At 61.5% G+C, this 214,522-nt stretch carries 210 protein-coding genes, 3 tRNA genes and 2 pseudogenes; 126 read left to right on the forward strand and 89 right to left on the reverse strand.

Annotation, left to right across the window (positions count from 1 at the left end; all coding sequences use genetic code 11):
* Positions 1-107: 107 nt before the first annotated feature.
* Positions 108-707 (reverse strand): tetratricopeptide repeat protein, encoded by a 600-nt coding sequence (locus tag AC0L2Y_RS06925; RefSeq protein ID WP_473554839.1) that lies wholly within the window; start codon positions 705-707, stop codon positions 108-110.
* Positions 708-802: 95 nt separating this feature from the next.
* Positions 803-928 carry a type B 50S ribosomal protein L36 gene (ykgO, locus tag AC0L2Y_RS06930; RefSeq protein WP_006327841.1) on the reverse strand — a complete coding sequence of 42 codons (126 nt, stop codon included), beginning with the start codon at positions 926-928 and terminating at the stop codon, positions 803-805.
* A 232-nt stretch (positions 929-1,160) separates the two neighbouring features.
* On the opposite strand from ykgO, the gene AC0L2Y_RS06935 reads away from it, so the two are divergent.
* The gene (locus AC0L2Y_RS06935) at positions 1,161-1,538 is read left to right on the forward strand and encodes a lysozyme inhibitor LprI family protein (protein WP_473554841.1); all 378 of its coding nucleotides are present in this window, start codon (positions 1,161-1,163) and stop codon (positions 1,536-1,538) included.
* 136 nt (positions 1,539-1,674) lie between these two features.
* Here the strand turns inward: AC0L2Y_RS06935 and AC0L2Y_RS06940 are convergent, their stop codons facing one another.
* The 12 genes from AC0L2Y_RS06940 to AC0L2Y_RS06995 all read right to left on the reverse strand — a co-directional run bounded on the left by AC0L2Y_RS06940 (position 1,675) and on the right by AC0L2Y_RS06995 (position 11,043).
* On the reverse strand, positions 1,675-2,751 hold the full coding sequence (locus AC0L2Y_RS06940; protein WP_473554843.1) for a 5-(carboxyamino)imidazole ribonucleotide synthase: 1,077 nt from the start codon (positions 2,749-2,751) through the stop codon (positions 1,675-1,677).
* Positions 2,748-3,245, reverse strand: coding sequence for a 5-(carboxyamino)imidazole ribonucleotide mutase (gene purE / locus AC0L2Y_RS06945; protein ID WP_352465749.1), 498 nt, complete (start codon positions 3,243-3,245; stop codon positions 2,748-2,750). The genes AC0L2Y_RS06940 and purE overlap by 4 nt, the downstream gene beginning before the upstream one ends.
* 115 nt (positions 3,246-3,360) lie before the next feature.
* The gene (locus AC0L2Y_RS06950; RefSeq protein WP_352489297.1) at positions 3,361-4,194 is read right to left on the reverse strand and encodes an anti-sigma factor family protein; all 834 of its coding nucleotides are present in this window, start codon (positions 4,192-4,194) and stop codon (positions 3,361-3,363) included.
* Positions 4,191-4,751, reverse strand: coding sequence for a sigma-70 family RNA polymerase sigma factor (locus AC0L2Y_RS06955; RefSeq protein ID WP_473554845.1), 561 nt, complete (start codon positions 4,749-4,751; stop codon positions 4,191-4,193). The genes AC0L2Y_RS06950 and AC0L2Y_RS06955 overlap by 4 nt, the downstream gene beginning before the upstream one ends.
* A gap of 25 nt (positions 4,752-4,776) precedes the next feature.
* Positions 4,777-5,055 (reverse strand): cupredoxin domain-containing protein, encoded by a 279-nt coding sequence (locus AC0L2Y_RS06960; RefSeq protein WP_473554848.1) that lies wholly within the window; start codon positions 5,053-5,055, stop codon positions 4,777-4,779.
* An 80-nt stretch (positions 5,056-5,135) separates the two neighbouring features.
* Positions 5,136-6,083 (reverse strand): metallophosphoesterase family protein, encoded by a 948-nt coding sequence (locus tag AC0L2Y_RS06965; RefSeq protein ID WP_352476153.1) that lies wholly within the window; start codon positions 6,081-6,083, stop codon positions 5,136-5,138.
* A 166-nt stretch (positions 6,084-6,249) separates the two neighbouring features.
* Positions 6,250-7,455 (reverse strand): aminotransferase class V-fold PLP-dependent enzyme, encoded by a 1,206-nt coding sequence (locus AC0L2Y_RS06970; protein WP_473554850.1) that lies wholly within the window; start codon positions 7,453-7,455, stop codon positions 6,250-6,252.
* Positions 7,456-7,481: 26 nt separating this feature from the next.
* Positions 7,482-7,943, reverse strand: coding sequence for a RidA family protein (locus AC0L2Y_RS06975; protein ID WP_352489301.1), 462 nt, complete (start codon positions 7,941-7,943; stop codon positions 7,482-7,484).
* 34 nt (positions 7,944-7,977) lie between these two features.
* A complete protein-coding gene (locus tag AC0L2Y_RS06980; RefSeq protein WP_473554853.1) occupies positions 7,978-8,772 on the reverse strand; it encodes an amino acid ABC transporter ATP-binding protein in 795 nt (264 codons plus the stop codon).
* Between the two features lie 4 nt (positions 8,773-8,776).
* Entirely contained in the window at positions 8,777-9,427 is a 651-nt protein-coding gene (locus AC0L2Y_RS06985; RefSeq protein WP_292655692.1) for an amino acid ABC transporter permease, read from the reverse strand.
* 1 nt (position 9,428) lies between these two features.
* Complete coding sequence (locus AC0L2Y_RS06990; RefSeq protein ID WP_473554855.1) at positions 9,429-10,094, reverse strand: amino acid ABC transporter permease; 666 nt, start codon at positions 10,092-10,094, stop codon at positions 9,429-9,431.
* A 67-nt stretch (positions 10,095-10,161) separates the two neighbouring features.
* Positions 10,162-11,043, reverse strand: coding sequence for a transporter substrate-binding domain-containing protein (locus tag AC0L2Y_RS06995; RefSeq protein ID WP_473554857.1), 882 nt, complete (start codon positions 11,041-11,043; stop codon positions 10,162-10,164).
* A gap of 128 nt (positions 11,044-11,171) precedes the next feature.
* Between AC0L2Y_RS06995 and AC0L2Y_RS07000 the strand changes: the two genes are divergently transcribed.
* Positions 11,172-11,975 carry an IclR family transcriptional regulator gene (locus AC0L2Y_RS07000; RefSeq protein WP_352666257.1) on the forward strand — a complete coding sequence of 268 codons (804 nt, stop codon included), beginning with the start codon at positions 11,172-11,174 and terminating at the stop codon, positions 11,973-11,975.
* 51 nt (positions 11,976-12,026) lie between these two features.
* Here the strand turns inward: AC0L2Y_RS07000 and AC0L2Y_RS07005 are convergent, their stop codons facing one another.
* Entirely contained in the window at positions 12,027-12,230 is a 204-nt protein-coding gene (locus tag AC0L2Y_RS07005) for a YdcH family protein (RefSeq protein WP_023678480.1), read from the reverse strand.
* 239 nt (positions 12,231-12,469) lie between these two features.
* On the opposite strand from AC0L2Y_RS07005, the gene AC0L2Y_RS07010 reads away from it, so the two are divergent.
* From AC0L2Y_RS07010 to AC0L2Y_RS07040, 7 genes are all read left to right on the forward strand, one after another.
* Positions 12,470-12,649 carry a YdcH family protein gene (locus AC0L2Y_RS07010; RefSeq protein ID WP_023678481.1) on the forward strand — a complete coding sequence of 60 codons (180 nt, stop codon included), beginning with the start codon at positions 12,470-12,472 and terminating at the stop codon, positions 12,647-12,649.
* Between the two features lie 200 nt (positions 12,650-12,849).
* On the forward strand, positions 12,850-14,103 hold the full coding sequence (gene ispG, locus AC0L2Y_RS07015; protein ID WP_473554860.1) for a flavodoxin-dependent (E)-4-hydroxy-3-methylbut-2-enyl-diphosphate synthase: 1,254 nt from the start codon (positions 12,850-12,852) through the stop codon (positions 14,101-14,103).
* Positions 14,104-14,107: 4 nt separating this feature from the next.
* Complete coding sequence (locus AC0L2Y_RS07020) at positions 14,108-14,962, forward strand: transglycosylase SLT domain-containing protein (protein WP_473554862.1); 855 nt, start codon at positions 14,108-14,110, stop codon at positions 14,960-14,962.
* 162 nt (positions 14,963-15,124) lie between these two features.
* Complete coding sequence (locus AC0L2Y_RS07025) at positions 15,125-16,321, forward strand: phosphoglycerate kinase (protein ID WP_473554865.1); 1,197 nt, start codon at positions 15,125-15,127, stop codon at positions 16,319-16,321.
* Positions 16,322-16,461: 140 nt separating this feature from the next.
* Positions 16,462-17,487: a class I fructose-bisphosphate aldolase gene (locus AC0L2Y_RS07030; RefSeq protein ID WP_473554866.1), complete on the forward strand. Its 1,026-nt coding sequence runs from the start codon at positions 16,462-16,464 to the stop codon at positions 17,485-17,487.
* Between the two features lie 150 nt (positions 17,488-17,637).
* Complete coding sequence (locus AC0L2Y_RS07035) at positions 17,638-18,375, forward strand: DUF899 domain-containing protein (protein ID WP_473554868.1); 738 nt, start codon at positions 17,638-17,640, stop codon at positions 18,373-18,375.
* Positions 18,376-18,462: 87 nt separating this feature from the next.
* Complete coding sequence (locus tag AC0L2Y_RS07040; protein ID WP_473554871.1) at positions 18,463-19,194, forward strand: SGNH/GDSL hydrolase family protein; 732 nt, start codon at positions 18,463-18,465, stop codon at positions 19,192-19,194.
* Positions 19,195-19,207: 13 nt separating this feature from the next.
* On the opposite strand, the gene AC0L2Y_RS07045 is transcribed toward AC0L2Y_RS07040, so the two are convergent.
* Positions 19,208-19,387 (reverse strand): hypothetical protein, encoded by a 180-nt coding sequence (locus tag AC0L2Y_RS07045; protein ID WP_473555355.1) that lies wholly within the window; start codon positions 19,385-19,387, stop codon positions 19,208-19,210.
* Positions 19,388-19,572: 185 nt separating this feature from the next.
* Between AC0L2Y_RS07045 and AC0L2Y_RS07050 the strand changes: the two genes are divergently transcribed.
* The 3 genes from AC0L2Y_RS07050 (at position 19,573) to AC0L2Y_RS07060 (ending at position 21,027) form a co-directional block, all read left to right on the forward strand.
* Positions 19,573-19,740 (forward strand): hypothetical protein, encoded by a 168-nt coding sequence (locus AC0L2Y_RS07050; protein WP_352489312.1) that lies wholly within the window; start codon positions 19,573-19,575, stop codon positions 19,738-19,740.
* A 141-nt stretch (positions 19,741-19,881) separates the two neighbouring features.
* Complete coding sequence (locus AC0L2Y_RS07055) at positions 19,882-20,289, forward strand: hypothetical protein (protein ID WP_473554873.1); 408 nt, start codon at positions 19,882-19,884, stop codon at positions 20,287-20,289.
* Between the two features lie 18 nt (positions 20,290-20,307).
* Positions 20,308-21,027, forward strand: coding sequence for a helix-turn-helix transcriptional regulator (locus AC0L2Y_RS07060; RefSeq protein WP_023678491.1), 720 nt, complete (start codon positions 20,308-20,310; stop codon positions 21,025-21,027).
* Between the two features lie 59 nt (positions 21,028-21,086).
* Here AC0L2Y_RS07060 and AC0L2Y_RS07065 read toward each other — a convergent pair whose 3' ends face one another.
* From AC0L2Y_RS07065 to AC0L2Y_RS07075, 3 genes are all read right to left on the reverse strand, one after another.
* On the reverse strand, positions 21,087-21,782 hold the full coding sequence (locus AC0L2Y_RS07065) for a DUF1013 domain-containing protein (RefSeq protein WP_292655650.1): 696 nt from the start codon (positions 21,780-21,782) through the stop codon (positions 21,087-21,089).
* A 351-nt stretch (positions 21,783-22,133) separates the two neighbouring features.
* On the reverse strand, positions 22,134-22,274 hold the full coding sequence (locus tag AC0L2Y_RS07070) for a DUF1127 domain-containing protein (protein ID WP_023720976.1): 141 nt from the start codon (positions 22,272-22,274) through the stop codon (positions 22,134-22,136).
* A 146-nt stretch (positions 22,275-22,420) separates the two neighbouring features.
* The gene (locus AC0L2Y_RS07075; protein ID WP_352489314.1) at positions 22,421-23,431 is read right to left on the reverse strand and encodes an NAD(P)H-quinone oxidoreductase; all 1,011 of its coding nucleotides are present in this window, start codon (positions 23,429-23,431) and stop codon (positions 22,421-22,423) included.
* Positions 23,432-23,555: 124 nt separating this feature from the next.
* Between AC0L2Y_RS07075 and AC0L2Y_RS07080 the strand changes: the two genes are divergently transcribed.
* The 3 genes from AC0L2Y_RS07080 (at position 23,556) to AC0L2Y_RS07090 (ending at position 25,412) form a co-directional block, all read left to right on the forward strand.
* Positions 23,556-23,750 (forward strand): DUF1192 domain-containing protein, encoded by a 195-nt coding sequence (locus tag AC0L2Y_RS07080; RefSeq protein ID WP_023678495.1) that lies wholly within the window; start codon positions 23,556-23,558, stop codon positions 23,748-23,750.
* Between the two features lie 95 nt (positions 23,751-23,845).
* Positions 23,846-25,093 carry an MFS transporter gene (locus AC0L2Y_RS07085; RefSeq protein WP_352465767.1) on the forward strand — a complete coding sequence of 416 codons (1,248 nt, stop codon included), beginning with the start codon at positions 23,846-23,848 and terminating at the stop codon, positions 25,091-25,093.
* Positions 25,094-25,124: 31 nt separating this feature from the next.
* On the forward strand, positions 25,125-25,412 hold the full coding sequence (locus AC0L2Y_RS07090; protein WP_023678497.1) for an ArsR/SmtB family transcription factor: 288 nt from the start codon (positions 25,125-25,127) through the stop codon (positions 25,410-25,412).
* Between the two features lie 143 nt (positions 25,413-25,555).
* Here AC0L2Y_RS07090 and AC0L2Y_RS07095 read toward each other — a convergent pair whose 3' ends face one another.
* Both AC0L2Y_RS07095 and AC0L2Y_RS07100 read right to left on the reverse strand, forming a co-directional pair.
* Complete coding sequence (locus AC0L2Y_RS07095; RefSeq protein WP_352489316.1) at positions 25,556-26,212, reverse strand: glutathione S-transferase family protein; 657 nt, start codon at positions 26,210-26,212, stop codon at positions 25,556-25,558.
* Positions 26,213-26,268: 56 nt separating this feature from the next.
* Positions 26,269-27,120: an alpha/beta fold hydrolase gene (locus tag AC0L2Y_RS07100; protein WP_473554876.1), complete on the reverse strand. Its 852-nt coding sequence runs from the start codon at positions 27,118-27,120 to the stop codon at positions 26,269-26,271.
* A 96-nt stretch (positions 27,121-27,216) separates the two neighbouring features.
* Here AC0L2Y_RS07100 and AC0L2Y_RS07105 point away from each other — a divergent pair, with 96 nt between their 5' ends.
* The 3 genes from AC0L2Y_RS07105 to AC0L2Y_RS07115 all read left to right on the forward strand — a co-directional run bounded on the left by AC0L2Y_RS07105 (position 27,217) and on the right by AC0L2Y_RS07115 (position 28,573).
* Complete coding sequence (locus tag AC0L2Y_RS07105) at positions 27,217-27,741, forward strand: winged helix-turn-helix transcriptional regulator (protein ID WP_473554879.1); 525 nt, start codon at positions 27,217-27,219, stop codon at positions 27,739-27,741.
* Positions 27,742-27,816: 75 nt separating this feature from the next.
* Positions 27,817-28,047, forward strand: coding sequence for a hypothetical protein (locus AC0L2Y_RS07110; protein WP_023678501.1), 231 nt, complete (start codon positions 27,817-27,819; stop codon positions 28,045-28,047).
* A gap of 94 nt (positions 28,048-28,141) precedes the next feature.
* Positions 28,142-28,573 (forward strand): GlcG/HbpS family heme-binding protein, encoded by a 432-nt coding sequence (locus tag AC0L2Y_RS07115; protein ID WP_473554880.1) that lies wholly within the window; start codon positions 28,142-28,144, stop codon positions 28,571-28,573.
* Positions 28,574-28,583: 10 nt separating this feature from the next.
* On the opposite strand, the gene AC0L2Y_RS07120 is transcribed toward AC0L2Y_RS07115, so the two are convergent.
* From AC0L2Y_RS07120 to AC0L2Y_RS07130, 3 genes are all read right to left on the reverse strand, one after another.
* The gene (locus AC0L2Y_RS07120) at positions 28,584-28,985 is read right to left on the reverse strand and encodes a hypothetical protein (RefSeq protein ID WP_023720966.1); all 402 of its coding nucleotides are present in this window, start codon (positions 28,983-28,985) and stop codon (positions 28,584-28,586) included.
* Positions 28,986-29,184: 199 nt separating this feature from the next.
* Positions 29,185-29,367: a 50S ribosomal protein L32 gene (rpmF, locus tag AC0L2Y_RS07125; RefSeq protein WP_006203806.1), complete on the reverse strand. Its 183-nt coding sequence runs from the start codon at positions 29,365-29,367 to the stop codon at positions 29,185-29,187.
* A gap of 139 nt (positions 29,368-29,506) precedes the next feature.
* Entirely contained in the window at positions 29,507-30,265 is a 759-nt protein-coding gene (locus AC0L2Y_RS07130) for a biosynthetic peptidoglycan transglycosylase (RefSeq protein WP_352540340.1), read from the reverse strand.
* Between the two features lie 79 nt (positions 30,266-30,344).
* On the opposite strand from AC0L2Y_RS07130, the gene AC0L2Y_RS07135 reads away from it, so the two are divergent.
* On the forward strand, positions 30,345-31,262 hold the full coding sequence (locus AC0L2Y_RS07135; protein WP_473554883.1) for a polyprenyl synthetase family protein: 918 nt from the start codon (positions 30,345-30,347) through the stop codon (positions 31,260-31,262).
* Positions 31,263-31,421: 159 nt separating this feature from the next.
* Here the strand turns inward: AC0L2Y_RS07135 and AC0L2Y_RS07140 are convergent, their stop codons facing one another.
* From AC0L2Y_RS07140 to tkt, 3 genes are all read right to left on the reverse strand, one after another.
* Positions 31,422-33,311 carry a potassium/proton antiporter gene (locus AC0L2Y_RS07140; protein ID WP_352489321.1) on the reverse strand — a complete coding sequence of 630 codons (1,890 nt, stop codon included), beginning with the start codon at positions 33,309-33,311 and terminating at the stop codon, positions 31,422-31,424.
* A gap of 217 nt (positions 33,312-33,528) precedes the next feature.
* A complete protein-coding gene (gap, locus tag AC0L2Y_RS07145; RefSeq protein ID WP_473554886.1) occupies positions 33,529-34,539 on the reverse strand; it encodes a type I glyceraldehyde-3-phosphate dehydrogenase in 1,011 nt (336 codons plus the stop codon).
* 158 nt (positions 34,540-34,697) lie between these two features.
* On the reverse strand, positions 34,698-36,689 hold the full coding sequence (gene tkt, locus AC0L2Y_RS07150) for a transketolase (RefSeq protein ID WP_473554888.1): 1,992 nt from the start codon (positions 36,687-36,689) through the stop codon (positions 34,698-34,700).
* Positions 36,690-36,949: 260 nt separating this feature from the next.
* On the opposite strand from tkt, the gene AC0L2Y_RS07155 reads away from it, so the two are divergent.
* From AC0L2Y_RS07155 to AC0L2Y_RS07170, 4 genes are all read left to right on the forward strand, one after another.
* Positions 36,950-37,222 (forward strand): DUF4164 domain-containing protein, encoded by a 273-nt coding sequence (locus AC0L2Y_RS07155; RefSeq protein ID WP_006200774.1) that lies wholly within the window; start codon positions 36,950-36,952, stop codon positions 37,220-37,222.
* A 4-nt stretch (positions 37,223-37,226) separates the two neighbouring features.
* Entirely contained in the window at positions 37,227-37,592 is a 366-nt protein-coding gene (locus AC0L2Y_RS07160) for a cell division protein ZapA (protein WP_254816554.1), read from the forward strand.
* A 174-nt stretch (positions 37,593-37,766) separates the two neighbouring features.
* Positions 37,767-38,426 (forward strand): peroxiredoxin, encoded by a 660-nt coding sequence (locus tag AC0L2Y_RS07165; protein WP_352714312.1) that lies wholly within the window; start codon positions 37,767-37,769, stop codon positions 38,424-38,426.
* Between the two features lie 153 nt (positions 38,427-38,579).
* On the forward strand, positions 38,580-39,452 hold the full coding sequence (locus AC0L2Y_RS07170; protein ID WP_473554892.1) for an MBL fold metallo-hydrolase: 873 nt from the start codon (positions 38,580-38,582) through the stop codon (positions 39,450-39,452).
* Positions 39,453-39,556: 104 nt separating this feature from the next.
* On the opposite strand, the gene AC0L2Y_RS07175 is transcribed toward AC0L2Y_RS07170, so the two are convergent.
* From AC0L2Y_RS07175 to AC0L2Y_RS07185, 3 genes are all read right to left on the reverse strand, one after another.
* The gene (locus tag AC0L2Y_RS07175) at positions 39,557-40,066 is read right to left on the reverse strand and encodes a hypothetical protein (RefSeq protein ID WP_352564601.1); all 510 of its coding nucleotides are present in this window, start codon (positions 40,064-40,066) and stop codon (positions 39,557-39,559) included.
* 352 nt (positions 40,067-40,418) lie between these two features.
* Entirely contained in the window at positions 40,419-41,330 is a 912-nt protein-coding gene (rpoH, locus tag AC0L2Y_RS07180; protein WP_023720954.1) for an RNA polymerase sigma factor RpoH, read from the reverse strand.
* Between the two features lie 187 nt (positions 41,331-41,517).
* Positions 41,518-42,558, reverse strand: coding sequence for an RluA family pseudouridine synthase (locus AC0L2Y_RS07185; RefSeq protein ID WP_473554895.1), 1,041 nt, complete (start codon positions 42,556-42,558; stop codon positions 41,518-41,520).
* A gap of 26 nt (positions 42,559-42,584) precedes the next feature.
* Here AC0L2Y_RS07185 and AC0L2Y_RS07190 point away from each other — a divergent pair, with 26 nt between their 5' ends.
* The 3 genes from AC0L2Y_RS07190 (at position 42,585) to AC0L2Y_RS07200 (ending at position 43,537) form a co-directional block, all read left to right on the forward strand.
* Positions 42,585-42,968 (forward strand): fimbrial protein, encoded by a 384-nt coding sequence (locus AC0L2Y_RS07190; protein ID WP_473554898.1) that lies wholly within the window; start codon positions 42,585-42,587, stop codon positions 42,966-42,968.
* A complete protein-coding gene (locus tag AC0L2Y_RS07195) occupies positions 42,965-43,372 on the forward strand; it encodes a VOC family protein (protein WP_473554899.1) in 408 nt (135 codons plus the stop codon). The genes AC0L2Y_RS07190 and AC0L2Y_RS07195 overlap by 4 nt, the downstream gene beginning before the upstream one ends.
* 90 nt (positions 43,373-43,462) lie before the next feature.
* Positions 43,463-43,537, forward strand: a tRNA-Glu gene (locus AC0L2Y_RS07200).
* Positions 43,538-44,051: 514 nt separating this feature from the next.
* On the opposite strand, the gene AC0L2Y_RS07205 is transcribed toward AC0L2Y_RS07200, so the two are convergent.
* Positions 44,052-45,119 (reverse strand): adenylate/guanylate cyclase domain-containing protein, encoded by a 1,068-nt coding sequence (locus AC0L2Y_RS07205; protein ID WP_473554900.1) that lies wholly within the window; start codon positions 45,117-45,119, stop codon positions 44,052-44,054.
* A 116-nt stretch (positions 45,120-45,235) separates the two neighbouring features.
* Here AC0L2Y_RS07205 and AC0L2Y_RS07210 point away from each other — a divergent pair, with 116 nt between their 5' ends.
* The 4 genes from AC0L2Y_RS07210 to AC0L2Y_RS07225 all read left to right on the forward strand — a co-directional run bounded on the left by AC0L2Y_RS07210 (position 45,236) and on the right by AC0L2Y_RS07225 (position 48,359).
* Positions 45,236-45,676, forward strand: a complete 441-nt coding sequence (locus AC0L2Y_RS07210; RefSeq protein WP_008873905.1) for an SRPBCC family protein — start codon at positions 45,236-45,238, stop codon at positions 45,674-45,676.
* Between the two features lie 410 nt (positions 45,677-46,086).
* On the forward strand, positions 46,087-46,668 hold the full coding sequence (locus AC0L2Y_RS07215) for a VOC family protein (protein WP_473554902.1): 582 nt from the start codon (positions 46,087-46,089) through the stop codon (positions 46,666-46,668).
* 27 nt (positions 46,669-46,695) lie between these two features.
* Positions 46,696-47,574, forward strand: coding sequence for a glutathione S-transferase family protein (locus AC0L2Y_RS07220; RefSeq protein WP_473554903.1), 879 nt, complete (start codon positions 46,696-46,698; stop codon positions 47,572-47,574).
* A 380-nt stretch (positions 47,575-47,954) separates the two neighbouring features.
* Complete coding sequence (locus tag AC0L2Y_RS07225; protein ID WP_473554905.1) at positions 47,955-48,359, forward strand: hypothetical protein; 405 nt, start codon at positions 47,955-47,957, stop codon at positions 48,357-48,359.
* A gap of 136 nt (positions 48,360-48,495) precedes the next feature.
* Here AC0L2Y_RS07225 and AC0L2Y_RS07230 read toward each other — a convergent pair whose 3' ends face one another.
* A complete protein-coding gene (locus AC0L2Y_RS07230; RefSeq protein ID WP_292655575.1) occupies positions 48,496-48,711 on the reverse strand; it encodes a hypothetical protein in 216 nt (71 codons plus the stop codon).
* Between the two features lie 333 nt (positions 48,712-49,044).
* Here AC0L2Y_RS07230 and AC0L2Y_RS07235 point away from each other — a divergent pair, with 333 nt between their 5' ends.
* Complete coding sequence (locus tag AC0L2Y_RS07235) at positions 49,045-50,016, forward strand: DUF2865 domain-containing protein (RefSeq protein WP_473554908.1); 972 nt, start codon at positions 49,045-49,047, stop codon at positions 50,014-50,016.
* Between the two features lie 90 nt (positions 50,017-50,106).
* On the opposite strand, the gene AC0L2Y_RS07240 is transcribed toward AC0L2Y_RS07235, so the two are convergent.
* Entirely contained in the window at positions 50,107-50,460 is a 354-nt protein-coding gene (locus tag AC0L2Y_RS07240; protein WP_352564581.1) for a hypothetical protein, read from the reverse strand.
* A gap of 640 nt (positions 50,461-51,100) precedes the next feature.
* Between AC0L2Y_RS07240 and pstS the strand changes: the two genes are divergently transcribed.
* From pstS to phoB, 6 genes are read left to right on the forward strand one after another with little or no spacing between them, the layout of a single operon-like run.
* Positions 51,101-52,162, forward strand: coding sequence for a phosphate ABC transporter substrate-binding protein PstS (gene pstS, locus AC0L2Y_RS07245; protein ID WP_473554910.1), 1,062 nt, complete (start codon positions 51,101-51,103; stop codon positions 52,160-52,162).
* A gap of 59 nt (positions 52,163-52,221) precedes the next feature.
* Entirely contained in the window at positions 52,222-53,211 is a 990-nt protein-coding gene (pstC, locus tag AC0L2Y_RS07250; RefSeq protein ID WP_352634128.1) for a phosphate ABC transporter permease subunit PstC, read from the forward strand.
* 3 nt (positions 53,212-53,214) lie between these two features.
* Positions 53,215-54,066 (forward strand): phosphate ABC transporter permease PstA, encoded by an 852-nt coding sequence (gene pstA, locus AC0L2Y_RS07255; RefSeq protein ID WP_023720929.1) that lies wholly within the window; start codon positions 53,215-53,217, stop codon positions 54,064-54,066.
* Positions 54,063-54,866, forward strand: coding sequence for a phosphate ABC transporter ATP-binding protein PstB (pstB, locus tag AC0L2Y_RS07260; RefSeq protein ID WP_292655560.1), 804 nt, complete (start codon positions 54,063-54,065; stop codon positions 54,864-54,866). The genes pstA and pstB overlap by 4 nt, the downstream gene beginning before the upstream one ends.
* Positions 54,867-54,898: 32 nt before the next feature.
* Complete coding sequence (gene phoU / locus AC0L2Y_RS07265) at positions 54,899-55,606, forward strand: phosphate signaling complex protein PhoU (RefSeq protein ID WP_254816572.1); 708 nt, start codon at positions 54,899-54,901, stop codon at positions 55,604-55,606.
* 16 nt (positions 55,607-55,622) lie between these two features.
* On the forward strand, positions 55,623-56,312 hold the full coding sequence (gene phoB / locus AC0L2Y_RS07270) for a phosphate regulon transcriptional regulator PhoB (protein WP_031212149.1): 690 nt from the start codon (positions 55,623-55,625) through the stop codon (positions 56,310-56,312).
* A gap of 9 nt (positions 56,313-56,321) precedes the next feature.
* Here phoB and AC0L2Y_RS07275 read toward each other — a convergent pair whose 3' ends face one another.
* Positions 56,322-57,566: an ROK family protein gene (locus AC0L2Y_RS07275; RefSeq protein ID WP_473554914.1), complete on the reverse strand. Its 1,245-nt coding sequence runs from the start codon at positions 57,564-57,566 to the stop codon at positions 56,322-56,324.
* Positions 57,567-57,851: 285 nt separating this feature from the next.
* Here AC0L2Y_RS07275 and xylF point away from each other — a divergent pair, with 285 nt between their 5' ends.
* From xylF to AC0L2Y_RS07295, 4 genes are all read left to right on the forward strand, one after another.
* Entirely contained in the window at positions 57,852-58,892 is a 1,041-nt protein-coding gene (gene xylF / locus AC0L2Y_RS07280) for a D-xylose ABC transporter substrate-binding protein (protein WP_292655550.1), read from the forward strand.
* A gap of 142 nt (positions 58,893-59,034) precedes the next feature.
* Positions 59,035-60,363, forward strand: a complete 1,329-nt coding sequence (locus AC0L2Y_RS07285; RefSeq protein WP_352489344.1) for a sugar ABC transporter permease — start codon at positions 59,035-59,037, stop codon at positions 60,361-60,363.
* A gap of 14 nt (positions 60,364-60,377) precedes the next feature.
* Positions 60,378-61,178: an ATP-binding cassette domain-containing protein gene (locus AC0L2Y_RS07290; RefSeq protein ID WP_352564573.1), complete on the forward strand. Its 801-nt coding sequence runs from the start codon at positions 60,378-60,380 to the stop codon at positions 61,176-61,178.
* Positions 61,179-61,308: 130 nt separating this feature from the next.
* Complete coding sequence (locus AC0L2Y_RS07295; RefSeq protein WP_473554918.1) at positions 61,309-62,931, forward strand: CHASE domain-containing protein; 1,623 nt, start codon at positions 61,309-61,311, stop codon at positions 62,929-62,931.
* 98 nt (positions 62,932-63,029) lie between these two features.
* On the opposite strand, the gene AC0L2Y_RS07300 is transcribed toward AC0L2Y_RS07295, so the two are convergent.
* From AC0L2Y_RS07300 to AC0L2Y_RS07320, 5 genes are all read right to left on the reverse strand, one after another.
* Positions 63,030-63,275 carry a YMGG-like glycine zipper-containing protein gene (locus tag AC0L2Y_RS07300; protein WP_006328050.1) on the reverse strand — a complete coding sequence of 82 codons (246 nt, stop codon included), beginning with the start codon at positions 63,273-63,275 and terminating at the stop codon, positions 63,030-63,032.
* 195 nt (positions 63,276-63,470) lie between these two features.
* On the reverse strand, positions 63,471-63,641 hold the full coding sequence (locus AC0L2Y_RS07305; RefSeq protein WP_473554921.1) for a hypothetical protein: 171 nt from the start codon (positions 63,639-63,641) through the stop codon (positions 63,471-63,473).
* Between the two features lie 138 nt (positions 63,642-63,779).
* Positions 63,780-64,814, reverse strand: coding sequence for a sensor histidine kinase (locus AC0L2Y_RS07310; protein WP_352451150.1), 1,035 nt, complete (start codon positions 64,812-64,814; stop codon positions 63,780-63,782).
* A gap of 191 nt (positions 64,815-65,005) precedes the next feature.
* Positions 65,006-65,170, reverse strand: a complete 165-nt coding sequence (locus AC0L2Y_RS07315; protein ID WP_023678541.1) for a DUF1328 domain-containing protein — start codon at positions 65,168-65,170, stop codon at positions 65,006-65,008.
* Between the two features lie 227 nt (positions 65,171-65,397).
* The gene (locus AC0L2Y_RS07320) at positions 65,398-66,192 is read right to left on the reverse strand and encodes a response regulator (protein ID WP_352489349.1); all 795 of its coding nucleotides are present in this window, start codon (positions 66,190-66,192) and stop codon (positions 65,398-65,400) included.
* Positions 66,193-66,409: 217 nt separating this feature from the next.
* Between AC0L2Y_RS07320 and AC0L2Y_RS07325 the strand changes: the two genes are divergently transcribed.
* Together AC0L2Y_RS07325 and AC0L2Y_RS07330 are read left to right on the forward strand one after the other, a co-directional pair.
* Positions 66,410-66,613 carry a NepR family anti-sigma factor gene (locus AC0L2Y_RS07325; protein WP_473555316.1) on the forward strand — a complete coding sequence of 68 codons (204 nt, stop codon included), beginning with the start codon at positions 66,410-66,412 and terminating at the stop codon, positions 66,611-66,613.
* Positions 66,614-66,616: 3 nt separating this feature from the next.
* Positions 66,617-67,168 carry a sigma-70 family RNA polymerase sigma factor gene (locus tag AC0L2Y_RS07330; protein ID WP_023678544.1) on the forward strand — a complete coding sequence of 184 codons (552 nt, stop codon included), beginning with the start codon at positions 66,617-66,619 and terminating at the stop codon, positions 67,166-67,168.
* Between the two features lie 30 nt (positions 67,169-67,198).
* Here the strand turns inward: AC0L2Y_RS07330 and AC0L2Y_RS07335 are convergent, their stop codons facing one another.
* On the reverse strand, positions 67,199-67,519 hold the full coding sequence (locus AC0L2Y_RS07335; protein WP_473555318.1) for a response regulator: 321 nt from the start codon (positions 67,517-67,519) through the stop codon (positions 67,199-67,201).
* A gap of 287 nt (positions 67,520-67,806) precedes the next feature.
* Here AC0L2Y_RS07335 and AC0L2Y_RS07340 point away from each other — a divergent pair, with 287 nt between their 5' ends.
* Both AC0L2Y_RS07340 and AC0L2Y_RS07345 read left to right on the forward strand, forming a co-directional pair.
* On the forward strand, positions 67,807-68,133 hold the full coding sequence (locus tag AC0L2Y_RS07340) for an ElaB/YgaM/YqjD family protein (RefSeq protein WP_352489447.1): 327 nt from the start codon (positions 67,807-67,809) through the stop codon (positions 68,131-68,133).
* A gap of 10 nt (positions 68,134-68,143) precedes the next feature.
* Positions 68,144-68,635 (forward strand): hypothetical protein, encoded by a 492-nt coding sequence (locus tag AC0L2Y_RS07345; protein ID WP_473554923.1) that lies wholly within the window; start codon positions 68,144-68,146, stop codon positions 68,633-68,635.
* Between the two features lie 43 nt (positions 68,636-68,678).
* Here AC0L2Y_RS07345 and AC0L2Y_RS07350 read toward each other — a convergent pair whose 3' ends face one another.
* The gene (locus tag AC0L2Y_RS07350; protein WP_473554925.1) at positions 68,679-70,205 is read right to left on the reverse strand and encodes a sensor histidine kinase; all 1,527 of its coding nucleotides are present in this window, start codon (positions 70,203-70,205) and stop codon (positions 68,679-68,681) included.
* Between the two features lie 146 nt (positions 70,206-70,351).
* On the opposite strand from AC0L2Y_RS07350, the gene AC0L2Y_RS07355 reads away from it, so the two are divergent.
* Positions 70,352-70,525: a hypothetical protein gene (locus tag AC0L2Y_RS07355; RefSeq protein ID WP_352666371.1), complete on the forward strand. Its 174-nt coding sequence runs from the start codon at positions 70,352-70,354 to the stop codon at positions 70,523-70,525.
* A 50-nt stretch (positions 70,526-70,575) separates the two neighbouring features.
* On the opposite strand, the gene AC0L2Y_RS07360 is transcribed toward AC0L2Y_RS07355, so the two are convergent.
* Positions 70,576-71,496 (reverse strand): diacylglycerol/lipid kinase family protein, encoded by a 921-nt coding sequence (locus AC0L2Y_RS07360; protein WP_473554928.1) that lies wholly within the window; start codon positions 71,494-71,496, stop codon positions 70,576-70,578.
* Positions 71,497-71,748: 252 nt separating this feature from the next.
* On the opposite strand from AC0L2Y_RS07360, the gene AC0L2Y_RS07365 reads away from it, so the two are divergent.
* Complete coding sequence (locus AC0L2Y_RS07365; protein WP_473554931.1) at positions 71,749-73,083, forward strand: PRC-barrel domain-containing protein; 1,335 nt, start codon at positions 71,749-71,751, stop codon at positions 73,081-73,083.
* Between the two features lie 58 nt (positions 73,084-73,141).
* Here the strand turns inward: AC0L2Y_RS07365 and AC0L2Y_RS07370 are convergent, their stop codons facing one another.
* Complete coding sequence (locus AC0L2Y_RS07370) at positions 73,142-74,731, reverse strand: alkaline phosphatase family protein (protein WP_473554933.1); 1,590 nt, start codon at positions 74,729-74,731, stop codon at positions 73,142-73,144.
* A gap of 189 nt (positions 74,732-74,920) precedes the next feature.
* Between AC0L2Y_RS07370 and AC0L2Y_RS07375 the strand changes: the two genes are divergently transcribed.
* The 4 genes from AC0L2Y_RS07375 to AC0L2Y_RS07390 all read left to right on the forward strand — a co-directional run bounded on the left by AC0L2Y_RS07375 (position 74,921) and on the right by AC0L2Y_RS07390 (position 78,038).
* Positions 74,921-75,853, forward strand: coding sequence for a VOC family protein (locus AC0L2Y_RS07375; RefSeq protein ID WP_473554935.1), 933 nt, complete (start codon positions 74,921-74,923; stop codon positions 75,851-75,853).
* Positions 75,854-75,863: 10 nt separating this feature from the next.
* On the forward strand, positions 75,864-76,499 hold the full coding sequence (locus AC0L2Y_RS07380) for an alpha/beta hydrolase (protein WP_473554937.1): 636 nt from the start codon (positions 75,864-75,866) through the stop codon (positions 76,497-76,499).
* Positions 76,492-76,791, forward strand: a complete 300-nt coding sequence (locus AC0L2Y_RS07385) for a GNAT family N-acetyltransferase (RefSeq protein ID WP_352489359.1) — start codon at positions 76,492-76,494, stop codon at positions 76,789-76,791. Before AC0L2Y_RS07380 ends, AC0L2Y_RS07385 begins: the two co-directional genes overlap by 8 nt.
* 188 nt (positions 76,792-76,979) lie before the next feature.
* A complete protein-coding gene (locus AC0L2Y_RS07390; protein WP_473554939.1) occupies positions 76,980-78,038 on the forward strand; it encodes a dipeptidase in 1,059 nt (352 codons plus the stop codon).
* A gap of 42 nt (positions 78,039-78,080) precedes the next feature.
* Here the strand turns inward: AC0L2Y_RS07390 and AC0L2Y_RS07395 are convergent, their stop codons facing one another.
* Both AC0L2Y_RS07395 and AC0L2Y_RS07400 read right to left on the reverse strand, forming a co-directional pair.
* Positions 78,081-78,341: a hypothetical protein gene (locus AC0L2Y_RS07395; RefSeq protein ID WP_473554941.1), complete on the reverse strand. Its 261-nt coding sequence runs from the start codon at positions 78,339-78,341 to the stop codon at positions 78,081-78,083.
* Positions 78,342-78,343: 2 nt separating this feature from the next.
* Positions 78,344-78,472, reverse strand: a pseudogene (locus AC0L2Y_RS07400) (aminomethyl transferase family protein); the annotation flags it as partial.
* A gap of 242 nt (positions 78,473-78,714) precedes the next feature.
* Between AC0L2Y_RS07400 and betI the strand changes: the two are divergent.
* From betI to AC0L2Y_RS07420, 4 genes and pseudogenes are all read left to right on the forward strand, one after another.
* The gene (betI, locus tag AC0L2Y_RS07405) at positions 78,715-79,410 is read left to right on the forward strand and encodes a transcriptional regulator BetI (RefSeq protein WP_473554943.1); all 696 of its coding nucleotides are present in this window, start codon (positions 78,715-78,717) and stop codon (positions 79,408-79,410) included.
* 25 nt (positions 79,411-79,435) lie between these two features.
* Entirely contained in the window at positions 79,436-79,621 is a 186-nt protein-coding gene (locus tag AC0L2Y_RS07410; RefSeq protein WP_352489363.1) for a hypothetical protein, read from the forward strand.
* Entirely contained in the window at positions 79,618-80,919 is a 1,302-nt protein-coding gene (locus AC0L2Y_RS07415; RefSeq protein WP_473554946.1) for a flavin monoamine oxidase family protein, read from the forward strand. Before AC0L2Y_RS07410 ends, AC0L2Y_RS07415 begins: the two co-directional genes overlap by 4 nt.
* Before the next feature lie 23 nt (positions 80,920-80,942).
* Positions 80,943-81,122, forward strand: a pseudogene (locus AC0L2Y_RS07420) (aspartate aminotransferase family protein); the annotation flags it as partial.
* Positions 81,123-81,219: 97 nt separating this feature from the next.
* Here the strand turns inward: AC0L2Y_RS07420 and AC0L2Y_RS07425 are convergent.
* The 3 genes from AC0L2Y_RS07425 to AC0L2Y_RS07435 form a co-directional block, all read right to left on the reverse strand.
* Positions 81,220-81,720, reverse strand: a complete 501-nt coding sequence (locus AC0L2Y_RS07425; protein WP_023678569.1) for a DUF6496 domain-containing protein — start codon at positions 81,718-81,720, stop codon at positions 81,220-81,222.
* A gap of 122 nt (positions 81,721-81,842) precedes the next feature.
* Complete coding sequence (locus AC0L2Y_RS07430; protein WP_473554949.1) at positions 81,843-82,520, reverse strand: dienelactone hydrolase family protein; 678 nt, start codon at positions 82,518-82,520, stop codon at positions 81,843-81,845.
* A gap of 12 nt (positions 82,521-82,532) precedes the next feature.
* Positions 82,533-83,267, reverse strand: coding sequence for a phosphoribosyltransferase (locus AC0L2Y_RS07435; RefSeq protein ID WP_473554951.1), 735 nt, complete (start codon positions 83,265-83,267; stop codon positions 82,533-82,535).
* A gap of 297 nt (positions 83,268-83,564) precedes the next feature.
* Here AC0L2Y_RS07435 and AC0L2Y_RS07440 point away from each other — a divergent pair, with 297 nt between their 5' ends.
* Positions 83,565-83,993, forward strand: coding sequence for a CBS domain-containing protein (locus tag AC0L2Y_RS07440; protein ID WP_473554953.1), 429 nt, complete (start codon positions 83,565-83,567; stop codon positions 83,991-83,993).
* An 84-nt stretch (positions 83,994-84,077) separates the two neighbouring features.
* Here the strand turns inward: AC0L2Y_RS07440 and AC0L2Y_RS07445 are convergent, their stop codons facing one another.
* On the reverse strand, positions 84,078-84,557 hold the full coding sequence (locus AC0L2Y_RS07445) for an Hsp20/alpha crystallin family protein (RefSeq protein ID WP_473554954.1): 480 nt from the start codon (positions 84,555-84,557) through the stop codon (positions 84,078-84,080).
* Positions 84,558-84,823: 266 nt separating this feature from the next.
* Here AC0L2Y_RS07445 and AC0L2Y_RS07450 point away from each other — a divergent pair, with 266 nt between their 5' ends.
* Together AC0L2Y_RS07450 and AC0L2Y_RS07455 are read left to right on the forward strand one after the other, a co-directional pair.
* The gene (locus AC0L2Y_RS07450) at positions 84,824-85,261 is read left to right on the forward strand and encodes a DUF2267 domain-containing protein (protein ID WP_352489370.1); all 438 of its coding nucleotides are present in this window, start codon (positions 84,824-84,826) and stop codon (positions 85,259-85,261) included.
* A gap of 48 nt (positions 85,262-85,309) precedes the next feature.
* Entirely contained in the window at positions 85,310-85,780 is a 471-nt protein-coding gene (locus AC0L2Y_RS07455) for a YbhB/YbcL family Raf kinase inhibitor-like protein (RefSeq protein ID WP_352471470.1), read from the forward strand.
* Between the two features lie 24 nt (positions 85,781-85,804).
* On the opposite strand, the gene AC0L2Y_RS07460 is transcribed toward AC0L2Y_RS07455, so the two are convergent.
* The 4 genes from AC0L2Y_RS07460 to AC0L2Y_RS07475 form a co-directional block, all read right to left on the reverse strand.
* Positions 85,805-87,280, reverse strand: coding sequence for an FAD-dependent oxidoreductase (locus AC0L2Y_RS07460; protein ID WP_473554957.1), 1,476 nt, complete (start codon positions 87,278-87,280; stop codon positions 85,805-85,807).
* 1 nt (position 87,281) lies between these two features.
* A complete protein-coding gene (locus AC0L2Y_RS07465; protein WP_473554958.1) occupies positions 87,282-88,331 on the reverse strand; it encodes a hypothetical protein in 1,050 nt (349 codons plus the stop codon).
* A gap of 306 nt (positions 88,332-88,637) precedes the next feature.
* The gene (locus AC0L2Y_RS07470; protein ID WP_473554959.1) at positions 88,638-90,008 is read right to left on the reverse strand and encodes a TRAP transporter large permease; all 1,371 of its coding nucleotides are present in this window, start codon (positions 90,006-90,008) and stop codon (positions 88,638-88,640) included.
* A gap of 3 nt (positions 90,009-90,011) precedes the next feature.
* Positions 90,012-90,539 (reverse strand): TRAP transporter small permease subunit, encoded by a 528-nt coding sequence (locus AC0L2Y_RS07475; protein ID WP_473554962.1) that lies wholly within the window; start codon positions 90,537-90,539, stop codon positions 90,012-90,014.
* Between the two features lie 27 nt (positions 90,540-90,566).
* Here AC0L2Y_RS07475 and AC0L2Y_RS07480 point away from each other — a divergent pair, with 27 nt between their 5' ends.
* Positions 90,567-91,070, forward strand: a complete 504-nt coding sequence (locus AC0L2Y_RS07480; RefSeq protein WP_473554964.1) for a hypothetical protein — start codon at positions 90,567-90,569, stop codon at positions 91,068-91,070.
* Between the two features lie 100 nt (positions 91,071-91,170).
* Here the strand turns inward: AC0L2Y_RS07480 and dctP are convergent, their stop codons facing one another.
* Entirely contained in the window at positions 91,171-92,289 is a 1,119-nt protein-coding gene (dctP, locus tag AC0L2Y_RS07485; RefSeq protein WP_376702990.1) for a TRAP transporter substrate-binding protein DctP, read from the reverse strand.
* Between the two features lie 818 nt (positions 92,290-93,107).
* Between dctP and AC0L2Y_RS07490 the strand changes: the two genes are divergently transcribed.
* The gene (locus tag AC0L2Y_RS07490) at positions 93,108-94,424 is read left to right on the forward strand and encodes a tyrosine-type recombinase/integrase (protein ID WP_473554967.1); all 1,317 of its coding nucleotides are present in this window, start codon (positions 93,108-93,110) and stop codon (positions 94,422-94,424) included.
* A 311-nt stretch (positions 94,425-94,735) separates the two neighbouring features.
* Positions 94,736-95,281 (forward strand): hypothetical protein, encoded by a 546-nt coding sequence (locus AC0L2Y_RS07495; protein WP_473554968.1) that lies wholly within the window; start codon positions 94,736-94,738, stop codon positions 95,279-95,281.
* A gap of 457 nt (positions 95,282-95,738) precedes the next feature.
* On the opposite strand, the gene AC0L2Y_RS07500 is transcribed toward AC0L2Y_RS07495, so the two are convergent.
* Positions 95,739-96,518 (reverse strand): FRG domain-containing protein, encoded by a 780-nt coding sequence (locus AC0L2Y_RS07500; protein ID WP_473554970.1) that lies wholly within the window; start codon positions 96,516-96,518, stop codon positions 95,739-95,741.
* A gap of 29 nt (positions 96,519-96,547) precedes the next feature.
* On the opposite strand from AC0L2Y_RS07500, the gene AC0L2Y_RS07505 reads away from it, so the two are divergent.
* A tRNA-Thr gene (locus AC0L2Y_RS07505) sits at positions 96,548-96,622 on the forward strand.
* Positions 96,623-96,958: 336 nt separating this feature from the next.
* Here the strand turns inward: AC0L2Y_RS07505 and AC0L2Y_RS07510 are convergent.
* Positions 96,959-98,074: an SIR2 family protein gene (locus AC0L2Y_RS07510; protein WP_473554973.1), complete on the reverse strand. Its 1,116-nt coding sequence runs from the start codon at positions 98,072-98,074 to the stop codon at positions 96,959-96,961.
* Between the two features lie 389 nt (positions 98,075-98,463).
* On the opposite strand from AC0L2Y_RS07510, the gene AC0L2Y_RS07515 reads away from it, so the two are divergent.
* The 3 genes from AC0L2Y_RS07515 (at position 98,464) to AC0L2Y_RS07525 (ending at position 114,415) form a co-directional block, all read left to right on the forward strand.
* A complete protein-coding gene (locus AC0L2Y_RS07515) occupies positions 98,464-105,951 on the forward strand; it encodes a hypothetical protein (RefSeq protein WP_473554974.1) in 7,488 nt (2,495 codons plus the stop codon).
* Between the two features lie 24 nt (positions 105,952-105,975).
* Positions 105,976-113,673, forward strand: a complete 7,698-nt coding sequence (locus AC0L2Y_RS07520) for a hypothetical protein (protein WP_473554977.1) — start codon at positions 105,976-105,978, stop codon at positions 113,671-113,673.
* Positions 113,674-113,839: 166 nt separating this feature from the next.
* Positions 113,840-114,415 (forward strand): hypothetical protein, encoded by a 576-nt coding sequence (locus AC0L2Y_RS07525; protein ID WP_473554979.1) that lies wholly within the window; start codon positions 113,840-113,842, stop codon positions 114,413-114,415.
* 139 nt (positions 114,416-114,554) lie between these two features.
* Here AC0L2Y_RS07525 and AC0L2Y_RS07530 read toward each other — a convergent pair whose 3' ends face one another.
* Both AC0L2Y_RS07530 and AC0L2Y_RS07535 read right to left on the reverse strand, forming a co-directional pair.
* Entirely contained in the window at positions 114,555-116,096 is a 1,542-nt protein-coding gene (locus AC0L2Y_RS07530) for a peptidoglycan-binding domain-containing protein (RefSeq protein ID WP_473554982.1), read from the reverse strand.
* A gap of 57 nt (positions 116,097-116,153) precedes the next feature.
* Positions 116,154-116,957, reverse strand: a complete 804-nt coding sequence (locus AC0L2Y_RS07535) for a peptidoglycan-binding domain-containing protein (protein WP_473554983.1) — start codon at positions 116,955-116,957, stop codon at positions 116,154-116,156.
* A gap of 414 nt (positions 116,958-117,371) precedes the next feature.
* On the opposite strand from AC0L2Y_RS07535, the gene AC0L2Y_RS07540 reads away from it, so the two are divergent.
* Positions 117,372-118,292: an SGNH/GDSL hydrolase family protein gene (locus tag AC0L2Y_RS07540; RefSeq protein WP_473554986.1), complete on the forward strand. Its 921-nt coding sequence runs from the start codon at positions 117,372-117,374 to the stop codon at positions 118,290-118,292.
* Between the two features lie 271 nt (positions 118,293-118,563).
* Here the strand turns inward: AC0L2Y_RS07540 and AC0L2Y_RS07545 are convergent, their stop codons facing one another.
* Positions 118,564-119,625 carry an HNH endonuclease gene (locus AC0L2Y_RS07545; protein ID WP_473554987.1) on the reverse strand — a complete coding sequence of 354 codons (1,062 nt, stop codon included), beginning with the start codon at positions 119,623-119,625 and terminating at the stop codon, positions 118,564-118,566.
* 309 nt (positions 119,626-119,934) lie between these two features.
* Between AC0L2Y_RS07545 and AC0L2Y_RS07550 the strand changes: the two genes are divergently transcribed.
* Positions 119,935-123,327, forward strand: coding sequence for a TM0106 family RecB-like putative nuclease (locus AC0L2Y_RS07550; protein ID WP_473554989.1), 3,393 nt, complete (start codon positions 119,935-119,937; stop codon positions 123,325-123,327).
* A 168-nt stretch (positions 123,328-123,495) separates the two neighbouring features.
* Here AC0L2Y_RS07550 and AC0L2Y_RS07555 read toward each other — a convergent pair whose 3' ends face one another.
* Entirely contained in the window at positions 123,496-123,936 is a 441-nt protein-coding gene (locus tag AC0L2Y_RS07555; protein ID WP_473554992.1) for a hypothetical protein, read from the reverse strand.
* On the reverse strand, positions 123,933-124,421 hold the full coding sequence (locus tag AC0L2Y_RS07560; protein WP_473554993.1) for a hypothetical protein: 489 nt from the start codon (positions 124,419-124,421) through the stop codon (positions 123,933-123,935). Before AC0L2Y_RS07560 ends, AC0L2Y_RS07555 begins: the two co-directional genes overlap by 4 nt.
* Positions 124,422-124,612: 191 nt before the next feature.
* Here AC0L2Y_RS07560 and AC0L2Y_RS07565 point away from each other — a divergent pair, with 191 nt between their 5' ends.
* A complete protein-coding gene (locus AC0L2Y_RS07565; protein ID WP_473554995.1) occupies positions 124,613-124,912 on the forward strand; it encodes a hypothetical protein in 300 nt (99 codons plus the stop codon).
* 472 nt (positions 124,913-125,384) lie between these two features.
* On the opposite strand, the gene AC0L2Y_RS07570 is transcribed toward AC0L2Y_RS07565, so the two are convergent.
* On the reverse strand, positions 125,385-126,557 hold the full coding sequence (locus AC0L2Y_RS07570; protein WP_473554997.1) for a GTP pyrophosphokinase: 1,173 nt from the start codon (positions 126,555-126,557) through the stop codon (positions 125,385-125,387).
* A 190-nt stretch (positions 126,558-126,747) separates the two neighbouring features.
* On the opposite strand from AC0L2Y_RS07570, the gene AC0L2Y_RS07575 reads away from it, so the two are divergent.
* Positions 126,748-131,028 (forward strand): protein NO VEIN domain-containing protein, encoded by a 4,281-nt coding sequence (locus tag AC0L2Y_RS07575; protein ID WP_473554998.1) that lies wholly within the window; start codon positions 126,748-126,750, stop codon positions 131,026-131,028.
* Between the two features lie 198 nt (positions 131,029-131,226).
* Here the strand turns inward: AC0L2Y_RS07575 and AC0L2Y_RS07580 are convergent, their stop codons facing one another.
* Entirely contained in the window at positions 131,227-132,876 is a 1,650-nt protein-coding gene (locus tag AC0L2Y_RS07580; protein ID WP_473555001.1) for an MBL fold metallo-hydrolase, read from the reverse strand.
* An 825-nt stretch (positions 132,877-133,701) separates the two neighbouring features.
* On the opposite strand from AC0L2Y_RS07580, the gene AC0L2Y_RS07585 reads away from it, so the two are divergent.
* Both AC0L2Y_RS07585 and AC0L2Y_RS07590 read left to right on the forward strand, forming a co-directional pair.
* On the forward strand, positions 133,702-135,840 hold the full coding sequence (locus AC0L2Y_RS07585; protein ID WP_473555002.1) for an ATP-binding protein: 2,139 nt from the start codon (positions 133,702-133,704) through the stop codon (positions 135,838-135,840).
* Entirely contained in the window at positions 135,840-137,144 is a 1,305-nt protein-coding gene (locus tag AC0L2Y_RS07590) for a hypothetical protein (RefSeq protein ID WP_473555004.1), read from the forward strand. Before AC0L2Y_RS07585 ends, AC0L2Y_RS07590 begins: the two co-directional genes overlap by 1 nt.
* Here the strand turns inward: AC0L2Y_RS07590 and AC0L2Y_RS07595 are convergent.
* From AC0L2Y_RS07595 to AC0L2Y_RS07605, 3 genes are all read right to left on the reverse strand, one after another.
* Entirely contained in the window at positions 137,141-138,010 is an 870-nt protein-coding gene (locus AC0L2Y_RS07595; RefSeq protein ID WP_473555007.1) for a nucleotidyl transferase AbiEii/AbiGii toxin family protein, read from the reverse strand. The genes AC0L2Y_RS07590 and AC0L2Y_RS07595 overlap by 4 nt on opposite strands.
* Positions 138,003-138,617: a type IV toxin-antitoxin system AbiEi family antitoxin domain-containing protein gene (locus AC0L2Y_RS07600; RefSeq protein WP_473555010.1), complete on the reverse strand. Its 615-nt coding sequence runs from the start codon at positions 138,615-138,617 to the stop codon at positions 138,003-138,005. Before AC0L2Y_RS07600 ends, AC0L2Y_RS07595 begins: the two co-directional genes overlap by 8 nt.
* A 130-nt stretch (positions 138,618-138,747) precedes the next feature.
* Positions 138,748-139,221, reverse strand: a complete 474-nt coding sequence (locus AC0L2Y_RS07605) for a very short patch repair endonuclease (protein ID WP_473555012.1) — start codon at positions 139,219-139,221, stop codon at positions 138,748-138,750.
* A gap of 76 nt (positions 139,222-139,297) precedes the next feature.
* Here AC0L2Y_RS07605 and AC0L2Y_RS07610 point away from each other — a divergent pair, with 76 nt between their 5' ends.
* The 7 genes from AC0L2Y_RS07610 to AC0L2Y_RS07640 all read left to right on the forward strand — a co-directional run bounded on the left by AC0L2Y_RS07610 (position 139,298) and on the right by AC0L2Y_RS07640 (position 152,025).
* Positions 139,298-140,908, forward strand: a complete 1,611-nt coding sequence (locus tag AC0L2Y_RS07610; protein WP_473555015.1) for a DNA cytosine methyltransferase — start codon at positions 139,298-139,300, stop codon at positions 140,906-140,908.
* Entirely contained in the window at positions 140,898-142,406 is a 1,509-nt protein-coding gene (locus tag AC0L2Y_RS07615) for an ATP-binding protein (RefSeq protein ID WP_473555017.1), read from the forward strand. Before AC0L2Y_RS07610 ends, AC0L2Y_RS07615 begins: the two co-directional genes overlap by 11 nt.
* A 16-nt stretch (positions 142,407-142,422) precedes the next feature.
* A complete protein-coding gene (locus AC0L2Y_RS07620; protein ID WP_473555020.1) occupies positions 142,423-145,158 on the forward strand; it encodes a Z1 domain-containing protein in 2,736 nt (911 codons plus the stop codon).
* The gene (locus AC0L2Y_RS07625) at positions 145,155-146,165 is read left to right on the forward strand and encodes a PD-(D/E)XK motif protein (protein ID WP_473555022.1); all 1,011 of its coding nucleotides are present in this window, start codon (positions 145,155-145,157) and stop codon (positions 146,163-146,165) included. The genes AC0L2Y_RS07620 and AC0L2Y_RS07625 overlap by 4 nt, the downstream gene beginning before the upstream one ends.
* Positions 146,158-148,200, forward strand: coding sequence for an AIPR family protein (locus tag AC0L2Y_RS07630; protein WP_473555024.1), 2,043 nt, complete (start codon positions 146,158-146,160; stop codon positions 148,198-148,200). Before AC0L2Y_RS07625 ends, AC0L2Y_RS07630 begins: the two co-directional genes overlap by 8 nt.
* A gap of 545 nt (positions 148,201-148,745) precedes the next feature.
* A complete protein-coding gene (locus AC0L2Y_RS07635) occupies positions 148,746-150,866 on the forward strand; it encodes a ParB/RepB/Spo0J family partition protein (RefSeq protein ID WP_473555027.1) in 2,121 nt (706 codons plus the stop codon).
* A gap of 847 nt (positions 150,867-151,713) precedes the next feature.
* The gene (locus tag AC0L2Y_RS07640; RefSeq protein WP_473555029.1) at positions 151,714-152,025 is read left to right on the forward strand and encodes a DUF736 domain-containing protein; all 312 of its coding nucleotides are present in this window, start codon (positions 151,714-151,716) and stop codon (positions 152,023-152,025) included.
* A gap of 73 nt (positions 152,026-152,098) precedes the next feature.
* Here AC0L2Y_RS07640 and AC0L2Y_RS07645 read toward each other — a convergent pair whose 3' ends face one another.
* Positions 152,099-152,959 carry a DUF5677 domain-containing protein gene (locus AC0L2Y_RS07645; RefSeq protein WP_473555030.1) on the reverse strand — a complete coding sequence of 287 codons (861 nt, stop codon included), beginning with the start codon at positions 152,957-152,959 and terminating at the stop codon, positions 152,099-152,101.
* Between the two features lie 206 nt (positions 152,960-153,165).
* Positions 153,166-153,699, reverse strand: coding sequence for a Ros/MucR family transcriptional regulator (locus AC0L2Y_RS07650; RefSeq protein WP_473555321.1), 534 nt, complete (start codon positions 153,697-153,699; stop codon positions 153,166-153,168).
* Between the two features lie 418 nt (positions 153,700-154,117).
* On the opposite strand from AC0L2Y_RS07650, the gene AC0L2Y_RS07655 reads away from it, so the two are divergent.
* Complete coding sequence (locus AC0L2Y_RS07655; protein WP_473555323.1) at positions 154,118-155,323, forward strand: DUF932 domain-containing protein; 1,206 nt, start codon at positions 154,118-154,120, stop codon at positions 155,321-155,323.
* A gap of 217 nt (positions 155,324-155,540) precedes the next feature.
* Here the strand turns inward: AC0L2Y_RS07655 and AC0L2Y_RS07660 are convergent, their stop codons facing one another.
* On the reverse strand, positions 155,541-155,768 hold the full coding sequence (locus tag AC0L2Y_RS07660) for a helix-turn-helix domain-containing protein (RefSeq protein WP_352600215.1): 228 nt from the start codon (positions 155,766-155,768) through the stop codon (positions 155,541-155,543).
* A 79-nt stretch (positions 155,769-155,847) separates the two neighbouring features.
* On the opposite strand from AC0L2Y_RS07660, the gene AC0L2Y_RS07665 reads away from it, so the two are divergent.
* From AC0L2Y_RS07665 to AC0L2Y_RS07710, 10 genes are all read left to right on the forward strand, one after another.
* A complete protein-coding gene (locus AC0L2Y_RS07665) occupies positions 155,848-156,126 on the forward strand; it encodes a DNA -binding domain-containing protein (protein ID WP_063170738.1) in 279 nt (92 codons plus the stop codon).
* Between the two features lie 139 nt (positions 156,127-156,265).
* Positions 156,266-156,472, forward strand: coding sequence for a transcriptional regulator domain-containing protein (locus tag AC0L2Y_RS07670; RefSeq protein ID WP_473555032.1), 207 nt, complete (start codon positions 156,266-156,268; stop codon positions 156,470-156,472).
* A gap of 100 nt (positions 156,473-156,572) precedes the next feature.
* Positions 156,573-157,064 (forward strand): DUF2285 domain-containing protein, encoded by a 492-nt coding sequence (locus tag AC0L2Y_RS07675; RefSeq protein WP_473555034.1) that lies wholly within the window; start codon positions 156,573-156,575, stop codon positions 157,062-157,064.
* 133 nt (positions 157,065-157,197) lie between these two features.
* The gene (locus AC0L2Y_RS07680; protein WP_473555037.1) at positions 157,198-157,488 is read left to right on the forward strand and encodes a helix-turn-helix transcriptional regulator; all 291 of its coding nucleotides are present in this window, start codon (positions 157,198-157,200) and stop codon (positions 157,486-157,488) included.
* Positions 157,489-157,502: 14 nt separating this feature from the next.
* Positions 157,503-158,369, forward strand: coding sequence for a replication initiator protein A (locus AC0L2Y_RS07685; protein ID WP_473555040.1), 867 nt, complete (start codon positions 157,503-157,505; stop codon positions 158,367-158,369).
* Positions 158,370-158,670: 301 nt separating this feature from the next.
* Positions 158,671-159,135: a DUF2840 domain-containing protein gene (locus AC0L2Y_RS07690; protein WP_473555043.1), complete on the forward strand. Its 465-nt coding sequence runs from the start codon at positions 158,671-158,673 to the stop codon at positions 159,133-159,135.
* Entirely contained in the window at positions 159,132-159,692 is a 561-nt protein-coding gene (locus AC0L2Y_RS07695; RefSeq protein ID WP_473555045.1) for a S26 family signal peptidase, read from the forward strand. The genes AC0L2Y_RS07690 and AC0L2Y_RS07695 overlap by 4 nt, the downstream gene beginning before the upstream one ends.
* A gap of 46 nt (positions 159,693-159,738) precedes the next feature.
* Entirely contained in the window at positions 159,739-160,044 is a 306-nt protein-coding gene (locus AC0L2Y_RS07700; RefSeq protein WP_473555047.1) for a DUF736 domain-containing protein, read from the forward strand.
* A 24-nt stretch (positions 160,045-160,068) separates the two neighbouring features.
* Positions 160,069-161,157: a lytic transglycosylase domain-containing protein gene (locus tag AC0L2Y_RS07705; RefSeq protein WP_473555050.1), complete on the forward strand. Its 1,089-nt coding sequence runs from the start codon at positions 160,069-160,071 to the stop codon at positions 161,155-161,157.
* A 247-nt stretch (positions 161,158-161,404) separates the two neighbouring features.
* A complete protein-coding gene (locus tag AC0L2Y_RS07710) occupies positions 161,405-163,147 on the forward strand; it encodes a relaxase/mobilization nuclease domain-containing protein (RefSeq protein WP_473555324.1) in 1,743 nt (580 codons plus the stop codon).
* Positions 163,148-163,275: 128 nt separating this feature from the next.
* Here the strand turns inward: AC0L2Y_RS07710 and AC0L2Y_RS07715 are convergent, their stop codons facing one another.
* The 3 genes from AC0L2Y_RS07715 to AC0L2Y_RS07725 form a co-directional block, all read right to left on the reverse strand.
* Positions 163,276-163,806 carry a hypothetical protein gene (locus tag AC0L2Y_RS07715; protein WP_473555052.1) on the reverse strand — a complete coding sequence of 177 codons (531 nt, stop codon included), beginning with the start codon at positions 163,804-163,806 and terminating at the stop codon, positions 163,276-163,278.
* A gap of 308 nt (positions 163,807-164,114) precedes the next feature.
* Positions 164,115-164,504: a hypothetical protein gene (locus tag AC0L2Y_RS07720; RefSeq protein ID WP_352675323.1), complete on the reverse strand. Its 390-nt coding sequence runs from the start codon at positions 164,502-164,504 to the stop codon at positions 164,115-164,117.
* A 183-nt stretch (positions 164,505-164,687) separates the two neighbouring features.
* Positions 164,688-165,965 carry an ATP-binding protein gene (locus AC0L2Y_RS07725; protein WP_473555053.1) on the reverse strand — a complete coding sequence of 426 codons (1,278 nt, stop codon included), beginning with the start codon at positions 165,963-165,965 and terminating at the stop codon, positions 164,688-164,690.
* Between the two features lie 454 nt (positions 165,966-166,419).
* Between AC0L2Y_RS07725 and AC0L2Y_RS07730 the strand changes: the two genes are divergently transcribed.
* The 13 genes from AC0L2Y_RS07730 (at position 166,420) to AC0L2Y_RS07790 (ending at position 178,913) form a co-directional block, all read left to right on the forward strand.
* Positions 166,420-168,417, forward strand: a complete 1,998-nt coding sequence (locus AC0L2Y_RS07730; protein ID WP_473555054.1) for a conjugal transfer protein TraG — start codon at positions 166,420-166,422, stop codon at positions 168,415-168,417.
* A 47-nt stretch (positions 168,418-168,464) separates the two neighbouring features.
* The gene (locus tag AC0L2Y_RS07735; protein WP_206437580.1) at positions 168,465-168,866 is read left to right on the forward strand and encodes a CopG family transcriptional regulator; all 402 of its coding nucleotides are present in this window, start codon (positions 168,465-168,467) and stop codon (positions 168,864-168,866) included.
* Positions 168,867-169,079: 213 nt separating this feature from the next.
* On the forward strand, positions 169,080-170,078 hold the full coding sequence (gene trbB, locus AC0L2Y_RS07740) for a P-type conjugative transfer ATPase TrbB (protein WP_473555327.1): 999 nt from the start codon (positions 169,080-169,082) through the stop codon (positions 170,076-170,078).
* A gap of 49 nt (positions 170,079-170,127) precedes the next feature.
* A complete protein-coding gene (locus AC0L2Y_RS07745; RefSeq protein ID WP_246093916.1) occupies positions 170,128-170,391 on the forward strand; it encodes a TrbC/VirB2 family type IV secretion system protein in 264 nt (87 codons plus the stop codon).
* Positions 170,391-170,672 carry a VirB3 family type IV secretion system protein gene (locus tag AC0L2Y_RS07750; RefSeq protein WP_473555056.1) on the forward strand — a complete coding sequence of 94 codons (282 nt, stop codon included), beginning with the start codon at positions 170,391-170,393 and terminating at the stop codon, positions 170,670-170,672. The genes AC0L2Y_RS07745 and AC0L2Y_RS07750 overlap by 1 nt, the downstream gene beginning before the upstream one ends.
* Before the next feature lie 15 nt (positions 170,673-170,687).
* Positions 170,688-173,240, forward strand: coding sequence for a conjugal transfer protein TrbE (gene trbE, locus AC0L2Y_RS07755; protein WP_473555057.1), 2,553 nt, complete (start codon positions 170,688-170,690; stop codon positions 173,238-173,240).
* Between the two features lie 32 nt (positions 173,241-173,272).
* Entirely contained in the window at positions 173,273-173,986 is a 714-nt protein-coding gene (trbJ, locus tag AC0L2Y_RS07760; RefSeq protein WP_473555329.1) for a P-type conjugative transfer protein TrbJ, read from the forward strand.
* 12 nt (positions 173,987-173,998) lie between these two features.
* A complete protein-coding gene (gene trbK-alt, locus AC0L2Y_RS07765) occupies positions 173,999-174,367 on the forward strand; it encodes a putative entry exclusion protein TrbK-alt (RefSeq protein WP_473555058.1) in 369 nt (122 codons plus the stop codon).
* Entirely contained in the window at positions 174,364-175,734 is a 1,371-nt protein-coding gene (gene trbL / locus AC0L2Y_RS07770) for a P-type conjugative transfer protein TrbL (RefSeq protein ID WP_473555060.1), read from the forward strand. Before trbK-alt ends, trbL begins: the two co-directional genes overlap by 4 nt.
* Positions 175,731-176,417: a conjugal transfer protein TrbF gene (gene trbF / locus AC0L2Y_RS07775; RefSeq protein ID WP_287271433.1), complete on the forward strand. Its 687-nt coding sequence runs from the start codon at positions 175,731-175,733 to the stop codon at positions 176,415-176,417. Before trbL ends, trbF begins: the two co-directional genes overlap by 4 nt.
* Positions 176,418-176,464: 47 nt before the next feature.
* Entirely contained in the window at positions 176,465-177,478 is a 1,014-nt protein-coding gene (gene trbG / locus AC0L2Y_RS07780; protein ID WP_473555331.1) for a P-type conjugative transfer protein TrbG, read from the forward strand.
* Complete coding sequence (locus tag AC0L2Y_RS07785; protein ID WP_473555063.1) at positions 177,475-178,689, forward strand: TraB/TrbI/VirB10 family type IV secretion system protein; 1,215 nt, start codon at positions 177,475-177,477, stop codon at positions 178,687-178,689. The genes trbG and AC0L2Y_RS07785 overlap by 4 nt, the downstream gene beginning before the upstream one ends.
* Positions 178,686-178,913 carry a DUF2274 domain-containing protein gene (locus AC0L2Y_RS07790; protein WP_473555064.1) on the forward strand — a complete coding sequence of 76 codons (228 nt, stop codon included), beginning with the start codon at positions 178,686-178,688 and terminating at the stop codon, positions 178,911-178,913. Before AC0L2Y_RS07785 ends, AC0L2Y_RS07790 begins: the two co-directional genes overlap by 4 nt.
* Here the strand turns inward: AC0L2Y_RS07790 and AC0L2Y_RS07795 are convergent.
* The 3 genes from AC0L2Y_RS07795 to AC0L2Y_RS07805 all read right to left on the reverse strand — a co-directional run bounded on the left by AC0L2Y_RS07795 (position 178,905) and on the right by AC0L2Y_RS07805 (position 180,783).
* A complete protein-coding gene (locus AC0L2Y_RS07795) occupies positions 178,905-179,324 on the reverse strand; it encodes a LysR family transcriptional regulator (RefSeq protein ID WP_473555067.1) in 420 nt (139 codons plus the stop codon). The two genes, AC0L2Y_RS07790 and AC0L2Y_RS07795, sit on opposite strands and share 9 nt — an antisense overlap.
* Before the next feature lie 10 nt (positions 179,325-179,334).
* The gene (locus AC0L2Y_RS07800) at positions 179,335-179,925 is read right to left on the reverse strand and encodes an acyl-homoserine-lactone synthase (protein WP_473555069.1); all 591 of its coding nucleotides are present in this window, start codon (positions 179,923-179,925) and stop codon (positions 179,335-179,337) included.
* Positions 179,926-180,003: 78 nt separating this feature from the next.
* Complete coding sequence (locus tag AC0L2Y_RS07805) at positions 180,004-180,783, reverse strand: helix-turn-helix transcriptional regulator (RefSeq protein WP_473555072.1); 780 nt, start codon at positions 180,781-180,783, stop codon at positions 180,004-180,006.
* A gap of 156 nt (positions 180,784-180,939) precedes the next feature.
* On the opposite strand from AC0L2Y_RS07805, the gene AC0L2Y_RS07810 reads away from it, so the two are divergent.
* From AC0L2Y_RS07810 to AC0L2Y_RS07840, 7 genes are all read left to right on the forward strand, one after another.
* Positions 180,940-181,725: a ThuA domain-containing protein gene (locus AC0L2Y_RS07810; RefSeq protein ID WP_473555332.1), complete on the forward strand. Its 786-nt coding sequence runs from the start codon at positions 180,940-180,942 to the stop codon at positions 181,723-181,725.
* 53 nt (positions 181,726-181,778) lie between these two features.
* Complete coding sequence (locus AC0L2Y_RS07815) at positions 181,779-182,939, forward strand: Gfo/Idh/MocA family protein (protein WP_473555074.1); 1,161 nt, start codon at positions 181,779-181,781, stop codon at positions 182,937-182,939.
* A 174-nt stretch (positions 182,940-183,113) separates the two neighbouring features.
* Complete coding sequence (locus tag AC0L2Y_RS07820; RefSeq protein WP_473555077.1) at positions 183,114-184,427, forward strand: ABC transporter substrate-binding protein; 1,314 nt, start codon at positions 183,114-183,116, stop codon at positions 184,425-184,427.
* Between the two features lie 34 nt (positions 184,428-184,461).
* Positions 184,462-185,400: a carbohydrate ABC transporter permease gene (locus AC0L2Y_RS07825; protein ID WP_473555079.1), complete on the forward strand. Its 939-nt coding sequence runs from the start codon at positions 184,462-184,464 to the stop codon at positions 185,398-185,400.
* 1 nt (position 185,401) lies between these two features.
* A complete protein-coding gene (locus AC0L2Y_RS07830; RefSeq protein WP_473555082.1) occupies positions 185,402-186,211 on the forward strand; it encodes a carbohydrate ABC transporter permease in 810 nt (269 codons plus the stop codon).
* Positions 186,212-186,225: 14 nt separating this feature from the next.
* Entirely contained in the window at positions 186,226-187,143 is a 918-nt protein-coding gene (locus AC0L2Y_RS07835) for an NAD(P)-dependent oxidoreductase (protein WP_473555085.1), read from the forward strand.
* Between the two features lie 162 nt (positions 187,144-187,305).
* Positions 187,306-188,310, forward strand: a complete 1,005-nt coding sequence (locus AC0L2Y_RS07840; protein WP_473555087.1) for an ABC transporter ATP-binding protein — start codon at positions 187,306-187,308, stop codon at positions 188,308-188,310.
* On the opposite strand, the gene AC0L2Y_RS07845 is transcribed toward AC0L2Y_RS07840, so the two are convergent.
* The 4 genes from AC0L2Y_RS07845 to AC0L2Y_RS07860 all read right to left on the reverse strand — a co-directional run bounded on the left by AC0L2Y_RS07845 (position 188,305) and on the right by AC0L2Y_RS07860 (position 191,671).
* Positions 188,305-189,324, reverse strand: coding sequence for a LacI family DNA-binding transcriptional regulator (locus AC0L2Y_RS07845; protein ID WP_473555090.1), 1,020 nt, complete (start codon positions 189,322-189,324; stop codon positions 188,305-188,307). The genes AC0L2Y_RS07840 and AC0L2Y_RS07845 overlap by 6 nt on opposite strands.
* 211 nt (positions 189,325-189,535) lie before the next feature.
* Entirely contained in the window at positions 189,536-190,306 is a 771-nt protein-coding gene (locus AC0L2Y_RS07850) for an HAD-IIA family hydrolase (protein WP_473555092.1), read from the reverse strand.
* A gap of 548 nt (positions 190,307-190,854) precedes the next feature.
* Positions 190,855-190,931 (reverse strand) — tRNA-Arg (locus AC0L2Y_RS07855).
* 47 nt (positions 190,932-190,978) lie between these two features.
* The gene (locus tag AC0L2Y_RS07860) at positions 190,979-191,671 is read right to left on the reverse strand and encodes a winged helix-turn-helix transcriptional regulator (protein ID WP_352457625.1); all 693 of its coding nucleotides are present in this window, start codon (positions 191,669-191,671) and stop codon (positions 190,979-190,981) included.
* 337 nt (positions 191,672-192,008) lie between these two features.
* Here AC0L2Y_RS07860 and AC0L2Y_RS07865 point away from each other — a divergent pair, with 337 nt between their 5' ends.
* The 3 genes from AC0L2Y_RS07865 to AC0L2Y_RS07875 all read left to right on the forward strand — a co-directional run bounded on the left by AC0L2Y_RS07865 (position 192,009) and on the right by AC0L2Y_RS07875 (position 193,414).
* The gene (locus AC0L2Y_RS07865; protein ID WP_023677873.1) at positions 192,009-192,335 is read left to right on the forward strand and encodes a DUF1330 domain-containing protein; all 327 of its coding nucleotides are present in this window, start codon (positions 192,009-192,011) and stop codon (positions 192,333-192,335) included.
* A 127-nt stretch (positions 192,336-192,462) separates the two neighbouring features.
* A complete protein-coding gene (locus AC0L2Y_RS07870) occupies positions 192,463-192,987 on the forward strand; it encodes a hypothetical protein (protein WP_352489378.1) in 525 nt (174 codons plus the stop codon).
* Between the two features lie 136 nt (positions 192,988-193,123).
* Positions 193,124-193,414 carry a hypothetical protein gene (locus AC0L2Y_RS07875; RefSeq protein WP_473555096.1) on the forward strand — a complete coding sequence of 97 codons (291 nt, stop codon included), beginning with the start codon at positions 193,124-193,126 and terminating at the stop codon, positions 193,412-193,414.
* Positions 193,415-193,879: 465 nt separating this feature from the next.
* Here the strand turns inward: AC0L2Y_RS07875 and AC0L2Y_RS07880 are convergent, their stop codons facing one another.
* On the reverse strand, positions 193,880-195,043 hold the full coding sequence (locus AC0L2Y_RS07880) for a M20 aminoacylase family protein (RefSeq protein ID WP_473555099.1): 1,164 nt from the start codon (positions 195,041-195,043) through the stop codon (positions 193,880-193,882).
* Between the two features lie 269 nt (positions 195,044-195,312).
* Between AC0L2Y_RS07880 and AC0L2Y_RS07885 the strand changes: the two genes are divergently transcribed.
* Positions 195,313-196,491 carry a D-alanyl-D-alanine carboxypeptidase family protein gene (locus tag AC0L2Y_RS07885; protein WP_473555334.1) on the forward strand — a complete coding sequence of 393 codons (1,179 nt, stop codon included), beginning with the start codon at positions 195,313-195,315 and terminating at the stop codon, positions 196,489-196,491.
* 4 nt (positions 196,492-196,495) lie between these two features.
* A complete protein-coding gene (locus tag AC0L2Y_RS07890) occupies positions 196,496-197,608 on the forward strand; it encodes a CobW family GTP-binding protein (RefSeq protein WP_473555101.1) in 1,113 nt (370 codons plus the stop codon).
* Positions 197,609-197,772: 164 nt separating this feature from the next.
* Here AC0L2Y_RS07890 and AC0L2Y_RS07895 read toward each other — a convergent pair whose 3' ends face one another.
* The 5 genes from AC0L2Y_RS07895 to AC0L2Y_RS07915 form a co-directional block, all read right to left on the reverse strand.
* Positions 197,773-198,039, reverse strand: coding sequence for a sulfurtransferase TusA family protein (locus tag AC0L2Y_RS07895; RefSeq protein ID WP_473555103.1), 267 nt, complete (start codon positions 198,037-198,039; stop codon positions 197,773-197,775).
* 5 nt (positions 198,040-198,044) lie between these two features.
* The gene (locus AC0L2Y_RS07900) at positions 198,045-199,367 is read right to left on the reverse strand and encodes a L,D-transpeptidase family protein (RefSeq protein WP_473555337.1); all 1,323 of its coding nucleotides are present in this window, start codon (positions 199,365-199,367) and stop codon (positions 198,045-198,047) included.
* Positions 199,368-199,579: 212 nt separating this feature from the next.
* Positions 199,580-200,530, reverse strand: coding sequence for an acetyl-CoA carboxylase carboxyltransferase subunit alpha (locus tag AC0L2Y_RS07905; protein ID WP_353038544.1), 951 nt, complete (start codon positions 200,528-200,530; stop codon positions 199,580-199,582).
* A gap of 99 nt (positions 200,531-200,629) precedes the next feature.
* A complete protein-coding gene (locus AC0L2Y_RS07910; protein WP_473555106.1) occupies positions 200,630-201,547 on the reverse strand; it encodes a site-specific tyrosine recombinase XerD in 918 nt (305 codons plus the stop codon).
* Positions 201,544-201,693, reverse strand: coding sequence for a hypothetical protein (locus AC0L2Y_RS07915; protein WP_023677884.1), 150 nt, complete (start codon positions 201,691-201,693; stop codon positions 201,544-201,546). Before AC0L2Y_RS07915 ends, AC0L2Y_RS07910 begins: the two co-directional genes overlap by 4 nt.
* 163 nt (positions 201,694-201,856) lie before the next feature.
* Here AC0L2Y_RS07915 and AC0L2Y_RS07920 point away from each other — a divergent pair, with 163 nt between their 5' ends.
* From AC0L2Y_RS07920 to AC0L2Y_RS07945, 6 genes are all read left to right on the forward strand, one after another.
* Complete coding sequence (locus AC0L2Y_RS07920; protein WP_473555108.1) at positions 201,857-202,459, forward strand: shikimate kinase; 603 nt, start codon at positions 201,857-201,859, stop codon at positions 202,457-202,459.
* Positions 202,456-203,577 carry a 3-dehydroquinate synthase gene (aroB, locus tag AC0L2Y_RS07925; RefSeq protein ID WP_473555110.1) on the forward strand — a complete coding sequence of 374 codons (1,122 nt, stop codon included), beginning with the start codon at positions 202,456-202,458 and terminating at the stop codon, positions 203,575-203,577. The genes AC0L2Y_RS07920 and aroB overlap by 4 nt, the downstream gene beginning before the upstream one ends.
* Positions 203,574-204,470 (forward strand): HlyC/CorC family transporter, encoded by an 897-nt coding sequence (locus AC0L2Y_RS07930; RefSeq protein ID WP_352489387.1) that lies wholly within the window; start codon positions 203,574-203,576, stop codon positions 204,468-204,470. Before aroB ends, AC0L2Y_RS07930 begins: the two co-directional genes overlap by 4 nt.
* Positions 204,471-204,510: 40 nt before the next feature.
* Complete coding sequence (locus AC0L2Y_RS07935; protein ID WP_473555111.1) at positions 204,511-205,320, forward strand: alpha/beta hydrolase; 810 nt, start codon at positions 204,511-204,513, stop codon at positions 205,318-205,320.
* A gap of 161 nt (positions 205,321-205,481) precedes the next feature.
* Positions 205,482-205,715, forward strand: a complete 234-nt coding sequence (locus tag AC0L2Y_RS07940) for a type II toxin-antitoxin system Phd/YefM family antitoxin (RefSeq protein ID WP_473555114.1) — start codon at positions 205,482-205,484, stop codon at positions 205,713-205,715.
* Between the two features lie 2 nt (positions 205,716-205,717).
* Positions 205,718-206,110 carry a type II toxin-antitoxin system VapC family toxin gene (locus AC0L2Y_RS07945; RefSeq protein WP_352489448.1) on the forward strand — a complete coding sequence of 131 codons (393 nt, stop codon included), beginning with the start codon at positions 205,718-205,720 and terminating at the stop codon, positions 206,108-206,110.
* Between the two features lie 5 nt (positions 206,111-206,115).
* Here AC0L2Y_RS07945 and AC0L2Y_RS07950 read toward each other — a convergent pair whose 3' ends face one another.
* Positions 206,116-206,418: a BolA family protein gene (locus tag AC0L2Y_RS07950; RefSeq protein WP_473555115.1), complete on the reverse strand. Its 303-nt coding sequence runs from the start codon at positions 206,416-206,418 to the stop codon at positions 206,116-206,118.
* A gap of 133 nt (positions 206,419-206,551) precedes the next feature.
* Here AC0L2Y_RS07950 and AC0L2Y_RS07955 point away from each other — a divergent pair, with 133 nt between their 5' ends.
* The 6 genes from AC0L2Y_RS07955 to AC0L2Y_RS07980 all read left to right on the forward strand — a co-directional run bounded on the left by AC0L2Y_RS07955 (position 206,552) and on the right by AC0L2Y_RS07980 (position 212,265).
* Positions 206,552-207,181, forward strand: a complete 630-nt coding sequence (locus AC0L2Y_RS07955) for a J domain-containing protein (RefSeq protein ID WP_254816626.1) — start codon at positions 206,552-206,554, stop codon at positions 207,179-207,181.
* 123 nt (positions 207,182-207,304) lie between these two features.
* Entirely contained in the window at positions 207,305-208,291 is a 987-nt protein-coding gene (cobS, locus tag AC0L2Y_RS07960; protein WP_473555117.1) for a cobaltochelatase subunit CobS, read from the forward strand.
* Positions 208,292-208,302: 11 nt separating this feature from the next.
* The gene (gene cobT / locus AC0L2Y_RS07965) at positions 208,303-210,201 is read left to right on the forward strand and encodes a cobaltochelatase subunit CobT (protein ID WP_473555119.1); all 1,899 of its coding nucleotides are present in this window, start codon (positions 208,303-208,305) and stop codon (positions 210,199-210,201) included.
* Positions 210,198-211,223 (forward strand): esterase-like activity of phytase family protein, encoded by a 1,026-nt coding sequence (locus AC0L2Y_RS07970; protein ID WP_473555122.1) that lies wholly within the window; start codon positions 210,198-210,200, stop codon positions 211,221-211,223. Before cobT ends, AC0L2Y_RS07970 begins: the two co-directional genes overlap by 4 nt.
* Positions 211,224-211,414: 191 nt before the next feature.
* A complete protein-coding gene (locus AC0L2Y_RS07975) occupies positions 211,415-211,783 on the forward strand; it encodes an ArsR/SmtB family transcription factor (protein ID WP_473555339.1) in 369 nt (122 codons plus the stop codon).
* Entirely contained in the window at positions 211,780-212,265 is a 486-nt protein-coding gene (locus tag AC0L2Y_RS07980) for an SRPBCC family protein (protein WP_473555123.1), read from the forward strand. Before AC0L2Y_RS07975 ends, AC0L2Y_RS07980 begins: the two co-directional genes overlap by 4 nt.
* Before the next feature lie 55 nt (positions 212,266-212,320).
* Here AC0L2Y_RS07980 and AC0L2Y_RS07985 read toward each other — a convergent pair whose 3' ends face one another.
* From AC0L2Y_RS07985 to rpmB, 3 genes are all read right to left on the reverse strand, one after another.
* Positions 212,321-212,992, reverse strand: a complete 672-nt coding sequence (locus AC0L2Y_RS07985; RefSeq protein ID WP_473555125.1) for a spermidine synthase — start codon at positions 212,990-212,992, stop codon at positions 212,321-212,323.
* Positions 212,993-213,075: 83 nt separating this feature from the next.
* On the reverse strand, positions 213,076-213,756 hold the full coding sequence (locus tag AC0L2Y_RS07990) for a queuosine precursor transporter (protein WP_473555127.1): 681 nt from the start codon (positions 213,754-213,756) through the stop codon (positions 213,076-213,078).
* A gap of 82 nt (positions 213,757-213,838) precedes the next feature.
* Positions 213,839-214,135, reverse strand: coding sequence for a 50S ribosomal protein L28 (rpmB, locus tag AC0L2Y_RS07995; RefSeq protein ID WP_006328411.1), 297 nt, complete (start codon positions 214,133-214,135; stop codon positions 213,839-213,841).
* Between the last annotated feature and the right edge of the window lie 387 nt (positions 214,136-214,522).

Consider the following 214,522-nt stretch of genomic DNA (forward strand, 5'->3'; position numbering starts at 1 on the left):
GAGTAGGGGAGTAGGGGAGTAGGGGAGTAGGGGCATGCGTTCCACAGTGCAATCTACACCACTGCCATACTGCCTTACTCCCCTATTCCCTTACTCCCTTACCGGTCTCAAATGCCTTCGCCGGCAAGCTCCTCGGAAAGTGCGGCGACCTGGTCCTGGGCGCTGCGCATCATTGGGTAGATGCCGAGAACACGCTGCCAGGCCTCGAGCGCCGACTGCTTGTGGCCGGTTTCGGCCATGATCTGGGCCAGGCCGGACAGCGCGCCGAAATGGCGTGGTTCGAGCTGCAGGGTGCGGTCGATATCCGCCATCGACTTTCCATAGTTCTTCATCATGAAATGAACAGTGGCGCGGCGGTTCCAGCCTTCCGCATAGGTCGGCTGCAACGTGGTCACCTGATCGAGGAAATCGAGGGCAACGTCGAATTTGTGGTTTTCGATCGCCTTCTGCGACCATTGCATCATCAGGTCGATCGAGGCGCTGCCCGACTGGGACCACTCGTTCCCAATGCGCCCGGCGATGCGCTCGGCCGCCTTTTCATTGCGTTCGCGCTTGAGATCGGCAAACAGCTGATCGAGCCGCGCCTGTTTCGTCTTGACGACCGGAGGTGCTGTCGGCGGAGTTGTAGTCGGATCTTCAGCCCAGGCCGGCAGCGAGACAGCGCCGGAAACGAGGAAAGCCGTGAAAAATGCAAAAAGAATCCGCATCGCGGGAATCTAGCCCCCGACGCCGGATCGTCAAACTGAATTTAGCGTGAGAGGCGTATCATGCGAACGGAGGCGCGCAGCCTCCGGTCGAAAACTCAACCTTGGCGCGCCTTGTAGCGCGGAGCGGTCTTGTTGATGATGTAGACGCGGCCCTTGCGACGAACCAGCTGGTTGTCGCGGTGACGCGCCTTCAACGCCTTGAGCGAATTCTTGATCTTCATGGTCTTGCCCGTCGGTCTGGGCCCGGTCCCGGGCCGAATTATTAAGGCGCGCCCACAGACGCGCCTTTGAACTGTGCGTGGCTCATAGACGAGGAGCGTTGCCCATGTCAACCGCAAGCGCGTTGCCTAAACGATACGGCCCGTTTCGTATCATCAAATATCCGCCACTGGCTTGCGGCATTGCACAGGCATGAGACGGCTGGAATGATGCGGTTGCGAATTGGAGATCATCATGCGCCGAATTCTTGTGTCCGCCTGTCTTGTCATCCTCGCGGCAGGCTCTGTTGCTTATGCGCAGGAATGCGACCGCAACGACGACAGCCAGCAGATGATGAACATCTGCGCCGACGCGGACACCAAATCCGCCGACGCCAAGCTCAACAAGGCCTACCAGGATCTCATCGGCGGAAGTGACGCAAAAGCCAGGAAGCTGTTGCAGACGGCGCAGCGCGCGTGGATCGCTTTTCGCGACGCGGAATGCAGCTATTCCGCCGCGGACAGCGAAGGCGGCTCGATCTATCCGATGCTGATATCGGAATGCCTGACACGGCTGACCGACGATCGCACCAAGCAGCTCACCGCCGATTCGACCTGCGCAGAAGCGATGTGAGCTGCGCCAGCCCCGACGAGGACGAGAGCGACGACATCCAGTAAGCGTAGGTTCTAACTTTTTGTTTGAGCATGATCTTTTCCGAAAACCGGATTCCACTTTTCGCTAACGCGGACCTTCGGTTCGGGATCATGCTCTAGCTGCGGCGGCTCACGCGCGTAAAATGGCCCATCTTGCGGCCGGGCCGCGCCTCGGCCTTGCCATAGAGGTGCAGCATCAGATCGGGCTCGGCGAGCAGCTCAGGAACGCGCCGGACATCGTCGCCGATCAGGTTTTCCATGACGCAGTCGAACTGCCGGGCGGGATTTCCCAGCGGCAGGCCGGCGACGGCGCGGATGTGCTGCTCGAATTGCGAGATAGTGCAGGCGGCCTCCGTCCAGTGGCCGGAATTGTGGACGCGCGGCGCTATCTCGTTGGCCAGCAGCGAACCGTTGGCAAGGACAAAGAATTCGATGCCGATGACGCCGACATAGTCGAGCGCCGCAAGGATCTCTGCCGCCGCCGTTTGAGCCGCAGCCGCCGTCTCGGACTTTACTCCGGCCGGCAGCGTCGAAGTGTGAAGAATACCGTTGCGATGGACATTCCAGGCCGGATCGTAGGCGGCGAGCGAACCGTCGCTGCCGCGCGCGGCGATCACCGAAATCTCGCGCTCGAAGCTGACGAAGGATTCCAGGATCAGCGGCACATTGCCCATGGCCTCGCAAGTGCCGGCAAAGCCGCCCGTTTCCATGTTGCGGAAGACACGCTGGCCCTTGCCGTCATAGCCCATGCGGCGCGTCTTCAATATGCCGCTGCCGTTGAACTTTTTCAGCGCAGCCGTCAGTTCGTCGTCATTGTCGACGGGGCTGAAATCCGCGGTCGGTATGCCGATGCCGTTGAGGAATTTCTTTTCCGCCAGCCGGTCCTGCGCTACTTCCAGTGCGCGTGCCGGCGGGTAGACCGGCACCGTAGAGGCAAGTGCCGCGGCGGCCGCGACGGGTACGTTCTCGAATTCATAAGTAACGACGGCACTGGCCGCGGCCAGCTCGCTAAGCGCGGCCGCGTCGTCATAGGCGGCGACGATCTGCCGGTTGGCGACCTGTGCCGCCGGGCAATCCGGCTGCGGCTCCAGCACGACGATGCGGTAGCCGAGGCGGGCCGCGGCCATCGCCAGCATGCGGCCAAGCTGGCCGCCGCCGATGATGCCGATGGTCGATCCTGCCGGCAGGCTCACGGCGCGTCCGTGGGCTCTGCGGCCACCTTGGCGGTCTGCGCGGCGCGCCAGCTATCCAGCCGGGCGGCAAGCTTCTCGTCGCTCAGCGCCAGCACCGCGGCAGCCAGAAGGGCGGCGTTGACAGCGCCGGCCTTGCCGATGGCCAAAGTGCCGACCGGAATGCCGGCCGGCATTTGCACGATTGATAGCAGCGAGTCTTGGCCCGACAGCGTCTTTGATTCCACCGGCACGCCGAACACCGGCAGCGGCGTCATCGCCGCCGTCATGCCGGGCAGATGCGCCGCACCGCCGGCACCGGCAATGATCACCTTGTAGCCGGCCGCCTTGGCGCCCTTGGCGAAGTCGTAGAGTCGATCGGGCGTGCGGTGGGCCGAGACGATCAGGCGCTTGTGCGGAATGCCAAGCGCCTCAAGCGTTTCGGCGGCGTGACGCATCGTCGCCCAGTCGGACTGGCTGCCCATGATGATGGCGACGTCGGCGCGTTGATCGTTCAAGCTTCTGCTCCCCGGCGACAAAGGCGCGCATTAGCGGAAATCGAGGAGAGCCGCAAGGATGGCCGGAAACGGCAAAGCCGCTTGTGGTGGCTACGCAAATGGATAGCGGCGGTGGTCATCGGGCGGCCGCTGCTCGGAAGCGATTGACGAAGTCGTCAAGTTCAGGCCGTTCGGTATCGGAAATCGCCCAGTAAGAAAAGGCACTGTCGCTCCAGTGGACCAGCGAGAAGCCACCAGCAGAAAGATCGACCGGTCCGGCTGTCGAGCCGGTTTCCTCAGGCGCGGCGACGAGGGTGATCAGGTGCTCGCGGTGCCGGTAGACCAGTGCCGGTACTGGCTGGTCGGCGATCACCTCGACCCGGCCGCCGAGCAACGCGAAGCCGTCATTGGCAAGATCGGGCGCCGGTGGCGACAGGCCAACCCTTCCATCCAGCCAGGGTTTGACCGTGTGCCGGTCCGACGAGACGACGTCCACCGGGCTGGCTGCCAGCAGGCTGCGGCGGTGGCCGCTGGCGACCGCGGCGGCAAAGCTGTCGGGCGCCCTGCTCAACATCATCCATTGGGTCGCGCCGCTGGCTAGCACGGCGGTAACGATGATCGACGCCGCCAGCGCGCGCCAGTCGAACGCGCCAAATCGGTGCATCGCTCGGTGCGCCGGCAGCACTCGAGCGGCGGGCGCCGGCGCCGACAGCACTTTCGCCGTACCGGCTGTCCCGATTGCAGCGATGCGAGCCTTGAAATCCTCACGGACATCGGGCCTCGGCAGCCCGCCGACAACGGTCTGCAGCGCAATGATGCGGGCATGCTCGGCGGCGAGCGCCGGATCGGCGGCAATGCGTCGCTCGACGGCCAATGCTGCTGCTGCGTCGAGCTCGCCATCGACCAAGGCATGGATCATCAGCTTCATGCCCGCCGGGTCATCTGGCAGTCCATCGTTGTGCGCGCTCATGGCGCCCTCCCAAGTTGGGATGTCAGCAGGCCGCGCGCCCTCGCCAGCCGCGACATCACCGTGCCTAGCGGGACGCCAAGCAGCGTCGCGATCTCGCGATAGCTGAGGCCGTTGATGTCGCGCAGCACCACGGTCTCGCGAAATTGCTGCGGCAGCGCGGCGATCGCCGCCTCGAGTGCCGCCGTGTCGGCCTTGGCGATCAGGCTTGCCTCAGGACTGTCGGTATCCGGCAGGCCGGCGCCGTACGCAGCCGTCATGTCATCGAGATCGCTCAGGTCGCCGACGGCGACGATACTGCGTGGCCGATTGCGCGCCAGCCAGGAGTAACAGGCGTTCCGCACGATCGCCAGCAACCAGGCGCGCGCATTGCCGCCGGCATAGCCGGCGATGCCCGCATGCGCCTTCAAACACGCCTCCTGCACCACATCCTCGGCGTCGGCGGCGTTGCCGGTCAGCCAGCGGGCAAGCGCAAGCGCATCCGCGAGATGGGGCAGAACCACCTCGCGGAAGCGCTCGGCCGCGGCCTCTTGGTTCAACACCGTCGCATCGCCCGGCATCCCGGGCAGAACCTTCCGAACATCCTCACGGAGCGACGGTGATCCTGCCCTGCATGTGCGGGTGAAGCCCGCAGAAATAGGCATAGTCGCCCACTTTGGTGAAGGTGAAGGCATATGTGTCACCGGTGTCAAGCGCCTTGGAGCGAAACGAGCCATCGTTGGCGACCACCAGATGCGGGATGTCGTCGTCATTCTCGAAGGTCACGGTGGTGCCCTGCTTTACCGTCAGCACCGCCGGTGTGAAGGCAAAGTTCTCGATCTTGACTATTGGCTGGTCTGCCGCGTTCAGTGGCATGGAAATCATTGTCAGGATTGCCGCCAAACCGAACGTGACAGGCGATATGACCAAGAGGCGGGATGGAAAGCGGATCATCGCATTTCCCCTCAGGCCAGCGTGCTGTCGATGATGGCGAGGTCCTGCCCGCCTTGCTTGACTGTCACGCTGCTTGTGCCGAGCAGGCTGCGCAACTGGCCGGCAGGTACCGTCATCGGCCCGGGTGAGGCTGCGGTGCCCGGCGCCGGTTGCGGGAAAGCGGTCGAGCGCGCGGTATGGAAGGTAACGTTGCCTTCGACCTTCTGCATGATCTGGTGGATATGGCCGTTGAGTACGGTGACAGAGCCGAAGCGCTTGAGCAGGGCCAAGGCCTGCGCCGCGTCGTCGGTGCCCCAGCCCCATTCGGGATAAACAGCCCATAGCGGGATGTGGGCAAAGACGACGATTGGCGTCGAGGCGGTGACCGCCTTCAGGTCATCGGCCAACCATGCCAACTGGTCGGCGCCGAGATTGCCCAGCCCGCCAGCCTTCAGATTGACGACGTTGACCAGCCCGATGAAATGGACGCCGTTCTGGTCGAACGAATACCAGCCGGCGCCCTTGGTGCCCTTGCCGTAGCGGTCGAGATAGGCCTGGCCGTTGCCGTCATCGATCAGGTCGTGCTCACCGGGCACATAATGCACGTCGAAGCCTGCGCCGCCGATGATCTGGGCAGCGTTGTCGAACTGCGCGGCTTTCGACAAATGGGTGATGTCGCCGGTGTGGATCATGAAAGCGGGCTTTTGCGGCAACGCCTGGATCTTGCCGATGGCCTCCTTCAGCGTGTCGATGGCGTGCGGGTTGGCAGCCTTATCGAAGCCGATGTGGCTGTCGGAGATCTGGAGGAAAGTGAAACCGGTGGCCAGCGCCTCGGCGGCTTGCGCCGCGCCGAGCAGGCTGAGCGAAACCGGCACGCCGGCCGAAATTGTCCACAGCACTCCCGTGCCGGCCCAGATCATGCATTCCAGTGCATGACGGCGGCTGATGCCGTCAGCTTCATTGTCGTGGTGGTGGGTCATACCGGTCTCCTGCAACGCCGGAAATGGCGTCTGCTTGGGAGACCAATGAGCGGGGTGGTTTATTCCACCCGACGACCAAAAGGTCATTCACAGTGCCGTGATGGCGCACTGGCCCGATGCGAAGCCGGCGCTGGAAGGCGCTGGCTCGACCACGCTCTGCCGATGTCTAGTCAGGCCAGCGCAACGCTCCGGCGGACTGCTTGCGAGCGGGTTTCATCGCATCCGCGGGCCGATCGGCAGCACTCAACATCGCCCGCAGGCGTTCGGCAACGATCTCCGCCTCGCCGGGATGGAGATTGCAGGGATCAAGGAAGAAGTGACCGCGCTCGACCTCGTGGTTGCGCACGATCACGGGCGGCGAACCCGCGGCGAGCGCCGAGGCCAGCCCGGCGGCGGTGAACCGGCTTTCCGGCGCAACAAACACCTGCAGGCGGTCGAGAGGATTTCCGGTCGGATCTGGAATGATGCGTGCCTCGATGCCGGGCAGGCCCTGCAATGCGGTTTGCCACAGATGCAGTGCGGCTTCTTCCCGCTGGCGAATGCCGGCATGGTCGCGCCGCTCCCAGGCTTCCAGGGCCGCCATGGTGCCGGCAATGCTCTCCTTGCCGACCTTCATGGCGCGCGCGACGCCCCGGTTCTGGAGATAGGCGGCCCGCACCAGATCCTTGCGGCCGGCCACAATTCCGCTTGTCGGCCCTGACAGAAATTTGTGCCCGCTGTAGACGACAATGTCGGCACCGCGCGCCAGAAAGCCGCGCAAATCGTATTCCGAGGCGGCGTCGACGATCACCGGCACGCCCTTGGCGTGGCAAATCTCGCAGAACTCCTCGAGCGAGAGCATGCCGTATTGCACGGTGTGGTGCGCAACGACGTAGAGGGCTGCCGCCGTCCGGTCCCGGATCGCCTCGGCAACATGGTAGTCCTGCGTGACGCTGACCGTGCCGGCAGGCACCGCTCTGGCTCCGGCAAGCCGGATCGACTGGTCGATAGGCGCGCCATAGTTGACGATGTGGCCAAGCTGAACGATGACCTCCGATTTGAGGCCCTCGGTGTCGTCCGGCAGCCGCTCGATCGCAAGAAGGCTGGTTCCGGTCATCGCGCCGGCAATCGCCATTGTAATGCCGCTGGCGCAGCACGCGGTGATGAAGCCGGCCTCGCCGCCGGTGAGGCGTGCAATCACAGTACTTGCGGCGCGCTGCAGATCGTCCATCTCGACCCATTGCGAGGCGATTTCCGACATTGCGGCAATCGCTTCCGGTACGATGATCGAAGCGCCGAGCGCCGTCATCGTACCGGAGACATTGATGATCGGGCGAAGGCCAAGCCGTTCGCGGATTGTCGTGTTGGAACGGTCAGCGGCATAGGTCGTCATCTCTGTAGATCCTGTTTCGAAAGATTTCAGGCGGCGATCTCGACGACCGCTTCGATTTCAACTGTGATGTTGCCCGGCAGCGAGCCGACACCGATCGCGGAACGGGCGTGTCCGCCAAGCGTATCAAAGACGGCGGCGAAAAGATCGGAACAGCCATTGACCACCTTGGGGTGCTCGCTGAATGTCGGCGTCGCATTGACAAAGCCCAGCAGCTTGACGACGCGCACGATGCGGCCGAGGTCGCCGGCCGCCGCATGCATGACGGCGAGCAGGTTCAGGCCGGTCAGGCGGGCATGCCCATAGGCCTCTTCAACGCTGACATCCTCGCCGACCTTGCCGGTGTAGAGCGCGCCATCGGCGCGCAACGGCCCCTGGCCGGAGAGGAAGATCAGCCGCCCGCTCTCGGCATAGGTGACGAAGTTGGCGATGGGCTTCGGCGGCTCGGGCAGTGTCAGGCCCAATTCCGCGAGCCGGATGTAAGGCGTCATAAAAGCTCCTTGCGACAGCTTTCGCCGTCCGATGTCAAAAATGCGAGGCGCGAAACCGCGCCAGGAAGCTGCGAAGGCGTTCATTGTCGAACCCTGCCGCCAGAATCTCGGCGGGTGGTCCGACGGCGCTGACACCGCCATCCGCCATGAAAACGATGCGGCTCGATGCATCGCGCGCAAAAGCCATTTCATGCGTGACCATCAGCATGGTCATGCCGTCTTCGGCGAGGCTGCGCACGACCTCGAGCACCTCGCCAACCAGTTCGGGGTCGAGCGCCGAGGTGATCTCGTCGAGAAGCAATATCTTCGGCTCCATCGCTACGGCGCGGGCGATGCCGACGCGCTGCTGCTGGCCGCCGGAAAGCTCGGCCGGCAGACTGTCGGCCTTGTGGGCGAGGCCGACGCGGCCGAGCCAGTGCTCGGCAATGGTTCGGGCCTCGGCATTGGTCTTGCCGCGCACCTTGCGCAGGCCAAGCATGATGTTGCCGGCCGCAGTCAGATGCGGAAACAGATTGAAGCTCTGGAACACCATTCCGGTCTCGGCTCGCATCGCCGCCAGGTCGCGCTCGCTGCGTCGCTGGCGTGTTCCCGTCTCGCGATAGCCGACCTCCTTGCCATCGATGCGGATCGAGCCGCTGTCGTAGCTCTCCAGGAAGTTGACGCAGCGCAGCAGCGTGGTCTTGCCGCTGCCGGAGGGGCCGATGACAGTCACCACCTCGCCGCGTGTCACCTTGAGGCTGACGGAGCGCAGGACCTCGACGGATCCAAAGGCTTTGGAAACCTCGGAGACATCGAGAAGCGCCGGATTCTGGTGCGAGGCGTTGGACATCTTGCTATTCCCGGATGAAGGAGAAACGCCGCTCCAGGCGCCGGCTGGCCAAGGAGAGGGCGTAGTTGACGGCGAAGTAGACGAGCGCGCCGAGGATGTAGAGCGGCATTGCCTCATAGGTGCGGCCGATGACCTGGTTGATCGCCTGCATGAGGTCGGTGATGCCGAGCAGCGAGACCAGCGCGCTGCCCTTCACCGCGTCGGTGACGCCATTGATCCAGGGTGGCAGGAAGCGCCTGAACGCCTGCGGAAAAATGACGTAGGCCAGCCGTTGGCGAAAGGTCAGTCCGATCGCCATCGCCGCCTCGGACTGACCCTTGGGAATCGAGCCGACGGCGCCCCTGAGATATTCGACGACCTGTGCGGTCTTGAACAGGGTGAGGGCGAGTACGGCCGCCCAAAAGGATTCCAGATGCAGCCCCACCGCCGGCAGGCCGTAGTAGACGAAGAAGATCAGCACCAGGATCGGAATGCCGCGTATGGTGTCGCTGAAGATGCGCACTGCCCAGCGCAGCGGAGCAGGACCATAGACAAGGCCGACGCCCATCAGCACGCCGGCGATGAGCGATAACACCACGACCAGCAGCGACACCCACAAGGTTACGGCAAAGCCTTCGGCGAGGAACGGCAAGGCATAGATGATCTGGCTCAGCATGTCAGCGCGCCGCCTTGAACCGGCGCTCGACGAGCCGCAGCGCGAAAAGCAGTGCATAGCCGGTCAACAGGTACATCGCCGTCACCACCAGATAGACCTCGACAATGCGGAACGTGTTGAAGTTGATCCACTGGGCGCCATAGGTGAGCTCGGGTACCGAGATGACCGACGCCACGGACGTGTCCTTGAAGAGCGATATGAATGTGTTGGAAAGCGCCGGCAGGGTTATGCGCAGCATCGTCGGCAGACGCACATGGAGCAGCCTTTGCCATGGCGTCAGGCCGATTGCCTTGCCGGCGTCGAGCTGCCCCCGCGGCACCGCCTCGAGCCCCGAGCGAAACACCTCGACCAGGTAGGCGCCGCTGTAGAGCGACAGCGTGGCAATAAATGAGGTTTGCGCGCTGTAGGCAATGTCGACCACCGTCGGCAGCCCGTAGAAGACCAGATAGACGAGCAGGATCAGCGGCACGTTGCGGATGAACTCGACATAGCCCGCGATGATGGTCCGCACCGCACGTCCGGCCGATACGTACCAGACCGCCAGAACGAGCCCGATGATGATACCGATCGCGATCGAGATGACGGCCAGTTCGAGGCTTAGCAGCAGTCCGCCCCAGAGCTTGTCGAAATGCCGCCAGATCAGGTTGAAGTTGAGGGTATAACCCATGCGTCCTCGTCATGGAGGGCTGTGATGCGAGGGAGGCGGAAGGACGTTGTCCCTCCGCCTGCTTGCATCAGATGACCGGGAAACCGGGATGGCGCGCCGGCGGCTCCTGTCCGAAATAATCCTTGAACGCAGAGTCGTAGAGTGCCGTTTCATGGCCGAACATGGCGATGGTGAAGGTCTGGTTGACGAAGGTCAGCCAGTCGAGGTCGCCCTGCCGCAGCGCGGCACCATAAAGCATCGAGAACCAGCTCTTGCCGGCATCGAAGTACTTATCCGGATTGCGCGAGGCGAGCCAGCGCACCGTCGACAGATCGACCGCGGCGGCGTCGACGCGCTTCGATTCCAGTGCCTGCAGCACATTGGCCTGCGTGTCTATCTGCATCACCTGCGACTCCGGCAGTACGATATGCACGTTTGCCTCGGCATCGACGTTTTGCAGGATGGAAATCCGGGTCGCCGAACCCCCGGCAAGCAGCTTGTCGAAGGTCTTGTTTTCGGCGTTCGGAAGGGTCAGCAAGGCGATGCCTTCGACGTAGTAGGGCCTGGAGAAGTGGATCAGCTGCGAGCGCTGGGCGGTCATGGTCATGAACTGGATGGTGATGTCGACCTTGTTGGTGGTCACGTTCGGAATGCGCTGAGCCGGATCCTGCATGACGAATTCGACTTTGGTCGGGTCGTCGAAAAGCCCCTTGGCGAGAATGCGACCCATGGTGATGTCCATGCCCACTAGTTCGCCGGCGTCGTTCTCGAAATGCCAGGGCGCATTGGTACTGCCGGTGCCGACGATCACCTTGCCGCGCTCGAGGACGGTGCGCAGCAGGCTGTCCGGCGCTGCCTGGGCCGCCGCTTTCCGAACGTCGACCGCGGTGGCGGCGCTCATCACTCCGGCCGTTGCAAGCCCGGCCATTCCCAGTTTCAGAAATTCACGCCTTTTGGATGTGTCGTTCACGGCGACCTCCTTTCGTGTTGTGTTCCCCTTTGGACCAGCAGTACAGGCATCGGTTGCAACTGACCTCGTTGTCCCTTACAAGAGACGCCTGTACTCTGTACAAGACAGATTAACATCAGGGATCGATAATGCAAGATGGCAATGCCTTGGCCGCTCGACCGGACGCCGGTCTGGACGAAGACAAGAACTCGGGCTCTCGGGAGAAGGGTCTCAACCGGGTCCTCCAGATCCTGGAGTTTCTCCACACGACCCAGCGTGCGATCGGCATTGGCGACCTTGCCAAGGGGGTAAACGCGCCGCGTTCGACGACTTATACGCTGGTGCGCTCGTTGGTCGACGCAGGCCTGCTGGAGATGGCCGGAGACGGCAATCGGGTCTATTTCGGAAAGAAGCTTTATCTCTATGGAATGGACTATGTGCGGGGCAACGACCTGCTCAGGCGAGGGCGCCAGGAAGTCGACCATCTGTCGCGCGAGACCGGCGAGACCTCGGAGCTGTGCATGCTGCAAAGCGGCCGTTACACCATCGTCCATTCAAGCCCGGGAACGAGGCCATTCCGGATCAGCTCGGCGACGGGTCTGCAAATACCGCTTCCCTGGACAGCTTCCGGGCGGCTGCTCCTCGCCGGGTTCGACAGGGCGGCGATCGAGGATATGGTCTCGGAAGACGATCTCGTACTGCCGGACGGCCGCAGGTTGAGGCTCGACGATTTCATAGCCGACATTGCCGTCGCCAAGTCGGCCGGCTACTGCGTCACCTCCGGCCTTGTCGATGCCTATACGAAATGCCTGGCCGCGCCGGTTTTTTCAGCGCCGGGCAGGGTCGAGGCGACGATGTGCTTGGTGGTTCCGATCGATACTTCGAGCGAAAAGACCGACGATCTGATAGCGTTGTTGCGCGAGCGCGCCGCACGGCTTTCGATCGCGGCATAGCCGCTTTTCCAGCAGGCCGGCGCCGGCGTTCGTTCAAGCAATGGCGTTCGTTCAAGCAATAATGTCTGGAATGATCTTGTCTTCCAGCGCCATCAGCCTGTCCTTCAGGAAAAGCTTCTTTTTCTTCATGCGCTGGATCTGCAGCGGGTCGCAATTCATGGCGATCATCGCATTGATGGCCGCGTCGAAATCGGCGTGCTCCTGCTTCAGTCGGGAATATTCGAGGCGGATATCTGCCTGTTCCTGATCGGACATTTTTACCGTCTGCACGTCTGCGGCGCCCAAACTATGGGCCTGATTGGGCGGGACCGGGGTCTTCTTGCACCGGCGCGCAGCCCATACCACATTTCATATTGTCGTGGAATGCTACCACGCAGCATTCGACATCGGTGTTCGATGGTGGCAGACTGTCATTATGCCGTCACAGAAGCGAGCCTGCGGTGGACGCGCCTTGACGGCTGCAATCGAGGAAACCATGAAAGGGAGAACCAATCATGTCTCTTGCATCCCATCTTGATGAGCTGCAGCGGAAACACGGCGACATCGAACGGGAAATCGACGATGCGATGACCCATCCATCGGTAGACGACCTCGAAATCGTGAATCTCAAGCGGCGCAAGCTGGCGCTCAAGGACGAGATTGAAAAACTGAAGGCGAAACCGACGACGCACTGAAGCCCTTCCAGGACTAGCAGCGCCGCCCGGCGCGCGATCTTTCCGGTGGCATTGCTATGCTGCCGGAAACACTCGTGGATTTGCGGCAAGCTGCCGTCTTGTCATTTCCGATTTGCTGGGCCTTCGCGCCAGTCGCCATTGACAAGCCATCTTTGCTCCTCCACCTCATGCCCGGACCTTCAAGATTAAAGGCAGCCGGCATGACCGGATATTTTTCCTCACCCTTCCCACGCCGCAGGTCGGTCGGTGTCGATGTCGGCGGCGTGATTGTCGGCGGCGGCGCGCCGGTCGTCGTCCAGTCGATGACCAACACCGACACGGCCGATGTCGATCAGACGGTCGCGCAGGTGGCGGCGCTGCATCGCGCCGGCTCCGAGATCGTGCGCATAACCGTCGATCGCGACGAAAGCGCTGCCGCCGTGCCGGCCATCCGCGAGCGGCTGGAACGGCTCGGCATCGACGTGCCGCTGGTCGGCGATTTCCATTATATCGGCCACAAGCTGCTGGCCGATCATCCGGCCTGCGCCGAAGCACTGGCCAAATACCGTATCAACCCCGGCAATGTCGGATTCAAGGACAAGAAAGACCGGCAGTTCGCGGCGATCGTCGAGATGGCGACCCGATACGACAAACCGGTGCGCATCGGCGTCAACTGGGGCTCGCTCGACCAGGAGCTGCTGACCCGGCTGATGGACGACAACCAGGCCCAGGGCTTTCCGCTGACCGCCCAGGAAGTGACGCGCGAGGCAATCGTGCAGTCGGCGATCCTGTCGGCCGAAATGGCTGAAGAGATCGGCCTTGCCCGCGAGAAAATCATCCTGTCGGCCAAAGTTAGCGGCGTGCAGGATCTGATCGCCGTCTACACCGAGCTTGCCACCCGTTCCGACCATGCGCTGCACCTCGGCCTGACGGAGGCGGGCATGGGCTCGAAAGGCATCGTCGCCTCGTCCGCGGCCATGGGCATCCTGCTCCAGCAAGGCATCGGCGACACCATCCGCATCTCGCTGACGCCGGAGCCGAACGGCGACCGCACGCGCGAGGTGCAGGTATCGCAAGAACTGCTGCAAACCATGGGCTTCCGGCAGTTCGTGCCGATCGTCGCCGCCTGTCCCGGCTGCGGCCGCACGACCTCGACCGTGTTCCAGGAGCTTGCCCAGAACATCCAGGCCGACCTGCGCAAGAACATGCCGGTGTGGCGCGAACAATATCCCGGCGTCGAGAACCTCAAGGTCGCGGTGATGGGTTGCATCGTCAATGGTCCGGGCGAATCCAAACATGCCGATATCGGCATTTCGCTGCCCGGCACCGGTGAGACGCCGACCGCCCCGGTGTTCGTCGACGGCAAGAAGGCGGCGACGCTGCGCGGCCCGTCGATCGCCGCGGATTTCGAGAAAATGGTTTCCGACTACATCGAACGGCGGTTTGGGCAACGCGGCAAAGCCGCGGCGGAGTAGTTCGATGCGGCGTTTGCTTGGGGCGACGCTGGTTGTCATTTCCGGGCTGGGCTGGGCGACAGCCGTCCAGGCCGATCCGCCGCGGCCCGCCAAGCAGAAGCTGATCGATCGAGTTTGCGATCTTATCGAGACGCATGCCGACCAGAACGGCCTGCCCCGGGATTTCTTTGCCCGGCTGATCTGGAAGGAAAGCCGTTTCGATCCCAATGCGGTCAGCCCCGTCGGCGCGGAGGGTATCGCCCAATTCATGCCGGGCACCGCCAAGATGCGCGGGCTCGCCAATTCTTTCGACATCGAACAGGCGATCCCGGCCTCGGCAAAATACCTTGCCGAAATGAAATCCGGTTTCGGCAATCTCGGCCTCGCCGCCGCAGCCTACAATGCCGGCGAGAGCCGGGTGACGCGCTGGCTGAATTCCGGCGGATTCCTCCCGTTGGAGACCGAAAGCTACGTCCTGGACGTCATGGGCGAGCCGGCCGACAAGTTCACCGATGCCGCCTATGCCGGCGTCATCCGGCCGCTCGACAAGAAGGCGAATTTCGCTGCCGCTTGCCGCGAGCTGCCGGTGATCATGTCCAGAACCGTGCCGATGTCGTCGATCAACATCAAGCCGTGGGGTGTGCAGGTGGCCGGCAATTTCCGCCGCGCCGCGGCGCTCAATCAGTGGCTGAGAGTGAAAAGCCGGTTCCCGGCACTGCTTGCCGGCCACGATCCGGTGGTCAGCCGGGTACGCACCCCGATCGGCAGGCGCGGCATCTATGCCGTGCGGATCGGCGCCGATAGCAGAGCCAAGGCCGACACGATCTGCGACAAGCTGCAAAGCGTCGGCGGCGCCTGCATCGTGGTACGCAACCGGTAAAGCCATATGTCGGCGCGTTTTGCGCCATTGCTGCCCATCTCGCTCCCCGTGGGCACTTCGTCCTCGACACGTGAATCATATTTTCGGTGAACCGTTAGGCAGGTCTTGCATCGTCGTCGATGCGGGGTAAGGTCCCCGCGATTTTTCGCGAAAGGGATCAGCATGGCCGGCTTCAAGACACTGGACGACATCGGCAATATCAGCGGCAAGCGTGTGCTGGTGCGTGTCGACCTCAACGTTCCCGTCACCGAGGGCAAGGTCACCGACGCCACCCGCATCGAGCGCATTGCCCCGACCATTGCCGAGCTCTCCGGCAAGGGCGCCAAGGTCATCCTGCTTGCCCATTTCGGCCGGCCCAAGGATGGACCGACGCCGGAATTCTCGCTCGAACCGATCGCCAAGGCGACGGCGGACGTGCTCGGCCGCCCGGTTGGCTTTGCCGCCGATTGCATCGGCGACAAGGCGGCGAGCGCCGTCGCCGCCATGAAAGGCGGCGACGTGCTACTGCTCGAGAACACCCGCTTCTACAAAGCGGAGGAGAAGAACGACCCGGCCTTCACCGAAAAGCTCGCCGCCAACGGCGACATTTTCGTCAACGACGCCTTCTCCGCTGCGCACCGCGCCCATTCGTCGACGGAAGGGCTGGCGCATGTGCTGCCGGCCTTCGCCGGCCGTACCATGCAGGCCGAGCTCGACGCGTTGGAAAAGGGTCTTGGCAATCCCGTCCGTCCGGTTGTCGCCATCGTCGGCGGGGCCAAGGTCTCGACCAAGATCGACCTGTTGATGAACCTGGTGAAGAAGGTCGACGCGCTGGTCATCGGCGGCGGCATGGCCAACACGTTTCTGGCGGCACGCGGCACCGACGTCGGGAAATCCTTGTGCGAGCATGATCTCGCGACCACCGCCAAGCAGATCATGATCGAGGCGGCCGAGGCCGGCTGTGCCATCATTCTGCCCGCCGACGGCGTTGTCGCCAGGGAGTTCAAGGCCGGCGCCGCCAGCGAGACCATCGCCATAGCAGACGTGCCGGCTGACGGCATGATCCTGGATGTCGGTGCGAAAACCGTGAAAACCATTGCCGAATGGATCGACCGCGCCGCGACGCTGGTCTGGAACGGGCCGCTCGGCGCCTTCGAGATCGAGCCATTCGACCACGCAACGGTGGCGACGGCCAGGCACGCGGCAGCGCGCACCAAGGCCGGCAGACTGGTCTCGGTCGCTGGCGGCGGCGACACGGTGGCGGCGCTCAACCATGCCGGCGTCAGCGATGATTTCACTTATGTATCGACGGCCGGCGGCGCTTTCCTCGAATGGATGGAAGGCAAGCCCTTGCCCGGCGTCGATGTCTTGAAGCGCTAACTGCGGCAGTAATGGCAGTGCGAAGGAGTGCGCCCGCGACTTTCAATCGATTCGCGCTTGTTTGACGAAATGGTTCGACTTGAACCTGCGTTGCTCTGGTGGTCTGCTGGGCGCGGATCAATTCTTTCAGGAGAAGCACGATGAGCGAACGTCTCGAGGACATTGCCGCCGCGATGGTGGCCAATGGCAAGGGCCTGCTGGCTGCCGACGAGAGCTCCGGCACCATCAAGAAGCGCTTCGACGTCATCGGCGTCGAGTCGACCGCCGACAGCCGTCGCGACTATCGCGAGATGATGTTCCGCGCCAGCGATGCAATGACCAAGTACATTTCCGGCGTCATCCTCTATGACGAGACCATTCACCAGAAGGCCGCCGACGGCACACCGCTGGTCGACATCATCAAGGCATCAGGCGCTATCCCCGGCATCAAGGTCGACGCCGGCGCCAAGCCGCTGGCCGGCTTTCCCGGCGACACCATCACCGAAGGCCTGGACGGCTTGCGCGAACGCCTCGCCGATTACTACAAGCTTGGCGCCCGCTTCGCCAAATGGCGCGCGGTGATCGACATCGATGTTGCCAAGGGCGTGCCTTCCGCCACCTCGATCGGCTCGAACGCCCATGCGCTCGCCCGTTACGCCGCGCTTTGCCAGGAAGCCGGCATCGTGCCGATCGTCGAGCCGGAGGTGCTGATGGACGGCGCTCATGACATCGACACTTGCTACGAGATCAGCAAGGCGACACTGACAAAGTTGTACACCGAGCTCTATGCGGTCCGCGTCGTGCTCGAAGGCACCATCCTGAAACCGAACATGGTCCTCGCCGGCAAGAAATCGGGCAAGGTCAGCAGCCCCGAGGAAGTCGCCGAAAAGACCATAAAACTGTTCCGCGAGACGGTGCCAGCCGCGATCGGAGGCATCGCCTTCCTTTCGGGCGGACAATCGGACGAGGAGGCGACCGCCAACCTCAATGCCATCAACGCCATCGGCCCGCATCCGTGGAAGCTGACCTTCTCCTACGGCCGCGCCTTGCAGGCTGCCCCGCAGAAGGCCTGGGGCGGCAAGGCGGCAAATGTCGCCGCCGCGCAGGCGGCCTTCGCCCATCGCGCCCACATGAACCATCTGGCAGCGCTTGGACAATGGCAACCGACGCTTGAGCAAGCCGCCTGACCGACAACATCTTGCGTTCTCCCGGCCCGGGCCACGTGCCCGGGTTTTTGTTTGAAAGCAGCAAGGGCTGCAATTTCTTGCAACTGAAATGCAGCTCGGTGTCGGCATTCGTCGCTGCCGAACGTCCTCCGTGAAAAGAGGAGCAGACCGATGCCGAACAACAAGACCGTTTCGCAGGAAGAGTGGTTTCAGGCGCACAAGGCGCATCTGGCGCGCGAAAAGGAATTGACGCGCTTTCGCGACCGCGTCGCCGCAGAACGCCGCGAACTGCCGTGGCTGAAGATACGCAAGGACTACGTCTTCGAGACCGAGCAAGGGCCAAGGAAACTGCCCGACCTGTTTGGCGGCAACAGCCAGCTGATCGTCTACCATTTCATGTTCGGGCCGGGCGCCGATTATCGCTGCGAAGGCTGCTCATTCCTTGCCGACCATATCGACGGCGCCAACCAGCATCTCAGGCACCACGATGTCTCACTTGTCGTGGTAGCGCGGGCGCCATTGGCCGAATTGCTGCCCTACAAGCAGCGCATGGGCTGGAAATTCGACTGGGTGTCGTCCTACGCCTCGGACTTCAACTTCGACATGCAGGTGTCATTCACCGACAAGCAGGTCGCGGCCGGCGACACGACATACAATTTCGAGCGGCGTGCGCGGAGATCGAAGGACCTTCCCGGCACCAGCGTGTTCTATCGTGACGAGAAAGGCGACATCTTCCTGACTTTTATCGCGCGCTCCAGAGGCGGCGATCCGCTGATCGGCGCCTATCACTATCTCGACCTGACGCCGAAGGGCCGCAACGAAACTGGCCCGCATCATAGCCTCGTCGACTGGGTGCGGCTGCATGACGAGTACGAAGACCGATCCGGGACGCATGACGGCTGCCATTGAGGCGACAAGGATGTCGCTGCAAGGTCGTTCACCTTCAGTACAACATGCGCTAAGTGCTGTTCGCTATGCCCTAAAAGGGGACTTGCCATGCGGCGCTTTCCGACCCTTCTCACCTGGCTCGCCTTTCCGGTCTATGTCTGGCAAGGACTTGGCGTGCGTCGTCGCACAACCCGCATGCTGCCGGCACAAGGTCCGGTCATGCACGAGATATCTGGCCTGGCACCAGCAATCTCGGTTCTGGTGCTTGGCGATTCCTCCGCCGCCTCGGTAGGCATCGGCAATTCCGAAAACGGATTGGCCGCGCAACTGGCGGTTCTGATTGCGCAACGCACCGGCCGCACCGTGCGCTGGCGGGCGGCCGGCTTCAACTCGGCAACCTCTGGCCAGATCCGCGATCATGTGCTGCCCAATCTATCGGCCGATCCGTGGACGCATATCGTGCTGGCCATCGGCACCAACGACACCAAGAATTTTCATTCGGTACCGCGCTTCAAGCGCGAGTTTGGCGGCCTGCTCTATGCGCTGCGCGCCAAATGGCCGGAGGCGCGCGTCGTGTGGTCGCCGGTGCTGGAGTTCACCCGGGCGCCGGCAATGCCGCCGCTGCTCGGCAAGATCCTCGAAATACGCGCCGTCGAAATGAACCGGATGGGCGAGCGCCTTTGCCTCGAGCGCGGCGCCATACCGGCGCCCCGCCTGCCGATCACCGATGCCGATGCCGGCTTCGCATCGGATGGATTTCACGCTTCGGAAGCCGGCTACCGAGCCTGGGCGGAACATCTGGTCAGCCTGGTGGTCGCCAACGAACCGGGCGTCGCGTAGCGGGCCGCCGGCACTACGTCCAGTGCCCGAGCACCGCCGTGATCGAAATCGCCGCCATCGCCAGCAGCGCCAGCTTCCAGAAATCGCGGCGCCGCTTCAGCCCGGGCCAGCCGAGCGGCTTGATCAGCTGGATGACCATCATGGCGACGATGACGAGCGCGAGGAGTTTCGACATGCCGCCTTTGATCAGCATCGCGGCTGGCTGTCAAAGCGGCTCCGCGATCGCCGTCTTTCCACTGCGGCAGGCCTCTTTTCAGCACTGGCTGATCACTTCGGTCGACAAATCGGAATGCCGGTCACGAGAGACGCACCCTCCTGACAGACTGCTGTCAGCAGGGGTGTGCGATAGTGCCTGCATCGAAAAAGAGGAGACCAGCCATGAACGGTATTACCATTCTGCGTAGCGTGCAGCACTATGTCGGCAAGATCCGGACGATGCGCAATGAGATCCGCACCCAGCGGTTCATGAACACCCTTCCGGCGGACATCCGCAAGGATATTGGTTGGCCGGACATGTATGGCGACCGCCGCAATGGCGGCAATTGAGGCAAGCTTTCTGCGTGGCGTTTGGATGCGACCTAGCGACGAGCTGAAATGGACATGCTGAAGCCTCCTGACAGTATGGTGTCAGGAGGCTCGTGCGATAGTGCGATGGCCGCCGGAGCCGGATGGCCGAGAGGACGATCGATGAAAAGCTGGAACGACAGGCTGAACACGCCTGGCATCAACGGCATAAAACCGTCGCCACGCACCATCGGCGACGTCGTCGAAGGCCAGCCGATGCTCGTTCCTACAGTTCGCCACGTCGATGCATTCATCCGCTCCATCCCCGAAGGCATGGACATGGATATACGCGCTGTGCGCACCTCTCTTGCCATCGAGCACGGTGCCGAGGTGACATGTCCGGTCACCATCGGCTATCATCTGCGCACCGTCGCCGAGGCCGCCAACGAGGATATGGAGCGTGGCGTGGCGCTGAGCGACATCGCGCCATTCTGGCGGGTGCTCGACGCAAGCACGCCGACAACGAGGAAACTGTCCTTCGGCGCGGCCTTCGTCGCCGCGCAGCGCAAGCGCGAAGGGCTGGAACGATAGACGCCGAGGGACCATACGATGCGCCGCGCCGACAGGCTCTTCCAGATCGTGCAGCATCTGCGCGGTGGCCGTCTGGTCACCGCCCAGAAGCTGGGCACGTGGCTCGAGGTTTCCGAGCGAACGATCTATCGCGACATCGCCGACCTGCAGTCGACCGGCGTGCCGATCGACGGCGAGGCCGGTGTCGGCTACATGATGAGGGAGGGTTTCGACCTTCCGCCGCTGATGTTCACGCGTGACGAGATCGTCGCGCTGGTCGCGGGCGCCCGCATGGTGCGCGCCTTTGGCGGCGCGGCCATGGCGCGAGCCGCCGACGAGGCGCTGGTCAAGATCGGCGCCGTGCTGCCCGACGCCGAAAAGGACCGCATCGCCCGTACCGAGATCCACACGCCGATGTGGGTAGTAAGCGATGCCGCTCGCGAAGCCATCGACCTGATCGAGCGCTCCATCGAGAAACGCCAGGTGCTGACCATCGACTATTCGGATGAGGCCGGCCGCAGCACCGCGCGCGACATCCGCCCGCTCGGCCTGTGGTTCTGGGGCAAGGTGTGGACCTTGGTCGCCTGGTGCGAGATGCGCGGCGATTTCCGCGCCTTCCGCATCGACCGCATCGCTTCGGTGGTCATCGCCGGCCGCACCTTCAAGCCCGAGCGCGGCAAACAGCTCGCCGATTTCTATCGCGCGGTGGAGCGCAGCGAGGATTATGGCATGGCGCCGGACCGCGCGGCGCGAAGCTGACACGGAAGATCACAAAAAGGCCCGCTTGAAAGCGGGCTTTTTTGTTTTGGATGCGAGACCTACTCCTCTTCGTCGGCGTCCTTGTCCTTCGACTTCAGCGCCGAAAGCTTGGCGAAGACGGCGTTGGCGTCGAGTTCCCGGTCCTCGTCCTTCGGCTTTTCGGGCGCCGGCACCAGCCGTTCGGTCAAGGCGGCCGGCAGCAGCGTATCGCCGACCGGCTGCGCCTGCTCACGGCCGCGCGAGGCGCGGTTGATTTCCATATCGAGGTCGATTTGCGACGTCAGGCCGAGTGTCACCGGGTCCATCGGCTGGAGATTGGCGGAGTTCCAGTGCTTTCTGTCGCGGATCTGGTCGATCGTCGACTTCGTCGTGCCGACAAGGCGGGCAATCTGCGCATCCTTGAGCTCGGGATGGTTGCGCACCAGCCAGAGGATGGCGTTGGGCCGGTCCTGGCGCTTCGACAACGGCGTGTAGCGCGGACCCTTGCGCTTGGATTCCGGCACCCGCACCTTGGGATCGGAGAGCTTCAGCCGGTGGTTCGGGTCCTTCTCGGCACGCGCGATCTCGTCGCGAGTGAGCTGGCCGGTCATGATCGGGTCCATGCCCTTGATGCCTTGCGCCGACTCGCCGTCGGCGATCGCCTTGACCTCAAGCGGATGCAGTCCGCAGAACTGCGCGATCTGCTCGAAGGAAAGCGCTGTGTTGTCAACCAGCCAGACGGCGGTCGCCTTTGGCATCAGCAGCGTATTGGCCATCATAAAAATCCTTCTCGTTCGCCCGCGTTCCCGCGCGGGCGGTGGTTTAGAGCCACCAAAATGGGAAAATCGCGGTCTATATAACCGCTCGCTCGCCGTTTCGCAATGTTTTTGGAAGGCGCGTCAAGGACGGCATGGCAGCGCGACCAGCAGACCGCGAAGGGTCGGCACATGAAGCCATGCAGTCGAAGCTTCAAAAAGACAAAGCCCGCCAGACCAAGGTCGGGCGGGCTCGGAACCGGCGACGGAAATCCGTCTGCTGCGGCTCTGGCTTCTAAGACGTGATCCCGAACCGCGGCTCGGCGTTGCGGAAAAGCAGCGCCCGGTCTTCGGGCGGGATCGTGCTCGAGATCAAAGCCCTTGGCGGGCGATTCTCTCGATGTCGCCGCGGTTGATGCCGAGGTCGTTGAGCTGACGAGCATTCAGCCGGTTCAGTTCGCGCACGGTTTCGTTGTACATGCGCCAGTTACGGAAAGCGCGGATCGGGTTCATGGTAGTCCTCCATTTCGTTGGATCATTCGTTTCGATGACGCGTAAATAGGCATCGCTGCTCAGGAATTGAACAGACGCTTTTGCATGGCCGCAATGCGTTTGTTGCATTGCACCATTAAGCTTTCGTTCAGTCTATTTGCGGGCCGTCAGGCGACATCGAGCACAATCTTGCCGATGTGCTCACCCTCCTCCATCCGCTCATGCGCCCGCCAGGCTTCCTTGAGCGGAAAGATCGTGTCCATCACCGGCGCAACCTTGCGCGTGCCGAGCAGCGGCCAGACCTGCGCCTCCAGCGCCGCAGCAACTGCCGCCTTGAACTCCACTGTGCGTGGCCTGAGCAGCGATCCCGTGTGCACGAGCCGCTTGGTCATCATCTTGAAGAAATTGGCGCTCGCCACCGCTCCGCCCTGCGTCGCGATCTGGACGATGCGGCCTTCCACGGCCGCAGCCTCGTAGTTTCGCGCGACATAATCGCCGCCGACCATGTCGAGGATGACATTGGCGCCCTTGCCGCCGGTTGCCTCCTTGACCGCGGCGACGAAGTCCTCCTCGCGGTAGTTGATCGCCCGGTCGGCGCCAAGCTTGAGGCAGGCTTCGCATTTCTCCTTGTTGCCGGCGGTGGTGACGACATAGGCGCCGAAAGCGGCAGCAAGCTGGATCGCCGTCGTGCCGATACCCGACGAGCCGCCATGCACGAGCAGCGTCTCGCCGCTCTTCAGGCCGCCGCGCTCGAAGACATTGTGCCAAACAGTGAAGTAGTTTTCCGGCAGCGCCGCCGCTTCGGTGTAGGTAAAGCCGGCGGGCAGCGGCAGCACGCTGCCGGCGTGCACTCTGACATATTCGGCATAGCCGCCGCCCGCCGTCAGCGCACACACCCGGTCGCCGACGCGCCAGCGCGATATCTGGTCACCAAGGGCAGCGACTTCGCCTGCTGCTTCCAGGCCCGGCAGATCCGATGCACCCGGTGGCGGCGGGTAGGCGCCCTTGCGCTGCTGCACGTCCGGTCGGTTGACGCCGGCGGCACGCACCCGGATCAGGATCTCGCCGGGACCGGGAACCGGCACGTCGCGGGTTTCCGGTTTCAGCACCCGCGGCCCGCCCGGTTCCGATATGGCGATCGCCATCATCTTCGCCGGAATTTTCTGTGCGTTCGCCATGAATTTTCCCGTCGTGCTTCGCCGGTTTCTCGTGCCAGCTCTTGCCCGCCATTTGCATCCATACCCTTGCCCTATGTATGCTCATTGGCAAATCAGGCAAATGGGCAATCACGGAGGAGCGACGATGGCGATCTTCGACGACGAACCCAAGAAGAAAGCGCGCCCGCACGAGATCGGGCAGGATCTGTCGCTGCTTTCCGTCGATGAATTGTCCGAACGGATCGGCATCCTGCGCGACGAGATCGCCCGGCTGGAAGCCGAGCTCAAGACCAAGGGCTCCACCAAGTCGGCGGCAGAGGCGCTGTTTCGCCGCGGGTAGCACTGCGGGTAATTCCAAAAGCTCGGGCACGCCGCCGAAAAGCCCGAATGCCCCCTGTCTCCAGACTCGTGCCCAAACCCCAGCCGGATTGAAAAATGTTCGCAAGCTACAGACCGATCCTCTCGCTGCTGCGCGGCACCGCGTTCCTGCTGGCGGCATCTGGGCTGCACGGGCTGCTGTTGCCGCTGCGCGGCCAGGTGGAAGGCTTCTCGACGGCATCGCTCGGCCTGATGGGCACGGCTTGGGCCGGCGGCTTCGTCACCGGCTGCTTCTTTGCGCCACGCATCGTGCGCCGCGCCGGCCATGTCAGGGCTTTCGGCGCCTTTGCCGCATCGGGAGCGATCGTCGCACTGCTCACCGGCCTGATCATCGACGAATATACCTGGATCCTGCTGCGCGCCTTCACCGGCTTCACCATGGCCGGCGCCTTCATGGTCATCGAAAGCTGGCTGAACGAGAAGGCCACCAACGAAAACCGCGGCACCGTCTTCGGCCTCTACATGATGGTCACCTATGCTTCGATCATGGGCGGTCAGATGATCGTTGCCGGCGGCGACGTGAAATCGGCGTCGCTGTTCATGATCACCGGCATTCTGTTCTGCCTGTCGCTGATCCCGACGGCGGTCTCGACGGCGTCGCACCCCAAGCCGCTGCAGGACGTGTCGCTCGACGTCAAAGGGCTCTACATCAATTCGCCGGTATCGGCGATCGCCTGCGTGCTGATCGGCATTGCCAACGGCGCCTGGGGTACACTTGGTGCCGTCTATGGAGCGCGCATCGGCATCTCGACAGCCGAGATCGCGCTGATGATGAGCCTCGTGGTCATCGCCGGCGCCGCCATGCAGCTTCCGGCCGGACGGCTCTCCGACACGACGGACCGTCGTTTTGTGCTGGCGGGCGCGGCATTCGGCGCTGCACTGTTCGCCATCGCCATCTTCCTGTTCGAACCGCGCTCCGGCGTCTTCGTCATCGTCTGCACCGCCGCCTACGGCGCCTTCGCCTACACGCTCTATTCGATCGCGGTGGCGCATGCCAACGACCATGCCCGATCGGAGGACTTCGTCAAAGTGTCGGGCGGCCTGCTGCTGCTTTATGGCTTCGGCACGATGATCGGTCCGCTGGTGGCCGCCGGCCTGATGGGCTGGATGCGCCCCGAGGGGCTGTTCCTGGCTACCGCACTCGCGCATCTCAGCCTGGCCGGCTATACGCTGCTGCGCATCAGCCGTCGCGCGCCGGTGCCGATAGAAGGCCGCGATGCCTTCAAGACCCAGCCGGCCGACCGCTCGGTAACGCCGGAAGCGTTGCGGCTCGACCCGCGCAGAAAAGCTGAAACCGACGGTTGAGATTCGAGGCGCTTTGCCCCACAAATAAGGCATGATGCTTTCCGACGCCTTCATGGCGATTGCCGATCCCAACCGGCGCCATCTCTTGGAAGAGCTCCGGCGCGGACCGAAGACCGTCAACGAATTGGCATCCGGCTTGCCGGTGTCCCGCCCGGCCGTTTCGCAGCACCTGAAGGTGCTGCTTGATGCCGGGCTGGTCAACGCCAAGCCGGAAGGCACCAGGCGCGTCTATACGGTCAGCAATGCCGGCTTCCTGAAGCTCAACATCTGGCTTGACCAGTTCTGGGATGCGGAGCAGCTCGGTTCACCCGGAAGCTGAGAGGCGTCGTCAGCGCGTCGAGCAACTATGCAGCATCGGGACCAGAGCAATTCCCGGAAAAGTGTGAAACGGTTTTCCGTCCGGAATTGCGCAAAAACAAATAGATAGAGCGGTTCGTCGTTTCCGTGAAACGATGAACCACTCTAGCCATTGTTGTAGGGGAAGAGCTTGAAATAAGGCTGCGCTTCCTCGATCACACGGGCAATCGACGGGCGTTGCATCAACCGGTCGTGATAGCGCCTGACCGCAGGATATTCGTCTCCGAACGGCTCGACCTTGTTGGCGTAGAACAGCGCGGGGGCGGCAGCGCAGTCGGCCATGGTGAAGCTCGTACCCACCGCCCATGTCCTCGACTCCATGTCCTGTTCGATGACGGCGTAGGAACTGCGCAGCTGGGCGCGGGCCTGCTCGACGCCGAACGGATCGGTCTTGCCCTCCGGCCGCAGCCGGTCGCCGACGATCTTCTGCATCGGTTCCTGGACGTAGAAGTCATAGAAGCGGTCGGCGAGCCGGGTCTGGCGAGCGAGATCGAGATCGGCGGGGATCAGTTCGACCGGCCCAGGATAATACGCGTTGAGATATTCGATGACGATCGTCGATTCCGGCACGGTCCGGTCCAGTGCTTCATCGCGCAGCACCGGCATCTTGCCGAGCGGCCACAATTTCAGAAACGCCGCGCGCGACTGTTCATCGCCGAGATCGACGACGACGGATGTGAATGGCGTGTTGTTCTCATAGAGCGCGATCAGCGGCTTCCAGCAGAAGGAGGCCAGTGGATGAAGATGCATAGTCAGAGACATTGTTTGCCATTCCTTGGGTGGTTCGTCTCGTGGAAATTCGGTGTCGGGGTCGGGTACTATTTGGCCTGGCTGTGGGTGACGATGGCATCGATGATCGCGGCCCAGTCGTCGCGATGCAGCTCGTGGCCGCCGCCCTCGATCCGGAGCAGCCTTGCACCGGCGACCGCGTCGGCAAGAGCGGCGCCATGCTCGACTGGAAAGATGGGATCGTCGGTGCCGTGGATAACGAGGAGCGGGATTTTCATGTCGCGCAGCCGACCCGTCCAGTCTTCGCCGCTCCCATCTTCGCCACTCTTGAGCATGAAATGATTGGTCGCACTTAGAAAACCGCCGGACCGGTCATAATCCTGTTCGACGAAAGCTCGCGTTCGCTGCTCGTCGAAAGAGTGCGCGGCACCGGTGAGCGCATGCGCGTCCTTGACGATGAAATCGACCACTTGGCCACGGTCCGACCAGTCGACCTTGGCGCCTTCAGCCGAGTGTTTCCTATAGGCCTCGGTGGTTCCGGGCAGATGCGAAGTATCGATGCCCAGGGGCGAGCTGCTGATCACCGTCAGCGAAGTGACGCGCGACGGGTATTTCAACGCAACGAGCTGCGCGATCATGCCGCCCATCGACATGCCGACCACATGCGCCTTTCGGATTCCATGGTCGTCAAGGACGCGGATAGCATCGTCCGCCATGTCGTCGAATGTATAAGGCGGCTCGCCCGGCGCGTATTTGGCCGAACGGCCGGTATCGCGATTGTCATAGCGGATCACGAAGCGACCCTCGCCGGCCAGCTTCCGGCAAAACGCTTCGGGCCACCAGAGCATTGAAGCCATGGCGCCCATGATCAACAATACCGCCGGATGTGCCGGATCGCCGAAGGTCTGGGATACGATTTCGGGGTGTTCGGCGTTTTTCATGGCTTTCCTCCTTGGGCTTCCAATCCGATTGCAATTTGCAATCAGTTGCACAATATTAAAACCGATACGATAATGCAACCGGTTTTGGAGATTCGCATGAACATCGATCGTCGGTCCGGATGCCCCATCAACCTGTCGCTCGAAGTGTTCGGCGACCGGTGGAGCCTGATCATCCTTCGCGACATCATCTTCGGCGGCAGACGCCACTTTCGCGAACTGCTCAACGGCTCGATGGAGGGCATCGCCTCCAACATCCTCGCCGACCGGCTGAAGCGGCTGATGGAGCTCGGCATGCTGACCAAGGCGGACGATCCCTCCCACAAGCAAAAGGCGATCTACAGCCTGACCGAAATGGCCATCACGCTGGTGCCGATCCTGGCGCATCTCGGCGCCTGGGGCCGCGTCTGGCTGCCGGTCAGCGAAGAGCTCTCTATCCGTGCCGAGCTTCTGGAAAAAGGCGGCCCGCCGATGTGGGAGAAGTTCATGAACGAGTTGCGCCACGAGCATCTGGGTGCGTCTCCTGCTCCATCCGAGCCCACCGTCCGCGCGACTTTGCAGGCCGGATACGATGCGGTGATCGCCCGCAACGCGCGGAGCATCGGCTGCGATCCGGCGCCATGACCAACTTATTTTCCCAATTGCGGGCTGGCTCTGCTATCAAGGGGTTAAGATAATTCACGGGATTGGATAACGCTCTTGGTCGAGAACTCTAAGGACACTGCCCGTGCGCGGGCCGATTTGCGCTTCAAGAAACAGGAAGAGGCAGCCACGGTTCGCCAGAAGGCGATGGCGGAATATGTCGCCGAGAGCGACGCTCGCCAAGCCAAGACCAACAAGCTGCGGGCGCTGCGCCTCGCCAAGGAAGCGGAAGACCTGGCCAATGCGCCTCCCGCCCCGGTGAAGAAGCCTCGCGCCAAGAAAAAATAAACCGGCGCTCCCAGACGCATACTTCATTTCGTACACGAAACAGTTCACCGGGATGTTTCTGCCGGTTGATAACTGGCGCGTTTAGGAGACCGGCATGACCGCACTGACGCTCGACAAAGCCGTTGAAATCATCGCCGCCGCCTTTGCCAAGGGTGCCGAGCTCAAGCTCAGGCCGCTTGGCGTCTCGGTGCTCGACGCCGGCGCCCATCTGGTCGCGTTCCAGCGTCAGGACGGCGCGTCGTTCCTGCGTCCGCAAATGTCGGCCGGTAAGGCCTATGGCGCGCTCGCTATCGGCATGGGCTCGCGCCGGGTGGAAGCTTTCGCCAGGGAGCGCCCGCATCTGATCGCCGGCATCTCCGACGTGTCGGGCGGGCGCGTCCTGGCGGTCGTCGGCGGCGTGCTGATCCGCGACGAGGCCGGCACGATCATCGGCGCCGTCGGCATTTCCGGCGATACTTCAGACAGTGATGAAACGGCAGCCATCGCCGGCATCGAGGCGGCTGGCTTTAGCGCCGACCCCGGCTGAGCCGGGATCCTTAATTCATGTTGATGTCGCGGCTGGCGGACCGCATCGACACCGAAAAGCCGGCCAGCACATCGATCAGCGCTATGACCATCAGTGTGAAGAAAACGGAATGGGCGGCGCCCTTCACCAGCAGGAACTCGACCAGATAGGCCACAAAGACGAAGGTCGACAAAAGGTGGTCCATGATCGAGGCATTTGTCGTGCGCGTCGATTTCACCACTTCGACAAACAAGAAGATCAGTGCGATCAGCACGATGAGATCGCCGAGGGTCATCGAGAACACGCCACCCGACATCATCCGGACCGAAAACATTTCGGTCGCCCACGGATCGTCGCCGCTGCCGAATATTCCCAGAAGCCCGAGATTGTAGAGGATGAAAGGCACGATCAGCAGCGGGATGGCACCGAACATGTGGCGGCTCCGGTTGGACTGATCTTTGTAGAGTGCGCCCGGCGTTCGCCGTCAAGAATTTTCGTGCGGTCGATAAACACGGACAAAGACGGCGTGAAACAACAATGTCAGGCCCGGCTGATATGATCGGTTGTCGCAAACGCAAAAAGACCGGCCAATGGCCGGTCGTTTCGCAACCCATAAACCGTCGAAAGCTCTCTCAGCTTTCCTTCGGCTCCAGAACCTGGCGACCGCGATACATGCCGGTCTTCAGGTCGATATGGTGCGGACGGCGCATCTCGCCGGAGTTCTTGTCCTCGACATAGGTCGGGGCCTTCAGTGCGTCGGCAGAACGGCGCATGCCGCGCTTCGACGGAGAGGTTTTTCGTTTCGGAACGGCCATGGATATGCTCCACTACATGGTCAAAACGCCCCGGCGGCCCTCGTGAAAGGGCCACATCAGGGGCCGGAATCTGAGAAAGTCGGGTGCCTATACACGCCCGACGGCGTTTTGACCAGCATCACCGTGATTTTTTTTAACACTATCGCAGGCAACCGACATAGGCGCCGGCGCGGCCTGCGCGCCGTTCGATCAATGCGGCAAGCCGCCTCAGTCCCGGCCCGGGCTTTGCCGGATTGCGCACGATCGGGTTCGGCAAGGTGACGGCAAGCAGCGCTGCCTGCCGGCGCGACAGCTGTTTTGCCGAGACGCCGAAATGGTGCTGGGCGGCGGCCTCGATGCCGTAGATGCCCGGTCCCCATTCGGCGATATTGAGGTAGATCTCCATGATACGCCGTTTCGACAGCACCGCATCGAAATAGACGGCCAGCGGCAGTTCGACGACCTTACGGACCGAGCCCAACGGCCGCGACCATAGATAAAGGTTCTTTACCGTCTGCATGGTGATGGTCGAGGCGCCACGTGTCATCTCGCCGGCGAGCGCATCGTCGACGACGCCGCGCAACTCGCCCAGATCGACGCCGCGATGGAAACAGAACTGCCCGTCCTCCGACATGATGACCGAATATGCCAGCACCGGCGCGACATCGTCGATGGAAACCCAGCGCCGATCGTAGCCGGAAAACGTCGCCAGGTCCTTCAGCATCAATGTCGACACCGGATGCACGAATGACGGCAGGTACAGGAAGGTCAGCACCACCGGCACCAGCGCCAGCACGACCGCGACGGCGATGCCGCGCCGGACCCAGCGTTGAAGACCGATGCGGCTGCCGCGTCTCGGTCTCGCCATGTCCAACCCTTCGGTTTCGTGATCGACGATCGGTTCCGCCAAGCCACCCAATCCGCGCTGCTCCCTGCCCCCGGCATAATGGCGCTTGGCTTCTTGCGCAACGTCTGAGTGTCGGCTACCGCTCCCGACCATGACGAAAGACGACCAAATGGCATTCGAAGCTGCACTTATTGCCCGGGCAGTTCCGCTCGAGGCGCTGCTGAGGCGATTGCTCGACGGACGGACGCTTGCAGGCGAGGTCGCGCGGCCCGAACGCCTGATGGCGGCCATGCGACATGGCGTGCTGAACGGCGGCAAACGACTGCGTCCCTTCCTGGTCATGGAAAGTGCTGCACTGTTTTCAGCCGATGGCGAGGCGGCGCTGCGCGTCGCGGCGGCGCTCGAATGCGTGCACTGCTATTCTCTCATCCATGACGATCTGCCGGCCATGGACGACGACGATTTGCGCCGCGGCCAGCCGACTGTACACAGGGCTTTCGATGAGGCGACCGCCATTCTTGCGGGCGACGCCCTACTGACGCTTGCCTTCGACATCCTTGCCGACGAGGCGACAATGCTGCCGGCCGAGCGCAGGGCAGCGCTGGTGCTGGCACTGGCCCGCGCCGCCGGGGCGGGAAGCATGGTCGGCGGCCAGATGCTCGATCTCGAGGCCGAACGAAGCCGGCCGGATGAGGCCGGCATCATCCGGCTTCAGGCGATGAAAACCGGTGCGCTGATCCGCTTCGCCTGCGAAGCGGGAGCCATCCTTGCCGGCGCGCCGTCGGGCGACCGCGAAAGGCTGGCCGAATTTGGTTCGGCGATCGGGCTTGCCTTTCAACTTGCCGACGATCTGCTCGACCTGACCGCCGACGCGCATCAGATGGGCAAGGCGACCGGCAAGGATGCCGCGGCCGGCAAGGCGACGCTGGTCGCGCTGCACGGACCGGGCTGGGCGCGGGACCAGCTCCATGGCCTTGTCGACCAGGCTCATGCGTTGCTCGAGCCCTATGGCGAACAAGCCGCGCTTCTGAAACAAGCGGCGCAGTTCGTCGCGGCCCGCAACAATTAAGGCGCCCCTATGGCGCACCGGAGAATTGGCGACTGATCGGCCGGATGCCCTCGCAGCCGACCGATCGGGATTCCGGCGATGTCGGACCACATGGCCTCGCCACGCCAGTTGCCGAGCCATTCTTCGGCCTCGCAGCAGGATTCCGCGGGTCGACAGCGGTCAGCTTTCGCCAGTTGTCTTTTCCACCGCGGGCGGCCGAACCGGTTCCAGCTCGGCCGCCGCCTCGACCGCCTGCGCTTCGGCCGGCTTGCGCCGGTTGCGGATGAACGCGGCGATGCGGTCGCGGATTTCACCGGCGCTGAGGAATACCGGAACGCGCGCCACCGGGGCGGTCGGCTCAAAGGACAGGCCAAGGCCGGTGATCCTGCCCTTGTCGTCGACGTCGCGCACGATCAGCTCGATCGGACCGAGCAGCACGCGGTCGGCGTATTCGGCGTGGCCGCCGAGCCGCGTAGTAACCAGGTCGCCAATGCTGAGCTTGCGTTCCGCTTCGGTCAGGCCCGGCGCATAGGCGGTCTCCAGTTCCTCGGCGGAGCGTGACGGATCGACGGCGAAGGCGCCGAAGAAATCCGCGTCCTCGGGATCGACCACGGCACGGCTGGCGAACAGCTTGTCGAGCAGGCGCGGATAGCGGTCCGGCACGAAGATGTAGACATGGTCGCCGGCCGCCAGCCGGCCCATGTCCTGGAAGCGCATCGAGCGTCCGTCGCGCAACACCAGCGACGGCCGCGCCCAGCGCGGTATGCGTTCGCCGCGCGCCACCGGGCTGCCAGGTGCCACGCGGTAGGCGAGAAGCTCATGATGGGCGGAGCCCGGCAGTTCCAATTCGACCTTGTCGAGCGGTCCCAGTCGGGCCGGCACGATAAGGCCGAGGCGGCGTGCCAGCGGCCCGACGGTCCATCCCTGGATGATCAGCGAGACCAGCACGATGATAAAGGCAGTGTTGAAGATGAGGCGGCCGTTCTCAAGGCCGCCGAGCAGCGGCGTGATGGCAAGCAGGATCGACACGGCGCCACGCAGGCCAACCCATGAGACGAAGGCGACTTCCGGGCGTGGCAGACGAAATGGCATCAGGCACAGCCAGACGGCGATTGGCCGTGCCACAAATATCAGGAACAGGCCGAGCAGCACTGCCGGCACCAGGATCGCCGGAAATTGCGAAGGCGTCGCGAACAGGCCGAGGATCAGGAACATGATGATCTGCGCCAGCCACGACATGCCGTCCTGGAAGCGCTTGAGGATGGTGACGGCCCGGATATCGGAATTGCCGGCAATCAGGCCTGCGAGATAGACCGCCAGAAAGCCGGAGCCGCCGACGGCGCCGGCGGCAGCGAACACCATCAGCGACAGCGTCAGCACGAAGATCGGCAGCAGGCCGTGATCGAGATTGAGGCGATCGACAAGGCGCACGATGGCCATGCCGCCGAGAATACCGATGACCGCGCCGAGCCCCATGTTGACAAGGAAACCGACGGCAAGATCGGTAACCAGCACCTTGGCCTCGGGGTGGGTGTTGGCGGCGATGACCTCGACCAGGGTGATGGTCAGGAAGATGGCGATTGGGTCATTGGTGCCGGATTCCACCTCGAGCGTGGACCGCACGCGCTCGCGCAAATTGATCTCGCCGGCGCGCAGCAGGAAGAACACCGCCGCGGCGTCGGTCGAGGCGACGGCGGCACCGAGCAGGAAGGATTCCAGCCAGGTCAGGTCGAGCAGATAATAGGCGGCGGCGCCGAACAGACCGGTGGTCAAAAGGACGCCGAAGGTCGCCAGCGACAGCGCCGGCCCGGCCGCCTGCCGCAAGGCGTTGAGCGGCGTGCCGAAGCCGGAATCGAAAAGGATGACCGCCAGCGCCAATGAGCCGGCAAAATAAGCAACTCGGGCATTGTCGAAATGGATGCCGAGACCGTCGGTTCCGGTGGCGAGGCCGATGCAGAGAAACAGCAGCAGGAGAGGGGCGCCGAAACGGAAGGCGATCAGGCTCGAAAACGCGGCGGCAACGACAAGTGCTGCGCCAACGAGCGTCACCAGATAGATACCATGCTCCATTCGTTGGTCGCCCCTAGTCGATATGCTCCGGCATTACGGGAGAGTGGGGCGAAGACATGGCCGCTGCAAGGCAGCAGCGTGGCTTTTTGCCCCGCGCTGCCAATCGTCGAAAGTTTTGGCATCCCCGAGCAGCCGAGCCTGCCTAGGCGGTTCGTGCTGCAACGAAAAACGCCCGGACTGAGCCGGGCGTCTCCAGGTCGAGAAGATGGTTCTGCGATCAGGCGATGGTCTTGCCGAAGGCGACGGCGGTATCGCCCATGCGGTTGGAAAAGCCCCACTCATTGTCGTACCACGACAGCACCGAAACGAAGTTGCCGTCCATGACCTTGGTCTGGTCGAGCGCCACGATCGAGGAATGCGGATCGTGGTTGAAGTCGATCGAAACATTGGGGTGACGGGTAACGGCGAGGATGCCCTTCAGCTTGCCGTTCGAGGCAGTGATCACCGCGTCGTTGATTTCCTGGACGGTGGTCGGCCGCTTGGCGATGAACTTGAAATCGACGAGCGAGACGTTCGGGGTCGGCACGCGGATGGAGATGCCGTCGAGCTTGCCCTTGAGCTCGGGCAGTACCAAGCCGATGGCCTTGGCGGCACCGGTCGAGGTCGGAATCTGCGAAAGCGCGGCGGCGCGGGCGCGGTAGAGGTCCTTATGCATCGTGTCCAGCGTCGGCTGGTCGCCGGTGTAGGAATGGATCGTCGTCATCATGCCCTTCTCGATGCCGACCGCCTCATTCAGCACGGCCGCCAGCGGCGCCAGGCAGTTGGTGGTGCAGGAGGCGTTCGAGATGACGATGTGGTCCTTGGTCAGCTTGTCGTGGTTGATTCCATAGACGAGGGTCAGGTCGGCCCCCTCCGCCGGAGCGGAGACAAGAACGCGCTTGGCACCGGCGGTCAGATGGGCGACGGCCTTGTCGCGGGCGGTGAAGATGCCGGTGCATTCGAGCGCGATGTCGATGCCGAGTTCCTTCCACGGCAGTTGCGTCGGGTCCTTGATCGCGGTGACCTTGAATTTTTCCTTGCCGACGATGATCTGGTCGCCGTCAACCGTCACCTCATGCGGAAAGCGGCCATGCACGCTGTCGAAGCGCAGCAGATGCGCGTTGGTCTCGACCGGGCCGAGATCGTTGACCGCGACGACGTCGATATCCTTGCGGCCTGATTCATGGATGGCGCGCAGGATGTTGCGGCCGATGCGGCCGAATCCGTTGATGGCAACTCTGACGGTCATTGTTCTCTCCCTGGGAGTTGGAGGCCGAAGATCAAGTCCGCAGCTTCATAACGGCGGACGGGCAAAGAATCCAGCCGCCGGGGCACGGATTTAAATCGATTAGTGCTCGACCGCTCGGCAAAACCGCTATGCCAGCCTTTGCCGGGCGGGGCTCACTTTCATTTGCCGTGCAGACGGGCTTCCGCCGCCTTCACCGTTGCCTCGGCGGTGATGCCGAAATGCGGGTAGAGCTGTTCGATAGTGCCGGAGGCGCCGAAGCCGGTCATGCCGACAAAGATGCCGTCGGTTCCGATGAAGTGGTCCCAGCCCTGACGGATGCCGGCTTCGATGGCAATCTTGAGCGGCGCATTGCCGATCGTCCTGCTGCGATAGTCGGCGCTCTGTCTGTCGAACAATTCGAAGCAAGGCACCGAGACGACGCGGGTCGCGTGGCCGTGTTTTTCCAAGGCCTCGCGGGCAGCTAGCGCGATCTCGACCTCGGAGCCCGAAGCGAAGATCGTCACTTCCGCCTTGCCACTGGCGGCGGCAAGTTCATAGGCGCCGCGGCTGGAGAGGTTTTCCGCAACGAAGTCGTTGCGTACCGTCGGCAGGTTCTGCCGGGTCAGCGCCAATGTCGAGGGTGTCTTTACCGATTCAATGGCCAACTGCCAGCATTCCGCGGTTTCCACCGCATCGGCCGGGCGGAAGACATTGTGGTTCGGAATGGCGCGAAGTGCTGCCAGATGCTCGACCGGCTGGTGGGTCGGGCCGTCTTCGCCAAGGCCGATGGAATCATGGGTCATGACGAAGATCGAGCGGATGCCCATCAGCGAAGCAAGCCGCATCGCCGGACGGGCATAATCGGAAAAGCACATGAAAGTGCCGCCATAGGCGATAATGCCGCCATGCAATGTCAGCCCGTTGAGTGCGGCCGCCATGCCGTGCTCGCGAACGCCGTAGTGGACGTAGCGCTGGCCGTAATCGTCGGCGGTTATGTTCTTGGTTTGGCTGGTCTTGGTGTTGTTGGAGCCGGTCAAATCGGCCGAGCCGCCGATGGTTTCGGGTACGGCGCCGTTGATGACCTCCAGCGCCATTTCCGATGACTTACGGGTGGCGACCTTCGGCTTGTCGGCAGCGAGCTTCTTCTTGTAATCGCCAATGACGGCATCGAAGTTGGCCGGCAGCGTGCCACTGATGCGGCGTTCGAACTCTGCGCGCAATTTGGCGTCGGCCCTGGCAAGGCGGCCTTCCCAGTCGGTGCGTGCCTTGACGCCGGTCCGGCCGGCGGTACGCCACGCGTCGAGGATGTCGGCTGGAACCTCGAAGGGCGGATAATCCCAGCCGAAGAATTTTCTGGCGCCGGCGATTTCCTCGGCGCCGAGCGGCGAGCCATGCGCCTTGTTGGTGCCGGCCTTGGTCGGTGCGCCGAAGCCGATCGTGGTCTTGCAGGCAATCATCGTCGGCTTGTCGGAGTGGCGGGCCGCTTCGATGGCATAGGCGATCGCTTCCGGGTCCTGGCCGTCGATATGGCTGGCGTTCCAGCCGGACGCCTGGAAGCGGGCGACCTGGTCGGTGTTGTCGGCGAGCGACACCGGGCCATCGATCGAGATGTTGTTGTTGTCCCAGAAGACGATCAGCTTGTTCAGCTTCAGATGTCCGGCAAGCGCGATGGCTTCCTGGGATACGCCTTCCATCAGGCAGCCGTCACCGGCCAGTACATAGGTGTAGTGGTCGACGAGATCGTTGCCGAAAGCGGCATTCATGATGCGCTCGCCGAGCGCGAAGCCGACCGAATTGGCAAGGCCCTGGCCGAGTGGGCCTGTCGTCGTCTCGATGCCGGCGGCATGGCCGTATTCCGGGTGACCCGCCGTCCTCGACCCCAATTGGCGGAACTGCTTGATCTGGTCGATGGTGATGTCTTCGTAGCCGGTCAGATAGAGCAGCGAGTAAAGCAGCATCGAGCCGTGACCTGCCGAAAGGATAAAGCGGTCGCGGTCCGGCCAATGCGGGTTCTTCGGATCGTATTTGAGAAAGCGAGTGAACAGCACCGTGGCGATGTCGGCGCAGCCCATGGGCAGTCCGGGGTGGCCGGAATTTGCCTTCTCGACGGCGTCCATGGCGAGAAAACGGATCGCATTGGCCATCCGGTCATGTTGTTCGCGCGAGGTCATGCTTCCTCCAAAATGGGGGTTTGGGCCTTGGGAGAGCCCTTGAAAAGGGTGCGCGACACATAGCAGGCGCGGCCTTTTAGTCAACAAATCGGTGTGCTTTTGCCGGTCTTGTGATGGCCATGCGCGACTTACATTAGCGTTAGCAGGGGACAGTCGCGACAGCTTTATTGACGTGCGGTTCACACGGCGCGTAATGTTTCAGGGATAACGCGTTCTGAACGTGGATGATTCGGTGATGGGCAGGGCGCAGGACGAAAGCCATGACCGGGGAAACGACCCTCAAGGAAGTCATTGCCAGGCTGGGTAAGGCCATCGAAGGGCTGGAAAACGCCGTCGCGGCCAAGCTCGAGCACGAGCGGGACTATTCGGAAGCCGAGGCCGAAGTGCAGCGGATGAACGCCGACCGTTCGCGGCTGGCGCAGGAACTCGACAACTCCGAGGCCCGCGCCGAACGGCTGGAAGATGCCAACAAGGAAGTATCGCGAAGGCTGGTGACAGCCATGGAAACCATCCGCGCGGTACTGGACAGGTAGGCCAATGGCACAAGTCACGGTTTCCATCGACGGCAAGCAGTATCGGATGGCCTGCGACGAGGGCCAGGAAGAGCATCTGATCGATCTTGCAGAGCGCTTCGACCGCTATGTCTCGCATCTGAAGGATTCTTTTGGCGAGATCGGCGACCAGCGGCTGACCGTGATGGCCGGCATCATGGTCATGGACGAGCTTTCAGAACTGCAAAAGCGGGTCAAGGGCATGGAAAGCGAAGTGCTGACGCTGCGCAAGACGCGCGACGATGCACTGACCAAGGCCGACAAGAACGATTCCGTGCTGACCGGGGCGCTTGGCGCGCTGGCCCAGCGTATGGAAGACTTGGCGACGACGCTGGCAGTGAACAAGGCCTGAGCCAGCGCAGCGAAGATTCCTGCTGCATTTGCCGAGAAGCAATGAAAATATTTCGCCGCCGGCCTTGATGCCGGCGCAACAGCCGTTTGAAGGATGACGCCGGAGTGGTAGAAAGGCAAAAGCAGCGCCGGTCAACGCCGGCTGCGATCTGCACTCACAAGGTAGGGACACGCCATGAGCCTTCGTATCAACGACATCGCACCGGACTTCACCGCTGAGACCACGCAAGGGCCGATCAGCTTCCATGAATGGATCGGCGACGGCTGGGCGGTATTGTTCAGCCATCCGAAGAACTTTACGCCGGTTTGCACGACCGAACTCGGCACGATGGCCGGGCTCGAAGGCGAGTTCAGGAAGCGCAACGTCAAGATCATCGGCATCTCGGTCGATCCCGTCGAAAGCCATGGGAAGTGGCAGAACGACATCAAGACCGCGACCGGCCACTCGGTGAACTACCCGCTGATCGGCGACAAGGATCTCAAGGTCGCCAAGCTTTACGAGATGCTGCCGGCGGGTGCCGGCGAGAGCTCGGAAGGCCGCACGCCCGCCGACAATGCCACGGTGCGTTCGGTCTACGTCATCGGGCCCGACAAGAAGATCAAGCTGGTTCTCACCTATCCGATGACGACGGGACGCAACTTCGACGAAATCCTGCGCGCCATCGATTCCATGCAGCTGACCGCCAAGCACCAGGTGGCGACGCCGGCGAACTGGAAGCAGGGCGAGGACGTCATCATCACCGCTGCGGTCTCGAATGAGGATGCCATCAAGCGCTTCGGCGCCTTTGAGACGATCCTGCCATATCTCAGGAAAACCAAGCAGCCTTCTGCCTGAGCCGGCAGAGGCGGCACAGAGAATTTTTTGGTTTTCCTGGCCGTGTGAGCATGGGGTGCTTGACGATGCCTGGTTGACGGACAACCATGCCTTTTAATTTGCCGTGGCAGAGAAAATCCTTCCTGCCGTGGTGAGGGGCGAAGGAGGCTGGGATTGGACGCATTATCGGCGAGGTCGCAGGTCACCGGCTTCTATGACAAGCCGAGCGGGTCCGTCCAGTATGTGGTCGCCGACATGGCGACCCGCAAATGCGCCATCATCGATCCGGTGCTCGACTTCGACGAAAGGTCCGGTGCAACGGCGACGAAAAACGCCGACGCCCTGCTCGATTTCGTCAGGGAAAGCGGGCTGGAGGTCGAGTGGATCCTCGACACGCATCCGCATGCCGATCATTTCTCCGCCGCCCATTATCTGAGGGGGAGAACCGGAGCGCCGACGGCAATCGGCGAGAGGATCGTCGACGTCCAGAAATTGTGGAAGGTGATCTACAACTGGCCGGAATTCCCCGCCGACGGTTCGCAATGGGACAGGCTGTTCGCCGACGGCGCGACTTTTTCGGTCGGCGGCCTTCCGGCAAGAGTGCTGTTTTCGCCGGGCCACACACTGGCCTCGATCACTTACGTCATCGGCGACGCCGCCTTCATCCACGACACGCTGTTCATGCCGGACAGCGGCACCGCCAGGGCAGACTTTCCCGGCGGCAGCGCCGAGCGGCTCTGGCACTCGATCCAGGACATCCTGGCACTGCCGGACGAGACACGTCTGTTCGTCGGTCACGACTACCAGCCGGGTGACCGCGAAGCGCGCTGGGAAAGCACGGTCGCGGAGCAGAAAGCCGGCAACACCCATGTTGCCAGCTGCAAGACGGAAGCCGACTTTGTCGCGCTCCGCCAAGCCCGCGACAGGACGTTGCCGATGCCGCGGCTGATCCTGCATGCGCTGCAGGTCAATATGAATGGCGGACGCCTGCCGGAACCGGAATCCAACGGCCGTCGCTATCTGAAATTTCCGCTCGATTGCCTGTGAGGAGATGGGTCGCTGCCACTACAATGCCGTTCAGACTCGGCGCTGACCGCGTCGGCAGCCGGATGAGGAGCGGCGCAGACGCCAGCTAATTGCTTAGTCCAGCGTCAGGGTTTTGTTCGGCGGGCTAAATGTTCATACGTGATTTGCCAAGGGTCGCTCTCGGAAGATCTTTCCTCGCCGATCCAATGGAAGCTGCTGGCAGTGATCTCAGTGAAACGCCATCGAGTTTTCATCCCCCGTGAGTCATTGCCGAGCTGGACAATGTCCTTACCCTCGGCCCGGCCGATCTGGCACGAGTGATCCCGGTTGAGCGGGTCATTCCATATGATATGCCAGCCATCGATCCCAGGGTCGAAGATGCGCAAGGTCGTGCCATACATCGTCGACGGCGCAGGGCGCTTGGGCCTGATCCAAACGTCCTGAATCGCGCGGCCTTCGAGCACCCAGCCAAAATGGCACTCGCCATCCCATTTCTGGATTGTGCCGTCGTCGAGATAGTGGACCGAGTCCATTTCCCAGCTTCCAATTAGCCATCCATACAGGGCCATGTCTTTCGCCCGATCGGCTGGCGGACCCTCGGATCCGAGAGCGGCCAGAAACGGAGAAATGGTCATCGTCACACTGCCTTTGTTTCCGAACAGATGAGTTCAACTGCCCGGCGCGGCCCGGCGGGCCCGTTGTCGACCGTCTGAGCAAGCGCCGCCTTGTGGAATTTTGCGACGGAAGCCCGTGTCGGCGCCGGAACATTGTCGCCACAGCTTGCAGCGTTGCGGTTTCCAGGGCTTGGGGAAAATTGCGATAATGCCGCTATCAATGAGATCGCCTGCGGACACGATGGCGAGGCTACTGAGCAGTTTATGGCAGCGGATCGGACATCCGCGAAGGCGCCGCGGAACTGGCAACCCTCTAAAAAAACGGCGGCGCCAGGTATGTGGCGCCGCCGTTATTCGTTTCTATCTGAAGGCTTTACGCTGCGGGCTGCGCCTCGATGGTGCGCAGCGCCTGCATCTGGCGCTTGGCTGCGGCCTTGACCGCGTCCTGCACCTTCTCGAAGGCGCGCACCTCGATCTGGCGCACGCGCTCGCGGCTGATATCGAACTCGGCCGACAGCTCTTCCAGCGTCAACGGCTCATCGGCGAGGCGGCGCGCCTCGAAGATGCGGCGTTCGCGGTCGTTGAGCACGGCAAGAGCGCCGGACAGCATGCCGCGCCGGTTTTCCAGCTCGTCCTGCTCGATCAGCATCTCTTCCTGGCTTTCGTGGTCGTCGACCAGCCAATCCTGCCATTCGCCGGACTCGCCTTCACTGGCCCGGATGGGCGCATTGAGCGAGGCGTCGCCCGACAGACGGCGGTTCATCGACACGACTTCCGCTTCCGAGACGTTCAGCCGGGTAGCGATCTCGGTGATCTGGTCGGGCTTCAAATCGCCTTCGTCGAGCGCCTGGATCTTGCCCTTCACCTTGCGCAGGTTGAAGAACAGGCGCTTCTGGTTGGCGGTGGTGCCCATCTTGACCAGGCTCCACGAGCGCAGGATGTATTCCTGGATCGAGGCCTTGATCCACCACATCGCATAGGTGGCGAGACGGAAGCCGCGCTCCGGTTCGAATTTCTTGACGGCCTGCATCAGGCCGACATTGCCTTCCGAGATCACCTCGCCGATCGGCAGGCCGTAGCCGCGATAGCCCATGGCGATCTTGGCGACGAGCCGAAGGTGGCTGGTGACGAGCTTGTGCGCAGCCGTGGTGTCCTCATGCTCGGCATAGCGCTTGGCGAGCATGTACTCTTCCTGCGGCTGAAGCATCGGAAAGCGGCGGATTTCTTCCAGGTAGCGGCTGAGACCGCCTTCGCCGGAAACGATGCTGGGTAATGACTGGGCCATGATAGCGCCCCCTCTCTATTGGAGTGATGCCCCCGAAACGCGGCGGGCATGTGGCGCGAATGCCAAAGGCACATTCGCGCCAACCGACATATATAGGAACAAAACCAGAAAGACAGGCATTTGTTCAACACGAAACAGTGTGTCACGTTGAAGTGAACAACGCCGGTCAGGTTTTCAGGTGGTTGGTTCAGAGCTTGCGGAAGCCGTCGACGAGTTCCTCCATGTCCCACGGTATCGGTGCTTCGAACCTCATCGTTAGATGGGTATCCGGATGCCGAAATGCAAGGAGGCGGGCGTGCAAAGCTTGTCGCGGAAACGCTTTTACCTTGCTCCTTAGCGGCTCGGGCAACCGATTGGCCTTGGTGCGGAAAGCCTGGCCGTATTCGGGGTCGCCAATCACCGGATGGCCGATATGGGCCATGTGGACGCGTATCTGGTGGGTGCGACCGGTTTCCAGCCGGCATTCGACCAGGCTCGCCGTGGCGAATTCCTGCTGCTGCTCGCCAAAGCGCTCGACGACGGTGAAATGCGTTATGGCATGGCGGGCATCGTCGCGGCCTTGCGGTACCACGGCACGGCGTACCCGGTCGGCGGCGCGGCCGAGCGGCGCGTCGACCGTCCCGGTCGGCCTTGCCGGTATGCCCCAGACCAACGCCAGATACGCGCGCTCGAGATCGCCGGTCAGGCCGTGGTCGGCAAAGGCCTCCGACAACGCCTTGTGGGCGCGATCGGCCTTGGCGACGGCCATGACGCCGCTGGTCTCCTTATCGAGGCGATGGACGATGCCCGGCCGCCTCACCCCGCCGATGCCCGACAGGCTGTCGCCGCAATGATGGATCAGCGCGTTGACCAGCGTGCCGGTCCAGTTGCCGGCGCCGGGATGCACGACCAGCCCGGCCGGCTTGTTGATGACGATCAGCGCGCTGTCCTCGTAGAGGACGTCCAGCGCAATATCTTCGCCTTGTGGCTCAGCCGGTTCCGGCTCCGGCATGTCGACCGACACGCTGTCACCTTGTGCCATCTTGCGCTTCGTTTCGTCGACCTGCCTGCCGCCGATCCTGACCGCGCCCTGCTTTATCAGCATCTGCACGCGGCTGCGCGACATGTCGGGGCCGAGCCTGGCCGCCAGCCATTGGTCGAGCCGCTGGCCGGCCGCATCGGCGCCCGCCTCCAGCACGATCGGTCCGGCCCCTATTAATTGTCTGGCCTCTTCGCTATGAGCGCTCATCGAAAATAGTTCCGGAATCTGCTGCCATGGCCCGGCCGCTTGCCGACGAAGACGAGGAAAAGCCGCTCGACCCCGAGGTCGAAAAGGTGCGGCGGAAGCTCGTCCGCTTCGTCGCCATCAATCTCGGCCTGCTGTTCCTCGCCCTTATGGTGGTGATCGCGGCGCTTGTCTACAAAGCGCGCAACGCACCGCCTGCCGCCCCGCCGTTGACCAGTGACATCCAGGTGCCGATCGGCGAGACGGTCAACGGCGACATCGTGCTGCCGGTCGGCGCCAGGGTGATCAGCCAATCGCTCTCCGGCAATCGCCTGTCGATCGACGCCGAACTGCCCGACGGCAGCCGCGCTATTTTCGTCTATGACATCACTGAGCGCCGCATCGTCGGCCGTTTTTCGATCAGGAACAAATGACCGGTTTTGCCGAACACCGCAGCATTGCCACGGTCGCGCTTATCGTCGCAAACTATGACGAAGCGATCTCGTGGTATGTCGACCGGCTGGGTTTTGTCCTCACCGGAGATGTCGATCTCGGCAGCGGCAAGCGCTGGGTCACCATCACGCCGGGCAACGGGCAGGGCGCGCGCCTGCTTCTCGCCGAGGCATCCGGCGATGCGCAAAGGGACGCGATCGGCAACCAGACCGGCGGACGGGTCTTTTTGTTCCTCGAAACCGACGATTTTGCCCGTGACCATGCGCTGATGCTCGAAAAGGGCATCGAATTCCGTGAGGCGCCACGCCATGAAGCCTATGGCACTGTGGCGGTTTTCGCCGATCTCTATGGCAATCTCTGGGACCTGATCGAGCCAAAACGCTAGGCTTGCAGCGGATATTTCACCGGCGCGACAGGCAGCCTTAAGCCTAGTTGCTTTTTGCCAGCCGTCAGCCTATATCGCCGGTTCTTGAACGCGCCCATCGTCTAGCGGTCAGGACACCGCCCTCTCACGGCGGGAACAGGGGTTCGATTCCCCTTGGGCGTACCAAGTCTCTCCAAGCTCTCGGCAAACCATCAATCCGATCCATCGCCTTGGGTCGCGGCGGGTTTGGCTCATTGCCGCTTCTGGCGCAGCGGAGCCGATTGCACTAGCATTGAATCATAGGTTTTGAGGCACAGCTTTAGCGCGCGCAGAACGTCGCGCTGAACAGGGCAGTCGATGCCGCGCGGGAGGAGCCAGATACAGAAACTACAATCGCAAGGCGTCCATCACGCTGGTCGGCACTGCCTGGAGCCGACCTGAGCTACAGCTGCCGGCGGCGGATCGTTTTGGCGAGCTTGGCGAAGGCGCCTCTCCCTCGAAGGGTGGATGCCGGGAATACTCGGCCCTTAGCACCGGCCAGCGAAGCTGCGCGCGACGCGCATGGCTGGGCTCTAAACGCGCCATACTCCAGTTGCAGTATCATAGCTTCTTTGCCGTTCGAATTTCTCTCATTCATGGCTTCGCACGATACCAAGATATGCTGCGAACGACACAGCCACGGCGCGCTCAACCATTCGATCTATTCCGGCAAGCCGAAAAGTGTTTGCGCGCCTGCTATTCCTCCGAGCGGATGACTGCCCATGGCGATCATCGGCTCGGTAGTTTCTGCCTCGAACGCTGTCGACGCGAGCACCGTCCGTCCTAACGGCTTGCACAGCCCTTCGATGCGGCTGACAAGATTTACAGCCTTGCCGATCGCGGTGAAGTCCAACCTGCCGGCAGTGCCGATATTCCCCCAGAGTATCTCGCCGACATGCAGGCCAATGCCATATCCGAGCTCAGGGCCGCCATTGCGGCGCCGAGTTTGGTTGAGGTGATCTATCCCGGCGCGCGTGGCCTTCACGGCGCGTACCGCAGCGTCACATGCGGCATTTGCATCGCGCTCGCCAATCGGGAAGATCGCGAGGACGCCATCACCTATAAACTTGAGAATCTCACCACCAAATGCGTGCACCGCGCCGGCGACGCAATCGAACCAGGCATCAAGTACCAATACGATCTCGTCTGCATCTAGAACCTCGGATAGATCGGTGAAACCTCGAAGGTCCGCGCACAGAAGCGCAGCCCGTATCGTCTCTCCCTTTACTCGACGAGAATGACCGTTGAGCACATGTGCTGCACTGCGCTTTCCCAAATATGCTTCGAGCAATGCGCGTTTCGCGGACCGTTCCGCGAGTGCGGTCATCGGAGCCGCAGCAAACCGGGAGACTTGCCGCAGCAGCTCTGACTGCGCCTCATCCGGAGTATGATCGAACGCCCACACCAAAGTCGGTGCGACACCGCCCGCTCGCTCGTCGAACACGATCGCCCGCGTCGTGCCAAGCCACTCCCGCAGCACGAGCCGGGGATCGGCATTCTGGCCGTCGGCGCCTATCCCCAAAGCCTCGACCACTTCACCCCCAGGCGCTCGCCAGAGCCAGATGCGGCGTGAAATGATCGGGTCGGGAGCATCCTGCGCCAGCGCGCCGGCGATGATCGGCAAGCCGTCTTCCATCAAATGCGTTGAGAGCTGCAATAGAAGTCGCCCACCGTCGCCAATATGCGCGGCGTCGTCCAGAAGGAATGAAAGCGAGCTTGCGAGAAGCATCGGTAGAAGGTCACTCGGCACCGGCTTATGCTTACGCCTCGAACATCTTCTTGCAACTCCCCATATTCGCTTCAATCATGCACGGCATTCGATGCGGATGTGACCTGGAGTGAGCGATGGCGGAATCGGTTTACACAGAGATTGAGGTCGCCGCGCCACAAGCGACCGTGTTCGCGCTTTTGACGGATCCGGACCAGATCGTGCGATGGATCGGGACCGAAGCGAATTTGGATGCAACGCCGGGCGGTCTGTTCCTCGTCAATGTCGGTGGTCGCCATATGGCGCGCGGTGAGTTCACCGAGGTGATCCCGGTCCACCGTCTTGCCTACAGTTTTGGCTGGGAAGACAACGAGACCGTGCCGCCCGGCTCCAGCCATGTCGAGATCGACCTGATCGCAAGGGATGCGGGGACACTGATCCGCTTCACGCACAGCGGACTGCCGAACGCAAAGGAGCGTGACAGCCACCGAAGGGGATGGGAGCACTACCTCTCAAGGCTGAAGATCACTGCCGATGGGGGACATGTCGATCCCGACGTGCCGATGAAGAATATGTGATTTTCATCTAAGGGCGCCCGTAATCCGAACCAGGCGCGGCATGCGTCAACCAGCCTCCTTGACCTGCCGTCGCCAAACCGGCCGCTCGGGAAACCCAGCGACCTGCGGGCTGCCGCACCATTACCGCTGCCGGCGACGGATCGTTTCGGCGAGCTCGGCGAAGGCGTCCGCGATCCCGGTGCCGCTCTTGGCGCCTGCGTGGAGTTCTTGAAGCTCAGCGCTTCTGGCGTAATGCCTCGGATTGAATTAGCATCCGTTCATCAAAGCTCCGGCCGCACTCCTGCAGGATGCGGAATGCGCAGCGCAGGCGAGCGAGGCCGGGCGCGGTCACATGCCGGGCGCTGATCCAAGCGCGACTGGGCATCCGAACTTCCGTTCGGCGGCAAGACGGCGTGGCCGGGAGGAATCAGATGCAAAAACTGCAATCACAAGGCGTCCATCACATCACACTGGTCGGCGCCGGGCGCCAGACCTCGATCGATTTCTGGGAGGGCGTGCTCGGCATGCCTTTCATCTTCGAGCAGCCCAATCTCGACAAGGCGAGCGAAAGCCACCTCTATTTCGACCCAGGCGATGGGCGGCTGATCACGGTCTTCACCGACGAGAGCCGCGCGGCGGTCAAGCGGCGCACGCCGACCGATACGGGCTGCGTCCATCACATCGCTTTCGCGGTGTCGCGCGTCACCTTTTTGCAGGCGGTCGCCCGGCTCGACGAGCGCGCCATCAAGCACAGCGGCGTCAAGGATCGCGGTTTCATGGACTCGATCTATTTCGAGGATCCGCTTGGCCTGTTGATCGAGCTCGCCTCCTACCGTTTCGAGCCGCCGGCGGGCTTCACCCATGCCGACGTGCTGATGCAGGCGCACAAGATCCGCGTCGCGCGCGGCGACTACAACATCGCCGAAGTGCACCTTGCCGATGCGATCCAGGCGCTTGTCGAGCGCTCGCGCGCAACCTTGTCGGAGGATCGCGCACCGAAAAATCCATACTGACGACACGCCAAACAAAGGGAGGACATAATGGCAAAGACAGCAACGAAGAGTGCGAAAAAGCCCACGGCCAAGACTTCGGCACCGATGACAGGCAAGCCAGGAGCGAAGCCGGCGGCCAAAGCTGCCGCCAGGTCAGCGGCGAAAGTGGCAAGGCCGGCGGCGAAGGTCTCCGCCAAAAAGCCCGCGAAGGCCAAGGTGAAACCGGCGAAAAAGCCGGCGCTGACGCTCAGCATGCTGAAGCCGAGCGTCAACAATATGAGCGTTCGGGTGTTTGCGCGCGCCGCCGGGCTCGACCATTCCGAAACCGACGTATGGGGCCACACGCGCTCGCCCGAATATATGGCGCGAAACCCCGCCCATCTGACACCGATGATCGAGGACAAGGGCCTGCCGAGAGGTGTCTTGTGGGAAAGCTGCGCCATCATGCAGTACCTCGCCAACAAGCACGGGCTGGATAAACTATATCCCAAGGCGCCGGCCAAGCGGGCAATGATCGACAGCGCCATGTTCTACCTGATCGGGACGCTCTACCCCTATGTGGCGCGCGCCACCTATCCGGCACTGAATTTCCCGCAATATGCCGGCGAGGTCGGCCACAGCGACGCTGATCCCGACAGGAAGTCGGAAGCCCAGAAGGCCGCTATGGAAGCGATAGCCGAGCCGCTGGAGGTGTTTCACAGCTTCTTCAGGAACGGCAAGCCGTTCATCGGCGGCAAGAACCCGTCGATCGCCGACATCCGGCTGGCGGCGACGCTCGAATTCCTCGCCGTCATCGACTATGCGCTACCCCAATGGGCAAAAGACTATATGGCGGCGATCGAGAAGAAGCTCGGCAAGGCCTATGCCGAGCCGGCCGGCGATGTGCGCGGCTATATCGCCTATGTGCGGTCGCAGGCCAACGCCTGAGGCACGTACAGGCCGGCGATCGTCCGCGCGTTCTGCAGGAGCCTGCAATGATCTGGGGTAATTCTTTTTTACTCTCCCCTGTTTGCACGATGTGGGGAGCTTAAGGTTTCGTTAACCGAAACCCTTTCTACTGTATCCACCTCCAGCCCGCGACCACGGATGTACTGGCGCGGATGGAAAGCAAAGGTCGGCTGCGCGCCGGCCTTTTGCTTGTGGCAGCCCTGCCGAAGTTGCGGCTGTCGGCGCTTCACGGCGCCTGCATGGCTGATGAAGTGCGTTGCCGGCATCTTGTCATCGCCCCCATCTTGTCATCGCCGATGTCGGCCCTACCATCGAAGTAGTCCCGTCCTCGAGGGCGGTTCAAGGACAGAGGCCCTGTCATGAAAAGCATTGCTGGAATGGTGGTGATCGCAGGCGCTATGCTGGCGGGTGCAGCCGGTCAATCGAATGCAGCGACGCTCAACACCATGCCCGAGGTCGGGGCTGCCATCCAGGCGTGCTGGACCCCGCCGGCGAATGCCGGGAATTCCACCGTCACCCTGAGCTTCAGCTTCAGGCGCAATGGCACGCTGATCGGCCGGCCCAAGCCGACCGCCATCCGCGTGGCCGGCGACGAGAAGGCGCGGCAAACTTTTGTCGATGCGGCGATTGCGGCCGTGGACCACTGCCTGCCGTTGAGCCTTTCACCGGCGCTGGCCGAAGGCATCCCGGGCAAGGTGTTCACTCTGCAATTCAACTCGCCCAAACAAAAACAGCCTGCAACGCGAGTGCAGGCTTCGCCTTGATCTTTTCCGACATCCGGATTCCACTTTTCGGGACCTAATGCATGTCGCGCAAAGTGTGCAGCGGTTTTGCGACAACGACATGCATTAGACAAGAACCTAAGCGCGTCACATGAGGCCCTGTCGACCGCGATGCGCTCTAGTGGCGGCTTCGTCTCGCCTCGACATGTCGTGCCAGTTCCGGCATCTCGAAGACATAGTCGCTCCAGGCCGATTCCGGTATCTGGCCGGCGAGATAGCACTCCAGTAAAAGCCTCTGCTCGTGGTCGAGTGGCCTCGGCGCACGTTCATGGTCCAGCCCAAGAGAATGGAACAGACTTTTGGTCAGGTCCGCGACCGTGAAGTGGATCGACATTTGCGGTCTCCTCCTTTGGCCGCTCAACGCCGAACCCAGGGCTAAGGTTTCAGCAACGGTCGGCCGGTAACGCCGGATTGATCGCGATGCGGAACCCGCCGCGCGCATCAAACTTCGCCGTGGCGGGCGTCCGCCGGCGTTGCTGCCGGTTCGTCTCAATCTTGAAATAAAAATGTAATATTGAGTTTACACGAGTTGATCTAATACACTGGAGCTAAAGTCTCTGTCGGCAGTTCGATCTACTTCAATTAGGTGAAACTGATTTAGCTAGTACTTATCTATAGTCGACAAAGAAATCCTGTTCTCGGCGCAACAAGGATAATGGTCGTTCCAATGACACGCTTCTGGCTCTTCACGATTCTGATGCTAGTGTCGGCAATAGCCGTTGCGCTCGGCACATCCTTCTCCTACGCGGATAGCTGCGGTGCTATCAGGAGCCAATTGCTTTCGGCGGGGCGCAGCGGCGGGACCAGCCCCGAGCTTGCCCAACTGCACCGGCAACTCGCCGCGCTTCAAAAGCTGGAGAGACAACGCCGATGCACGGTGAAAACGGCCGGTTTCTTCTTCAATCCCTGCGCCGACCTGGTCAGCAGCAAGGCGGAGGCGCAACGGCAGATCGCCAGACTGTCGAATTCGGGCAGGGACACCTCCGGATTAAAGGCCAGGTTTGTCGCGCTGGGCTGCGCCGCCCCCGCTGCCAAGAAACAGCCGGCGCAGCAACGCACAGCACCCAAAGCCCAGTCCGCAGGCACAACAATTGGCGGCAATCGGATGCTGTTTTGCGTCCGCTTGTCGGACGGATATTTCTTCCCCGCGCCAAAATCGCAGTTCGCCAAGAGCGACGATCTGAAGGAAACGGTCGATCAGTGCCGCTACATCTGCGACGATGCCGGCGTCGACCTCTATACGCTGAGCGATGCCACTCGCGAGACCGAAGAGATGGTCGGGCTCCAGTCGGGAAAACCCTATGTGGAGCTACCTGCCGCGTTCCGGTACCGCGACGACGCGAACTTCAAGGCCTGCGACGTCAAGCGCTATTACCGGCGCGTCGCCGAACTCAGGGCACGAACCGTGACACCGGCCAACATGAGCAACGCCATCATTCCGTTGCCTACGGCAAAGCCGGATTTTGGCATCGTCGCGGAAATTCCTGAATCCGGGATCGAAACCGCCGGTGCCGCTGCCGCAGAGGCAAAAACGCAAGCTGCCGAGGTGCAAGGGGCTGCCCAGCATCAGTCGATCGAAAAAGCGGTTGGCGCGCGGCCGGTGAGAGTGGTCGGGCCGGCCTTTTTCCCGGCGGACTGACCAAGGCGGGCGATGGTCCGAGACGGCGAACGGCTGGCCGGATAGCCGCCTCAAGGCCTGGAGCCGTGCGCATCGATCGACGTCTGCCGGTTATTCGCAGACCATGCGGGCCCGTTTGCCGGGCTCGCTGACGTTCCTGCAAGTTAGCGGCTTCGTCGGCTCCGGCGACAGCACGGGCGGGTTGACGGCAACCCTTCTCCGTGGCGCTGCAACCGAAGCTGCGCTCCTGCGCACCGCCGGCCTTTTCGGCGTTTGCGGCGCCACTGGAAAGACGTCGGTCTCCAGTTGCGACTGTTCGGCTTGCGCCTGCGGCGAAGGCCGGTCCCAGAAACGGCGAACATCGAGCGGCTTGGGAATGATGACGGTGCCGTCATAGCTGCGCGCGCAGCCGCTTCCCAGAGGCAGCGCCAGGCACAGGAAGACAGGCAGAATCCGTCGAAACATCGGCAATACCCCTGCAAGCTTATAACGCTGCTTCGGCCTAACCGACAACCGGCGGAATAGGGCGAAGGGAGTAGATACGGTGAGGTAGAGGTCGTCGCACTTCCGGTCGAAGGCCTTGCTCGAAGATCGAGCGCGGATCGAGGTCCAGCGCGCGTTAAACCTTGCGATTCGTCAACGCTTCCAGCTTAAGGCCATGGTGCGATCGCACCATACCAAAGCCGCGCTCAGTGGCGACAATGGGATATTCGAAGTTCCGCTCCTCCAGTTACGGGCGGGAGCAGCGACCGCCGGCAAGAAACAGGGTCAGATTTACCCCAACGGACCTGTTTCGGCGATGGCGCGGCCATGACACGTTCTGGCTGCATGCAACGCGCTCCCGTCCGGCTTTTTTCTTTTAAAGCCGGTGGCTGCGATCGCCGACGAGACGATGCCGGCCGGAATTCACGCAAGCTGCTGATTCCAGCGGCAAACCGCGGCCCACTCCGACAAAGGCCGCGTTCGCTCCTTCTTAATCCGGCTGGACGACGTTACCGGAGCGACATGAAACTGTCATGCGACTGTAATAATCGGGGGCTATTGGCCTCAGCGGGCGCCGGAGGAATGGCGCCGAGAGACCATATTCCGAACAGGAGCAGGCCACATGAGACATTTCATCCGCTCGGCGGCCGTTGCGATTGCAATGGCTGCGGCGACGACCACCCTCACCCTGTCCGCCGCGCTCGCCGCGGACATCTCCGGCGCCGGCGCCACCTTCCCCTACCCGATCTATGCGAAGTGGGCCGACACCTACAAGAAAGACACCGGCGTTGGCCTTAACTACCAGTCGATCGGTTCCGGCGGCGGCATCAAGCAGATCAAGGCCAAGACCGTTACCTTCGGCGCTTCGGATGCGCCGCTCAAAGGCGAAGAGCTTGAAGCGTCCGGACTGGCTCAGTTCCCGATGGTGATGGGCGGCATCGTTCCCGTCGTCAATCTCGAAGGCATCAAGCCGGGCGAGTTGGTTCTCGACGGCCCGACGCTGGCCGACATCTTCCTCGGCAAGATCACGAGCTGGGATGACGAGGCGATCAAGAAGCTCAATCCCGACGTCAAGCTGCCTTCGCAGGCGATCGCGGTCGTTCATCGTTCCGACGGTTCGGGCACGACGTTCAACTTCACATACTATCTCGGCGACGTCAGCGCGGACTGGAAGGAAAAGGTCGGCGTCGACAAGGCAGTGGAATGGCCCGTCGGCATCGGCGCCAAGGGCAATGAGGGCGTTGCCAACAACGTCGCCCAGACCGGCGGCGCGATCGGCTATGTCGAATACGCCTACGCCAAGCAGAACAAGCTCACCCACACCGACATGATCAACAAGGACGGCAAGAAGGTCGAACCGACCGCGGCGGCGTTCTCGGCAGCAGCGGCCAATGCCGACTGGAGCTCGCAGCCGGGCTATGGCGTCATCCTCGCCAACGAGCCGGGCGCCGAGTCCTGGCCGATGACGGCTGCCACGTGGATCCTCCTGTACAAAAAGCCGGACGACGCCGCGACGACCGGCGAAGCGCTCAAATTCTTCGCCTGGGCATACGACAAGGGCGACGAGATGGCCGGCGAGTTGGACTACGTTCCGATGCCCGACAAGGTGGTCGAGAGCGTCAAGGCCATGTGGGCCAAGGAAGTCGTCGGCGACGACGGCAAGCCGCTCTACTCGGCCATGTAATCTCCTCCAGGGAGGGCGTCGATGGCGTCCTCCCTGTTGCCTTCAATCGCGAGGACCCAATGACCATCGCTTCCGATGCCATGCCATCATCCGCAGCAGCCCGGGCCAGGGAAGCTACGGTGCGGCGCTTCGCGCTCACAGATGCCATATTCCGCGGTCTCACCCGCGCTTCCGCAATTCTGGTACTGGTCATCCTCGGCGGTGTCGCGATCTCGCTGTTTGCCGGCTCATGGCAGGCGCTGTCGTCCTTCGGTTTTTCTTTCCTGACGACTGAGAGCTGGAATCCGGTCACGGAAAAATTTGGCGCACTGGCGCCGATCTACGGCACCCTGGTCACGGCGGCCATCGCCATCCTGATCGCGGTCCCGATCGGCATCGGCATTGCAATCTTTCTCACCGAGCTCTGCCCGCGCCCGCTCAGGCGCCCGATCGGCATAGCGGTCGAGCTGTTGGCCGGCATTCCCTCGATCATCTACGGCATCTGGGGCCTGTTCGTGTTCGCGCCGTTCCTGCAGACGACGATACAGCCCTTCATCATCAACATCTTTCACGGCGTACCGGGACTATCCAGCCTTTTCGCCGGCCCTCCTTACGGCATCGGACTTCTGACCTCGGCGCTGATCCTCGCCATCATGGTGTTGCCATTCATCACCTCGATCACCAAAGACGTCTTCGATACGGTGCCGGCGGTGCTGAAGGAATCGGCTTACGGCATCGGATGTACGACCTGGGAAGTGACCCGGCGCGTGGTCATTCCCTATACCCGCATCGGCATCATGGGCGGCGTCATGCTTGGCCTCGGCCGCGCGCTCGGTGAGACCATGGCGGTGACCTTCGTCATCGGCAACGCCCACCGCATCAGTGCCTCCCTGTTCGCGCCGGGCACGACCATCTCGGCCACCATCGCCAATGAATTCACCGAAGCCGACGGCGATCTCTACACCTCCTCGCTGGTTTCGCTCGGCCTGATCCTGTTCGTCATCACCTTCCTGATCCTTGCCGCCGCCCGCTATATGCTGATGCGGATCGACGCCCGTACGGGAGCCTGACCGATGTCGACATCCTCATCGCTCCACAGCCGCCGCAAAGCCAGGAATTCGGTGATGATGGCGCTTTGCGTCGTCGCTGCCGGTATCGGGCTTGCCTGGCTGGCGCTCATCCTCGGCGCACTGGTCTATAAGGGCACAGCCGGGCTTTCGTTCGCGGTCTTCACCGAGATGACGCCACCACCCGGCGAGGCGGGCGGCCTGCTCAACGCCATCGCCGGCAGCCTGCTGATGACGATCATCGCGGTTGTCGTCGGCACGCCGATCGGCGTGCTGGCGGGAACCTACATGGCCGAGTATGGACGTTTCTCGCGCATCACCACCGTCGTCCGCTTCATCAACGACATCCTGTTGTCGGCGCCGTCGATCATCATCGGCTTGTTCGTCTATGAATTGATGGTGCGGCCAATGGGGCATTTCTCGGCCATTGCCGGTGCCGTGGCGCTTGCCATCCTGGTCATTCCGGTGGTCGTGCGCACCACCGAAGACATGCTCAACCTGGTACCGAACGCGTTGCGCGAAGCCGGCGCCGCGATCGGCGCGCCGCGCTGGGTGGTGATCCGTTCGGTCGCCTATCGCGCCGCATTGTCCGGCATCGTTACCGGCATATTGCTGGCGATAGCACGCATTTCCGGCGAGACGGCGCCGCTGCTCTTCACTGCGCTCAACAACCAGTTCTGGTCGAGCAATATCAACGCGCCGATGGCCAGCCTGCCGGTGACCATCTTCCAGTTCGCTCTCAGCCCTTACGAGGAATGGCAGCAGCTGGCGTGGACCGGCGCACTCATAATCACCCTGACGGTTCTGGGCTTGAGCATCCTCGCCCGCAGCCTTACCGGACGCAGAGAGGACAGATGACGCAGATGTTGTCCCCAGACATGACGATGACCGAAACGGTCGCCGAGAAGACGAAGATCGAGGTCAAGAACCTCAACTTCTACTACGGCCAGAGCAAGGCGCTGAAGGACATTAGCCTGTCGCTGCCCGAGCGCAGTGTCACGGCCTTCATCGGCCCATCGGGCTGCGGGAAATCGACGCTGCTGCGTGTGTTCAACCGCATCTATGAGCTCTACCCGAAACAGACGGCCGAGGGCCAGGTGCTGCTCGACGGCAAGAACATTCTCGACCGGTCGCAAGATCTCAATCTGCTGCGCACCAAGATCGGCATGGTGTTCCAGAAGCCGACGCCGTTCCCGATGTCGATCTACGAGAACATCGCCTTCGGCGTCAGGCTCTACGAGAACCTCGGCAAGTCCGAGATGGACGGCCGCGTCGAACAGGCGTTGAAGCGCGCCGCGCTGTGGAGCGAGGTCAAGGACAAGCTCAACGCCAGCGGCTTGAGCCTGTCCGGCGGCCAGCAGCAGCGGCTCTGCATCGCCCGCACCGTGGCGGTGAAGCCGGAAGTCATTCTGCTCGACGAACCGGCGTCCGCACTCGACCCGTTGTCGACCGCAAAAATCGAGGAGCTGATCGACGAATTGCAAGCCGACTACACGATCGTCATCGTCACCCACAACATGCAGCAGGCGGCGCGCGTGTCGCGCCAGACCGCCTTCATGTATCTGGGTGAACTGGTCGAGTTCGACCGGACCGAGAAGATCTTCACGTCGCCCCGAGAGAAGCGCACGCAGGATTACATCACCGGCCGCTTCGGCTGAGCCGTTCCGATCATGCATATGAGGACAGGACCATGGGCGAACACACAGTCGCTTCTTTCGACGAGGATCTCGAGCAGATCAGCAAGCTGATCCGCGACATGGCCGACCTCGCCGGTTCGATGGTCGGCGGGGCGACCAAGGCCCTGTTGAATTCCGACAACGTGTTGGCGCAACGCGTCGTTTCCGACGACGCCATCATGGATGCGCGTCAACGCGAACTGGACGACCGCGCCATCACCCTGATCGCCAAACGCCAGCCGATGGCCCACGATCTCCGCCATGTGGTCGGAGCGATCCGCATGGCCGGCGACCTCGAACGCATCGGCGACCTTGCCAAGAATATCGCCAAGCGTGTGAGTGCGGTCGGCCTCAGCGTCACGCCGCGCGACTTGTCGCATTCCATCGACGCGATGGCGCAGCTGGTGCTCATCCAGGTGCAGGGCGTTATCGAGGAATATGCTGCAGGCGATGCGGCCGCGTTGGCCAAGCTGCGTGCCGCCGACGAGCGCATTGACGTCAAATACACGTCCGTGTTCCGCGAGCTGTTGACCTACATGATGGAAGATCCGCGCAACATCACTGCTTGCACGCATCTGCTGTTCTGCGCCAAGAATCTGGAGCGGATCGGCGACCATGTCACCAACATCGCCGAAAATGCGTACTATGTGCTGACCGGCGAGCAATTGCCGGTCAATCGTCCGAAGCAGGACGAAACGACAATGTCCGCGCCGGTGACATGATGGGGGTGCCCAGCCGATGATCGCACCACGCATAATGGTGGTGGAGGACGAGGAGCCGTTGGGTGTGCTGCTCCGCTACAATCTCGAATCCGAAGGCTACCAGGTCGAGGTAGTGACACGCGGCGACGAAGCCGAGATCCGTTTACAGGAGAATGTGCCCGACCTTCTGGTGCTCGACTGGATGATACCAGCGGTTTCCGGCATCGAGCTCTGTCGTCGGTTGCGGGTGCGCCCCGAAACCGAGCGGTTGCCGATCATCATGCTGACCGCGCGCGGCGAGGAGAGCGACCGGGTGCGCGGTCTTTCGACCGGCGCCGACGACTATCTGGTCAAACCGTTTTCGACGCCGGAATTCATGGCCAGGGTCAAGGCGCTGCTGCGCCGCGCCAAGCCGGAAGTGCTGTCCAGCGTGCTGAAGGTCGGCGACATCGTGCTCGATCGCGAATCGCACAGGGTCTATCGCAAGAAGAGCGAGATCAGGCTCGGGCCGACCGAATTCCGGCTGCTCGAATTCATGATGCGGCATCCGGGCCGCGTCTTCTCGCGCAGCCAGTTGCTCGATAATGTCTGGGGCGAGACGATCTATATCGATGAACGCACCGTCGACGTGCATGTCGGGCGGCTGCGCAAAGCGGTCAACAACGGCCGCATGCCGGATGTCATCCGCACCATCCGCGGTGCCGGCTATGCGATCAGGGAAGATTGACCCGCCTGGTCAGGCGACGTTCTTTCGGACGCCGGGCCTCATTTGCGCGCCCGGCGCGAAAATCTCCTGGTCGACAAAGCTTAACGCCCGCATCGCGCAGCCTTCGCGGATCAGCGGCAATTCGTTTGGTTCGGTGTCGAAGGAGATCGAGCCGGAGTGCTGGCCACCGGCCGTCTGGGCGATTGCCTGGCGCAAGGCCGGCTCGATCAGATCGAAGGCGGCGGCACTGGCGCCCACCATCGCGACCGGTGCCGGATCGATCAGCGCAAACAGCGAGCCGAGACCGAAACCCAGCGCCTCGCCGGCCTTACGGTAGGCCTCGCGTTCCGGCCCATCCTTCTCGCGCGCCCGGGCCGCCAGTGCGCGCATGTCGGCGTCGCTGACGTCGGCGACCGGTTCGCTGTCTTCGCTCATCTGCCTGGCGTTGCGCCAGATGGCGTAGTTGCCGGCATAGGCCTCGATGCAGCCGCGCCGCCCGCAACGGCAGAGCGCGCCGCCCGGACGATGGATCATGTGGCCAAATTCGCCGCCCGAGGAATGCGTGCCGGTGAACAGTTCGCCCTTCAGCACCAGCCCCATGCCGATGCCATGCGAAAGCAGGATGGCGATGAAGTCGTCGCGATAGCGATCCGGATTGCGCCAGCGCAAAGCCACCGCCATCATGTTGCAGTCGTTCTCCACCGTTGCCGGGATGCCGAATTCGTCCTCCAGCATGTCGGCAAAGGCGATGTCGGTCTGCGGGGTGATCGGCGACCACAGCATGGCGCGTGCAGGGGAGTCGGTAATGCCCTGGATAGCCAGCGCGATGCGGGCGACACTGCGGACGTCAAGGTCTGGATCCTCAAGCCGGCGCCGGACGATGGCCATGCATTCACGGATCAACTCGTCGCGCGGCATGGTCAGCGTATCCAGCCGGCGCTGTTCCTCGGCGACCACCTGTCCAGCATAGTCGATGATGGCGGCCGACAGGAAATTCAGCGACAACACCACGGTCAGCACCGCCGCAGCTTCCGGGTTGAGGGCGAGGCCGACCTGCGGACGACCGCGTTTCAACGAAACAGGCTCACTTGCCTTGCTCTCGGCGAGGATGCCTTCCCGTATCAGGTCGGAGGAGATCGCCGATATGGTCGAATGACTGAGGCCGGTGGTTGCTGCGATCTCCGTACGCGATGGCTGGCCGGCCCGGCGCACCGCCGAGATCACCATCGCCCGGTTGCGCCGGCGCAAATCGTCATGGCGGATTCCGACCGACATCGTTTGCTTTCCTCCCGGTTGCCGCGGCCGCTCATGAACCGGAAGCCGTCGGTAATGTCCGACAAATAGTGTCGGATGCAGGCAAATAGTGTCAGATGCCGGTGGCGCTGTCATCGTTTATTCCGACGCTCGAAAAAACTCGCAGAGTCATCAAAATCCATCAGAATCGATGTTGACAGCAGCCGGAGATCGGGCCAGTATTTTTTCGAGGCTCGAAAAAATTAGAGCTTCTAAGCTGGTCTTTGAGCCAATTGGTCACGCCGTACGCGGCGCAGGGAGGATATGATGAAGAAATTCACGACCGCCATTCTGGCGGGTGTCGCCATGACGCTGGCGCTGGCGTCGGTGGCGCAGGCTAAAGACAAGGTCATCGGCGTCTCCTGGTCGAACTTCCAGGAAGAGCGCTGGAAGACCGACGAGGCCGCAATGAAGGCGGCCATCGAGGCCGCAGGCGACAAGTATATTTCCGCCGACGCGCAGTCCAACCCCGGCAAGCAGCTCACCGACGTCGAGAGCCTGATCTCGCAGGGCGCCAACGCACTGATCATCCTGGCCCAGGACGCTTCAGCCATCGGGCCAGCCGTGCAAAAGGCGCTGGACGAAGGTATTCCGGTTGTCGGCTACGACCGGCTGATCGAGAACAAGGACGTCTTTTACCTGACCTTTGACAACAAGGAAGTCGGCCGCATGCAGGCCCGCGAAGTCTTCAAGGTGAAGCCGGAAGGCAACTACGTCTTCATCAAGGGCTCGGGTGCCGATCCGAATGCCGATTTCCTGTTTGCCGGTTCGATGGAAGTGTTGAAGGACGCAATAGACAGCGGCAAGATCAAGAATGTCGGCGAGGCCTATACCGACGGCTGGCTCCCGGCCAACGCCCAGAAGAACATGGAACAGTTCCTGACCGCGAACGACAACAAGGTCGATGCAGTGGTCGCGGCCAATGACGGCACTGCCGGCGGCGTCGTCGCCGCACTGACGGCACAAGGGCTGGCCGGATCTGTTCCGGTCTCGGGCCAGGACGGCGACCACGCCGCGCTGAACCGCATCGCGCTCGGCACACAGACCGTGTCGGTGTGGAAGGACGCGCGCGAGCTCGGCAAGAACGCCGCCGAGATCGCCTCGCAACTGGCCGACGGCAAGCAGATGACCGACATTGCCGGCGTGAAGGATTTCACCACGCCCGGCGGCAATACCGTCAAGTCGCTGTTCCTGACCCCGGTCGCCATCACCAAGGATAACCTCAACGTCGTCATCGACGCCGGCTGGATCAAGAAAGAAGAGGTCTGCGCCGGCGTGGCGGCGGGCACTGTTGCAGTCTGCAACTGAGCCGACGTTTCCGAGACGTCCGAACGCCGCGGCCGCTCGCCGCGGCGTTTTTTCAAGAAGAGTTGTTTTTCCGCTTCCGGCGGATAACTTCTAGGCTGCTTCCGGCATCCGCGGCAGACGGCAACCCGGCGGGAGAAACAAGATGACCGACACAACTTCGAACACGCCGGTCGACGGCACGGCAGACCGGGCGCGTGAATCCGAGCTCGGCATCGTTGCCCGATTTCTCAAGGCAACCGAACTCGACACGCGCATGCTCGGCATGGTCGGCGCGCTGCTAGTCATCTGGGTCGGGATCCACATACTCTCGGGTGGGCTTTTCCTCACGCCGCGCAATCTCTGGAACTTGTCGGTGCAGACCTCCTCGGTCGCGATCATGGCGACGGGCATGGTGCTGGTCATCGTGATGCGCAACATCGATCTTTCGGTCGGCTCCGTCGAAGGCGTGATCGGCATGGTGATGGGCGTGGCGCAGGCCGAATTCCTCATCCGCGTCATGGGATTCCAGCTTGGAAATCCCTGGATATGGATCATCGCGCTGGCTGCCGGCGTGGCGCTCGGCCTCCTGATCGGCGCGTTCCAGGGCTTTATCATCGCCTATCTCGAGGTTCCAGCCTTCATCGTGACGCTGGGCGGCCTGCTGGTCTGGCGCGGCATGGCATGGTTGATGACGAGCGGGCGCACCGTCGCGCCGCTCGACGCCACCTTCCAGCTCATGGGCGGCGGGCCGCGTGGCTCGATCGGCGCAACCGCAAGCTGGATCGTCGGCATTCTCGCCTGTGTGGGCGTCGCCTTCATGCTGCTCAACGGCCGGTCGCAGCGCAAGCGGTTCAAATTTCCGCTGCGCCCCGTCTGGGCGGAGACCCTGCTCGGTGTTGTCGCCTGTGCCGCCATCCTTGGCGCTGTCTGGATCGCCAATTCCTATCCCTGGCCGATCGGCATCGTTCGCCAGTACGCCCAGCGGAACGGCATCACCCTCCCCGAAGGCGGGCTGTTCATCGCCCATGGCATCGCCATACCGGTGCTGATCGCTGTCGCGGTCGGCATCGTCATGACCTTCATCACCAAACGCACCCGTTTCGGCCGCTATGTCTTTGCCATTGGCGGCAACCCGGAAGCGGCGGAACTTGCCGGCATCAACACGCGCTGGGTGACCATGAAGGTGTTCATGATCATGGGCGTGCTGGCCGCGATAAGTGCGGCAATCGCATCGGCCCGCCTCAATGCGTCGACCAATGCGCTGGGGACCCTGGACGAACTCCTGGTCATCGCGGCGGCGGTGATCGGCGGCACGTCGCTCGCCGGCGGCTCCGGCACAGTGCTTGGCGCCATGCTCGGCGCGCTTTTGATGCAGTCGCTGCAATCCGGCATGGTCCTGCTCGGCATCGATTCGCCGCTTCAGAGCATCGTTGTCGGCGCCGTGCTGGTGGTCGCGGTGTGGCTCGATACAGTCTATCGCAAACGGGTCTAGTGAGGAGAACGAGCATGGCAGACAGGACCGCCCCCACGGGCACGCCGCTGATCGACATGCGCAACATCTCGATCGCCTTCGGCGGCATTCGCGCCGTCGACGATGCCTCTGTCGACCTTTTCCCGGGCGAGGTGATGGCTTTGCTCGGACACAACGGTGCCGGCAAATCGACGTTGATAAAAATCCTGTCCGGCGCCTACAAGCGCGATGCGGGCCAGATTTTCGTCAACGGCGAGGAGGCTTCGATCTCCAATCCCCGCGACGCCAAGAAGTACGGTATCGAGACGATCTACCAGACGCTGGCGCTGGCCGACAATGTCGATGCGGCCGCCAACCTGTTTCTCGGCCGCGAGCTGATGACTGGCTGGGGTACGCTCGACGACGTCGCCATGGAGGCCGAGGCGCGCAAGGTGATGGGCAGGCTCAATCCGCGTTTCCAACGCTTCAAGGAGCCGGTGGTAAAGCTTTCAGGCGGCCAGCGGCAGTCGGTTGCGATCGCCCGCGCCATCCTGTTCAACGCCCGCATCCTGATCATGGACGAGCCGACGGCGGCACTCGGGCCGCAAGAGACGGCGCAGGTCGGCGAACTGGTCAGGCAGCTCAAGTCCGACGGCATCGGCATCTTCCTGATCAGCCATGATATTCACGACGTGTTCGAGCTTGCCGACCGTGTCTGCGTCATGAAGAACGGTCGGGTTGTCGGCACGGCACGCACAACCGACGTCACCCAGGACGAAGTGCTCGGCATGATTATCCTCGGCAAGTGCCCACCCGGCGCCATTCCGGGGCCGGGCGCCCTGAAGATCGCCGCATGAAACGAGAATTAGCCGGCTAATCACAAGTCGCCAAAATATGCCAGCCGTCACCATGCTTTGGCCTCGCCATTGTGTTGGCGTCGGGACTTGCCCATAAAGATGCCGAACCGTCCACGGGACGTATCCGCAATTGAAGAAGCTTTTTCCGACCGTTGCTTTCATCGCCGTCGCGCTGATCAGCCTGACGATGGCGGGTTTTGCCTATTTTGCCACCCAGGAGGCGGCCCGCATAAAATTCGAGGCGACGGCCGACGACGCGCTTAACCGGATTGAAAGCCGCATCGACCTGGACCTGTCGCTGCTGCGCTCAACCGGGGCGCTGTTCGACGCGCGCAATGGCGGTATCTCGCAGGGCGAGTTCAAGGCTTTCTTCAAAGCGCTCGACATCGACAATAATTTCGCCGGCCTGCGCGGCATCGGCTTCCTCCGTCTGGCGAAGACGGGAAACGAGGCGGCGGTCGAGCGCGATGTCCTGCACGATCACGGCGCAAGCCATCCGATCTATCCCGACACGAACTTGCCGTGGCGTACGCCCATCGTGCTGTTCGAACCGCTGGATCCCTCCAACAAATCCAGCATCGGCTACGACATGTTCACCGGGCCGGCGCAGCGCGAGGCGATCGAAAAGGCGATGGCCGACGACCAGCAGCACGCCAGCGGGCTCGTGCAGCTCGGCAAGGATACGGGTGCCGCGCAGACCTTCACCGGGTTCCTCGTCTTCGTCCGGCTCAATGTCGAAACCGCGCCGGACGCCGTGAACGCGTCGAGATCCTCGACTGCCGGCTTTCTTTATGCGGCCTTCCGCGCCCGTGACCTGTTCCAGGCTGCGCTCAGCCGGGCACCATTGCTGCCGGTCAACACCGAGATCTATGACGGCACGGTGGACGGCGACAACCTGCTGTTCCAGTCGGAAACGCCGCCTGTTTCGAGCCTCGGCGACAGGCTGCTGGTCACCCGCAAGATCACCGTCGCCGGCCGGCCGTGGGTCGTCCTGTTCAGGCCGACAAGTGCCTTCTCGCAACCTTCCTCGCGCGCCATCCCGGTGATGCTCGGATTGTTCGGACTGCTGCTTGCGGGCGCCATCGCGCTGGTGGCCCGCTATCAGGAGCGAGCTTATGAGGCGGTCTCGCTGCTTCATGAAACGACCGAAAAGAGCCTGCTGGAAAAAGACCTGATGCTGCAAGAGATGAAGCATCGCATCAAGAACTCGATCACGCGGGTGCTGGCAATCGCGCGCCAGACAGCATCGCACACCACCGACGTCCAGGAATTCTCGGCTTCTTTCTCGGCCCGGCTGCAGGCGATGGCGGCTTCCCAGGATATGTTGACGCGCTCACGCTGGCAGAAAGCCGATCTCGGCGACCTGCTGCGCATCGAGCTTGGCCAGGTGTTCGGCAGCGAGCTTCCTGAAGGGCTGCTGTCAGGACCGGAGGTTCTTCTTGACGAAAAGACGACGCAGGCACTCGGCCTCGTCTTTCATGAACTGGCGACGAATGCGCTGAAGCACGGCGAGGCCGGCAATTCAGTCGGTGCGCTGAAGGTCGACTGGTCGCTCGAAGGCCGCGGCGGCGCCCGGACATTGGCTCTCAACTGGCGCGAGGCCGGTCAGAAGAAGCTCGAGACACCGGCAAAGAGCGGTTTTGGCACCAGACTGATCGATCTCAACGTCACACGCGAATTGCGTGGCACAATCAGGCGCGATTTTCGCGAAGATGGCTTGAACGTGGAAATCAAGGTTCCGCTGCCGGCCTGAAACGCCGTCTCGTGGGCCGCGTCGCAGCAGCGCTTTAAAAGGCAAACGCGGAGACAGGTGGCCCGTCTCCGCGTTCGTTGTTGGCCTGGAGTTCGAAACTAGTTGCAGCGAGCTGTGTAGATCCGGCCGTGACGATCTCTGTACTGGCAGTAGCCATTTTGCAGACGGCGAACGAGCAGACCGCCAATCGCACCAGCGCCAGCGCCGATCAAAGCGCCCTTGCCGCCGCCAACAGCGCCACCAATGAGTGCGCCGCCCACAGTGCCGATACCCACGTTCTCTTCCGTGGTGGTGCAGCCGCTGACCGCAACCACGGCAACCATGGCAATAATCATCTTCCGCATGGAGTCATCCTCACTTTTGTCCTCACTTTAATAAGCTCCAGCCGCCATTTAGCATGAAAGTACGGCCTTCGCCCGCACGATTTCATTGTTGATTAAGATAGTCTTTTTCGGGGCGTGCGCCGTTCGATGCTACCACGAACTCGGAAATCTCCAAGGACGCATCGTTTCAAGCCGATCAAGCAGAGGCGAGCTCGATCAGATCAGCTGGGACGCGGCGGTCAGGACGATCGCGGCCATAAGCGCGACGGCGGCAAAGCGGAGGGGCGAAGCACGAGGCGCGGGCGCTGCGGACGCGTCGGGATCCTGAAAACCGCCCATCGAGACGCGAGCGGCTTGTTCCAGTCTGTTCAACTCGGCAGCCGTCAAGGCCCATTCCTTTCATATTGTGCCAAACTCAATCGATCTCCGGCGGATCGGCACGTTCGGACAGGATCGGACTTTATGGTGAACAGTCGGTTAAGGTTGGCGATGCGCAGCAGCCTTCTCGCGCCGACCGCCGTTCGTTCAATCGGTCTCGAAATTGCCGTGAGGAACGACAAGGCGGTATTCGAGGCGGTTCCCGGTGATTTCGAGTGTCGCCGTTCCATTCAATGAAGTGGGCACGACGCGTTCGAGCGCGACGCTGCCAAAACGTTTCTCGCTGCGCTGATTGTCGTTGGCTCCGATCACTTCGGCCCATGTCAGCGACAGCGCAGGCTCGCCAGCGGAAGCTGCCGTCAGATCGGCTGTCACCTCGACGAACCCGTCGCTGCGCGACAGTGCGCCATAGCTGACCGAATTGACGGCGAGCTCATGCATGGCCAAGCCGATGTGCAAGGCGGCATTGGGGTTGAGATATGGATTTGCGCCGCGGAAACGCAGGCTGTGCAAAGGGTCCGCGCCGTACCTGCCGACCTGACCGGAAACCAGCTCGCGCAGCGCCGCTCCCCGCCAATTGGATGACGTAACCAGGTCCTGCGAGGAGGCCAGCGACTGCAATCGGCCCCGGAAACGCGTCAGGAAATCGTCAATGCTGCCGGAATAGCGGCCCGTCTGGGTGGCGATGCTCTGGATGATGGCCAAAAGGTTCTTGGAGCGATGACTGACTTCGCGCAGCAGCGCCTTCAACGTCTGCTCCCGGCGTTTCTGCTCGGTTGTCTCGACCATGGTGGTCACGACGCCCTGCACCGCGCCGGTCTCGCTGCGGTCGGCGTCTATCCACACCTGAAACCAGCGGGCGCCGTCATCGGCCGGCACGCTGAGTTCGAGATGTTGAGGATTGCCGGAGACGATGACGTCGTGCTTGGCGGCGCCGATACGCTCGGCCTGCGCCGGCGGCAAGATGCCGTTGTTGTCAGAGGCATCGGAAGTCCATGGGGCGCGCATGTTGCGCGCCCACACCGTCTTCATCTCGCGATCCTGGTACAGGACGGAAATTCCGGCATTGTGCAGTGCATGGAGAAGGGCTCGGCCAAGCTGCATCCCGCTTTCGGCGGGATGCAAAGCGATGATCTCATCACTCTGGCCGCGGTCTTTCATTTTTCCGACTCTGGAACGCATCGGTCAATTTGCTCAACCCATGTCGGGCTGAACGGCTCGCGGAAAAATGGGTTCCAAAAGGAGGAGCTTCGTATCAAGCCTTAAAAAGCGGTCCGCCGAGCGGCATCCCGTTGGAGGACACTGCCCGGCGGTGGCTGGAAACCGTTTGAGGGGTGCGGCTTCCAGTGTTCGCTCGAATGGCCACTTGGCATTCACGCTCGTCTGATCAGGCCGGCAATAAGCGATATGATCAGGAAGGCGAGAAAGATGAAGAACAATATCTGTGCTATGCCGGCCGAGGTACCAGCGATGCCGCCGAAACCAAGCGCACCGGCGATAATCGCCACGACGAGAAATACGAGCGCCCAGTAAAGCATGATCGATCTCCTTCCAATGCTGCGGTGAAAACGTGATTCGCCTCCGTTTGTTCCACCATTTTCCGAAAAAGACGATGCCGAAAATCTTCAGGGCCCGAATTGCCGCGGTGTGTGAAAAAGGTCCAGTTGATTGCTCCAGTTGGTTGCCAGTGAGTTGAGCCGGCATCACGCCCATCTGATCCGAGGGAGCGGCTATCCCGGCGGCCGCAGCTCGGCCGCCGGCTGTTTCATGCCGCGGCTTTCGCGTGCCGGTCAAAGAACAGGGCCTGACTGATAAGCGCCTTGACCATGTCCGGATTGAACGGCTTGGTGACGAGGAAAGCCGGTTCCGGCCGCTCGCCGGTGAGCAGGCGCTCGGGAAAGGCGGTGATGAAGATCACCGGCACCGAGGTCGACGACAGGATCTCATTGACGGCCGCGATGCCCGAACTGCCGTCGGCGAGCTGAATATCGGCAAGCACCATCTTTGGCCTCGCCTTGCCGAACATCGCCACCGCCTCGGCATGGGTGCGCGCCGTTCCGACGACGCGGTGGCCGAGGCTTTCGACCATTTCTTCGATATCCATGGCGATCAGCGGCTCATCCTCGATGATCAGCACGTCGGTTGCCACCTGACGGGAGATCTCGTTGCTCGCCTGCGCGAGGAGTTCGGAGAATTCCTGTTCGTCGACGTCGAGAATCTCCGCCGCCTCGTCTTCGCTGAAGCCTTCGACCGCGACCAGCAGAAAGGCTTGGCGGGGACGAGGCGCAATTGCATTCAGATTGGCCGCGGCGCGCTGTTCCCATGCCGACTGGGCATGCTCCTGCGGAACGCGAATGGCCACTGAGGTGAAGAGCTTGGCAAAGACCTTGTAGAGAGCGATGCGGTCGGTCGACGCGTTCGGAAAGATGTCGACATCGGCAATGATGGCCTCGAGCATTGCGGCGACCAGCGCGTCGCCGCTCTCCTGCGATCCGGATACCGCGCGCGAGAAGCGGCGCAGGAACGGCAGGTGCGGAGCGATGGTTGCTGATAGGCTCATATCGGACGTCTCCCTCATATGACGTGATTGCATGTTACAGCTAAAAACGGTTTCGCAAGCCCAAACTTAGAAACGCGGGTTGTGCGAAAAAGTTCCGGTCATGCGGAACTAAGTATGCGGGCTGGCGTTTAGGGCGGGGTTGGGCAACCAGACGAGGCTGCCGCTTGCCTTGCGTTATGTGTTGAAGGGCGGCTTAAGGCTGGGACAAAAGGGCGAAATGAAGAACATGACGAAAGCTACCACGGGTGGCGTTGGCAACGGGCGCCGGGCTGCTTCCCGCGACCCGCTTGGGCCGAACTCAGAAATCGGCCGCAAACTCAAACAATACTACGACGAGCTGGTCTCCGACAATGTGCCGGATCGCTTCGCCCAACTGCTCAGTCAGTTGGAAAAGGCCGAACCTGTACAAAAGAAGGACTGAGGCATGGCGGCCGTCTCCCAGGGCTTCAAGACCGACTTGCTCGGCTCGATCCCGAGCCTGCGGGCTTTTGCCGTGTCGCTGACGCAAAACGCCGACAAGGCGGACGACCTGGTGCAGGAAACATTGGTCAAGGCATGGGACAAGCATGAAAGCTTCCAGCCCGGCACCAATCTGAAGGCATGGCTGTTCACGATCTTGCGCAACGAATTCTATTCGCAGATGCGCAAGCGTGGCCGCGAGGTGCAGGACAGCGATGGCGTCATGACGGCCAGGCTTGCCGTTCATCCGGCCCAGCACGGCCAGCTCGACCTCGAGGACTTTCGCGGCGCGCTCGAGTTGCTGCCCGAAGACCAGCGCGAAGCCATTATCCTCATCGGGGCGTCGGGCTTCTCCTACGAGGAAGCGGCTGAGATCTGCGGCTGCGCCGTCGGAACGATCAAGAGCCGCGTCAGCCGCGCTCGCACACGGCTGCAGGAAATCCTGAAGATCTCCGGTGAAGACGAGTATGGCCCGGACGCAATTTCGGCTCAGGTAACGGGATCGACGGCTGCGTGAAGCGCGGGCGTGTTCGAACCGCTCCGCGCCTCAGCGAAGCGGCGTGCGCCTGCAGGCCGTTACCACTGCCTCGACGAGATCGTCTCCCGAATAGGGCTTGGTGACCAGCCTGACGCCGGGAAAAGCTTTCTTGATCTCGTCGGTATCCGAATAGCCCGAAGCGAAGACGAACGGGATGCCCGCTTCACGCAGCCGCGAAGCAAATTGGAGCGTCGAAACGCCGCTCAGCATGAGGTCGACGATGGCCACATCGAACTGCGCGGCGACGTCTTGCTGTTCGATCTCGGTCAGATCACGGGCGATGACCACATCGAGCGCGCCGTAGTCGCGGCAAAGCTGCTCGATATCCATGGCAATCAGGAACTCATCTTCCAGGATAAGAATCCGCAAACCGTCAAGCGATGGGCGCACGCAGCAATATCTCCTCAAACGCGTCTCTATCGTGAAACGGGGAAGTCATGATGGTTATTTGGCATGCTGTCATTTAAAAAAAACGCGCTGGCGCGGATGCGTTGGCCTCGGCCCATGCAAGGCATTTGCAACCCGCGCTGCCGGAGATAGGGTTAGAAGAGGTTCGTGCCGGAACCTTGGGGTCTGTCGGGCGTTTCGACCGAGCAAAAAGCATGGAGAGTGAAGCAATGGCGACTGCCACAGGAAAGGCCGCGAACGAAGCCCGCACGAATTCCGATATTGAGGCCGACATCGCACAACTGAAGGCCGACATCGAACAACTTACCAAGCTGTTGGCCAAAACGGGCGAACATGGCTATGGAGCTGCAAGGCGAGCCGCCGCCGAAAGCGTCGAGCAGTTGCGAACCCAGGGCGAGGCGGCCTTCGACAGCCTGCGCAGCAACGCCAGGGACATCGAGGCGCAGATGATAGCCCATATGCGGGAAAAGCCGGTGACTTCACTGGCGATCGCCGCAGGCGTCGGATTCCTCTTCGCGCTTCTCGCGCGCCGCTAGTTCTGCACGCATGGGAATGCTTGCATCGCTGATCTCGGGCCTCGCCTCGGGCGAAACCATTGCAGCGGTGCAACGCGCGCGCGTCGCTGCGATTGTCTATTCGGTCGCAGCGCTCGCGGCGCTGTGCGGCCTCGGCTTTCTCGTCGGTGCGGCCTATATCTGGGCGGCGGCCCGCTATGGGCCGATGGCAGCTTCCCTGAGCTTCGGGATCGGCTTTCTGGCAATCGCCGGTCTCATCCTGCTCGTTTACCGAATATCGGCCGGCTCGCGCGCCAGGCGCCGGGCGAAGCGACGCAACGCCGATATGAAGGCTATCGGCATCACTGCGGCACTCGCCGTGCTGCCGGCGCTGCTCAAGGGCAAAGGTGGCCTGGCGAAGGGCGGGTTGGGCGCCATTCTCGGCCCGGCGATAGCACTCGCAGCCTACGCCATCTACCGCGAGAACGTGAACCGCGGCTCCGATGATCCGGATACCGGCAAACGGGATAGTTCGGAGGAATAGTTCGGGGCAAACGATTCTGGCGCCCGGTCGCAAAATGCTGGCGTCACAAATCTTCGAGCGGAATCGATATTTCGGCGACCACGCCGTCCGGCCGGAATTCGTGGGTCACCTCGCTGGAAATGACCTTGGCCAGGCTGCGGCGGATCAGGATCGAGCCGAAGCCATGGCGTTCGGGCGGCGCAACCCGCGGGCCGCCGCTTTCGCGCCAGGCCAGCAACAGACGCCGTGCACCCTTCCTGCCTTGTACCTTCCAATCGAGATCGACCTTTCCGGAGGAAACCGAGAGCGACCCGTATTGCAGTGCGTTGCTTGCCAGTTCATGCAGGATCAGTCCGAGCCCGACTGCCTGGTCGGGTGAGAGCAGGACATCGGCGCCGGAGATCGCCATCCGCGATTGTCCGGCGGCTTGGAACGGCTTTACCTCGATCTGCACCAGCTCGCGGATGCCGATGCCGCGCCACTCGCGGTCCGACAGCAGGCTGTGCGCAACGCCCAGTGCCTGCAGCCTGGCGCCGAAGGCTTCGAGGAATTCGCTTGGCTGGCGGGCATGGCGAACGGTCTGTGTCGCCAGCGCCTGTACGGTTGCCAACGTGTTCTTGACGCGGTGATTGAGCTCGCGCAGCAACAGCCTTTGACGTTCGTCGCCAAGCTTGCGTTCGGTAATGTCGTAGTTGACGCCGAAGATCAGCGTCGGCTTGCCCTCGCCGTCGCGCTCTATGACGCGGCCGCGCGTTGCGATCCATCGCGGCGGATCGAGGCCTTTGACACGGTATTCGCCAAAATAGTCGTCGCTGCCGGTCAGCGCGTCGCGAAAGCGTGTTTCGGTCTGGTGAACGTCGCGCGGGTCGATGGCGGTCAGGATGTCGCGCGCCCTCAGCCGGTTCGACTTCGGCAGGTTGAACAATTCAGACAGCAGGACATCGCAGTCGATCATGTCGCTGCGGATATCCCATGCCCAGCTGGCAAGCGAAGCCGCGTCGAGCGCGATAGCGCGCCGCTTTTCCTCTCGAACCAGTGCGGCCTTGGCTATCGCCGCGCTACGTGTTGCATCCTTCAGCGTGAACAGGCTGGCGGCGAGGCCAGCCAGCGCCGACAGCTGGTCGAGCTGGACAGAGGAGGGACATGCGTGCGGCTTCCGGTCGAGCACGCACAGCGTGCCGATCAGCGCGCCGTCGATTACGATCGGCACGCCTGCGTAAAAGCGGATATGATGCTCGCCAGTGACCAGCGGATTGGCTTTGAACCGCGGATCCGCAGCCGCGTCGGCCACCACCATCGGCACGTTGCCGGCTGCGATGGTATAGGCGCAGAACGATGTCTCGGTTGCGGTTTCGGTCTCGTCGAGGCCGATACAGGACTTGAACCACTGCCGCTCGGCATCGACCAGCGTGATCAGTGCGACAGGCGTTTGCATCGCCGAAGCGGCAAGACCGCCGATACGATCGAAATCGGGGTCGGCAGCCCTGTCCAGCGCGTCGAGGCCGTGCAGCACGGCAAGGCGGTCCGCGGCGCCCACCACACGGCGAATATCGGCCGGCAGGCCCGGCGTTTTCTGGCTATTGTCGTCCACTATGCCCCCGGTGGCCGGCTCCGCTGATTGGTCAGGCCAACCGGCCGGTTTGCCGCCTTGCAGAGCCGGAACTTTCGCGGCGGGGGGCCGTTACCAGCCAACGCCCCGCTAGTTATGCCTGCCGGCGCCAAATATGGAGCCAGACAATGCCAAAAACCATTCCTGAAAACAAAGCCCGTCAAGGGGGGCGGGGTCGGCATGTCCTTCGTATCCTGATCGCCGCGCTGTTGCTGGCTTTTATCGCCTGGGGCGTCGCCGAAATCTACGGCTGGATGATCGAGACGCCGAAGACCGAACAGGGCAACACGCCCAGCGGCTAGGTTCTCTCCATCGCCCGTGCCAGCTCGCATCACGCAACCCACATCCCACGTCAGGCAACCTTTGCCTCGGCGGCGCGCGCCGGGACGAGAACATTCAACGCGCGCGGATGGATTTCGACGGTCGTCTCGCGATCGAGCTTTACCAGTTCGCCGTCCATGACGGCCTGAATTTTCCTGTTCGTCGAATGGATTTTCAAAACGGCGCGGTTTGCCTGATGGATTTCGACATGCTCGTTGCCGCGCCATTTCCCACGGGCGACGTCAAAGAGGAACCTGATCAATTCGCCGCGCCGCCGTGCCACGGTGACATAGATGCCTAGCACGCCGCCTGCCGGATCATCGGCATAGGGCAGGTGGCCCTCGCCGAACAGATTGTTGGTGATGCCGATACCGGTGATCCGGGTTCTGATCTCGGCCTCGCCGATCGTCAGCGTTACGTTCATCGCCGGCGGGTTGTTGATCGTTGCCCAAGCGGCTCGCACCGAGGCACGCATCTTCCCCAGCCGCGAGCCGAATTCCATCTTCTGGCGCAGTTGCACCATCCTTGCGTGCATGCCGATCGAGAATTGATGCACGAAAGGCCGGCCGTTGGCGGTTGCAATGTCAATCGCCATCACCTCGCCGTCGGCAAACGATTTCAGTGCCGCATCGAGCGTCTGCGGAATACCGAGGCCGCGCGCAAAAAGGTTCATTGTACCAGCCGGCAGAATTGCCAGCGCCTTCTCCCCATTCATCAAACGGGCTGCCGCGGCCGAAATGGTGCCATCGCCGCCGCCAGCCAGCACGACATCGATGCCGCGCCTGGAAGCTACGCCGTCCAGCGTGGCGACGATATCCTTGCCGGCGACGATTTCGATATCGATCGAGTGGCCGGCAGTCTCAAGCGTGCCGCGCATCCGACTGGCGAAGGCCTGAAGATCGATGGTGCGCAGGGTGCCCCCGTCCTTGTTCAGCACCGCTGCAAACCGCATGGCCGTTCCATTTTACAGCACCTATCGGGCCGGGACGGGGCCCCAGCCGGGAGTGGAACGGGGCGGCCGGGAAAATGTTCCTTTCGACCAGCGCGGCGAATCCGAGAACCATAGACATCGCACCGGGTGCACTACGGCTTTTTTCGGAACAACAGTGTGGTCACAACGTTGTGAACATGCAGAAGACGCTGCGCCCGCAGTGACGCCAGGCGGGCAGGGCGTGCACGAAATCACCGACGAGGAGACACTAAGATGATCCGCACCCTTTTAACTACGACAGCAGTCGCAACATTGATTGCGACGGGTGCATTTGCGCAATCGGCGACGACCCCGGCGCCGGCGCAACCACCCGCCGCCGAGGATACCGCTCCGGCGATACGTGCCGAGGGCAGCCTTGCCACCAACATCATCGGCGAATCCGTCTATAATGGCACCGGCGATGATGCCCAGAATATCGGCAACATCAGCGATATCGTCTTCGACGAGCGCGGCGAGGTAAAATCCGTCGTCATCGGCGTTGGCGGTTTTCTTGGCATAGGAACCAAGAACGTCGCTTTCGACTACAAGAAGATGCAATGGGCCGAAAGAAATGGCGACCGCTGGCTGATAGCGCAAACGACGAAGGATGAGTTGACGGCTCAGCCGGATTTCGACCGGAGACCGTACGATCCGCCGCCGCCACCAGCTTCGGCCGATAATGCGGTGCCTGCCGCCCCTTCCACCAGCGCGCAAAATACAACCCCTGCGCCTGCCGCGCCGGCTGAGCCAGTCAAGCGCGCCGAAGGCAATCTCGCCACCAATATCATCGGCGAGACCGTCTATAACGGCACCGGCGACGACGCCCAAAACATCGGTGACGTGAACGACATCGTCATCAACAAGGAAGCCAAGGCGCAATCGCTGATCATCGGTGTCGGCGGCTTCCTCGGCATCGGCGAAAAGAACGTCGCCTATGATTTTGACAAGGCGCAATGGGCCGAAAGGAACGGCGATCGCTGGCTGGTTGCGCAAACGACCAAGGAAGAGCTGCAGGCGCAGCCGGACTTCAACCGCAAGGCCTATGATCCGGCCCCGGCAACCACTGCCGCGGCTACTGCGCCCGCCACCGTCACGCCTACCGTGACGGCCAGCAACACCGCGACGACCAACAACACTGACCAAGCCAGCAAGACGGCTCAAAACGCTCCGGCAGCGGCGCCTCCGGCTAACTCGGCGGCCGACCAGACCAAGACCGGGTCGATCGACAAGTCGACGCTAACCGAAATGCCGATGGGCGAAATCCGGGCCGAGGATCTGGTTGGAACAACCGTTTACGGCGCCAACGATGTCAACGTCGGCGAAATTGGCGATATCGTGCTGGGCAGCGACAAGAAGGTCGACGCAGTCATCATCGACGTCGGCGGCTTCCTTGGCGTCGGCGAGAAGGAGGTGGCGGTCGGCATGGACAACCTGAAATTCATGACCGACAAGAACGGCAAGCGCTATCTCTACACGAACTTCACCAAGGAGCAGCTTGAGGCGCAGGCCCCCTACGACAAGGCCACCTATGCGCAAAATCGCGACAAACAGCGCATGATCATGCGTTAAGCTGCACACAGGCCGACAAAGAAGCCCGCGTCGGCAACGGCGCGGGTTTTGCTTATGTCTAGGGAAAGCCGGCGACATGGCCGGCAACGCCATTGTCCGCCAATTCGGCGAGCGCCAGGGACTGGTCGAGATGCTCGGCCCGCCAGGCGAGCAATTTCTCGGCAAATTCCAACCGCGACGGCAGATAGGCTGGATCGTCAGCGACGTTGGTCAGCTCGCCGGCATCCTTCTCCAGGTCAATGAGCAAGGGCGGCAGGCCGCCGCCGAAATGCACATATTTGAACTTTTGCGCGCGGATGACGGCGAGATTGCACTGACGCGGACCGATGCCGAAATACCGTTCTGCATCACCATCCGCGATCGAGCGGAAATCGAATTCCCAATGCGCCGCATCGCGCCAATCGTCCGGCTCCGTGGCGTCCAGGAAAGGGACCAGCGAGCGGCCGTCGAGATGCGGCAGCACTTCGCCGCCAGTGAGCGCGAGCAAGGTCGGTGCCAAATCCACCGCCTCGGTGAAGCGGTCGACACTGCTGCCGGCAGCCTTGCGGCGGCGCGGATCGTGAATGATCAGCGGAATATGGAAGCTGCCGTCGAAGAAGCCGCCCTTGCCCAGCATGAAATGGTCGCCCATCATCTCGGCGTGGTCGGAGGTCAGCACGATGACGGTGTCGTCCCATGCATCGGCTGCCTTGACCGCTTGCCAGACACGGCCAAGCTGCGCGTCGACCTCCGAGATCATGCCGTAATAGAGCGCCCGGATGCGGCGAAAATTATCGTCGCCCCAGTCGCGCACCTTGCCCCCCGAGCCCGGGCGGAATTTCGACCGTTCCTGCCGGTCAAATTCAAAGGCGAGGTAGGGGTGGCTTGCTGCTTCGGCCTGCCAGCTTTCGGCGCGGTCAAAAGCTGGACCGATGACCGGATCGTACATGGTATTGTAAGGCGCCGGCGCGATGAAGGGCGGGTGGGGGCTGATGAAGGAAAGGTGCGCGAACCAGGGCGTATCGCGCTCCTGCTCGCCGAGCCAGCGGATGAATTCGCCGGCCAGGAAGGCGGACGGCGTCTCGTCGTTCGAATAGATTGGCGGAGCGTTGCTGATCGCGCCGTCGTTTTCCAGGATTTCGCCCACCGGGCGGTGAATGGCGGGGGAGCCGGCGCCGGCATCGACGCCGCGCGCCTTGAGCCATGACAGCCAGGGCTTCTGGTGCTCGGGCAGAAGCTGGCGCACGGTGAAGCCGGGCAGCACGCCTTCATAGCTCTTCAGCTGCGGGTCGCCAGGCGCCAGCGTGCGCGGGTCGCGCGCCATGTCGGTATAACCGAACAGCGTCGGATCATAGCCAAGGGCGCGCGCCCAGAGCGCTATGTTGCCGTGGCGGGCATCGAGCGGTGTGCCGTTGCGGCAAACACGATTGTTCATCTGGTAGAGGCCGGTGTAGAGGCAGGCGCGCGCCGGCGAGCAAGGTGCGGCGCCGCCATAGTGCTTCCGGAACAGAACGCCCTCGGCAGCCAGCGCGTCGGCACTCGGCGTCCTTACCACCTTGTGGCCAGCGGCTGACAGGCAGTCGCCGCGCCATTGGTCGCAGGTGATCAGGAGAATGTTGGGGCGTTTTCCCGTCAACCGCGGTATCCTCACGCTGGCTACATGCGTCATTCATGGAGCGCAATTTCGGCGAGTATGCAAGCCGGTCCGGTTCGCCGAGTGGTGAACAAACCTGCTTGATCGTTCACTTTAACAGCACAGTCCATTCTGTGTTTGCCGCCTTTGCGGCCAGGAGGCGGATCCTCATATTTGCCTGGACAGCGGCAAGGGCCGCACCAGCACAAGGGAAGGAGCAGAAACATGCTCGACCAGGTCAAGGGCCTGCATCACGTCACCTCGATGGCCGGCGATGCACGCCAGAACAACGAATTCTTCACCGGTACGCTCGGCCTGCGCCGGGTCAAGAAAACGGTCAATTTCGACGCACCCGACGTCTACCACCTCTATTACGGCGACGAGGTCGGCACGCCCGGCTCGGTGATGACCTATTTCCCGTTCCCGAACATCGGCAAAGGCCGCCATGGAGTCGGCGAAGTCGGTACCACCGCTTACTCGGTGCCCGAGGGCACGCTCGGCTATTGGGAGAAACGGTTTGCCGAGCAAGGTGTCACCGGGCTGTCCGGCGAGGAGACGTTCGGCGAGAAGCGTCTTGTCTTCGCCGGTCCCGACGGCGACGGGTTTGCGCTGGTCGAAGACAGAGCGGACAGCCGTGCACCATGGGCCAAGGGTGGCATTCCCACCGACGAGGCGATCCGCGGCTTTCACTCGGTGTCGCTCAGGCTGAAAGATGTCGGCGCCACCGAAGAGCTGCTGAAATTCATGGGTTATGAGGAGGTCGACAAGTGCGGCAACGTCAGGCGGCTGGCGGTGAAGAACGGCAACGGCGCCGACGTCGTCGATATCGAATCGCTGCCGGGGGCCGGCTTCGCCAATCTCGGCGCCGGCTCGGTCCACCATGTCGCTTTCGCCGTCGAGAACCGCGCCAAGCAGCTCGAAGTGCGCAAGGCGCTGCTCGATACAGGTTATCAGGTGACGCCAGTGATCGACCGCGATTATTTCTGGGCGATCTACTTCCGCACGCCGGGCGGCGTGCTGTTCGAAGTCGCCACCAGCGAGCCGGGCTTCGACCGCGACGAGGATACCGCCCATCTCGGCGAGGCGCTGAAACTGCCGTCGCAACACCAGCATTTGCGACCCTATCTCGAGCAGCATCTGCAGAAACTGGAAGACTGAGGGCAAGGTCATGAGCAAGGATTCGTATATTCACAAAGTGCTGCCCGGTTCGCCGGGCGGACCGTTGCTCTTCGTCTTCCATGGCACCGGCGGCGACGAGGCCCAGCTTCTGTCGCTTGGACGCGATCTCGCGCCGCAAGCGACGATCGTCGCTCCGCGCGGCGATGTTTCGGAACAAGGCGCCGCACGCTTCTTCCGCCGGACCGGCGAGGGCGTCTACGACATGGGCGACCTCACGCGAGCGACAGAGAAGATGGCCGGTTTCGTCAAGGCGCATGTCGAGGCGGCAAGGCCATCTTCGGTGCTCGGCCTCGGTTACTCCAACGGCGCCAACATCCTGGCCTCCTTGCTGTTTGCCGAACCGTCGCTGTTCGACGCAACGGTGCTGATGCATCCGCTGATTCCGTTCGAGCCGAAGGTCAAGGGCAGCCTTGGCGGCGGCCGCATCCTGGTCACCGCCGGCAGGCGGGACCCCATCTGTCCGCCTGATTTGACGGCGCGGCTCGAAGCCTATTTGCGCGCCGATGGCGCCGATGTCACAGTCGAGTGGCATGACGGCGGCCATGAGGTGCGGCCGAGTGAGATCGAGGCGGCGCGGCGACTGTTCGCCGTGGCGTCGGATGAAAGGACCGCAAGCCATGTCTGACCTATTGCCGGAGATTGAACTGGAGGACCGCGGCTCGAAGGGCCGCTACCTCCTGCGTGGGCCGGGCGGCGCCGAGGCGGAGATGACCTTCACCAAGATCGGCGAGCACCAGATCATCATCGACCATACCGAGGTGCCGGATGCATTTCGCGGCCAGGGCGCGGGGCTTCGCCTGGTCAGCCGTGCCGTCGAGGATGCACGTGCGGCGGGCAAGACGATCATCCCGCTTTGCCCGTTCGCCAATGCTCAGTTCCGCCGCCATCCGGAATGGGCGGACGTGCTGAAGCGGTAAGGCACAGCCTCAACGAATGTCGAAAGAAGGGGTGCGCGGCTTTACCGCGTGCCCCTTTTGGCTATTGGGGGCGTACAAACGCAAGGGGGCAAACATACGGGATTTGCGCAGAGCGCCAACCTTGCCTAAGTATTGCCAGCAACCGGCTCGCCGTCCGCGGCCCGACCACTTCAACCGAATGGCCCTCCATGACCGAATCCGATCTCGTTCCCGTCTTTGACGGCCACAACGACACGCTGCTCAGGCTCTACCAGTCGAAGGATGCGGACGTCGAAAAGCTGTTCGTCGAGGGGACGCCGGGTGGCCATATCGACCTGCCGCGCGCGAAGAAAGGCGGGTTTGCCGGCGGCATGTTTGCGATCTTCCCGCCGCCTGTCGAGAAATCCAAACGCGGCGCGGTGCCGCTGGCGCCGAGCGACAGCGAGCCCTTGCCACCCGAGATTCCGCGCGCCGATGCGCTCAACTCCACCATAGCGATGGCCTCGATCCTGTTCAGGCTGGAGCGGGCTTCGGCACTTACTGTCTGCCGCAGCGCCGGCGATGTGAGGAAGGCGATGGCGCAAGGCTCGATCGCGGCGGTGTTCCATATCGAAGGGGTCGAGGCGATCGACCCTGAGCTCACCCTGCTCGACGTTCTCCACGCAGCCGGCCTGCGCTCGCTCGGCATCGTCTGGAGCCGTCCCAATGCCTTCGGCCACGGCGTGCCGTTCCGCTTCCCGTCGTCGCCCGATACAGGGCCGGGGCTGACCGATGCCGGCAAGGCGCTGGTGAAAGCCTGCAACCAGCTGAAGATCATGATCGATCTTTCGCATCTCAACGAAAAAGGTTTCCGCGACGTCGTCGAGATCAGCGACGCACCGCTGGTCGCGACCCATTCCAACGTGCACGCGATCTGCGGCCATTCGCGCAACCTCACCGAATGGCAGCTCGGCGCGATCCGCGATTCGGGCGGCATGGTCGGGCTGAACTTCGCCACCGGGTTCCTGCGCGAGGACGGCAGGATGAACGCCGACACCAGCCTCGACATCATGGTGCGCCATGTCGATTCGCTGCTGCAGGCGCTGGGCGAAGACGGCGTCGGCCTGGGCTCGGATTTCGACGGCGCCATGATCCCGGCCGCGATAGGCGACGTTGCCGGCCTGCCAAGACTGCTCGACGCGTTCGCGGCACGCGGCTTCGGGCGCGCGCTGATCGAGAAGATCGCCTATCGCAATTGGCTCGGCGTGCTGGAAAAGACCATCGGCTGAGCGGGTGATGCCGGCTTGACCGGAACGCGATTTGGGGGCGGACTATTCGAAACCCATGCGTTTAAGCCAGTCCTGGCCAATGCCGCGGTCGCGGATGATCGGTAGCGGATCCGTCGAATCCAGCCGCGCGCAGATGCGGTAGACCTCGAGCGTCTCGGCGTTCATCTCGCCGCGTTTGTAGAAGAACATGGCCGCGGCATAGCGGGTGCGGCCCGACCATTTTTCGCCGAGCGGCGTGTTGACCAGCTGCCACTGTTCGGCGGCTTCGGCGTCTTCCTCATGATGTTCGGTTTCGTCGGACATGCTCAGAAATCCGCGGGTGGATTGGCGGTGCGGCGATCGAGCCTGACGAACGGCCGCGGCACCAGTTTGGCACGCTTCATCAGCTTGTGATACCGCAGCTCGCGCCTGGGATGGATCTCGACGCAGAGGTCCGCTGCAGGCGGCTCGGGGGCGCAAATCTGGTCCACGCATCGCCGGGTCGCTACCTTTCGCCGACGGTGCCTTCGACCTCGGTTTCTCCAAGGATCCCTATCTCGACGTGAACATTGGAACTTGGCAGCCATGCAGAAGTTGCTTGACAGTGGCGAGCACCGTTCCACTGATCTTCGGGGCCGAAAGCCGGTCGGCTAGTCGGCGATGCTGGAGACCATCACCGCTGGAGACTATCACCCCGATGAAGACGACAGAGGCGCGCGAAGCCCTCCTCGAACCGGCTCGAAAAAGCGACCCCGAAAAGCGCGGCCGCAAGGCGTCGAAAGAGACAAGGCAGCTTCAACTGATCGAAGCGACAATCGATTCACTGGCCAAGCGCGGCTTTTCGGAGACGACGATGGCCGACGTCGCAGACGGCGCCGGCCTATCGCGCGGCATCGTCAATTTCCATTTCGAGAGCAAGGAGAAGCTGCTCGTCGCCACTTTGCAATACATGTATGACGAGTATTCGGCGCATTGGCGCAGCGCCTTGCAAAAGGCCGGCGATGACCCTGCCCGTCAATTGCAGGCATTGGTCGCGGCCGATTTCGACCGCTCGATCTGCAACAAGCGCAAGCTTGCTGCCTGGTGTGCCTTCTGGGGGGAGGCCAAATCGCGGCCGAAATATCAAGCCCTGAGCAGCGCACGCGATGCCGTCTACCAAAACATCTTCATCGATCTTTGCGCGGCGCTCCAGAAGAGCGGCGGCTATGCCTATGAGCCACAAGTCATGGCGCTGGCACTCAGCGCCATGCTGGATGGTCTGTGGCTGCGTTTGATGATGGACACCGAAGACACCACACGCGAGACGGCGCTGCAGGCCGCGAACGAATTCCTGTCTGCGGCATTCCCCAAGCACTATCCGAGATCTGCAGCCAGCGCTGCCAAGCCGGCGTGAAACAATCAAAGAGGATGGAACAGCAATGAAGACATTGACGCGACCTCTGAGAGCGCTGGTGGCTTCGGCTGCAGCGCTGGGGCCGGACAAGGACCTCGTTTTGTTTGACCAGTCCCGTTACGAGGACCCCGGCTTCCATCCGCTGCCGGTGGCGCCGGAACTCAAACAGCGGATGATCGCGGAATTCGAGAAGATCAAGGCCGGCTATTGAACTCCGAGATCGAACGAGCCGATGTGGTCGTCGTCGGCGCCGGCTTCACCGGCCTTTCGGCAGCGCTTGAGCTGAAGAAGGCCGGCGTCGATTTCGTGCTGCTCGAAGCCCGCCATCGCGTCGGCGGACGCGTCGAAGCCATGCCGAATGGCCTCGGCGAGCGGGTCGACAGCGGCGGTCAGTTCCTGTGCGAAGATATGCCGGAAGTGATGGCGCTGCTGCGGGCGCGCGGCAAGACATTGGTCGAGACGCATTTCGCCGGCGAATTCATCACCCAGCCGCGGATGAACGAGGCGCAAGCCAAGCACACGTACGGCACCGCGATGCAAATACGCGAGCGGATGAACGCGATCGCACCGAATGATCCGGCCATTGCCGGTTTGACCGTCGCCGCATGGCTCGATCGCCAGAACGATCCTGATGAAGCCAAGGCGGCCTTTCATTCGCTGATTGAGGGCCTTTGGTGCCTGGCAATGGAAAAGCTGCCGCTGTGGTACGTCATCGACAATGACCGCCGCATCATCAACGAAGTGTCGGAGCTGCAGTATTTCGTGCGCGAAACCATGCATTCGCTGGCAGATGATCTTGCGCGGGATCTTGGCGATCGACTGCGGCTGAACACAGCTGTCGAGGCCATTGAGCACGGGCAGGGAGGGGTTCACGTCGTTTCGGCTGCAGGCTCAATCGAGGCACGGACGGTGCTGGTCGCGGTCCCGCCGATGATGGCCTCGAGAGTGGAGTTCGTGCCGCTGCTACCGGCTGCGCTGGCAGGAGCGCTCGGCGTCTGGCAAAGCGGCGCGGTGATCAAAATGCTGGCGCGTTATCCCAAGGCTTTCTGGCGCGACAGGGGCTTGAGCGGCATGGTGATGTGGCGCGACCCGCACGGGCTTTTTGCTTGCGATGCCAGCAATGACGAGGCTCATCCAGCACTTGTCGTCTTCATCGGCGGGCCGCTGGCCCGGCGCTGGCGCGAACTGGGCGAGGCGGCACTGCGCGCCAAGGTGACGTCAAAACTGGAGGAAGCGCTCGGCGCCGAGGCGGCCGGCTTCTCCGATCTCAGCTATCGTGACTGGACGGACGATCGCTGGAGCGGTGGCGGCTACAGCGACCTTATCGTCGATGCGACGGCAACCTATGCCGAACGCATCATCCGCGCCGGCGCGCCGCCGATCCATTTCGCCTCGTCGGAGCTGTCGCCATCATTTCCGGGCTACGTCGAGGGCGCCATCGTCGCCGGCCGCATTGCTGCGCTAAAAATTATTCAGTCGGCCATCACCAGCATAGCCTCAGGGTCATAAGCGAGGTGGATCGAGCTACCGACCGGGTCGACGCGTATTGCCACGAGCTCGGCCTGCTGGTTCGGCCGCTGATCAACATGTGCGTGATGTCGCCGCCGCTGATCATCACGCGCGAGCAGATCGACGACATGGTGGCGATCCTGCGCGAAGGCATTTCGCGCACGATGGACGATCTGCGCCGGGAGGGTGTCTGGGAGGAATAGGCGTTTATCGCCGGCGGCCTTGTCGACGTCTTGCCTTTGCTGGCGGCGGCCCGTGGCGTCCATATCGGGTTTCCTGGAGGCGAACTGCCGTCTTGAACTATGCGTGGTGTGCCCGCGTTCTGGCGGCCTTCTGCGCCGCCGCCTTCCTTCCGCTGGCGCCTTTCGTCTCGGCGGCCTTCTTTGCGGCGGCCGAGCGCTCCTCAGCCGTCCGGCGCGAGGCCGCACGCTTGGCCTGCTGCGCCAGCGCCTCGTGCGACGCCGTGCTCTTCGGCTCGTGCTCGAGCACCTTGGAGACGGCTTTCGAGACCCGCGGGCGGCGTTTCGGCGTGCGTTCGCCCTGGCCGGCCTCATAGGCGTATTCGGCGCTTTTGCGCGTGCTCTCCTTCACCTTGCCCTTTTTGGGCGGGGGCAGGTCTACGCCTGCGCGTCTTGCCTCGGAAAGCCCGATGGCGATAGCCTGCTGGGTCGAGCGCGCGCCGTGCTCACCGCGGCGGATTTTGTCGATCTCCTCGTGCACGAACTCGCCGGCCTGCGTGCTCGGCGACTTGCCCTCGCGCTTGTCCTTTCGGGCCTTCTCGATGGTTTTCTTGTCCGGCATTGTCTTTCTCCCACATACGGGTTGCGACAGCCATTCGGGTTGCAGCTGCGCGCTGTCTTATGAGGATCATAACGCGTTGAGGACGCAAATGATCCCGGGACGGGTGATCCAAGCCCCAGCTGTCAGGACGTCGACGCCGATCTGTCCGAAATCAGATGGCGCAAGAACCATTGGGTAGCGAGATCCGCGACTTCGTCCAGGGCGCCGGGCTCCTCGAACAGATGTGTCGCGCCAGGGACGATGGCGAGCTCCTTCTCGCTACGGAGCGCCGCCAGCGCCGAGCGGTTGAGTGCGATCACTTGCGTGTCCGCGCCTCCGACGACGAGCAAGGTCGGCGCCCGGACGCGCGGCAGGGCGAGCGCTGCAAGATCGGGCCGGCCACCACGCGAAACCACGGCCGCGGCCTGGTCGGGACGCTCGGCCGCCGCCGCCAGGGCGGCGCCGGCGCCTGTGCTCGCGCCGAAATAGCCAAGACGCAACCTCGACGTGTCCGGCGAGGCGCCGAGCCAATCCGTGATGCCGACCAGCCGGTCGGCGAGCAATCCGATATTGAAGCGCAACTCGGCCGTGACCCGGTCGATCCGCTCCTCTTCGGCCGTCAACAGGTCGACGAGGAAGGTGGCGAGGTTCGCCTCGTTCAGCCTTCCGGCCACGTAGCGGTTGCGCGGGCTGTGGCGGCTGCTGCCGCTGCCATGGGCGAAGAGCACAAGGCCGCGAGCATCCGGGGGCAGCGAAAGATTGCCCTCAAGGGCGACAGGCCCCGCGGGAACATGCACGACGTGCTCGCTATTCCGGTCCATATCCAACTTCCGCTATTGCGATCTGGTGCCGTCCGCCGGACCCGCGCTCGCGTGCCCAGCCAATTCCTCTTCGGAAGCGGCCGTGTCGTCGGAACCGGCAGGCTTGGGCGCGGACCTGGCGAGGAGCGCGCGGACCTCTTCATCGCTCGTCTGAGAGAAATCCACGTACCAGCGCCCGACACCGAGCAGCGGCTCTGGTGTCGTCGCGCAAACGACCTCGTCGGCGTCCGCCCGCATCGCGTCGCAAGTGTCGGGGCTACCGACGGGAACGGCCGCGACAATATAGGCGGCGTGGTTTTTTCGCAGCGCCCTGATCCCGGCCCGCATGGTCGATCCGGTCGCAAGCCCGTCATCCACGAGAATAATGGTTCGTCCATTCAACTGCGGTGGGGGTCGCCCGTTCCTATAGAGGTGCTCGCGGCGCAGAAGCTCTTTTTCCTCCTTTGCGGCGACCGCGTCGATGACATGTGGCGGGATCGCGAGACCGCTGACGATTTCGTCGTTCAGGACACGTACGCCTGAGGGCGCGATCGCCCCCATCGCCAGTTCCTCGTGACCGGGGACGCCGAGCTTGCGCACGACGAACACGTCGAGCGGTGCCTTGAGTGCCTGCGCGACCTCGTAGCCGACCGGCACGCCGCCTCGGGGCAGCGCCAATACGATCACGTCGTCGCGGCCGGCAAAGCGAAGGAGCTCCTCGGCGAGTCGCCGCCCGGCCTCGCGGCGATCTGAAAAGATGATAGCCATGACCTTCGATCCGCGTGCATCTGTTTTCCCGGTGGTTTTTTACCAGCCTGCCTGCGGCCACATCCCGTGGGATGGCTGCGGCACCGGTACCATTTTGGAACTCGCTCGCTGCCTGGACGTTCCAAGAATAGTTTCGATCGCGAGGTGCCGGCACCGGCACGCGCCTCTGCACGGATCGGGACGATCGAAGATCGCGATCCGTACATGTCTGGTCCGGCCAGCTAGCAATTTCGCGATGTGCGGCAACAGGCGCGTCTGGCGGCTTGTTGCCTCAGCAATCAGAGAGAGGAATATCCCATGCAAGTTCAGGAGATCATGAGCCGTCGGGCCGAACTGGTCGACCCGAACACGACAATCAGGGATGCCGCCCGGAAAATGCGGGCCGACAATCTCGGCGCCCTTCCGGTCGGCGAGAATGACAGGCTGGTCGGCATGGTGACGGACCGCGACATCGTGATGCGCGGCGTCGCCGAGGAGCGCTCAGCCGGCAACACGACCGTTCGCGAGGTCATGTCCGAGCATGTCTATTGGTGCTTCGACGACGCCGACATTACCGACGCGGCCAAGATCATGGCCAAGCATCAGGTGCGTCGCCTTCCGGTGATCAACCATGACAAGCGCCTCGTCGGCGTCATTGCCCTGGCCGACCTCGGGCGGACCGATGAGGAAGCCGCCAAGATCGCACTCGAAGGCGTTTCCGAGCCGACGGACGATCCCCGGCGCTAGACGCTCGCCTGAGCGGTTGCGGTGCTCGCCGTTCTCCCCTCCCTCGGGGGTGAACGCCGCCTGTTCAGGCAGCCTTCAGTTTGGCTATCGCGCTTTCACTTCTATGCGCCGTGTCTTGTCTTTTGCGGCGGGATTCTTCGGAAGCTCGACAGTCAAAACGCCGTTCCTGAAACTGGCCTGCACTTTGTCGGCATCGATCTCCGCTTCCAGGGGGATCGTCCGCTGAAACCGGCCATAACTGCGTTCGCTGTAGGTTTGGCCGCGGTCGCTTTCCTTGTGCTCCGAACGCTTCTCGCCCGTAATGGAGAGGGTGTTGTCGCGCAGTTTAAGCTCAACATCCTTCTGTTCGAGCCCCGGCAATTCGGCGGTGACCTTATAGGCTTGGTCTGTTTCATATACGTCGACGCTCGGCCAAAGATCGCCGGCCGTAGTCGCTTCGGCCATTGGCGCAAAGAAGTCGTCGAACAGGCGATCGATCTGCCGGTGGAATGACGTGAGCGGGTCTCGCGCGGACGGGTAGAGGCTGCGCGATGGCGTCCTGGGCGCCAAATCGTGATGTGCCATGGTTCTTCTCCTGTTTTCGTGTCTGCATCACTCGTCGCCATGCGATCGGCGGCAGCAAACAAAACTCGTCCACCCATGAGGATGTTCCGGGCGCCGGCCAAGAAAGGCGCTCGAAAAAACAGCGGCAAAAAGCCGGCCCGAATCCCCTTGCAACGGAACCTCCGACAATGAATGCGCACCAGGACATACGCATCGGGGAACAACGGGCAGGTACGGCTGTTTGGTCACATCAGCCTAGTCGGATTTGAACGGAAGGAGGATTTTCGATGAACGCCACCGGACTCGACGTATTCGACAAGACACTGCAGACCACGAACATCTGGCTCGACGAGATCATGGACGAGATCGGACCGGATCGGCAGGTCGCCTGGCACGTTCTCGGAGCGGTGCTGCACGCCCTGCGCGACCGTATGCAACCCGATCTTGCAGCCCACCTCGGCTCGCAGCTGCCGATCCTGGTGCGCGGCGCCTTCTATGACCAATACCAGCCTTCCAAAGCTCCCGAGAAGATGCGGTCGCTCGACGAGTTTCTGGCCAAGATCAAGGCGGAGCTGGAATTTACCCGTCCGGTCGATTCCAAAGATGCATTCAGGGTCGTGTCCAAGGTGCTCGCCCATCACGTCGGAGAAGGACAGATGCACAAGGTCTGGGAATCCCTGCCAGGAGAGATCAGACGCATCGCGGAAGCTCAGCAAGCGGCGTGAACGGCGCCGGCGCGGGTTTCTCGGTCGCAATCTCCCGGAGAAATAGCAATGCCACTCACCCTTATCAGCCCGGCGTTCCGGGCAGGCGGAAGAATTCCCGAAAAATATGCGCGTGACGGCCAGAACGTCTCGCCGCCGCTCAAATGGTCCGGTGTCCCGGATGGAACCAAGAGCCTTGTTCTTGTCGTGCGCGATCCCGATGCGCCAAGCGGGATTTTCGGGCACTGGGCGGTCTTCAATATCCCGCCGGATGCCGGCGGACTCGCCGAAGCCGAAGACGGCAAGCCCGGCCCGTCCGCACTCAGGCAAGGCACCAACGATTTCGGCAATGCCTATTACGATGGTCCGCAGCCGCCTGCAGGGCATGGCGTCCACCATTACCACTTCCTACTGGCCGCGCTCGATGTGCCGAGCCTCAGCGTACCGGGACAGGCGGGCGTGCATCAGGTCTGGAAGCAAGCCCAGAAACACGCGTTGGAGGAGACGGAGTTGGTCGGAACCTACGAACGGCCGGCGTGATGCGGGCCGCGCCGGTCGCCGCCTTCACAATGTAATCTGGGCAAGCGGTTTTCGGGCAGGGCCGTGGATGACCGAACCGTCGGCGGCGAAGATCGAGCCGTGGCAGGGACAATCCCAGGTGTGGTCCGCATTGTTCCAGGTCACAGTGCAGCCCTTGTGGGTGCACGTCGCCGAAACCGCCTGGAGTGCGCCTTCGGTATCTCTCCACGCCGCAATCTTTTCGTCTCCCCTGACGATCACGCCACCCATGCCGGGCGCAATGTCATGGGTGCTCGAGACGATCGATTGACTGCGGCCGTTCTTGTGGAAGTCCTCGGGATAGGGCCGGGCCGGATCGTAGAGTTTTTGCCATGGGCTCGGGCGGCCGCAGATCAGGTCGGCGATCATCGTGCCCACGGCCGTCCCGTTGGTGATGCCCCAGGCGTTGAAGCCCGTGGCAATGTGGAAGCCGGCGGCATTGGCGGGATCGGGTTCGCCGGCGTATGGGATCCTGTCGGCCGTATCATAGTCCTCGTTGCACCAGCGCCACGCGACGTCGCCGACCGGAAGGTTCTTTCTTGCCCATTTTTCCAGTTCGACAAACCGCTTCGCCACGTCGCCGTCCCAGCCGGTGTTGAATTTGGGGCCAAGCGTGACCAGCAGCGGCCCTTCGGCATCATGGCCCGTGCGGATGGAATGCGTCGGGTCGTCGATGCCGATGAACATGCCGTCTACAGGGAGGGGATCATCGATCCGAAAGGCCATCACGGTGTGGCAGCGCGGTTGCGTCCGGTTCGCCATGCCGACGGGGCTCTTCACCGTCATGTTGGTGGCGACGACGACGTGCCTGGCATCGATGGCGCCGCCATCGGTGACGACGCGCCAGCGGCTTGCCTCGTCGATCGAGGTGGCGCGGCTGTTTTCGAAGATCCGACCGCCACGGGCCGTCACCGCTTCCGCCAGGCCAACCAGATACATCGCCGGATTGAACTGCGCCTGGTCGGGGAACCGCAATGCCGCGGCCGTTTCGAAAGGCAGCGGTGCGCGTTCGAGAACCTCGGCCTCCAGCCCGACCTGACGCGCGGCCTCCGCATCGGCCGCGACCTTCGCGCGCCGGCCATCATCGCAGGTGTAGGTATAGGCGTCCTTGCTCTCGAAATCGCAGACGATGGCGCAGTTGTCGACCCAATCGCGGATTTGTCGGGCGCCGGCGGAATTCGCATCGGCGTAGACTTGGGCCAACTCCCGGCCGACAGTGCCGATGAGATGGCGATAGATCAGCGCATGCTGCGTGGTGATCTTGGCCGTCGAGCGGCCGGTCACCTGGCCACCTATGCGCAGGCCTTCGAGGACGACCACCGACCGGCCCGCCTCACAAAGGCGAAGCGCCGTCGTCAGCCCGACAATTCCAGCACCCACGACAACGGCGTCCGCACGGATTGAATCTTCGAGCTGGGGATAGTTCGTGGAGGTGGCCGTCGCCACCCAACAGCTTCCCGGTTTTCCCAAGAGAATGGTCATTTCAACCGCGTCCCTTGCGTCTCGATGCACTTCCATCGACAACCGCGCCGGCGGAGGAACGTTCCCGAGCTTGATCGCTTTCAATCATTGTCTCGCCACCCCGGGTCAGAAAAGCACCGGGAAAATGCGAGGTGCAGGCCATGACCCAGGTGATCGCCTCGCGGTCGTATTCGTCGCCGGAGCGCCAGTCCTCGAAGAAGGCGTTCAGCCTGTCGACACGCCCCGGCCAGATACCGGCGGCCTGCAGGCCGAGCGAAACGCCGTAATTGGTGAAGGCGAACTTGGTATCGCGCAGCCATGGCGCGCGGCTGAAATAGCCGGGCGGGTCGACCCACATCGTTTCCAGGGTTCGCAGCGAACGCCTCGTCTGGGCCTCGGCCCACGGCTCGTCGGGAAAGAAGTGGGCGAGCCACAGCATCATGCCGAGGCCGAGGTCCTGCTCGATGTCGAGGGTGCGCCAATCGCGCTCCATCAGGTCACGCATCTGCGCGATCTCGGGCGCCAGTGCGTCCTCATCGAGCATCCGGTAAGAGACGTAGCCGTCATAGGCATCCATGCTGCCGAGCCCGTAGCCGGGGTAAGGACCACTTAAATCCTCCTGCATCTTCCAGATCACGCCGCGGCCGGGGACCACAAACGCCGGGTGAATGTTCCGCGCCAGCGCAATGCCGCGCTTGCGGTATTCCGGCTTCAGATCGCCGAGACGCGCCAAGGCGAACAGCCACATCGCCAGATAGTGGAAATACTGGCCGTCGCGATCGGCCGCTTCGCCGATCCTCAGTCCGCGCCGGCGGCCGAGCACACGCTCGACATCGGCCACCAGCCGCTCGGCCGCGTCCAGCCAGCGCGCTTCGCCAGTTTCCGCGAAAAGCGAGACGTAGAGCACGACCCCGAATGCATCGGTCCACAGATACCGCAAGCCGTTGGGCCAGATGCCTTCGGCGCGCATCCAGTCGAGTTTTTGCAGGACGTAGTCGACGTCACGCAGCATCGCGGCAAGTCCCGAACTGGCCGAGCCGGCCGATGTTCGGTGCCGCGCGATTGTGAGCATGCAGAACTTTCAGCATGTCTCTCCTCCGTTGCGGTTGATCTGGCCAGATATCGCGAAACGATCTGATCCGGCGGCGGGTTCCTTGGCCATCTCGACAAGGACAGATGAGGCGGCATCCCCGGGGCGGCGTAGGCGAGATAACCAAGACCGGTCGAGAGCGATAGACCCGCACTCGCAGCGAGGATTGTTTCAAGAAGCGATCTCATGACGGCGCGCAAAGGGAGGCAAAAAAGGGGGCGCCGTTCAATAGAAAAGCTATCAAATTCGATTGATCCTGGTGTCGGATGACGCAAGCCGCAAATGTGGTCAATTGCCTCCGTACATGACCTTCGGCAGCCAGATGACGATTGGGGGGAACACGATGCACAGTCCCACTCCGATCGCCTGCAGGCACAAGAAGGGGACTGCGGATCGGAAGATCGTCGCCATCGAGATCTCCGGCGGAGCAACGCTCTTCAGATAGAACAGCGAATAGCCGAAAGGCGGACTCAGGAACGCCATCTGCATGTTGACCATGAAAATGACACCATACCACAGCGGCACGTCTTCAGGAGCCACACCGGCTAACCCGAACGTGCCGCCGAATTCTAGTGACTTAAGGATGGGCAGAAAGATCGGTACGGTGAGAAGGAGAATGCCCACCCAGTCCAGAAACATGCCGAGGACGAACAGGATGATCATCATCAGAACAAGAACGCCGTATGGCGCCAAGCCTGTTCCGAGTATGGATTCGGCGACGAAGCTCTGGCCGCCCTTCAGGATGAAGAAGCCGACGAACATGGTGGCGCCGAAGAATATCCACATTACCATTGCCGTGGCCTTAAGCGTCGCGACACTGGCCTCGCGGATCGTGTCCCAGGTCAGGCGCCGATGTGCGGCGCAGACGATGAAAGCACCGAACGTGCCGATGCCGGCGGCTTCGACCGGCGTGGCAATGCCAATGAAGATGACCCCGAGCACAAGCAGGATCAGCAGTATCGGCATGAACGTGCGGCGCAAAAGCTTGATTTTTTGGGCGAATGCGATGCGCTCGTCCGGCGGCAACGCCGGGCCGAGCTTGGGGTTGATGTAACAGCGCGCCGTCACGTAGGCGACATACATCCCAGACAGCAGCAGCCCGGGAAACACTGACCCGATCAAAAGCTCGCCCAGCGACTGCTGCGCCACGACGGCATAGACGATCGCCATGACGGAAGGGGGTATGAGAATGCCAAGGGTCCCGCCTGCAAGAAGCGAGCCGCAAGCGAGCTTGGCGTCATAGTTGCGGCGCAGCATGGCGGGAAGCGCGATCATACCCATCGTCACTTCCGTCGCCCCGACGACACCGACCATCGCGGCCAGCAGCGTGCATGAGATCACCGTGGCCGAAGCAAGCCCGCCTTTCAGTCCGCCCAGCCATCTGTAGACGACGTCGAACAGCTCCTCGATGATGCCCGCCTTCTCGAGAATCGCGGCCATGAAGATGAAAAGCGGCACCGCCGAGAGCTGATAATCCGTCATGAAGGGGAAGACCCGAGACGGCAGCATGTTCAGCATGGCCGAATTGCCGAACAAAAAAAGGAAGAGCACGGCGAGGCTGCCGGTACAGAACGCCATCGGCAGTCCGAGCAGCAGAAGGACGCCCAGACCCCCGAACATCAATACGCTGAGCCACAGGATCGGAAGCTCGAGACCCATCGCTCAGCCGATCCTTCCTACAGTGGCGATGTCTCGCATCAGCCGGGACAGGCCCTGAAGCAGCAGGAGCGCTGCCCCGAAGGGGATCGCGAGCTTTACCGGCCAGTATTGGATGCCCCATTCGGTGAACGAGCGTTCGCCAACCGCCATGGCATCACTCGCAAATCGCCATCCTGTGACAAGCATGGTGCCGGTGAACAGGAAGAAGAAGGCCGAGGTGATGATGTCGCAAACAGCGCGACCGCGTTCGGAGAGATGGCTGTAGACGATGTCCACCCTGACATGCGTTTCGTCGCGGTAGGCATAGGCACCTGCCAGCATGTACTGGATGCCGAACATAAGAAACATACTCTCATGCACCCAGTTCGTCGGTGAGTTGAAAACAAAACGGGCCACCACTTCGTAGTAGTACGCCATCACTGCGAGAACCGACCAGTAGGCGACCAACTCGCCCGTCACCTTGACCAGCCGGTCGACAGGCCGGAAAGCGGCGAGCGGCATCTTGACGGGCGTGGCGGGAACGTCGGTCACAATCGGATGGGTTTCTGTTGGGTTCGGTTGAACCTCACGTTCGCGGGCGCGTCGAACCAGGCCGGGCATCAGAAAGGCGTCGCCTGCGACAGCGAGACCAAGCAGAAGTCCGGCAATTCGGCCAATGTTGTTGGCGCGCTCGAGCCCATGGGCGGCGGCGGCCAGATTATCGCGCGCCACCGTGGCGTCTGCCTCAGCTCTCGCCAGGCGATCGGCAGCACCCTCTTTGCTGGTTCCTACATCTGCCTTGGCACGCGGCAACAGCCTTTCGGCGTGTTCGGCCTGGGATCGCGCGAGCGACACTGCCTCACGTCCGTCGCGTACCTGGGCGCCCGTCCAAAGCACTGCAATGAAGAGCGGGATAAAAATGAATCCCCACCTGCTCTTCAGATAAAAGCGGTGCATGCCGAGGAAGCCCGCAGTGACCAGGAACAGGTAGGCAAGAAAGAGATTCGGGCGGCCGGCACCGCGCTGTGCCCGCTCGCGATGCACAAGGAAGACCGCGGCAACCGGGAAAAGCACGAGGCTTGACCAGTATAGCCAGTGCGGCAGCACAAATGTGAGTGAGGGCATCGGCGACTGCCTCTTGCAGGAGAGTGCGCCCGGCCGGACAGGGCGGGCGCGGAGAGCCTCAGAGGTTGATCGACAATCCCTGATACATGTCCGGCGTTACGTAACCGACGGTCGGGTTCTCCATCACCTCAAGCTGCAGTTTGAAGATTCGCGCGGCGTCCTTGTCCTTATTGGCCCACTCGAACCAGATCGGCACCGCGATTTCCTGGAACTTCTGGAGGTCCTCCGCTCCAAGCCGATTGATTTCAATGCCGGCATCCAGGAATTTCTGCCAAGCCTCCATGTCGGCCTTCTGGATGGCCCCGAAATGAGTGTTGGAATAGACTTGGATTTCGTCTTCCACGAACTTCTTGAGGTTGTCCGGGAGTTGGTTCCAGACGTTCATGTTGACGGCAAAGTCCATCAGATCGACGGGCTGGTATACGGACATCAGACCGGCTGGGCCCATGGAAATGTACTTGGTCACCTGCTGGAACCCGAGCGCCCAGTTTACCGCCGGCCCAGTGTAGTCGGCTGCATCGATCGTGCCTTTCTCCAGCGCGGAGAATACCTCGCCCCCCGGCAGCAGCGTCGTCTTGGCGCCCGCTTTCGCGAATGTCTCGGCGATCATGCCGCCCGGTACGCGCAGCTTCAGATCCCTGAAGTCCTCGATCGAGCGGATCGGTGTCTTTGAGTGGATGATGTTCGGGCCGTGGTGAATGCGGTTGACGTAGTAAAGACCTTGTTTCGCATAAAGGTCGCGCGCGGCCTGCAGACCACCTTTTGAATAGAAGAAGATGTCCCATTCGTGCGGATAGCGTAGCCCCATCGTGTAAGAAGACAGGAACGCTGTCGCGGGAAGCTTACCGGCCCAGTAAAGTGAAAACGAATTCATCGCTTCCAGGACGCCGTTCTTCACCCCGTCGAGCAGCTCGAAGTCACCGACGATGTCCTTTGCCTTGAACGGCTGAAATTCGAGTTGGCCTCCGGTCTTTTCCTTGATGGTGCCACACCAGTTTTGGAAAGTTTCAAGTCCGACGCCCGCCGGCCACGAGGTTTGAATCTTCCAGATGATTGTGTCAGCGGCTCCGGCCCTTCGAACCCAGGGAGCGGTAACCGCCGTCGCCGTTAGCCCAGCGACAAGTCCACTCGTCTTCAGAAATCTTCGCCTTGATTGGGAATGCGATTCTCCGTCCATTGTCTTCCTCCCTGTTCGGCAAGCGGACCTGGCCCGCCGCCGGTCTCAAAACGTAAAATTCAATGGCACAACATGCCCCTTTCTTGTGGGACCAGAGCTGCCCCTTTTTGCATCGGTTGTGGCTGAATTGCCAAGGCCGCTAACGAGAGCGAAAGGAACTGGCGCAGCTTGCAAATAACATAGCGCGGCGCGATGATTTTCAATCACTGCGCGCCCGACCCGCAATATGCTCGTGCGGTTTCACTGAATCCATCCTTTTTAGTGGGTTATCGCCTTGGTCCACGCAGCGTTCCTCCTGCTTATCCGACGCTCGGTGCGGCTTTCGTCCCTGCTTCTCAGGCCGAAACATTGGCCAGGTGACTGCACTCCATGGTCCTGGTCTGCGTCGAAACGCCAGCGGTGCTGACCGCCGCTTTGGTGGCAAAGGCAATGCAACGGATTTGGAGCGCTGACTGCATTCCGGCCTGGATTTTATTCGAAAGAACTCTCCAACTTCCGGTCGTGCGGCGCTGATCGTGCCAGAACCATAGGATCTGCAAAAATTCGCCGTACTATTTCCTCAGAAAAAAGTACGGCGGCAATTTCGCTAAGTTATTGAAAAAGCATGGTGATCCCGACAGGAATCGAACCTGTGACCTACAGATTAGGAATTTGTCAGAGGGCTTTCCCCATTGTTTCTCAATGCAGGTCTCTGTACGTTTTCGCTCGTTCTAACATGCTAAACTTGTTGTGTTTTTCGTACTGCGGGGCTATGATCGCGTAGACAAACCAACACATCGAATATGGCGCAGTTTCCGTACTAATCCCGTACTAATTTCATGGCAGATCTTCGACTCCCCCTTACAGACCGCGCCGTCGCAAGCCTCCAGCCGGCGTCTTCGGGCCAATATTTTGCTCGCGACACCGACCTGCAGGGCTTCATGGTGCTCGTGGGCAAACGGAAAAAAACGTTCGTCGTCCAGGGTGATCGAATGAAGGCGGGCAAGCGTCTGTCCGTCCGGATGAAGGTTGCCGAAGTTGGAGACCTCACAACGCGTGCGGCGCGGGCGAAGGCCAAGGACATTCTCGGCAAGATCGCCAACGGCGTGGACCCTCGCGCGTCGACGCGCAAGCGGGACGGCGAAGCTGCAGCGGCTGATCTGCCGTCGATCACGAACCCCACGCTGCGCATTGCCTGGGAACGCTATCGCGACGGGCATATGAAGAACAAAGGCCGCAGCGATGGGACGATCAACAACTATCGTGATCACATCGAGCGGCTGTTGGCCGATTGGCTTGACGAGCCGCTTTCCAAGCTGGGCGACGATCCTTCCCTCGTGACTGTGCGACACGAGAAACTCACCAAGAAGAACGGTGTCTATATCGCCAATGGCTGCATGCGAACGTTGCGCGCTGTTTACAACCATGCTCGCAAGGTTGCCCGCACGCTGCCTGCTGACAACCCGGTCTCTGCCATTGATTGGAATGCCGAACATCGGCGCGACACCGCGCTCGGGCTAAAGGATCTGGAGGAATGGTTCACCCAGCTTGCGGCCTTGAAGAACCCTGTTCGGCGGGAGCTCCACCTGTTCATGCTGCTCTCGGGCCATCGCCCTGAAGCGATTAGGAAGGCGCGGGTCGAGCATGTCGACTTTCGCGCGCGTGTCCTGCACATACCCAGGCCGAAGGGCGGTGAGGTCAAGGCATTCGACATCCCGCTTTCGCGAGCCATGATCCGCTGCTTGGTTCGAGTGATGCGCACTGGTCGGGCTCTCTACGCCAAGCAATCGCGTGAATGGCTCTTCCCGGCCGACAGCAAAAGCGGTCACATTATCGAGCACAAAGAGAAGCGCAGCGATCTGTCGAAATGGGGGAATGACCTGCGGCAGACGTTCCGCACCATCGCGCAAACCGCGGGCGTTGCGGAGCTGGACGTTCACCTTCTGATGAACCACTCGATCCCGGGAGTTAATGCGGGCTACATCACACGCAACAAGTTGCTGAGCGATCACCTACGCCAGCAGCAAGAGGCGATCTCACGCCGGATACTCGAAGCCGGTCGGTCGCGACGGAAAGAACCGAAGCGCCGCACATCCGAGTGGCACGCACTTCCAAGCAGGCGTCTCCTTTCTGATCTAATGAGCGAGGAGGACTAGATGATCCGAAGACATTTCCGCATTGCCCCGGGCTTTGTCCGGGGCTAGCGGCTGCTTTCCGCCTTAACTCGGACGTTCGGCGGACCAAAAGTGGAATCCTATAAGCCGACACCAGACGCACGGTTGTAGCGGCACATCTGCGCCGCAAGCGGCCATTCGATGTGCTGGTCCCGGATCGCTTCACGGATTGACGCCGTCGACGGAATAGGCCCCGCTAACTAAACGCCACGCTCCCTTTTAGGCTGGGTACCTCCTATAAGTGATGACAAAGAGTCAGCCAGAGCCGGTGCATTATTGGGAGGGTGAAATTTATGGCTGCAGTTTCAGGGCTGGATCGTGCTCGGCACGAGCTTGGTCACCACTTCGTCGGCTACCATCTCAAGTTTGAGATGGGCGAGGTTTCGATCGAGCCCCCGCTAGGCAATCTGGTCTTCATCGGCGGTACCTCAGAGCTCGACACATCAAGGCCGATAACTTCGATGCCCGACTTGGAAAAGTGGTGCGAGGATCGGGTGAAGGTCCTGTACGCTGGCGTCATGGCCCAAGCTCTAAAGAGAGGCGTAGTGGACAACCAGGCGGCCTTCGACCTTACCCAAGACGTCAGCGGCTACGTGGATCACAAGATGGTCTCGCAGCTACTGAACCTTCTTCGCAATATCCGCTACAATGATCGCCCACCAGCCGACGCGGAAAGCGCCATGCAGGCCGACGAGATCAAGCTTTGGAAGGACACGTCCGACTTAGTCACGAGCTACGCGCCCGAGATCGAGGGAGTGGCCGTCGATCTTCTGAAGACGCTGAAACTTACAAGACAGCAATTCGAGATGCATCCCCTGGTCAAAGCTCGCTTCCCGTAAGCTTGTGAGAGGACGCCGCAATAGAGGTTCATTTCGGATTCATCCGGACGGGTCACCTCCCTTCCAGCGGCGGCGGCGGTAGCCGGCACGTCCCAAACGGCGAACAGACCGGCAAGATCCGGTTTGCTTTGCAGCAAATCCTTCGTCTCTGCTTTTGTTCGTGAAACATCGGCAAACTTGCTCCGGACGAGCGACCGGCCAGAACGGTGGACAGGCATCCACTTGCGGAAAGCGATCTCGCGCTCCGATCGAAATCAAGCGGCTTCATGTCGAGCCTGGGATCACCGTCATTTATGTGACGCACTACCATGAACTGATGAGTGTGAAGGCTTCGCGGCCTCAACACATTTCTGCAGTCCACTAGACGTAGTCCCGGCTAATCGCTGCCTTTGGCCGCCCTCTTGCCATTTCACAGGTGCCGATCTTGCACATATAGGCAGCCGTCCTACATCCGGAGTCAAATCAGCTTATATTTCTCTTTGAGAGCTTGAGCTAACCCGGCAAGGTCGTTGAAAATTGCAAACGCGTCAACATTACTGTCCACAAGTCGTTGCTTCAATTCATCGACTCCCAACCCCTCGATCTGTATTGACTGCAGGCACCGCGATAAGCGTTGGTCATCTTCAAATGCCGAACTGCCGTGAACCGTAAAGTAACCATTCTGCCTGTCAATTCTGACGAAATCCCTCTTGCAATAGATCGGAAATGGCAACGCGAAGGGCCAGTCACGAGATTCGATAAATCTTTTATAGTAATCGAGTTCCTCGTCGTCGGTGAGATCATGGATGAATTTATCTTTCTTAGTTGCATAAGCTGGATTCAGACACCCCTTTGTTGATATAGACGTCAAAATGTATGGGTTAAGTAACCACACTCGTGCCTTATCCGCTGCTCCGCTTAACGCAAAATATAGCGCAACGCTCAAACTATCAGACCAGTCTAGCAAGCGGGTTGGAACGCCAAAGTGCTGCATCAGAAATAACATTCGCCAGCTGCTCGATTTTTCTGGTAGTAGTAGCCCGCTTCGGTATCTAAATTCTTCAAATAGAGCGTGCTCCCGGCTGTAATCGTTTCCGGGCCGAAACAACCCGGGTGTAAGCGGCCAAGCGCCAACGCGCTGTCCTCTAAACCAGGTGCCCGAGCGAACCGTCGAAATTTTCGCCTTGGCGTCCGCAATAGCTTCGTCGAACTCTTTGGCAGAGTGAATTCGCCGAAAAGGCGGATTAGCACTTGACATCGAACGGTTCTCTTTCTCTCATTGTTACTGGGGGATTAGCTCAGCGGTAGAGCACTCGGGCAGTACCCGAGGGGTCTGTGGTTCGAGTCCACAATCCCCGACCATTACCAAGTCCGTCATAGGCTAGCCAGCATTGCTGATGCTGCTCCCGCTGGACCGGATATTCTGCTTCACAGCACTGCAAACGCAAACCCCCGACAGACAGAGTTGGTGACGTTCGTCCCTCCAATAGATTTTCGCCGATAGTCGTCGGGCATTGCTGGGGACGATCTTGTCCGCCTTGAGCGATATCCTTTGGGGCGGCGTCCTTTTACATTCGCGCTCCTCGGCGCCCCTCCATGAGGCCATTGACGCCGTCATGCACCAACGTGATGCAGTCAGCTTTGCAAGTCTCGCTTTCAGCTTGCGCGCAAAGCACCGAGCGCGCCATCTCGCCGGGGCTATTGCGTAAGGAATGAAAGAAAGCCTGTTGGATGAAATTTGATGTCCGATTGGAAGAGTTGCCGATATCGACTTTCAAGCTCAAGGTCTTTCTTATGGCTTACCATGTGGATTATTGGTGGATTTTTTTGGCCCCTGCGTATCACTACCGCTCGCAACAGCATTGCTCTGATCCAAAGGTCGTCATTTGGCAGCGAGTACCCAACGAAGATCCACTCTCTAGCTGCTTCCAGCGCCTTCTGCGCACCCCTCCAGATGTTGGCGAGATGAACGTTCAGGTATCTCTTGACGAATGATGGTGTGACAACCAATCCATCCATCTCAGCACCACAGTGGCATTCCCGATCGAGCGACGACAAGCGCGCGCCCTCCACCGGCATGATTATTTTGTTTGGGTTCACGTATAGATTCCCACAGCGGGGGCAGTACTGCCAGTTGAAGGAACCGTGAAGCTTATAAAGACGCCGAGATTCGGCGGTTTCTTGCTGTTTTAAGTCGTCGCCAAGATAGTCGACCAGCCGCGCGCCGAGAGTGCCGTAGGCTGGCGGCGCGCTTGTCTCACGACAAATTGCTTGATCGAGCAGCGTGTCCCAATTGGTGGTCACGACGACGTCGTCACGATGAAGGCTTTTGGCCAATAATTCGAAAGCGAGGTGATAGGGCCGAGTTTGGTCCAACTGCATGAAGCCTGTTAGAAGTGCCGCGACTAGGCGCTCGCGCACCCTTTGTAGTTCGTTGCCTTTCAACTCGCGAGATTTTCGCGCCGATGAGTACCCTCCGCGACTGGGACCTAGGCTCCACTGCTCAGCAATAGCGACATCGATAACGCTAAGTATCTCCATAATGCTTGGCATCAACTCAGTATCTGGCAATCGGTCAGGAGCCTGCCCGGATGGAACATTCACAAAATCATCCCAAAGGTGTGCTGCCGGCTGTAACCCGTGCTCGTCGAGTGAATAGACAGTCTCGAGATACTGCTCCAACCGGCTGGGACGACCCTTCTCATTGTTCTTATATTTCACGAGATAATGCGCAACCGGGTAGGTCAGCTCCTTCGTAATCGGATAACCGGCTTCGGCCGATGCTCCTGCGCCGATGAGAAAGACCTTCGACATGACAGCACCTCCGGGTAACAGCCACAGTATATAATGCCGATCGATTCTTCGCGTCGTGGTTAGACAAAAAAGACCCAGGAACCAAATCAACCCACCGTGCCGGTCGCCTGCGGACAGCCTCGCCACAGCGTCTTATCTCTGTGCCATCTACCAGATGCGGGACAAATGCTATCCGAGATCAAAGATCGCCCTCCCGCCGTCAAGGAATATGGCCGCCTGTACGGATCGGATTCGAAGCTGTTTTTGTCGAAATAGTCGAAGCGTCCCTCGAATGCTAGCATTTCTGGTCTAGCGTAATGCGCGATCTAGCACATTTCTATAGCGTTAAATCACGTTTGCGAATAGTGTTGCTGCCGGAACTGAGCCATTAGCTCTTGGGGGGGGGTGGCATGGTAGCGTCGCGGATTGCGCTTATCGCGTTGAGGGCGGCACCATACCGCAAGACTTCCCAACACCACGCTGTGATCATTGGGACCGACGACGACGCTGGCAAGAGTTGGCGTTACATCTGCTATCCGCTGAGCGCTTTGAAGCAGATGTTGTCACAGGTGGAAGGTCGACGGGGCCGAGTTCATACAAAGGCCGATGATGAGATTGATCCATTCGGAGAGTCCACTCGTAAGAGGTACGGCGGTTTCTGGATAGATCCGAAGGAAAAGGAAAAGGAGCCACCCGCCGAGTTTCCAGGCGGCGCGTTGAGTGCTGCCGAGCGGGCTGAGTTTCGAGACGACAGCTTGCTGGACCTTCCGGACATGTATGTCCCGCTCGTTATGCGCGACATCGTCGAAGTCCGCTTCTATCGCGCAGGCCGCTCGCCTTTCAGCTCTGCGCCGGATGCTGCTCGTGAATTTGGATGCCTGGCTAGATTGGACACGTGCAGGCCTGTTGACATGACCGCGCCGGCCGGGTCTCCGCGGCTGGCCAACGATGCGGTGGTCAGCAATCCACGCTACGTGGGCTCGATGATCGAATTGCACGCGCTCGCCAAATCGATTGGCGACGATCGCCCGCGCGGCAAGATCTCAGGCTTTCGCGCGATGCTGGACTTACGATTGGCATCGAATGCCCATATCAATGCTCCTCAGGATCGACCGGAACGGAGCGACACGCGCGGTCGCATAGTCGTGGTTGCCGAAGGCAGCGGCCAGCGGGCTCTTTGGAAGCTAGATGATGCAGGGCAGCCCATTGCCGGCGACAGCGCACTGTTCGATCGCATCTGGATGGGTACAAGCATCAACGTCCATAGCGACGGCACGACGGGCTGGGCGCGTCAGTACTGGGACAACAAGACGCTGCTCGATCTCGCCGACAAGACCCAGCCGGATCGCTTCAAATATCCGGCTTCGGAAAAATGGGATCAGGTTCACGAAGTCCCATTGCTGAGGCGTTTGAAACTTCCGGCTCCGGTAACAGGCATCAGACGTCAGTTTGGGTTCCGTGTGGTGGCCTTTGATGGACCAACGAATACCTTCACATACCCTTCTCTCGCGCTCCGCTTCGAACTCCGGTCGCTCAGCTATTCTCAACTGTTCGCCCCCGCGATCGAGTACATCACTCCCCCTGGTTCGACGCTTACAAATAACCGGGATGTCTACTTTGCCCAGGAACAGCGACGCGGCGATATCAACCTTCCGATGGCGCCGGATGAGCCGGTTCGCTGGCTGACCACGGCGCGGCTCGATTTCGGATCGTATAACGACGGCAAGGAGGAACCGATCGCCGGCGTGGTCTTGCGCAGTATGCGCGATCTAGTCAGGCGATTGCATAGTGGACTTCGAGCAGTTCGCGACGGGCGCCCGATCAGCACTTTGCCTGTACCTGATATGACTGACTACGCAGCGGAGACGGTCGCGTGGCATGCGGTCGGTGTGTTGGTTGACCGGTTCGCGCATGAGCTCGATGCGCCGTACACCGGATCGTCGATACATTCGGACGCCGAGTTTCCCTTCCGTTTCTCGGCCTTCGAACCGCGCGCCATCGATGACATGTGGCGCGGCGCAAACAAGGCAAATAGACCGCCCAAAGACTTGCGGCTGCGAGCCAGCTTTGATGGTGATTTGCCAAGATTGCCTAATGAACAGCGCGTGGCACCGCGTTACACATTCGATCTGGCAGCACCTCGGACTGTTGCGGGCGAAGCAAGTGTCGACGATAGCCCGCTAACGTATCCCGCCTTCCAGCCAGCGGTGTCGGTTCTTGATCCGGACGACATCCAGCTCGGAACACGCTTTGAGCTGACGGCGAGGCAACTACAAGGCTCGATTCAGGCAGTGTCCGTCGGAGCGCTCCGCCTTGTACTCGATCACGAAAGCATGAAGGACATGCCTCTCGATGGCGCTGGCGTCGTTGTTCTTCGACGGTACGCCGCCACAGAAGAAATGAGTGCTCAGGATATGCTGCCTGGCGCCATTGACGCTGTCATCAAGCTTCCGATCTTGCGTGCCGACCCTGCTGATCAAGACGATCCGGAGTCGGCTGTTCGCATTACGGCGCGCGACAGGCGGCTCAAGCCCCTGAATCCACAGATACCCGATCCCTTTGCGCCACTGCTGATCCCGCTGGAGCGCCCGGAACCGGCTTCAAGGGTCAACAAGGCCGACCGGAGGCCGGCAGCGAAGAACACGTCCCAATCCTTGCTGATGCTCACCGCGATCGAGACCGCCACACGGCACCGCGACCATACCGTTGGGCTGTCCTTGCACGCTATCACCATCGAGAAGGACTCAATCAGGTCGAGGCGCACGAAGGCCACAGACACCCCGCCGGCCATCCAGAGTTTGCTGGTGCTTGATCCGCGGCCGCTGCGCGTCGCGGTGGTTGAGTATCAATCACTCACTGCCAGCGCGACCTCTGAAAGTTCGGAGATTGCCGTTTGGAATGCGGCCGGCGAGGGCGGTCTCTCTTGGCGCGTGCGGGACGACAACGAAACGGTTCGGCTGACTTTGCCGCCACAAGTCGTCGGCGAAGCTATGGAAAAGAACCGGTCCGATCGCCCCGGCAAACCGATGGATGTTAGGAAAGAAACACCGGCAGCGGCGCGCTTTGGCTCCCTCACGGTAGCGCAACTCGATCCCACTTTCGCGGACACGCGTTTCCGCGAGCCGGGATGGAATCTGCGCCGCCTGCTCGGGCAGGCGACGCAGCGGTCTCCCGGAGCGCGTCTTCGTGGCTTGAGGCTCGAACTATTGTATGGGCTGCTTACACGCGTGCGTTCGCCAGACGTCTGGTACACCGAGATCGCAGGCGCAATCGGAGAGCCTGCTTTGCCGCTCTTCGATGCGTTCGATAGCACAAATCCGCACCTCCAGCGTCATTCCAGATTGATCGATGGCGTGATTGCTGCCGAGCGAAGCCGGATCGCCGTTGACAAGCTATGGAAGAGCCGCCCCGATGACGATCCTATTCTTGAGGACGGTGTGTCATTCGAGATCCGCTTGCGCGAAATCGACCACGGCGATCTTCGCGGACCGAGCACGCCGTTGCGGTGGCCTGTATCGGGCGACGTCCCTGGGCCAAATGACACTGGAGGGCTGATCGACGCAACGGTCCTCAACGAGACGTTCAAGCGCTCGGACGACGACAAGGACAGTTTTCCTGGAGGCCTAGCTTGGGCATTCGAAAGCGCAAACATTCTGATGAGCGTCTACGGCAAGCCCCGTTCCGATGGGGGACGCGTACGCGGCATACACTTGTCGGCCTATGGCGGCTATGGTTCACAGCGCGCATTGTTCGACGAACGCAAGACGATTGTCGAAACGGACACTTCACAGGGACGGGTGCACCGCTATCGCCTCGAGCGCATGGGCCGCATCTCTTGCCTCTGGCATCGCGCCAAACACGTAGTGGTCTACGAGCGATCGGTTGTGCCACCGGCGCAATTCTACAATGCAGAACCGATCGGGCTCCTGCAGGACGAGTTGCTGGGCCGGCCAGTACTCCGCAAGGTAGAGGAGTATGTCGAAATACTTCAGCCGATACGAAACTATCCGGAAGACGGACACTCCACCCGCCTCTGCGCATTCGTTGTCGGCGCGGAGTTCAAGTCGAAAAAGATTCGCGTTGACAGCGACTGGGGCAACGACGTCCGGCGCGAAGGTTGGCGTGTTCCGCTGTGGAATCGTATTTTCCTCGGGCTCTCGGCCGCTGAACCCGGCCAACCTGAGAACCCGGATCACCCGGCCAATTTGTATCCGAAGCCACAGGTTCGGCTCACTCTGATGGGGCACGACGGCGTAGAGCGCCCGCGTGAAATTGCCTCGCCTGAAAAGCTCTATTTTTACACCTCAGTTATCGACGGAGAGGGTGAAGATACCGACGCCTGGCAAACAGTTCGGGATGTCGACTTCTGCGACAGGCCGGCTCCAGTCGTAGGCGCGATGAATCCGACCAGTGCCGACTTGACTGACGCGCCGCTCGCACCCGAACCCGAATACGTTCCCGGGTACGAGCCCTTTACGCTTGATCTGGACGAGACCGACGATGCGATTGCGCTTACGCACAACCGCGTGCCGGGAGGGCCTTCCGCTGTCCTGCGAAACGTGACGATCGCGCGCGGCATGCCCGCCGCCTTTCCATCCAACGGATCAGCCGACCAGCGCTCCAACGTGAAGGCCTTCGGCGATGGATTGGCGCTATCAGCTGCGAATGCCCGCAACGAGCTCGATCGTGCTGCCGGACGGGTGCTCGGTGCACTCGAGAACGTGGATCGCCGATTGAGCGGCGACGCACTGCGCATTGAGGCGCATGCCTTAGCGGACAAGGCTTTTGCTGAACTCGATACTTACGACCTGCAGCGGACGATCACCAATGTCGGCGATGCCCTGACAGGTGTCGGAAAAATCCCACTGACAAATATGTGCGCGGGCCTGGAAGCCTCGGTGCGCGCGCAAATCGATGGTCAAGTCAGTCGATTCAAGATCGTGGCTCGAGATCTACTGAACGGGGCTGCCGCAACAATCGAAGGGCAGATCGGGGCCTGCGCGCAAGTCGTCGAGGCGGATATCGCCAAATTCGGGACCGTTGCGCAAATTGCCGACCGGATGTTCAAAGCGGTTGAAGACAAGGTGGGGACGCTTCCGAAAAGCACTGCGGACGCCCTGAAGCAGTCGCTCGAATCAGGCGTGGCCGATGTGAAGGCGTTGCTCGACGATCTGAGAAGCGCGTCAGACCGCGTTCGCAAAGCGGCTAAGCTTATCGACGACCTTTACATAGATATTCCGGCGGAAATTGCCGGCATTCGCTCACGGATCAAGGCGGATAGCAAGGCGCTTTCGGGCGTAATCGCCGGTAACGCGGCGACCACCACCAACGAATTGGCGTCGATCGCGGCCGAGGCCAAAACACTCCTTGAGGCGCTGGACCAAAGCCTTAAGGACGTTGGCGACGCCAAGGAGATAAAGGAGGCCAAGAAAGAGCTTCACGATACGCTTAAGACGGTCGACAAGCTGCGGTCCGACCTGGACAGGCTCGCACATTCCGACTTGCCGGCCTCGGCGCGGCGCATCCTGATTGCGGCCGCAAGAGCATTCGACGACACAACTGTGTGGATTCGCGGTGTCGCAGAACAAGCCGACAGCGACGGAACGACGCTTATCGCAGTGATACGCGGGCAATTGAAAAACGTCAGCAAGAAGCTGGCTGACGTCATGGATCCCGTGATCGGGCGCATTCAACTCGCATCCGACGAAGCCGGCTCGGTACTCGCGGAACTGGCGACGTCAATTACCGACCTGCTGAAGCCGGTTGACACGGTCGCGGCTGAGATCACGACGCGTATCGAACGAGAGCGCGGCGAGCTCGTGTCTGCACTGAAAGAAATTGCGACGGAAATGGATGCCGCTTTCAATCAGGCGATTGATGACCTCGAAGTGCTTCGGTCCAAGGCAGCGACGGAAATCGACAACTTCACCAACAACGTGAGCACAGGCCTCATAAAGGCACTCCAAGACCTGGAGAAAAGCAGTGCGGACGTTCTGAAGACCATCGACGATGCGATTGGCGAGGCCAGGACCAAGCTGCGGACGTCGGCGAATTCGGCGCGCGTTGCCGCGACGTCTGCACTTGAATCCGCGAAGGGGCAGTTGATCGCGCTGGTCGATCAGGCCGCCAGGGCAGTGAGCGTACCTGCGCAAAAGCTTATCGATCAGTTGTCGGCCACCTGCCAGTTCCTCGAAGGATTCGCCCAGCAAATCGCGAATCAAGGCACCGAGATCGGGAAATGGATTGCAGAGTCCCTGGATCTAAAAAAATATAAACTGGACCTGCAAGACCGCGTCAGCGAGATCATCGATGCAAACGCCGAGAAGCTTGATGATCTCAAGCGCGAGGCCGCTGCCCAGGTGCATGAGCTTACGCGCAACGTCGAGAATCGCGCGCGCCAGCTTGTGGGCGCGGTCCAGGAGAGCGTGCGCGACATAACCGGCGCGAGTCTCGAGGAATGGCAATCGCGCTCGGAAGGAGTCTATCAGAAAGGCGACGGCGCCTTGCGTGCACTACGGGCCCTTGGCGATCCACCGAAGACCGATCGTATGGGATTCAACCGTCCCGAGGTCGCCTATGTGCTCGGAGAGGCCAAGAAGCTTGGCGTGGACATGACGCCGGCACTGGTCTTGGTCAATCGCGTCAACGATCAGATCGCCGCTACAGAGCGGGCAGGAAAGGCCGTCGGTGACCTGCTCGACAGTTTCGGCGTGCGGATGCCAACAAGCGAGCTTACCGACCGGGTCATGCCGCAACGGCTCCTCAATCTTTCGGTTGCCGATTTGCTTCCCCATCTAGGCGCCATTGATTTCCGTGGACTGCTGCAGCGCGTGGGCTTTCCCGACCTGGACGACAGCGAGGCGCTGAAAATTCGTCACGGCTTTGACCCAGCGACGATGACCGCTTGGATGGAGGCGGACATAGACGTCCCATTCTCCAAGCCTGCTCCGCTGATGGAATTCGGTCCTGTCAAGATCGTCATCGACGTCGCGCGCCTTACTGCCAAGGCACGACTTGCGGCCGGCCGAGATGGCACCGAGAAGACGATGAAAGGGCAAATCTTCGGCGACTGGCACGTCATGTGCTCAGGGATGAAGATACTCACCTTCCGGCAAACTGGATTGTATTTCGATCAGACCGGACATATCGACTTCAAAGTGCAGCCCGATCGTGTGGAGCTGGCCGAGATCCTTCAGTTTCTCACGCAACTGATCGAAGCGACTGGCCAGACCGGCGACTTTACTGTTGGGCCGCTCATGCGCGGAATGATCCCTGCGGGGGTGGCAGCGAAGCTCGATCTCGATTTGCCTGATATACAAAGCGGCGCGTTCGGAATCGCCGACCTGTCGATTCATATCCTCTTTGGAATCGCAGCCATTCCGGAATTCGAAATCTTCGGCGAATTGTCGGTTGGTTCGCGTCTGGCTCCGTTCACGATCAATGTCTGGATTCTGAATGGCGGTGGGTATCTAACGCAGCGTTTGTCCTTCCTGCCAGCTGCGCGGCCGCGACCACTCCTCACCTATACCCTCGACATTGGCATCGTCGCCGGCGTGGGCCTCGGATTTTCCTTTGGGGTCGTATCCGGCGGCGTCTATCTACAACTCGGCTGCGGCATAGCATTCACCTGGACGACAGGCAGGGGCGGTAACAGCACGACGGTACGGGTGTTCATCCTGGTGCGCGGGAACGTGGATGTCGCCGGGCTAGTCACCGTCGGAATCGCGCTGCTGCTCGAGATCGCCTACGACGGAGCCAATATGATTGGAGCCGGGGAACTGACAATTAGCGTGAAAATCAGCGTGTTCTACACGCTCAATGTCTCGCAGCGCGCGGAGTACGTATTTGCGGGCGAAAGCAAGAAGGGTTCGGGAAGCCAAGGCGAAGCCTATTGTTAGTCGGCGAATATTGAGGGGGAGGCCATGTCTAAACCACGAAGGTTGCGCGTCAACGTGCAAGTCGACCGTTTACCCGATCTGAGCGCGCCTCAACGCGTACAGATCGCGATGCGATTGAGCTCAGCGATTGATCCCTACGACGGAAACGCAATTGCAGGCGATCTCGACGCGATTTTGCCGTGGAAGTGGAAATCCGCAGACGACGTAAGCCAGCCCTGGGCGCCTCACTCGCCCTCGAGCTGGGTGATCTGGCGGTCTTGCCGGAAAGGAACGTCCTGGGATTTGCCGATCAAGGTGCCAGCGGATGCAGTTAGTTTTATCGGAGCGCCACAAGATGCCGATCCGTCAGCCCGGTTCTTGTACCGCCTGGAAGGCACTATCCAGCAACTCCTCGCTGACATTGGACCCAGCACGCTCGAGACGATCGAAGCAGACGAAATCAGTGGGCGAAAGGTATTTTCCATTGTCGAAACGCTAACCACAATAGCGGCGCCGATGCCTGCTGCGCTCAAGGTCTGGACCTGCGCCACAATCGACGTTTCGAAGCTTGCCGACTTTGATCCCGACGACCTGTTCGTCGCTGCACCGCAATTCCACGCGGTCGGCTTGGCTACCGGCGGCACCGCGCTCGACCTGACTTGCCGGGCAGACGTGGCGTCGGTAATCGTTCCGCCGTTAAATCCCAAGGATCCCCTTCCGCCGCCCGAGCCGCCCGTGCCCGGAAGGTGGCCACCCACCGCTCCTCCGACCACGCAGCCGGAACCGTTCGATTCCGACACGCTGCCCACGCAGATGGGTGTTCTCTTGCAGAATCCAACCTATCCGGGCACTGAGACTGCATGGGCAAGGATTATCCCAACTTTGCCAATGTCGCTGCTCGGGACCAGCGACGACTACCCGGAGCGTCTGATCGATCCCAGCACACTTACGATTCGAAGTGCGCCCGAGGCCCCCTTTGAATTCGGCGATTGGGCACATGAACTTCCGCGCCAAATCGCCGAGGCAATCGATCCGGCTGCACGTGCGATGACAATCACCTATTCGACCATCCAGAAGATGCTTGCCGAAAGTGAGGAAGCGGTTCGGCGAGCCACGGCCTCGTTCCTCTCCAGCAGCACCGGTGACCGCCAGGAGACGGAGCGCAAACGGCGGACAGCTGCGGAGCAGCGCGATGGCTATATTGCCGCAATTGTCTCCGATATGGGCCCGGGAGGACCGGATATTCTCCGACGCACCCTGACGGCACTGCACGCACCGGTGATATGGCCACGTCGGCGATTGTCGCGATCCTCCGGTGCGCCGGTAATCACGCTGTTGTCGTCACTCGCTGAACGCGAACCCGATCTGCGCGACCAGATTGTTTCATTGTTGCTGGCGCATGCGGACGACGCCGTGGGGGCCGGGATTGATCTTGAAGCCGTCCTGAATGCCGACAGAAAGGAAATCACCGGCCCACAGTCAGGCTCGGATCCCGCCTTGATCCGGGCAATAGGAAAGAGCGGCTTGCTCGCGCTCGCTGGGGTGCGTCCATCGCCGGACAAGCCATGGGCCGCCGATCCTCCCACGACCCTGCTGTTAGAAGATTCCGATGGGTTTCTGCAATTCATCACGCAGCATTGGACCACGCTGCGCGAACCCCGCAAGGCGGACGCCAAGCGTGAGATAGGCGGGCTTTTCCTTCGTTGGACATTGGACAGCGGCGCATCCAAGCTCGTCAATGAACTCAGACCGCTATTGGATTTGAGCCGCTTGCTGCCACTGGACGGAGAGCGCCTTAGAATTTCCCTTCGTGTCGACTGGGAGGACGTAGAGTCAAGTCTAGCGGTTGCCCTGGTTGGCGCCGTCACCCACTACGGAACGCCGAGAATTGCCGCAAAAATACAGTTTGATCTCCACAAACGATTGAACATAACAGGCAGCGTCGACGTGCTCGGCCAGGTAACACCACTGGCTCCGTTTGATCTCGGCGGTAACCCTCTCAACGATCCGATTGAACTCGGACTGCGCAGGGAAAAGAAGGATGATACGCAGGTCCTGCGCCTGTTTGTCAGCATTGGTACGACCCAACTTTGCGATGTTCTGATCGACTGGGCCGCTCTTACATCAGGCTTGTCCCTTGGCCTGGATCCCGGGCCAGGCGCGCGCACTCGGATCGTTGGAGGGCTTAGCGTTGAAGGATACAACCGGGTCGCTGCAATAATCAGACGGGACGGCCCGAATGCTGTGCGCGGCGCCCTTTGTATTGCACACGCAGGTCCAGCGATTCCCTGGTTGATGCTGGGCCGCGTGCCGATAGACGGCGCCTCGGAGATAGTGATCATAAAGCCGGGTGGCGATTTCGAGTCGCTGGAGCGACAGCCGTTGCGCGAGCGGCTGCCTATCGCGATGCAGCAATACCTGCAGCCGGCGTTCGAACGCGCCTTCGATGCCGCGCTCCATGCCGCTTTGGCGTCGTTAATCGCGCCAAGCGCGGATGAGCTCAAGGGGATCAAGCGAGAAGAAGAGGATCTGGAGCAAAAGATCGCTGGAGAGAAGGATCCGTCGCAGAAATCGGCGTATCAGAGAATATACGACCAATTGCAAGGCCAGCAGCGGGCCTGGGGTGTTCCTGAGTGGAAGCTTGGCCTGACTTTGCACGCCCAGGCCCAGATATTTCAAGGAAAAATCGATGCTGCGGGAAATGAAAAGGAGAGAGAAACCTACCGATTGGCCTTGCGTTCGGCGCAAGACGCCGAGCGGATCGTCGAGATACTGAAACACATTTGCGACGCAGCGACAGAAGATGCGAAAGAACGCACCAAGCGGCTGATACCACCTCCGGCCGGAACAGTTGCAAGCGGTGGTGCGCAATTGACTCGGGGGGTCGCCGCGCGGCTTGCCGAGTCCGGCCGTATTACCGAAAGCGCGCCATCGCTTGTCTTCACGATCGATCAGCTGCAGGCGTTCGATGAGGGAGTTGACCTGTGGACACGGCTTAGCGGTCTAGGAGTGTTGATTGCCCGAGCAAAGGCAGACGACAAGGGGGGGCCAGCCGACCCGACCAAGGCGGATGGCTGGTGGAGTCTCAACGTAGCGACCCTGCATGCGCCGGGGCTGGTAACGACTCCGAAGCGTGGTTCGCAGGATGCCGCCGTGGGCACGCGCGAGGCCCTTGGCGCCGACAATGCAGTGCTCGTGCGGACTATTGCGGATGCCACAAGATGGGAGATCGGCGCGCGCACCGATCCGGTCGCCTATGCCGTCGGCGAAGTCTCAGGTGTTAGGGCTGCTGCTATCCGGTATGAGAGCCGCTCAATCGTGGCGGAGATGGATACGGCGGACCAACTGCAGCCGAGTGGCCCGTCCCAGTCGGTGGCGCGCCGCCCGGAGGCATACTTGTTTCCGACAAAAATTCTCAGCGGAACTGACGCGCAAGGCAAGGAAACATTCCGGCGCGCTGAATTTCCGAAACTGCCTCCGCTGACATTCGGTCGCGCTATCCACGTTCTTCCATATCTCATTGGGCACGGCGGCACGCTGCCGATTCCTTTGCGTGCAACGGATGTTGAACCGACGCAGCGCAGTTCCTACAGCGACTTTGCCAGTCCTGATTTCATCGGCAGGATCAATCCCAACCTAGACCATAAGGCTTGGCAGGAGACGATCGGCGAGGAAACTCGCCTCAAGGTGAGAACAATTCCATATCTGCGATCCCGCCCGGTCGGAGCACCGCGCCTGGCGCGGGGTGGACAGGGACCAGGTCTTCCACCGGGAGTCGAGGCTCCTCTTGCGCATGAGTTGCCGATCCGACCTGCGCCGATTACCCTACGCAAAAACCGACCCGTGCGCTTCTTTCTCGACAAGAGCCAGGAGCGCGGAATACTGTTGCCGCCGCTGCCGGGACCCACGGCCCCACAACTCTGCGCCATTCGCATCGACGTCGGCGATGTCGACCCGCTGCCGAAGGGCAAAACCTTGGCGATTGCGATCTGGGGTGAAGATGCCTCGGGAATTGAGAAGCGCTACGCCAACGTTATCCTGACTGGCCCGGGCTCGAAGAATGGTTTGCGAGTCGAAATAGTTGGCTCGTCTTCGCAGACTGCCCTGCGCGCAGTACAACTCGCCGACAGGCCCTTCGCTGAGGATGAGCCTGAGGAGAAGCCACTTGTGGTCGCTTCGGAGATTTCCGTAGCGCCGCAGGCCTGGAGTTCCGCCTTTATCGAGATTACCACGGATGCCGACCGGCTCGACGCGGAACCCCCACGGGTGGCGTTCGGGGCAGCGATGATCAATGACGTCGATGGGTCTTTGTTTGCGTTCACCGCAGATGGCGATCGCATGGCCTTGCCACCTGAAGTCACACATCAAACGCGTAGCGTTCATATTCTCGACGGCATGGATGGACGTAAGACCTGGCCGTCCGATACCAAGTTTCTGATCCGCCGCCCTGCGGTGGACGTGGAGACCTACGATCGATGGGTGAACGGACCTATCGGCGGATTTGGAAGTGCCGACAAAGATGCAATCCGCGCCAAGATCGGCGAGGCGCACAGCCGCGCCACAAAATATGTATTGCGCGAGGATCGTTCGATCGACGATCCGGCCGTTCATGCCATCGCCTACGAGTTGGTCGAAGTTTTCCCGAAACGAACGATCATCGCTCTGCCTAAAGACCTAAGGGGCCTCAGGACGAGCCTCGACAAGATACTGATGCTGTCCGACGAAGCGCCTAGCGAACTCGAGATCGGTCTCACGACTGGTTTGAAACTCGCACCCGGGCACATCTATGAGCTGCGCATTTATGGGGCTGTTCCCGAAATTCACGACGAATTGGCTCCTGTTCCGACAGCTTCGCGGATTGTTCCGGCAATTACGGGAGGTTGGCGCGATATCGACGTTTCTGGGCATACTTGGCATCTTGGGGATCCGCTCACGTTAACGATAGAGGTGGCTACAAGCGATATTCCCAACTTCTTTGCGACCCATCCGCTGCGCGTGATGCTGGCTAGGCCGCCTGAAACCGTCCGTGATCGTGTCCTCGTACGTTTGGCATCGCGCGTGATCGCTCACTCGGATCCCGCCGCCGGGCCGGCGGAGGGCGATACGTATCCATCTATCCGCTATGTCGACCGGGTCGCCCTCATGGAGCAACGATGGAGTTGGCGCGGGCGACCGCAACCCGACATCTCGGGCGACTTCGCACGATTGGGCTATGATCTGCCGACAGAGCCGTCAAATAGGGGTATCGCCGACAGCGCCAAAAGATATGTCGAGGCGTCCTTTATCGGCCGGCTCGATGACGACGTTGGCGAGATTCGAGAAAGTCGGATCAACCGTGCTCACGTCTACGCGCGACGCGTCGCCATGGATGCGACGGAGGCGAACGGCCAATTCGTCGAGATTCCTGCTGGGGAGATACCACTGCTGCTCGATAAGGACCTTGGCTGGCGCGGAGGCGCCAACCTGTGGCGGTTCGCTTTGCGGGGCAAGAGTCGCTATGCATCGATGCGTTTGAATGAGGCGAAGCTGGTCACGTTTAGCCACCGGGGCTCAGCGGATACCGCGACCGAATGGTTTTCGCTGATCGTACCGGATCGCAACAGTGAACGGCAGGCACAGCGTCCTGGGCTTGCGCTGGTTCTACCGTTGACCGAGCCGATGATGGCCGGCGGTTCGGTCCCGCCGCTGCTGGCTCTATTCAACGAAACGATGTACCCGAACCTAAACGCCGCTGATGGCATCGAGGTCGTGATCGAGTCGACGCGACATCCGCTGCCGGCAGTCGACCAAGTCGTTCGAGACGGCTGGAACGACGAGCCACCGCAAGATCCAGCAAAACTCGCGCAGATAAATCGCTCGGCCGTGGTGCGCGCATGGAATTTAGAGAAGAAGCGCCCCGATGAGCCGAATGGTGGACCGCCCCTGGATGCCACGCCGTTCAATCTGCGTTTGTCGCGCGGGCTCGCCTGGGGCACCGTGCAGCGTACAAAGAAATTGTATGACGACGTGTGGAAGGCATGGAACGACGAGCCGGCGGGACCAGTCAAAGACAATCTTAAGGGTAGAATGGATGAATGGAAGGCAATGCTGGACGCCGCTCGCACGCGTGCGGCCGAACTAGACGCTTCCGATGCAGAACCGTCGCCGATCGAGTTCAGCGATTCAAGTGTACTCAAGTATTGGCAGGAACGAGGTCCGGATCCGATTCGCACCGTAGACGCGTCCAATGGTCAGCCCATGGCGCTGCGTGCGGACGGGCCTCTTGGTTACACCTTCGATTTGGAGACCGATGCCGGGCGGTTCGATCATTCAGGCCTGTTGATTTCGCCGGTTGCCGAGTTCGTCCGTCCATGGTCGCTGATCAAGCTTCGGTTCCGCCGGCTCGAAGCACCGGAGTTGCTGCGAAAAGCAGTTCGGATCGACCGACCCAAGGACGAATCGGCTTCGCAGGGGGATGAATGGATCTACCCACTCGCCCCCCAGGACGGCGACCTTTTGCAAGTTGTGCGGCTTGCCGCGCCGTTCGTATTTAATCTGCCTTCGGGTCCCGTCGTAGCAGGCGTGGACCAGTCACAACGAGTTGAGTTCGCAACAAAGCACGAGGGGGTCGCTTTGGATGTAGGCGAGTTCCCGGTCGTGGACGAAGGGGACGACGCTGCGTCGGCAGACAGAAAGCGTCTCGACGTGGCCGTTCATTTTCTTACGAGGAAAGACGCCGACTTTGAACCCGACCCGCAATATACGCGTGTGGTCGCAGGCCTGGTTGCGACAGACGGTAACCCCGGCAAGCAAACTCTGAAGATCGTCTGCAGCACGGCGCTAGGTTTTGCTGGCTCTTGGGAGCTTGAAATCGATACAGGCGCGACCGTGTCGGTGCGCATCGTTCTGTCGCAGCGGCCAAAGCCTGAAGGCCTCGATGACTACAAGCCATCCGGTGACATGTCGATACGAGTTCGGATTGCGCGAGACGAGCAAACAGATGCGCTAGCGCACGACACCGATAACACCTGGCTTAGCGTCCTGTGCCTGCCGATGAACGCCGAAGGCAAACTCAAAGTTGAGGACGTCGTCAATGTTGTTCTCGCTGGAGCAGTTCCATCCGGTTCCGTACTTCGGCCGGTTCGGCTTTCAGATTTTACACCGGGGACCTGGTGCCAATTTGGAGCGGCCATGTCCCGGTTCAGAGCCCAGTTCACGGTGGATGGGGAATTGGGGCCGTGGTTTCCTGTCGATGTAAGCGACCTGCAGATCTTGGCGAAGAAGGGCGAACTGAGGCTCGATACCAGCATGCTTGGTCAGGCAGATGGAGCGAACGTGGCTCTGGGCCTGTTCCCTGAGGGAGCACCAGATGCGAATTCTCAGCTTGAAGAAGTGCTGTTCGCTGTAATTACCTATTTCATTTATGATGCCTTCGACCGCATTCGCGAGCGTCCCTATGCGGTTTTCCGGCTGCCAGGGAACATGATCGACCTGATGCCGGACGAAACGAGAGTGTGGCCGTTGGCCACTCCTCCGACACTGACCTTCAAAGCAGGGCGTGTGAGGCTCATGCGCGTGCTCCGGGGCAAGAACCTGGAAGAGGGCGGGTTTGCAAAGGCGATGACGGAGCAAGCTCGCTTCCAAAATCTGTTTGGGTCAATCTCGGACGAAGACAGTTCGGGGGATCCAATACAAGCGCGTCCTCCCGACGCCGAGGGTATGATACTTGGTATCTCAATGCCGATCGAATGGGCTTCGGATTGACAATTCTAGCCATGGCGCTCCCTAAGGCGGGGTGCGCGATCTCGTGAGGGTCGTCATTGCAGAACTTGGCGATCCTTGATGCCCGATCTCAACTGACAGTATTGTATTCCCTACGCATCAATGTAAACTACAGAAGCCTATCCCACGCCTGGTCTGGAATACAGTCATGGCACTCAGTATTACGTTCACAAAATCCGGGACAAACTCGGAAAGTGCGGTCACCGGTGATCTGGCGCTGCTCGATGGCACAACGGTCGTAATGAAATCGACCGCTTTTTCTGGCGGGAATTCGTTCAATCCACTAGATGATGGTAAATACCGCTTGCGGCTCGACATTCACGGCGGAGAGGATACGAACGAGGCTAACTCGGACGGAACTCTGAAGCCGTACTATGGCATCCAGAAGGTCAGCAGCGACGTCCAGGACAATCAAGGTGTACATTGGGACATGCAGGTGGAATGGGGCACCATTCGAGCCCGTTTGAATCCAACAGGAGGAGCCCCCGATCACGGCGACTATGTCCATGGGAAAAAGAGGAAAAGAGACTATACTCATGGTTGCATATGCGATCGGTCTGAAGCGATCCTGAATTACCTGTGGAGTCTTGCATCACCGCCGAAAGGTATTGACGTTGTCGTTTCCGGAGGCGCGAGCTTCGATCTGGAAACGTTGGTCAGAAAGAATGTCGCAAAGAAAATCAACTTGCATAAAAAGTCTAAGCGAACGTCCCGGAAAAAGTAAAACTCAGTCTCGGCCTCTTCCTAAGTGCATTTGACCGACACAGGTACGATGCGTCGGGTCGTCAGCGCATCCTCGCTAAAGCAACGCTTTCGTAGTGTAGCTCGACTTTAGCGAAGCTGTTCGCGAGCGCTTCTCGTTGTTAACGGTAGGGCTGAGGTGGCAGCGCCGCATCATGAAACATGAAGGAGTTCCGCCTTGCACTTAATTTTGCGAGGCCGTCGGAGAGCTGGTAGTTTCGTGGGTTGGTACCCTCCTTCCACGATGGCCAGGACTCTACATATGAGACCGTATTCTTAAGGTCTGTATTGCCAAGCTCTTGGACCGTTTGATCGATTGCAGCGATGAGCGCCTTCTCGTGGCCATCGGTCCAGCCCGTTGGATTTCCCGCCCAGCCGCCGCCTACTCTTGATTGTGTTGCTAGTTGCACCATCCTCTTCAGCGCCCTGCCAGGCCCGGATGATGCAATCTCGGCCGGTCGATATATATGCCAGCGGTGGAGCAAAGCGCGGGCCTTTTCGGAGGTAAAGACTTCGTCGACCTGTCTACTGATACCGCCCACGTTGACAGGAATGCTCCCGACATCACGCAGGCGGATCCTAGCGACGTCCCAAATGGCGCTGCGTAACGCCTGCGATTCGCGCATTGCCGCGGTAAAGCGGTAGATCCAATGCCAAGACTTAAAATAGTTGCCGTCTTGCTCGGCGGACGGAGCGGGCTTGTAGTCCCCGTTCTCATCCGGGAAGGCGAGCCAGGATGCATATTTTCGGAGCGACTGGCTGAACAGGCGCTTGCCGTTAGGAATGCCCTTTTGATCAATCCAGTTGTCGCGTACGTTCACGCCGAAAAATGAGAAGTAGAAATCAAACGCGGCTTGCGCCTGCCACGCGGCATAGGCGAGTGTGCCGCACAGCTCACCGTCATAGACCTGTCCGACACCATTTGACCGCTTTACCAAACCAAGCGTCCAATGGCAGGGTCCGATCGACGCGATAGCGCTGTCATATGCATTGATACAGTCAAAGAATCCGAGGCACTCGACCTCGGAAACCGCCCGGACGACACGGAAGGTTGACTGCTCGGCGGGGCTCAGCTGAGGATAGCTTCTCCCGATCAGGTTATCGGGCGTGATCTCCGCCGACGGCTGTGTGAATTGTGGCGGCGTCGACAGAGGTCCGCCAAAGCCAGGGTATTTAATATAGCGTCCTAAAAGAGTCGTTCCGTCGGCTAAAACGCCCGTGTGAGGAAAATGCCCGCTCAAGTCATGGGCAAAAAAAGCGACCTTGGAACTGGAAACGTCGTGATCGTTGTATAGCCAGACGTTCTGAGCTTCGAGCGATTTCTTCGTGCCACTGGAATTGAGCTTCCAGACGTTGATCACCACTGGGCAGCGCCAATCTGAGGCGAGCCAGTGCTCCAGAAGAGTTCGCGTTTCCGTATTCGCGATGCCATCGACATGTCCTTGGTACTGATTGGCCCCGGTCTTAACCGGTACTAGCCGGTCGAACAGTGGCCCCGATGTTCCATTCAATTGCGCTACAGTCGCGTACTTGGAATATGACTGGAATTCCCGCAGAGCCCAGAAAGTCCTGCCGCCGAAATCGCCGTCGGCTGTGCCGACGATAGCAAAGCCGAGTTGCTTTAGATCTCTCTGTAGTTGTGCGACATACGTCGAATCCTGCATGCCCCTTTTCCAGGCAACCGAGCCGTATCGATCCATTGAGTACCCCCCTTTGCCACGTTAGACGGCGACCGGTAGCTCCTTCCAGGTCTGATCTCCGGCCCTTCCGTCGGGCTTGAACCCAGCAAGCGTCTGAAACCGGCGTACGGCAACGTCCGTTCTGTTGCCGAAATCGCCGTCGATCATCAACTCTTCGATGTCGACGCTGTCTATCAATCGCCAGAACCCGAGACGCCGCTGTAGTTCCCGTACAGCGGCGCCTTTGCTCCCGACTTGAAGGAATGGATAGTCAGAGGCTTCGCCCGGAAAAAACAGCCGCATATGCAAATGGTTGTCGTGATTGTCTTCCCAATTGGCGCCGACGATGTCGGGGTCGTTGAAGAAAATCACCTTGAGCGCCAGGACGCCGTTCGCATGCCACAGATCGACCAGCTCCTGCGTGAACTCGAGCGAGTAGTTTGGGCTTCGATACGTGATGCGCCCGGAGTCGGTTTCCGTCCCATCGTTGCGCAACATGTCCATGTCGATGTCGCGGCCAAGCTTATGCGAGCCGTGGTCGGGGATCGTTCCGCCACCTTTCTTGCTGATGTCGCCGATGCCAAGGCGCGGCGAGGCGCGCCGCAGCGCCCAGATGCGCCCGACTTCCTCGGTAGCCGCGACCGCCTGTGCGATCCCAAAACGATATTTTGGCAGCTTGTAGCCATACAGGCCGGCCGCCGGCAGAGCGAGATCGACGTCGATCGGAAACGGCGTGGCTGTTGCTGCGAAAGGCGGAGACTTTTCAAGGAATCCGGAAGGATATTCCTCTGGTACCTCACAGAGGTCGCGGGTGAGGTCCCTGGAATGGTTTGTATCACGGGCCATGCGAGAGTCCCCCTATTCCAGTGGCGAATTGCAGACCCCGAATGTTATGGCCTTGGCTCGTCTTTTTGTTGAACCACATTTCGATCTTCGGAAGCAAAACGCAAAGCAGCGAACGTCACGCGAAGGTCCACAAACTATTTTTTGATCCTTCAAAACCTGCAGCGCAAGCGATGAAGTGGTGATCAGCCCGCAAGATTCTATGTCTGCGGCAAGACCAACACCCACAAAACATAACTAAAGGAGAACGATAGATTAAAATTCAACTTTTTGCAATCGATCTTCTCGCTTTTCTTCGTACTATCTGGCAAGGTCGTTTGTGCAATCTGTTGCCTATGGTGTATGTTGCCCGGGAATGTCGGACGGTCATGTTGTCGTTTGTACTTGGTCACTTATCATTTGAGGGGAGGGGAATCGATGGCGAAGAGACAGAATATTTCTAAGGCGATTGCGGTTGGTAAGGCACTTGCTGCAGCCACGCTAAAACGCCGCGCCCAAGCAATCGAAAAGCGACGGCGCGTGCTGGCAAGGGCAAAATTGAAGGTAGAGCCGGCAAAACGTGCGCTCACCAAGGCCCCCGTCACGCATGCTAGCATGGGTGTCCTAATCGCTGAGGGGGACTCGTGGTTCGACTATCCGTTTCACGATATCCTGAGCGATCTTGAGGACAGCTACGGGTTCGATGTGGAGTCTGCAGCCCACCGCGGCGACACAGTCGAAGACATGGCTTATTCGGACGGACAACTCGACGATTTCTCGCGGCGGGTCGAAAAGGTTCTCCGTATGGGCGTTGAACCGCGTGCGATCCTTCTGTCAGGAGGTGGCAATGACGTAGCGGGGGACGAGTTTGCCATTCTGCTCAACCACGCAACATCAGGCTACCCCGGCCTCAACGATTCGATCGTTACGGGCGTCATCGATCTGCGCGTGCGTGACGCCTACGCTACAATCCTGAGTGCCATAACTGCAATTTGCAAACATCACCTTGGTCATCCCGTTCCGATCGTGGTTCACGGGTATGACTATCCGGTACCTGATGGTAGGGGTTTCGCCGGTGGCTGGGGGCCTCTTCCTGGCCCCTGGCTTGAGCCAGGCTTTCGCCGGAAGGGTTACTTGGAGATGAACAAGCGAAAGCAAATCTGTGTCGAGCTTATTGACCGCTTTGATACGATGCTAGCCGGCCTCGCCGGCAAGTCCCCTTTCGGACACGTTAGATTTCTGAATTTGCGGGGCACGCTTTCGACAGGCGCATCTTACAAGACTTGGTGGGCAAACGAGTTGCACCCAACGCAGAAGGGCTTCGACGCGGTAACAAAGAAATTTGCCGCCATAATTTGACGGTTTCGTCGATGGCGGCTGGCCATTTGGGAGAACCACTTTGACACGTCGTGTCGAAGCTTTGATGGTCGGCACCCGCTGAGCGCCCTTTCGGACGTTTCGCCGACGCGGTCGCAGGAGCCGGAGAAGATCGGTATGCTGCTTGCCGCGAGTGATATTTCGTGGTGTTCCGGCGAGGGTTGGACCCGCGAAGGACGACGGGCGAAACCAGTCTCGACGTGATCAAGCAGGCGAAGGTCTCGGTCCGAGTCTTGGCTCGGGGGGCCGACGGTCAAAGCATTTCGCGATGGACGATGCGGTGACAATTCGCGCAGAGGCACTGCAAATCGGCAAGCCTCGTCCGCGTTGGACCACTCATTTTGCCGACAGCAACGGTCTTATGATGCACTTCGATGCAGGCATCGCCGAACGGTCCAAGACTTTGAGAAGGAATGACCTCGCAGCGCTCGCAGAATAGGTAGCCGTGTTGCTTGACGAACCATTGCTTCTTCATCGGTGCAAGGCCCCTGGCGCGCTCCTTTTGAAGATGTTCAACGAGTTTCTGCGAGCCTTCGGTCGCCGACAGGTCGTCATCATAATGTGACGGATGCAGTTCTTCTTCCTTTGGGACAATGGGATAGCCAGCACGTTCGATGATGTCGAAACAAGGCTCTCCCCAGCCGGCCGTGAAATCGGACGGCCTGGCAGGCCTGCCGATGACCGGAGCCAACGCGATGCCGAAGACTGCTTTCGGGGGGAGTCTTTCGCCTGACGGCAGGAGAAGATCGTAGTCTGTGGATTGTCCAAAATTGTGCGCTATGCCGGCCATAAACGAGTCAATAGCGTCCTCTATCATCGGCGGCTCAACACGCCTCAAAACGGCTGCTGGAAGTCGCTGGGCCTTGCGTCCGGCCTGGATAGTGCTGGGTACGTCCAGTTCAGTCGAATCCCAGTCCGCAAAAGGGCCTGCCGCCCGAAATTCTCCAGTCGCCTCGTCCAGATAGGTCAGCGTCATCCAAAGATTAGGCTGCACGTAGTTCTCTGGCCGCGCATTTCGGGGCTGCTGATTGAGATCCTTGGCAATCCTGATGATGACCCGGAAGCGGCCACTGTTGTGATCGCGTGCCCACTGGAGGTTCTCCAGTCGTTCCTTGTTTCCCAGTCTCGGACTCCAGGCCTTCGTGTCGATCGCGACATCATCATAGATGAGTTGATTGCCCTGGCGAAAAAGGCGGTCCTGCCAAAGGGTGACTACGACAGCGCTCCCGTCCGAAGTGCGTGCAGACCAACTCCATCTCGGGTTAGCCGGGACGGTCCCGTAGTAAGCAAAACACTCGCGCAATCCCTGCGGCATTGCTGCCCTCCCTGTCGGCTCTTTGCCTGCGCCGATGATACGGCCGATGGCTCGAGGCTGAATAGAGGAAGGTCACAGGAAGTCAGGACCAGATTGGTGTCGTGGTCGCAACTGATGTCAGGATCTATCGGCTTACCGGGACGTGGAATAGGCAGCGCAACGATGCGTCGGCCTACAACATCGCGCCGACCGATCCCGTGCCGTTCGCTACTGGTAGCGGAAACGACGGCAGACAACACCGTTCAAGCGATGAAGGCGGCGATATCAGCCGAATTGCCGGGCTGCCGCCAATCTGCGTAGACTTTGTCTATGCTGAGAATCGGCTCCCAATTACAGCTTAGCGCCTCCGACCTGGTCGGCCACTTGAACTGCGGCCACCTGACGGCGCTTGACCTCCAGGTGGCGGCCGGCGCGCTCGAAAAGCCGAAGATCTGGGACCCACTGCTCGAGATCCTGCAGCAGCGCGGCGCCGCGCACGAGGCGGCCTATGTCGATCACCTGCGCGCGTCCGGCCTTACAGTCGCGGTCATCGAGGGCAAGGGCATCGATGACAGCTCGGTGGCAGCCACGATCGAGGTGATGCGCTCCGGCGCGCAGATCGTCGTGCAGGCGGCGCTGCGCGCGCCGCCCTTCACGGGCCGGGCCGATATCCTCCGGCGCGTCGAGACGCCAAGCGATCTCGGCGAATGGTCCTATGAAGTCGTCGACACCAAGCTCGCCCGCGAGACCAAGGGCGGGACGGTGCTGCAGCTCTGCCTCTATTCTGACCTCGTCGGGCAGGTGCAGGGCCTCGTGCCAGAATACGCCTACGTTGTCGCGCCCCTTACCGGCTTCGAGCCGGAGGTCTTTCGGGTCAGCGACTATGCCGCCTACTATCGCAATGTCCGGGAACGCTTCGTCGCGTCCTTGAACGGAAACGGCGGCACCTATCCGGAGCCGGTCGCTCATTGCGATATCTGCCGCTGGCGGGGCCCATGCGACGACCAGCGCCACCAGGACGACCACCTCTCCCTTGTGGCCGGGATCACGGCCGTGCAGCGCGGCGAGCTCGCCGGCCACGACGTGGTCACCATGACCGCGCTGGCCGAGCTCCCGCTTCCGCTGCCGTGGAAGCCGGAGCGCGGCGCCGCCTCGTCCTATAATCGCATCCGGGAGCAGGCCCGGATCCAGGTCGCGGGGCGCGAGGCCGGGCAGGTGCTCCATGATGCGCTGCCGATAGAACCGGGCTTTGGCCTGTGCCGCCTGCCGGTGCCGGATGACGGCGACATCTTCTTCGATCTCGAAGGCGACCCCTTCGTCGGCGAAGGCGGCCTCGAATATCTCTTCGGCTATGCCTTCAAGGACGCCGAGGGCGCGCTCACTTACGTCGCCGACTGGTGTCTCACGCCGGCCGAGGAAAAGGCCGCCTTTGAACGCTTCGTTGATTTCGTGATCGAGCAGCGAACGCACCATCCCGGCATGCACATTTATCACTACGCGGCCTATGAGGTGGGTGCGCTCAAACGCCTGATGGGGCGCTACGCTACGCGCGAGGAAGAGATCGACACGCTGTTGCGCGGGCAGGTCCTGGTCGATCTCTACGCGGTGGTTCGCCACGCCATCCGCGCCAGCGTCGAGAGCTATTCCATCAAGAAGTTGGAGCCGCTCTACGAATTCGTACGCGCGGTGTCGCTGCCCGATGCCAACTATGCCTTGAGCAAGGTCCAGGCCCGCCTGGAGCTCGGGGATGCAGGCGGCATCAATGCGGAAGATCGGGCCGTCGTGACGGGCTACAACCAAGATGACTGCGTCTCGACGCAGCGGCTTCGGGACTGGCTGGAGCGCCTGCGGACTGGCGCGGTCGCCTCAGGCGTGGAAATTCCCCGGCCGGCTCCGCCTGGAGAGGGCGCTCCGCCGGATATTACAGACTGGCAGGCGCGGATCGATGCAGTTGTGGCCAAGTTGACCGATGGCATTCCGGTGGACGCCGCGGAACGTAGCGCAGAGCAGCAGGCGCTCTACGTGCTGGCGAACGTGCTCGACTGGCATCGCCGGGAAGAGAAGGCGACCTGGTGGGAATATTTCCGGCTGGCAGCGCTGTCCGCGGACGAGCTGGAGGACGAGCGGGCAGGCATCGCCGGCCTCGAGTTCGTGGATACCGTGGGCGGAACCGCCAAGGCTCCTATCCACCGCTATCGATTTCCCTCGCAGGATGCGGAGTTTCGCGGCGGGGAGGATTTGCGCAGCGTCGGCGGCGAGCGATTCGGCAAGGTCGAGGGCGTCGACCTGGAACATCGCTTCATCGACATCAAGAAGCGGGGCGACACTGCCGGTTTTCACCCCGAAGCGATCTTCGCCCATACTTATATCGACACGGCTGTCCTGGCCGAGTCCCTGGTGCAGATCGGCGAATACGTTGCCGATCATGGCATCGCCGGTCCCGGTGCCTACAAGGCGGCGCGCGATCTGCTGCTGCGGCGGCCGCCCGATGCCGGCGGCGCGGCGCTGCGCCAGCCGGACGAGAGCCCGGTCGATGCGGCCTGCCGCCTCGTCCCGGCCTTGCAGGGCGTGCTCGCCATCCAGGGACCGCCTGGCGCGGGCAAGACCCATACCGGCGCCTACGCGATCCTAGCGCTGGTCAGGGCCGGCCTTCGCGTCGGGGTGACCGCCAACAGCCACAAGGTCATTCGCAACCTGCTCGCGAAGGCCGCCGAGGAAGCTGCGAAGGAAGACTTCGACCTGCAGTGCCTGCACAAGGTCACGGATGCGGAAGACAATGTCCCGCACCTCACCTTCACCACCAAGAACCCCGAGGCCCTCGGCGCCTTTGCAAGCGGCTACCACGTGCTCGGCGGCACGGGGTTCCTGTGGGCCCGGCCCGATGCGGCTGGCCTCGTCGACGTGCTGTTCGTGGACGAGGCCGCGCAGATGTCGCTCGCCAACGTGCTTGCCATATCGCCGGCCGCGGCCAGCCTTGTCCTGCTTGGCGATCCGCAACAGCTTGAGCAGCCGATGCAGGGCTCGCATCCCGAAGGTACGGAGGTCTCGGCCCTCGATCACCTTCTCGGCGGACGGCAGACCATCGCCGAGGATGAGGGCCTGTTCCTCGACCAGACCTGGCGCCTCCACCCTGACATCTGCCAGTTCACCTCCGAGCTGTTCTACGAAAGCCGCCTCCTTCCCCGTCCCGGTCTCGAGAACCAGGCCATCCTGATGGACGGCCCGCTTGGCGGGAGCGGCTTGCGCTATGTCGCGGTGCAGCACAGCGGCAACCAGAATTCCAGCCCGGAGGAAGCCGACCGTATCCGCAATATTGTGCTGGGGATCCTTGCGTCGGGCGCACGTTGGCGCGACCGCGAGGGCCACGAGGCGTCGCTCACCCTGGCCGACATCCTGGTTATCGCGCCCTACAACGCGCAGGTCTTTGAAATCCAGGCACGCCTCCCCGGTGCGAGGGTAGGGACGGTTGACAAGTTCCAGGGACAGGAGGCGCCCATCGTGATCTATTCCATCACGACCTCCAGCCATGCCGACGCCCCGCGTGGCATGGAGTTCCTCTACAGCGCGAACCGCCTCAATGTGGCCACCTCCCGCGCAAAGGCACAGTGCATTCTTGTGGCCAATCCGGACGTGTTCGAGCCGGAATGCCGGACGCCGCGCCAGATGCAGCTTGCCAACGGTTTCTGCCGCTACCTGGAAATGGCCGATGTGGTCGATCCATAGCGCTCCGCAGGGGCGCAGCCACAGCCGTTGAAAGCCGGCGACGAGAAAGAGTGTCCAGGTGCTCGACACCGCACATGTCAAGGCCGCCCGGATGGCGATCATGGCCAGGACGCTGCAGCCGCACCCTGCCATCGCCGAGACGGATGGAATGGGGGCGGAGCCGGCGCGCTAGGCCGTCATGGTTCCCATGCCCCAGCTGCGCACAGGCCAGGAACCTTCTCTTGCCTCCTCCACGGTGAAATAAAAGTCCTTGAACCGCCGCGCTTCGATGCGAGGCAGCATGTCCGAAAACTGCGCCCTGGTGACTTGGAGGGAGAGGCTCAGCGACGGCAGGCGATCGGTCGGGAAGAGCGTGCCCGCGTCTGGGAACTCCGTCTTCAAGGGCGTGGGCGCCATGATCATGACGATGCCCGGCCACCTGAACGCCGCGTCCGGCATGATGAGGGTGGCGGGGAGAATGACATAGGTGAACTCGACCGACTGGCGGGGCGGGCCTGGCTGGACCACCTGGCCGAAGTTGACGCTGGCCGGGGCTACGATCTCGCCGTGCCACTCGCCCGCCACGATCGGCGGCAACTTCAGACGGTCGCCCTTCTTGCGGACAGTCATTCGGCAGGTGTGGCGCCAGGAAGCGTGGCAATATCGATATCCGCTGCCTCCAGCCTGCGCCTGGCCGCCGCGACGACCTCCGCGCCAAAGTGCGGCGCGTGCCGCAGCACGATCGCCTCGCCGGTCAGCTCCGGCATGTTCCGTTCCAGCAGCATGACAAAGCCGTCGGTGCTCTTGGCGCTCGTGGCCCAGTCGTGAAGCGTCTGGACCACCCCCGCCCTTGCGGCTTTCTGCCTTGTGCGCGCGAGCCGGGTCGTCTTTCCCCGCTCTTCGGACAGGACATGCTCGAAGGCATGTATCGTCTGCCAGAAATCATGCTCCACGGTCCCCGGCTTCTCCTTGGGCAGGACCGAAACCAGCTTGCGGAAAGCGGCGTCGGCGACACCCGGCTCACCCTTGTCCCTGGCGTTCCTGATCCACGATCTCAGCTTTTCGGGATCATTGCAGTTCTCGATCAGTCCCAGGATCTTCGTGATGTCGCTCATGCGGTCCTCCCTTTGCCCCTGGCCAACGGGCCTTTCTTGCCCACCACAGTGACTGCGAGGGACCTGAGGTAGCTTCCAAGACGCGGCCCAGCAAAATCAAGTGGCCCGCCTTGTAATATGCCCATTTTTAAATGGCTTTGATCGACTTGCGTTTGGTCATATATGCTTACCGGAAAGCATGGGAATGCGGTATGCGCAAAGCAAGCCTAGCACTTGAAGCCTTCATTGACGAAACGATCCAAAAAGGGCGCGAGAAAAGATACATCCCAACAGTATTCATGGGGATGCGTCAACAGCTAGGCACCATCCCCGCTATATCGAAGCTCGTCCGAAGCGGCGACATCCAGAGCGGCTTCAAACGCCTTCACATGCTCAACCTGCTTGATTGGACGATTGAGGCAGCCGTCGAGAAGTTCCCTAATGAGTTTACTGGCGACGATCTCGAATGCGCCGCGTTCCGACTGCGTGAGGCGCGAAAGGAAGATCGTTGAATGCCGGCTGGGCGGCCTAGAGGTCAGAGGCGTCCGCCTGAAGCGTCTCCGGACCCGCGACCTTCCTTGTGTGTTCACCGCCGAGGTGTCGTCGCACACCAGCTTGTCTAACCGGCAACAGCGATGGTCCTTGTGGGCAGCGAAACGAGTCCGCTGCTAGCCGCCGCCGCGCACAACCCGGGCACAACCAACCTAGCTGTCGTGGCTTTCCAAGGCCCGAGATGACAAGCGCAGCTGTTGCCGGTACGAAAGCGCGACCGTGTGGCGGCAACCCAATGCAGGACGACCCAAGGTCAGCGACCGTTTCAGCCTATATACCCGTCGGTCGGTTATTCCCCTCCTGTAGGTTTTAAATGGTCTCTTGAGGTTTCCCGGGCCGGCCGTTGGTTCCAATGCACTTAAGATTTCGAATGTCGTCCCACGGCCAACAGCGCTGCGGTCGGCGGATTTGAGCAGATACACGATCACTCCATTACGTGGCCCTTTTACCGCCTTTCAGCCGCCGCCCGTTCGGTCCCCCAGATGCCGCGATTTCGCGTCCGCGTATGCTGGTTTCCCTGTCGGCGCTGTTCATGGCGCGCCATCTATCGAAGTTATCCTTCGCCCTATCGCTAAGGAGCGAAGCGAAAAAGTCTTTGTCCCCTGCGTAGAGGCAGTGCCGCATGACAGTAAAGGGATTGAGCGTCCCACCATCTGGTCGTTCCTCGAAGTCGGCTTTGTAGCGGCGGACCTCGCCAATAGTCTCGCGCAAATAGAAGTTGAACTCGCCGCGACTGATATCGGGCTTCAGCTTGATGACCTGTTGCGTGAAGCCGTCGACTTTGTGCGCCTCGAAATCGACCCCGGGAAAGAAGTGCTTCGCGATGCGCAGCAGGCTGAAGGCGTTCAACGGGGCGTAGTTGCGTGGTGGCGCCGCCGCGGCGGTTTCGATTTCGATTCGCGGACTCGCTGATTCCTCCTCAATTTCCGCATAAGGCGTATCGGCGCGTTCGATCTCCTTGGCCGTTTCGTCGCGAATGGCGCGAAACTCGCGATCCGCGAGTTCGAACAGGGCTGCGAGCGTGTTGATACGCCGCTTTAGTCCATTCGGAATCGACTTCTTGTACTTGATCTTGTGGTCCAGAACGCTCCAAGAGTCCTGCACCACGGTCCGGATCTGTAGCTCGAACGGATACTGCGCGTATCCCGCATATTCCTTGAGAGTTCTTCGCCCCTCGCTAAGGCGCAAGTCGAGATGCAGGCCCTTGTAGCCGAAGGCGTCGGCCGTCTCCTCCATCTGGGCTGTCTTGTCGGTAACGCCGAGTACCTCAAACTCTTCCTCAACAAGCGCCTTCACGCGCTCGACGTCGTCCTCGTAGAAGCAGATCACGCGCAGGCCGATAAGGTCTGAGACGTGGTCGCGGATGGCATAGGGCGTTTCAGAACTCTCAAGCGCGGTTAGATATTTCAAGCGGAACTTGCTCAGGCATTCGTCACGGTCCTTGATCCGGCGTTCGACCTTGGCGCCGGCGATCACCGCGTCGGTGGCGAGCAGGGATCGTATCAAGGTATGAAAGGCGCTGGCGGCCGCCTCCATCGCGTCCCACGACGCGTCATAGAACTCATGAAAAGCCGCCTTCTCAATCTCGTAGTCCAGCGACGCCATCGGACCCCCAAACTTCCCAGAACGACCATAAGGTCGCGATGGCCACTGCGGCCACACACTAAATCAACGCGCGATCTTCGCCAACACTAGGCTCGATCCGTTCCATGCCGTTGCAACACTCCCCCACGCTCCCTAGATCTTAGCAGACCGTATGGGGTGCGGTCTGCGGGAGGGGCTTCAAGTGACGGATTTGGACGAAATCGCCGGCGTGGTGCCGGATACTGGCGCCGCGCGCCCCGCGCGGGCCGCCTCCGCGCGGGTGCCACCCCATAGCGCGCTTCCGCCGATCGACGAACCCGAATATGTGCCACCGGATTTTAGCGCCAATCGTCAAATCCGGATCGGCTCGAGCTTCATCGAGCAATTCGTAGCCGGCCACGACGCCGGCGACGTCTTGCGCGAACTGGTGCAGAACGAGTTCGACGGCGGCGGTCGCGCATTGACGCTCACCTTTGGCAGCCGTTCGCTCGAGGTCGTCGGAACCGGCAGGACCATAGATACCAAGGGTTGGGAGCGGCTCTCAGTCATCGTTGGCACAGGCAATGTCATGGGCGGTGGGCACGGCGAGGTCGTGGCTCCCAAGGAGAATGGGATTGGTTCGAAGAATTTTGGGCTGCGTTCGCTCTTCCGCTTCGGCGAAGCCATCCATGTGCGATCCGGCGGCAAGGTCGCATTGCTGGATGTCCAGACGCAGGAAACCGCGCAAGCGGCGGACCCCGCCTGGCGTGGCGAGAAGGGTGTGCGAATCCATGTGCCGTATCGGCAGACTTCCACTGACAGGCTCGAGGCTTTCACCGTCGAGCGCGAGGAGCATTCCCTTAGCTTGATGGCGGCCGGTATGTCCGACACGCTGGTCAAGTTGGCGCTCACGGGCCAGAAGCGGGGCCTCCGCGAGGTCCAAGTCCACTCGATCCGCACTGGACGGTCGCTGCGCTGGAAACAAGATGCAACCACTGGCCGCTGCCGCGCACCCGGCACGACGATGGTCGCTCGCAAAGGCCGGCTCGTTGATGGCATCGATAAGACCACGGCGTTTCAAGAGGAAGAATTCTCGCGGTCGGTCTCGATTCCACCTGAATACGCCGGCCGCTCATTCCCGGCGTATTACCGACTTCCCAAAGGCCGCCTAAAGATCGCCGTGTCGGTTCCGATCGCCAGGCGGCGGGTCGATCTTGGCGGAGATGGCCATTTCTACTATCCGTTGAAGGCACCCTCCTCGCGGACCGGCAGCGCCATCAGTGTCAGCGCTCCTTTCGAACTCAATACCGACCGGAGCGGTATCATAGACCATGTATGGAACGACTGGCTCATCGACCAGGCGGTCGAGCTGACCATCGACTTGCTCAAGACCGATTGGTTCGCCCGCTATGGCGCGGACGCGTTCAAGGCACTCGCGGCGGGTGGGCTCGCGAGTCCAAACCGCTTCGCTACCAAGATTGCCGAGCGGCTTGCGAAGGACGCCTGCTGGCCGACCCAGGGGAAGGGCGATGACCGGTTCGCGTCGGCCGCGACGATCGTCCTGCCTACCGATGAGGAGTTTGGCGGGTTTCTCACCGCCAATCGTTATCTTGATCCGGCGCTCGCCGCCGACCAGGGGCTGTGCGATCTCGTCGAGACCCACGGCGCGAAGCGATTCACCATCGCGTCCCTCGTCCGGCTCAGATGCGCCGGCAAGGAGGGTAAAGGCCTCGCCACCCCTCTCGGCAAGGATGCCCAGTTCTACTACAGTGACTATCCGGCAGGGATCTCCAGCATCGACGTGCAGAAGCGTCAGGCGGCCGCGCTTTCCGCCTTTCCCCGTCGACTGACCAAACCGCTCAAGACCGACCTCGCCAGCACACCGTCGACACTCAGCTATACCGGCTTGCCGCGGCCGGCCACCGAGCTGATGATTGTCGATCCCGAGCTTTGGGACGACTGTCCCGAGCCCATGGCCAACCGTCTTCATCCGGAGCTCGCGCCGTTTAGGGCGATTTCGGGACATTGCAAGCTTTTCGACGAGGAGCGCTGGCTGATTGACGCGGCGCGACGCGCGGCGACTGCCGCTCCCGACGATCGCGAGCGCGAAACGCTCTATCGCAAACTGCTGACGCGCGAGACACCCATCAGTCGGGCGGCGCTGAGTGCGCTGCGCGCCAACCCGGTGGTCAAGAACCAGCGGGGCGAGTGGGTTTCGCCAAATGCGATGGTCAAGCTGAAGCCGCCGCTCGCTCGTCTGCTCGATCCGGCGATCAATGCGCCGTCCAAGGAGTTGCTGAACGCGCCCGCGCTGATTGCGCGGCTACGCCTCCGCGAGACGCTCAATGGCGCGGACCTCCTGCGCTATGCTAGAGGGCTGGCCGATAGGCCGGGTATGGCCGACAAATTTGAGAAGCTGCTCAGCGAAAATCTTAGTCTGTTGACCGGCACGACGATTGAAGCGTTGCGCGCGATCCCCTGCCTAAAGGCGCGATCGGGCGCACTCGTCGCGCCCGCGACGTTGCACCTCGACACCGCGACCAACCGCCTCTGCGTCGGCAACGACAGCCTCATCGTCGCTGGCGCCAACGAGCTTCTCTATCGCAAGCTTAAGCTCAAGCAGGCGCCGGATTCAAAGACGCTGCTTGATATGATCAAACTTTCCCGGGAGCAAGGCAGCGCTCCGGTCCGCCCGGACCTCCTTTACCCCGCGCTTGTCGACGCCATCAGCCGCGAGCGGCGTGCTAGGGCCGAGATCGCCGATCTGCCGATCTGCTGGGTGCGCAATGGATACGAGGCGCCTTCGAATATCCTGGTTAGCGCTCGCATCCCAGCCCCGCTCGCAGAGGCGATTCCGGTCTACCGTCATAGCGACGAGACAGGCCGTGCCTACCAGGACCTCGGGGCGCCATCGATCCCGAACGAAAGCCATTGGCAACGCTTCTTCCGGCATGTCGGAACGACCTGGGCGCAAGAGGCGCCGCTTAATCAAAACCGCCGGCGCATTCTGCTCGAGGCCTATCGGCTGCGCGGCCCTTCGGCGTTGCCGGCTGGGCTCGAGGATGTCCGCTGCCTTATCGACGATCGCTCGCGCCTGTTTACACTGGCCGAACTACGCGCCGGCCAGCTTGTCGAACCAGATTTCCCGGCGCTTCAGCAAGCGTTGCGCGACGCCGACAGTAAGATCGGCGTCATCGAAACGACCGACCGTTCGCGCACCTTCTATACCGTGCTGGGCATCCGTCCGCTGTCGGCGATCGCGGGCGCCAGCGAGCCGGTGCTCGGGCCTCCCGGCCGCCCACCCTTCTGGTTCAAGCCCAAGCAGGGCGATCGCATCTTGGCCATGCTCCACCGCCCGCTGTTCGCGTGGGCGCTGAGTGAGGTGGCCTATCGCAATCGGCACGGGCATCAGGGCTTTGTCCCGTCGGGCCTGATAACGATCCAAGCTCGCCTTTCCAGCGTCCGTTCGATCGCCTTCTACCAGACGCTTCATCGACGCTACGGCGTCGGGGCCGCGACTGTGCTGGTTCCCGCCCAGCTTGCCCTCAGCGGTGACCAGCTGGCGCTCGTCCCGCCCAAGAACAAGTCGGCGGTCCAGCTGATGCTCGCGGAAGCGCTCGCGGAAATCGCAGGAGCGACCAGCGTCGCGACCATGCGTGGAATCGCCAACGCATTCCTGCCCCTGCTGCTTTGCGGGACACATGAGGAACTCACCGACTATCTCGATATGATGGGTATCCCGCACCGCCGGTCGGAAGAGAATGATGATGGCCTCGACCTCGGTTTCGACGAGGATGACGATGTCGCGGACGATGTCGCGGACGATGCCGAGGAGCTGGCAGTGCGGCAAGTCTTCGACAATCTTGCTACTAACGTCCCGAGCAACACCGAGCCGGTCGCGCCCGTCGATCCGCAACCCGCTCCGGCGGCCAATCCCCCGTCGCCGACACCGCCTGAGCCGGTTGCAACTTTCGAGCTGCCGAATCTCGACGAGGTCTCGCTGACAGTTGCCGATACCCGGGGCGCGCAGATCGAGCCGCGCGAGCCGTCAAACCGCGCTGGCGGCGGGTCGTCGGGCGTTTGGCTGCCGCCCACGCCCGAGGAGATCGCACGGGCCGGGCGTGTCGGCGAGCGCGGCGAGGCGCTTGTCTACCGCATGGAAATCGAGAAGGTCCGGGCCATGGGCTTTGACGAGCCCGAGCGCTACGTTGTGTGGACTTCGCGCAGCCAGCCCGGCGCCGATCATGACATTCGTTCGATCGACGCCGAAGGCCGCCCGCGCTGGCTCGAGGTTAAGTCGACGACTGGCAGCGACGGGCGCTTCGAGTGGCCCCGGCAGGAGTTCGAGAAGGCGCTCCGCGAGCGTGAGCGCTATGAGCTCTGGAGAGTCTACCGGGTCGCCGACCGCGCGCCCACCGCCAAATGCTTCTCGAACCCGGCCAAGATGCTTGGGACGCGCCAGATCGCGCTCGAACTCGCTGGGCTTCGCGCTAACATCGAGGATATGGGCTGAACCGCTCAACCAAAGCGAGTGACCCTCAGACTGTCAATTGGGCTTACTGCGGCTTCGGAGGCCAAAAGCGGCCAATCCGGTTTCGGGCCAAAAGGGTGCAGGACCGCAATGCGTCTATCTCGGTCACCGACGCCGGTTAGGGGGAGCACCAAAAAGCAGACACTCTAACGACAAGGGTGTAGCGCTTCTCGCCTATCTCTACTCATTGAGTAGAAAAAAGAGGACCGCGACCTCCTCCAGCCTTGAGCCCCGCGCACTGCTAACTTGGTGGAAGATCTTGCCCGCCTGCTCAACGGCCTTACGCAACTGTGGAGCGGGATGCTTCCAGTCGTCCCGCACAGGCTCCGCTGCGGCGAAATAGATGTCAGCATCGCCAATGAGTCGCTTTGGATTGCTGTTGTGAATGGAGCCATGGTGCGGAAACATGAAAGTGGAAACGGCGTTTAACAACTCACCGTAGTGAGTCTCAAACGCATCGACCAGGGCAGTATTCCGAAGTGGAGCGTCGCCGGTGCCCAGCCAGCCGAATTTCGCCGAGGGCCAGCGTCCCAGGTTGGGCCGTATCACTGTCGCGCCAACGCGAGAAGGATCTGCAGGCCCAGAGTAGAGCGACAGGCTTGTTGCGTTCTTGTTGCCGAAAGCGTGATGATATGCCTCGCCAAGCAGGTCGGACTGCTCGGTCACGAGCCTTCGCCGTTCGTTCATATCAGAGATGCGGGTGCGAAAGCTCCCTTCATCCCATCCGAGAAGGATTTCTGCGGTCTCTGCGAAAATACTTTTTGCGTCTTCGTCAGCTCGCTGCACATAGGGAAGAAGACGCCAGGTAGTTTGCAGTCCGATGCCAGTGGCACCTGCAATGTTGATCACTCCATCACGAACATAGAAACAGTCCTGACCGACGCTTCGAACCTCAGGCCGTTCTTCGCCAGCAGCCCCAAGTTTCCATGGCATATCCTCCGGACCACCGCTGATCGGGCCAGCAAGGGGCGCATCAGGCGCGGGACCCTCGCCGTTGTCCATCAGAAGAATTCGACGTGCACCGAGGTCCTTGAGCGTGCGCACGGGGTCGATCACGAGTTCCACGAAGAAGGCGTCGGCAGGTTCGGCGCGAGTCCCTGCATGCGCAAGAGCGATCACCTTCTCAAGATCGTCTACGTAAGGGATGACAACTGTATCAACGTTGAGTTTGCCGTCTCCGATCAACGCCGGAACACCTGAGACATGATCAGCGTCAAAATGGGAAAGAAATAGGAAGTCGAGCCGACGACTGCCGCTTCGTCGGAGCAGGTATGATATCTCGGCTTCAACATTCTTGCGGGGATGCGAACCGCAGTCGTAGACGTATAGAAAATCGCACTTCCCCAACTCCTGTTGCTCCGCCCACGCCTCGAACAGAGCAGCGTTTGCCGCTAAGCGAGTGAGTCCCCCCGCGTGAAAGCCGCCCTGACCGGCGGCGAACTGTATGCGTTGGTGCCCAAGGATTATGCCGTTCACCATGCGGCTCCAGGCTTCTCCATCGTCCCGCTTGAGTCGCGTCGACCGGTTCCGGATTGCGGTACTTAGCCGATCAAGGAACTGATCAGGATTTTCGTCGATCCAGCGTTCGCGCCGCTGGCGATACTCGGCTAGGGTAGACACTGCCTGCCGCGCCATCGGGAAGTGGCGCCATCTGGCAATGCCGCTGTTGATGGAAATGGTCGCACGTAGACGGGCGGCATGGGGATCGTGCGGATCTGCGACTTGAGTGCGTTCAAACTCGAGGAGGTCGTGAGCGTGCGCGCACATCCGCTTCCAACGCTCGAGTTGCATTCCCGCAGGACGTTTTGGTAGATAATTCCACTCGCCCAAGGCAGCCTTCCTGTTCCCTTCGCAGTCCAGTGATCCCGAACGCACCTCCGGTTTGCTGACTCAGTTGCTCGCAACATCGTCTGCTCCTGCTGGTTTGGCGTCAGCGATGCGCCTCATCTCGTTCGTCGTTGTGGAAGCTTTGCTTTCTCCTGAACGCGGATACTACGACTGGCGCATAGCATGTCGACTGTGCCAAGGGTCAGCCTACTACACTAGAATCACGAGCAGCGCTCAAGTTCGCTCGAAGCTTTCGTGGCGACCGAAGCGTGATCGGATCTAGCTCCTGTCCAGCGCCAACTGCGCGCGATCTTGACCGACCTGTTTCCATCCTGACAGAAGAACATGAGGACCGCCGCGGACGGGGACAGTCGGTCCCGCGTCCCGTCCTGCGGCCGGCGCTATGCTGACGCTCCTACGGCTGCCCCGTTCACCGCCAGCGGCGGGGGCGAATTTCCTCCGTCCCACGCGCGACAATCGCCCGCTGGTGCGGACGCGCGCAGGACTTCGGTTTATGCGCCGTTGTTCCTTGGTGCGCCGACGCCCGCCGGCGCGGGGGCGACAATTCGTAAAGATGGCCTCCAGTCGCAACCTTTACCCTATGATGATGACAGGACCATTTTATGCCCGTCAATTTCGCCAAGACGGTCTTCGTTCGCGTCAGTCTGTTTTGCCCCGAAGGCTACCCGTACCAATCGCATTGCAGGCAATGATCTGGCCAGAATAGCTTCAGTACTTTCTAGCGAACCGCAAATCGGTTAGCGTCGACGAGGGTGATATGTGCAAGCTCGGACTCGTGAGCGATTTTCCTGGGGGCGTTATTTTGCAATGACCGGCGAACGCGTGTTGCAGCGTCCCTTCCGCCCCCGCGCGCGATTGCTCCAACTGCTCGGGGATCAGCTCATCGGATCACCGCGTTTGGCGCTCTTTGAGCTCGTCAAGAACGCCTACGACGCCGACGCGAACGAGGTAACGATCAAGTTCGAGAAGCTCGGAACAGCTGACGCGACCATCTCCATTCGAGACAACGGCCAGGGAATGTCTCTGGACACAATCGAACATGTCTGGCTCGTACCGGGGCACGATCACCGGGAGCAAGATCGGGAGAGCAACGTCAGGTCTCCCAAGTACGGGCGTCTCCCACTAGGCGAAAAGGGAGTCGGCCGGTTCGCCGTCCACAAGCTCGGTGACTCGATCACCCTGGTGACCAGAGCAGAAGGCCATGCCGAATGCGTGGCAAAGTTCGACTGGGATCAACTTCTCGATGAGACATATCTCGCCGACGCACAGATCACTGTGCGCGAGCGTGCGCCCCAAGTATTCGCGTCGGCGACCGGAACGCTGATCGAAGTCGGCAGACTGAGGGCCGCCGATTGGACGAGAGGGGAGATCCGCGACCTCTACCGCCAGGTGACTTCGATCGCATCACCCTTCGGCGACCGGGTCGGGAACTTCGAGGTAAAGCTCGAAGTGCCAGATCATCCGGAATGGCTGGCCACCCTGCCGGGTGTGCAGCAACTCCTCGAAATGGCGCCTTACAGATTCGAATTCGACTTCGACGGAGACACGCTGCACTACAGATACGAATTCGTGGGCGTTCCGGGCCTGAGACTGGAGAAGCGCCTCGTCGACCGTGACGAGCCGCACTTTCAGATTCCACCCGCCCAAGAGCCCGATGAACTTGATCCCATCGATCAGCCAAGGCCGAAGCGCCGGAGCCGGATTACGGCCGACAAGTCGACGCTGGAGGGCATCGGGAAGGTATCGGGTCGATTCCATATCTTCGACCGCGACAAGAAGGTCCTGCCTCTCTACGGCGACACTCGCTTTCTGGAGCGCTTCCTCAACCAGAATGGCGGCGTGCGCGTGTATCGTGATGGCGTGCGCGTATACAATTACGGCGAGCCAAGCGATGATTGGCTGGGTCTTGATCTGCGGCGGGTCAACGAACCGACAAAGCGGTTGAGTCGCAACATTACGATTGGCGTTGTCGATCTGGGACTGGCTGAAAGCCAGGGGTTGCATGAGAAGACCAATCGCGAGGGTTTCGTTGAAAATGAAGCCTACGGGCGCCTGCAGCGGGTGGTGCTTGGTGCACTCTGGGTACTTCAAGTCGAGCGCAACATCGACAAGGAGCGCATCCGGGAGCTCACGGGCGGCGCGAGCGACACTCCGCAAGGCGTGGAGGGGCCGCTGGCAGAACTCCGCAGGCTGGCTCGAGAGAACCGTATCGGCGATATCCTCGAACCCACAATCCGAAAGATTGAGGACGACTACCAGACACTGCGTGAGAATTTCGCGCGTTCGGGCGTGTCGCACGCCGGGCTTGCGATCATCTTCCACGAGGTCGAGCGTGGCGTTCGGGTTCTTACCGGGTCAATCAACGATCCGGGGATGACGATCGAATCCATCCGCGATCAAGCTGGCCAGCTCCAGGGGATCCTGGAGACTTCATCGCAGCTGCTCCGCAATACGACAAGCAGGCCTGGCTCGCTGAGAGATATTGTCCGGACTGCGCGCGACCTCAGCCTGCTTCGCTTCAGGCTGCATGGCATCAAGCTGGAATGTCCTGCGCTCGAGGACGACGGACCCGACGCGACGGCCACCTTTGCCTCCGGCCTGGTCCTCGGGGCACTCACCAATCTCATCGACAATGCCGTCCATTGGGTAAAGGTGCGCCATCCCGAACCGGCAGACAGGCGCATCTACGTGAATGTTGTTCCCGACTACGAAGGCGGACCGGCGATCGTGGTTGCGGACAATGGCTCGGGGTTCCTCGATGATCCTGCAACCATGGTCAGCCCGTTCTTCACGCGCCGCCCCGGGGGAAGCGGCCTCGGCCTGTACTTCGCCAACCTCGTCATGGACCTCAACGAGGGCCGCCTTGTCTTCCCTACCATGGATCAGGCCGAGGTGCCCGAAGGCTACGACGGCGCGGTAGCCGCACTCGTCTTCGGGAAGCGATGATGTTCACACCTGCGCGCTACATCGTTCTCGACGACGAGCCGTCGGAGCTGGCTACGCTCATCGATGCGCTTCATATCTTGGGTGCCCCCTGCATAGGCATCCGATTCGATCCCTTCGGACTTCCTGACCCCACGCTATTCGCCGGGGTGCGCATCCTCTTCAGCGACCTCCACCTGGTGCAGGCACAACCGGCGGGAGTTCAGCATTACAACACTCTGGCAAGCCTGCTCGACCACTGCATTTCCGAGCAGCACGGACCCTATCTTCTCGTGCTCTGGACGTCGCACGAACACGAAAGGGCGGCGCTTACCCAGAGACTGGAAGAACTTCTGCCGGCCCCGAAGCGCCCCCTTGCGGTTCTCGCGCTCGACAAGACCACATTTCGGAACGGCAATGCCTGGGATGCAGCAGGCCTTCGTCAAGCCATTCGTGAGCAGGTGACATCAATGCCTCAGCTGCAGGCACTGCTCAGCTGGGAGCGCGATGTTCTCGCTGCGGCAAACGAAACGCTGGCTTTGCTTGGCAGCCTCATTCCCGACGATCAGCGACGTGTCGGTACATATCCGGGGGCGCTCGATCGAATTCTCAGCCTCCTTGCCGTTGCGGCTGCGGGCTCCACAAACGCTCCGAACGACCGGAAGGGCGCTGTTGCCGCGGCACTATCGCCGTTGCTGAGCGATCGGATTCTGAACCGCCCGCAGGATCCGCAGGGAAACCCGCTGTGGGAACAGGCTGTCACTTTCCAGCATGGGCCGGCACTCACAGCTCCCCAGAAGGCACGGATGCATAGGATGTTGCACCTTGCGGTGCCTCCTGGCGAAGTCGTCAACCGGACTGACTGGGGCGCGATCATTGCGCTTGACGAGGCCAGGCTGACCGATCATGCAATGATCGCAAGGTTCGGCCTCACGGCGGCGGATCTTCGTGACCACGAGTTCAAGCTGAAGCAGACTCGCCGCCTGGAGGGTCAGCTGATCGTGGTGCGCGGAGGTGCAAACTGTGACCAGGCGCAAGGTCAGGCCGGTCCGATACCGCTTCTGCTTGGAATGCTTGTTCCGTCGGGGGCGCTGTCAACAGACAAGAAGCGCAGCATTGCAATCCAACTCTGTGAAGAGAAGTTCGAACTCGCAGGCTACGAAGAGCCCGTCAGTCTTCTGATACATGCGCGCTTGGTCACAACCATCATGTCCGAGGAGTTCCAGCAGTGGCCTCCCGCGACGCTGCGCCTGCGCGAGCAGCTGCTGACCACGATCCTCGTCCATGTTGCGACCCATGCCATGCGACCGGGAACACTCCGGTTCTAGGGACGTTGCGCGGACAATCGAGCGCAGGATGGTCCCACGAGCTTCCAGATATCAGCGACGACTTCATCCAGCGTGACGCCTTCCAGCTGGATCGACCTCGTGTAAGCCCGCCACTGTGCCTGCTTGCTTGCATCGCGCAGGAAAGCCTCCGAAAGACCCGGAGGCAGATCGGTTGGGATCAACGTCCCTCTTCTCTTCAACGTTGCGCCGATGGCCGCATCCAGCTCGGCATCCGGGATGGTCACGGCCCGGGGAATCGCCCAGAGATCGAAGTAGTCCTTCATGCGGCCGTTGATGACGCCGAGCGCGACCATGGCCTGGAATTTCTCGGCGATGACCGCTGCGGGCGGGTAGGTTCGGATGCTGGGCGTTTCCATGCCCAGCATGGACGGATATGCCAGAGACGGCGCTGGGCTAGAGAGAACATCGCCAAAGCCTATGTCAATCGTAACCGGGATTCGGGTTCGCTCAAGAAGGGCCGCCGTCCGCAAGCGAACTCCATTATATTCCATGTCCTCGCGGATGATTGTTGCCCTGAGTTCTTCGATGTCAAAGATCAGCCCGTCGTTCAAATTTATTGCCATGATCTCGGCAAAGTCGGTTCTCAGACGTTCCTGATCTGCGTCGCCGAAACCAAGGAAGTCGGCATCACGGGTCTCGCGATTTCCGCCCTCGAGCCAGAGCGTGACGAGCATTCCTCCCTTAAGAATGAACCGATCCGTCTGCCCCGAGATCGACAGACGATAAAGGAGTCGTTCGAGCGCATATCGCACCAGCACGACCTCATAAACCCGACCGTCCCTCCGAGCCAGGTTCAGAAGCTGCTGCTTGATCGACGCTGCCCGGTTGCCACCTTCGCTAGCCATTGGACGTCAGCGCCTCGAGATATGCGCGCATCTTCTTCCAAGCACCGCCCGCCATCGCCGCCTCCGCGATGGCGGACGGAGTCGCCTTGCGCTGCTCGAGCGCCGCACGCAGCGACTCAATGGCAACCGAGCGGTCGACGAACTTGCTGCGGAAGACGTCGGCCAGTGTCTTCGGCACTGAAAAGACCGGGACATTGACGCCCGAAATCCGATGGTGCTCGATTCCCTGCTGCATGTACTTTTCGCTGAATTCGATGACGCGGATCGGTGGATAGGGCGGTGACGGTGCCCAGTCCTTGACGCTAATGGCGACCCATATTTGCCGGGGCATCTGGTCGGTGAGTCCGTGAAAGGCGAGCGCCGAACTCATGGCGATGACACCCTTCGGCACAAGCTTTGTTGCTTCGGCGAGCTGCTGCTCCGTGTCGACCTCGCCGTCAACGCGCTGATAGAGTCCGCGGGATATTCTGGTCAGTTCACCGTCCTGGACTGCGCGCGAGATCGTCGGGGCGAAAACGCCGGCCCTGCGCAGTTCATACGCGCGCATGATCGGATGGGTGTCGAGGAGGGCGTGTAGGCGTTCGCGTTGAGTCGGCGGTGAGGTCATGATCCTGTTACATATCCTGGGTGTAAATTGAATTTCAACCCAGGTTTTGTAACATGGCTGCTGTTACATATCCTGGGTGAATAACGAATATACACCCAGGATATGTAACGCGACTCGTCAAAAATCGACATCAGGTGACGTCGATCCTGGCAAGCGGTCTGACAACAGCGCTTTCGAAGTCGCCGCCTCCCGCATCCGTCCAGGCAAGAACCCGTTCAACGGTCTGATCGAGGTTCGCCGCGCGCAAGCCGCATTCCCAGACGACGGCGACCCGCCAGCCAGCAATACGAAGGGCATCGCGCACCTCGACATCGCGCGCCCTGTTCCGCTGGAACTTGGCCGCCCAGAACTCGGCGTTCGATGCAGGCGTGCTACACCAGTGGCATCCCTCGTGGCGATGCCAAAAGCAGCCATGGACAAAGATTGCAACTCGTCGCGAAGGCAGCACGATATCCGGCTTTCCTGGAAGCATTGCCACATGCAGCCGAAAGCGGAGGCCCGCAGCATGGAGCCTCCGGCGAAGCACTATCTCGGGCTTCGTATCCTTGCCCCCGATCCCTGCCATCATGCGTGAGCGGGTAAGTGGATCCACCACATCGATCATGAACAGAAGCCTGTCATTTTCGCCTGGACCTGATATTCATTGCTGTATTTGCCATGGCTCTGAAAGCATACGATTCTTGCCAAGATATTCCGTCGTCGACATATTTGCAGGCCCTGGGGGGCTGGCCGAAGGATTTTCCAGTGTTCCTGCGGGAGATGGCGGGCGAGCTTTTCGGATTGCGCTATCCATCGAGAAGGAAGCGGCCGCCTTTTCGACGCTGCGGCTGCGAAGCTTCCTGAGGCAATTTGGCAGTACTTTGCCGAATCGATACTACACCTACATCAATGGCAAGGGCGAGGAGCCGGATTGGGCGATCGAATATCCCAACCAATGGGCGGCGGCGGTCGAAGAGGCCTGGCAGTTGGAACTCGGCAAGGAGGATCCGGAAAGGCGTCTGAACGCTCGTCTCGATGCAATCCGTACAGAAAGCGACGGTAATACCGTCTTGATTGGCGGGCCGCCTTGCCAAGCATATTCGCTCGTCGGTCGCGCTCGAAATCAGGGCATCAAGACCTATGATGCCAGTAAAGACGAGAAACACTTCCTCTACAAGGAATACATTCGGATCCTGGATCGCTTGAAGCCCGCCGCCTTCGTCATGGAGAACGTCAAGGGCATGCTCTCGTCCTCAATCGATGGCGAGAACCGCATCTTCGACCAAGTGCTGCATGATCTTCGGGGCGAGCGTCGGGGCGCAACCCGGTATCGTCTTATCGCGCTTGACCCGCGGTCGCGCCGTCAACTCGATCTCACAGGCTTCGTGCCGCGCGCGTCGGATTTCATTGTCCGTGCCGAAGACTTCGGCGTTCCGCAAGCCCGGCACCGTGTGATTGTCGTTGGGCTTCGCGCAGATCTCGCCAAAGGTCTTCCGGACTCTTCGCTTGCTGATCTGATGGTTCGCCACAGTCTCAAGGCTACGGTCGAGCATGTGCTCGGCGGTATGCCGAAACTGCGCAGTGGGCTCAGCCGCGGCGTTGACGGCGCCGAGGAATGGAGAAAGATCGTCGAGACCGCAATGAACTTTGTCGCCGGTATGGACACCTATCTTTCCGATGAACTTCAGCTTGCGTTCGAGACCCGAGCCCAAGAGTATCTGGCTGAATTTCGGGGAATGAACGTCCTGCCTGGGCGCGAGGCAAGTGGCGATGGGATTTCCCCCAACTGTCCCATCGACCTTCGGAAATGGCTTGTCGATGACCGGCTTTCCACTCTCCCAAATCACGCTTCTCGCGGCCATATGGCAAGCGATCTAGCCCGATACTTCTTTGCCACCGTGTTTGCCGAGGTTGCGGGGCGTTCGCCCAAGGCGGCGGATTTTCCCGACGAACTCGCACCCAATCATGAAAATTGGGATACTGGAAAGTTTGCCGACCGGTTCCGTGTGCAGCTGTGGGGCGGGCCGTCGACCACGGTCACGAGCCACATCTCAAAGGACGGGCACTACTTCATCCATCCCGACCCGCTCCAGTGCCGCAGCCTGTCGGTCCGCGAGGCGGCGAGGCTTCAGACCTTTCCCGACAACTACCTCTTCAAAGGGAATCGAACGGAGCAGTACGTTCAGGTAGGAAATGCCGTGCCGCCACTTCTCGCTCACTGGATTGGAGAGGCGCTCTGGACGATCCTCAACGCCAGCCATGCAGAAGGCTCCGAAACGGCTGACGAAGGCAGGCTACTCCGTGTCGGATGATTATGATCTGGCGAGCCCGGGAGCTGCGGAGCTCTTCGAATCTCTCCGAGCCTTCGGCTACGATCTACCCACCGCGCTGGCTGACATCATTGACAATAGCATCACCGCCCGTGCCCGCAACGTCTGGATAGATATGCAGTGGGCCGGGCAGGAATCACGCATCGTTGTCCGGGACGACGGCAAAGGCATGAGCGAAGACGAGCTGCGTCAGGCAATGAAGCCTGGCAGCCTCAGCCCCCTCGCCAATCGGGCAAAGGATGACCTTGGCCGCTTCGGGCTCGGCATGAAGACGGCATCGATCTCTCAATGTCGCTGCCTCACGGTGCTAAGCAAGAAAGCTGGCAAGCAGGCACTCAGGCGGTGGGATCTGGACTACATCGCCGGCACCGGGACTGGCGAATGGCGTCTCCTCAAGAGAAGTGATCTGCTGTCTAGCGCCGATCATCGACTTCTTGCAAAGCAGACAAGCGGGACGATACTTTTCTGGGATCGCCTGGATGCACTCGTCGGCACCGCATCAGCCGATAACGAGACCGCGCAGAAGCATTTTCGAGAGCGGGCGGATGCGGTCAAGCTCCATCTCGCTATGGTGTTCCACCGTTTCCTCAAGGGCCGCGGCTCGATCAAGATCCACATCAACGGCCGTCCTATCGAACCTTGGGATCCATTCCTTGAGGATGTGAAATTCACCGAGCCGCTGACTGAGGAAACTCTCATCGCCGAAGGCGAGCGAGCAGAGGTCAAGCCCTTCGTGCTGCCCCATCATAGTCGCATCACACCCAACCAGCATGCGGCCGCGGCGGGGCCGAAGGGGTGGAATGCGCATCAGGGGTTCTACATCTATCGGAACCGGCGCCTGCTGGTGGCGGGAGACTGGCTTGGTCTAGGCATGCAGAAGGAGGAGCATTTCAAGCTTGCACGCATCCGGATCGACCTCTCCAGTTCGGCCGACCTACTTTGGCAGATCGACGTGAAGAAATCGCGTGCCCGCCCACCTGCGGTCCTGCGGGTCGATCTCCAGCGAATTGCACGCACTGCACGCAACCGCGCATCCAGTATCTACCGACACCGGGGAAAGCTCATCCAGCGCCAGCTAGGCGATCGAGAGGCCTTCCTGTGGACACATCTCACCAAGCACGGGAAGTCATTCTACCGCATCAACCGCGATCATCCACTTGTGCGAAAGGTTTTGGAGGGCGCGGACGAGCGTGTATCGGTGCAGGCGCTCTTCAGCCTCATCGAGCAGACCATCCCAGCGCCACTCATCGTCATCAACAACGCCGAGACGCCGGACGCGTTCGGCCAGCCGTTCGAAGGCGCGGCACGCGAGCTGCATGCCGCGATGGAGGCTGTGTTCGACGCGATGGTGGAGGGCGGGCGCGACAGAGCCGACGCGGCGCGGGGGCTGCTGCTCATGGAACCATTCAATGCCTATCCGGAGGTGGTCACCGCGTTTCTGGACAAGGTTGCGCGCGAGGTCGCCAAGGCAAAGAGATAAAACGGCAGGGGGGACAATGTCGACAGGAACACCTGAACAGCAACTGCGCAGCGCATATGGAACAGCCAATGCACTGCTCGAACTCGAATCACGGATCACGCAAGAGGCGCTCGAGCGGACGGTCGACATCGTTCTCGCGATGCCTCCCTATTCGGCGGTGGATCGAACCCGCCTGCTGCGCGAACTCGAGGCGCGCAACAATACGCTTGTCGGCGGTTATTCGATCATCGACGACAAGGAATTCGTGGCTTGGGTGAAGGCCGCCCGAGAGAAACGCCCCTTCGCGTTCTGGGAGCGGTACCGACATTGGATGGATCGCGGCAAGCGCTGGGCAAACGGGCCTCTGATCCAGCTCGATCGGTTGACTGACGATATCCTAGATCGACTTCGCAATCCGGAGACCGCCGGCGCCTGGGATCGACGTGGCCTTGTCGTGGGTGACGTGCAGTCAGGTAAGACTTCCAACTACACCGCGCTCATCTGCAAGGCGGTCGACGCAGGCTTTCCGCTGGTCATTGTGTTGGCGGGCGTGCACAACAGCCTGCGGAGCCAGACCCAGCTGCGGATCGACGAAGGCTTTCTCGGCTTCGACACAAGGCTGAGCCTTCTTGCCGACGATCAGGAGAATCAGCGGATCGGTGCCGGCAAGATGCCCAGCGCGCAGTTCCTTGTCGCGCATTCCCTCACCAGCAGTGCCGATGGTGGAGACTTCAAGGCTGGAACCGCCAACGGAACGCGCCTGATCCCGGGTGGGCGTGATCCCATCATCCTAGTCGTCAAGAAGCGCGTCAGCATCCTCGAGAATCTTCTGGCGTGGGTCCAGTCAGTCCGTGCGGTGGATGATCCCGGCACGCCGGGCGGCAAGATCATCCGCGACGTGCCCATGCTGGTGATCGATGACGAGGCCGACAACGCTTCTGCCAACACCAATGAGTATCGCAAGGACGACGGTAGCATCGACGAAGATGCGAATCCGACGGAAACAAACAAGCTGATCCGCAAGCTGCTCGTCTGTTTCGAGAAGAGCGCCTATGTCGGATACACGGCAACGCCATTCGCCAACGTGTTCATGCACCATAAGGCAACGCACAAGACGGCGGGCAAGGATCTGTTCCCGAGCAGTTTCATCATCAATCTGCCGGCACCCTCCAACTACATTGGCCCCGAAAAGGTGTTTGGTCTCAACCGGTCGGGTGTCGAGAGCGAAGGGAAGGGACTGCCGATCATCCGGCTCATCTCGGATGCGGCAGCAATCTTTCCGCCGGGTCACAAGATGGATCTGCCGGTTACCCAGCTACCGGCATCGCTGGAGGAAGCGATGCTCGCATTCCTTCTCGTCTGTGCAGCTCGGCGAGCACGGGGCGATATCAATGTCGACAACTCAATGCTCGTCCACGTGACCCGGCTTGTCGCTGTCCAAGATAAGGTGACGCGGTTGATCGACGAGTTCCTAGTGGACGTGGTGCGACAGCTGGAGTTTCCCGGCACGGGCGGAACCGCGCTTGCTCGGCTGAAGGCGCTCTGGACAAAGGAATTCGCCACGAAGGCCGAGCAGCTCCAGACACTTCTTGCCGATCATGATCTTCCACCGGTGACCTGGGGCCAGGTGAGAGAGCAGCTCTTCGACTCCGCTAAGCGCGTTCGCGTGAAGCAGATTAACGGATCGGCGAAAGACGCCCTGGATTACGCCGACCATCCGGATGGTCTGTCGGTCGTCGCGGTAGGCGGCGACAAGCTGTCGCGAGGGTTGACACTGGAAGGCCTCTCGATCAGCTACTTCATCCGTACGACCAAGATGTACGATACGCTGATGCAGATGGGGCGCTGGTTCGGATACAGGCCGCGCTACGCCGATCTGTGCCGCCTCTATACGTCATCGACTCTGGTTCGATGGTATCGGCACATTGCAACCGCCACCGCCGAGCTTCGAGAGGAATTCGATCTCGCTTTCAATACGGGACAGACGCCGCTCGAATTCGGTCATCGTGTCAGAACCCATCCCGACGGATTGCTCATCACGGCAGCAAACAAGATGCGGGCCGGCACGCGGGTTCGTGCGGGCTTCTCAGGCACGATCTCCGAAACTGTCTCATTCGAGACTGCCCACGCCGAGCAGAATTTCATTGCGTTTGAGAAGTTTCTCGCCGACCTGCCGCGCAGCACCGGCCACGGTCGGCATCAGTGGGACGAGGTCGACGGAAGCGAGATCGTCGCCTTGTTGCGGCAGGTACAGACATCGCGGGATTCCTGGAAAGCGAATGCGCAGGCCCTCGCTGACTATGTCGCAAACCGCGTCGCAAATGGCCGCCTGAAGACATGGACCGTTGTTCTAGCGGGTCAAGGCCGGTCGAAGGTGCCGCGCAAGATAGATCGGTATGAGGTGACATTGACCGAGCGCGAGATCGACTCCGTCGGGGACGGCCGCATCAGCATCGGGCGCCTCGTCAGTCCGGCCGACGAGGTTGCCGATTTGGACGAAACTGCTCGCGAGTTCGCGATGGAACAGACGCTCGATGCTTGGGACAAGAAACCTGAGCCCAAGAAGGATCCGCCCAAGACCGCGAGCGGTCCGTTCATCCGCAGGCAGCGAGATCGAGACCGTGGACTCCTTCTGATCTACCCGATCGACGCGGGTCTCGCCGATGATCTGCCACTGATGGGGTTTGCGATCAGCTTCCCGTTCGACAATGACGCGCCGCTGATCGACTACGCGGAGAACAGCGTGAAGCAGCTCGAGAGAATTTTCGAATGACGCCGGACCGGCTGCTTTCTACCTGGTCGAGCCTTGCCGACGAGCCCGCCAGCCCTGCGGGCGTCCAGCGCATCCGCCTCGATGCCGACACCCCGACGGACGTATTCGCCTGCATCTTCTGGCCAAGCCGGAAGCCAGGACTGCTCGTCGAAGGCGCGGGCGAACACAGGCCCAGCCCAGGCCGCATTCCAATCTGTCGCGGCGTCCGCATGGTCCACGAGGTGACGCCGGCACCCAATGCCAGAACACTCGTTCGTGTAATGCTCGAGGACGAACGGCTTCTCGAGATCTTCGCCGTCATGTCAGCCGACCTGGTAAATGTCGTCGCAGCCCAGCAGAGTGTGGTGCTGGCTCTGAGACGATGCATCGACCGCCTGTGCATGTGGCAGGTCCTTTTCGAGCGCATCCCGGTTGAGGGGCTCTCCGAAGAAAAGCAACGTGGAATGCTCGGCGAGCTGCTTGTGATGGAGACCCTTCTCCTTCCCCGGCTCGATCCGCTGGCCACAGTCGAATCGTGGGCGGGACCTGATCCTGGGCATCAGGACTTCCTCCGCTCCGGCCTTGCGATTGAGGTCAAGACAAGCCTGGCCAAGCGCCATGCCAGGATCCAGATCGCCAACGAGAAGCAGCTCGATGAGCGTCCGCACGACACCTTGGTAGTCGCACATCTCAGTCTGGATGAGAGCGCCGCACACGGCGACTCGCTTCCAGCGGTTGTTGATCGCCTGCGTGGCCTCCTCGCGTACGATCCGGTCGCGTCGCGTCTCTTTGATGACCGCCTGCTGCTCGGCGGCTATCTCGATGTTCATGCGTCGTTGTACCGCAACAAGTGGCAGTGCTCCGGGACACGCTACTATCGTGTAGAAGGTGATTTTCCGCGTCTGACCGAGGCGAACCTGCCTGCGGGCGTCGGCGACATTCGATATTCGATCATCGCGGCCGATCTTGGCCCATTCGAGTTGGGAGGAGAGGACGTAGCGTCCCTCGTGGAGGCGACCGATGGCTGAATTCGACGATCTTCAGACCTATGCAGTGAACATTCTGCAGGATGTCATTGCCCGCGCCGATTCAGCGGAAGATGGTGCCCTGCGTGCGGAGTCGTTCGCGGAACTGATGTTCGAGCATCTCGTCGATGCGGGCGAAATCGATGACGGAATTGGTTGTCCGGTGGAGGGCCGGGGCATTCGCTGCTCTGGATACTTCCTCTCCGAAGACAATGATCGTCTGGACCTGTTCCTCGTTGTTCCTCGTCTCGACGGCGCCGCCGGTATCGTTCCCAAGGCCGAGATAGACACAGCGTTCAAGCGCATCGGTGCCTATCTTGAGAAGGCACTTGGCGGGTTGCACAGGGAGCGCGAGGAAGCGCTTGCTGGATATGACATGAGCCGCGCGATCTGGGAGGCGCGCAACGAACTCAGCCATGTCCGATTGTTTGTGATCACCGATGGTCTCGCGACCGTTGAACAGATCGAGAGCTATATTTTGAGCTCGATCGAAGTATCCTGTCATCTGTGGGATTTGCGTCGGCTTCATCGCGCCGTTTCCTCGGGTGCAAGCAGGGAGGCGATCCATGTCGACTTCCACGAGCTGGGCGCCAGGCTCAGATGTGTCATCGCCAGCCCGCCGAACAGCGGATATCGCTGCCTTCTCACAATGATGCCGGGCAATCTGCTGGTCGAGATGTATCGGCTACATGGCCCAAGGCTGCTCGAGCGGAACGTCCGCAGTTTCCTTCAGCTCAAGGGCAAGGTGAATCAAAGCATCCGGAAAACGATCATCGATGAGCCGCAGATGTTCCTCGCATTCAACAATGGCCTGTCTGTCACGGCGACCGGTCTTCGCATTCTGGATCATGGCGATGGCACGGCAGATCTCTTGGCAGCCGACGACTTCCAGATCGTCAACGGCGGCCAGACGACCGGGTCGATCTTCCGCGCCTGGCGCAAGGACGATGTGGATGCGAGCCGCCTGCAAGTGCCGGTCAAGATAACCGAGATTTTGGATGATGGCGACATCGAGGAGATCGCGCCGCGCATCTCCCAGTCGGCCAACAATCAGAACAAGGTCAACATGGCGGACTTCTCGTCCAACCATCCCTTCCACCGACAGATGCAGGAGCTTTCCCGGTCGATCTGGGCGCCCCCGGCAGGCGGCATGCAACGTCAGTCACGCTGGTTCTACGAACGTGCGCGCGGTCAGTATCATGACGCGCTTGCCGAGAACCGCACCGATGCCGAGCGTCGCAAGTGGGAGCTCATCCACCCGCGAAACCAGCTCATGACGAAGACCGATCTCGCAAAGTACGAGCACAGCTGGTCCCAGTTGCCACATATTGTGAGCCGCGGGGGACAGAAGTGCTATCTCGATTTCATGGATGCGCTTGATCAGCGCGGCGGGTTCGAACCTGACGAGCACTACTTCCAGCGAACCGTCGCCAGAGCGATCCTCTTTCGGCAGTCAGAACGGATCGTATCGCGTCAGAAGTTCGGTGGGTACCGCGCGAACATCGTGACCTATCTCATCGCCTGGCTGTCGCATCACACTGCCAAGCGCGTCGATCTCGATGCCATCTGGCTCGCGCAGGAACTCCCCGCTGCCCTCGCGGCCTTCGTGGAAGTTCTGAGCGTCCACGCGCACGCCCACATCACGATGCCGCCGGGTGGCCAGAACGTGACCGAGTGGTGCAAGAAAGAGGCATGCTGGGACCGGTTCAGAGACACCCTGATTGAAATACCCGCAGACGTCGAAACTGTTCTCCTTTCCCGTGAAAAGACGCAGGTTGGTCGATCGGCAAGTGTGCTCGAAGAGCAGGCGAGCCCGACGGAGTCGGACCAGATTGATCGCGTGGCATCCGTTCCGGCGCAGATTTGGTTCGACCTTGCAGCATGGGCAAAGGACACGCATACCCTACAGGGTTGGCAGCGGTCGCTGTCCTTCAGCCTTGGGCGACTTGCTGGCGAAGGCAGAAAGCCCTCGCGCAAGCAGGCAATGCACGGCGAAAAAATAATTGAGGAAGCTAGGTCACTCGGCTTTCGACGATAGCATATTGAATCTCACTGCGATGGCAGGAAGGACGGCAGTCAATACGAGGACAGGTCGAACACTCCATGGAGTGACAAGGAACTTCGTGGGTTCGTGGAAGCCTCTGCACGCTGCTTCGGGTTCAGCTCTTAGGCGGCGATGTTCGTGCGGAGCCCCTCATACGAGCGCTCCTCAGAGAGCACTCGGATTATGTGCTGCGATCCGATACCGGATTCAAAACATCTCCGCAGATCGGGGAGTCCGGATACAGTCTGGAATTTGATCGCTGACCCTCGTGTACTGATCTCATTTCATTCTTCGAAGTCGCAGGGAGAGATGGTCTTGGCCATCTCTCCCCCGCGAATGCCGCCTGCACAGAGCGGGGCCGCCCGCTCGCAAGCCTGCGCATGATCATCACCTACTGAACTGACCCGATCCGCCCCGCTCGGCGCGCAGCCCAGCTCCGCTCGCCGGCATTCGCCCCCCTCTCTGCCGCGCGCTCACGCGCCCCCGGAAGGCATGCCGAGGGGCATGCCTTCGGCAGCTAACGGGAAAGGACTTGAACCATGACGACCCATGAAACGAGCGCGAAGGCCGCAACTGGAAGCGATATTGGCACCGAGGTTTTCATTCCGCTGAACAAGCTGAAGAAGTCGCCCCGCAATGCGCGCAAGACGCCGCATAGCGGAGCGATCATCGAAGCCTATGCGGCAAGCATCGCCGCCAAGGGCATCCTGCAAAACCTGGTGGTGGAGCCGGAGTGTGACGGCGAGGGCGCGGAAACAGGCTTCTACTTCGTCAGCATCGGCGAGGGCCGCAGACTGGCGCAATTGCTTCGCGTGAAGCGCAAGCAGATCAAGAAGACCGAACCGATCCGCTGCGTCGTCGACACCGTGAACGACGCGCATGAGATCAGCCTCGACGAGAACATCACCCGCGAGGATATGCACCCCGCAGATCAGTTCGAGGCCTTTCGTCAGCTTCACGAGGATCGCGGATGGGGTGCGGAGGAAATCGCAGCCCGCTTCGGCATTACCGCGCATGTCGTGCGGCAACGCCTGCGGCTCGGCGCGGTCAGCCCCAAGCTGATTCAGGTCTATCGCGACGGCGACCTGACCCTCGACCAGTTGATGGCTTTTGGCATCACCGACGATCAAACCCGGCAAGAGCAGGTTTTCGAAAACCTGACCTACAATCGCGAGCCCTACATCATCCGTCGCGAGCTGACGCGGACGCATGTTGCGGCGAACGACCGCCGCGCCATCTTCATCGGCGCGGAAGCCTACATGGAAGCCGGCGGTGCCATCCTGCGTGATCTGTTCACCGAGGATCGCGGCGGCTTCTACGAGGATGCCGCATTGCTCGACCGACTGGTGATCGAGAAGCTGCAAGGCATCTCGGAAACCGTCAGGGACGCCGAGGGCTGGAAATGGGCGGATGTCCATATCGACTTTCCACACGCAAACGGCTTGCGGCGGGCGTACCCGCAGCCGGTGGATTTGTCAGAGGAAGACAAAGCTGCCTACGCAAGGGCATCCGACGAGTTCAACCGGCTCACAGATGAATGGGATAGCGCCGAGGAACTGCCGAACGATATCGATCAACGTTTCGGCAAGCTTGAAGCCGAGATCGAGCGCATCGACGCTCTGCGTCACGCCTACGATCCCGATGTCGTTTCGCGTGGCGGCGTGTTCATCGTGCTTTCCCACGACGGAACGGTGCGTGTTGAACGCGGCTTCATCCGCGCGGAGGATGAGCAGGCGGGATCGAAAGCCGAAACGCGGCCAGACGGCGAGGACTACACCGTCAACGACGATGGCGAGATCATCGAAGACGTCAGCGGTTCGGATTCCGATGGTGGCAGCGACGAAGAAGCGGAGGATGACGGCAAGCCGTTGTCGGACCTTCTCATTCGCGACTTGACCGCTCATCGGACGCTTGGGCTTCGGCTTGCGCTTGGCGACCAGCCGGACATCGCCCTTGTCGCGGTGACCCATACGCTTGCCGCGCAGGCCTTCTATCAGGGTGCGGAAGCTCACTGCCTCGAAATCCGCCCGACCAGCGCCTATCTCGCCGGTCACGCGGACGGCATCGAGGATACGGCAGCCGGCAAGGCTCTGGCGGATCGTCATGCGGCATGGGCGGCGGATATGCCGCGCGACGTGGCCGACTTGTGGGGCTTCATCGTCTCGCTCGACCGTGCAAGCGTCATGGCGCTGTTTGCACATTGTGCCTCGCTCACCGTCAATGCTGTGAAGCAGCTTTGGGAACGCAAGCCCCGTGCCCACGAGACGGCGGACAGGCTGGCAACGGCGGTTGCTCTCGACATGACGGCACACTGGAGGCCGACCGTGCGCACCTATCTCGGGCGCATCACCAAGGCGCATATCCTCGACGCCGTGCGGGAAGCCGCCAGCGACGAGGCGGCAGACAGGCTTTCGACCTTGAAGAAGCTGCCGATGGCGGAAGCCGCCGAGCAGTTGCTCGCCGGAACGGGCTGGCTCCCAGCAGTCATGCGCACGCCGGAGCCTGCCACACACGCGGAACGGCATAACGTGACTCGCGAGGAAGCGGCGGCACCGGACGAGCCGCATGCGGACCTCGCGCCCCCAGAGGCGGACCTCGCATCTATTGATAGCGCCAGCGCGACCGAGGAAGGCGAGCCCTTCCACGTCGCAGCCGAATAAGCCGCCATCCCCGGAGCCGCGTCGGCGGCTCCGGGCAACCCTTTCCGACCGCTATGAAAATTTTCCGGCCGCGCAAATGGCGCGGCCGGAACCTCGACCGCACGACATCAGGAATCGAAGCAATGAGAGGCTAGGCAGAACAGCGCCATCGATGGGCTTCAGTTTCAGCGGCGACAGCGAAACCTCCTTTGGCTAAGCCCCGTTCTGCGAAGGGGATTTCTTCGATCCGGCCGGTTCTCACTGGGCGATGAGGCTAGTCGGCTCGAGCGAAGACTGTGCTCGCCATCGGTCTTGACCACGCCCGCATTGCATCGACCGGATCGAGGAAGCTCGGATCGTCGAGCTTGATGGATGAGGATGCCGCCGTTCTCTCGGCGCGTTGTCCAAGCAGCGGCAGACACGATGACACTGTTCGGCGGATAGCATGGACAGCTCGGTCCCTTCCATTGTCGCCGATGGCGGCTGCCTTGCTGGAGGTATGGGTAGATGTCCCGGCCTTGGCCGGAGAAACCCTTTCGCGATGTAACAGAGAAAGCGCGACCATCGCCGTCGCCATCGCTGCGGTTCCTTCCGTATGCCGGCTCAAACCACGCCCACGGCGTCCTCGAATGGATTGGGTCTGACCGAAGACCGTCTTCGCTTCGCTGCGCCTCGATCGTCTTCACGCAACGTCCATCGACGACTTTTTTCCGCCGCCTTCGGCTTTGCATCGCGAAACAAAAGAGCCGTCGCCGGCCGCCTTCCACTGCGTTCCAGCCCTTCGGGTGCGGGCTGATCGTCCCCGGTCTCACGACCACCATCGAGGCCGCGATGGGCGCGGCCCGATCAAACGGAAGGAACCACCACAATGGCTACGATCGGCACGTTCTCCAGCACCGCCAAGGGCTTCAAGGGCTCCGTCAAGACACTCAACCTCAACGTCAAGACCGTGGACTTCGTCCCCGCCGAGGGTGACAACGAGAAGGGCCCGGACTATCGCATTTTCGCCGGCGCCACCGAGTTCGGTGCGGCATGGAAGAAGACCTCGCGCGAGGGCCGCGACTACCACTCCGTCAAGCTCGATGATCCGAGCTTCCCCGCTCCGATCTATGCGAGCTTGGTCGAGACCGACACCGAGGGCGAGTTCTCCCTCATCTGGTCCCGCCGCGCGGCCGAGTGAGAGCCGGCCAAATCAAAGAAGCCCCGTCCGCCGGACGGGGCTTCGGCATGCTCATGTCCGCCTCGAACTTAAGTTAGGACACTGGGTATTCCACGTTCATCCAGTCATCGTAAGCGCCTTCAAAGGCTTGCTGAAAGTTCCTGATCTTTTGGGCAGCCAATGCAACCGGCTCAAAATCATGTTGGATGAAGCGATAGCCAACTGCCAGTCGGAGATGAAAGCACGAGAGGGTATCGGAAATCAGCCGTGCGCCGTGGGTTAGCAATATTGTGTCTCGCCTCTCGATAGATCGTCGGTCGCGCTCGATAGCGATAGACGTTCCGATCGCGTCAGCATGATGAATATGGCTTGCCAGTGAGTAGCCATGAGAAAACCCGGTAAAGCCCTTTGTCAGTTCATCTCCTGAGCGAGATAGTTCTCCAATCAGACCAGTGAAGCCCCACCGAGCTTCAAGTGAGCGCCGTTCCGTTGGTCCGAATGCGTCGCCGATCGACGTCAGTTCCGTCTCCGACAATAGCCGGTCCCTGATTGGCTTCCAGGCGCGGTCGTGCGGATCCGGCACGATCGCTAGGAGCTCGGCTGCCTTCTTGTGATCCTTGAACAGTCCGATTTGATAGAGATCATGCGAGTACTGTTGGTAGCGTTCTTCAAAGCTTTCGCGTCGCTGAAGAAGATAGCAGAGTTTGAGAGACCCTTCGATAACCGACCGAACCAGAATCTCAGCATCCCACAGTTGTACATATGCAACAAGCAGCAGGGCACTTTCGCTCGATCGGGCAGATGCAGAGAGGAGATCAGCCAAAGTCCGACGTTCGGTAGGCTTCCAATGCTCATGACGCGCTACAGGTGCCATGGTTGGCAGCAATTCGCGCAAAAGGAAAAGACCTTGTTCGGCCCAGGCTCTTAGTTTGGAATATGTTTCTTCAGAGTACATCGGTTCTCTACATTTAGCGGAAGTCGATCGCTACTAGATTGAGTTTGCTGCTTGACGGCCCCTTCCGTGCTGTCGTGCATCCGTGAGAGCACCATTGGTCCCGCCGTACCGCCGAGTAATCTGGCCCACCAAACAAAGCCCCGCCGCAAGGGGGGGCTTTGCTAAGTTCAGGTCCGCCATAGCGGCCCTCTGTCAGGTGCAGCACGTTACGCTTTGGCGGATGCCCTGCGGGCCTTATTCATCGGCGACTTGACTGCCGTTGGCGTCGTTTTCGCTGCTGCCACGCGAGCGGATCGTTTTGGTTTTTCTGCTGTGGCGGGTGCGGGTGCCGCTGCCTTCCGGCCTAGCCCTATTGATTTCGCAAGGGCCGAGCGGGTGGCCGCGTAGCTCGGCGCCACCATCGGATAGTCCGACGGCAGGTTCCATTTCTGGCGGTAGTCGTCCGGGCTCAGATTGTAATGCGTGGCAAGATGGCGCTTCAGCGATTTGAACTTTTTTCCGTCTTCCAGGCAGATGATGTAGTCCGGCGTCACTGACTTCCTGATCGAGACTGCAGGTTCCTGCTTGGCCACCGGTTCCGTCGCCTGCGTGCCGATCCCTTGCAGCGCGGCATGGATATCACCGATCAGCTTCGGCAGCTCGCCGACCGGCAGTGGATTGTTCGACACATAGGCCGCGACAATGTCGGCGGCGATCGACACGATATCCGTTTGCCCATCATGTTCGGAAGAAATGGTCATATAGTTTTCCTCTTGTCTTATCGTACGCACTAAAGTCGTGGATTTACCCAATTCGCCAATCAGGCAAATAGTCCGTTTCCTCTCTACAATCCACATCTCTCAGCCAATATTATAAAGGCAAGCTTCGCTTTCATCGTTTCGATCGGCTGCGGACAACTTTTGCCGATCCGTTGGGAAGCGAGGAGCTTCCCCTCGCTTCCCCGCCATTGCCGCCTGTGCAGAGCAGGGCCGCCGGCTCGCAAAGCGGCCTACTGCAGCAACAGCGGCCATCAATTTCCATCCGCTCCGCTCAACCGTGCAGCCCGGCTCCGCGCGCCGGCATCGGCCCCCATCACTCCCGCGCGCTCACGCGCCCCCGGAAGGCATGCCGAGGGACATGCCTTCGGCATTGACGGAAAAAGGAGTGAGCACAATGAACATGACCACCATCATCGACGGCGAGAGCAACCGCCAGCAGCAGCCGGCTTCAAGTGGCTTTCGAGTGGACATCTCGCGCGGCGAGCGGATCGGGCGAGTTTCTTCGGAATGGTTTTCGCGTCCCGATGACGAGCGCTATCTCAGCCTCACCGAGCTTTTTGATGCCGTGAAGCAGAGAGCGGACCGCGCTACCGCCCGCACCGTCGAGAGCCGTGCGGTTCGCGTCGAAGCGACCCGCGACAATGCAGAGCGGCTTTCGCTTATCTTCCCCGGACAGGAGCAACCGATTGCGCCCACGCATTGGAGTTTTGGCCAGCTTTGCAGTCTTGTCAGCGCACCGGCAACCTACATGCGCCAGCTTCCTCCGCCTCTGGCAGGCATCAATTTGCAGCATGGCCTTTTGAGCCATCGGGCGGAGTTGATGAAGACCCTCGAGACGGAGGACGGGCGCGTCGAGCTTCGCGCCGTGACCGGCCCGGACTATGGCCGCATCTGGGATCACGAGCTTGTCGCCGCCGTCATGAAGATCGCCGGCAATGGCACCGGCGACACCATGTGGAAGGTGCCGGGCGTTCTCGACTGGGCGACCATGACGCACAATCCATTTGTGGACGTGACCAAGGACACCACGACGCTTTACGCCAGCGACCGCGACGTGTTTCTGTTTCTGGTGGACGACACACATCCGATCGAAGCCGGACGGCTGCCGAATGGCGAACCGGATTTGTATTTCCGAGGCTTCTATTGCTGGAATTCGGAGGTCGGTTCGAAGACGCTAGGCATTGCGAGTTTCTATCTCCGCGCCGTTTGCATGAACCGCAATCTGTGGGGCGTCGAAGGCTTTGAAGAAATCAGCATCCGTCATTCGAAGTTCGCAGCACTTCGTTTTGCTCATGAGGCAGCGCCCGCTTTGACGAGCTTTGCGAACTCAAGCCCGGCGCCGTTCATCGCCGGTATCAAGGCCGCGCGTGAGAAGATCGTCGCCCGTAGCGACGAAGACCGCGAAAGCTTCCTGCGCAAGCGCGGTTTCTCCAAGAGCGAAACAGGCAAGATCATCGAGGCAGTTTTGCAGGAGGAAGGCCGCCCGCCCGAAAGCATCTTCGATTTCGTCCAGGGCATGACTGCGCATGCGCGTACCAAGGCGCATCAGGATAGCCGATTGGAGCTCGAAGGCAGGGCGAAGGCCTTGTTGGAAAAGGCGGCATGAGCAAACGAAAGGCCGCGCAGCGAGCGTCTCGCCGCGCGGCCTATCAGGTCCGCCGTATCAACGATACCGTCATAGCATAAGGATATCTGCCGACTAGATCATCGGGGTGCGTGCTGCCGTTTTTGAACTCGGCGGCCGCTCGCCGGGCTCCGCCCGGCTCGCGATGCAACTGATGTCATGAGTGCCAACAAAGGACAAATGGGGGCAAAATTGCCTTCTATTTTGTGACGCGCAATGGAGGTCGCCTCAGAAGGTCCGCGGCCTCAATCCCGAGAACATTTGCCAGCTTGTCGACGACGTCGATCGTCGCGCCGTAGACGCTGCGTTCCAACGCACTGATATAGGTGCGATCGACTTCCGCGCGGTGGGCCAGCTCTTCTTGCGAAAGCCCAGCCGCCTGCCGATGCCGCCTCAGATTGCGCGCAAACACCTCGCGAATTTCCATGCATGGGAGTGCAACGCCTTGTCGAGTATTCAACCACGGAGTATTCTCGACAAAGTGCCTTCAAGGATGGAAATCGCGTTTGCTCAAACCACTGCTTGATCCCGATGTTGCCGACGTTGCTCCAGATTCCTCGATCTTGACCGGGTATGATGAGGAGCGGCTGCTCACCTATATCCGCCTGCTCGACGCGGCGGCCGAAGATGCGGACTGGCGCGAGGTGGCCAGGATCGTCCTGCACATCGATCCTGAGCAGGAACCGGAGAGAGCGTTCAAGTCCTGGGAGACCCATCTTGCCCGCGCGCGGTGGATGACGACGAGTGGTTATCGGTATCTTCTGGCGGGAGGTGCGCCCCATTAGTGCAGCCTGCCATGCGCCACGCTTTGCTGAATCAGCACAGCGGTTTGCTGACTCTCCAACTACCCAGCACGCGCATCGACGCCGATGCTGATTCCGAAGCTCGCAGCCTGGTGCTGGCATCGGGAGAGGACCTGGCAAATTGCAAGGCGATTGGACCAATCCAGCGGCCTATGTGCACATGCGCGACTACGAAGCGCCGGAGTTCGCTGCCGAATACCTGATCCGGAACGACGCCTTCATCGCCGAGTGCAGTCAGCTTGCGTCGCTGGGCACAAATACCGGAGACCTGCTCGGACAAACTGACTTCGCCGCACGGTGGGGCGCGCGATTTCACTGTCACCGGTGACGGACTTCCATCTGCCGAGAACATCGTCTGGACGGAACAAGCCTCGCCGCGCGTTCTCCGGGCCACGCGGATGCCTGCCTCGATCGACTCGCATAGGAGCGTGCTTCCTCGCGAGCTCCGCAACGCTAGCGTTTGGGAGCAGGGCGAAGATGACTATGAGGCTCTTTGGTCGCCATCGACCGCAACGCATCGCCTGATTGCCGAGAGTTGCGATGGTTCACTTGGCATCAATGCCATCATTCTCCCGCTCGATGACGCCTTCGAAACAAGACTGGACGCCGCACGCCAGTTCTGGCGGGCGCTGAACGGCCGACCGCCTGGCGGCCCACTCTATGGCGCGCTGCCCCAGCAGACGAAGATCAGGCATACCCTCAATCTGCGCGCTCACGACGCCCGCCGCACAGCGGCCTCCTATCGCAACATCGCGGAGGTGCTGCTGTCACGAAATCCAATCGTGCCACGGGATTGGCGCGACCATCACCTCAGGCACAAGGTACGGGCCGTCCTGCGAAGAGCGGATCGCCTGGTCGCCGGCGGCTACCGCGACCTTCTTTTCTATCCACACAGCCGCAGCCGAAAATCCGATCGGTGAAGTCCTTCTTCGCAGAGGAGCAAAAACACATCCCCCGATGTTTGCCCCCCCTCGCTTTCCTCAATTCGACCATCGTCCGTTTCGCGCGTCCCGGCAGGCCAGGATGACAGCAAAACCGGATGGAGATCGAGCAATGTCGAAGGGTCCCGCGGACGCGCCCCAAAAATACCTGCGAACCAAGGAGGCAGCACCGATCGTCGGCCTCTGTGCTCGCACCCTGGAAAAACACCGAACCTACGGCACCGGCCCAAAGTACCGAAAAGTTGGTGGTCGCGTGCTCTACGATGTCGATGACCTGCACGCCTGGATCGAACTCGGCGCGCGTACCTCCACCAGTGATGCGAACGCGACCTTTGTTCCGCCGGCCAAGCCCCATGCCGCCCGCGCACCTGCCTATGCCGGCAGACGCGGTAGCGCCTCGTAGCGCTGGTGGCGTCAGTGCGGCACCGCTCCGAAGGCCAAATCGATCTGTTTCACGCGCGTGCCGGCGTCGTCACGCCACGCGACGCGCAGGATCTCATGTCGTGGCCGTTCTTCTCCCTTGCCAAATCTCGCCGCACAACGCCGATCGATTTTCGCATGGGCGAGGTGTCGATCCGCGTCGAGGCCACTGTCGAACACGGCATGGCGACCATCTGGGATGCCGACATACTGATCTGGGCTGCCAGCCAGATCGTCGACGCGCGAGACAACGGCCTTCGCACGTCGCGTTTCATGGCGGCCACGCCCTACGAAATTCTTGCCTTCATCGGCCGCTGCGATTCCGCCCACAGCTATCACAGGCTGAAGGCCGCGCTTGACCGGCTGCAGTCGACCACGGTTGCCACGTCGATCCGACAGCCGGCCGAACGGCGGCGCCATCGCTTCTCCTGGATCAACGAGTGGAAGGAGCGTATGGACGCCAGCGGGCGCCCGCTCGGCATCGAGCTCATCCTGCCCGACTGGTTCTATGCCAGCGTTCTTGACGATGCCCTGATCCTCACCATTGACCGAGAATACTTTGGCCTGACGGGCGGCCTGGAACGATGGCTCTACCGTCTGGTGCGAAAACATGGGGGGCGCCAGACCTATGGCTGGAGCTTTGACCTTCAGCATCTCCATCTGAAGTCAGGCGGCCTGTCGTCGTTCAAGCGCTTCACGTTCGATCTGCGCGAGATCGTCCGTCGCCAACCGCTGCCTGGCTATTGGCTGGGGCTCATTCTCGATCCTGATGGTCGATCGCGCCTGACCTTTCAACCCACTCCGCCCGAACCGTACGCGGCGCAACGCGCGCCACGCGCTCGAACGACCAAGGCTGTGAAATGACTGTGGACAGGCCCGTGCTATCAGGAACCGCAACTCCCGTGCCATCGGGAACCGGATTCCCGTGCTATCAGGAACCGGATTCGATCCTAAGCCATTGTGGCGATTGCCGAACCGGCTCCTCTAACGTTTCTAACCGAGAATCCTTCGGATTCTTTCTAACGGAAAGCGCCGAACAGCGAGGCTATGGACGACGGCCAGGCCCTGATCGTTCGGCCATGCCGAGAGCGATCGACGTCCTCTTTTCTTTGTCCGCCCCTCGCTTCGCCACGCTTGCTCGTGACCGCCTGTCACGGAGGCCGGCATGAGCGATCTCACCACTGTCGAACTGGTGTGGGTGAAGAAGCGGATCGAGAACTACATCCGCTTCGGCAAGGTTGCTTCGAACAGGAACATCGACCGTAGCCGTCGTGTAGTCTCCTTTACGCCAGGCAGTATCTTCGCTTTCGTTCGGTGGACCGCGAACGACTTCGGCACTGTCGCTTCCCGCATCGATATCCTACGCGCTGTTGCCACCGGCGAGCCCAGCACGACTGTCGCCTATGTGCGCCCCGGCGCCGAGATACTGCTCACAGCGATCGGATGGCCGAATGTCGAAAAAGTGCTGAAGATCATCGACGCCATCGAGGCGATTGGCATCGAGCCTGTCGATGTGTCACCGGATTACTGGCGGCATGCCCACAGTAGGTTTGCGGCGCGCGAGACGCCCAGGCCCTACACACGCCAGCGCCATGAGGCCTGGCTCCTGCGCCGCAGGATTGAGCCATGAGCATGCGCGCAACGATCATCGCCGGCACGCTCGGCGGCGCGGTTCTCGCCGTCGCTCCAGCATGGATCGATCATCGCCCGAGCTTTATCTGGAACGCATCTGCAAGCGTCCCCGTCGGGTTGTATCGTATCGAGCTGGCCAGCAGGATCGGCGTCGCCGACGTCGCCGTCGTCATGCCGCCTGAACCGCTCGCCAGGTTCCTGGCTGAGCGTCAATATCTGCCGAACGGCGTGCCGCTTCTGAAGCGCGTGTTGGCACTCGAAGGCACGACTGTCTGCCGCCAGGGCACCGCCATCATCACCCATGGCGTGACCGTTGGATTTGCGCGCGAGCGCGATAGTCGCGGCCGACCTTTGCCCATCTGGCAGGGCTGCCGCGTGATCTCCGACGGCGAAGTCTTTCTCATGAACCGGGACGTCGCCGACAGTTTCGACGGCCGGTATTTCGGGCCGCTGCCGCTCACTTCGGTCATTGGCCGCGCGGCTCCTGTCTGGGTCACCGACAGCACCTCTCCAGCGCCGAAAGTTACCAACGACCACTTTCCAGGCGAGCCGTGAAGACTCGCGTCAGTTATCCCCAAACGCTCATGAAAGGAGCACCGCAGTGGCCCAGATCGGCACCTTCATCCGCAACAACGACGGCTTCTTCGGCAACGTCTCAACGCTGACGCCCGACGCGAAGCTTGCCATCCTGCCCACCGAGAAGTCGGATGCCGAGAACGCGCCGGACCACCGCGTCTTCTGTGAAGGCATGGAGATCGGCGCGGCGTGGGAGCGTACCGGCGAGAAGGCTGGCAACTACCTCTCCGTCTCCATTGATGATCCGTCCTTCACGCAACCGATCCGCGCCAATCTGTCCAGTCCGATGCCGAGAAAAATATCTGGGCCTTGCACTGGAGCAGGCAGTTGAAGCGCGACGAGCGAGGTTGATCGGATGCGCCGACTGCGCGGCACCCACCCTTTCGCGTCAAACCCTTTGATCGATCTGGCGCTGGTCGAACCCTTTGACCCGATCGCCTGTCAGGCGGCTGCCGCGCGCAGCGAAGGTCAAGGGCGGTCGGACGCTTGCCAATCGTTGCGGACGCTCATCGCCCAGCAATTTGGGGCAGGCAAGTCCGTCCGGCGAAGCCTTGCCCTTGACGGCAGCGAGCACGGTGGCAGGGTTTTCGCGCGTCGGGACGGCGGTGCATGCGATGTCATCCGGCGAGGCGTGACGATGCTGTGTGCATGCGTCATGCTCCTTCCTTCTGCATCGGCGGTTTACACAGAGCCTCTTTCTCATGGCGAGGGGCCGGCTCTCTCCAACGCCAAGACTTCGTCCGCTGATCCCTGGTCGGCTCATATCAGGGAAGCCGCGAAACGCTTTGCTATACCTGAGCGGCTGCTGCGCGCCGTCATGCAGGTCGAGAGCGTTGGCGATGTTCATGCGGTGTCGAGCAAGGGCGCGATGGGCCTGATGCAGATCATGCCGGCGACGTGGGAAGAACTGCGGATCAAGCATCATCTTGGCGACGATCCTTATCAACCGCACGATAACATTCTTGCCGGTGCCGCTTATCTCCGCGAGATGCTCGACCGCTTCGGTCGGAGCGGCTTCCTCGCTGCCTACAATGCCGGTCCCGGCCGCTACCAGGAACATCTTGCGACGGGCCGGCCGCTGCCGCGGGAGACAGTCGACTATGCCAGGAAACTCGCCCCGCTGATCAATGGTGCGGTTCCCATTCCGACGCGCGCACGGCAGGGAGCGGGCAGAGCGAGTGCACTCGGTTCGGCGATTTTCGCGCACCTGGTAAACAAACCGAATGGCTCAGCTTCGCGAGACGAACGCGAGACCGATGGTCCCGTCGAGACTGTGTTCACTGCGATCCGCTCCCCCAGTTTGCGAGCACCGGTGGGCAAAGCAGTCACCGATCTTACGGCGCTCGCACCGCAAGCGGAAGGCTCGCGCAGAGGAGATACATCAGATCCGAATCCCACTGTTCTTGGCCCATTTGTTCAGGGTTCTTCCGGGCCATCACAATGATCACCGTTTTTCCCGTCAATCGCATTGCGGCGTGTCCCGTCGCGGACATTGCGGCGGGTAGGTTGGCCGCGAGAGAGGTCGAAGGGGGATGGCAGGATAAAGGGCAGCGATGTGCGGCTCGGTCGGTCGATTGTTTTTCTTATGGTTTTTGTCTCGCTTTGCGATGTACTCGCGTAATTGGCGATGTGCACGCTCGCTGTTTTTTCAAGATTTACAATGGAAATCGCACCTCGCGGGCTCAGCGCCTATGAATCGTGACGATAGTTTTCGTGTGCGCCTTGGCCGTATCCGCTCCCGCGCCGGCCAGCGCGCTCGCCCGTTCATATTCCAGGCGCTCGCAGCGGCACAGCGGGCGGGCGGTCATATCTCGCGAAAAGGCCGGATCACCTCCCCAAGCGCCTCGACGTTCGGTCGCGGCAGATCGGCAAGCATCCGCGCAAATCGCCTCATCACCGGCCGCTCACGCAGTGCCGTCGTAAAGGCACGCGTCGTTCGTCAATTCAGAAGCTCGGCGCCGCTCGCTGCTCATCTCAAATACCTTCGTCGCGAAGGCGTGACACGCGCCGGCGAGAAGGCGACGATGTTTGGTCCTGACACGGACGAGGCCGCTCACGACGTCTTTGCAGATCGGTGCAAGGAGGACCGGCACCATTTCCGTTTCATCGTATCGCCCGACGACGCCCACGAGTTGGGCGACCTCAAAGGCTTTGCCCGAGACCTGATGATAGACATGGAGCGCGATCTCGGCACGAAGCTCGATTGGATCGGCGTTGACCATTGGAACACCGAACATCCGCACGTTCATATTCTTGTGCGCGGCGTTTCCGACGATGGCGAGAACCTTGTCATCTCACGCGACTACATCCGCCAAGGCATGCGCGACCGCGCAAGTGGCATCCTCACCCAGACACTCGGGCTACGCACCGACCACGACATCCGTCGGACCATCGAGCAGCAGATCGACACCGAGCGCTGGACGCAACTCGACCGTCAGCTCGTTCGCGACGCAGATCGCCATGGCATCATTGATCTCGCACTTCACCCTGATAGCCAGCCGGACGAATTTCTGGCGCTCAAGGTAGGGCGGCTCCGCAGGCTTGAAAGCCTCGGCCTCGGCAGCGAGGTCGGCCCGGGCCAATGGATCATGGCGGATGAAGCCGAATCCACCTTGCGCGCGCTTGGTGAGCGCGGCGACATCATCAAGCGCATGCATCGCAGCCTAACCGGCCATGGCATCCACAAAGGCACAGCCGATTATGTCCTTGCAGCTGAGCAGATCGACAAACCTATCATCGGTCGGCTGTTGGAGCGGGGGCTCGACGATGAGCTACGGGGCTCGGCTTATGCCATCGTGGACGGTATAGACGGTCGTGTCCATCACATCCGGTTTCAAGATCTAGACGCTACCGGCGATTCCGCCCAGGGCTCGATCGTCGAGCTTCGTCGCTACGAGGATGCGAAGGGCTGCGGCCGCGTTGCACTCGCCGTCCGCTCCGACCCCTCGATTGAAGAACAAATTCATGCCCATGGCGCGACTTGGCTCGACCGTCAGCTTATCGCGCGTGAACCGATCGAAATTGGGGAGGGCGGCTTCGCCAGAGAAGTGAAGCAGGCGCGTCAGGATCGCACCGATCATCTTGTCGAGCAGGGTCTCGCACGGCGCGAAGGTCAACGCGTCATCTTCGCTCGCAACCTGATCGACACGCTACGCGATCGGGAGGTGAATGCGCTTGGCGCTCGGCTGGCTGGCGAGATCGGACTCCCGTTCACGAAGGCTTCGGAAGGCGACCAGGTAGCTGGCATCTACCGGCAACGTTTCTCCCTCGCGTCCGGCCGCTTCGCCATGATCGATGACGGGTTGGGCTTCCAGCTCGTGCCCTGGTCACCATCGGTCGAGAAGCAACTCGGCAGTCACGTTGCTGGTGTTATGCGCGTCAATGGCGGCGGTGTGGATTGGAGCTTCGGAAGGAAGCGCGGACTCGGACTGTAGTGCATCAACGGTGACAAACAGGCAGCTACGACGGACCGGGCGAGCCACTGGGGATACCTTGGCCGACGCTGCGATCATGCTGCTTGTGTCGACGCAGCTGGCCGATGCATTCGGGAAGTAACAGCTGGTTACGTCGTTGGAATCGGAGAAAACCGTGTCGCGATGTCGCGCGCGTCGACCTCCGTCACGACGTCGTGGACGAACCTGCGCTTGCTCACCCAATAAATGCAAGGCAGCCCTGACTCGTCATAGATTTCAAGCCTGGCCATAAGCTCGCCGCCGAGGTCGATGTAGACCGGGCAAGTGGCATCCAGCCATGTGCGGCGAGGCCGGATCCAGTCGTACTGGTGATGCCCTCGGTAGGACTCGATCACCTGTTGCCTGATCTGGTGCATGAAATAATACGTCCCGCCACGAGTGCGCGCCTTCGTGGCCTCCGGGCATTCCTGCCTGCATTCGGAAAGCTTGACGCACATTCCGACGGTCCCCCCGCGCATGTGCCGCTCGGCCTTTTCCCACACGAGATCTTGACCCAGTTCAGACTCCGGAGCCGGAAGCTCGTGGTAGATGTCGAAGTTATGTTTGAACCCACTGCCGTCCACTACCCAGACCAAGTTGCCGTAGAAGGTCTCACGAGACAGCCGTTCGTCGTCCGTCATCGATGAGTGCTGCACCTCGATCACGATCCCTGTCGAAGTCTTTATGTCGGCGCGGTGGATTTCCCCGTCGTGCGCGACGTGGGAGATCTCCCTGCACTCCTCGGGAAACCTGTTTTTCCATTCACGATGCCACGGGGTTTCGTTCTCCCACCATGGATCGCAGTTCCGGCGGCCGAAATGCGCCCAGTGATGCAGGATGCGAGGACCGCATTTCGGATACCATCGCCGATCCGCATGAGGGACAGCTGCCCCTACCTCCTGGAAAGGCCTCCCGGCGGTTACCGTCGACCAAGGCGTATTGCATGGCTCTATTTCCCGAGTCCTTCGAGCGTCTCGGCGACGAACGCCCAGCCGTCCTGCGTGACTAGGAATTCCCCGACGCTTTCGTCAACTGTCAGGTAACCTTTCTTGACGAGGGCTCCGGCCACCCATTTGTCGGGACGAAACCATGTACCATGCATCTCAATGCCGCGCAGCGGGATGCGACCTCCAGCGAAGACGAGGTACGACAAAAACAGTGCTCGCGTGCGAGGCGTATCATGCTTGGAGTCGTTGTTGTCCTGCCCCCAGTTGCCGTAATCGGCGAGGTTTTCGTACGGATAAGAATCGAAGCTCTTCGCCGAAGAAGGCTTGCCGTCGATGGACATCGCGATCGCGTCGATAATCCGCTTTGCTGTGTCCTTCTCAATATCCAGCATGCCTGCCCCTCCCTGTTGTTGCTGTCGCGCCCTTGGACTGGCACTCGGTCTAGCACATCATGGAGGCTTCATACGGATCGTTCGTGCATACCACGACGAACACTCCGCGGAATCGACGCGCGCCTCGGCGCACAAGTGGGTCGTGGCGATCAGGAAGCCAAGCGGAACGCTTAGTGAGGCTCGTCACCTTTCGGAAAGTTGGAAGTTCTTCGTCCGGCTCTTCACCGCTGGATGATCGACCTCAAGGACCACATTCGCCTGTTCGGCCTTCAGGCGCACGTAACCCCGGATCATCTTCTCCGTGAACTCGTACCAGCCTGCCCTCGTTCCGGTGAGGATTCGCGCATGGCTGGCCTGCTTGAGGCTGTTGATGCGCTGGTTGAACCTGTCACGGTCAAGCGCGTCCTCTGGACGATCCCTCATGATCCGTTGGTACGAGTCGAAGATGTCCGTGCTGCGCCGTCGCAGCTCGTGCCCGTCGGCGGCCGCCCAAAGGACTCCTTCGTAATCGTTGTTGTACTTCTGGGTCGCCTCCTCGTATGGGCCCCTCAGCCTCATCTCCATAGAGCTGGCGGCATCGGACATGGCCAGTTCGAACAGCTCTCCGGTCACCTTGCCCTCGTTGTCGGCCCCGTACACGCGCCAGAAGAGCTTCTCGGTCACGAAGTGGACGTAGTGTGGGAAACCGTCGCTGATCCTGGCGATGCGGTAGATAGTGTTGTCGTCGATCTCGATACCCAGCCTGTCGGCCGCGACCGTCACGATGTCGAAGCGGGCCTCCCATGGCAGTTGCGCCAGCCCGACCGTATGGAAATATCTGTCAGCGCTGCCGTGCGCAGCCATGATCGCATCGACGCTCTCGCCAATGCCGCAGAAGATAAACCTCGCAGTGACATGCTTGTCTGAAACTTGCTTTATGAAGTTAGTGAAATACTCCTGCTCCTCCTTGCTGCCGATCTGATCGAACTCATCGATGACGACAACAGGGCTGTCCGCGTAGCTGTCGCAGAGGAACTGCACCAGACGAACGGCTTCGTTTACCGAACCCGGCTCTGTCGCCGACGTCTCATAGGTCGTTATCTTGCCTCCGGCGGCGATGCCGAACCTGCCGAAGCCTCCTGCCCATTCCTTGATCTTCTTCTCGACCGTCGGATTCTTGTTGACCGCCTCGTCGAACATATCGCGCATAACGCTACCGAAAGTGCTCTTGCTGTCGCAGCCTATGACGATGGGATCGGCGCCTGCCGAAAGCCCGTAAGCGGCGGTCTGCGCCAGCGACGATTTCCCTACGCCCCGGAAGCCGTGGATCAGGACGTGCCGTCCCGACTGGTAGAGCGCCCTCTTGATGCCGCTGAGCTGCTCCTCGCGGCCTCTCAGGAACTCCTCCGACTGCAACGGCTGGGCGGGAGAAAGAACCTTGCCGAGCAACAGGCCGAATTCGTGTTCGGGTTGCGTGATCACAGGGCGCAGGTTTCTAAGTTGAGTCGTCATGGGCATAAATGTACACGTGCGACGGGATGCCGCAAAGGCTGACAAGGGGCTATCCCTCGTCGATCACGCGAAGCCTTATGCGGACGATGCACCGGAGCCTTTATGCGAACGATGGTTCATAGCGACAGATTGATCTCTAATGGTACTACAGCGACATCCCTGTGTCCGCATCCATGCCTGTCGAATAGAGCAGCCGGTCGCCCCAAGGAAAAGTTCTTCGAGGGCCATTTCCCATCGGAGGCGAGTTTCTTCTCACATCGACAGGCCCCTGAACCAAGGTAACAACCCGGAATCCGGCACCGCATCCAGCACGTCTCTCTAGGTCCGGGCGCACCATGCTGTCCTGACCTGCCCTTTAGCCTTGCATATCCGGAAACTCGACATTCTCTATCCACTCCCGATTGTGCAGCCCGAGAGACGAGACGTGCCGGCGACCAGGATATTGTGGGGTCAGGTCCTTACCGTCCTCCTGATCGTACTCCTCACCACCTGGGGCGCGACGCAGTGGACGGCGTGGCGGTTAGGCTTCCAGCCGCAACTTGGCCATCCGTGGTTCGAGCTTGCCGGCCAGTCTATTTATCCACCGCCTGCATTTTTTTGGTGGTGGTTTTTCTACGATGCCTATGCACCAGAAGTGTTCATCGAGGGTGCGCTGATTGCCGCCAGCGGCAGCTTCATCACGATCGCGGTCGCCATCGGCATGTCGGTGTGGCGGGCACGGGAGGCGAAGAACGCAGCCACCTATGGTTCGGCACGCTGGGCGACGCGCGAGGAGATCCAAGCCGAGGGCATGGTCGGTCCGGATGGCGTTGTGCTTGGAAAACTCGACCTCGACTATCTCCGTCACGACGGTCCTGAACACGTTCTGTGCTTCGCGCCGACCCGAAGCGGCAAGGGTGTCGGCCTCGTCGTGCCGTCCCTGCTGACTTGGCCGGGCTCGGCGATCGTCCACGACATCAAGGGTGAGAATTGGGAACTGACGGCCGGATGGCGGTCGCGCTTTGGCCGCGTGCTGCTGTTCGATCCGACCAATCCTGCATCGGCTGCCTACAATCCCCTGCTGGAAGTCCGGCGAGGCGAATGGGAAGTGCGAGATGTGCAGAACGTGGCCGACGTGCTCGTCGATCCCGAGGGGTCGTTGGAACGCCGGAACCATTGGGAAAAGACCAGTCACGCACTTCTGGTCGGCGCCATCCTGCATGTTCTCTATGCAGAGAAGGACAAGACGCTCGCCGGCGTTGCGAACTTCCTCTCCGATCCGCAACGGGCGATCGAAACGACACTACGCACCATGATGCTAACGCGGCATCTGGGCGACGCCGGTCCACATCCGGTCGTGGCATCGGCGGCGCGCGAACTGCTCAACAAGTCGGAGAATGAGCGGTCCGGGGTGCTTTCGACGGCCATGAGTTTTCTGGGCCTTTACCGCGATCCGGTTGTGGCGAAGGTGACGTCTCGTTGCGACTGGCGGATCGCCGACCTAGTCGAGGGCGAGCGGCCGACCACTTTGTATCTCGTCGTGCCGCCATCGGACATCAGTCGCACAAAACCGCTCATCCGCCTCGTGCTTAACCAGATCGGCCGCCGGTTGACGGAGGATCTCCATGCGAAGGATCATCGCCAGCGCCTGTTGATGATGCTCGACGAGTTCCCGGCACTCGGCCGTCTCGATTTCTTCGAAAGCGCGCTGGCCTTCATGGCGGGCTACGGCATCAAGAGCTTTCTGATCGCGCAGTCGCTCAACCAGATCGAAAAGGCCTATGGGCCGAACAATTCCATCCTCGATAATTGTCATGTGCGGGTGAGCTTTGCCACCAATGACGAACGGACGGCCAAGCGCGTCTCGGACTCGCTGGGAACAGGAACCGAGATGCGAGCCATGAAGAACTATGCCGGGCACAGGTTGTCGCCATGGCTCGGGCATCTGATGGTGTCGCGGCAGGAGACGGCGCGAGCCCTGATGACTCCGGGCGAGATCATGCAACTTCCGCCGACCGATGCCATCGTCATGGTGTCAGGACTGTTCCCGATCCGAGCGAAGAAGGCGCGGTACTTCGCCGATCAGCGCCTTGCCGAGCGTGTCCTGCCGCCACCGAAGCCAGAAACGGCCCAGGGAATGTCGCGCCCCGACGACTGGACCGGCACAACAGTCCTTCCGGCGTCGGAAGACAATCCTCAGCAATCGAAGCCCTCCATGAATCCACAGGACGAGGATCCGGCAAATGGCGGCATCCGCCGCCAGCCCGGGATTCCCGAGCATGAGGACATTGCACCGGAGCGAACAACACAGCGCGACGGCGAGTTCGACCTTGACCGGGACGAACCTGACGATGACGCTGTCCGTCGGCGCTCGGTCGACCAGGTCATGCGGCGCGCCGCACGACAGGCCGCCCTTGATCCCAACGACGGCATTGAGTTGTGAAGAACACGAAGAAGAAACGGCTCTCGGCCTATCTCGATCCAGACGTGATGAACGCGCTCGCCGACTACGCAGCGCGGCGCGACGTCTCACTGTCGCTGATCGCCGAGGCTGCAATCGCCTCCTTGCTTTCGCCGGACGCCGACGAGCGAAAGGAAGCGGCGATCGCCCGACGCCTGGACCAGATCGACCGGCGCGTGCAGCGCGTCGAGCGCGACGTCGGCATCGCCATCGAGACGCTGGCGCTATTCGTCCGCTTCTGGCTCACCTCAACCCCGGCTTTGCCGGAATCCGCCCAGGCCGAAGCTCGCGCGAAGGGCCTGCAACGCTACGATGGTTTTGTCGACGCGCTCGGTCGCAGGCTGAGCAAAGGACCAAAGCTCCGGCAGGAAATCGCCGAGGACGTGCCCGCGGCACCGCCGGCCGACACCGATGATTTGCCTGCGGGTTAGGTCTGAGTCGAGTTCGCCATTTCCGCCGCACCGCATTTTGCAAGTCTCTGCACGTCGCATCAGGATCGCCGGTTTTGCTTGTTGCAAGGCCGATAGTCCTGCCTCTTCTAATCATCCCCGACAGCGGCACGGACCAACTCGCCGCAAGGAATGGGGATCATCGTGGCAACCAGTCATCAGCCTGGCAGGGAAGCAGTTTCGCGCGGCGCGCGCATGCTGCGCACGGCCCTTGGTCCTGCCATTGCCGGCTTCCTTGAAGATCCTGATATCGTCGAGGTGATGCTCAACCCGGACGGGCGGCTCTGGGTCGACCGGCTGAAGGAAGGGCTTGTCGCCACCGACGAAATCCTTATCCCGGCCGATGGCGAACGGATCGTTCGGGTGGTCGCGCATCATGTCGGTGCGGAAGTGCATTCCGGCGCCCCGCGTGTATCTGCCGAACTGCCTGAGACCGGGGAGCGTTTCGAGGGCTTGTTGCCGCCTGTCGTCGCGGCGCCGACCTTTGCCATCCGCAAGCCGGCCGTCGCTGTGTTTATGCTCGAAGATTATGTCGCGGCCGGCATCATGACAGAGAGCCAGGCCGGCGTGCTGCGGCTTGCGGTCGAAAGGCGGAAGAACGTGCTCGTCGCCGGCGGCACGTCGACAGGCAAGACCACGCTGGTCAACGCGCTGCTTGCCGAGGTGGCGAAGGGCGCCGACCGCGTCGTGCTGATCGAGGACACGCGCGAACTCCAGTGTGCTGCGCCCAACCTCGTGGCGCTGCGCACCAAGGATGGCGTCGCCTCGCTCTCCGATCTGGTGAAGTCGTCCATTCGCTTGCGTCCCGACCGTATCCCGATCGGCGAGGTGCGCGGAGCCGAGGCACTTGACCTGCTTAAGGCCTGGGGCACCGGCCATCCGGGCGGGATCGGCACCATCCATGCCAGTTCCGCCCTTGGCGCACTGCGTCGACTCGAACAACTCGTGCAAGAGGCCGTGGTCACGGTCCCGCGCGCCCTCATTGCCGAGACGATCGACATTGTTGCCGTGCTCGCCGGCCGAGGCTCGGCCCGACGTCTCATTGAGATTGCGCTCGTCGATGGGCTCGACCCCTCCACCGGCGACTACCGCACGCTCGAGGCAAAGCTCGAGACCGCACCAACCGTGAATCCCCGATCCCCCATGGAGTCTCAGAATGAATCCGATCCGCTTCACTTCGTCATCTATCCATAAGCTCGGTGCGGTGTTCCCGCTGGCCACGGCGACTGCTGCGGTCGCGGCCATGATGATCGCGCCCGCTCACGCGGCAGGTTCTTCCATGCCGTGGGAGCAGCCGCTTCAACAAATCCTCGAATCCGTCGAGGGTCCAGTCGCCAAGATCGTGGCGGTGATCATCATCATCGTCACCGGGTTGTCGCTCGCCTTTGGCGACACGTCCGGCGGATTCCGCAGGCTGATCCAGATCGTGTTCGGCCTGTCGATCGCCTTCGCCGCGAGTTCTTTCTTCCTGTCGTTCTTCTCCTTCGGCGGCGGAGCGCTCGTCTGATGGCATGGTCCCTGCTGGAAGACGACGAAGTCCGCGGCTTTTTCGCGCCGGTGCATCGCGCGCTCACCGAACCGATCCTGCTCGGCGGCGCGCCGCGCGCGGTCGCCATCGCCAACGGCACGCTGGCCGGCGCTGTCGGGCTTGGCCTCCGCCTCTGGATCGCCGGCCTCGTCATCTGGGCGATCGGCCATTTCGCGGCTGTCTGGGCAGCCAAGCGCGATGCGCAGTTCATCGACGTGGTTCGCCGGCACCTGCGTTATCCCGCGCATTTCGGCTGCTGAGAGGCTTTTTCGCCCATGATGAACCTCGCCGAATACCGCAAACGCTCGTCCAACCTCGCCGACTACCTGCCTTGGGCAGCACTGGTCGCGCCGGGCGTTGTATTGAACAAAGATGGATCCTTCCAGAGGACCGCCCGTTTTCGCGGTCCCGATCTCGACAGTGCGACGCCGGCGGAACTCGTCGGCACGACGGCGCGGCTGAACAGCGCGTTGCGCCGTCTCGGCTCCGGCTGGGCGATCTTCGTCGAAGCCGTTCGGCTTGCCGCCCAGCACTATCCCGAAGGTCTCTTCCCCGACAGCGCGTCGGCACTGCTCGATCTCGAACGTCGTGAACAGTTCGAGGGTGAGGCCGACCATGGATCCTTCCCATGGTCCGACCGCAGCAGGTCACACGGGGAACTGTTCGAGAGCAGCTACTTTCTCACCTTTGTTTGGATGCCGCCGGCCGAGGAAGCTTCTCGCATCGAGAGCTGGCTTTACGAAGGCCGGGAGAAAATCGGCGTCGATCCGTGGGAACTCCTCAAGGGTTTTGTGGACCGCACCGACCGGGTGCTCAACCTGGTCGAAGGTTTTGTCCCGGAGACCGCATGGCTCGACGACGGCGAGACGCTGACCTACCTGCATTCCTGCATTTCCACGAAGCGGCATCGGGTCGGCGTGCCTGAGATGCCGATGCATCTCGATGCGCTGCTGGTCGATCAGCCGCTCGCCGGCGGGTTGGAGCCGAGGCTCGGCGATTCCCATCTGCGGACGCTCACCATCATCGGGTTCCCGTCGACAACCTTTCCGGGGATCCTCGACGATCTCAATCGGCTTGCCTTCGTCTATCGCTGGTCGACGCGGGCGATCATGCTCGACAAAGCCGACGCCACACGATTGCTGACGCGCATTCGCCGTCAATGGTTCGCGAAGCGCAAGTCAGTCGCCGCCATCCTCAAGGAGGTGATGACCAGCGAAGCATCCGTTCTTTTGGACACCGACGCCGCCAACAAGGCGGCCGATGCTGACGCCGCCCTTCAGGACCTCGGCTCCGACCAGATCGGCCAGGCCTATGTCACCGCAACGGTGACGGTGTGGGATGGCGACCCGTCAATTGCCGACGAGAAGCTTCGGCTGGTGGAAAAAGTCATCCAGGGCAGGGACTTCACAGCAATCGTCGAGGGCGTCAACGCCATCGAAGCATGGCTCGGCAGCATCCCAGGCCACGTCTATGCGAACGTCCGCCAGCCGCCGCTGTCGACACTGAACCTCGCCCACATGATCCCACTCTCGGCAGTCTGGGCGGGACCTGTCGAAGACGAGCATTTTGGCGCTCCGCCACTGTTCTTTGCCAGGACGGAAGGCGCTACGCCGTTCCGGTTCAGCCTGCATGTGGGCGATGTCGGCCACACCCTCGTCATTGGCCCCACCGGCGCCGGCAAGTCAGTCCTGTTGGCGATGATGGCGCTGCAGTTCCGGCGCTACGAGAACAACCAGATTTTTGCATTCGACTTCGGCGGCTCGATCCGCGCTGCCATGCTCGCCATGGATGGCGACTGGCACAATCTCGGCAGCAATGCGTCGAGCGGGCAAGGGCCGGACGATCCGCTCGCTCTGCTCACCCTGGCGGACCTGTCGGATGACGTCGACGCCGTTTCACTACAGCCGCTTGGCCGCATCCATCATACACCTGAGCGTGCATGGGCGGCAGACTGGCTCGTCGATATTCTTGTGCGAGAAGGCGTCCCCGTCACGCCGGAGGTGAAGGAACATCTGTGGTCGGCGCTGACCTCGCTGGCCAGCGCGCCGGTTCAGGAACGGACGCTGACCGGCCTATCGGTGCTGCTGCAATCTTCGCCACTGAAGCAGGCACTCCGGCCTTACTGTATCGGCGGTCCCTATGGCCGGCTGCTCGATGCAGAGCACGAGCGTCTTGGTGATGCTTCCGTCCAGGCATTCGAGACCGAAGGCCTGATCGGTACTGGTGCGGCGCCCGCCGTGCTTGCCTATCTCTTCCATCGGATCGAGCAGCGGATGGACGGGCGGCCGACGCTGCTGATCATCGACGAGGGTTGGCTGGCGCTCGACGATGGCGGCTTCGCCGATCAGCTCCGCGAATGGCTAAAGACCCTTCGCAAGAAGAACGCTTCCGTCATCTTTGCTACGCAATCGCTCTCCGACATCGACGGCAGCAGGATCGCGCCCGCCATCGTCGAGAGCTGTCCGACGCGGCTGTTCCTTCCGAACGAGAGGGCGATCGAGCCGCAGATCACCCAGATCTACCGGCGCTTCGGTCTCAACGATCGCCAGATCGAGATCGTCGCTCGGGCGACGCCGAAGCGTGACTATTACTGCCAGTCGCGGCGCGGCAACCGGCTATTCGAACTGGGCCTTGGTCCGATCGGGCTGGCGCTGTGCGCCGCATCGTCCAAATCCGATCAAGCGGCAATCGATCGGATCATCACTGGCACCGGCCAGAAACATTTCCTCGAGGTCTGGCTTGCCGATCGCGGCCTTTCCTGGGCGGCCGACCTGATTCCCGATCTCACCAACGTCATCGACCAATCCGCAAAGGAGATTCCGTCATGAATTCCGTTCGCAACAATCTTCGTCTTCGACACATGACGGCAGCCAGCGTCATCACCGTCGCGATCGCGATGTCATCGGCGCCGGCGTCGGCGTTCATCGTCTTTGATCCCACCAACTATAGCCAGAACCTTCTCCAGGCCGCTCGCGCCCTTGAGCAGATCCAGAACCAGATCACCTCGCTTCAGAATGAGGCGCAGATGCTGATCAACCAGGCAAAGAACCTCACTTCGCTGCCGACCTCGCTGCTCGGCCAGATCGAAGGCAATTTCTCTCAGATGAAGACCCTGCTCGGCGAGGCCGACAAGCTCGCCTACAGCGTCCAGGACATCGAGAGCCAGTTCACCTCGACGTACGAGAGTTTTGGTTCGGACCTCTCCAGCCAGCAGCTTGTCGATGGCGCGCGTGAACGCTGGCAGACATCGGTTTCGGCCTTCGAGCACTCGCTGAAGACCGGCGCAGTCGCCGTGGACAACATCGAGGGGACACAGGAACAGACGAGCTCGCTGCTCGGCGCCAGCCAGTCTGCCGTCGGCGTGCTGCAGGCGACGCAAGCCGGCAACCAGCTTCTTGCCGTCCAGGCAAGGCAGGTGTCGGACTTGACGGCGATGATGGCAGCGCAGGGACGCGCCAACGCATTGGAGCAGGCGAGGCGGGCGGCTGCACAGGAACAAGCACGTGAACAGTTTAGCCGCTTCATGACGGGCAGTGGCTACAGCCCGTCATCCGTGAAGATGTTCCACGACTGAGGCGAGAGTCGCATGGATCTCAAGATCGCCGCCCGGATGACAGCCGTTCTTGCCCTTGGCGCCGCCATGACCGCCGCCTTCATGGCGTTGCGTGGCGACGGCCCGCAGGACGCGTCCTCCCCGCGCTCCGCACATCCGGGCGGCGAGCCGGCAGGAGTCGAACTTGCGCGATGCCGGAACATCGGCATGGCCGCGATCGCCGACGAAGCCTGCAGGAAGGCCTGGGCGGAAAACCGCCGGCGATTCCTTCAGCCGACACAGCCCACGGCACCGTACGCAGTTCCGTCAGTCGACAAAGACCAGAGCCGGCTCCTGCCCCTTCAGCCGTCGATGCCCCAGGGTGATCAAGATCAACGCCGCCCGAACACGGTGACGCCATGAATGACACCGGCGTCATCGACCGCTTCCTGGAAACCTTCACCCGTTACATCGATTCAGGGTTTGGCCTGCTCAGCGGCGAGGTGGCCTTTCTCACGTCCATTCTGATCGTCATCGAAATCACGCTCGCCGGCCTGTTCTGGGCCTGGGGCGCGGACGAGGACGTGCTGCACCGCCTGGTTAAGAAGACGCTCTACATAGGTTTCTTCGCCTTCATCATCGGCAACTTCAATCGTCTGGCCGGCATCGTCTTCGAAAGTTTTTCAGGACTCGGCCTGAAGGCGGGAGGATCAGCACTTTCGGGCTCCGCGCTGCTGCAGCCGGGCCGCGTCGCCCAGGTCGGCATCGACGCTGGCAATCCGATCCTTGAGGCCGCCAGCCAGTTGATGGGCTACGTCTCGTTCTTCGAGAATTTTGTCCAGATCGCCGTGCTGATGATCGCCTGGGCGATCGTTCTCATCGCCTTCTTCATCCTCGCCGTCCAGATCTTCGTAACCCTGATCGAGTTCAAGCTGACGACGCTGGCCGGCTTCGTGCTGATCCCCTTCGCACTCTTCAACCGGACCGCCTTTCTCGCTGAAAAAGTGCTCGGCAACATCGTGGCCTCCGGCGTCAAGATCCTGGTGCTCGCCGTCATCGTCGGCATTGGGTCGGGTCTCTTCGGCGAATTCACCCAAGGTTTTGGGGCTGAACAACCGACGATCACGGATGCGCTGTCGCTCGTTCTCGGCGCTCTGTCCCTGATGGGGCTTTCGATCTTCGGTCCCGGCATCGCGACCGGCCTGGTTTCCGGCGCACCACAGCTTGGCGCGGGTGCTGCTGTGGGCACCAGCCTCGCAGCTGCCGGCCTAGGTGCCGCCGGCGCCATGGGCGCCCGCGCCGGATTGAGCGGCGGCGCCAGTGCGATCAGTGCAGGTGGGCGCATGTCGGCGGCCGCCGCACGTGGCGGCGCGCATTTAGCCGGCAGCACCTCGACAGCTTACGGCCTCGCCGCCGCAACATCCGGACAGAGCGGTGCAGGCTCGATCGCCGCCGGCATTGCTGGTGTCGCCAAGGCCGGCGGCGGCGCAGCCGTTCAGCCGGTGAAGCAGGCAATGTCGCGCGCGGCTTCAGCCCTGTCTTCCAGCCAGCAGGCTGGCCGCTCGGCCGCATGGACCGCAACGGGTGGAGAGCAGCCAGCAGCAGCTGCTGCTGCAGGACGTGCGTCGACGGCTGAAACCAGTGTCGGATCGCCGCCGGCATGGGCCAATCGCATGAAGCGCGGCCAGACCATGAGCCATGGCGCCAGCATGGCCGCGCATTCCGTCCGGTCCGGCGATCATGGCGGCGGCTCGATGAATGTCTCCCTCAACCAGGACGATCGCCGATGAACCTCTTCAGACGACCTTCCGTTCGTTACGGAACGACCCCTCAGCCGGAGACGCCGTATCAACGTGCTGCCCAAGCTTGGGATGAGCGCATCGGCACAGCTCGCGTGCAGGCGAAAAACTGGCGGCTTATGGCCTTTGGCTCACTCGTGCTGGCCGGCGGGTTCGCTGCAGCGCTAATCTGGCAATCGACACGCGGCACCGTTGTTCCCTGGGTGGTGCAGGTCGACAAGCTCGGCGAGGCACAAGTGGTCGCTTCAGCTGTCGCCGACTATCGTCCGACCGATCCGCAGATCGCATGGCATCTCGCCCGCTTCATCGAACAGGTCAGAAGCATCCCGGACGATCCCGTCATTGTCCGCCAGAACTGGCTGCGCGCCTATGACTATACGACCGACCGCGGCGCCGTCTCTCTGAACGACTACGCCCGCCTGAACGACCCTTTTGCCAAAGTGGGCAAAATCCAGGTCGCGGTCGAGGTCTCCAGTGTCATCCGGGCCTCGCCGGACTCGTTCCGTGTCGCCTGGGTCGAGCGCCGCTACGAGAACGGTAGCCTGGCCAGCACCGAACGCTGGACCGCCATCCTCACGATCGTCAGTCAACAACCCCGCGATGCCGACCGGCTGAAGGCCAATCCGCTCGGCGTCTACGTCAACGCCATCAACTGGTCGAAGGAGCTTTCATGAAGCGCGCGATACATGCAGGAAGAGCAAGGGGACATTCAACCCGCAACATGACCAAAGCGCGGGTGCTTGTCCTGGCACTGCTGTCGGCGACGGCGCTCGCAGGCTGCGCCTCGAAAAAGTACATTCCGCCGGAGATCGACTACGACGATGCGGTGCCTGCCGTGCAGAAGCTCGATCCGCCTGGTGCGGTGAAAGTGGTGGAGCTGCCGAAACCGCTTCCGCTGCCCGGTCAGTTGAAGCCGATAGGGACCATTAAGGCGAAGGCGGAGCCGGCTGATCCCAAACAGCGGATCAGCCAGGCCAATCAGGCCGCACGAATGCAGCCTGTCCGCGATGGTTTTATCAACGCGATCCAGCTCTATCCCTGGAGTGAAGGCGCGCTCTATCAAATCTATGCAGCACCTGGCCAGGTCACCGACATCGCGCTGCAGCCCGGCGAGCAGCTCGTCGGCTCCGGTCCCGTCGCCGCCGGCGACACCGTGCGCTGGATCATCGGCGACACGCAGAGCGGGGCAGGGGAACGGCTGCAGGTCCACATTCTCGTCAAGCCGACGAGGCCGGACCTCCAGACCAATCTTGTCATAAACAGCGACCGTCGTACCTATCATCTCGAGCTGCGATCGACCGAGAAGACCTATATGGCCTCTGTGTCGTGGCAGTATCCGCAGGATCAGTTGATAGCGCTGCGGCGCCAGAACGCGCAGGCTTCCGCAGCCCAGCCGGTCGCTTCCGGCATCGACATCCAGAAACTCAATTTCCGCTACCGCATCGAGGGCGTCGCGGCACCGTGGAAGCCGCTACGCGCGTTCGATGACGGCTCAAAAGTCTACATCCAGTTTCCGTCCGGCATCGCTCAGGGTGAGATGCCGCCGCTCTTCGTCATCGGCCCATCGGGCGGCTCGGAACTGGTCAACTACCGCGCTCGGCAAAACTACTACGTGGTCGACCGTCTCTTCGCCGCGGCTGAGCTGAGGCTCGGCGACAAGACGAGCGAGAAGCGTGTCAGGATCGTGCGCACCGACGGGAAAAAACCGCAGCGCAGCGCGGGGCTGTTCCGATGAGCGACGTTGCAAATCCCCCGGACGTGGACATCAGGGCCGAACTACGTCTGAGGCCCGAGCCCGCAAGGGTCACGCGCCTTTCGCGCAAGGTGCTGATCGGTCTTGGTGGAGTGGCCTGCGCTACGATCCTTGGCACACTGATCTGGGCGCTCGACACCAGGCGGCTTGGCAACGAGCAACCATCCGAGCTCTTCACCACTGAAAATCGAGCGACCGCCGACGGGCTCCAAACTCTGCCGAAGGATTATGCCGGCATTCCAAAACTCGGGCCGCCTTTGCCCGGCGATCTCGGCCGGCCAATCCTGCGTGCGAAGGAGCGCGGACAGCCGGTGGCGGTGCCGAACATCAGTGCGCCGCGCGCCGATCCGGAGGAGCAGCGCCGCTTGGCGGAAATCGAGGCCGCGCGTGTCGGAAAGCTCTTTACCGACACCAACGCGAGAACGTTCACCGCGCGGCAGGATACTGGTGCAGGAACTGCCGTGGCGAACACCACTTCCGGCTTGACACTACCGACCGAACAGTCGCCGCTCGGTTCTGCCGCTGCGCAAAACATGCAGGACCGCAAAGCCGCCTTCGTCAACGCCGAAACGGATCGTCGCACCGTCAGTCCCGATCGTCTCGCCGAAAAGGCTTCGCCCTATGTCCTTCAGGCCGGCACGGTTATTCCGGCGGCCCTCATCACCGGCATTCGTTCGGAACTTCCCGGTCAGATCACCGCTCAGGTCACGGAGAACGTTTACGACAGCCCATCAGGATCGTACCTGCTGGTTCCGCAGGGCGCGAGATTGATCGGTCAGTACGATAGCCAGATCGCTTTCGGTCAGTCGCGTGTGCTGTTGGTCTGGAACCGGCTCATCATGCCCGACGGCACCTCGATCGTACTGGAGCGCCAGCAGGGCGCGGATGCTCAAGGCTTTTCCGGTCTGGAGGACGAGGTCGATCATCACTGGGGTCAACTGTTTCGGGCCGCCGCACTCTCAACCCTGCTCGGGGTCGGAACGTCACTTGGTTCCAGCAACGACGAAAGCGACATCGCTAAGGCCATCCGTGAAAGCACGCAGAATTCAATGAGCAATATCGGTCAGCAGATCGTGGGCCACCAACTCGATGTCCAGCCAACGCTGACAATCCGGCCGGGTTTCCCGGTCCGCGTGATCGTCAATCGCGACCTTGTACTGGCGCCTTATGGCGCAAAAAGGGAGCCGTCATGATCAAGCTGAAACTTTCCGCCATTCCCGATGATCGGCCGGTCAAGATCACAGCCGAACTACCCGCCACCGTTCACCGCGATCTCGTCGCCTATGCCGAACTGCTCGGCCGTGAGACGGGCCAGACGGTTTCCGATCCGGCAAAACTGATCGCTCCGATGCTGGCCCGATTCATGATGACTGATCGGGCGTTCAGCCGGGCTCGGCGTGATACAAAGTCAAGGTGAGCTAGCCGCGCCGCGTTTCGTCTCCACAAGGCGGAGGCTGACGTCCGGCCTGCTTCGAATGACATCAGTAACCGCATCCAGAATTTCGGTGGCATGCAGGGGCGCCTCCAGACCGGTGGCCAGGCTGCCGCCTTGTACTCCCCGGGCCGTGCTGACCATGGTGAGCGTCCCGTCGAGGTCGGCCAGAACGCGACGAAGGTTGCGCAGGAGCCCCGCGCCGGCCAGCGTTGGCCGGACACCGCCTGAGTGACGTTCGAAAAGCGCCGCGCCAAGCGATTGCTCAAGGTCACGGATGCGCCGGCTGAGAGCGGAATGGTGGATCCCCAGGCGTCGGGAGGCGGCGAGAAAGCTGCCTTCCTCAGCGATGACAAGTGCGCAGTCAAGCGTAACGAGCTGGACGCGTCGCCGCATCATCCTTCCCCTAGGGGGTCGCTTTTCGCATTTCGCATAATCTGGTGAGCGTCCGCTCGTCGAACTTCGCGGTGACTGCCACCGCCTCTTCGCCGCTGATTACCTGGGGCAGCCCGAGCGGCGTCACCCTGAAATGAAACTGCACAAGCCGAAGGAGCCAGAGCGGATTCATCTCGATGATGATTGTATCCACGCCGTTGTGGAGGCCCCACTCGACGATGCCACCAAGCAGCGCATTCGCCACCGGGCTTAGCATCCGGCCGCGCTCGCGATGGCCGGCCTCGACGCAGTAGCGTGTCCACTCCCAGATATTCGGACCAACCGGCCGCTCACCTTCGCAGAGGGAGGAAAGCACCTCGGACAGCAGATGTGGCCGTGTCGACGGTAGCAGGCGCTGGTAACCGATGACATGATGATCGTCCTCGATGAAGAGCATATGAACGGCGTATTCGTTGTCGAACCGATCAATCTCCTGACCGTCCTCACGTCGTAATTCCGACCAGCCTCTCTCCTCCACAAACACCTTGTGGCGAAGGCGGAAGGCCTGTTGCATTTCCTCGCGATAGAGGTCGACATTTTCGTTTGTCACGATGTGCAGCATCGGTTGTCCTTCGAGATTGAGGTCAACCTGCAGTCTGCCGGCCTCATTCACGTTCGGACATCACGTGATTCCGTGGGGTCAGGCTATGAGACCGAGCCTGAATGCTTCGGCCACGGCGTGCACGGTGTTCTGTACGCCCAGTCTCTCTCGTGCGGCGCGCAGATGACTATCGGCGGTATGGCTGCTGATCCCGAGGCGATCGGCAATGGCCTCGACAGACAGCCCCAGGGACGCCCATTGCAGGACGTCGTTCTGGCGAGGCGAAAGGCCGACCCTCCCTGTCTGCCCGTTTTCTTCGGCCAGAATTACTGCTTTTCCAAAAGCATATGCAGCGACGAGGAGGAACGCGTCCTGTTCACCGGGCGGCAGTTCAAGTCTTTCGCCGGCAATGGATAGCCCGACCCGCTGCCGCTCGAGGGTCAGGAAAGAAAACGTCAGACCTTCACGCAGTCCGAATTCGGCTGCCTCGTCCATGATGCGGCGGCCGCCGGGCCAGTCGCCAAGGCTGCCGATGTCGCTCCACGAAAATGGCTGACTTCCCTGCGCGACGAGCCGGATGGTCGGATCACGATAGAGATAGCCTTTCGAGAAGTAGCGATCCGTCCATTCAGCCGGCCAGTGATCCAGCAGCACATGGGACAGCTGCTCGCGGCGTGAGGCGCTGGGGGGCGGGATGATGCCGGCAAGGATACTGGTCGTGCCGAACCGTGCGGCGAACGAGAGGAGAGCGTCTCCCACATCCTTCATTGAACTGCTGTGCTGGATGCCAGCCATGAAAGCATAAGTCTCATCAAGCCGGCGCCGCCAGTTTCTTGTTGTGGCGAACGGTGAGGCTGGTCTCAACCGGCTCAGTTGCATCGTGACATTCCTCACGTTCCGTGCGACTCACTGCGATGTTGCAAATGTAACCGTTTACAGCCGGTTTGTAATCGGTTACAGGCGGCTAGGTGTTTTTCCGCCATTCGCTTTTTGAACGGGTAAATGACAATGACCAATCAGTCGTCAAGCCCAGCGGTGTCCATTCGATGCACCGTTTGGGGCGAGAATATCCACGAACGGGAAAACCCGGTCGTGGCGTCGATCTATCCGGATGGGCTGCACACTACGATCGCGCAAGCCCTGTCGGGAGAGTCCGAAATCGTCGCGCGCACCGCCACCTTGCAGGATCCGGAGCAGGGCTGCTCCGCCGATATGCTGGCAGAAACGGACGTCCTTGTTTGGTGGGGGCACAAGGCGCATGGCGCCGTGTCTGACCTGGCCGCCGAAAATGTAGCGAAACGGGTCTGGGCAGGGATGGGACTAATTGTCCTGCATTCGGGTCATTTTTCCAAAGTGTTCAAGACGCTGATGGGAGCACCATGCTCTCTGAAGTGGCGGGAAGCTGGAGAGCGCGAGCGGATTTGGGCGGTCAACCCGAGCCACCCTATTGCTGCAGGTTTGCCGGAGTGTTTCGTGCTCGAGCGCGAGGAAATGTATGGCGAGCCATTCGCCATACCGGAGCCGCTGGAGACCGTATTCATCTCCTGGTTTCAGGGCGGCGAGGTCTTTCGCTCCGGGGTCACCTATCAGCGGGGTGCCGGCAAGATATTCTATTTCCGCCCCGGTCATGAGACCTACCCGACATACCACGACGGCAATGTCCACAGGGTGTTGCGCAACGCCGTGCGATGGGCAGCGGCCGTCGGGGCGCCGAGGGAAAACATCTGCGACGCGCCGAACGTTCCTGTGCATGAGGCTCTGGAGCCGATTGAGACGCGTGGCCCGTCATTGCATGGACCTGGCAGCGAGGGATACAGCTGAGCTGTGCATCAACGGCTGTGCCGCCCAACACCCCCGCAAATTTGTGAGTTACCATGGACCGGATTAGGCTTGGCATGGTTGGCGGCGGGCGAGGGGCCTTCATCGGCCCCGTACACCGAATTGCTGCACGCCTCGATGACCACTACGAACTCGTTGCAGCAGCGCTGTCTTCCGATCCGGAACTTGCCGCCGCCTCTGCTTCTGACCTGAACATCGATCCTGCGCGCGCTTATGCTTCCCATGAGGCTATGGCAGCAGGCGAGGCTGCTCGCGCTGATGGCATCGAAGCCGTTTCCATCGTGACGCCAAACAACACCCATGCCGCCATAGCAAAGGCCTTCTTGACGCGCGGCATCCATGTCATTTGCGACAAGCCCTTGTCGACGGATTCCCAGTCCGCAGCCGAAATCGTCGGGATCGCCCGGGATGCCGGCAAGATTTGCGCACTCACCTACAATTATACTGGCTACCCCATGATCCGGCAGGCGCGCGAGATGTGCGCTTCTGGCAGCCTCGGCCGGTTGCGGCTGGTGCAGGTCGAGTATCTCCAGGATTGGCTCACGCAGCGGGCGGAGGCCGCAGGCTCCAAACAGGCTGAATGGCGCACCGACCCAGCCCGTTCTGGTCGGGGTGGTTCAATCGCCGACATTGGAACGCACGCCTTCAATTTGCTGCGCTTCATCACAAGGCTGGAGAGTGAGGCAATTCTGGCCGAGCTTTCAACCTTCGTTGAAGGCAGGCCTGTCGATGACAATGCGCAGGTGTTGTTGCGTTTCCAAGGCGGCGCACGGGGCTCCATTTGGACTTCCCAGGTTGCACCCGGCAACGAGAACGATCTGAGTATACGGGTCTTTGGTGACAAAGGTGGCCTGGAGTGGAGGCACCTTGAACCGAATTACCTCTGGTACACACCGCTGGGCGAGCCGCGGCAGCGAATTTCGCGGGGAGCCGCAGGGGCTGCGGCCGCCCGCGTCACCCGTATTCCTGCCGGGCATCCGGAAGGATACCTGGAGGCATTTGCCGCCATCTATAGCGAGATCGCCGCAGCAATTCGGAGTGCGCGCAACGGCAACCCGGCACCTGCCGGCATTGCCTTCCCGACAGCCCTCGACGGCTTGGAGGGGCTCCAGTTTGTCGAGGCGGCGATTGGGTCAAGTGCAGATGGCGGGGTCTGGTTTGACTTCCAGACCTCCAATACCGGACCAGCAGAATAGCTTCCGGCCACTGGGCATCCGGAATTGCACATGCAATTGCAAATCTGGCCTTAGACACGGCGATTGCGGCGCATCCATCAAAAAAGAAACCGTTTACAATGCAACTGTAACCGGTTACAAGATGGCGCCGTCAACAAAGTGAGTTTAAGGGCGGCAGCAAGGGAGGAGACGAAAATGATGCCGAAGAGCGTCGGGCTAGCTTCAACATTTTTAGCCGCAGGGATATTGGCTGCAACAGCCGCGGCGGCTCAATCCGAAATACAGGTCTCGGTGGTTGGCGAGCCTGGACAGACCGTTGTCTATGAACAATTGGCGGCCAGCTACAACGCCGAGCATCCGGAAACGAAATTCGTCATCACCAAAAACAGCTCTGACCTGTTCAACCCCGCGCTGATCCCGTCATTGTCATCCGGCGAGGGGCCGGAACTCTTCGTCTATGGGACAGGCCCCGGCCAACCAGCAGCTATCATCGACGGTGGACTGGTTGCGGATCTCACCGGCTACTACAGGCGGTATGGATGGGACAAGTTCATCCCCCAGTCGGTTGTCGACGTTACGTCATCGAAGGGTAAACTGTGGGCTGTCGGGAATGAAGTCGAGACGACTGCCATGTTCTACAACAAGGCGATTTTCGACAAGCTGGGCTTGAAGGTACCGTCAACCTGGGAAGATTTCCAGGGTGTGATCAAAACCTTGAAGCAGGCGGGCTACGACACCCCGATCGGGCTCGGTGGAGCCGACAAATGGCCTATTTCCCACTGGCAATCGATGCTCTTCGGACGATATGCTTCGCCAGCCGGTTTGCAGAAAGTGATGTTCGGCGGCGGCGCATGGAATGCGCCGGAATTCGTCAAAGCCGCTACGCGACTCCAGGATATGACTCAACAAGGCTATTTTGGGCCAAATCCGGTGGCCGACGGATATGCCGAGATCATGGAAAAATTCTGGGCCGGCAAGATCCCGATGACATTTACTGGTTCGTTCGCGATCCAGACCGGTGTCGCTACAGCCGGAGAACGCATCGATGATTTCGGCGTCTTTCAAGTGCCACCTTTTGAGCCAACCCAGAAAATGTATCCAACCGAAGGCATTGGATCGGGCTGGTACATAAGCGCGAGTTCCAGCCACAAGGACAAGATAGCAGCCTTCCTCAACTACCTGCTGTTTACCCCGGCCAGCCGCGTTACGCTGCTCAATGCGGGAACGACCCCGGTCGGTCCTCTGTCCGACGTGCTTCCCAAGGCAAATCTTCCGAAGCTTACCCAGGCTATGGTGGCATTTAACGATCGCGACCGCGCAAACGGCACGATCTACGCCTATCTCGATACCGTTACGCCCAACAACATAACCACACTGACATATGATGGACTCCAGGCGCTTCTCCTTGGCCAGACGACACCGCAGCAATTCGCTGACGAGATCGAGGCGGTCTGGCAGACGGACAAAGCCGATGGGAGCATACTGAAGCCCGGCGGCCTGAAGCCGTAGCTGGCAGCGGAGGCTCAACGTCTGGCCTCCGAATTTGCCAAGCCTCATCAAAGAACCTGAGGATCATCAAATGTCCCTTGTCAGTGTGCGCACGCGTGGCGTCTCAAACTCCTATGCGTCGGCTTCTGCGTTCCTGTTCGTGTTGCCGGCGTTCGGCCTCTTCGCAGCATTCGCACTGCTGCCTACGCTGGCAGTGATCCAGTACTCGTTCACGAAGTGGGATGGCATCAGCAAGGTCAAGCAGTGGGTTGGCCTGGCAAATTATGCTGGTTTGCTTAGAGACAGAATATTCTGGGAAGCGTTCCTCAATACTCTGGAATGGTCGGCAATTATCGTCGTCATCAATGTCGGCTTGGGGCTCGTCGCAGCCGCAGTCATCGCGCGTCTGCGCCGTGGCCGGATCGCTATCCAGACCTGCTTCATGGTTCCAGTGGTAATGGCGCCCATCACAACCGCCATCATATGGCGGTGGACGTATCAGCCCGACGGACTTATCAACGCAGGCCTCCTTCGGCTCGGCCTCGATTGGCTGACAATGCCGTGGCTGGGCGATCCGCATACAGCGCTACCTGCAATCGCTATTGCCCATTGCTGGTCCACCATAGGGCTGAGCATCGTGATCTTTCTTGCCGGGCTGCAGGCCGTCGACGAGGAGCTCTATGACGCTGCGGTCATCGACGGAGCTTCGCCGGTACAGACTTTCTGGCACGTTACGTTGCCCGCCATCCGGCCCGTGACAGCCGTCGTCATCGTTCTCACGGTAACCCATGCTTTCAAGGCGTTCGACCTGATCTGGGCGATGACGAAGGGTGGTCCGGTTCGCGCCAGCGAGATCCTGTCGACCTACATGTATAAGCGCGGTGCCATCGAAAACGACTATGGCTATGGGGCCGCCATTGGAGTTGCGCTGCTGGTTATCGTGACGCTGGCAATGGGCATCTATGCCTGGCTGCAAAGCAGAGCGGAAGATTGACATGACCAGGCGATACACGGTTCTGGCCGTTTTCAGCTTCTTTGCGCTGCTGATGATTGCGCCTTCGGTTCTGGCGATCTCTACCTCATTGAAACCTGCGGCCGAGGCAGACGTGCCATGGGCGCTCCCTCACGTGTGGACATTCGAGCACTACGTGCTGGTTTGGACCGAGGGCGGTTTCGGCCGATATTTCTTCAACTCCTTCATCATCTCGTTTATCGATGCGATGGTCATGATCGTATTCGCCTCCCTTGCCGGTTATGCGCTCACCTTCATGAGCTTCCCGGGAAAGCAGCTGATCCGGTTCGCATTTCTGGCCGGGCTGATGGTGCCGGTGACGGCGATTGTCCTGCCACTTTATGCGTCGATACGAAGCCTTGGACTGATCGGAACGCATCTGGGGGTGATCCTTTGCGATGTCGCTCTGGCCCTCCCGATTTTCGTGTTTCTGTTCGCGTCCTATTTCAGGAAGATTCCTATGTCGTTGCATGACGCCGCCCGCGTCGACGGCGCCAGCGAGTGGGAGATATACAGCAGGGTCATCCTGCCGATCGCCAAGCCGGTGGTGGTCACGACGGGATTGCTCGAATTCCTGTGGAGTTGGAACGACCTCCTTCTCAGGCTCGTCCTGATGCCTCGCGAGTCGTCAAGAACGCTCGCCGTCGGACTGCTGATGTTTCAGGGAGGCCAAACGCGCGACATCACCAGCCTTTCCGCCGGTGCCGTGATCATGGCGCTGCCAGTCGTGCTTCTGTTCATTATTTTTCAACGTCACTTTGTCCGCGGCATGACGGCGGGTGCAGTTAAATAGAAATGGATGCGAAAATGCAAAAACCGGTTGTTGTCCTCGACCCCCATTGGCGCCAGCTCGACGAGCTATTCAGCCCGGTCGATTTCAGCGCACTCAATCAGCTGTGCGAGTTGGTCTGGGCAAGGGATGAACCAATGCCGCGCAGCGTTCTTGAAGAGAATCTGCATCGGGCGAGCTTCATTATTTCGGCGCGACCCAAGCTGGACGCCGGCGACATTGCGAGAGCAGAAAATCTGCAAGCGGTCATCGAGGTGTCGGGATCTTTTCCAGACACGATCGACTATTCAAGCTGCTTTCGGCGCGGGATCGAAGTCCTGTGCTGCGCGCCCGGCTTCCGCACTTCCGTTGCGGAAATGGCGGTGGGACTTGCCTTGGCTGGGGCGAGGGGAATCGTGCAGGAGCACGAGGCCTTCCGGGTCGGCAAGGAGCATTGGCTCGACGATAATGCCATGACCGATTTCAGTTTCTATGGACAGACGATCGGATTCGTCGGGTTTGGCTCGATTGCGCGCGAATGCTGTCGGCTGCTTGCGCCGTTCATGCCGAAGATATTGGCCTATGACCCTTGGCTAAGCTCTGAAATCGCCGAACAACATGGCGCGGAGCTGATGGCACTTGACCAGGTTGCTCGATCGAGCCGGTGTTTGTTTGTCACAGCGTCGCCAACCAAGGCTAACAAGGGTCTTGTTGATGCGGCGACGCTGGCGACAATGCCGCCAGGCGCCCTGCTGGTTCTGATCAGCAGAGCCCACGTGGTTGATTTCGGCGCGCTTGAAGTGGCCGTACGGGAAGGGCGCATCCGCGCTGCCATCGACGTGTTCAGTGCCGAGCCGGTACCTTCGAACGACAGCGTCAGAACTTTGCAGAACGCGATCTTGTCACCGCTCGTGGTGCAGCGGTCAAAGATGGGCGGCATCCGATTGGGCAGATGATTGTCAAGGATCTGGTGCGAATGCTTGGGGGCGAGCCACCGGCCGATCTTCAGCGTGCGCAACCGGATTTGGTTTCGTACCTCGCAGGGGCGCAACCGGCTAATGACGATCACAGCATGGCCGCCAATCGTAACCGCGGAACAATTCGTTGAGGATGGCTTCATGGCACGCATCGACTTGAAAAATGTATCGAAGCGCTTCGGTCACGCCAAAGTCCTCGACGACATAAATCTGACTATAGCCGACGGCGAATTTGTCGTGTTCGTGGGTCCGTCCGGCTGTGGCAAATCTACGCTGCTGCGGCTGGTGGCGGGCCTGGATGAGATCTCCGATGGCCAGATCCTCATAGACGGTGTTGTCAGCAACAAAATGACGCCGCGGGAGCGCAATGTCGCCATGGTTTTTCAATCCTATGCGCTCTACCCGCATATGACGAGCGCAGAGAACATAGCCTTCGGGCTCACTCTGGAGCGGCGGCCTCGCGCCGAGATCGACCAGCGTGTGAACGCGGTCGCTTCAACGCTCGGCCTAACGGAGCTGCTGGCCAGGCGGCCAGGGCAGTTGTCCGGTGGGCAACGGCAGCGGGACGCCATCGGCCGGGCGCTGGTCCGGGAACCTCGCGTTTTCCTCATGGATGAACCGTTGTCGAACCTGGATGCAGGGCTGAGAACGGACATGCGGGTGGAACTGAGCGAGTTGCATCGGCGTATTGGAACAACGACTGTCTATGTCACGCATGATCAAGTCGAGGCGATGACGCTAGCTGACCGGGTCGTGGTCATGAATGCTGGCCGCGTCGAACAGGTAGGCACGCCAATGGAAATCTATAACCAGCCAGCTTCAAAGTTCGTTGCCGGCTTTATCGGTTCGCCGAAGATGAATTTCTTGGCGGCCGATCACAACGGCCATGCGTCGGCGGTCGGAATACGACCTGAGCATCTCAGGATCAGCGGCGCAGATGGGGCTTGGAACGGGGCGGTTTCTCTTGTCGAGCGATTGGGGAGTGATACCATCATCCATATCAAGACGAACGACGGGCGCACATTGTCCGTTCGCGAGACTGGCCAGCACGACTATGCGGTCGGCTCGGTGCTCGGGCTGGTGCCGGTTGAAGAACATCTGCACCGCTTCGATCCGGAGGGCCGGCGGCTGGAGGGAAGTCTATAGGAATGCTGCGGTGCTTTCCCGAACGACCAACTCGGCCGACAACATCTGATCAAGTGGGCCATTGTCGACGCCCAGTATCTGGTCGATGAGCTTTTTGCAGGCTGTCGCTCCCCACACTTCTCTTGGCAATCTCATCGTCGTAATCGCCGGCATGGTTGCACTCGCGTAGCTGAGGTCATCAAAACCGATCACCGAAACATCGGAGGGGACACGAAAACCCGATAGGGAAAGTTGATGCATGGCTCCAAGCGCCATCTCGTCATTGTGAGCAAAGATGGCGGACGGTCGAACGTCCTGAGACAGCAAGGCCATCGCGGCATCCCGTCCGGATTGGACTCGAAGATCGCCAGGAATGAGTGCGCTCGACGGCACAGCATATCCGGCATTGGCAACCGTGTCAGAGAAGCCTGCTAGCCGTGCCCGGAAATCGGCGAATTCCTGACTGCCATGGATCTGGGCGAATCTTCTATGACCCAGCTGCAACAGATGTTCGGCAGCATCTTTTCCCGCCGTATAATTGTCGATGCGGACCATTGGGATTTTCGCACCGGCATCGTGATTGCAGGCGACGATCGGCGGCCCGCGATAACTGTCGTCAGTCGCGGCTGGTTGCGGTAGGCCTTCGGGCAGCCGCCCGATGTTGGAAATAAGGCCGTCGGCCTTGCCAGCAGCAAGCATCCCAACGTAGGTGGCCTCGCTCTGCGGGCCAGCAGAGGTGTCCCCGATCAACATCGTAAATCCGCGTTCCCGGGCCTCCTTTTCGATGCCCTTGAAGAATACCGGAAAAAACGGGTTCGCAATGTCCGAAACCAGCACAATAAGCGCATCCGAACGACCCCTGCGAAAATCAATAGCCTGTCGATTGAACTGGAATCCGATCGACTGTGCAGCCTCGTTCACTCGGGTTCGGGTATCCTCCTTCACGCTATCGGGGCGCGTCAGGGCGCGGGAAACGGACGCAATGGAAAGGCCCGCGAGTTTCGCGACATCCCGAATTGTTGGGCGATTTCCCATCTAGGCTCCCACAGGAACATCAAACACGAAGCATTCTGTAAACGGTTACAATTGGCTGGTCAAATCGAGCTCAAGAGAGGCATGTCCGCGAATTCAATGCCGCGGCGCACTGACGGCGTCCAATCGGAGGTGCTTCGGTCGAGCGTTATTGGAGTATTCTGGATCGCTCCCCATGGGAACCGGATCAACACGGAGGCGAAGTGGCAATTGGTTAGACCCACGCATGACCGGCTAGATCGGCCAAGCGAGCGACGATCAGGTCGGGTTTGAAGGAGAAGCGAGGAAGGTCGGCAGACGAAGTCACGCCTGTAAGCACAAGCACTGATCGCAAACCCGCCTCGAGGCCGGCGAGAACATCAGTATCCATTCGATCGCCAACCAACACCGTTTGCCCTGCATCAACGCCCAGTTTCTCGAGGGCACATCGGGTCATGAAGGAATTTGGCTTGCCAATAAAGTATGGCTTCTTACCAGTAGCCTCTGCGATCAGGGCGGCAACGGACCCGCATGCTGGGTGAAGTCCTTTTTCGGTCGGTGCTGTTGCGTCAGAATTGGTCGCGATGAACCGGGCGCCTGCAGAAATGAGGTATGAGCCTGCAGCGATTTCCTCGTAGTGATACGAGGTAGCGTCCCCAAGAACGACATAGTCAGGCGAGAATGCCGTGATCCGACACCCGGCCGCTTGGAGGGCGGAGGTCAATCCATGATCACCGATGACATAGGCCGAGGCGTTCGGAATCTGTGTGCTGACAAACCGCGCAGTTGCCAGGGCGGAAGTGTAAATGTGTCGAGGTTCCAGGGGAAAACCCATCTCGCGTAGGCGATGCGCGTGATCCTCCGGTGTGTACTTGGAATTGTTGGTAAAAACCTGAAAGGCTCGTGAGTCTTCAACTAAGGCCCGGACGAAGTCGATAGAACCTTCGATAGGCAATCCCCCACGTACAAGAACGCCATCCATGTCGATTAGGTGCGCGATTTCCATCGCTGTCTCCAAAGTTTGATTGAGTGGGAATAAAACGGCGCCGCGGTTGCGGAGGCATAAAATGCAAAGGCAGTGCGCCTTGAAAAGCCATCCAGTTCTGCCGTCGTGCAAATAGGATGCTCCGGCGTACAAAAAGGGGAGCCCCGCCCTCGCGCTGCTGAGGGCGCAGATGCAATGTCGGTCGCCTTGACTACCTTGAACCGGGAACTGCGCGAACGCCTCTGGAGGCGCGTCCAGGACTACGCGGGGCTGGCGCCAAAGGGCATACACCGGCCGGCGACGCTGTGGGTCAAGGCAGGGCTTGTGGGCCGGCGGCCTGGGTCGTCAGACGCCTCATCGGCGCCTTCACGATGCGGTGACTGCCCGGACTTCGTGCCCGGTCAAGAGATCGCCGCGCCACACCTTGCAACAACAGAGACCATGGTTCGGGCGACAAGTCGGATCCGGCTGCGGATTTGCCGCCAACATTCGTGCAAAAAACGCCGTACTAATTTCCGTACTAATTGGCAAAAAAGTACGGCGAAAGTTCTCTAAGTGCCTGAAAATGTTGGTGATCCCGACAGGAATCGAACCTGTGACCTACAGATTAGGAATCTGCCGCTCTATCCTACTGAGCTACGGGACCATCGCGCCCGACACATAACCGCTTCGGATCGTTTCGCCAAGAGGCAGCTAGGCTGCTCGCTTGGGTTCGACCGCGAACGGGCTCAGGCCGAGCCAGGTCTGCATTTTGCGCGCGATATCCTGGTCGCCCGTCAAGATCACTTTCGGCCCGGCCTTCTCGACGGTGATCAGCCCCATCCAGATTTCGGTCATCGTGTGCAGGTCGGTCGAGACGTAGAGATCGACATCGAAGCCCGGATCGTACCAGCAGAGGTCGACCTCGCCGTGCTTCTCGACGATCAGCCACCACGACCGTTTGGAGGCGGGGAGCTCCTGATACAGAAACTGTATCACCGTGCGGCCGTCGGGCAGCGGCGACGCGTTGAGGTTGCGCCGCATGTCCCACATCAGCAGCGACGGATCGAGGTTCTTCAGCGACAGCCGCGACTCGACCCATTTCTGCCCCCAAAAGCCCATCGCCTCGACGACGGAACGCAGATCCCGGCCGGCCTCTGTCATCCGGTATTCGAAGATGCCTTTCTCGCCGCGCACTTCCTTGCGCTCGACGATCCCGGCCAGCTCGAGCTCCTTGAGGCGTTGCGACAGAAGGGTCGGCGACATTTTGGGGACGCCGCGGCGCAGATCGTTGAAACGGGTCGAGCCTGCCACCAATTCGCGAAGCAGAACCATGGTCCAGCGGGTGCACAGCACCTCCGCGGCCATCGATAACGGGCAGAACTGCTTGTATCCGGACTGGGTCATGATGTTGCCTTCCCCTCAAACTCAGCCGGAACCATAGGCCTTTCCCGGCGACGCGGCGAGTACAGAAACTGTACCGGCCCAGTGTGGTGGATTTGAAGTTCCTGCTTTCTGGGTGGCATCAGCGTTAGGAACTTCGAATCCAAAACCACACTGGAAATCCAGGCATTTGCTGGTGTGGCATTCGAATCCGAATTCGCTCGCTGCGTTGCTCCAAAGTGAATGCGAATTTCGGATTCGCCACACCAGTACAGATCGCGGACTGGCTGGCGCCGGCCTTGCCATGCGACCCCTCTGCCGCTGCACGGGATACCCCTGTGCACGACAGGAGACATGACCCATGACCGCTTACGTTATCGCAGACATCAAGGTGAGGGACCCGAAGTGGATGCCGGCCTATGCCGCGTCGGTCCACGACCTCGTACACAAGCACGGCGGCAGATATCTGTCGCGCAGCGGCAATGTGAAGACGCTCGAAGGCAAGCCGCTCGACACGACGCTGATTGCCTTGATGGCGTTCCCGACCGAGGCCGCGGCGCGCGCCTTCACCGACGATCCTGCCTACGCACCCTTCGTTTCGGCCCGTCAGGGCGGCAGCGACAGCCGTTTCCAGCTGATCGACAACTCCGATCTGGCCGGAACCATCCCGTATTTGCCGAAGGGATGATCTTCCTCTGCATTCGTCGCATCGGGACAGGGATCTCCCAGCAACAACAGCCACAGCGCCCACCTGCCGGGCCTCCTTACTTCCGGCGGCCGGCCGGGCTGTGCTTTTCAAGAAGAATGGAACGACTATGACAATCAACTTTCGCAACAAGTTCCTCGCTGCCGCGGCGCTGCTGTCGGCCTGCACTGCGCTGGCGCAGGCGCATCAGGCAGCGCCCGCGTCCGGTCCCAATCCGCTGGCCGACAAGGTGCGCGCGGCCAACAGCCGCTTCGAGAATGTGGCGGCGGCGACTGCCGAGGGCTATGCGCCGATTCCTTGCGCCAGCGGCATCACCGGCGGCGCCATGGGCATCCACTACGTCAATCCCGGCTACCTCAAGGATGACGCGGTCGATGTCGCCAAGCCTGAAGCCGTCATGTACGAGCCGATGGCCGACGGCACGCTAAAACTGATCGCGGTCGAATACATCACCTCGAAAGGCCCGGCCTCGCTCGATGGGCATCTGTTCAACTTCAACAGCGCGCCCAATCGCTACGGCCTCGGCCCGTTCTACGAGCTGCATGTCTGGGCCTGGAAAGGCAACCCGACCGGCGCGTTCGCGGACATGAACCCGAACGTGTCGTGCGAACCGACGACTGCTGCCAGCCGGTAAGCAGCCGAGCCAGGCGGCGCCCGTTGCCGCCTGGCCGCGCTGAATTGCGGGGCAGCCGGCAACGGGCGCAAAGACGGCTCAGATAGCGGAACTTTCGGGATGCCGGCGCGCTTTAGTGTCCCGAAGGAGACACCGCATGAGCGCCACAAAAGAGTTCTTTGAAACCTGGCTGCAGGAGAATGTCGGCAATCTGCCGGCCGAGAGCGAGGTGAGCGTCGCCGTCCTGGTGCAGCAATTCGAGCAGGACGCCGATGCTGCCGGCTATGGCCACGAGGTTCGCGAGGACGAGCTCGGCAACATCCAGGAGGCGATCGAGGCAGCCCTGAAGAAGGCAAGGACAGGCGAAGAGCCGCAGCCCGCCGACGACAATGAGCTGGCGCCGGTTATGGAGGCACTGGAGGTCGAGGATCCGAAGAGCGGGCCTTGACTGATTAGCCGGCGAACGACCACGTGCTCTGCACCTGACGGCGCAGGCCAACCACTGCGTCGATGCACTCTTCGGCCATGGTAACGGCATGGATCCTAGGGTCTCCGCGACGTCGCTTCGCTCCTGCTCCGCCCTAGGATGACGAAGGGAAAAATGTTTCCGCCAATCTGGAGAGGTTTGTAGTTCGCCATCTGTCGTCGTCCGATAACACGCAGACGCACTGCCAATCTCCGACATCAGCCATTGGCCTCAGCTTTCAGCGATCATGCCTTCGTCATCCTAGGGCGAAGCAAGGAGCGAAGCGACGCGGCGTAGACCCTAGGATCCATGCCGTTACGTTCGAGCGTCGCGGCCTTCGGTGAACATCAACACACGGAGGCGGATGCGTTCAAAGTTGAACCGTCTCATGCTCCGTCTGTTGTTGGTTGCATTTCTACGGCGCCAACTGATTCCACTCGGCAAATGCTACGCCGCCAGTGCCGTCTCCGCCAGCTTCACCCAATAGCTCATGCCGTGCGGGATGACCTCGTCGTTGAAGTCGTAGGCCGGGTTGTGCAGGCCGGCGGTATCGCCATTGCCGATGAAGATGAAGGCGCCCGGCCGCGCTTCCAGCATGTAGGAGAAATCCTCGCCGCCCATCACCGGCTGGATCGCGCGGTGCACATGGCTGTCGCCGGCGACGTCGGCCGCGATGTCGCTGGCAAAGACCGTCTCTTCCGGATGGTTGAAGGTGACGGGATAGTTGGCATTGTAGTCGACCTCGATCGTCGCACCGAAGGCAGCGCCCAGGCCTTGGCAAAGCGCGCGGATGCGCTCTTCGGCCTTCTTGGCAACCTCCTTCTTCAGCGTGCGTACGGTGCCGGCGATCTCGGCGGTCTCGGGAATGACGTTATAGGCGTCGCCGGCGTGGAATTTCGTCACCGAGACGACCACCGCCTCGACCGGATCGGTGCTGCGCGAGGCGATCGTCTGCAATGCGCCGACAAGCTGGCTGGTGATGACGATCGGATCGATGGTGCCGTGCGGCATCGCCGCGTGGCCGCCCCGGCCCTTGACGGTGATGGTGAATTCGGCGGTCGCCGCCATGATCGGGCCTGGCCTGATGGCGAACTGGCCGACCGGCAGGCCCGGCATGTTATGCATGCCGAACACCTTGGAGATGCCGAAGCGCTCCATCATGCCATCCTTGACCATCTCGTTACCGCCGCCGCCGCCCTCTTCGGCCGGCTGAAAGATGACCGCGACCGAACCGGTGAAATTGCGCGTTTCGGCGAGGTATTTGGCGGCACCCAACAGCATCGCGGTGTGGCCGTCATGGCCGCAGGCGTGCATCTTGCCGGGGACGGTCGAGGCATAGGATTTGCCGGTGATCTCGTTGAGCGGCAGGGCGTCCATGTCAGCGCGCAGGCCGATGGTCGAGCCTTCGCCGTGGCGGCCGCGGATGATGCCAACGACGCCGGTCTTGCCCAAACCCGTCACGATGTCGTCGCAGCCGAAAGCCTTCAGCTTCTCGGTGACGAAGGCGGCGGTCTTGAAGACGTCGAAATTCAGCTCCGGCGTCTGGTGCAAATGGCGGCGCCAGCCGGCCACCTCGTCCTGCATTTCGGCGGCTCGGTTCAGGATCGGCATGATGGTTCCATTTCGCTGTTGGAGCAGGCGGTCCTGGCCTGCTGCTTTGCAATTGTGCCTGCTGCCTTGCAACCATGCACGCAGCTTTGCATTGTGCTGCTGCTTCCACATTGTGATCGGCAGCACTTTGCCATGTTGACGTCACATAGAGTAAATAGCACCGCGACGGTGGTCCGGGAACAGAGGGCCGGACCATTATCCTGGCGATGGTGTAACGAAATCTTACGGAGCCAGGTGCGACTGCGGCAAGAGGCTATTTCGTTTTTATGATGGGCTACAGGCATTTCCTCAAACTGTTGGTGGCGGGCGCGGTGGTGCTTCCGGCGCTGGCCGGGCCTGCCTTGGCCAATCCGACCATCCTGTTCGACCTGAACAGCGGCAAGATCCTGCAGCACCAGGACGCATTCAGGCGCTGGTACCCGGCATCGCTGACCAAGCTGATGACCGCCTATGTGGCGTTTCGTGCGATTGCCGCGGGCGAGGTCCAGCTCGATTCGCCGATCAAGGTGACGAAACATTCGGCCGGCGAGCCGCCGAGCAAGATGGGTTTCAAGCCGGGCTCGGTGATGCGGCTGGACAACGCGCTGAAGATGATGCTGGTCAAATCGGCCAATGACATCGCCATGGCGGTCGGCGAGAATATCGGCGGTTCGCAAGCGGCTTTCGCCGAACGCATGAACGCCGAGGCGCGGCGGCTCGGCATGAGCGGGTCGCATTTCGTCAATCCCAACGGGCTCTATTCGCCGGACCAGTATACGACAGCGCGCGATCTTGCTTTGCTGGTGATGGCGATTCGCACGGAATTTCCGCAATATGCCCCCTGGTTCTCGATCGAAGGCCTTGCCGTCGGCAAGAAGGCGATCTCCAACTACAACCTCTTGATCGGCCGCTATCCGGGCGCCGATGGCATGAAGACGGGTTTCGTCTGCTCGTCCGGTTTCAACATGATCGGCTCGGCTACCCGCAACGGCCGCACCGTGGTCGCCGTAGTGCTCGGCGAACGGTCGGCCATTACCCGCGCCGAGACGGCGGCAAAACTGCTCGACCAGGGCTTTGCAACGCCGGCGCCGAGCGGGCTGACGGTCGCGGCGCTGCCCGCCTATGGCGACACCATGTCGGCCAACGACATGAATGACGAAATCTGCAAGAAGAAGCCGGTCGCGGAGCAGTCGGAAGCAGCACCGGCCGTCGGCGACAAGGGCAAGGACCTGCCGAAATCGCCCTATAAGGAAAAGCTCGACCATGTGCCGACGCTGATCGCCGTCGGCCTCGGCGGTGCCACGGGGCCGGTGCCGAAGGCGATGCTCGACGCCTCCGGGCAGGAATATGCCGACGTGCCGCTGCCGACATGGCGGCCGGACCGGGCGCCGCCGGCCGGCGCCGAGCCTGTTGTGGCCGGATCCGCCACCGCCGTGCAGGTCCAGCAGCCGGCCAAGGCGCTGAACTAGCCGCATGGCCGGCTTCCCCATCCCCGTTTCGGTGCTCACCGGCTTTCTCGGCGCCGGCAAGACGACGCTGCTCAACCGGCTGCTCCGCGATCCGGCGCTCGCCGACACCGCCGTCATCATCAACGAGTTCGGCGAGGTGGCGATCGACCATCTTCTGGTCGAGCAGGCCTCCGACGGCATCATCCAGCTCTCCGACGGCTGTCTCTGCTGCACGGTGCGCGGCGAGCTGGTCGACACGCTGGCCGACCTCGTCGACCGGCTGCAGACCGGCCGCATCGACCGGCTTGCCCGCGTCGTCGTCGAGACCACCGGGCTCGCCGACCCCGCCCCCGTGCTGCAGTCGATCATGGCGCATCCGGCCCTGGTCCAGGCCTTCCGGCTCGACGGCGTCATCACCCTGGTCGACGCCGTCAACGGCAATGCGACGCTCGATGCGCATGTCGAGGCGGTCAAGCAGGTGGCGGTCGCCGATCGCATCGTGCTCAGCAAGGCCGACCTGGCCACGGATGCAGGCGATGTCGAGGCGTTGCGGGCGCGGCTCAGGCAGCTCAACCCGGGCGCCGTGGTGCTCGACGCGAGCGAGGCAAGCACGGCGACCCTGTTCGATTGCGGTCTCTACAATCCGGCCACCAAATCTGCCGATGTGCGGCGTTGGCTCGGCGAAGAAGCCGGTCACGACCATGACCACAGCGGGCATGACCATAGCGGGCATGACCATGATCACCATGACTATGGCCACCGGCACGATTCCCGTATCCGCTCCCATTCGCTGGTCCATGACGGGCCGGTGCCGTTTTCGGCAATCGAGATGTTCCTCGATTTGCTGCGCTCGGCGCATGGCGAGCGCCTGTTGCGGATGAAGGGCGTCATCGAGCTTGCAGAAGACCCCTCACGGCCGCTGGTTATCCATGGCGTGCAGAAGATCCTGCATCCGCCGGTGCAACTGCCGGCCTGGCCGGACAGCCAGCGCGGCACCAGGCTGGTGCTGGTCACGCTCGACATGCCGGAAGACTATGTCCGCCGGCTGTTCGCCGCCTTCACCAACCGGCCGTCGATCGACACGCCGGATCGTGCAGCACTGGAAAGCAATCCGCTGGCTATTGCCGGGCGTGGGTGAAGCTGCCGATCTCCCCCTCGAGGGGGAGATGGCCGGCAGGCCAGAGGGGGTCGGCCCGACCGGACGCGGCCTCCTGCGGCAGATCAAGGTTGGCGCTTTACGCGAGGCGACCCCCTCTGTCGCCTTCGGCGACATCTCCCCCTCGAGGGGGGAGATTATCCCGCTCAGCCGCGCTCGACCAGGAAGCGGTGGCCGCCCGATATCGCCGTCGTCTCGATCAGCCGATGGCCGGTCTCGGCGCAGAAGGCGGGAATGTCTATGACGGCGAGCGGGTCGGTGGTTTCGAGCCACAGCCGGCTGCCCGGCTGCATTGCGGCCAGGCGCTTTTTTGCCTTGAGCACGGGCAACGGGCAGTTCAAGCCTTTGAGGTCGTAGACGGCGGCGCGGCTAGAAGGCCTGTTTTCTTGGCCCCCATCTTCCTGTCCAAGCATGAAGCTCAGCCGCCAAACATGCCGAGCAGCTTTTTCTTCAATCTTGTCGCCGTGCTTTCGGCGTCCGCAGCCTGCGTTTCGACTGCTGGGGCCTCAGATGGCGCTACGGTGGCGGTGGCGACAGGCATCTCGGCGGCGGTCTTGGCAGCTTCCTTTTCAGCCAGCGCCTGCGCCTTGGCAGCTTCCTTCTCGGCCAGGGCCTGCGCCTTGGCTGCCTCTTTCGCGGCCTTGGCCGCTTCTATGGCGGCTAGCCTTTGTTCCCCGGCCTTCTGCTTGGCGGCCTTTTCGGCGTCGAGCGCCGCCATCTTGCGGCCTGCCGGCGAATCGACGCGGCCCATGCGCGCCGTTTCGGTCACCGTGCCGTCCGGGTTGAGCGACGGCGGCTCGATCGGCACGCGTTCGCCGCGGGCACGCCGTTTCGACCAGTCGGAAACGATGCTGGCTTCCTTGATCCCGGCGATGGTCGGCTTGGGCGCCGGCACGCTGGCCTTGACGGCACCGTTGAAGGCCGCCTCATAGGTACTTTGATAGGCGTTGATGGCGCTCTTCAGCGAATCGGGCTGGGTGGTTGCAGGGCAAGGGCCGGTCGGATTGAAGGTCGAGCCGTCGGCCGCAACCTGGTTGAAGACGTAGCGCTTCTCGCAGACGTCGACTTTCGGCGGCACCTTGGTGACCTCGAAATTGTCGTAGCCGACCTTCAGCATCTTCCAGAATTCGTAGTTCGGGTCGTTGCGATAGCGCGCCATGTTGGCTGCAGTCATGCGGAACGGAAAAGCCTGGATCTGGAACTCGGTCTGGCCGCCCTGGAAGGCGTCGCGGCCGAAGGCATAGATCTGCTCGATCTGCGCGTCGGTCATCGAATAGCAGCCCGACGACGAGCAGGCGCCATGCACCATCAGGTTGGAACCGGTGCGCCCATTGGCGCGGTCATAGGCGTTCGGGTAACCGATGTTGAAGGACAGGTGATAATTCGACCGCGGGTTCATCTGTGCCGGGCGGACCGTGTAAAAGCCTTCCGGCGCCTGGCGGTCGCCTTCGGTGAACTTCGGCCCGAGCTTGCCCGACCATTTGCAGATGTCATAGCTGGCGACCAGGTCATAGCGGCCGTTGGTCTTGGCCTTCCAGATTTCGAGCTTGCCTTCTTCCTTGAAGATGCGGGCCATCACCGAAGAGGTGCGGACCATGCCCTTGGCCTTCATTTCGGTCAGGATCTTGTCCGGCAGCGGCTTGTTGGCTTGCGGCGCAAAATCCTTCATCGAAGCATCGTTGCAGCCGGCGACGCCGATCGCAGCGATCAGAACTCCGGTGCGGGCAAGCTTGGCAAACATGGATATGGCTATCGTCTTCATCTCTGCGCCGCGGATGCCGCAGCTGCTAAACTGACCACTGACGGACCCTAAGCCCGTTAAACTTGAAAATTCCTTACCGCAATCAAGCTGGCGCATCCCCTTACGGCAAGTCCACTGAGCCGAATGCAGCGGCATTTTTGTGGCGAAACTGGTTCACGCCGCCACATTTCGGGCCGCGTGCCTGCCGGATGTTACAGATTGCGGCCCATCGCCAGGTATTTCTCGCGGCGATGCTCGCGGAAGTCGGTATTGGCGCCGGAGAATTCCTTCATCGTCCTGGCGATGAGGTCGCCGGTGGCGGCGATCACCGTTTCTGGGGCGCGATGGGCGCCGCCGAGCGGCTCGGCAACGATGGCGTCGATGATCTTCAGCTCCAGCAGATCCTGCGCTGTGATCTTCATATTGGTCGCCGCATCCCTGGACCGCGTGGTGTCGCGCCACAGGATCGAGGCGGCGCCCTCCGGCGAGATCACCGAATAGATGGCGTGTTCGAGCATGTAGACGCGGTTGGCGGTGGCGATCGCTATGGCGCCGCCCGAGCCGCCTTCGCCGATCACCACCGAGATCGACGGCACCTTCAGGCCAAGGCAGGCCGAAGTCGAGCGGGCGATGGCTTCCGCCTGGCCGCGCTCTTCGGCGTTGACGCCGGGATAGGCGCCGGCCGTGTCGACCAGCGTCAGCAGCGGGATCTGGAAGCGGTCGGCGAGTTCCATCAGCCGCACCGCCTTGCGGTAGCCCTCCGGCCGCACCGAGCCGAAATTATGCTTCAGCCGGCTTGCCGTGTCTGAACCCTTCTCCTGGCCGATGATCGCCACCGGCTCGCCACGGAAGCGGGCTAAGCCGCCGACGATCGCCTGGTCCTCGCCGAAATTGCGGTCGCCGGCGAGCGGCGTGAAATCGGTAAGCAGGCCCTTGATGTAGTCGATGCAATGCGGCCTGTCCGGATGGCGCGCCACCTGCACCTTCTGCCACGGCGTCAGCGCCTTGTAGGCGTCGCGCAGCGCATCGCGCGAGCGCTTCTCGAGACGGGCGATCTCATCGCCGACATCGACCGCCTCGCCGTTCTCGGCAAGCTTCTTCAGCTCGAGGATCTTGCCTTCGAGATCCTGCACAGGCTTTTCGAAATCGAGGTAATTGTACATTCTTGGGCGGACCGGCAAGTCGGAAGGCAATGACTGACGCAAGCCTGAAAATGCAGGCTGGGCGCGGTGGAACGTCGTTCTCACATAGCGACATGACGCCTAGTCGGCAAGCGGATGATGATCGTTGACCAGGCGCACCAGCCGCTCTTCCAGCACATGCGTGTAGATCTGTGTCGTTGAAATATCGGCATGGCCGAGCAACTGCTGCACGGCCCTGAGATCGGCGCCGTTCTGCAGGAGATGGCTGGCGAAAGCATGGCGCAGCACATGCGGCGATATCTTCGCCGTGGCAATGCCGGCCCTTGCGGCAAGGCCCTTCAGCTCGCGGGCAAAGACCTGTCTCGAGAGATAGCCGCTATCGGAGGCGGCCGGAAACAGGAAGGGGCTGTCGGCAAGAGCCGGCACCGCTGCCCGGGCAGTGAGCCAGGTCCGCATCGCCGTGCGCGCCTTAGCCGACAGCGGCACCATGCGCTCCTTGTTGCCCTTGCCGCGCACCATGAAGAAGCGATCGTCGCGCTGCGCCACCGTCACGGGAAGGCCGACCAGCTCGGAAACCCGCAAGCCGGTGGCGTAGAGCACCTCGACCAGCGCGTGGAGGCGAAGCGCCGCCAGCCTGTCGCCGTCATGCATGGAGGGGTCCATCGCCTCTTGCGCCGCGCGGTCGAGCAGCCGGCCGGTGTCGGCCTCGCTCATCGTCTTCGGCAGCGGCCGGCCTTTCCTCGGACTGTCCAGCGTGCCGGTCGGATCGTCACCGCGCAGGCCTTCGGCGTAGAGGAACTTGAAGAACTGCCGGATCGCCGACAATTTGCGCGCCTGCGAGGTGGCGGCAAAGCCGCGCGCGGCGATGTCGTCGAGATAGGCACGGATGTCGGCGCTGGTGGCAGCGGCAAGCCCGCCGCCGATCCCGGCGGAAGCGTCCTCGAGGTCGCGGCGATAGGAGGAAAGCGTGTTTTCGGCAGCGCCGCGCTCGGCGCTCATCATCTCCAGGAAAGCTTCGATGCGGGCGGCGCTGTTCATTTTTTGGGATTGAGCTTTTCCGGAGGGATACGCACGCTCATTTCCGCCTTTCTCGGCTCGACGAACATGACCAAGGCGAACATCGCGCCATAGACAATGCCGGCCAGAATCGCGAGCGTCACGACAAAGCGAAACAGTGTTGGCATTAATTTTCGCCTGTCGTCTTATTCTGCATTTCCAACCCTGTGCCCTTATGAGGCGCCAATCCGGCCAATTCAAGGGTGAAGCCGATAACAGGTCCCGGTTGCGTCACGCTTGACGCAAACAGGCTTTTGATGTCGATACGCCGGCAAAGAGGCCCTAGAAAACATGAACGCGCTACCAGCAAATCCTCCGGGCGAGAGCCATGCCGCGCTGCTCGGCCGGCTGGGCGACCGTTCAATCGTCTTTGTCGGGCTGATGGGCGCCGGCAAGACGGCGATCGGCCGCAAGGTGGCGGCGATGCTGGCACTGCCCTTCATCGACAGCGACCAGGAGATCGAAACTGTTTCGCGCATGAGCGTCCCGGACCTGTTCGAGCGCTATGGCGAGGCGGAGTTCCGCGCGCTGGAGCAGCGCGTCATCCTGCGCGTGCTGGAGCACGGGCCGCAGGTGCTGTCGACCGGCGGCGGCGCCTTCATGAACGCGCAGACGCGCGAGGCGATCGCCAGCCATGGCGTTTCGGTCTGGCTGAAGGCCGAGATCGACCTGTTGATGGAGCGCGTTTCCAAGAAGCAGAACCGGCCGCTGCTGAAAAGCGCCGATCCCCGCGCCGTGCTCGAACGGCTGATGGCGGAACGCTACCCGATTTACGCCGCGGCCGATGTTATCGTGCCGACCCGCGACGACCGCAAGGAGATCATTGCGGCCGAAGTGGTGGACGCGCTGCGCGGCCATCTCGGCGTTGCCGACATCGACGAGGTGCGGTCGTGAGCGCTGATGCAACGGTCTCTGTCGAAGTCGGGCTTGGCGAGCGTGCCTACGATATTTTGATCGGCCCCGGCCTGCTGTCACGCGCCGGCGCCGAGATTTCGCGCCGTCTGCCGGGCACGCGAGCGGCGGTCGTCACCGACGAAAACGTCGCGGCCGCGCATCTCGCGACGCTTGCGGCTGGCTTGACAAGCGGTGGCGTCCAACATGCCGTCATCACGCTGCCGCCCGGCGAAAAGACCAAGAGCTTTGCGCATCTGGAAGAGGTGGTCGACGGCGTGCTGGCCGCCAAGCTGGAGCGCGGCGACGTCGTCATCGCGCTCGGCGGCGGCGTCATCGGCGACCTCGCCGGCTTTGCGGCCGGCATCGCGCGGCGCGGCATGAACTTCGTGCAGGTTCCGACCTCGCTGCTGGCGCAGGTCGATTCCTCCGTCGGCGGCAAGACCGGCATCAACAGCAAGCGCGGCAAGAACCTGGTCGGGGTGTTCCACCAGCCGAAGTTGGTGCTGGCCGACACCGAAGTGCTCGACACGCTGCCGATCCGCGAGTTTCGCGCCGGCTATGCCGAACTGGCCAAATACGGGCTGATCGACCGGCCCGAGTTCTTCGCCTGGCTGGAAGAAAACTGGCGCCAAGTGTTTGCCGGCGGGCCGGAGCGGGGAAAGGCCATTGCCGAGGCCTGCCGCGCCAAGGCCGACGTCGTTGCCCGCGACGAGTTCGAGACCGGCGACCGCGCGTTGCTCAATCTCGGCCACACCTTCGGTCATGCGCTGGAGGCGGCGACCGGCTATGACGGCGCAAGGCTCGTGCATGGCGAGGGCGTCGCCATCGGCATGGCGCTGGCGCACCGCTTTTCGTCAAGGGTCAATTTGGCGAGCCCCGACGACGCGGCGCGTGTCGAGGCGCATCTTCGCGCCGTCGGCTTGCCCTGGCGCATGGCCGACATTCCAGGCGAACTGCCCGACGCCGAGACGCTGTTCTCCTTCATCACCCAGGACAAGAAGGTGTCGCGCGGCGCGCTGACCTTCATCCTGACGCGCGGCATCGGCCAGGCCTTTATCGCCCGGGATGTGCCGGCCTCGGAAGTGCTGGCATTCCTCAGGGAGAATCATCCGGGATGAGCCAGGCCGGCTGGATCGCGGCTGCCGTGCTCGCCGGCCTCGGCCTGCTGGGCTTCGTCCTGCGCCGGCACCTGCTCGCCGGCTTCGGCTACGAGCTGCAACGCATCGAGCCGCAGCGCTCTGCGCGCGAGGAACTGCGCGGCGCCGTCAATGATTTCCGCCGCGACGGCCAGGTGGTGCGCGAGGACCGCGCCCGCATCGGCGGCCTGTTCGACCTCGAGGAGCTCGAAGTGTCGGACGTCATGGTCCACCGCACCAATATGCGCTCGGTCAATGCCGACGACCCGCCGGAAGCGGTGGTTCGCGAGATCCTGCAGAGCCCGCACACCCGCATGCCGTTGTGGAAGGGGTCGCTCGACAACATTGTCGGCGTGCTGCACGCGAAGGATCTGCTGCGCGCGCTGAACGAGGTCGGCAACGATTTCTCCCGGATCGACGTGATGAAGATCGCGTCGAAACCGTGGTTCGTGCCCGACACCACGACGCTGCAGGAGCAGCTCAATGCCTTCCTGCGCCGCAAGGCGCATTTCGCCATCGTCGTCGACGAATATGGCGAGGTCGAAGGGCTGGTGACGCTGGAAGACATCATCGAGGAGATCGTCGGCGAGATCGCCGACGAGCACGACATCGACATCCAGGGCGTCAAGCAGGAGGCCGACGGCTCCGTCGTCGTCGACGGCACGGTGCCGATCCGCGACCTGAACCGGGCGCTCGACTGGAACCTGCCGGACGAGGAGGCAACCACCATTGCCGGCCTTGTCATCCACGAGGCCCAATCGATTCCGGACGAAAAGCAGGCCTTTACGTTTCACGGCAAGCGCTTCGTCGTCATGAAACGCGACAAGAATCGGATCGCGCGGCTGAGGATCAAGCCGGCGATGCTTGGAGAATGACGGTGCGCACCGTGTGGCAGCCGTGGGCAGTCAGGCGTTTATGACAATCGATCGGCGAAGCCTGCTTCTGGCGTCGATGGCGGCGCTGCTGCCGGGACAGGCTCGTGCCGCATCGCGGCTGCGTTTGCCATCGCCCGAAACCTTCGACTATGGGCCGGCCAAGCTCGATATCTATTCCCGCGACGGCGCAAGCGGCCTGCCGGTCGTCTTCTTCGTCCATGGCGGCGCCTGGCGGGTCGGCAACCGCAACAATGTCAACTCCAAGCCTGGTTTCCTGCTCGACAATGGCTTCTGCTTCGTCTCGATCGACTACCGGATGCTGCCCGAGGCCGACGTCGCCACCCAGGCGGCGGATGTCGAACTGGCCTATCGCTACATCAGCGCCAACATTGCCAGGCATGGCGGCGATCCGGACCGGATCGTCGCGATGGGCCATTCGGCCGGCTGCCATCTCGTCGCATTGACCGGGCTGCGCGGCGGCCTGCCCGGCGTCGCGGCGCTGATCCTCGACGACACCAGGGCTTACGATTTGGCGGCACTGGCCAGGAGCGGCGGCATGGCAGGGGTCTATGCCCGTGCCTTTCCCGATCCGGCGCAGTGGCGCGCGCTGTCGCCTGTCACCTACGTCGAAGGCCGCAAGCACCCGCCGACCTTCATCGCCCATTCGCGGGCGAAAGCCCGCGCGGCGGACGCGCAGGCCTTCGCCGGGCGTCTGCGTGCAACCGGAACCAGGGTCACGCTGTTCGACGGCAGCGCCTATTCGCACATGTCGATCAATCGCGACTTCGGCACCGAAGGCGATGCATTGACAGCTGCGGTGATTGCTTTCCTGAGGGCGAGCCTCGGCTGAGTTACCAGCGCATCTTTTGGATGGCGGCAGGCAGGTGAGGGGCGCGCGGACGCGGGGAACGAGGGACGGCTAAGCCGAGCGATTGCTGTGACCGTGGTCATTGACCATGGTCACTTCTAATCCTACATAGTGAACGGCAATTTTGTTCATTGAGGTGGCGCATGGCCGCGCAGGTGTCGAAATCGAAGTTCAAGGCAAGGGCTCTTGAGTATTTTCGTCAGGTTGAAACGAGTGGCGAGCCAATCATTGTGACCGATCACGGCCAGCCCACACTGGAGATACGACGCTATGAATCGGTCGCGCGCGACCCTTTGGAGGTGCTGCGTGGGTCTGTCCTGCGTTACGACCGGCCCACGGATCCGGTGGCCGAAGATGATTGGGAAGCCAGCAATTGATCGTGCTGGACACGCATGTTCTCGTCCGCTGGGTCGGCGGTGAGACCGATCTGCTTTCAGAACCAGCACTTCGCGCAATCGAGCGGGAGAGGATAGGCGGCGAGATTTTGATCTCCTCGATATCAGCATGGGAAATCGCCATGCTGATTTCCAGGGGGCGCCTCCTGCTATCGATGGATGTGGGTGAATGGCTGGCGACGGTCAGCAAGCTTGAAAAACTGAGCTTCATTTCCGTCGACAATGAGATTGCCGTGAACAGTACCGAACTTCCGGGAGAATTTCACAAGGATCCGGCCGATCGGATCATTGTTGCGACCAGTCGAAAATTTGCGGCACCTTTGGTGACCGCGGATCAGAAGCTGCGAGACTATCGATATGTAAAGACAATCTGGTAGGGCAACTACCAGCGGGTCGTTTCGCCGGGCGCTGCCGGCTCGATCGCCAGGGCGTGGACGCCGGATTTCAACTCCTCGGCCAGCAGATCGTTGACGGCGCGGTGACGCTCGACGCGGCTCATGCCGGCAAAGGCTGGCGCGACGATGCGGACGCGGAAATGCGTCTCGCCGACGCCGTCGAAGGTGGCGTGATGGCCGGAATCCACATGATGATGCCCGGCATGGAGATGGCTTTCGTTGATGACGGCCAGCCGTTCCGGCGAAAACGCCTTTTTCAGCTTATCTTCCATCGTTGCCTGTATGGACATCGCCGCTTCCCTTCACCACATCTATGTCATCGCACAAAATTCGCCATTCGCCGGTTTTATGCCGCGATTCAGCGGTTAGGGCGATCATCGCGAAAATGTCAATTCTTGTTTCGCATCCGCGAACAGCCCATAAATGGGTGAGATGAAGCCGTACCCAAAATATTTCGAGAAGATTCGCATCCGCCCGGAGAAGGACGCGGAGCTGAAGTCGCGTTCGCCGATCTGCCAGTGGGATGGCTGCAAGGAGGCCGGTACCCACCGCGCTCCGGTCGGACGCATGAAGGAAGGCGAGTATTTCCAGTTCTGCTTCGACCATGTGCGCGAGTACAACAAGGGCTTCAATTATTTCTCGGGCGTTCCCGACACCGAGATCGCCCGCTTCCAGAAGGAAGCCATGACCGGCCACCGGCCGACCTGGAAAATGGGCGTCAACGGCGCCTCGACACGCTCCTCGCCCGACTTCGCCCAGGCGCGCTCCGGCCGCGCCGGCTACTACAATCGCATGCGCGATCCGTTCGACCTGTTCAAAGGCCCGAAGGACCCGCGCGAAGCACGCGAGCGCAAGGCCAAGCCGCTTGAGGCCAAGGCACTGGAAACGCTTGGCCTTGATACAAAGGCAAGTGGCAAGGATATCAAGGCGCGCTATAAGGAACTTGTGAAACGCCACCATCCGGATGCGAATGGCGGCGACAGAGGTTCGGAAGACCGGTTCCGCGATGTGCTCCAGGCGTATCGCGTGCTCAAGCAGGCAGGTTTGTGCTGAGCGACCATACGGTTCGTGTCGCTTTCCAACTTTCATAAGGTTGGAAAAGGCTCTAAGACCGCCCCCGAACAAAATCGATTGCCAGCGAAACGCGGCGTTTCGCTTGTGGAGACGTTGATAGAGATGAACAAGGTCGATCGCGACATCGCCAACCTGCCCGACACAACGGTGTCGGTGAAGGAGACATTCGGCTTCGACTCCAGGATGGTGGTGCCGGCCTATTCGGTGACGAGCGAGCATGTCCCCGACATCGACCCGGACTACCTGTTCGACAAGAACACGACGATGGCGATCCTCGCCGGCTTTGCCTACAACCGCCGGGTCATGGTGTCGGGCTATCACGGCACCGGCAAGTCGACGCATATCGAGCAGGTCGCCGCCCGCCTCAACTGGCCTTGCGTGCGCGTCAATCTCGACAGCCACGTCAGCCGTATCGATCTCGTCGGCAAGGACGCCATCGTCGTCAAGGAAGGACTGCAGATCACGGAGTTCCGCGACGGCATCCTGCCCTGGGCCTACCAGCACAATGTCGCGCTGTGCTTCGACGAGTACGATGCCGGGCGCCCGGACGTGATGTTCGTCATCCAGCGCGTGCTGGAATCATCGGGGCGGCTGACGCTGCTCGACCAGAGCCGGGTCATCCGCCCGCATCCGGCCTTCAGGTTGTTTTCGACCGCCAACACGGTTGGGCTGGGCGACACCACCGGCCTCTATCACGGCACCCAGCAGATCAACCAGGCGCAGATGGACCGGTGGTCGATCGTCACCACGCTGAACTATCTGCCGCACGACAACGAGGTGAACATCGTGCTGGCCAAGGCCAAGCATTATCGCGACGCCAAGGGGAAGGAGATCGTCAACAAGATGGTGCGCGTCGCCGACATGACGCGCTCGGCCTTCATCAACGGCGATTTGTCGACCGTTATGAGCCCGCGCACGGTCATAACCTGGGCCGAGAATGCCGAGATATTCGGTGATATCGGCATGGCGTTCCGGCTGACCTTCCTCAACAAATGCGACGAGCTGGAACGCGCGCTGGTCGCCGAGTTCTACCAGCGTGCCTTCGGCCAGGATCTGCCGGAATCGGCGGCGAATGTGGTGCTGGGCTAAGCAGAGTCTCGATGGCGGGTCCGGGCGACAACACGCGAAACAAATCCAAGACCGGCGCTGAGAACGACAGCTTCAAGCGCGCGGTCACCGTCTGCATGCGCGCCATCGCCGGCGACAAGGATCTCGAGGTCGGCTTCGCCAAGGACCGGCCGGCGCTGGCCGGCAGCCGTGCCCGGCTGCCGGAATTGCCGAAGAAGGCATCGAAAGCGGACATCGCCATCACCCGCGGGCTCGGCGATTCCATGGCACTGAAGCGCGCCTGCCACGATGCGCGCATCCACACCAGGCTGGCGCCGGAAGGCAAACAGGCCCGCGCCATCTATGACGCGGTCGAGCAGGCCCGCGTCGAGGCGATCGGCAGCCGCGCCATGCAGGGCGTTGCCGACAATATCGGCTCGATGCTGGAGGATAAATACGCCAGGGCCAACCTCGTCGACGTCAAGGACAAGGCCGACGCGCCGATCGAGGAAGCGCTGGCGCTGATGGTGCGCGAGAAGCTGACCGGCCGCGCTGTGCCGAAAAGCGGCGAACGGCTGGTCGATCTCTGGCGGCCCTGGGTCGAGGAAAAGGCCAGTGCCGACCTCGACGGGCTGTCGGCAAAGCTCGACGACCAGCAGGCATTCGCCCGCGTCGTGCGCGAGATGCTCGCCTCCATGGAAATGGCCGAGGAGCTCGGCGACGACCAGGAGACGGAAGACTCCGAGGACAACGACGAAAACCAGCCGCAAGGCGAGGAGCAGAGCGAGGAGGGCGGCGAAGACGATTCCGGCTCCGAGCAGTCGCAGTCCGAGGATACAGAGGCATCGTCGGACGACGAGCAATCGGCCGAGACGGAAGCCTCCGACGCTACCGCCGAGGATCTCTCCGACGATGACGACGCCGATGCGGAGACGCCCGGCGAGGCGCGCCGTAACGACAACCCCTTCACCAATCTGCCGAAAGAGATCGACTACAAGGTCTTCACCATGGCCTTCGACGAAACCGTAGGTGCGGAGGAATTGTGCGAAGAGGAGGAGCTCGACCGGCTGCGCGCCTTCCTCGACAAGCAGCTCGCCAACCTTTCCGGCGTCGTCGGGCGGCTGGCCAACCGGCTGCAGCGTCGGCTGATGGCGCAGCAGAACCGCTCCTGGGATTTCGACCTCGAAGAGGGCTATCTCGATCCGGCGCGGCTGGTGCGCGTCGTCATCGACCCGATGCAGCCTCTGTCCTTCAAGCAGGAGCGCGACACCAAATTCCGCGACACGGTGGTGTCGCTGGTGCTCGACAATTCGGGTTCGATGCGCGGCCGGCCGATCACCGTCGCCGCCACCTGCGCTGACATCCTGGCGCGTACGCTGGAACGCTGCGGCGTCTCGGTCGAAATCCTCGGCTTCACCACCCGCGCCTGGAAGGGCGGACAGGCGCGCGAGAAATGGCTGAAGGAAGGCAAGCCGCCGAACCCCGGCCGGCTCAACGATCTGCGCCACATCATCTACAAATCCGCCGACCATCCGTGGCGGCGGGCGCGCCGTAATCTCGGCCTGATGATGCGCGAGGGGCTGCTCAAGGAAAACATCGATGGCGAGGCGCTGCTGTGGGCGCACAACCGGCTGATCGCGCGGCCGGAGCAGCGCAAGATCCTGATGATGATCTCGGACGGCGCGCCGGTCGACGATTCGACGCTGTCCGTCAATCCCGGCAATTATCTCGAGCGGCATCTGCGCGCCATCATCGAGCTCATCGAGACGCGCTCGCCGGTCGAGCTTTTGGCCATCGGCATCGGCCACGACGTTACCCGTTATTATCGCCGCGCCGTCACCATCGTCGATGCCGAAGAATTGGCCGGCGCCATGACCGAGCAGCTGGCCTCGCTGTTCGGCGAGGAAACCGTGCGCGACACGCGGCGCGGCGGCATGCGGCGCGCCGGATGATTTTTTCCCGCGGCGGCTTTTGGCAGAAGCTTTTGGCCGCCATTGCGTTGTTAGGCATCAGTTCGGCGCCGGCTGTCGCTGCCGGCCCGGCCTCGGTCGAGCCGGCCGAAATCTCGGCACGGCCGATCAGCGAATTCCATATCGGCCGGACGGACAAACAGTTCGGGCCGCTCGAATTCGTCGGCGGGCTCGAAATGACCTCGCCGACACGCGATTTCGGCGCGCTGTCGGCGCTTCGGTTCCTCCGGCCCGGCAGCGATTTCATCGGCGTCGCCGACACCGGCTTCTGGTTCTTCGGCACCCTCGTCCACGATGCCGACAAGCGGCCTTCCGGCATCGAGAATTTTCGCATGCAGCAGATGGTCGATGCCGCCGGCCAGCCGATCGATGAGAAATGGGCGGTCGATGCGGAAGGGCTCGCGGTCCGGGACGGTATTGCCACGGTCGGCTTCGAGCGCGATCACCGTATCGCCGAGTTCAAGATCGACCCGGACGACATGAAGGCGCCGTTCAGGCAATTGGACTTCCTGATCCCGGCCGGGGAACTCCGCCGCAATCGCGGCTTTGAGACCGTCACCCGCGCCCATCCCTACGGACAGCACGCGGGCGGGCTGGTCGTGGTGTCGGAAAAAAGCCTCGACAAAGCCGGCAACATCTTTGCCGCGATCGTCGAAGGGCCGCACAAGGGCGTCTTCACCGTCAAGCGCAATGGCGATTTCGACATCACCGACGGCGCCTTCCTGCCGGACGGCGACCTGTTGCTGCTGGAGCGCAGTTTTTCGATGGCCCGCGGCGTCAAGATGCGGCTGCGGCGCATCTATGGCGAAAGCGTCGAGAAGGGCGCCGTCGCCGACGGGCCGGTGCTGCTTGAAGCCGACATGGGCTACCAGATCGACAACATGGAAGCGCTCGACGTCTGGACCCGCGACGACGGCGCGCTGATCGTGTCCATGATGTCCGACGACAACCACTCGATCCTGCAGCGCAACCTCTACCTGGAATTCATCCTGCACGAGGATTGACGCGCGATCGGCCGTTGATCGGCTGATGGCGATTCTGGCGTTTCCGCCCCGTTTCGCAGCGCATGCAATTTCTCCTGGCGATTCCCCTGGCAGTGACCCGCGTCGCGGGTTTTCCAGCCAGCTCTCACCATCTGCAAAAATACTTTAGTCGCTACTTGACAATTTGTGCCATCGAAGAAATACTCAAGTCTATGCTTAAGTATTCCGAGATCGACAGCATCCTGCGGGCTCTTGCCGAGCCGACGCGCCGGGCAATCCTGGAAAGGCTGAGCCGCGGGCCGGCCACCGTCAGCCAGCTGGCGGAGCCGTTCGGCATGACCTTCGCCGCCGTGCTCCAGCATCTCCAGGCGCTGGAAGCGTGCGGGCTGATCCGAAGCGAGAAGGTCGGACGCGTGCGCACCTGCCGGATCGAGCCCGGCGGGCTTGCCCCGCTCGCCGACTGGATCGCCGCGCGCCGTATGCCGGCCGAACGCCACCTCGACCGTCTCGGCCAGATCCTGGCGGAGACGGACCAACCGAACGCAACACTCCACGACCAGGAAAAGGACGACAAGAAATGAACCAGATTGCCCCGGTTAACGACGAGCACTCCGTCATCCATTCGACCTTCAGAATCGAGCGGACCTATCCGCAATCGCCCGAGCGCGTCTTCTTCGCCTTTGCCGACAAGGCGACAGTACGGCGTTGGCGCGTCGACGGCGACGGCTTCACCATTGCCGAATTCACCTTCGATTTCCGTGTCGGCGGCGGCGAGGTTTCGCGGTTCAGCCATCAGGGCAGCCCGGAGATCAGGCTCGATGCGCAGTTCCAGGACATCGTCCCCGACCGGCGCATCGTATTTTCCTATCGGATGGCGGTCGGGCCGCAGGCGCTGTCGGCGTCTCTCACCACCGTCGAGTTCGCACCCTCCGGCGACGGCACTTGCCTGACCTATACCGAACAGGGTGCGTTCTTCGATGGCGTCGATTCAGCGCAAGGGCGCGAAGAGGGCACGCGCGGGCTGCTGCAGGCACTCGCCGCCGAGCTTCAGAAAGCGAAGTAGTAGGTGGCGGCATGCCGGGCGGAGCCCAAACAGTAATCCGCCCGAAATGCTTCCGCTATGCTTTGCTTGCCAGCCAGACGACGTGACGGGCGCCGCGCTTGCCGTGAGCCCGCACCTTGACCTCCTCGACCGTGAAGCCCGCCTGCTTGAGCCTTCGGGTGAAACCTGCGTCAGGGCCCTGCGACCAGACCGCCAGCACACCGCCGGGCTTGAGCGCTGCTCTCGCGCTGATCAGGCCGGCGGCGCTGTAGAGCGCATCATTGGCCTTGTAGACGATGCCTTCGGGGCCGTTGTCGACATCGAGCAGGATCGCGTCCCAAGCCGATGCCTGCGAACGGATGAGCTGACCGACATCGGTCTCGCGAATGCCGACGCGCCGGTCGTCAAGACAGCCCTCGAAAACCTCGGCCATCGGGCCGCGCGCCCACGTCACGACCGCCGGTACCAGTTCGGCAACGGTGACCTTCGCATCGGCGCCAAGCTCGGCCAGCGCCGCGCGCAAGGTAAAGCCCATGCCGAGGCCGCCGATCAGGATGCTTACGTTCTGCCGGCCGGCTATCCTTTGACAGGACAGTTTCGCAAGCGCCTCTTCGGAACCGCTGAGCCGGCTGTTCATCAGCTCGTTCGCGCCAAGCATGATCGAGAATTCGCCGCCGCGCCGTTTCAGGCGGAGTTCCTGTCCGCCGTCAGGCGTTTTTGCCGTGTCCAGTTGAAGCCAGGGGATCATGCTCGATAGTCTTTGAGCATGATCTTGTCCGAAAACCGGTTCCCACTTTTCGCTAACGCGGACCTTCGGTTCGGGATCATGCTCTATGCCGCCAGTGCCGGCTGGCTCCAGCGGGAGGCAAGCAGCCGGTAGGGGATCAGCGCCACCACCGCTATGACCAGCTTGACGCTGAGATCGCCTAGCGCCCAGGATATCCAGCGCATCGTCTCGACCGGCAGCACGCCCATCAATGGCGCGGTTTCCAGCGCAAAGCCGTCGTTGGGCCCGGCGAAGGCGAAAGCCGCCGCAAAGGCGACGGTGAAAAACACCACCGTATCGAAGACGGAGCCGACCAGCGTGCCAACGATCGGTGCGCGCCACCAGCTCTGCCGGCGCAACCGGTTGAACACGGTGACGTCGAGCAATTGCGCGGTGAGGAAGGCGGCGCCCGACGCCGCGGCAATGCGCACCAGCCGGTCGGCGGCGGTCTCGAATTCGATCAGGCCGTGGCGAAACAGCAGTGGCGGGATGACGATCGAGCAGATCACCGCTGTCATGAAGCCGACAAAGACGATCCTGCGCGCCACCGCCGGCCCATAGCGGCGATTGGCGAGATCGGTGACCAGGAATGAGAACGGATAGGTGAAGGCGCCCCAGGTCAGGATGTCGGCCAGCGACAACCCGCCGATTGCACCCTGCATCGGGAACTGCACAAGGATGTTCGAGGCCACGACGACGAGCGCCATGGCCGCCACGAAGGGCAGGTACCGCGAGAGGAAAATCATTTTTTTATCCTGGGTAATGGAACCAGCGGAACGCGATCCGGAACCCCGGTCACGCCCTGGAAGGCAGCTGCCGCCGAAAAACTCAGGCGGCCGGCTGTTCGGCGAGCTTCTTAGCGATCTGCTTCTTCAACAAGCGGGCACGCTGCGACAATTCCTTGGCATCGGCCTTGGCCAGGAAGGCATCGAGGCCGCCGCGATGCTCGACCGAACGCAGCGCGTTGGCCGAAATGCGCAGGCGCACATTCTGGTTCAGCGCTTCCGAGATCAGCGTCACATTGACGAGATTGGGCAGGAAGCGACGCTTGGTCTTGTTATTGGCGTGGCTCACATTGTTGCCGGACATGACTGCCTTGGCAGTGAGTTCGCAGGTGCGGGACATGATACTAACCTTCGGTTCTCGGTCCTGGCCAAACATTCGACCCGCGCCGGGTGGCGCGCGGTTTCGGTCAGGCGGCCTTATGCAAAAAAGTTGGCGTTCCATAGTTGCATTTCGCCGGGGCGTCAAGCTTGGGCTTGGTTCGGGAGAGGGTAATCGCACTTTCGGAGAAGGCGATACCAGCGACGCTGCCGATCCCCTTGCGGGGGAGATGCCAACTGGTGGCAACGAGGAGTGTTTTCTTCGACCTGTCAAGGCCTGGGTTCCTCGCCCACCGCGAAGCGGGGGAGAGGTGGGGGGGCAGCCCGCCGCGGGGGGGGGGGGCAAAAAGAGCGGGGGCGACAACACGCGGGGCGGGGGCGCCCGCGCCACCCCCCCCCACAACGGCGG

This window comes from Mesorhizobium sp. WSM4830 (assembly GCF_055811495.1).

Coding starts and splice junctions, on each gene's coding strand:
- AC0L2Y_RS06925 (WP_473554839.1), bottom strand. CDS start 707: ATGCGGATTCTTTTTGCATTTTTCACGGCTTTCCTCGTTTCCGGCGCT.
- ykgO (WP_006327841.1), bottom strand. CDS start 928: ATGAAGATCAAGAATTCGCTCAAGGCGTTGAAGGCGCGTCACCGCGAC.
- AC0L2Y_RS06935 (WP_473554841.1), top strand. CDS start 1,161: ATGCGCCGAATTCTTGTGTCCGCCTGTCTTGTCATCCTCGCGGCAGGC.
- AC0L2Y_RS06950 (WP_352489297.1), bottom strand. CDS start 4,194: ATGAGCGCGCACAACGATGGACTGCCAGATGACCCGGCGGGCATGAAG.
- AC0L2Y_RS06955 (WP_473554845.1), bottom strand. CDS start 4,751: ATGCCGGGCGATGCGACGGTGTTGAACCAAGAGGCCGCGGCCGAGCGC.
- AC0L2Y_RS06960 (WP_473554848.1), bottom strand. CDS start 5,055: ATGATTTCCATGCCACTGAACGCGGCAGACCAGCCAATAGTCAAGATC.
- AC0L2Y_RS06965 (WP_352476153.1), bottom strand. CDS start 6,083: ATGACCCACCACCACGACAATGAAGCTGACGGCATCAGCCGCCGTCAT.
- AC0L2Y_RS06970 (WP_473554850.1), bottom strand. CDS start 7,455: ATGACGACCTATGCCGCTGACCGTTCCAACACGACAATCCGCGAACGG.
- AC0L2Y_RS06975 (WP_352489301.1), bottom strand. CDS start 7,943: ATGACGCCTTACATCCGGCTCGCGGAATTGGGCCTGACACTGCCCGAG.
- AC0L2Y_RS06980 (WP_473554853.1), bottom strand. CDS start 8,772: ATGTCCAACGCCTCGCACCAGAATCCGGCGCTTCTCGATGTCTCCGAG.
- AC0L2Y_RS06985 (WP_292655692.1), bottom strand. CDS start 9,427: ATGCTGAGCCAGATCATCTATGCCTTGCCGTTCCTCGCCGAAGGCTTT.
- AC0L2Y_RS06990 (WP_473554855.1), bottom strand. CDS start 10,094: ATGGGTTATACCCTCAACTTCAACCTGATCTGGCGGCATTTCGACAAG.
- AC0L2Y_RS07000 (WP_352666257.1), top strand. CDS start 11,172: ATGCAAGATGGCAATGCCTTGGCCGCTCGACCGGACGCCGGTCTGGAC.
- AC0L2Y_RS07005 (WP_023678480.1), bottom strand. CDS start 12,230: ATGTCCGATCAGGAACAGGCAGATATCCGCCTCGAATATTCCCGACTG.
- AC0L2Y_RS07010 (WP_023678481.1), top strand. CDS start 12,470: ATGTCTCTTGCATCCCATCTTGATGAGCTGCAGCGGAAACACGGCGAC.
- ispG (WP_473554860.1), top strand. CDS start 12,850: ATGACCGGATATTTTTCCTCACCCTTCCCACGCCGCAGGTCGGTCGGT.
- AC0L2Y_RS07020 (WP_473554862.1), top strand. CDS start 14,108: ATGCGGCGTTTGCTTGGGGCGACGCTGGTTGTCATTTCCGGGCTGGGC.
- AC0L2Y_RS07025 (WP_473554865.1), top strand. CDS start 15,125: ATGGCCGGCTTCAAGACACTGGACGACATCGGCAATATCAGCGGCAAG.
- AC0L2Y_RS07030 (WP_473554866.1), top strand. CDS start 16,462: ATGAGCGAACGTCTCGAGGACATTGCCGCCGCGATGGTGGCCAATGGC.
- AC0L2Y_RS07035 (WP_473554868.1), top strand. CDS start 17,638: ATGCCGAACAACAAGACCGTTTCGCAGGAAGAGTGGTTTCAGGCGCAC.
- AC0L2Y_RS07040 (WP_473554871.1), top strand. CDS start 18,463: ATGCGGCGCTTTCCGACCCTTCTCACCTGGCTCGCCTTTCCGGTCTAT.
- AC0L2Y_RS07045 (WP_473555355.1), bottom strand. CDS start 19,387: ATGCTGATCAAAGGCGGCATGTCGAAACTCCTCGCGCTCGTCATCGTC.
- AC0L2Y_RS07050 (WP_352489312.1), top strand. CDS start 19,573: ATGAACGGTATTACCATTCTGCGTAGCGTGCAGCACTATGTCGGCAAG.
- AC0L2Y_RS07055 (WP_473554873.1), top strand. CDS start 19,882: ATGAAAAGCTGGAACGACAGGCTGAACACGCCTGGCATCAACGGCATA.
- AC0L2Y_RS07060 (WP_023678491.1), top strand. CDS start 20,308: ATGCGCCGCGCCGACAGGCTCTTCCAGATCGTGCAGCATCTGCGCGGT.
- AC0L2Y_RS07065 (WP_292655650.1), bottom strand. CDS start 21,782: ATGGCCAATACGCTGCTGATGCCAAAGGCGACCGCCGTCTGGCTGGTT.
- AC0L2Y_RS07070 (WP_023720976.1), bottom strand. CDS start 22,274: ATGAACCCGATCCGCGCTTTCCGTAACTGGCGCATGTACAACGAAACC.
- AC0L2Y_RS07075 (WP_352489314.1), bottom strand. CDS start 23,431: ATGGCGAACGCACAGAAAATTCCGGCGAAGATGATGGCGATCGCCATA.
- AC0L2Y_RS07080 (WP_023678495.1), top strand. CDS start 23,556: ATGGCGATCTTCGACGACGAACCCAAGAAGAAAGCGCGCCCGCACGAG.
- AC0L2Y_RS07085 (WP_352465767.1), top strand. CDS start 23,846: ATGTTCGCAAGCTACAGACCGATCCTCTCGCTGCTGCGCGGCACCGCG.
- AC0L2Y_RS07090 (WP_023678497.1), top strand. CDS start 25,125: ATGATGCTTTCCGACGCCTTCATGGCGATTGCCGATCCCAACCGGCGC.
- AC0L2Y_RS07095 (WP_352489316.1), bottom strand. CDS start 26,212: ATGTCTCTGACTATGCATCTTCATCCACTGGCCTCCTTCTGCTGGAAG.
- AC0L2Y_RS07100 (WP_473554876.1), bottom strand. CDS start 27,120: ATGAAAAACGCCGAACACCCCGAAATCGTATCCCAGACCTTCGGCGAT.
- AC0L2Y_RS07105 (WP_473554879.1), top strand. CDS start 27,217: ATGAACATCGATCGTCGGTCCGGATGCCCCATCAACCTGTCGCTCGAA.
- AC0L2Y_RS07115 (WP_473554880.1), top strand. CDS start 28,142: ATGACCGCACTGACGCTCGACAAAGCCGTTGAAATCATCGCCGCCGCC.
- AC0L2Y_RS07120 (WP_023720966.1), bottom strand. CDS start 28,985: ATGTTCGGTGCCATCCCGCTGCTGATCGTGCCTTTCATCCTCTACAAT.
- rpmF (WP_006203806.1), bottom strand. CDS start 29,367: ATGGCCGTTCCGAAACGAAAAACCTCTCCGTCGAAGCGCGGCATGCGC.
- AC0L2Y_RS07135 (WP_473554883.1), top strand. CDS start 30,345: ATGACGAAAGACGACCAAATGGCATTCGAAGCTGCACTTATTGCCCGG.
- AC0L2Y_RS07140 (WP_352489321.1), bottom strand. CDS start 33,311: ATGGAGCATGGTATCTATCTGGTGACGCTCGTTGGCGCAGCACTTGTC.
- gap (WP_473554886.1), bottom strand. CDS start 34,539: ATGACCGTCAGAGTTGCCATCAACGGATTCGGCCGCATCGGCCGCAAC.
- tkt (WP_473554888.1), bottom strand. CDS start 36,689: ATGACCTCGCGCGAACAACATGACCGGATGGCCAATGCGATCCGTTTT.
- AC0L2Y_RS07155 (WP_006200774.1), top strand. CDS start 36,950: ATGACCGGGGAAACGACCCTCAAGGAAGTCATTGCCAGGCTGGGTAAG.
- AC0L2Y_RS07160 (WP_254816554.1), top strand. CDS start 37,227: ATGGCACAAGTCACGGTTTCCATCGACGGCAAGCAGTATCGGATGGCC.
- AC0L2Y_RS07165 (WP_352714312.1), top strand. CDS start 37,767: ATGAGCCTTCGTATCAACGACATCGCACCGGACTTCACCGCTGAGACC.
- AC0L2Y_RS07175 (WP_352564601.1), bottom strand. CDS start 40,066: ATGACCATTTCTCCGTTTCTGGCCGCTCTCGGATCCGAGGGTCCGCCA.
- rpoH (WP_023720954.1), bottom strand. CDS start 41,330: ATGGCCCAGTCATTACCCAGCATCGTTTCCGGCGAAGGCGGTCTCAGC.
- AC0L2Y_RS07185 (WP_473554895.1), bottom strand. CDS start 42,558: ATGAGCGCTCATAGCGAAGAGGCCAGACAATTAATAGGGGCCGGACCG.
- AC0L2Y_RS07190 (WP_473554898.1), top strand. CDS start 42,585: ATGGCCCGGCCGCTTGCCGACGAAGACGAGGAAAAGCCGCTCGACCCC.
- AC0L2Y_RS07195 (WP_473554899.1), top strand. CDS start 42,965: ATGACCGGTTTTGCCGAACACCGCAGCATTGCCACGGTCGCGCTTATC.
- AC0L2Y_RS07205 (WP_473554900.1), bottom strand. CDS start 45,119: ATGCTTCTCGCAAGCTCGCTTTCATTCCTTCTGGACGACGCCGCGCAT.
- AC0L2Y_RS07210 (WP_008873905.1), top strand. CDS start 45,236: ATGGCGGAATCGGTTTACACAGAGATTGAGGTCGCCGCGCCACAAGCG.
- AC0L2Y_RS07215 (WP_473554902.1), top strand. CDS start 46,087: ATGCAAAAACTGCAATCACAAGGCGTCCATCACATCACACTGGTCGGC.
- AC0L2Y_RS07220 (WP_473554903.1), top strand. CDS start 46,696: ATGGCAAAGACAGCAACGAAGAGTGCGAAAAAGCCCACGGCCAAGACT.
- AC0L2Y_RS07225 (WP_473554905.1), top strand. CDS start 47,955: ATGAAAAGCATTGCTGGAATGGTGGTGATCGCAGGCGCTATGCTGGCG.
- AC0L2Y_RS07230 (WP_292655575.1), bottom strand. CDS start 48,711: ATGTCGATCCACTTCACGGTCGCGGACCTGACCAAAAGTCTGTTCCAT.
- AC0L2Y_RS07235 (WP_473554908.1), top strand. CDS start 49,045: ATGACACGCTTCTGGCTCTTCACGATTCTGATGCTAGTGTCGGCAATA.
- AC0L2Y_RS07240 (WP_352564581.1), bottom strand. CDS start 50,460: ATGTTTCGACGGATTCTGCCTGTCTTCCTGTGCCTGGCGCTGCCTCTG.
- pstS (WP_473554910.1), top strand. CDS start 51,101: ATGAGACATTTCATCCGCTCGGCGGCCGTTGCGATTGCAATGGCTGCG.
- pstC (WP_352634128.1), top strand. CDS start 52,222: ATGACCATCGCTTCCGATGCCATGCCATCATCCGCAGCAGCCCGGGCC.
- pstA (WP_023720929.1), top strand. CDS start 53,215: ATGTCGACATCCTCATCGCTCCACAGCCGCCGCAAAGCCAGGAATTCG.
- pstB (WP_292655560.1), top strand. CDS start 54,063: ATGACGCAGATGTTGTCCCCAGACATGACGATGACCGAAACGGTCGCC.
- phoU (WP_254816572.1), top strand. CDS start 54,899: ATGGGCGAACACACAGTCGCTTCTTTCGACGAGGATCTCGAGCAGATC.
- phoB (WP_031212149.1), top strand. CDS start 55,623: ATGATCGCACCACGCATAATGGTGGTGGAGGACGAGGAGCCGTTGGGT.
- AC0L2Y_RS07275 (WP_473554914.1), bottom strand. CDS start 57,566: ATGTCGGTCGGAATCCGCCATGACGATTTGCGCCGGCGCAACCGGGCG.
- xylF (WP_292655550.1), top strand. CDS start 57,852: ATGAAGAAATTCACGACCGCCATTCTGGCGGGTGTCGCCATGACGCTG.
- AC0L2Y_RS07285 (WP_352489344.1), top strand. CDS start 59,035: ATGACCGACACAACTTCGAACACGCCGGTCGACGGCACGGCAGACCGG.
- AC0L2Y_RS07290 (WP_352564573.1), top strand. CDS start 60,378: ATGGCAGACAGGACCGCCCCCACGGGCACGCCGCTGATCGACATGCGC.
- AC0L2Y_RS07300 (WP_006328050.1), bottom strand. CDS start 63,275: ATGCGGAAGATGATTATTGCCATGGTTGCCGTGGTTGCGGTCAGCGGC.
- AC0L2Y_RS07310 (WP_352451150.1), bottom strand. CDS start 64,814: ATGCGTTCCAGAGTCGGAAAAATGAAAGACCGCGGCCAGAGTGATGAG.
- AC0L2Y_RS07315 (WP_023678541.1), bottom strand. CDS start 65,170: ATGCTTTACTGGGCGCTCGTATTTCTCGTCGTGGCGATTATCGCCGGT.
- AC0L2Y_RS07320 (WP_352489349.1), bottom strand. CDS start 66,192: ATGAGCCTATCAGCAACCATCGCTCCGCACCTGCCGTTCCTGCGCCGC.
- AC0L2Y_RS07325 (WP_473555316.1), top strand. CDS start 66,410: ATGAAGAACATGACGAAAGCTACCACGGGTGGCGTTGGCAACGGGCGC.
- AC0L2Y_RS07330 (WP_023678544.1), top strand. CDS start 66,617: ATGGCGGCCGTCTCCCAGGGCTTCAAGACCGACTTGCTCGGCTCGATC.
- AC0L2Y_RS07335 (WP_473555318.1), bottom strand. CDS start 67,519: ATGGATATCGAGCAGCTTTGCCGCGACTACGGCGCGCTCGATGTGGTC.
- AC0L2Y_RS07340 (WP_352489447.1), top strand. CDS start 67,807: ATGGCGACTGCCACAGGAAAGGCCGCGAACGAAGCCCGCACGAATTCC.
- AC0L2Y_RS07345 (WP_473554923.1), top strand. CDS start 68,144: ATGGGAATGCTTGCATCGCTGATCTCGGGCCTCGCCTCGGGCGAAACC.
- AC0L2Y_RS07355 (WP_352666371.1), top strand. CDS start 70,352: ATGCCAAAAACCATTCCTGAAAACAAAGCCCGTCAAGGGGGGCGGGGT.
- AC0L2Y_RS07360 (WP_473554928.1), bottom strand. CDS start 71,496: ATGCGGTTTGCAGCGGTGCTGAACAAGGACGGGGGCACCCTGCGCACC.
- AC0L2Y_RS07365 (WP_473554931.1), top strand. CDS start 71,749: ATGATCCGCACCCTTTTAACTACGACAGCAGTCGCAACATTGATTGCG.
- AC0L2Y_RS07370 (WP_473554933.1), bottom strand. CDS start 74,731: ATGACGCATGTAGCCAGCGTGAGGATACCGCGGTTGACGGGAAAACGC.
- AC0L2Y_RS07375 (WP_473554935.1), top strand. CDS start 74,921: ATGCTCGACCAGGTCAAGGGCCTGCATCACGTCACCTCGATGGCCGGC.
- AC0L2Y_RS07380 (WP_473554937.1), top strand. CDS start 75,864: ATGAGCAAGGATTCGTATATTCACAAAGTGCTGCCCGGTTCGCCGGGC.
- AC0L2Y_RS07385 (WP_352489359.1), top strand. CDS start 76,492: ATGTCTGACCTATTGCCGGAGATTGAACTGGAGGACCGCGGCTCGAAG.
- AC0L2Y_RS07390 (WP_473554939.1), top strand. CDS start 76,980: ATGACCGAATCCGATCTCGTTCCCGTCTTTGACGGCCACAACGACACG.
- AC0L2Y_RS07395 (WP_473554941.1), bottom strand. CDS start 78,341: ATGTCCGACGAAACCGAACATCATGAGGAAGACGCCGAAGCCGCCGAA.
- betI (WP_473554943.1), top strand. CDS start 78,715: ATGAAGACGACAGAGGCGCGCGAAGCCCTCCTCGAACCGGCTCGAAAA.
- AC0L2Y_RS07410 (WP_352489363.1), top strand. CDS start 79,436: ATGAAGACATTGACGCGACCTCTGAGAGCGCTGGTGGCTTCGGCTGCA.
- AC0L2Y_RS07425 (WP_023678569.1), bottom strand. CDS start 81,720: ATGCCGGACAAGAAAACCATCGAGAAGGCCCGAAAGGACAAGCGCGAG.
- AC0L2Y_RS07430 (WP_473554949.1), bottom strand. CDS start 82,520: ATGGACCGGAATAGCGAGCACGTCGTGCATGTTCCCGCGGGGCCTGTC.
- AC0L2Y_RS07435 (WP_473554951.1), bottom strand. CDS start 83,267: ATGGCTATCATCTTTTCAGATCGCCGCGAGGCCGGGCGGCGACTCGCC.
- AC0L2Y_RS07440 (WP_473554953.1), top strand. CDS start 83,565: ATGCAAGTTCAGGAGATCATGAGCCGTCGGGCCGAACTGGTCGACCCG.
- AC0L2Y_RS07445 (WP_473554954.1), bottom strand. CDS start 84,557: ATGGCACATCACGATTTGGCGCCCAGGACGCCATCGCGCAGCCTCTAC.
- AC0L2Y_RS07450 (WP_352489370.1), top strand. CDS start 84,824: ATGAACGCCACCGGACTCGACGTATTCGACAAGACACTGCAGACCACG.
- AC0L2Y_RS07455 (WP_352471470.1), top strand. CDS start 85,310: ATGCCACTCACCCTTATCAGCCCGGCGTTCCGGGCAGGCGGAAGAATT.
- AC0L2Y_RS07460 (WP_473554957.1), bottom strand. CDS start 87,280: ATGACCATTCTCTTGGGAAAACCGGGAAGCTGTTGGGTGGCGACGGCC.
- AC0L2Y_RS07465 (WP_473554958.1), bottom strand. CDS start 88,331: ATGCTCACAATCGCGCGGCACCGAACATCGGCCGGCTCGGCCAGTTCG.
- AC0L2Y_RS07470 (WP_473554959.1), bottom strand. CDS start 90,008: ATGGGTCTCGAGCTTCCGATCCTGTGGCTCAGCGTATTGATGTTCGGG.
- dctP (WP_376702990.1), bottom strand. CDS start 92,289: ATGGACGGAGAATCGCATTCCCAATCAAGGCGAAGATTTCTGAAGACG.
- AC0L2Y_RS07490 (WP_473554967.1), top strand. CDS start 93,108: ATGGCAGATCTTCGACTCCCCCTTACAGACCGCGCCGTCGCAAGCCTC.
- AC0L2Y_RS07495 (WP_473554968.1), top strand. CDS start 94,736: ATGGCTGCAGTTTCAGGGCTGGATCGTGCTCGGCACGAGCTTGGTCAC.
- AC0L2Y_RS07500 (WP_473554970.1), bottom strand. CDS start 96,518: ATGTCAAGTGCTAATCCGCCTTTTCGGCGAATTCACTCTGCCAAAGAG.
- AC0L2Y_RS07510 (WP_473554973.1), bottom strand. CDS start 98,074: ATGTCGAAGGTCTTTCTCATCGGCGCAGGAGCATCGGCCGAAGCCGGT.
- AC0L2Y_RS07515 (WP_473554974.1), top strand. CDS start 98,464: ATGGTAGCGTCGCGGATTGCGCTTATCGCGTTGAGGGCGGCACCATAC.
- AC0L2Y_RS07520 (WP_473554977.1), top strand. CDS start 105,976: ATGTCTAAACCACGAAGGTTGCGCGTCAACGTGCAAGTCGACCGTTTA.
- AC0L2Y_RS07525 (WP_473554979.1), top strand. CDS start 113,840: ATGGCACTCAGTATTACGTTCACAAAATCCGGGACAAACTCGGAAAGT.
- AC0L2Y_RS07530 (WP_473554982.1), bottom strand. CDS start 116,096: ATGCAGGATTCGACGTATGTCGCACAACTACAGAGAGATCTAAAGCAA.
- AC0L2Y_RS07535 (WP_473554983.1), bottom strand. CDS start 116,957: ATGGCCCGTGATACAAACCATTCCAGGGACCTCACCCGCGACCTCTGT.
- AC0L2Y_RS07540 (WP_473554986.1), top strand. CDS start 117,372: ATGGCGAAGAGACAGAATATTTCTAAGGCGATTGCGGTTGGTAAGGCA.
- AC0L2Y_RS07545 (WP_473554987.1), bottom strand. CDS start 119,625: ATGCCGCAGGGATTGCGCGAGTGTTTTGCTTACTACGGGACCGTCCCG.
- AC0L2Y_RS07550 (WP_473554989.1), top strand. CDS start 119,935: ATGCTGAGAATCGGCTCCCAATTACAGCTTAGCGCCTCCGACCTGGTC.
- AC0L2Y_RS07555 (WP_473554992.1), bottom strand. CDS start 123,936: ATGACTGTCCGCAAGAAGGGCGACCGTCTGAAGTTGCCGCCGATCGTG.
- AC0L2Y_RS07560 (WP_473554993.1), bottom strand. CDS start 124,421: ATGAGCGACATCACGAAGATCCTGGGACTGATCGAGAACTGCAATGAT.
- AC0L2Y_RS07565 (WP_473554995.1), top strand. CDS start 124,613: ATGCGCAAAGCAAGCCTAGCACTTGAAGCCTTCATTGACGAAACGATC.
- AC0L2Y_RS07570 (WP_473554997.1), bottom strand. CDS start 126,557: ATGGCGTCGCTGGACTACGAGATTGAGAAGGCGGCTTTTCATGAGTTC.
- AC0L2Y_RS07585 (WP_473555002.1), top strand. CDS start 133,702: ATGACCGGCGAACGCGTGTTGCAGCGTCCCTTCCGCCCCCGCGCGCGA.
- AC0L2Y_RS07590 (WP_473555004.1), top strand. CDS start 135,840: ATGTTCACACCTGCGCGCTACATCGTTCTCGACGACGAGCCGTCGGAG.
- AC0L2Y_RS07595 (WP_473555007.1), bottom strand. CDS start 138,010: ATGGCTAGCGAAGGTGGCAACCGGGCAGCGTCGATCAAGCAGCAGCTT.
- AC0L2Y_RS07600 (WP_473555010.1), bottom strand. CDS start 138,617: ATGACCTCACCGCCGACTCAACGCGAACGCCTACACGCCCTCCTCGAC.
- AC0L2Y_RS07605 (WP_473555012.1), bottom strand. CDS start 139,221: ATGATCGATGTGGTGGATCCACTTACCCGCTCACGCATGATGGCAGGG.
- AC0L2Y_RS07620 (WP_473555020.1), top strand. CDS start 142,423: ATGTCGACAGGAACACCTGAACAGCAACTGCGCAGCGCATATGGAACA.
- AC0L2Y_RS07625 (WP_473555022.1), top strand. CDS start 145,155: ATGACGCCGGACCGGCTGCTTTCTACCTGGTCGAGCCTTGCCGACGAG.
- AC0L2Y_RS07630 (WP_473555024.1), top strand. CDS start 146,158: ATGGCTGAATTCGACGATCTTCAGACCTATGCAGTGAACATTCTGCAG.
- AC0L2Y_RS07635 (WP_473555027.1), top strand. CDS start 148,746: ATGACGACCCATGAAACGAGCGCGAAGGCCGCAACTGGAAGCGATATT.
- AC0L2Y_RS07640 (WP_473555029.1), top strand. CDS start 151,714: ATGGCTACGATCGGCACGTTCTCCAGCACCGCCAAGGGCTTCAAGGGC.
- AC0L2Y_RS07645 (WP_473555030.1), bottom strand. CDS start 152,959: ATGTACTCTGAAGAAACATATTCCAAACTAAGAGCCTGGGCCGAACAA.
- AC0L2Y_RS07650 (WP_473555321.1), bottom strand. CDS start 153,699: ATGACCATTTCTTCCGAACATGATGGGCAAACGGATATCGTGTCGATC.
- AC0L2Y_RS07655 (WP_473555323.1), top strand. CDS start 154,118: ATGACCACCATCATCGACGGCGAGAGCAACCGCCAGCAGCAGCCGGCT.
- AC0L2Y_RS07660 (WP_352600215.1), bottom strand. CDS start 155,768: ATGGAAATTCGCGAGGTGTTTGCGCGCAATCTGAGGCGGCATCGGCAG.
- AC0L2Y_RS07680 (WP_473555037.1), top strand. CDS start 157,198: ATGTCGAAGGGTCCCGCGGACGCGCCCCAAAAATACCTGCGAACCAAG.
- AC0L2Y_RS07690 (WP_473555043.1), top strand. CDS start 158,671: ATGAGCGATCTCACCACTGTCGAACTGGTGTGGGTGAAGAAGCGGATC.
- AC0L2Y_RS07695 (WP_473555045.1), top strand. CDS start 159,132: ATGAGCATGCGCGCAACGATCATCGCCGGCACGCTCGGCGGCGCGGTT.
- AC0L2Y_RS07705 (WP_473555050.1), top strand. CDS start 160,069: ATGCGCCGACTGCGCGGCACCCACCCTTTCGCGTCAAACCCTTTGATC.
- AC0L2Y_RS07710 (WP_473555324.1), top strand. CDS start 161,405: ATGAATCGTGACGATAGTTTTCGTGTGCGCCTTGGCCGTATCCGCTCC.
- AC0L2Y_RS07715 (WP_473555052.1), bottom strand. CDS start 163,806: ATGACGGACGACGAACGGCTGTCTCGTGAGACCTTCTACGGCAACTTG.
- AC0L2Y_RS07720 (WP_352675323.1), bottom strand. CDS start 164,504: ATGCTGGATATTGAGAAGGACACAGCAAAGCGGATTATCGACGCGATC.
- AC0L2Y_RS07735 (WP_206437580.1), top strand. CDS start 168,465: ATGAACGCGCTCGCCGACTACGCAGCGCGGCGCGACGTCTCACTGTCG.
- trbB (WP_473555327.1), top strand. CDS start 169,080: ATGCTGCGCACGGCCCTTGGTCCTGCCATTGCCGGCTTCCTTGAAGAT.
- AC0L2Y_RS07745 (WP_246093916.1), top strand. CDS start 170,128: ATGATGATCGCGCCCGCTCACGCGGCAGGTTCTTCCATGCCGTGGGAG.
- AC0L2Y_RS07750 (WP_473555056.1), top strand. CDS start 170,391: ATGGCATGGTCCCTGCTGGAAGACGACGAAGTCCGCGGCTTTTTCGCG.
- trbE (WP_473555057.1), top strand. CDS start 170,688: ATGATGAACCTCGCCGAATACCGCAAACGCTCGTCCAACCTCGCCGAC.
- trbJ (WP_473555329.1), top strand. CDS start 173,273: ATGACGGCAGCCAGCGTCATCACCGTCGCGATCGCGATGTCATCGGCG.
- trbK-alt (WP_473555058.1), top strand. CDS start 173,999: ATGGATCTCAAGATCGCCGCCCGGATGACAGCCGTTCTTGCCCTTGGC.
- trbL (WP_473555060.1), top strand. CDS start 174,364: ATGAATGACACCGGCGTCATCGACCGCTTCCTGGAAACCTTCACCCGT.
- trbF (WP_287271433.1), top strand. CDS start 175,731: ATGAACCTCTTCAGACGACCTTCCGTTCGTTACGGAACGACCCCTCAG.
- trbG (WP_473555331.1), top strand. CDS start 176,465: ATGACCAAAGCGCGGGTGCTTGTCCTGGCACTGCTGTCGGCGACGGCG.
- AC0L2Y_RS07785 (WP_473555063.1), top strand. CDS start 177,475: ATGAGCGACGTTGCAAATCCCCCGGACGTGGACATCAGGGCCGAACTA.
- AC0L2Y_RS07790 (WP_473555064.1), top strand. CDS start 178,686: ATGATCAAGCTGAAACTTTCCGCCATTCCCGATGATCGGCCGGTCAAG.
- AC0L2Y_RS07795 (WP_473555067.1), bottom strand. CDS start 179,324: ATGCGGCGACGCGTCCAGCTCGTTACGCTTGACTGCGCACTTGTCATC.
- AC0L2Y_RS07800 (WP_473555069.1), bottom strand. CDS start 179,925: ATGCTGCACATCGTGACAAACGAAAATGTCGACCTCTATCGCGAGGAA.
- AC0L2Y_RS07805 (WP_473555072.1), bottom strand. CDS start 180,783: ATGCAACTGAGCCGGTTGAGACCAGCCTCACCGTTCGCCACAACAAGA.
- AC0L2Y_RS07815 (WP_473555074.1), top strand. CDS start 181,779: ATGGACCGGATTAGGCTTGGCATGGTTGGCGGCGGGCGAGGGGCCTTC.
- AC0L2Y_RS07820 (WP_473555077.1), top strand. CDS start 183,114: ATGATGCCGAAGAGCGTCGGGCTAGCTTCAACATTTTTAGCCGCAGGG.
- AC0L2Y_RS07830 (WP_473555082.1), top strand. CDS start 185,402: ATGACCAGGCGATACACGGTTCTGGCCGTTTTCAGCTTCTTTGCGCTG.
- AC0L2Y_RS07835 (WP_473555085.1), top strand. CDS start 186,226: ATGCAAAAACCGGTTGTTGTCCTCGACCCCCATTGGCGCCAGCTCGAC.
- AC0L2Y_RS07840 (WP_473555087.1), top strand. CDS start 187,306: ATGGCACGCATCGACTTGAAAAATGTATCGAAGCGCTTCGGTCACGCC.
- AC0L2Y_RS07845 (WP_473555090.1), bottom strand. CDS start 189,324: ATGGGAAATCGCCCAACAATTCGGGATGTCGCGAAACTCGCGGGCCTT.
- AC0L2Y_RS07850 (WP_473555092.1), bottom strand. CDS start 190,306: ATGGAAATCGCGCACCTAATCGACATGGATGGCGTTCTTGTACGTGGG.
- AC0L2Y_RS07860 (WP_352457625.1), bottom strand. CDS start 191,671: ATGACCCAGTCCGGATACAAGCAGTTCTGCCCGTTATCGATGGCCGCG.
- AC0L2Y_RS07865 (WP_023677873.1), top strand. CDS start 192,009: ATGACCGCTTACGTTATCGCAGACATCAAGGTGAGGGACCCGAAGTGG.
- AC0L2Y_RS07870 (WP_352489378.1), top strand. CDS start 192,463: ATGACAATCAACTTTCGCAACAAGTTCCTCGCTGCCGCGGCGCTGCTG.
- AC0L2Y_RS07875 (WP_473555096.1), top strand. CDS start 193,124: ATGAGCGCCACAAAAGAGTTCTTTGAAACCTGGCTGCAGGAGAATGTC.
- AC0L2Y_RS07880 (WP_473555099.1), bottom strand. CDS start 195,043: ATGCCGATCCTGAACCGAGCCGCCGAAATGCAGGACGAGGTGGCCGGC.
- AC0L2Y_RS07885 (WP_473555334.1), top strand. CDS start 195,313: ATGGGCTACAGGCATTTCCTCAAACTGTTGGTGGCGGGCGCGGTGGTG.
- AC0L2Y_RS07890 (WP_473555101.1), top strand. CDS start 196,496: ATGGCCGGCTTCCCCATCCCCGTTTCGGTGCTCACCGGCTTTCTCGGC.
- AC0L2Y_RS07895 (WP_473555103.1), bottom strand. CDS start 198,039: ATGCTTGGACAGGAAGATGGGGGCCAAGAAAACAGGCCTTCTAGCCGC.
- AC0L2Y_RS07900 (WP_473555337.1), bottom strand. CDS start 199,367: ATGTTTGCCAAGCTTGCCCGCACCGGAGTTCTGATCGCTGCGATCGGC.
- AC0L2Y_RS07905 (WP_353038544.1), bottom strand. CDS start 200,530: ATGTACAATTACCTCGATTTCGAAAAGCCTGTGCAGGATCTCGAAGGC.
- AC0L2Y_RS07910 (WP_473555106.1), bottom strand. CDS start 201,547: ATGAACAGCGCCGCCCGCATCGAAGCTTTCCTGGAGATGATGAGCGCC.
- AC0L2Y_RS07915 (WP_023677884.1), bottom strand. CDS start 201,693: ATGCCAACACTGTTTCGCTTTGTCGTGACGCTCGCGATTCTGGCCGGC.
- AC0L2Y_RS07920 (WP_473555108.1), top strand. CDS start 201,857: ATGAACGCGCTACCAGCAAATCCTCCGGGCGAGAGCCATGCCGCGCTG.
- AC0L2Y_RS07930 (WP_352489387.1), top strand. CDS start 203,574: ATGAGCCAGGCCGGCTGGATCGCGGCTGCCGTGCTCGCCGGCCTCGGC.
- AC0L2Y_RS07935 (WP_473555111.1), top strand. CDS start 204,511: ATGACAATCGATCGGCGAAGCCTGCTTCTGGCGTCGATGGCGGCGCTG.
- AC0L2Y_RS07940 (WP_473555114.1), top strand. CDS start 205,482: ATGGCCGCGCAGGTGTCGAAATCGAAGTTCAAGGCAAGGGCTCTTGAG.
- AC0L2Y_RS07950 (WP_473555115.1), bottom strand. CDS start 206,418: ATGTCCATACAGGCAACGATGGAAGATAAGCTGAAAAAGGCGTTTTCG.
- AC0L2Y_RS07955 (WP_254816626.1), top strand. CDS start 206,552: ATGGGTGAGATGAAGCCGTACCCAAAATATTTCGAGAAGATTCGCATC.
- cobS (WP_473555117.1), top strand. CDS start 207,305: ATGAACAAGGTCGATCGCGACATCGCCAACCTGCCCGACACAACGGTG.
- cobT (WP_473555119.1), top strand. CDS start 208,303: ATGGCGGGTCCGGGCGACAACACGCGAAACAAATCCAAGACCGGCGCT.
- AC0L2Y_RS07970 (WP_473555122.1), top strand. CDS start 210,198: ATGATTTTTTCCCGCGGCGGCTTTTGGCAGAAGCTTTTGGCCGCCATT.
- AC0L2Y_RS07975 (WP_473555339.1), top strand. CDS start 211,415: ATGCTTAAGTATTCCGAGATCGACAGCATCCTGCGGGCTCTTGCCGAG.
- AC0L2Y_RS07980 (WP_473555123.1), top strand. CDS start 211,780: ATGAACCAGATTGCCCCGGTTAACGACGAGCACTCCGTCATCCATTCG.
- AC0L2Y_RS07985 (WP_473555125.1), bottom strand. CDS start 212,992: ATGATCCCCTGGCTTCAACTGGACACGGCAAAAACGCCTGACGGCGGA.
- AC0L2Y_RS07990 (WP_473555127.1), bottom strand. CDS start 213,756: ATGATTTTCCTCTCGCGGTACCTGCCCTTCGTGGCGGCCATGGCGCTC.
- rpmB (WP_006328411.1), bottom strand. CDS start 214,135: ATGTCCCGCACCTGCGAACTCACTGCCAAGGCAGTCATGTCCGGCAAC.